Annotated in this window: 226 protein-coding genes, 14 tRNA genes, 1 rRNA gene, 1 other RNA gene and 2 pseudogenes (2 of these 244 cut by a window edge); 149 read left to right on the top strand and 95 right to left on the bottom strand. The window is 26.9% G+C overall.

Translation table 11 applies throughout. The features are described 5' to 3' along the window. Positions 1-3,043 carry the 3' portion of a preprotein translocase subunit SecA gene (secA, locus tag MADAR_RS02725; protein ID WP_014158994.1) on the top strand. Its footprint begins 245 nt before the window's first position, so the window shows 3,043 of its 3,288 coding nt (coding positions 246-3,288); the start codon falls outside the window, past its left edge; its stop codon occupies positions 3,041-3,043. 169 nt (positions 3,044-3,212) lie between these two features. Continuing rightward, positions 3,213-3,662 (top strand): vancomycin high temperature exclusion protein, encoded by a 450-nt coding sequence (locus MADAR_RS02720; protein WP_014158993.1) that lies wholly within the window; start codon positions 3,213-3,215, stop codon positions 3,660-3,662. On the opposite strand, the gene menD is transcribed toward MADAR_RS02720, so the two are convergent. From menD to prfB, 6 genes are all read right to left on the bottom strand, one after another. After that, positions 3,651-5,333 carry a 2-succinyl-5-enolpyruvyl-6-hydroxy-3-cyclohexene-1-carboxylic-acid synthase gene (gene menD / locus MADAR_RS02715; protein WP_041178050.1) on the bottom strand — a complete coding sequence of 561 codons (1,683 nt, stop codon included), beginning with the start codon at positions 5,331-5,333 and terminating at the stop codon, positions 3,651-3,653. The two genes, MADAR_RS02720 and menD, sit on opposite strands and share 12 nt — an antisense overlap. Before the next feature lie 13 nt (positions 5,334-5,346). Next, positions 5,347-6,081 carry a 3-oxoacyl-[acyl-carrier-protein] reductase gene (fabG, locus tag MADAR_RS02710; RefSeq protein WP_014158991.1) on the bottom strand — a complete coding sequence of 245 codons (735 nt, stop codon included), beginning with the start codon at positions 6,079-6,081 and terminating at the stop codon, positions 5,347-5,349. After that, positions 6,078-6,779 (bottom strand): (d)CMP kinase, encoded by a 702-nt coding sequence (cmk, locus tag MADAR_RS02705; RefSeq protein WP_014158990.1) that lies wholly within the window; start codon positions 6,777-6,779, stop codon positions 6,078-6,080. Before cmk ends, fabG begins: the two co-directional genes overlap by 4 nt. 3 nt (positions 6,780-6,782) lie before the next feature. Continuing rightward, complete coding sequence (gene speB, locus MADAR_RS02700; protein ID WP_014158989.1) at positions 6,783-7,634, bottom strand: agmatinase; 852 nt, start codon at positions 7,632-7,634, stop codon at positions 6,783-6,785. Positions 7,635-7,648: 14 nt separating this feature from the next. Continuing rightward, positions 7,649-9,040 carry a decarboxylase gene (locus MADAR_RS02695; RefSeq protein WP_041178049.1) on the bottom strand — a complete coding sequence of 464 codons (1,392 nt, stop codon included), beginning with the start codon at positions 9,038-9,040 and terminating at the stop codon, positions 7,649-7,651. 86 nt (positions 9,041-9,126) lie between these two features. Next, entirely contained in the window at positions 9,127-10,212 is a 1,086-nt protein-coding gene (prfB, locus tag MADAR_RS02690) for a peptide chain release factor 2 (protein WP_049779099.1), read from the bottom strand. 139 nt (positions 10,213-10,351) lie between these two features. Here prfB and clpB point away from each other — a divergent pair, with 139 nt between their 5' ends. Beyond that, positions 10,352-12,946, top strand: a complete 2,595-nt coding sequence (clpB, locus tag MADAR_RS02685; RefSeq protein WP_014158986.1) for an ATP-dependent chaperone ClpB — start codon at positions 10,352-10,354, stop codon at positions 12,944-12,946. Between the two features lie 24 nt (positions 12,947-12,970). Here clpB and tyrS read toward each other — a convergent pair whose 3' ends face one another. After that, a complete protein-coding gene (gene tyrS / locus MADAR_RS02680; protein ID WP_014158985.1) occupies positions 12,971-14,266 on the bottom strand; it encodes a tyrosine--tRNA ligase in 1,296 nt (431 codons plus the stop codon). 52 nt (positions 14,267-14,318) lie between these two features. Here tyrS and MADAR_RS03085 point away from each other — a divergent pair, with 52 nt between their 5' ends. Next, the gene (locus tag MADAR_RS03085; RefSeq protein WP_041178006.1) at positions 14,319-14,657 is read left to right on the top strand and encodes a hypothetical protein; all 339 of its coding nucleotides are present in this window, start codon (positions 14,319-14,321) and stop codon (positions 14,655-14,657) included. A gap of 13 nt (positions 14,658-14,670) precedes the next feature. On the opposite strand, the gene MADAR_RS02670 is transcribed toward MADAR_RS03085, so the two are convergent. Both MADAR_RS02670 and MADAR_RS02665 read right to left on the bottom strand, forming a co-directional pair. Then, entirely contained in the window at positions 14,671-17,385 is a 2,715-nt protein-coding gene (locus MADAR_RS02670; RefSeq protein ID WP_014158984.1) for a PD-(D/E)XK nuclease family protein, read from the bottom strand. Further along, positions 17,382-18,338 carry a bifunctional riboflavin kinase/FAD synthetase gene (locus MADAR_RS02665; RefSeq protein ID WP_014158983.1) on the bottom strand — a complete coding sequence of 319 codons (957 nt, stop codon included), beginning with the start codon at positions 18,336-18,338 and terminating at the stop codon, positions 17,382-17,384. Before MADAR_RS02665 ends, MADAR_RS02670 begins: the two co-directional genes overlap by 4 nt. A 90-nt stretch (positions 18,339-18,428) precedes the next feature. Between MADAR_RS02665 and atpD the strand changes: the two genes are divergently transcribed. Together atpD and MADAR_RS02655 are read left to right on the top strand one after the other, a co-directional pair. Further along, positions 18,429-19,940, top strand: coding sequence for a F0F1 ATP synthase subunit beta (atpD, locus tag MADAR_RS02660; RefSeq protein WP_014158982.1), 1,512 nt, complete (start codon positions 18,429-18,431; stop codon positions 19,938-19,940). A gap of 15 nt (positions 19,941-19,955) precedes the next feature. Further along, positions 19,956-20,189, top strand: a complete 234-nt coding sequence (locus MADAR_RS02655) for a F0F1 ATP synthase subunit epsilon (RefSeq protein ID WP_014158981.1) — start codon at positions 19,956-19,958, stop codon at positions 20,187-20,189. Here MADAR_RS02655 and pdxA read toward each other — a convergent pair. Then, positions 20,184-21,227: a 4-hydroxythreonine-4-phosphate dehydrogenase PdxA gene (pdxA, locus tag MADAR_RS02650; protein ID WP_014158980.1), complete on the bottom strand. Its 1,044-nt coding sequence runs from the start codon at positions 21,225-21,227 to the stop codon at positions 20,184-20,186. The genes MADAR_RS02655 and pdxA overlap by 6 nt on opposite strands. Before the next feature lie 30 nt (positions 21,228-21,257). Here pdxA and MADAR_RS02645 point away from each other — a divergent pair, with 30 nt between their 5' ends. After that, a complete protein-coding gene (locus MADAR_RS02645) occupies positions 21,258-21,851 on the top strand; it encodes a riboflavin synthase (RefSeq protein ID WP_014158979.1) in 594 nt (197 codons plus the stop codon). A 6-nt stretch (positions 21,852-21,857) separates the two neighbouring features. On the opposite strand, the gene pckA is transcribed toward MADAR_RS02645, so the two are convergent. Then, complete coding sequence (gene pckA, locus MADAR_RS02640) at positions 21,858-23,432, bottom strand: phosphoenolpyruvate carboxykinase (ATP) (protein ID WP_014158978.1); 1,575 nt, start codon at positions 23,430-23,432, stop codon at positions 21,858-21,860. A gap of 89 nt (positions 23,433-23,521) precedes the next feature. Between pckA and MADAR_RS02635 the strand changes: the two genes are divergently transcribed. Genes MADAR_RS02635 through yihA form a run of 5 tightly spaced genes read left to right on the top strand, consistent with a single transcriptional unit; the run spans position 23,522 to position 27,153 of the window. Continuing rightward, positions 23,522-23,776 (top strand): acyl carrier protein, encoded by a 255-nt coding sequence (locus MADAR_RS02635; RefSeq protein ID WP_014158977.1) that lies wholly within the window; start codon positions 23,522-23,524, stop codon positions 23,774-23,776. A 16-nt stretch (positions 23,777-23,792) separates the two neighbouring features. Then, complete coding sequence (fabF, locus tag MADAR_RS02630) at positions 23,793-25,052, top strand: beta-ketoacyl-ACP synthase II (RefSeq protein WP_014158976.1); 1,260 nt, start codon at positions 23,793-23,795, stop codon at positions 25,050-25,052. Then, entirely contained in the window at positions 25,042-25,803 is a 762-nt protein-coding gene (locus MADAR_RS02625) for a ribonuclease III family protein (RefSeq protein WP_014158975.1), read from the top strand. Before fabF ends, MADAR_RS02625 begins: the two co-directional genes overlap by 11 nt. Continuing rightward, positions 25,800-26,564, top strand: a complete 765-nt coding sequence (locus MADAR_RS02620) for an alpha/beta fold hydrolase (protein WP_014158974.1) — start codon at positions 25,800-25,802, stop codon at positions 26,562-26,564. Before MADAR_RS02625 ends, MADAR_RS02620 begins: the two co-directional genes overlap by 4 nt. Next, positions 26,539-27,153, top strand: a complete 615-nt coding sequence (gene yihA / locus MADAR_RS02615; protein ID WP_014158973.1) for a ribosome biogenesis GTP-binding protein YihA/YsxC — start codon at positions 26,539-26,541, stop codon at positions 27,151-27,153. The genes MADAR_RS02620 and yihA overlap by 26 nt, the downstream gene beginning before the upstream one ends. Here yihA and aroQ read toward each other — a convergent pair. From aroQ to MADAR_RS02600, 3 genes and pseudogenes are all read right to left on the bottom strand, one after another. Beyond that, positions 27,120-27,554, bottom strand: a complete 435-nt coding sequence (gene aroQ, locus MADAR_RS02610; protein WP_014158972.1) for a type II 3-dehydroquinate dehydratase — start codon at positions 27,552-27,554, stop codon at positions 27,120-27,122. The two genes, yihA and aroQ, sit on opposite strands and share 34 nt — an antisense overlap. Further along, positions 27,523-28,257 carry a pseudouridine synthase gene (locus MADAR_RS02605; protein ID WP_014158971.1) on the bottom strand — a complete coding sequence of 245 codons (735 nt, stop codon included), beginning with the start codon at positions 28,255-28,257 and terminating at the stop codon, positions 27,523-27,525. Before MADAR_RS02605 ends, aroQ begins: the two co-directional genes overlap by 32 nt. Positions 28,258-28,268: 11 nt before the next feature. Next, positions 28,269-29,191, bottom strand: a pseudogene (locus MADAR_RS02600) (mevalonate kinase). A gap of 106 nt (positions 29,192-29,297) precedes the next feature. On the opposite strand from MADAR_RS02600, the gene MADAR_RS02595 reads away from it, so the two are divergent. Genes MADAR_RS02595 through MADAR_RS02580 form a run of 4 tightly spaced genes read left to right on the top strand, consistent with a single transcriptional unit; the run spans position 29,298 to position 33,864 of the window. After that, positions 29,298-30,182 carry an NAD kinase gene (locus MADAR_RS02595; RefSeq protein ID WP_014158970.1) on the top strand — a complete coding sequence of 295 codons (885 nt, stop codon included), beginning with the start codon at positions 29,298-29,300 and terminating at the stop codon, positions 30,180-30,182. A 51-nt stretch (positions 30,183-30,233) separates the two neighbouring features. Beyond that, positions 30,234-30,956 (top strand): isoprenyl transferase, encoded by a 723-nt coding sequence (locus tag MADAR_RS02590; RefSeq protein WP_014158969.1) that lies wholly within the window; start codon positions 30,234-30,236, stop codon positions 30,954-30,956. Further along, a complete protein-coding gene (locus MADAR_RS02585) occupies positions 30,940-33,315 on the top strand; it encodes an outer membrane protein assembly factor (protein WP_014158968.1) in 2,376 nt (791 codons plus the stop codon). The genes MADAR_RS02590 and MADAR_RS02585 overlap by 17 nt, the downstream gene beginning before the upstream one ends. A gap of 36 nt (positions 33,316-33,351) precedes the next feature. Beyond that, the gene (locus tag MADAR_RS02580; protein ID WP_014158967.1) at positions 33,352-33,864 is read left to right on the top strand and encodes an OmpH family outer membrane protein; all 513 of its coding nucleotides are present in this window, start codon (positions 33,352-33,354) and stop codon (positions 33,862-33,864) included. A gap of 3 nt (positions 33,865-33,867) precedes the next feature. On the opposite strand, the gene MADAR_RS02575 is transcribed toward MADAR_RS02580, so the two are convergent. Then, positions 33,868-33,940 (bottom strand) — tRNA-Phe (locus MADAR_RS02575). A gap of 69 nt (positions 33,941-34,009) precedes the next feature. Here MADAR_RS02575 and MADAR_RS02570 point away from each other — a divergent pair. From MADAR_RS02570 to MADAR_RS02560, 3 genes are read left to right on the top strand one after another with little or no spacing between them, the layout of a single operon-like run. Further along, positions 34,010-34,495, top strand: coding sequence for a hypothetical protein (locus tag MADAR_RS02570; protein ID WP_014158966.1), 486 nt, complete (start codon positions 34,010-34,012; stop codon positions 34,493-34,495). Between the two features lie 10 nt (positions 34,496-34,505). Then, a complete protein-coding gene (locus tag MADAR_RS02565; protein WP_014158965.1) occupies positions 34,506-35,771 on the top strand; it encodes a hemolysin family protein in 1,266 nt (421 codons plus the stop codon). Further along, complete coding sequence (locus MADAR_RS02560) at positions 35,772-37,898, top strand: SurA N-terminal domain-containing protein (protein ID WP_014158964.1); 2,127 nt, start codon at positions 35,772-35,774, stop codon at positions 37,896-37,898. Here the strand turns inward: MADAR_RS02560 and MADAR_RS02555 are convergent. The 3 genes from MADAR_RS02555 to MADAR_RS03075 form a co-directional block, all read right to left on the bottom strand. Beyond that, positions 37,895-38,140 carry a twin-arginine translocase TatA/TatE family subunit gene (locus tag MADAR_RS02555; protein ID WP_041178005.1) on the bottom strand — a complete coding sequence of 82 codons (246 nt, stop codon included), beginning with the start codon at positions 38,138-38,140 and terminating at the stop codon, positions 37,895-37,897. The two genes, MADAR_RS02560 and MADAR_RS02555, sit on opposite strands and share 4 nt — an antisense overlap. After that, positions 38,137-38,832 carry a protein translocase subunit SecF gene (gene secF, locus MADAR_RS03080; protein WP_238523433.1) on the bottom strand — a complete coding sequence of 232 codons (696 nt, stop codon included), beginning with the start codon at positions 38,830-38,832 and terminating at the stop codon, positions 38,137-38,139. The genes MADAR_RS02555 and secF overlap by 4 nt, the downstream gene beginning before the upstream one ends. Positions 38,833-38,965: 133 nt before the next feature. Continuing rightward, positions 38,966-39,409, bottom strand: a complete 444-nt coding sequence (locus tag MADAR_RS03075) for a hypothetical protein (protein ID WP_041178003.1) — start codon at positions 39,407-39,409, stop codon at positions 38,966-38,968. Between the two features lie 218 nt (positions 39,410-39,627). Between MADAR_RS03075 and MADAR_RS02540 the strand changes: the two genes are divergently transcribed. Next, complete coding sequence (locus MADAR_RS02540; RefSeq protein ID WP_014158962.1) at positions 39,628-41,469, top strand: ABC transporter ATP-binding protein; 1,842 nt, start codon at positions 39,628-39,630, stop codon at positions 41,467-41,469. Positions 41,470-41,475: 6 nt separating this feature from the next. Continuing rightward, the gene (locus MADAR_RS02535) at positions 41,476-42,192 is read left to right on the top strand and encodes a DUF475 domain-containing protein (RefSeq protein ID WP_014158961.1); all 717 of its coding nucleotides are present in this window, start codon (positions 41,476-41,478) and stop codon (positions 42,190-42,192) included. On the opposite strand, the gene MADAR_RS02530 is transcribed toward MADAR_RS02535, so the two are convergent. Genes MADAR_RS02530 through folP form a run of 5 tightly spaced genes read right to left on the bottom strand, consistent with a single transcriptional unit; the run spans position 42,184 to position 47,355 of the window. Then, on the bottom strand, positions 42,184-43,311 hold the full coding sequence (locus MADAR_RS02530; RefSeq protein WP_014158960.1) for a dihydrolipoamide acetyltransferase family protein: 1,128 nt from the start codon (positions 43,309-43,311) through the stop codon (positions 42,184-42,186). The genes MADAR_RS02535 and MADAR_RS02530 overlap by 9 nt on opposite strands. A gap of 45 nt (positions 43,312-43,356) precedes the next feature. After that, the gene (gene pdhA, locus MADAR_RS02525) at positions 43,357-44,361 is read right to left on the bottom strand and encodes a pyruvate dehydrogenase (acetyl-transferring) E1 component subunit alpha (protein WP_014158959.1); all 1,005 of its coding nucleotides are present in this window, start codon (positions 44,359-44,361) and stop codon (positions 43,357-43,359) included. Positions 44,362-44,414: 53 nt separating this feature from the next. Then, positions 44,415-45,713 carry a UDP-N-acetylmuramoyl-tripeptide--D-alanyl-D-alanine ligase gene (gene murF, locus MADAR_RS02520; protein ID WP_014158958.1) on the bottom strand — a complete coding sequence of 433 codons (1,299 nt, stop codon included), beginning with the start codon at positions 45,711-45,713 and terminating at the stop codon, positions 44,415-44,417. A gap of 11 nt (positions 45,714-45,724) precedes the next feature. Further along, entirely contained in the window at positions 45,725-46,498 is a 774-nt protein-coding gene (locus tag MADAR_RS02515) for a diadenylate cyclase (protein ID WP_193345628.1), read from the bottom strand. Positions 46,499-46,524: 26 nt separating this feature from the next. Then, entirely contained in the window at positions 46,525-47,355 is an 831-nt protein-coding gene (folP, locus tag MADAR_RS02510; RefSeq protein WP_014158956.1) for a dihydropteroate synthase, read from the bottom strand. 41 nt (positions 47,356-47,396) lie between these two features. Between folP and MADAR_RS02505 the strand changes: the two genes are divergently transcribed. The 3 genes from MADAR_RS02505 (at position 47,397) to MADAR_RS02495 (ending at position 48,753) form a co-directional block, all read left to right on the top strand. Next, positions 47,397-47,882, top strand: coding sequence for a DUF1599 domain-containing protein (locus MADAR_RS02505; RefSeq protein WP_014158955.1), 486 nt, complete (start codon positions 47,397-47,399; stop codon positions 47,880-47,882). Positions 47,883-47,916: 34 nt separating this feature from the next. After that, positions 47,917-48,669: a triose-phosphate isomerase gene (gene tpiA, locus MADAR_RS02500; protein ID WP_014158954.1), complete on the top strand. Its 753-nt coding sequence runs from the start codon at positions 47,917-47,919 to the stop codon at positions 48,667-48,669. Positions 48,670-48,679: 10 nt separating this feature from the next. Beyond that, positions 48,680-48,753, top strand: a tRNA-Arg gene (locus MADAR_RS02495). A gap of 7 nt (positions 48,754-48,760) precedes the next feature. Here the strand turns inward: MADAR_RS02495 and MADAR_RS02490 are convergent. The 6 genes from MADAR_RS02490 to MADAR_RS03095 are packed head-to-tail and all read right to left on the bottom strand — an operon-like array spanning position 48,761 to position 54,358. Continuing rightward, complete coding sequence (locus MADAR_RS02490) at positions 48,761-49,624, bottom strand: RNA polymerase sigma factor RpoD/SigA (protein WP_014158953.1); 864 nt, start codon at positions 49,622-49,624, stop codon at positions 48,761-48,763. 12 nt (positions 49,625-49,636) lie between these two features. Further along, positions 49,637-51,781 carry a polyribonucleotide nucleotidyltransferase gene (locus MADAR_RS02485; protein ID WP_014158952.1) on the bottom strand — a complete coding sequence of 715 codons (2,145 nt, stop codon included), beginning with the start codon at positions 51,779-51,781 and terminating at the stop codon, positions 49,637-49,639. A 48-nt stretch (positions 51,782-51,829) separates the two neighbouring features. Then, complete coding sequence (rpsO, locus tag MADAR_RS02480; protein WP_014158951.1) at positions 51,830-52,099, bottom strand: 30S ribosomal protein S15; 270 nt, start codon at positions 52,097-52,099, stop codon at positions 51,830-51,832. A gap of 8 nt (positions 52,100-52,107) precedes the next feature. After that, positions 52,108-53,613, bottom strand: coding sequence for a GH3 auxin-responsive promoter family protein (locus MADAR_RS02475; RefSeq protein WP_014158950.1), 1,506 nt, complete (start codon positions 53,611-53,613; stop codon positions 52,108-52,110). A 14-nt stretch (positions 53,614-53,627) separates the two neighbouring features. Then, positions 53,628-54,182: a ubiquinone/menaquinone biosynthesis methyltransferase gene (locus MADAR_RS02470; RefSeq protein ID WP_255321546.1), complete on the bottom strand. Its 555-nt coding sequence runs from the start codon at positions 54,180-54,182 to the stop codon at positions 53,628-53,630. A gap of 2 nt (positions 54,183-54,184) precedes the next feature. Next, positions 54,185-54,358 carry a class I SAM-dependent methyltransferase gene (locus MADAR_RS03095; RefSeq protein ID WP_255321545.1) on the bottom strand — a complete coding sequence of 58 codons (174 nt, stop codon included), beginning with the start codon at positions 54,356-54,358 and terminating at the stop codon, positions 54,185-54,187. Between the two features lie 64 nt (positions 54,359-54,422). Here MADAR_RS03095 and MADAR_RS02465 point away from each other — a divergent pair, with 64 nt between their 5' ends. From MADAR_RS02465 to MADAR_RS02440, 6 genes are all read left to right on the top strand, one after another. Next, on the top strand, positions 54,423-55,532 hold the full coding sequence (locus MADAR_RS02465; RefSeq protein ID WP_014158949.1) for a 3-oxoacyl-ACP synthase III family protein: 1,110 nt from the start codon (positions 54,423-54,425) through the stop codon (positions 55,530-55,532). Further along, positions 55,525-55,782 carry a type B 50S ribosomal protein L31 gene (locus MADAR_RS02460; protein WP_014158948.1) on the top strand — a complete coding sequence of 86 codons (258 nt, stop codon included), beginning with the start codon at positions 55,525-55,527 and terminating at the stop codon, positions 55,780-55,782. The genes MADAR_RS02465 and MADAR_RS02460 overlap by 8 nt, the downstream gene beginning before the upstream one ends. A gap of 18 nt (positions 55,783-55,800) precedes the next feature. Further along, positions 55,801-57,000 (top strand): putative sugar nucleotidyl transferase, encoded by a 1,200-nt coding sequence (locus MADAR_RS02455; protein WP_014158947.1) that lies wholly within the window; start codon positions 55,801-55,803, stop codon positions 56,998-57,000. A 71-nt stretch (positions 57,001-57,071) separates the two neighbouring features. Then, entirely contained in the window at positions 57,072-59,366 is a 2,295-nt protein-coding gene (metE, locus tag MADAR_RS02450) for a 5-methyltetrahydropteroyltriglutamate--homocysteine S-methyltransferase (RefSeq protein WP_014158946.1), read from the top strand. Positions 59,367-59,406: 40 nt separating this feature from the next. Beyond that, positions 59,407-59,853: a SufE family protein gene (locus MADAR_RS02445; RefSeq protein ID WP_041178002.1), complete on the top strand. Its 447-nt coding sequence runs from the start codon at positions 59,407-59,409 to the stop codon at positions 59,851-59,853. A 14-nt stretch (positions 59,854-59,867) separates the two neighbouring features. After that, on the top strand, positions 59,868-61,235 hold the full coding sequence (locus MADAR_RS02440; protein ID WP_014158944.1) for an aldehyde dehydrogenase family protein: 1,368 nt from the start codon (positions 59,868-59,870) through the stop codon (positions 61,233-61,235). Here MADAR_RS02440 and rpoN read toward each other — a convergent pair. The 6 genes from rpoN to leuS all read right to left on the bottom strand — a co-directional run bounded on the left by rpoN (position 61,230) and on the right by leuS (position 69,791). Continuing rightward, positions 61,230-62,720 carry an RNA polymerase factor sigma-54 gene (rpoN, locus tag MADAR_RS02435; protein ID WP_014158943.1) on the bottom strand — a complete coding sequence of 497 codons (1,491 nt, stop codon included), beginning with the start codon at positions 62,718-62,720 and terminating at the stop codon, positions 61,230-61,232. The genes MADAR_RS02440 and rpoN overlap by 6 nt on opposite strands. A gap of 3 nt (positions 62,721-62,723) precedes the next feature. After that, positions 62,724-64,154, bottom strand: coding sequence for an asparagine--tRNA ligase (gene asnS / locus MADAR_RS02430; protein WP_014158942.1), 1,431 nt, complete (start codon positions 64,152-64,154; stop codon positions 62,724-62,726). A gap of 18 nt (positions 64,155-64,172) precedes the next feature. After that, complete coding sequence (gene frr / locus MADAR_RS02425; RefSeq protein WP_014158941.1) at positions 64,173-64,721, bottom strand: ribosome recycling factor; 549 nt, start codon at positions 64,719-64,721, stop codon at positions 64,173-64,175. Between the two features lie 7 nt (positions 64,722-64,728). Then, complete coding sequence (pyrH, locus tag MADAR_RS02420; protein WP_014158940.1) at positions 64,729-65,442, bottom strand: UMP kinase; 714 nt, start codon at positions 65,440-65,442, stop codon at positions 64,729-64,731. A gap of 25 nt (positions 65,443-65,467) precedes the next feature. Beyond that, complete coding sequence (locus tag MADAR_RS02415; protein ID WP_014158939.1) at positions 65,468-66,895, bottom strand: Glu/Leu/Phe/Val dehydrogenase; 1,428 nt, start codon at positions 66,893-66,895, stop codon at positions 65,468-65,470. 61 nt (positions 66,896-66,956) lie between these two features. Next, positions 66,957-69,791: a leucine--tRNA ligase gene (leuS, locus tag MADAR_RS02410; RefSeq protein ID WP_014158938.1), complete on the bottom strand. Its 2,835-nt coding sequence runs from the start codon at positions 69,789-69,791 to the stop codon at positions 66,957-66,959. 98 nt (positions 69,792-69,889) lie between these two features. Between leuS and mgtE the strand changes: the two genes are divergently transcribed. Next, positions 69,890-71,251, top strand: a complete 1,362-nt coding sequence (gene mgtE, locus MADAR_RS02405) for a magnesium transporter (protein ID WP_014158937.1) — start codon at positions 69,890-69,892, stop codon at positions 71,249-71,251. Here the strand turns inward: mgtE and MADAR_RS02400 are convergent. Together MADAR_RS02400 and MADAR_RS02395 are read right to left on the bottom strand one after the other, a co-directional pair. After that, the gene (locus MADAR_RS02400; protein WP_014158936.1) at positions 71,243-72,250 is read right to left on the bottom strand and encodes an RluA family pseudouridine synthase; all 1,008 of its coding nucleotides are present in this window, start codon (positions 72,248-72,250) and stop codon (positions 71,243-71,245) included. The genes mgtE and MADAR_RS02400 overlap by 9 nt on opposite strands. A 4-nt stretch (positions 72,251-72,254) precedes the next feature. Then, the gene (locus MADAR_RS02395) at positions 72,255-73,142 is read right to left on the bottom strand and encodes a PASTA domain-containing protein (RefSeq protein ID WP_049779098.1); all 888 of its coding nucleotides are present in this window, start codon (positions 73,140-73,142) and stop codon (positions 72,255-72,257) included. Between the two features lie 29 nt (positions 73,143-73,171). On the opposite strand from MADAR_RS02395, the gene MADAR_RS02390 reads away from it, so the two are divergent. After that, positions 73,172-74,161 carry a D-alanine--D-alanine ligase gene (locus MADAR_RS02390; protein WP_014158934.1) on the top strand — a complete coding sequence of 330 codons (990 nt, stop codon included), beginning with the start codon at positions 73,172-73,174 and terminating at the stop codon, positions 74,159-74,161. 122 nt (positions 74,162-74,283) lie between these two features. Here MADAR_RS02390 and feoB read toward each other — a convergent pair whose 3' ends face one another. Next, positions 74,284-76,347 (bottom strand): ferrous iron transport protein B, encoded by a 2,064-nt coding sequence (gene feoB / locus MADAR_RS02385; RefSeq protein ID WP_014158933.1) that lies wholly within the window; start codon positions 76,345-76,347, stop codon positions 74,284-74,286. Positions 76,348-76,360: 13 nt separating this feature from the next. Next, positions 76,361-76,588 (bottom strand): FeoA family protein, encoded by a 228-nt coding sequence (locus MADAR_RS02380; RefSeq protein WP_014158932.1) that lies wholly within the window; start codon positions 76,586-76,588, stop codon positions 76,361-76,363. Between the two features lie 105 nt (positions 76,589-76,693). Here MADAR_RS02380 and rseP point away from each other — a divergent pair, with 105 nt between their 5' ends. Next, on the top strand, positions 76,694-78,028 hold the full coding sequence (gene rseP / locus MADAR_RS02375) for an RIP metalloprotease RseP (RefSeq protein ID WP_014158931.1): 1,335 nt from the start codon (positions 76,694-76,696) through the stop codon (positions 78,026-78,028). Positions 78,029-78,035: 7 nt separating this feature from the next. On the opposite strand, the gene MADAR_RS02370 is transcribed toward rseP, so the two are convergent. Genes MADAR_RS02370 through MADAR_RS02365 form a run of 3 tightly spaced genes read right to left on the bottom strand, consistent with a single transcriptional unit; the run spans position 78,036 to position 79,401 of the window. After that, positions 78,036-78,410: a 5-formyltetrahydrofolate cyclo-ligase gene (locus tag MADAR_RS02370; RefSeq protein ID WP_238523393.1), complete on the bottom strand. Its 375-nt coding sequence runs from the start codon at positions 78,408-78,410 to the stop codon at positions 78,036-78,038. Next, positions 78,383-78,598, bottom strand: coding sequence for a hypothetical protein (locus tag MADAR_RS03065; protein ID WP_238523391.1), 216 nt, complete (start codon positions 78,596-78,598; stop codon positions 78,383-78,385). The genes MADAR_RS02370 and MADAR_RS03065 overlap by 28 nt, the downstream gene beginning before the upstream one ends. Beyond that, positions 78,595-79,401: an alpha/beta fold hydrolase gene (locus tag MADAR_RS02365; RefSeq protein WP_014158930.1), complete on the bottom strand. Its 807-nt coding sequence runs from the start codon at positions 79,399-79,401 to the stop codon at positions 78,595-78,597. The genes MADAR_RS03065 and MADAR_RS02365 overlap by 4 nt, the downstream gene beginning before the upstream one ends. Positions 79,402-79,473: 72 nt before the next feature. On the opposite strand from MADAR_RS02365, the gene MADAR_RS02360 reads away from it, so the two are divergent. Next, positions 79,474-80,238, top strand: a complete 765-nt coding sequence (locus MADAR_RS02360; protein WP_014158929.1) for a type III pantothenate kinase — start codon at positions 79,474-79,476, stop codon at positions 80,236-80,238. 4 nt (positions 80,239-80,242) lie between these two features. Here MADAR_RS02360 and MADAR_RS02355 read toward each other — a convergent pair whose 3' ends face one another. Continuing rightward, positions 80,243-80,650 (bottom strand): HIT family protein, encoded by a 408-nt coding sequence (locus MADAR_RS02355; RefSeq protein ID WP_014158928.1) that lies wholly within the window; start codon positions 80,648-80,650, stop codon positions 80,243-80,245. Then, the gene (gene greA, locus MADAR_RS02350) at positions 80,643-81,125 is read right to left on the bottom strand and encodes a transcription elongation factor GreA (protein ID WP_014158927.1); all 483 of its coding nucleotides are present in this window, start codon (positions 81,123-81,125) and stop codon (positions 80,643-80,645) included. Before greA ends, MADAR_RS02355 begins: the two co-directional genes overlap by 8 nt. Before the next feature lie 80 nt (positions 81,126-81,205). Between greA and MADAR_RS02345 the strand changes: the two genes are divergently transcribed. Then, positions 81,206-81,670, top strand: a complete 465-nt coding sequence (locus tag MADAR_RS02345) for a thermonuclease family protein (protein ID WP_014158926.1) — start codon at positions 81,206-81,208, stop codon at positions 81,668-81,670. On the opposite strand, the gene murA is transcribed toward MADAR_RS02345, so the two are convergent. Genes murA through recG form a run of 5 tightly spaced genes read right to left on the bottom strand, consistent with a single transcriptional unit; the run spans position 81,656 to position 88,798 of the window. Next, a complete protein-coding gene (murA, locus tag MADAR_RS02340) occupies positions 81,656-82,960 on the bottom strand; it encodes a UDP-N-acetylglucosamine 1-carboxyvinyltransferase (protein ID WP_014158925.1) in 1,305 nt (434 codons plus the stop codon). The genes MADAR_RS02345 and murA overlap by 15 nt on opposite strands. A 6-nt stretch (positions 82,961-82,966) precedes the next feature. Beyond that, the gene (locus tag MADAR_RS02335; RefSeq protein WP_014158924.1) at positions 82,967-83,524 is read right to left on the bottom strand and encodes a DUF4290 domain-containing protein; all 558 of its coding nucleotides are present in this window, start codon (positions 83,522-83,524) and stop codon (positions 82,967-82,969) included. Beyond that, positions 83,514-84,551, bottom strand: a complete 1,038-nt coding sequence (locus MADAR_RS02330; RefSeq protein ID WP_014158923.1) for a cation diffusion facilitator family transporter — start codon at positions 84,549-84,551, stop codon at positions 83,514-83,516. The genes MADAR_RS02335 and MADAR_RS02330 overlap by 11 nt, the downstream gene beginning before the upstream one ends. A gap of 27 nt (positions 84,552-84,578) precedes the next feature. After that, positions 84,579-86,711, bottom strand: coding sequence for an ATP-dependent helicase (locus tag MADAR_RS02325; RefSeq protein ID WP_014158922.1), 2,133 nt, complete (start codon positions 86,709-86,711; stop codon positions 84,579-84,581). 14 nt (positions 86,712-86,725) lie between these two features. Next, positions 86,726-88,798, bottom strand: a complete 2,073-nt coding sequence (gene recG, locus MADAR_RS02320) for an ATP-dependent DNA helicase RecG (RefSeq protein WP_014158921.1) — start codon at positions 88,796-88,798, stop codon at positions 86,726-86,728. Between the two features lie 67 nt (positions 88,799-88,865). Here recG and MADAR_RS02315 point away from each other — a divergent pair. The 4 genes and pseudogenes from MADAR_RS02315 (at position 88,866) to ribD (ending at position 90,975) form a co-directional block, all read left to right on the top strand. After that, positions 88,866-88,940 (top strand) — tRNA-Val (locus tag MADAR_RS02315). A 16-nt stretch (positions 88,941-88,956) separates the two neighbouring features. Next, the gene (gene rpsU, locus MADAR_RS02310; RefSeq protein WP_014158920.1) at positions 88,957-89,154 is read left to right on the top strand and encodes a 30S ribosomal protein S21; all 198 of its coding nucleotides are present in this window, start codon (positions 88,957-88,959) and stop codon (positions 89,152-89,154) included. 12 nt (positions 89,155-89,166) lie between these two features. Then, positions 89,167-89,925: a shikimate dehydrogenase gene (locus MADAR_RS02305; RefSeq protein WP_014158919.1), complete on the top strand. Its 759-nt coding sequence runs from the start codon at positions 89,167-89,169 to the stop codon at positions 89,923-89,925. Between the two features lie 19 nt (positions 89,926-89,944). After that, positions 89,945-90,975: pseudogene (gene ribD, locus MADAR_RS02300) on the top strand (bifunctional diaminohydroxyphosphoribosylaminopyrimidine deaminase/5-amino-6-(5-phosphoribosylamino)uracil reductase RibD). Here ribD and MADAR_RS02295 read toward each other — a convergent pair. Further along, positions 90,972-92,027 carry an acyl-CoA reductase gene (locus MADAR_RS02295; protein WP_014158918.1) on the bottom strand — a complete coding sequence of 352 codons (1,056 nt, stop codon included), beginning with the start codon at positions 92,025-92,027 and terminating at the stop codon, positions 90,972-90,974. The pseudogene ribD and the gene MADAR_RS02295 overlap by 4 nt on opposite strands. Before the next feature lie 32 nt (positions 92,028-92,059). On the opposite strand from MADAR_RS02295, the gene MADAR_RS02290 reads away from it, so the two are divergent. Then, entirely contained in the window at positions 92,060-92,401 is a 342-nt protein-coding gene (locus MADAR_RS02290) for a 4Fe-4S binding protein (RefSeq protein ID WP_014158917.1), read from the top strand. A 14-nt stretch (positions 92,402-92,415) separates the two neighbouring features. Next, positions 92,416-93,441 carry a fatty acid desaturase gene (locus MADAR_RS02285; RefSeq protein ID WP_014158916.1) on the top strand — a complete coding sequence of 342 codons (1,026 nt, stop codon included), beginning with the start codon at positions 92,416-92,418 and terminating at the stop codon, positions 93,439-93,441. Between the two features lie 251 nt (positions 93,442-93,692). On the opposite strand, the gene lpdA (MADAR_RS02280) is transcribed toward MADAR_RS02285, so the two are convergent. Genes lpdA (MADAR_RS02280) through rny form a run of 3 tightly spaced genes read right to left on the bottom strand, consistent with a single transcriptional unit; the run spans position 93,693 to position 97,700 of the window. Beyond that, positions 93,693-95,117, bottom strand: a complete 1,425-nt coding sequence (lpdA, locus tag MADAR_RS02280; protein ID WP_014158915.1) for a dihydrolipoyl dehydrogenase — start codon at positions 95,115-95,117, stop codon at positions 93,693-93,695. A gap of 32 nt (positions 95,118-95,149) precedes the next feature. Then, entirely contained in the window at positions 95,150-96,115 is a 966-nt protein-coding gene (locus tag MADAR_RS02275; RefSeq protein WP_014158914.1) for a deoxyhypusine synthase family protein, read from the bottom strand. A gap of 13 nt (positions 96,116-96,128) precedes the next feature. Beyond that, complete coding sequence (rny, locus tag MADAR_RS02270; RefSeq protein WP_014158913.1) at positions 96,129-97,700, bottom strand: ribonuclease Y; 1,572 nt, start codon at positions 97,698-97,700, stop codon at positions 96,129-96,131. A gap of 127 nt (positions 97,701-97,827) precedes the next feature. Between rny and MADAR_RS02265 the strand changes: the two genes are divergently transcribed. The 8 genes from MADAR_RS02265 (at position 97,828) to rplS (ending at position 106,870) form a co-directional block, all read left to right on the top strand. Next, the gene (locus MADAR_RS02265) at positions 97,828-98,985 is read left to right on the top strand and encodes a cysteine desulfurase family protein (RefSeq protein WP_014158912.1); all 1,158 of its coding nucleotides are present in this window, start codon (positions 97,828-97,830) and stop codon (positions 98,983-98,985) included. Between the two features lie 86 nt (positions 98,986-99,071). Continuing rightward, a complete protein-coding gene (locus tag MADAR_RS02260) occupies positions 99,072-99,671 on the top strand; it encodes a succinate dehydrogenase cytochrome b subunit (RefSeq protein ID WP_014158911.1) in 600 nt (199 codons plus the stop codon). After that, the gene (locus MADAR_RS02255; protein ID WP_238523380.1) at positions 99,658-101,703 is read left to right on the top strand and encodes a fumarate reductase/succinate dehydrogenase flavoprotein subunit; all 2,046 of its coding nucleotides are present in this window, start codon (positions 99,658-99,660) and stop codon (positions 101,701-101,703) included. Before MADAR_RS02260 ends, MADAR_RS02255 begins: the two co-directional genes overlap by 14 nt. 16 nt (positions 101,704-101,719) lie before the next feature. Continuing rightward, positions 101,720-102,472 carry a succinate dehydrogenase/fumarate reductase iron-sulfur subunit gene (locus MADAR_RS02250; RefSeq protein WP_014158909.1) on the top strand — a complete coding sequence of 251 codons (753 nt, stop codon included), beginning with the start codon at positions 101,720-101,722 and terminating at the stop codon, positions 102,470-102,472. 18 nt (positions 102,473-102,490) lie between these two features. After that, positions 102,491-103,447, top strand: coding sequence for an acetyl-CoA carboxylase carboxyltransferase subunit alpha (locus MADAR_RS02245; protein ID WP_014158908.1), 957 nt, complete (start codon positions 102,491-102,493; stop codon positions 103,445-103,447). 51 nt (positions 103,448-103,498) lie between these two features. Further along, positions 103,499-105,022 (top strand): replicative DNA helicase, encoded by a 1,524-nt coding sequence (gene dnaB / locus MADAR_RS02240; protein WP_014158907.1) that lies wholly within the window; start codon positions 103,499-103,501, stop codon positions 105,020-105,022. A 107-nt stretch (positions 105,023-105,129) separates the two neighbouring features. Then, on the top strand, positions 105,130-106,524 hold the full coding sequence (glmM, locus tag MADAR_RS02235; protein WP_014158906.1) for a phosphoglucosamine mutase: 1,395 nt from the start codon (positions 105,130-105,132) through the stop codon (positions 106,522-106,524). Between the two features lies 1 nt (position 106,525). Beyond that, positions 106,526-106,870 (top strand): 50S ribosomal protein L19, encoded by a 345-nt coding sequence (gene rplS / locus MADAR_RS02230; RefSeq protein ID WP_014158905.1) that lies wholly within the window; start codon positions 106,526-106,528, stop codon positions 106,868-106,870. A 47-nt stretch (positions 106,871-106,917) separates the two neighbouring features. On the opposite strand, the gene MADAR_RS03045 is transcribed toward rplS, so the two are convergent. Continuing rightward, a complete protein-coding gene (locus MADAR_RS03045) occupies positions 106,918-107,181 on the bottom strand; it encodes a hypothetical protein (protein ID WP_014158904.1) in 264 nt (87 codons plus the stop codon). Between the two features lie 202 nt (positions 107,182-107,383). Here MADAR_RS03045 and guaB point away from each other — a divergent pair, with 202 nt between their 5' ends. Further along, positions 107,384-108,850 carry an IMP dehydrogenase gene (guaB, locus tag MADAR_RS02220; protein ID WP_014158903.1) on the top strand — a complete coding sequence of 489 codons (1,467 nt, stop codon included), beginning with the start codon at positions 107,384-107,386 and terminating at the stop codon, positions 108,848-108,850. A gap of 4 nt (positions 108,851-108,854) precedes the next feature. Here guaB and MADAR_RS02215 read toward each other — a convergent pair. From MADAR_RS02215 to mutS, 3 genes are all read right to left on the bottom strand, one after another. Next, positions 108,855-108,941: transfer RNA gene (locus MADAR_RS02215), tRNA-Leu, on the bottom strand. A gap of 9 nt (positions 108,942-108,950) precedes the next feature. After that, positions 108,951-109,023, bottom strand: a tRNA-Gly gene (locus MADAR_RS02210). A gap of 12 nt (positions 109,024-109,035) precedes the next feature. Further along, positions 109,036-111,588: a DNA mismatch repair protein MutS gene (gene mutS / locus MADAR_RS02205; RefSeq protein ID WP_014158902.1), complete on the bottom strand. Its 2,553-nt coding sequence runs from the start codon at positions 111,586-111,588 to the stop codon at positions 109,036-109,038. 94 nt (positions 111,589-111,682) lie between these two features. Here mutS and ileS point away from each other — a divergent pair, with 94 nt between their 5' ends. The 16 genes from ileS to rpoC all read left to right on the top strand — a co-directional run bounded on the left by ileS (position 111,683) and on the right by rpoC (position 128,521). Then, positions 111,683-115,123, top strand: a complete 3,441-nt coding sequence (ileS, locus tag MADAR_RS02200; protein WP_014158901.1) for an isoleucine--tRNA ligase — start codon at positions 111,683-111,685, stop codon at positions 115,121-115,123. Positions 115,124-115,193: 70 nt separating this feature from the next. Further along, positions 115,194-115,823 carry a lipoprotein signal peptidase gene (locus tag MADAR_RS02195; RefSeq protein ID WP_041178001.1) on the top strand — a complete coding sequence of 210 codons (630 nt, stop codon included), beginning with the start codon at positions 115,194-115,196 and terminating at the stop codon, positions 115,821-115,823. Positions 115,824-115,917: 94 nt separating this feature from the next. Next, positions 115,918-115,991, top strand: a tRNA-Thr gene (locus MADAR_RS02190). Between the two features lie 12 nt (positions 115,992-116,003). Further along, positions 116,004-116,087: transfer RNA gene (locus MADAR_RS02185), tRNA-Tyr, on the top strand. Between the two features lie 9 nt (positions 116,088-116,096). Further along, a tRNA-Gly gene (locus MADAR_RS02180) sits at positions 116,097-116,173 on the top strand. A gap of 6 nt (positions 116,174-116,179) precedes the next feature. After that, a tRNA-Thr gene (locus MADAR_RS02175) sits at positions 116,180-116,251 on the top strand. Between the two features lie 24 nt (positions 116,252-116,275). Then, positions 116,276-117,466 carry an elongation factor Tu gene (tuf, locus tag MADAR_RS02170; RefSeq protein WP_014158899.1) on the top strand — a complete coding sequence of 397 codons (1,191 nt, stop codon included), beginning with the start codon at positions 116,276-116,278 and terminating at the stop codon, positions 117,464-117,466. 11 nt (positions 117,467-117,477) lie between these two features. Continuing rightward, positions 117,478-117,550: transfer RNA gene (locus MADAR_RS02165), tRNA-Trp, on the top strand. A 10-nt stretch (positions 117,551-117,560) separates the two neighbouring features. Then, entirely contained in the window at positions 117,561-117,746 is a 186-nt protein-coding gene (gene secE / locus MADAR_RS02160; RefSeq protein WP_014158898.1) for a preprotein translocase subunit SecE, read from the top strand. A gap of 10 nt (positions 117,747-117,756) precedes the next feature. Further along, positions 117,757-118,314, top strand: coding sequence for a transcription termination/antitermination protein NusG (gene nusG / locus MADAR_RS02155; protein WP_014158897.1), 558 nt, complete (start codon positions 117,757-117,759; stop codon positions 118,312-118,314). Further along, positions 118,314-118,745, top strand: a complete 432-nt coding sequence (gene rplK / locus MADAR_RS02150) for a 50S ribosomal protein L11 (protein WP_014158896.1) — start codon at positions 118,314-118,316, stop codon at positions 118,743-118,745. The genes nusG and rplK overlap by 1 nt, the downstream gene beginning before the upstream one ends. 8 nt (positions 118,746-118,753) lie before the next feature. Next, the gene (gene rplA, locus MADAR_RS02145; protein WP_014158895.1) at positions 118,754-119,467 is read left to right on the top strand and encodes a 50S ribosomal protein L1; all 714 of its coding nucleotides are present in this window, start codon (positions 118,754-118,756) and stop codon (positions 119,465-119,467) included. Beyond that, entirely contained in the window at positions 119,464-120,012 is a 549-nt protein-coding gene (rplJ, locus tag MADAR_RS02140) for a 50S ribosomal protein L10 (RefSeq protein ID WP_014158894.1), read from the top strand. Before rplA ends, rplJ begins: the two co-directional genes overlap by 4 nt. A 1-nt stretch (position 120,013) precedes the next feature. Next, entirely contained in the window at positions 120,014-120,394 is a 381-nt protein-coding gene (gene rplL / locus MADAR_RS02135; protein WP_014158893.1) for a 50S ribosomal protein L7/L12, read from the top strand. Between the two features lie 53 nt (positions 120,395-120,447). Further along, positions 120,448-124,260: a DNA-directed RNA polymerase subunit beta gene (gene rpoB / locus MADAR_RS02130; protein ID WP_041178000.1), complete on the top strand. Its 3,813-nt coding sequence runs from the start codon at positions 120,448-120,450 to the stop codon at positions 124,258-124,260. Between the two features lie 22 nt (positions 124,261-124,282). Continuing rightward, the gene (gene rpoC, locus MADAR_RS02125) at positions 124,283-128,521 is read left to right on the top strand and encodes a DNA-directed RNA polymerase subunit beta' (protein WP_014158891.1); all 4,239 of its coding nucleotides are present in this window, start codon (positions 124,283-124,285) and stop codon (positions 128,519-128,521) included. On the opposite strand, the gene glnS is transcribed toward rpoC, so the two are convergent. Continuing rightward, positions 128,507-130,162, bottom strand: coding sequence for a glutamine--tRNA ligase (gene glnS / locus MADAR_RS02120; RefSeq protein WP_049779092.1), 1,656 nt, complete (start codon positions 130,160-130,162; stop codon positions 128,507-128,509). The genes rpoC and glnS overlap by 15 nt on opposite strands. 105 nt (positions 130,163-130,267) lie before the next feature. Between glnS and MADAR_RS03015 the strand changes: the two genes are divergently transcribed. Both MADAR_RS03015 and MADAR_RS02115 read left to right on the top strand, forming a co-directional pair. After that, positions 130,268-131,542, top strand: a complete 1,275-nt coding sequence (locus MADAR_RS03015; RefSeq protein WP_014158889.1) for a folylpolyglutamate synthase/dihydrofolate synthase family protein — start codon at positions 130,268-130,270, stop codon at positions 131,540-131,542. Then, a tRNA-Val gene (locus MADAR_RS02115) sits at positions 131,533-131,608 on the top strand. The genes MADAR_RS03015 and MADAR_RS02115 overlap by 10 nt, the downstream gene beginning before the upstream one ends. Here MADAR_RS02115 and miaA read toward each other — a convergent pair. From miaA to MADAR_RS02085, 7 genes are all read right to left on the bottom strand, one after another. Then, positions 131,568-132,476 (bottom strand): tRNA (adenosine(37)-N6)-dimethylallyltransferase MiaA, encoded by a 909-nt coding sequence (miaA, locus tag MADAR_RS03010; protein ID WP_238523431.1) that lies wholly within the window; start codon positions 132,474-132,476, stop codon positions 131,568-131,570. The genes MADAR_RS02115 and miaA overlap by 41 nt on opposite strands. Positions 132,477-132,493: 17 nt before the next feature. Further along, on the bottom strand, positions 132,494-133,582 hold the full coding sequence (gene aroC / locus MADAR_RS02110) for a chorismate synthase (protein WP_014158887.1): 1,089 nt from the start codon (positions 133,580-133,582) through the stop codon (positions 132,494-132,496). 6 nt (positions 133,583-133,588) lie between these two features. After that, positions 133,589-135,247, bottom strand: coding sequence for a DEAD/DEAH box helicase (locus MADAR_RS02105; RefSeq protein WP_014158886.1), 1,659 nt, complete (start codon positions 135,245-135,247; stop codon positions 133,589-133,591). A gap of 52 nt (positions 135,248-135,299) precedes the next feature. After that, positions 135,300-136,571: an MATE family efflux transporter gene (locus MADAR_RS02100; protein WP_049779097.1), complete on the bottom strand. Its 1,272-nt coding sequence runs from the start codon at positions 136,569-136,571 to the stop codon at positions 135,300-135,302. A gap of 118 nt (positions 136,572-136,689) precedes the next feature. Beyond that, positions 136,690-137,808 (bottom strand): glycine cleavage system aminomethyltransferase GcvT, encoded by a 1,119-nt coding sequence (gcvT, locus tag MADAR_RS02095; protein WP_014158884.1) that lies wholly within the window; start codon positions 137,806-137,808, stop codon positions 136,690-136,692. Continuing rightward, positions 137,798-138,208, bottom strand: coding sequence for a 6-carboxytetrahydropterin synthase (locus MADAR_RS02090; protein WP_014158883.1), 411 nt, complete (start codon positions 138,206-138,208; stop codon positions 137,798-137,800). Before MADAR_RS02090 ends, gcvT begins: the two co-directional genes overlap by 11 nt. A gap of 6 nt (positions 138,209-138,214) precedes the next feature. Beyond that, a complete protein-coding gene (locus MADAR_RS02085) occupies positions 138,215-138,754 on the bottom strand; it encodes an isopentenyl-diphosphate delta-isomerase (RefSeq protein ID WP_014158882.1) in 540 nt (179 codons plus the stop codon). A 131-nt stretch (positions 138,755-138,885) separates the two neighbouring features. Between MADAR_RS02085 and MADAR_RS02080 the strand changes: the two genes are divergently transcribed. Continuing rightward, positions 138,886-139,314: a PaaI family thioesterase gene (locus MADAR_RS02080; protein ID WP_014158881.1), complete on the top strand. Its 429-nt coding sequence runs from the start codon at positions 138,886-138,888 to the stop codon at positions 139,312-139,314. 1 nt (position 139,315) lies between these two features. After that, entirely contained in the window at positions 139,316-140,392 is a 1,077-nt protein-coding gene (locus MADAR_RS02075) for a chorismate-binding protein (RefSeq protein ID WP_014158880.1), read from the top strand. On the opposite strand, the gene MADAR_RS02070 is transcribed toward MADAR_RS02075, so the two are convergent. Continuing rightward, a complete protein-coding gene (locus MADAR_RS02070) occupies positions 140,374-141,675 on the bottom strand; it encodes an NAD(P)/FAD-dependent oxidoreductase (RefSeq protein ID WP_014158879.1) in 1,302 nt (433 codons plus the stop codon). The two genes, MADAR_RS02075 and MADAR_RS02070, sit on opposite strands and share 19 nt — an antisense overlap. 67 nt (positions 141,676-141,742) lie before the next feature. Here MADAR_RS02070 and MADAR_RS02065 point away from each other — a divergent pair, with 67 nt between their 5' ends. Beyond that, positions 141,743-142,432: a zinc metallopeptidase gene (locus MADAR_RS02065; RefSeq protein ID WP_014158878.1), complete on the top strand. Its 690-nt coding sequence runs from the start codon at positions 141,743-141,745 to the stop codon at positions 142,430-142,432. Here the strand turns inward: MADAR_RS02065 and MADAR_RS03005 are convergent. The 4 genes from MADAR_RS03005 to nusB are packed head-to-tail and all read right to left on the bottom strand — an operon-like array spanning position 142,387 to position 144,416. Next, a complete protein-coding gene (locus tag MADAR_RS03005) occupies positions 142,387-142,530 on the bottom strand; it encodes a 30S ribosomal protein THX (protein WP_014158877.1) in 144 nt (47 codons plus the stop codon). The two genes, MADAR_RS02065 and MADAR_RS03005, sit on opposite strands and share 46 nt — an antisense overlap. Next, positions 142,514-143,116: a dephospho-CoA kinase gene (coaE, locus tag MADAR_RS02060; protein WP_014158876.1), complete on the bottom strand. Its 603-nt coding sequence runs from the start codon at positions 143,114-143,116 to the stop codon at positions 142,514-142,516. The genes MADAR_RS03005 and coaE overlap by 17 nt, the downstream gene beginning before the upstream one ends. Next, a complete protein-coding gene (gene yajC, locus MADAR_RS02055; RefSeq protein ID WP_014158875.1) occupies positions 143,113-143,445 on the bottom strand; it encodes a preprotein translocase subunit YajC in 333 nt (110 codons plus the stop codon). Before yajC ends, coaE begins: the two co-directional genes overlap by 4 nt. Positions 143,446-143,492: 47 nt before the next feature. Continuing rightward, complete coding sequence (nusB, locus tag MADAR_RS02050) at positions 143,493-144,416, bottom strand: transcription antitermination factor NusB (RefSeq protein WP_014158874.1); 924 nt, start codon at positions 144,414-144,416, stop codon at positions 143,493-143,495. Between the two features lie 80 nt (positions 144,417-144,496). Here nusB and MADAR_RS02045 point away from each other — a divergent pair, with 80 nt between their 5' ends. The 3 genes from MADAR_RS02045 (at position 144,497) to MADAR_RS02035 (ending at position 147,250) form a co-directional block, all read left to right on the top strand. Further along, a complete protein-coding gene (locus MADAR_RS02045) occupies positions 144,497-146,218 on the top strand; it encodes an ABC transporter ATP-binding protein (protein WP_014158873.1) in 1,722 nt (573 codons plus the stop codon). A gap of 91 nt (positions 146,219-146,309) precedes the next feature. Then, on the top strand, positions 146,310-146,693 hold the full coding sequence (locus MADAR_RS02040) for a DUF3276 family protein (RefSeq protein ID WP_014158872.1): 384 nt from the start codon (positions 146,310-146,312) through the stop codon (positions 146,691-146,693). Between the two features lie 53 nt (positions 146,694-146,746). Then, positions 146,747-147,250, top strand: a complete 504-nt coding sequence (locus MADAR_RS02035) for an HAD family hydrolase (protein WP_041177997.1) — start codon at positions 146,747-146,749, stop codon at positions 147,248-147,250. Positions 147,251-147,310: 60 nt separating this feature from the next. Here the strand turns inward: MADAR_RS02035 and groL are convergent, their stop codons facing one another. The 6 genes from groL to pncB form a co-directional block, all read right to left on the bottom strand. Beyond that, positions 147,311-148,951, bottom strand: a complete 1,641-nt coding sequence (gene groL / locus MADAR_RS02030; protein WP_014158870.1) for a chaperonin GroEL — start codon at positions 148,949-148,951, stop codon at positions 147,311-147,313. Between the two features lie 39 nt (positions 148,952-148,990). Then, on the bottom strand, positions 148,991-149,269 hold the full coding sequence (gene groES, locus MADAR_RS02025) for a co-chaperone GroES (RefSeq protein WP_014158869.1): 279 nt from the start codon (positions 149,267-149,269) through the stop codon (positions 148,991-148,993). 114 nt (positions 149,270-149,383) lie between these two features. Then, positions 149,384-149,623: a preprotein translocase subunit SecG gene (gene secG, locus MADAR_RS02020; RefSeq protein WP_014158868.1), complete on the bottom strand. Its 240-nt coding sequence runs from the start codon at positions 149,621-149,623 to the stop codon at positions 149,384-149,386. Positions 149,624-149,638: 15 nt separating this feature from the next. Then, on the bottom strand, positions 149,639-150,922 hold the full coding sequence (locus MADAR_RS02015) for a sigma-54-dependent Fis family transcriptional regulator (protein ID WP_014158867.1): 1,284 nt from the start codon (positions 150,920-150,922) through the stop codon (positions 149,639-149,641). Positions 150,923-150,931: 9 nt separating this feature from the next. Then, on the bottom strand, positions 150,932-152,290 hold the full coding sequence (gene miaB, locus MADAR_RS02010; RefSeq protein WP_014158866.1) for a tRNA (N6-isopentenyl adenosine(37)-C2)-methylthiotransferase MiaB: 1,359 nt from the start codon (positions 152,288-152,290) through the stop codon (positions 150,932-150,934). Positions 152,291-152,354: 64 nt separating this feature from the next. Beyond that, entirely contained in the window at positions 152,355-153,530 is a 1,176-nt protein-coding gene (pncB, locus tag MADAR_RS02005; RefSeq protein ID WP_041177996.1) for a nicotinate phosphoribosyltransferase, read from the bottom strand. Between the two features lie 169 nt (positions 153,531-153,699). Between pncB and MADAR_RS02000 the strand changes: the two genes are divergently transcribed. From MADAR_RS02000 to MADAR_RS01980, 5 genes are read left to right on the top strand one after another with little or no spacing between them, the layout of a single operon-like run. Then, positions 153,700-153,969 carry an RNA-binding protein gene (locus tag MADAR_RS02000; protein WP_014158864.1) on the top strand — a complete coding sequence of 90 codons (270 nt, stop codon included), beginning with the start codon at positions 153,700-153,702 and terminating at the stop codon, positions 153,967-153,969. Positions 153,970-154,016: 47 nt separating this feature from the next. Next, the gene (gene dapA / locus MADAR_RS01995; protein ID WP_014158863.1) at positions 154,017-154,904 is read left to right on the top strand and encodes a 4-hydroxy-tetrahydrodipicolinate synthase; all 888 of its coding nucleotides are present in this window, start codon (positions 154,017-154,019) and stop codon (positions 154,902-154,904) included. An 8-nt stretch (positions 154,905-154,912) separates the two neighbouring features. After that, complete coding sequence (locus MADAR_RS01990) at positions 154,913-155,425, top strand: ferritin (RefSeq protein WP_014158862.1); 513 nt, start codon at positions 154,913-154,915, stop codon at positions 155,423-155,425. Continuing rightward, on the top strand, positions 155,422-156,051 hold the full coding sequence (locus MADAR_RS01985; RefSeq protein WP_014158861.1) for an outer membrane protein assembly factor BamD: 630 nt from the start codon (positions 155,422-155,424) through the stop codon (positions 156,049-156,051). Before MADAR_RS01990 ends, MADAR_RS01985 begins: the two co-directional genes overlap by 4 nt. After that, positions 156,048-156,359, top strand: coding sequence for a hypothetical protein (locus MADAR_RS01980; protein ID WP_014158860.1), 312 nt, complete (start codon positions 156,048-156,050; stop codon positions 156,357-156,359). The genes MADAR_RS01985 and MADAR_RS01980 overlap by 4 nt, the downstream gene beginning before the upstream one ends. On the opposite strand, the gene fsa is transcribed toward MADAR_RS01980, so the two are convergent. After that, positions 156,346-157,011: a fructose-6-phosphate aldolase gene (fsa, locus tag MADAR_RS01975; RefSeq protein WP_014158859.1), complete on the bottom strand. Its 666-nt coding sequence runs from the start codon at positions 157,009-157,011 to the stop codon at positions 156,346-156,348. The two genes, MADAR_RS01980 and fsa, sit on opposite strands and share 14 nt — an antisense overlap. Before the next feature lie 79 nt (positions 157,012-157,090). Here fsa and lpdA (MADAR_RS01970) point away from each other — a divergent pair, with 79 nt between their 5' ends. Genes lpdA (MADAR_RS01970) through obgE form a run of 3 tightly spaced genes read left to right on the top strand, consistent with a single transcriptional unit; the run spans position 157,091 to position 160,109 of the window. Further along, positions 157,091-158,479, top strand: a complete 1,389-nt coding sequence (gene lpdA / locus MADAR_RS01970; RefSeq protein WP_041178041.1) for a dihydrolipoyl dehydrogenase — start codon at positions 157,091-157,093, stop codon at positions 158,477-158,479. Between the two features lie 56 nt (positions 158,480-158,535). After that, positions 158,536-159,111, top strand: coding sequence for a nucleoside monophosphate kinase (locus MADAR_RS01965; RefSeq protein ID WP_041177995.1), 576 nt, complete (start codon positions 158,536-158,538; stop codon positions 159,109-159,111). A gap of 14 nt (positions 159,112-159,125) precedes the next feature. Continuing rightward, positions 159,126-160,109 carry a GTPase ObgE gene (obgE, locus tag MADAR_RS01960; RefSeq protein WP_014158856.1) on the top strand — a complete coding sequence of 328 codons (984 nt, stop codon included), beginning with the start codon at positions 159,126-159,128 and terminating at the stop codon, positions 160,107-160,109. A gap of 9 nt (positions 160,110-160,118) precedes the next feature. Here the strand turns inward: obgE and ffs are convergent. Beyond that, positions 160,119-160,218: signal recognition particle sRNA small type (gene ffs, locus MADAR_RS03000), an RNA gene on the bottom strand. A 101-nt stretch (positions 160,219-160,319) separates the two neighbouring features. Here ffs and MADAR_RS01955 point away from each other — a divergent pair. Both MADAR_RS01955 and MADAR_RS01950 read left to right on the top strand, forming a co-directional pair. After that, positions 160,320-161,957, top strand: a complete 1,638-nt coding sequence (locus tag MADAR_RS01955; protein WP_014158855.1) for a CTP synthase — start codon at positions 160,320-160,322, stop codon at positions 161,955-161,957. After that, positions 161,954-163,720 carry a YidC/Oxa1 family insertase periplasmic-domain containing protein gene (locus tag MADAR_RS01950; RefSeq protein ID WP_014158854.1) on the top strand — a complete coding sequence of 589 codons (1,767 nt, stop codon included), beginning with the start codon at positions 161,954-161,956 and terminating at the stop codon, positions 163,718-163,720. The genes MADAR_RS01955 and MADAR_RS01950 overlap by 4 nt, the downstream gene beginning before the upstream one ends. Here the strand turns inward: MADAR_RS01950 and MADAR_RS01945 are convergent. Further along, the gene (locus tag MADAR_RS01945; protein WP_041177994.1) at positions 163,717-164,466 is read right to left on the bottom strand and encodes a biotin--[acetyl-CoA-carboxylase] ligase; all 750 of its coding nucleotides are present in this window, start codon (positions 164,464-164,466) and stop codon (positions 163,717-163,719) included. The genes MADAR_RS01950 and MADAR_RS01945 overlap by 4 nt on opposite strands. Before the next feature lie 279 nt (positions 164,467-164,745). On the opposite strand from MADAR_RS01945, the gene ftsH reads away from it, so the two are divergent. From ftsH to MADAR_RS01930, 3 genes are read left to right on the top strand one after another with little or no spacing between them, the layout of a single operon-like run. Then, positions 164,746-166,704, top strand: coding sequence for an ATP-dependent zinc metalloprotease FtsH (gene ftsH / locus MADAR_RS01940; protein WP_014158852.1), 1,959 nt, complete (start codon positions 164,746-164,748; stop codon positions 166,702-166,704). 9 nt (positions 166,705-166,713) lie between these two features. Next, positions 166,714-167,520 carry a phosphatidate cytidylyltransferase gene (locus MADAR_RS01935; protein WP_014158851.1) on the top strand — a complete coding sequence of 269 codons (807 nt, stop codon included), beginning with the start codon at positions 166,714-166,716 and terminating at the stop codon, positions 167,518-167,520. Next, positions 167,520-168,170, top strand: a complete 651-nt coding sequence (locus MADAR_RS01930; RefSeq protein ID WP_041178040.1) for a phosphatidylserine decarboxylase family protein — start codon at positions 167,520-167,522, stop codon at positions 168,168-168,170. The genes MADAR_RS01935 and MADAR_RS01930 overlap by 1 nt, the downstream gene beginning before the upstream one ends. A 19-nt stretch (positions 168,171-168,189) precedes the next feature. On the opposite strand, the gene dnaK is transcribed toward MADAR_RS01930, so the two are convergent. Continuing rightward, a complete protein-coding gene (gene dnaK, locus MADAR_RS01925) occupies positions 168,190-170,085 on the bottom strand; it encodes a molecular chaperone DnaK (protein ID WP_041177993.1) in 1,896 nt (631 codons plus the stop codon). 164 nt (positions 170,086-170,249) lie between these two features. On the opposite strand from dnaK, the gene rplM reads away from it, so the two are divergent. The 39 genes from rplM to MADAR_RS01730 are packed head-to-tail and all read left to right on the top strand — an operon-like array spanning position 170,250 to position 193,952. Beyond that, positions 170,250-170,684, top strand: a complete 435-nt coding sequence (rplM, locus tag MADAR_RS01920) for a 50S ribosomal protein L13 (protein WP_014158848.1) — start codon at positions 170,250-170,252, stop codon at positions 170,682-170,684. Positions 170,685-170,689: 5 nt separating this feature from the next. Next, complete coding sequence (rpsI, locus tag MADAR_RS01915) at positions 170,690-171,064, top strand: 30S ribosomal protein S9 (RefSeq protein ID WP_014158847.1); 375 nt, start codon at positions 170,690-170,692, stop codon at positions 171,062-171,064. Positions 171,065-171,068: 4 nt separating this feature from the next. Continuing rightward, positions 171,069-171,767: a 30S ribosomal protein S2 gene (rpsB, locus tag MADAR_RS01910; protein WP_014158846.1), complete on the top strand. Its 699-nt coding sequence runs from the start codon at positions 171,069-171,071 to the stop codon at positions 171,765-171,767. Further along, entirely contained in the window at positions 171,764-172,573 is an 810-nt protein-coding gene (tsf, locus tag MADAR_RS01905; RefSeq protein ID WP_014158845.1) for a translation elongation factor Ts, read from the top strand. Before rpsB ends, tsf begins: the two co-directional genes overlap by 4 nt. Before the next feature lie 4 nt (positions 172,574-172,577). Next, positions 172,578-174,149: a 2,3-bisphosphoglycerate-independent phosphoglycerate mutase gene (gene gpmI, locus MADAR_RS01900; RefSeq protein ID WP_014158844.1), complete on the top strand. Its 1,572-nt coding sequence runs from the start codon at positions 172,578-172,580 to the stop codon at positions 174,147-174,149. Continuing rightward, positions 174,142-174,963 carry a type I methionyl aminopeptidase gene (gene map, locus MADAR_RS01895; protein WP_014158843.1) on the top strand — a complete coding sequence of 274 codons (822 nt, stop codon included), beginning with the start codon at positions 174,142-174,144 and terminating at the stop codon, positions 174,961-174,963. Before gpmI ends, map begins: the two co-directional genes overlap by 8 nt. A gap of 50 nt (positions 174,964-175,013) precedes the next feature. Then, complete coding sequence (rpsL, locus tag MADAR_RS01890) at positions 175,014-175,418, top strand: 30S ribosomal protein S12 (RefSeq protein ID WP_014158842.1); 405 nt, start codon at positions 175,014-175,016, stop codon at positions 175,416-175,418. Then, entirely contained in the window at positions 175,415-175,891 is a 477-nt protein-coding gene (gene rpsG / locus MADAR_RS01885) for a 30S ribosomal protein S7 (RefSeq protein WP_014158841.1), read from the top strand. The genes rpsL and rpsG overlap by 4 nt, the downstream gene beginning before the upstream one ends. Before the next feature lie 10 nt (positions 175,892-175,901). Further along, entirely contained in the window at positions 175,902-178,025 is a 2,124-nt protein-coding gene (gene fusA, locus MADAR_RS01880) for an elongation factor G (RefSeq protein ID WP_014158840.1), read from the top strand. Positions 178,026-178,029: 4 nt separating this feature from the next. Beyond that, positions 178,030-178,335, top strand: a complete 306-nt coding sequence (gene rpsJ, locus MADAR_RS01875) for a 30S ribosomal protein S10 (RefSeq protein WP_014158839.1) — start codon at positions 178,030-178,032, stop codon at positions 178,333-178,335. A gap of 9 nt (positions 178,336-178,344) precedes the next feature. Continuing rightward, positions 178,345-178,980: a 50S ribosomal protein L3 gene (rplC, locus tag MADAR_RS01870; protein WP_014158838.1), complete on the top strand. Its 636-nt coding sequence runs from the start codon at positions 178,345-178,347 to the stop codon at positions 178,978-178,980. After that, entirely contained in the window at positions 178,971-179,600 is a 630-nt protein-coding gene (rplD, locus tag MADAR_RS01865) for a 50S ribosomal protein L4 (RefSeq protein WP_014158837.1), read from the top strand. Before rplC ends, rplD begins: the two co-directional genes overlap by 10 nt. Positions 179,601-179,612: 12 nt before the next feature. Next, on the top strand, positions 179,613-179,894 hold the full coding sequence (rplW, locus tag MADAR_RS01860) for a 50S ribosomal protein L23 (protein ID WP_014158836.1): 282 nt from the start codon (positions 179,613-179,615) through the stop codon (positions 179,892-179,894). 7 nt (positions 179,895-179,901) lie between these two features. After that, on the top strand, positions 179,902-180,726 hold the full coding sequence (gene rplB / locus MADAR_RS01855) for a 50S ribosomal protein L2 (RefSeq protein ID WP_014158835.1): 825 nt from the start codon (positions 179,902-179,904) through the stop codon (positions 180,724-180,726). A 12-nt stretch (positions 180,727-180,738) separates the two neighbouring features. Continuing rightward, positions 180,739-181,023, top strand: a complete 285-nt coding sequence (gene rpsS, locus MADAR_RS01850; protein WP_014158834.1) for a 30S ribosomal protein S19 — start codon at positions 180,739-180,741, stop codon at positions 181,021-181,023. A 4-nt stretch (positions 181,024-181,027) separates the two neighbouring features. After that, positions 181,028-181,402: a 50S ribosomal protein L22 gene (locus MADAR_RS01845; protein ID WP_014158833.1), complete on the top strand. Its 375-nt coding sequence runs from the start codon at positions 181,028-181,030 to the stop codon at positions 181,400-181,402. A gap of 13 nt (positions 181,403-181,415) precedes the next feature. Then, positions 181,416-182,120, top strand: a complete 705-nt coding sequence (rpsC, locus tag MADAR_RS01840) for a 30S ribosomal protein S3 (protein WP_014158832.1) — start codon at positions 181,416-181,418, stop codon at positions 182,118-182,120. A 5-nt stretch (positions 182,121-182,125) separates the two neighbouring features. After that, on the top strand, positions 182,126-182,527 hold the full coding sequence (gene rplP / locus MADAR_RS01835; RefSeq protein ID WP_014158831.1) for a 50S ribosomal protein L16: 402 nt from the start codon (positions 182,126-182,128) through the stop codon (positions 182,525-182,527). A 7-nt stretch (positions 182,528-182,534) separates the two neighbouring features. After that, a complete protein-coding gene (gene rpmC / locus MADAR_RS01830) occupies positions 182,535-182,732 on the top strand; it encodes a 50S ribosomal protein L29 (protein ID WP_014158830.1) in 198 nt (65 codons plus the stop codon). Continuing rightward, a complete protein-coding gene (rpsQ, locus tag MADAR_RS01825; protein WP_014158829.1) occupies positions 182,729-183,019 on the top strand; it encodes a 30S ribosomal protein S17 in 291 nt (96 codons plus the stop codon). The genes rpmC and rpsQ overlap by 4 nt, the downstream gene beginning before the upstream one ends. A 5-nt stretch (positions 183,020-183,024) precedes the next feature. Continuing rightward, positions 183,025-183,396, top strand: a complete 372-nt coding sequence (gene rplN, locus MADAR_RS01820; protein WP_014158828.1) for a 50S ribosomal protein L14 — start codon at positions 183,025-183,027, stop codon at positions 183,394-183,396. A 12-nt stretch (positions 183,397-183,408) separates the two neighbouring features. Continuing rightward, positions 183,409-183,642, top strand: a complete 234-nt coding sequence (gene rplX, locus MADAR_RS01815; RefSeq protein ID WP_014158827.1) for a 50S ribosomal protein L24 — start codon at positions 183,409-183,411, stop codon at positions 183,640-183,642. Then, on the top strand, positions 183,623-184,177 hold the full coding sequence (gene rplE / locus MADAR_RS01810) for a 50S ribosomal protein L5 (protein WP_014158826.1): 555 nt from the start codon (positions 183,623-183,625) through the stop codon (positions 184,175-184,177). The genes rplX and rplE overlap by 20 nt, the downstream gene beginning before the upstream one ends. Continuing rightward, the gene (gene rpsN, locus MADAR_RS01805) at positions 184,178-184,447 is read left to right on the top strand and encodes a 30S ribosomal protein S14 (RefSeq protein ID WP_014158825.1); all 270 of its coding nucleotides are present in this window, start codon (positions 184,178-184,180) and stop codon (positions 184,445-184,447) included. Between the two features lie 14 nt (positions 184,448-184,461). Beyond that, positions 184,462-184,845, top strand: a complete 384-nt coding sequence (gene rpsH, locus MADAR_RS01800) for a 30S ribosomal protein S8 (protein WP_014158824.1) — start codon at positions 184,462-184,464, stop codon at positions 184,843-184,845. A gap of 5 nt (positions 184,846-184,850) precedes the next feature. Continuing rightward, positions 184,851-185,399: a 50S ribosomal protein L6 gene (rplF, locus tag MADAR_RS01795; RefSeq protein ID WP_014158823.1), complete on the top strand. Its 549-nt coding sequence runs from the start codon at positions 184,851-184,853 to the stop codon at positions 185,397-185,399. A gap of 15 nt (positions 185,400-185,414) precedes the next feature. Then, positions 185,415-185,741 carry a 50S ribosomal protein L18 gene (gene rplR / locus MADAR_RS03030; RefSeq protein WP_014158822.1) on the top strand — a complete coding sequence of 109 codons (327 nt, stop codon included), beginning with the start codon at positions 185,415-185,417 and terminating at the stop codon, positions 185,739-185,741. A 12-nt stretch (positions 185,742-185,753) separates the two neighbouring features. After that, the gene (gene rpsE / locus MADAR_RS03025; protein WP_014158821.1) at positions 185,754-186,233 is read left to right on the top strand and encodes a 30S ribosomal protein S5; all 480 of its coding nucleotides are present in this window, start codon (positions 185,754-185,756) and stop codon (positions 186,231-186,233) included. 14 nt (positions 186,234-186,247) lie between these two features. Further along, the gene (gene rplO, locus MADAR_RS01780; protein ID WP_014158820.1) at positions 186,248-186,712 is read left to right on the top strand and encodes a 50S ribosomal protein L15; all 465 of its coding nucleotides are present in this window, start codon (positions 186,248-186,250) and stop codon (positions 186,710-186,712) included. Further along, entirely contained in the window at positions 186,705-188,108 is a 1,404-nt protein-coding gene (gene secY / locus MADAR_RS01775; RefSeq protein WP_014158819.1) for a preprotein translocase subunit SecY, read from the top strand. The genes rplO and secY overlap by 8 nt, the downstream gene beginning before the upstream one ends. A 38-nt stretch (positions 188,109-188,146) precedes the next feature. Further along, a complete protein-coding gene (infA, locus tag MADAR_RS01770) occupies positions 188,147-188,362 on the top strand; it encodes a translation initiation factor IF-1 (RefSeq protein ID WP_014158818.1) in 216 nt (71 codons plus the stop codon). 1 nt (position 188,363) lies between these two features. After that, entirely contained in the window at positions 188,364-188,480 is a 117-nt protein-coding gene (rpmJ, locus tag MADAR_RS01765) for a 50S ribosomal protein L36 (RefSeq protein WP_014158817.1), read from the top strand. Between the two features lie 22 nt (positions 188,481-188,502). Beyond that, the gene (gene rpsM / locus MADAR_RS01760) at positions 188,503-188,883 is read left to right on the top strand and encodes a 30S ribosomal protein S13 (protein ID WP_014158816.1); all 381 of its coding nucleotides are present in this window, start codon (positions 188,503-188,505) and stop codon (positions 188,881-188,883) included. A gap of 1 nt (position 188,884) precedes the next feature. Beyond that, positions 188,885-189,268, top strand: a complete 384-nt coding sequence (gene rpsK, locus MADAR_RS01755) for a 30S ribosomal protein S11 (protein ID WP_014158815.1) — start codon at positions 188,885-188,887, stop codon at positions 189,266-189,268. Between the two features lie 18 nt (positions 189,269-189,286). Then, positions 189,287-189,892, top strand: a complete 606-nt coding sequence (gene rpsD / locus MADAR_RS01750; RefSeq protein WP_014158814.1) for a 30S ribosomal protein S4 — start codon at positions 189,287-189,289, stop codon at positions 189,890-189,892. A gap of 9 nt (positions 189,893-189,901) precedes the next feature. Then, the gene (locus MADAR_RS01745) at positions 189,902-190,891 is read left to right on the top strand and encodes a DNA-directed RNA polymerase subunit alpha (RefSeq protein ID WP_014158813.1); all 990 of its coding nucleotides are present in this window, start codon (positions 189,902-189,904) and stop codon (positions 190,889-190,891) included. Positions 190,892-190,907: 16 nt separating this feature from the next. Further along, entirely contained in the window at positions 190,908-191,330 is a 423-nt protein-coding gene (rplQ, locus tag MADAR_RS01740) for a 50S ribosomal protein L17 (RefSeq protein ID WP_014158812.1), read from the top strand. Then, entirely contained in the window at positions 191,330-192,616 is a 1,287-nt protein-coding gene (eno, locus tag MADAR_RS01735) for a phosphopyruvate hydratase (RefSeq protein ID WP_014158811.1), read from the top strand. Before rplQ ends, eno begins: the two co-directional genes overlap by 1 nt. Before the next feature lie 58 nt (positions 192,617-192,674). Continuing rightward, entirely contained in the window at positions 192,675-193,952 is a 1,278-nt protein-coding gene (locus tag MADAR_RS01730) for an SLC13 family permease (protein WP_014158810.1), read from the top strand. On the opposite strand, the gene MADAR_RS01725 is transcribed toward MADAR_RS01730, so the two are convergent. Further along, positions 193,926-194,309: a hypothetical protein gene (locus MADAR_RS01725; RefSeq protein ID WP_238523379.1), complete on the bottom strand. Its 384-nt coding sequence runs from the start codon at positions 194,307-194,309 to the stop codon at positions 193,926-193,928. The two genes, MADAR_RS01730 and MADAR_RS01725, sit on opposite strands and share 27 nt — an antisense overlap. Before the next feature lie 98 nt (positions 194,310-194,407). On the opposite strand from MADAR_RS01725, the gene menB reads away from it, so the two are divergent. From menB to MADAR_RS01700, 5 genes are read left to right on the top strand one after another with little or no spacing between them, the layout of a single operon-like run. Continuing rightward, positions 194,408-195,232 carry a 1,4-dihydroxy-2-naphthoyl-CoA synthase gene (gene menB / locus MADAR_RS01720; protein WP_014158808.1) on the top strand — a complete coding sequence of 275 codons (825 nt, stop codon included), beginning with the start codon at positions 194,408-194,410 and terminating at the stop codon, positions 195,230-195,232. After that, positions 195,229-196,137 carry a 1,4-dihydroxy-2-naphthoate octaprenyltransferase gene (menA, locus tag MADAR_RS01715; protein ID WP_014158807.1) on the top strand — a complete coding sequence of 303 codons (909 nt, stop codon included), beginning with the start codon at positions 195,229-195,231 and terminating at the stop codon, positions 196,135-196,137. Before menB ends, menA begins: the two co-directional genes overlap by 4 nt. Before the next feature lie 2 nt (positions 196,138-196,139). Then, on the top strand, positions 196,140-196,880 hold the full coding sequence (locus MADAR_RS01710) for a metal-dependent hydrolase (RefSeq protein ID WP_014158806.1): 741 nt from the start codon (positions 196,140-196,142) through the stop codon (positions 196,878-196,880). Further along, a complete protein-coding gene (locus tag MADAR_RS01705) occupies positions 196,849-197,919 on the top strand; it encodes an enolase C-terminal domain-like protein (RefSeq protein ID WP_014158805.1) in 1,071 nt (356 codons plus the stop codon). The genes MADAR_RS01710 and MADAR_RS01705 overlap by 32 nt, the downstream gene beginning before the upstream one ends. Continuing rightward, positions 197,874-199,019, top strand: coding sequence for an AMP-binding protein (locus tag MADAR_RS01700; RefSeq protein ID WP_238523377.1), 1,146 nt, complete (start codon positions 197,874-197,876; stop codon positions 199,017-199,019). The genes MADAR_RS01705 and MADAR_RS01700 overlap by 46 nt, the downstream gene beginning before the upstream one ends. Here the strand turns inward: MADAR_RS01700 and MADAR_RS01695 are convergent. After that, the gene (locus MADAR_RS01695; RefSeq protein ID WP_014158803.1) at positions 198,975-200,234 is read right to left on the bottom strand and encodes an NADP-dependent isocitrate dehydrogenase; all 1,260 of its coding nucleotides are present in this window, start codon (positions 200,232-200,234) and stop codon (positions 198,975-198,977) included. The two genes, MADAR_RS01700 and MADAR_RS01695, sit on opposite strands and share 45 nt — an antisense overlap. A gap of 149 nt (positions 200,235-200,383) precedes the next feature. Here MADAR_RS01695 and MADAR_RS01690 point away from each other — a divergent pair, with 149 nt between their 5' ends. Genes MADAR_RS01690 through MADAR_RS03060 form a run of 9 tightly spaced genes read left to right on the top strand, consistent with a single transcriptional unit; the run spans position 200,384 to position 210,807 of the window. Further along, positions 200,384-201,121: a phosphoadenylyl-sulfate reductase gene (locus MADAR_RS01690; protein ID WP_014158802.1), complete on the top strand. Its 738-nt coding sequence runs from the start codon at positions 200,384-200,386 to the stop codon at positions 201,119-201,121. 37 nt (positions 201,122-201,158) lie between these two features. Beyond that, on the top strand, positions 201,159-202,067 hold the full coding sequence (gene cysD / locus MADAR_RS01685) for a sulfate adenylyltransferase subunit CysD (RefSeq protein ID WP_014158801.1): 909 nt from the start codon (positions 201,159-201,161) through the stop codon (positions 202,065-202,067). Between the two features lie 14 nt (positions 202,068-202,081). After that, a complete protein-coding gene (locus tag MADAR_RS01680) occupies positions 202,082-203,338 on the top strand; it encodes a sulfate adenylyltransferase subunit 1 (protein WP_014158800.1) in 1,257 nt (418 codons plus the stop codon). Positions 203,339-203,356: 18 nt separating this feature from the next. Beyond that, positions 203,357-204,190 carry a serine O-acetyltransferase gene (locus tag MADAR_RS01675; protein WP_014158799.1) on the top strand — a complete coding sequence of 278 codons (834 nt, stop codon included), beginning with the start codon at positions 203,357-203,359 and terminating at the stop codon, positions 204,188-204,190. Positions 204,191-204,198: 8 nt separating this feature from the next. Next, complete coding sequence (gene cysK / locus MADAR_RS01670) at positions 204,199-205,119, top strand: cysteine synthase A (protein ID WP_014158798.1); 921 nt, start codon at positions 204,199-204,201, stop codon at positions 205,117-205,119. 14 nt (positions 205,120-205,133) lie between these two features. Continuing rightward, positions 205,134-205,952, top strand: a complete 819-nt coding sequence (gene cobA, locus MADAR_RS01665; protein ID WP_014158797.1) for a uroporphyrinogen-III C-methyltransferase — start codon at positions 205,134-205,136, stop codon at positions 205,950-205,952. Between the two features lie 19 nt (positions 205,953-205,971). Beyond that, positions 205,972-207,639, top strand: coding sequence for a sulfite reductase flavoprotein subunit alpha (locus MADAR_RS01660; protein WP_014158796.1), 1,668 nt, complete (start codon positions 205,972-205,974; stop codon positions 207,637-207,639). A gap of 30 nt (positions 207,640-207,669) precedes the next feature. Continuing rightward, positions 207,670-209,346 (top strand): NADPH-dependent assimilatory sulfite reductase hemoprotein subunit, encoded by a 1,677-nt coding sequence (locus tag MADAR_RS01655; RefSeq protein ID WP_014158795.1) that lies wholly within the window; start codon positions 207,670-207,672, stop codon positions 209,344-209,346. Positions 209,347-209,355: 9 nt separating this feature from the next. After that, positions 209,356-210,807 (top strand): TSUP family transporter, encoded by a 1,452-nt coding sequence (locus MADAR_RS03060; protein WP_014158794.1) that lies wholly within the window; start codon positions 209,356-209,358, stop codon positions 210,805-210,807. An 11-nt stretch (positions 210,808-210,818) separates the two neighbouring features. Here the strand turns inward: MADAR_RS03060 and MADAR_RS01645 are convergent, their stop codons facing one another. From MADAR_RS01645 to MADAR_RS01635, 3 genes are read right to left on the bottom strand one after another with little or no spacing between them, the layout of a single operon-like run. Continuing rightward, positions 210,819-211,766, bottom strand: coding sequence for a 2-hydroxyacid dehydrogenase (locus tag MADAR_RS01645; RefSeq protein WP_014158793.1), 948 nt, complete (start codon positions 211,764-211,766; stop codon positions 210,819-210,821). Positions 211,767-211,774: 8 nt separating this feature from the next. Then, a complete protein-coding gene (locus tag MADAR_RS01640; RefSeq protein WP_014158792.1) occupies positions 211,775-214,048 on the bottom strand; it encodes a transglycosylase domain-containing protein in 2,274 nt (757 codons plus the stop codon). Between the two features lie 37 nt (positions 214,049-214,085). After that, positions 214,086-215,138, bottom strand: coding sequence for a regulatory iron-sulfur-containing complex subunit RicT (locus tag MADAR_RS01635; RefSeq protein ID WP_014158791.1), 1,053 nt, complete (start codon positions 215,136-215,138; stop codon positions 214,086-214,088). Positions 215,139-215,225: 87 nt separating this feature from the next. On the opposite strand from MADAR_RS01635, the gene coaD reads away from it, so the two are divergent. Further along, positions 215,226-215,690: a pantetheine-phosphate adenylyltransferase gene (coaD, locus tag MADAR_RS01630; protein WP_014158790.1), complete on the top strand. Its 465-nt coding sequence runs from the start codon at positions 215,226-215,228 to the stop codon at positions 215,688-215,690. A gap of 15 nt (positions 215,691-215,705) precedes the next feature. Here coaD and rnr read toward each other — a convergent pair whose 3' ends face one another. After that, on the bottom strand, positions 215,706-217,646 hold the full coding sequence (rnr, locus tag MADAR_RS01625) for a ribonuclease R (protein WP_014158789.1): 1,941 nt from the start codon (positions 217,644-217,646) through the stop codon (positions 215,706-215,708). Between the two features lie 158 nt (positions 217,647-217,804). Here rnr and MADAR_RS01620 point away from each other — a divergent pair, with 158 nt between their 5' ends. Then, complete coding sequence (locus MADAR_RS01620; protein ID WP_014158788.1) at positions 217,805-218,623, top strand: glycogen/starch synthase; 819 nt, start codon at positions 217,805-217,807, stop codon at positions 218,621-218,623. Positions 218,624-218,640: 17 nt separating this feature from the next. Continuing rightward, on the top strand, positions 218,641-220,488 hold the full coding sequence (gene glmS, locus MADAR_RS01615) for a glutamine--fructose-6-phosphate transaminase (isomerizing) (RefSeq protein ID WP_014158787.1): 1,848 nt from the start codon (positions 218,641-218,643) through the stop codon (positions 220,486-220,488). A 6-nt stretch (positions 220,489-220,494) separates the two neighbouring features. On the opposite strand, the gene MADAR_RS01610 is transcribed toward glmS, so the two are convergent. The 4 genes from MADAR_RS01610 to pgk all read right to left on the bottom strand — a co-directional run bounded on the left by MADAR_RS01610 (position 220,495) and on the right by pgk (position 222,806). Beyond that, positions 220,495-220,565, bottom strand: a tRNA-Cys gene (locus MADAR_RS01610). Further along, complete coding sequence (gene folB / locus MADAR_RS01605; RefSeq protein ID WP_014158786.1) at positions 220,566-220,913, bottom strand: dihydroneopterin aldolase; 348 nt, start codon at positions 220,911-220,913, stop codon at positions 220,566-220,568. Positions 220,914-220,915: 2 nt separating this feature from the next. Then, positions 220,916-221,539 (bottom strand): superoxide dismutase, encoded by a 624-nt coding sequence (locus MADAR_RS01600; protein ID WP_014158785.1) that lies wholly within the window; start codon positions 221,537-221,539, stop codon positions 220,916-220,918. Between the two features lie 58 nt (positions 221,540-221,597). Beyond that, complete coding sequence (pgk, locus tag MADAR_RS01595; protein ID WP_041178037.1) at positions 221,598-222,806, bottom strand: phosphoglycerate kinase; 1,209 nt, start codon at positions 222,804-222,806, stop codon at positions 221,598-221,600. Positions 222,807-222,891: 85 nt separating this feature from the next. Here pgk and MADAR_RS01590 point away from each other — a divergent pair, with 85 nt between their 5' ends. The 3 genes from MADAR_RS01590 (at position 222,892) to MADAR_RS01580 (ending at position 223,486) form a co-directional block, all read left to right on the top strand. Then, positions 222,892-223,326 (top strand): RpiB/LacA/LacB family sugar-phosphate isomerase, encoded by a 435-nt coding sequence (locus MADAR_RS01590; RefSeq protein WP_014158783.1) that lies wholly within the window; start codon positions 222,892-222,894, stop codon positions 223,324-223,326. A 4-nt stretch (positions 223,327-223,330) separates the two neighbouring features. Further along, positions 223,331-223,404 (top strand) — tRNA-Asn (locus MADAR_RS01585). Between the two features lie 8 nt (positions 223,405-223,412). Next, positions 223,413-223,486, top strand: a tRNA-Pro gene (locus MADAR_RS01580). Here the strand turns inward: MADAR_RS01580 and gmk are convergent. Then, a complete protein-coding gene (gene gmk / locus MADAR_RS02950) occupies positions 223,478-224,044 on the bottom strand; it encodes a guanylate kinase (RefSeq protein WP_049779095.1) in 567 nt (188 codons plus the stop codon). The two genes, MADAR_RS01580 and gmk, sit on opposite strands and share 9 nt — an antisense overlap. A 60-nt stretch (positions 224,045-224,104) precedes the next feature. On the opposite strand from gmk, the gene MADAR_RS01570 reads away from it, so the two are divergent. Further along, positions 224,105-225,100, top strand: a complete 996-nt coding sequence (locus MADAR_RS01570; RefSeq protein ID WP_014158781.1) for an aspartate-semialdehyde dehydrogenase — start codon at positions 224,105-224,107, stop codon at positions 225,098-225,100. 4 nt (positions 225,101-225,104) lie between these two features. Here MADAR_RS01570 and rsmI read toward each other — a convergent pair whose 3' ends face one another. Next, a complete protein-coding gene (rsmI, locus tag MADAR_RS01565; protein WP_014158780.1) occupies positions 225,105-225,779 on the bottom strand; it encodes a 16S rRNA (cytidine(1402)-2'-O)-methyltransferase in 675 nt (224 codons plus the stop codon). Positions 225,780-225,860: 81 nt separating this feature from the next. Between rsmI and MADAR_RS01560 the strand changes: the two genes are divergently transcribed. Beyond that, positions 225,861-226,283 carry a hypothetical protein gene (locus tag MADAR_RS01560; RefSeq protein WP_014158779.1) on the top strand — a complete coding sequence of 141 codons (423 nt, stop codon included), beginning with the start codon at positions 225,861-225,863 and terminating at the stop codon, positions 226,281-226,283. On the opposite strand, the gene topA is transcribed toward MADAR_RS01560, so the two are convergent. Genes topA through queA form a run of 3 tightly spaced genes read right to left on the bottom strand, consistent with a single transcriptional unit; the run spans position 226,284 to position 230,420 of the window. Next, complete coding sequence (gene topA, locus MADAR_RS01555) at positions 226,284-228,377, bottom strand: type I DNA topoisomerase (RefSeq protein ID WP_014158778.1); 2,094 nt, start codon at positions 228,375-228,377, stop codon at positions 226,284-226,286. Next, the gene (locus MADAR_RS01550) at positions 228,377-229,357 is read right to left on the bottom strand and encodes a polyprenyl synthetase family protein (RefSeq protein ID WP_014158777.1); all 981 of its coding nucleotides are present in this window, start codon (positions 229,355-229,357) and stop codon (positions 228,377-228,379) included. The genes topA and MADAR_RS01550 overlap by 1 nt, the downstream gene beginning before the upstream one ends. 19 nt (positions 229,358-229,376) lie before the next feature. Then, positions 229,377-230,420 (bottom strand): tRNA preQ1(34) S-adenosylmethionine ribosyltransferase-isomerase QueA, encoded by a 1,044-nt coding sequence (gene queA, locus MADAR_RS01545; RefSeq protein WP_014158776.1) that lies wholly within the window; start codon positions 230,418-230,420, stop codon positions 229,377-229,379. A gap of 201 nt (positions 230,421-230,621) precedes the next feature. Here queA and MADAR_RS01540 point away from each other — a divergent pair. Then, positions 230,622-230,686 (top strand): 16S ribosomal RNA (locus MADAR_RS01540) (it continues 1,470 nt past the right edge of the window).

The raw sequence follows: 230,686 nt of genomic DNA, 5'->3' as shown, positions 1-230,686 counted from the left end.
TACCTTGGAAAAGGTCCATTTAAATAGAGAAAAAAACCAACAAGAATGTTATAATACAGAACAAAAAGTTTTGGTCAGTCTTTTATCTAAAGCTTTTGCTGTGGTCAAAGAAACAGCTAAACGTTTTAAAGAAAAAAAACGAATTATAGTAAAATCTACTCCTCTCGATGAAGAATTTTCCAAAACAAAACCTTACGTTCACTTGCAAAAAGATAAGGCTATTTGGAAAAACGAATGGGAGTTTTATGGGAAATCTATAATATGGGATATGGTTCATTATGATGTTCAATTGATGGGAGGAATAGTACTCCATCAAGGAAAAATAGCTGAAATGGCTACTGGGGAAGGAAAAACTTTTGTAGCTACTCTATCCGCTTATTTAAATGCTCTTTCTGGAAGAGGAGTTCATATTGTTACCGTAAATAATTATTTGTCTAAAAGAGATACAAATTGGATGGCTCCTTTAATGGAATTTCATGGATTAAGAGTGGATTGTATTGATAATTATCCATCTTCTAATATTTCTATGCGTAAGAAAGCTTATCAAGCAGATATCACTTATGGAACGAATAACGAATTTTGTTTTGATTACTTACGTGATAATATGGTATGTTCTAAAGAAGAATTGGTTCAAAGAGAGTTGAATTATGCTATTATAGATGAAATAGATTCCGTTTTAATAGATGAAGCACGAACTCCTTTAGTTATTTCAGGCCCAGTAGTACATTCTCATAATGAGAATATAGAAGAATTTAAATTATTGAAAGATAAAATAGAAGATATTGTCAATAGGCAAAATATAGAAGTAAAAAAATTTTTTTATGAATCAAGAAATTTAATTAAGTATGGAGAAAAAAAATTAGGTGGGTTTAAACTTTTTCAAGCATATAGAGGGTTACCAAAGAAAAAATTCTTAATTAAATTTTTAAGTGAGGATAAAATACGTTTTCTTTTACAAAAGGTGGAAAGTTATTATTTACAGGATAATGGAAGAGAGATGTATAAAGTGGATAAAGATCTTTATTTTGTTATTGATGAGAAAAATAATACTGTAGAATTAACGGATAAAGGAATTGAATTTTTATCCAAAAATGTAAAAGATATAGGTTTTTTTGTATTGCCTGATATAAATGTAGAAATTACAGAATTAGAAAAAAAGAATTTTCCTAAAGAAAAAGAAATCAAAGAAAAAGAAAAAATATTACAAAACTTTTCGGTAAAATCAAAACGTATACATACTGTAAACCAGTTACTTAAAGCTTATACTTTATTTGAAAGAGATGTAGATTATGTGGTGTTAGGAGGAAAAGTGAAAATAGTGGATGAACAAACTGGTCGTATTATGGAAGGAAGACGTTATTCAGATGGTCTTCATCAAGCTATTGAAGCAAAAGAGAATGTAAAAATAGAATCTTCCAGTCAAACTTTAGCTACTATTACTTTGCAAAATTATTTTAGAATGTATAAGAAAATATCTGGAATGACAGGGACAGCTGAAACAGAATCCGGAGAATTTTGGCATATTTACAAATTGGATGTTGTAGTCATTCCTACACATAAAATTATGATAAGGAAAGATTTACAAGACCTTGTTTTTAAAACAAAACGTGAAAAATATAATGCTATTATAGAAACAATCATTCATTTATCCAAATATGAAAAACGTCCTGTTCTTGTTGGAACAACCTCTGTTGAGGTTTCTGAATTTCTTAGTAGAGCTTTAAAATTTAGAAAAATAGAACACAATGTTTTAAATGCAAAATTACATGATAAAGAAGCTGAAATTATAGCAAAAGCAGGACTTCCTGGATCTGTAACTATAGCAACAAATATGGCAGGTAGAGGAACGGATATCAAACTATCCAAAGAAGTAGTTAAATATGGAGGACTTGCAGTTTTAGGAACTGAGAGACACGATTCTAGAAGGGTAGACAATCAGTTAAGAGGACGTTCTGGACGTCAAGGAGATCCAGGTAGTTCTCAATTTTATGTATCCCTAGAAGATAATTTAATTCGTTTATTTATAGATTCAGAACGATTGTCTAAATTAATGGATCGTTTTGGACATAAAGAAGGAGATATTATCCAACATCCTTTGTTAACGAGATCTATAGAAAGAGCACAAAAGAAAATAGAAAATAATAATTTTAGCATTCGAAAACGTTTGCTAGATTATGACGATGTTATTAATAAACAACGAGAATTTATTTATAAAAGACGTAAAAATGCTTTATGTGGAGAGGATTTGAATTTAGATATTTCTAATATGGTGTATGTTTTATTGGATATCATGATATTTTTTAATAAATCTTTTAATGATTTTAAGAATTTGGAATACGAATTTTTTAAAATTTTTGGGATTAAAATTCCCCTTTCAGAAAGGGATTTTTTTTCATATAAAGAACGAAATTGTATTAATTTTCTTCATGATCTAATTATAAATTGTTATAGGAAAAAAAAAGAAAAAATAGTTCATCAAGATCTTTTTCCTATTCTATCCAATAATGTAAAAAATAAAATGGATTATTATACAATTCAGGTTGTATTCACAAATGGCATTATTAATATTGTTTCTACATCAAATTTAAAAGAATTTTATCATAGTCGTGGGGAATCTTTGTTATCTATGTTTGAAAAAAAAACTATATTGTGTTTTCTGGATGAAAAGTGGAAAGAGCATTTGCGTGAAATGGATAATTTACGATATTCTGTACAAAATGCTGTTTTTGAACAAAAAGATCCTCTTATAGTTTACAAACAGAATGCTTTCAATTTGTTTCAAGAAAGAGTTTATGAAATTAATAGAAAAATTCTTTCTTTTTTGTTTCAGTCTACTATAATGAAGAACGATATCGTATGTCTTCCAAATAATAATAGAATAATAGATTCCTTTTTTAAAGAAAAAAATGGAAAAAAATTAAGAAGAAACAATAGAATTAATATCCGCCATTTAGTTACAGGAGAAACAAAGAATATAAAATTCAAGAAAGTATATTTTTTTTTGGAAAAGGGAGAATGGATTATAGAAGATGATTGTTTTTAGAAAAATAAGATTGTGTTAATTAGAAATAAGACGTATATTTTTTATCATAATTTTATTCATAGTTATTGGTTATTTTGGGATTAGTTTATGGTCTATAAGAAAGAACTATGATAATATTGATGAAATTCCATATAATACATTTGGAGTAGTTCTAGGTACTTCTAAATATTTGCATGGAGGAGGATTAAATGCCTATTTTAAATATAGGATGGATGCCGCTTATTTTTTATTTCGTCATAAAAAAATTCGTTATATCATAGTCAGTGGAGATAATAGAGATAAAAATTATAACGAACCAAAAATGATGAAGAAAGAATTAATAAGAAAAGGGATTCCGAATTATTTTATATACAAGGATATTTCTGGAATTAGTACTATTCATTCTGTTATAAGAGTTTATAAAATATTTAATCAAAGAAAATTTACCATCATTTCCCAAAAATTTCATAATGAGAGAGCTATATTTATTGGAAATTGTTTGGGATTAGATGTCATAGGTTTTAACGCAAAAAACCTTACTTTTGATTTCAAAATGCAGATTAGAGAATTTTTTGCTAGAATTAAAGCTATAGTGGAGATATTTTTCTCTTTTTTGAGAGAAATAAAATCAAGAGGATAGATATTTCTTTAATACTTCTGCATTAGAAGAGTTTTTAGTATTGATTTCCAAAAGACAAGGAAGATCTGATGGATTCCAAAATCCATGTAAACTATTTATCAAGGATAGTTTATCCGATACCACTTCATATTTCCAATTATGCATTTCACAAATTTTTTTTGCAGTAAAAAAATGTTTGGTTTCAAAAAAATTGAAAATTTTTTCAGGAATTTTTCCTTCTGAAATAAATCTAAAAATATTCCCTCCTCCATTATTGATAAGTATAATCCGAAAATTTTTTGGTATATAATTATTCCATAAAGCATTGCTATCGTAAAAAAAACTTATATCTCCAACAATTAATGTCACCATTTTTTTGCTGTGAATAGCATAACCTATAGCAGTAGAAACACAACCATCTATTCCTGAAGTTCCTCTATTACAATAAGATTTAATAAAATTTTTTTTTTTATTATCAAAAAGTTGATAATACCGTATTATAGTACTGTTTCCTAATTGTAAAACAGAATCATTAGGAATGGATTTGAATATAAGAAATAGAACTTTAAGATCTGAAAAACTTTTTTCTTTTCTTAAAAAGAAATTATTTTTTTTTCTTCTTACTTTTCTAAATTCTTCCCATTTATATCTATAATTGGATGATTGTAGTAAATTGTTTTCATATACTATTTTGAAAAAGAGTTCTGGTTGTATAGGCCAATAAGTGGTTAATTTGTAATAAGTATCTGGATAATTTATTAGTTTTTCTCCTATATGCCAATGGTACATTGGAGGATATTTTCGTAAATAAAATTTTATTTTTTTGGATATAATGTTTCCCCCAACGGTTAATAGGAGATTGGGTTTCAAATTTAACCATTCTTTATCTCTCATACTAAAAAGTAGTTGATCTATACATGAAAAAAATAATTTTCCATATACATGAGATGTAGTTTCTGTGAAAATAACTATAGAAGGATCTATGCTTAATTTTTTCAAAATTTTTTCAAAATTTTTTTCTGGATTGTATAAACCTAGTAAAATCATTTTTTTTTTGGATTTTCTCCATATATATTTTTCCTTTTTATAATACTTTTTTTTTTCAATATAATTTTTTACAGGTATAACATTTATAATTTTAGGTTTTACTTGTAAGCAAGTGGTGGTTCCATAAAGAGGTTCTGAAAAAGGAATATTAATATGTATAGGTTTTTTTTTTATAATACATCTATTAATAGATTCATTAATCAATCTATCGTTATACCACAAGCCTAACTTAGATTCATTTTCGGTTAATTGTATAGAGGATATTACATGGTTGTTAAAAATATGTTCTTGATGAATGGATTGTCCTTCAAGAATATCTATAACTTTCTTAGGACGATCTGCCGTAATAAAAATAAGTGGTATATTTTGATAAAATGATTCTATTACTGCAGGGTAATAGTTCACTACAGAAGATCCAGAAGTACAACTAAGAACTACAGGGTTATTTATATTTTGCGCTATTCCTAAAGCGAAAAAACCAGCACAACGTTCGTCTACAATGCTATAAGTTTTGAAAGATGGATGCTGTGTAAAGTGAATGATTATTGGTGCGTTTCTAGAACCTGGAGATATTATTATATGAAAAATGGATTTTGCTATCAATATCTCTCCTAAGCTTTGCACAATCTTTTTATCTGAATACAACATTATTTACGAATTAAATCATTCCACCATTAACATTGAATACAGATCCAGTAATATAATTGGACAAATCAGAAGCCAAAAATAGACTACAGTTAGCTACATCTTGAGGATGTCCTGCTCTTCTTAATGGAATTTTTTTAATCCATTCTTCTTTTATTTTAAATTGAAAATGAGAATTCATTTGAGTAGAAATATAGCCAGGAGCTATAACATTACAACGAATATTTTTTTTTCCTAATTCTTTAGCTATTGATTTAGTAAAACCGATAATTCCTGCTTTAGATGCTGCATAATTGGATTGTCCAATATTTCCTGTTATCCCTACAACAGAACTCATATTAATAATGCTGCCATTTTTTTGTTTAATCATAGGAAATATTACATATTTTGTTAAATTAAAAACCGAATAAATATTAGTTCGAATAACCTCATCCCAATCTTTTTCCGACATTTTCAATAAAAAATTATCTCTTATTATTCCTGCATTGTTTACCAATATATCTATACGACCAAATTTATCTGTAATTTTTTTAACAAAAATTTTTGAAGAGTCTAAATTTTTGAGATCAATTTCGTAATAACTAACAGAATTTTTCAATTCGTAGGATAATTTTATTGCATTATTTTTTGATGAAAAAAATGTAAAAATAACATACGCTCCATGTTGGACAAATGTTCTCACAATATATTTTCCAATGTCTCCTGAACCGCCTGTAACTATTGCTATTTTTCCATTTAAAAGTTTCATTTTTTTTTTTTTTTATAAATACTTTCTATTAATTGAATAACTAGGTTTAATTGCTTTTCTAAACTAAGAAATGTGTTATCTATTTCTATAGAATCTATAGATTTTTTAAGTGGAGAGATTTTACGATTGATATCCATCATATCTCTATAGAATAGATTTTTTCTGATTTCTTCATAGGTTACTTTGTTCCCTTTTTTTTTAAGATCTTTATATCTTCTATAGGCACGAACTTCTATGGATCCTTTCAGAAAAATTTTCAATTCTGATTGAGGAAAAATCATATATCCTATATCTCTACCATCCATGACAATTCCTTTTTGTTTTCCAAAATTTTTTTGTATAATTGTTAATCTATCTCTAATTTCTGGTATCTTTGCTATTAGACCAACTTTTTCGGTTACTTCCATAGAGCGTATTTCAGATTGAATATTTTCTTTATTTAAAAGGATTTCTGTTCTATTCAATCTTTTATTCCATTGAAATTGAAAATGGATATTATTCAAAAAAGGAATAAAATTTTTTATATTCCATAAATCGCTATTGAAAATTTTTTTTCTAATAGCTAATAAAGCTATGCTTCTATACATAGATCCTGAATCTATATGTATGTATTTCAATTTTTTAGAAATTTCTTGAGCCAAAGAACTTTTTCCAGAAGCGGAATATCCATCTATGGATATAATTATTTTTTGATTCATTATTTAGTAGTATTTATATGATAATAATTTATAGTAAAGTTTAACGGATAAAAAATCTGTGGAGTAATCTTTTTTATTTGGTAAAAGTTCAACAATATCAAATCCTATAATTTTTTTATTTTCGAAAACCATTCGAAAAAATTTTAATATTTCGTACCAAAAAAAACCTCCTGGTTCTGGAGTTCCTGTAGAAGGAGCTATACTTGGATCAAATACATCTATATCTATACTTATAAATACATTTTGTGATAATCTTTGAATAGCTTCCTTCATCCATGAATCATTTTGATAGATTTTATGAAAATAAAAAATATTTTCATTTTGAATATACTTTTTTTCTAGTACATCCATACTACGAATTCCTATCTGTATCAGTGGATATTTTTTTGAGGCTTCAAACATAGAACAAGCATGATTGTAAGGATTTCCATTGTATTTAGGACGTAAATCTGTATGTGCATCCATGTGAAGGATGCTCATATCTGTATATTTTTCTCCAAATGCTCGAATACTTCCTATGGATATAGAATGTTCTCCTCCTATGAGAGTTACAAATTTTTCTTTTAAAAGATACTTCTTGGTAGTGTGATATACTTTTTCTATCATTTTATTAGACGATAATGAAGTATTTCCAATAGGAGCAGCAAGAAAAATTCCTTTTTTGTATACTTCTGAATCTGTTTCTATATCATACAATTCCATATGTTCCGATGCAGATAAAAAAGCTTCAGGTCCTCTATTAGATCCTTTTTTCCATGTTTCAGTAGAATCATACGGAACTGGTATTAGTACTATTTGTGATTTTTCAAGAGTAGCATATTTTTTAGGAATACCAGCAAAAGTTTTTTTTTTCATAAAAAAAATATTTTTTAATAACCTAATATTTTTAATATTTCTTTAGGACTTTGAGAGTATCGAAAAATTCTATACACTAAGTTTTTTTTTTCATCATGATTGATCAAAATATGAATTGGTTGTGGAATTAAACAGTGATGGACTCCTCCGTATCCACTTATTGTATCTTGATAGGCTCCAGTATTAAAGAATCCAATGTAAAGTGGGATTTTTTCACGGAAGCAAGGAAGATATATAGCATTCATATGTTGTTCTGAATTATAATAATCATCACTATCACATGTTAGGCCCCCTAAAAATACTCTTTCATAAGAATCATCCCAACGATTTATAGCCATCATGATAAATCTACGACTGATAGCCCAAGTATCGGGAAGAGTAGTCATAAAGGAACTATCTATCATGTTCCATTTTTCTCTATCATTTTGTTTCTTTTGACTAAGTATTTTATAGATAATTCCTCCACTTTCTCCTACTGTATAAGCTCCAAATTCTGTATATATATGGGGCTCTGAAACATTTTCTTCTTGACAAAATTTTTTGATTCGATAGACAATTTCATTGGTCATGTATTCATAATCATATTTAAAGGACATCGATGTTTTGATAGGAAAACCTCCTCCTATATTTAATATATCTAATTCAGGAGCTATTTTTTTTAATCTAGCATAAATATGTAAACATTTAAAAAGTTCATTCCAATAATAAGCAGTGTCTTTGATTCCAGTATTGATAAAGAAGTGTAACATTTTTAGTTCTACTTTTGGATTGTTTTTTATTTGGTTCAAGTAAAAAACAAGGATATCTTTATATCCTATTCCTAGTCGAGAGGTATAAAATTCAAATTTTGGTTCTTCTTCAGAAGCTATTCGTATGCCTAATTTAAATGGATAATGAATAAAAAAACTCAATTTTTCTAATTCATCGGAATTATCTAATATAGGAATAGTATTGCAAAATCCATTATTAATTAATTCCGATATATTTTCTATATAATTATGAGTTTTGAATCCGTTACAAATAACTTCAATATTTTTGCTGGTTTTTCCTTTTTGATAAAGATTTTTAATAATTTCTATATCATAAGCATATGAAGTTTCAATACTAATATTATTTTTTAATACTTCCTCCAATACAAAAGAAAAATGAGAACTTTTTGTACAATAGCAATAAGTATACTTGTTATTGTATCGATTGGAATCGATTGCTTTTTTAAACCATTTTCTAGCTTTTTTTATGTTTTGAGAAATTTTTGGTAAATAAGTAAATTTTAAAGGAGTCCCATATCTTTGAATAAGATCCATCAATGGAATTCCATGAAATTCTAAAAAATTATTTTTAATGGTAAACTCCTCTGTAGGAAAATCAAAGGTTTGATCTATAAGATCAGAATATCGAATTTTCATTGAATGAATAGGAAAATCAAAGATTGGATCTAATTGAGTGAAACTAATAATCAAATAGGAATTAATTTTGAAATAGAATAAAAATTCTATTTTTTTTTATACATTAGGAATTTTTTCAAAAAAATATCTATTTCTCCATTCATGACCGAGTTAATATTTGTAGTTTCATAACCTGTTCGCAAATCCTTTACCAATTTGTAAGGATGCATAATATAATTTCGTATTTGAGATCCCCATTCTATTTTTTTTTTTTCAGATTCTATTTTGTTTTTTCTTTCATTTCTTTTTTTTAATTCTATCTCAAATAATCTGGATTTCAAAAGTTGTAAAGCTTTTTGTCTGTTTTGTATTTGTGAACGAGATTCTGTATTCTCAATAACGATACCCGTTGGGATATGACGTAGTCGTACTCCAGTTTCTACTTTATTTACATTTTGTCCTCCTGCTCCAGAAGAACGAAAAGTTTCCCAATGAATATCGGATGATTTTACCTCAACTTCTACCTTTTTATCTACTAAAGGATACACATAAACAGAAGAAAAAGATGTATGACGTTTTGAATTATTGTCAAATGGAGATATCCGTATTAATCTATGTACTCCATTTTCTCCTTTTAGATATCCAAAAGCATATATTCCGTTAAATTCTAGAGTAACGGTTTTTATTCCTGTAATATCTCCATGGATGAGATGGATATTTTTAACCGAATATTTTTTTTTTTCTGCCCACATTGTATACATTCTCATTAACATAGAAGTCCAATCACAACTTTCCGTACCTCCTGCTCCAGAAGAAATTTGCAATATAGCATTATAATAGTCTTCGTTGTCTTGAAAAAGATTTTTTAATTCTATATCGTCTAATAATTTTTTAGTTTTAATAAATTGAATTTTAAGTTCTTTTTCTAGATTTTCTTCTTTAGAAAGAGAAAAGATAATTTCTAATTCTTCTAGAGAATTTTTTAATTCAAAAAAATTTTGCATACACGTTTTCATAGAATTAAAACGTTTGATGAAATTTTTTGATTCCTTTTTAGAGTTTTTCCAAAAATTAGGATTTGAGATCTTCTTTTGTTCGTTATCAATAAAATCTTTTATTTTTTCAATGTTCAGTAGATCATAAATTCTATTAATTTTTTTAGAAATGGATTGTATTTCTTCTTTGTTTATTATTGTCATGATACGAAAATAATAAATATTTTCATAAAAAAAACGAAGTAAAATTTTTGATGAAAAGAACTTAATGATCAATTATAAAATCATTCCATATCTTAGCGTTTTTCCATTAATTATTGTTTAAAAAAAATATAATATGAACTTGAATAAATTTACTCTAAAATCTCAAGAGGTGATCCAAGAGGCACAACGTATTGCTTTAATGAATAATCAACCATCTATTGAAAATTCGCATATTTTGAAGGCTTTATTAAAAATAGAGGAAAACCTTATTCCTTATTTTTTCAAAAAATTGAATATAAATCGTGAAGTAATAATGATAGAATTGGATAAGATTATATCTTCTTATCCTAGAGTAGTGAGTCAACCTATTACTCAACATTTTAGTAATCATTCTACAAGAATGTTTAATGCAGCAGAAAATTATGCATATTTTTTGAAAGATGAATTTATTTCTATCGAACATATTTTCTATGCTATTTTTATGAATTCGGACGAAACATCTAAACTTTTAAAAAATCAAGGATTTAACGAAAATAAAATACGAAAATTGATTGAAAATGTCAGAAAAAAAAGTGGGAATGTAGTCTCTCAAACAGCAGAAAGTACTTATAATTCTCTAGAAAAATATGCAAAAAATCTTAATGAATGGGCTAATAAAGGAAAATTAGATCCTGTTATTGGACGTGATGAGGAAATACGTAGAGTTTTACAAATATTATCTAGAAGAACAAAAAATAATCCTATTCTAATTGGAGAGCCAGGGGTTGGAAAAACAGCAATAGCTGAAGGTTTAGCACATAGAATTATTAATGGAGATATTCCAGATAATTTAAAGAATAAACAAGTTTTTTCTTTAGATATGGCTTCTCTTATTGCAGGAGCTAAATACAAAGGAGAATTTGAAGAACGTTTAAAATCCGTTGTTAAAGAAGTGACTTCCTCAGATGGAGAGATTATTTTATTTATTGATGAAATCCATACACTTGTCAGTGCAGGAGGTGGAGAAGGATCGATGGATGCTGCAAATATTTTAAAACCGGCTCTAGCAAGAGGAGAACTTCGTGCTATAGGAGCCACTACTTTGAACGAATATCAAAAATACTTTAGGATAGATAAAGCCTTAGAAAGAAGATTTCAACAGGTATATGTTGATGAACCATCTGTGACAGATGCTATTTCTATATTGCGTGGAATTAAAGAAAAATATGAAAGTCATCACAAAGTAAGAATTAAAGATGAGTCTATTATTGCTGCCGTAGAATTATCTCAACGTTATATCAACGAACGTTTTTTACCAGATAAAGCTATTGACCTTATTGATGAATCGGCTTCAAAATTAAGAATGGAAATAAACTCTAAACCAGAAGAATTAGATGTTTTACATAGGAAAATTATGCAAATGGAAATACAAATAGAAGCCATTAAAAGAGAAAATGATGAAAAACAATTAGTTTCCTTAAAAAAAGAATTGTCTAAATTGAATGAAGAAAGAATGCAATTACAAGCTCAATGGCAAAGTGAAAAAGATTTGGTTGAAGGAATACAAAAATCTAAGGATAAAATAGAAAATTTTAGATTTGAAGCTGAACAAGCGGAAAGATCAGGAGATTATGGGAAAGTAGCTGAGTTGAGATATGGAAAAATAAAAGAAGAAGAAAATAAGGTAAAATCATTTGAAATAGAATTAAAAAAAAAGGAATGTAAAGGAAAAAAAATGATTCAGGAAGAAGTCTCCAAAGAAGATATAGCTCAGGTTGTTTCTAAGTGGACTGGAATTCCGATTACTAAAATGTTGCAAAGCGAAAAAGAAAAATTATTGTGTTTGGAAAAAGAATTGCACAGAAGGGTAATAGGTCAAAATGAGGCTATACAATCTATTTCCGATGCTATACGACGTTCCAGAGCAGGACTTCAAGATGAAAAAAAACCTATAGGATCTTTTCTTTTTATGGGCAGTACAGGTATAGGAAAAACAGAACTTGCTAAAACGTTAGCAGAATATCTTTTTGACAATGAAAATAATATGGTCCGTATAGATATGAGTGAATATCAAGAACGTCATTCTGTAAGTAGACTTATTGGAGCTCCTCCTGGATATATAGGATATGATGAAAGTGGACAATTAACAGAATCTATACGTCGTAGACCTTATTCGGTTATTTTATTAGATGAAATAGAAAAAGCACATTCTGATATATTTAATATATTGTTACAGGTTTTAGATGATGGAAGGTTGACAGATAATAAAGGTCGTACAGTAAATTTTAAAAACACCATTATCATCATGACCTCTAATGTAGGTGCGGATATTATTCAAGATCAATTAACCAATGGAATGGAAAAAACAAAAAATGCTTTAATAGATTTGTTAAAGAATATAGTTAGACCAGAATTCATTAATCGTATTGATGAAATTATTCTATTCAAACCTCTTACCAGGAAAGAGATTAGAGATATTGTAAAATTGCAAATGAAAAAATTGGAAAAATTGTTATGGAATAAAAATATTTGTATGGAAGCTACTAATGAAGCGATAGATTATTTATCTGAAAAAGGTTTTGACCCTCATTTTGGTGCTAGACCATTAAAAAGAGTGATTCAACATGATATTCTAAATAATCTTTCTAAAGAAATTCTTAAAGGAAGAATCCACGATCGTCATAAGATTTTAGTAGATTTTTTTAAAGAAAAAGGTATTGTTTTCAGACAATCAGAACCAGCACAATAATTACACAAAAAAGACCTCTTTTTTTCAGGAATGAATATGTTTTTTTTCGTTGGATTCAATTTTTATCATAAAAAAATTTTTTTTTCCAAATTGTAGTAAAATATATTTTTTTCCTATTATATTTTCTTTTTTGAGCAATATATTTTCTTTAATAAGTTTTTTATTGATAAAGATGGAATTAAAATTTAAAGCTCGTTTAGCTTCACTTTTAGAATTGAAAAAACTACTTTTTTTTAACAAATCTAATAAAAGAATTCCTTTTTCAAATTCTTGATGAGATAAAATCATATGTGGGAGATTCTCATATATAGAAATAAAAATTTTTTCATCTAAAGATAATAAGTATGTATATTCTTTTTCAAATAAAATATTTGAAATTTTCACAATTTTTTCATAGGATTCTTTTCCATGTACCCATTGAGTTATTTCAGAAGCTACTTTTTTTTGCAAAAATCTTTTTTCAGGATTCTTTCTATGTTTTGAAATTAATGTATCAATTTTTTCTTTCGGTAAGAAAGTATAAATTCTGATAAATTTTTCAATCTCCATATCCGAAATATTCATCAAGAATTGATAAAATTTATATGGAGAAGTTTTATTATGGTCTAACCATATATTTTCCCCTTCTTCACTTTTTCCAAATTTTATTCCATTATTTCTTGTTACTAAAGGAAAGGTGATTCCATATGCTTTTTTTCCTGTTATTTTTCTAATAAGTTCTATTCCAGTGGTTATATTACCCCATTGATCGGATCCTCCTATTTGTAGGAGACAATTTTTTTCTTTATTTAAATAAAGAAAATCATATCCTTGGATAAGGGAATAAGTAAATTCAGTAAAAGAAATTCCGTTATTTTTAATACGTTTTTTAACAGAATCTTTAGTTATCATATAACTTACAGTCAAGTGTTTTCCTATATCACGTAGAAAATCCAAAATATAAATATTTTTCATCCAATTAAAATTGTCTAAAAATTCTACTTCTTCTGAATGAAAATGTAACAACTTACAAAGTTGTTTTTTTATAGATTCTATATTTTTGTATAAAGTTTCTTTACTAAAAAAAGATCTTCTATCATATTTATACGATGGATCTCCTATAAGACCAGTGGCTCCTCCAATCAATATCAAGGATTTATGCCCCATTTTTTGAAAATGAATTAATACAATAATGGAAAGCAAGCTTCCTAAGTGTAAGGAATCAGAAGTAGGATCGAATCCAATATATAGAGTAGTACATTTTTTTAATTGTTTTTCTACACCAGGAACTTTATTTTGGATCAACCCTCTCCAAGAGAGTTCATCAATAATGTTTTTCATGAAATTATAGTAACATTATTTTATAGATTTTTTTAGACACATTTATTTAAAAATGATAAAAAAAATTATAGGATATAATTTTTCAACTTTTTTTTTTGGAACTATTCATATTATAGTTTGTAATTTTTTTTTTGATGAAAAAAATTTTCTTTTATTATATATTCTTTTATTGCCTGTTAATAGTCTTTTTTTCTTTCTTTGTTTGTGGTCAACTATAAATAAAAAACCATATTTTATTGTATGGATTGTTATTTTACAGTTATTTTATAATGTGAATCTATTTATTTATTTTGTTATTAATATCAACATATTGAATTCGTTTAGAACAATCATTAATTTTTTTTTATCGTATTTTATGATTCTTTTTTTCAAAACCATATGGATTCTATAAATAGAATTCAGCATCAAACATACCTATTTATTTTTTCTTGAATTGGTATTTTTGGATCCAATATTTCAGAAATTCTTTTAATTAAATGTGGTAGAAAAATTTTTACATAACTTTCATAGGTGATATTATTTTTTTTTTGATGAAAAAAATTTATGGGAATTGTTAAGATTGAATCTTTTTTATGTTTTTCTGGTGAAACAAGAGAAATTATTGTAGATTTTTTTTTGTATCCAGATTTAAACCATAATAAATACATATAAATAAGTAATTGCATTGTATTTCCGTGATTAGGATCTTGGAATATATTTTCAATTTTATCCAAAGAAATATGTATTTTTTGTTTTTGGGATATTCCTATTTTGTAATCAATAATACGTGTCATCCCATTATATTCGTCTATACGATCTATAATTCCGTATAAATTTACTTGATGAAATCCTATATCTAATCTTGTAGATGCATGAATTTCTATTTCTTTTAGAAAAATTTTATGTCCTTGATGAACCAATTTTTCCTCCCAATTAATAAAATTTTGTATATAATTTTTTATTATAGAATATAGAAAAATATTTTTTCCCTCCAAAAAAGAACTTTTTATAGTTTTTGATAAAATATTTTTTGTAATATATTCATAATTATTTTTCATTTTATTTATCCAATCTAAAGTAATAAAATTTCCTTTAATGGGATGATATAAAACTTCTAATATTTTGTGTATGATTTTTCCTGTTTCTTGTTTGATGGATTTTTTTTCTATATTTTTCAATCCGAGTACTTTTTTGTAATAAAAAGAAAGAGGATTATAATTATACAAAAGTATGGAAGAAGGAGATAAACCCTGATCGGCTATTTCATACAAACGTCGAATCATTGATTTCGTTTTTTTTATCACAAAAGGGTTTTTTTTTGACGAATTTAAAAGATTAAATGTAAAATTATTTTTTTTTTCCATGGAAAAATTTGAATTCATTTCTATTTGATGAATAAAACGACTCTTTTCTCCAGAATTAAGTTCGTCCGGTTTATTTTTGTAGATTAAATAAGTATTTTTTGAATTATTCAAAATTTTTATAAAATAATGACAATAAATCTCTTCATTTTCCTGAAAAATGGAAAAATTTAGTTTATTACGAATATCCAAAGGAATAAAAGTATTATATATTTTTTTATCTGGTGGAATAAAACCTTCGTTGACAGAAGTCATAATCGTATTTTCAAAATTTTCAAAATACGAATCCATAAATACTCTTATATGTAAACCTTTTGTATCTTTACATATATAGGATATTTTCTCTGTCTTTATAAATTGTTGATAAATGTTAAATATATCTTTAATTCCAAAAAAGTAAGTTTCTGTTTTTCTAACTAATATTTTCAGTTTTTGCATATAGACTTCTAATTTGGAAAGGAATTTTAATTCGAATAAATGTTTTGGTGCATTTTTACACAACAAAATTTTAAATTCTGTAATAAAACTCATAAGACCAATAATGCATTTTTTTGTATCATAAGTTGGTATCTGAAAAATTATATTTAGTTTATTGTTTATATTTTTGAATAGATATTTATTCATTATAGATTCAGAAACAAAATTTGAATGATATTTGTTGAATTCATCTAAAAATGATAAATTTTTTTTGATAAAAAATTTTTGGATATATCCATCGTATAAGACTCTTAGTATATCTTTTCCATAAAAATTTTTCATTTTTTCCTTTTTTAACAATAATTGAAAAATTGAATGAAATGTATGATGAATAGGAAGTGTTTTTAATGGAAAATCTGTGAATATAGATATAGGAATTCCTAATATATTTTTTATAGAATATAACAAAGGAATGGTTAAATATTTGTCTCCTAAAATTAAAACAATTTGATTGGGTTTTTTTCCATTCTGGATCAATTGATGAACTAATTTTTCTACTATTTTGACTTGTTCTACTTCTTTAGAAACTCTGATAATTTTTATTTTATTAGGATTGATATTGTTTATTGAAGTTTTTTTTTTGATGCACAAATCAGAAATTTTTTTTATTAGCATATTTTTTTCTTCCAAATTCAAATTGTATATGGATCCTTTATCTAATTGAATAATTTTTTTTATGAATATTTTCTCACATTTGTTTAATAGATGAAATCTGGAAAAAAATAAAATTATTCGTGTATCTAAGTTATTGGATAAAAAATTTTTTAAACGATGAATAGCTATTCTGAAAATCATTCCATTATAACCAATCCCTTTTTTTAAAAGAATATCTTGAAGAATTTTATAGGATTTATAAATTTCATTCCAAAATAGATTATTTTTTCCTACTAAGTTTTTTTCTATATTATTAGGATTCCATTTTTTAATTTTTTCTGTAGAAATGATATAAGTAAAAAAGTACTCAATATTTATTAAGTTAAAATCCAAATCCTGAAAATCATTTAAAATATCAGGAGCCCATTTCAAAAAATCATTAAAACTTCTGGATAAATAACTATTTCTTTTTTTTAATATATAAAAGAAATAAAATAGAATATAAGATTTATGAAAGGAAGATAATCCGGATATTTTTTCTAATAGTTTTTCCATTGTATAAATTTCTGTGAAAATCCCATATTTTTGGTATTTTTCTTTAAAATATTCTATAAGAGAATCGTTAAATGAAACCAATAATAATTTTTTTTCTATATATTTTTTTTGTTTCAATAAATGTTGAATGATTCTGTCTATTTTTTTTATCACAATAAATAATTTGATTCGAAAGATTTTTTTTTAAAAATATTTTTTATTTTTATTTGATCTCGTTGAATTTGTTCTTTTAAATCATGAAGTGTATTAAATTCCTTTTCTTCGCGAATTATTTGAACTATTATAACCTTAATTTTTTTCCCATAAATGTTTTGATAAAAATCAAAAAAATGTACTTCAATTTTTATTTTTTGATTTTTTTTATCAATAGTAGGACGTACTCCTATATTCATCATTCCTTTATAAATATGATTTGAATAATGAATTTTTACAGCATAAACTCCTTTTTTTGGAATTAATTTATTTTTATTTATTTGAATATTGGCCGTTGGAAAATCTAATATTTTTCCTATTCCTGTTCCTCTTACTACGTATCCAGATAATGTATAGCAATAACCTAAAGCTTTATTAGCCCATTCTATATTTCCTTTTAGAAGAGATTTTCGTATATTGGTAGAACTAACGATTTTATTTTCTAATATACAGGGGTTGACTTTATATAGTTCAAAACCATATAATTTAGAAAATTCTCTGATTTGATGAAATGTTCCATCTCTATTTTTTCCTAAATGAGAATCGTATCCTGTTATGATTTTCTTGATTTTTATTTTGGAAAACAAAATTTTTTGAAAAAAATCTTTTGTACTTAATTTTGAAAAATTTATGGTAAAGGGATGAATGATCAAGTTTTCGATTCCTGTTTTTTTGATATGATAAATTCTTTCAGAAAGAGTATTTAAATAAAAAAATTTTTTTTCTGGATTCAAAACTTTTTTTGGATGCGGATTAAAAGTTAGTAGGACCGAACAATATTTTATTACTCTTGCTCTAAGGACTAAATTTTGAATTACTTTTTTATGTCCTATGTGAACTCCATCAAAAAAACCGAGTGTAAATACACACGGTAAAAAGGAAGAAAATTCATCAATGAATGAATAAATTTTCAAAATTTTTTATCTTAAAATTTATATTTACAAATATATATGATTCACATATACTACCCGTATATTGTATAGTATCTTTTTAAAAAAAAATGTATGGATAAAAAGAAATTAAAAGGAAAAATAATTAAAATTATAGGACCAGTGGTTGACGTTTCATTCAAGAATGGATCTATTCTTCCTAATATTAACGATGCATTAGAAGTAGAATTATCTAAAAATAATAAAAATAAAATAGTATTAGAAGTTCAGCAACATATTGGAGAAAATAAAGTTCGTTGTATTGCTATGGAGGTTACAGATGGATTGCGAAGAGGTCAAAAAGTAGAAATGACAGGAGGTCCAATCAGTGTCCCTATAGGAGATTCTATTAATGGTAGGATATTCAATGTTTTAGGTACTCCTATTGATGGATTAGAACCTTTAGACAGGTATAATCATAATAAACCAATTCATAATTATTCTCCAGAATTTAAAGAATTGTCTACGGATACAGAGATATTATATACGGGAATTAAAGTTATTGATCTTATAGAACCCTATCCAAAAGGAGGTAAAATTGGATTATTTGGAGGTGCTGGAGTAGGAAAAACTGTGTTAATCCAAGAGTTGATCAATAATGTAGCAAAAAAACATGGAGGGTTTTCGGTATTTTCTGGAGTAGGAGAACGTACCAGAGAAGGTAATGATTTATTACGAGAAATGTTAGAATCCGGAATTATCAAGTATGGAGATTCATTTATGGATTCTATGAAAAAAGGATATTGGGATTTATCTAAGGTGGACAAAGAAGCCTTAAAAGAATCTAAGGCTGTGTTTGTTTTTGGACAGATGAATGAATCTCCTGGAGCAAGAGCTAGAGTGGCTCTAACTGGATTGACATTAGCCGAATATTACAGAGATCAATCCTTTGGAGAAAAAAAAGGAAAAGATGTTTTATTTTTTATAGATAACATATTTAGATTTATTCAAGCTGGATCAGAAGTTTCTACTTTATTAGGAAGAATTCCTTCTTCTGTTGGATATCAACCTACTTTATCATCTGAGATGGGGGAACTTCAAGAAAGAATTACATCGACAAAAAAAGGTTCTATTACTTCTGTTCAAGCTGTTTATGTACCAGCAGATGATTTAACGGATCCTGCTCCTTCTATTACGTTTTCTCATTTAGATGCAACTACAGTTCTTTCAAGAAAGATTGCTTCTTTAGGTATCTATCCATCCATAGATCCATTAGATTCTACTTCACGAATTTTATCTCCAGATATAATAGACAAAGATCACTATCATTGTGCACAACGTGTTAAAGAAATTTTACAGAAATATAATTCTTTACAAGATATTATTGCTATTCTTGGAATAGAGGAACTTAGTGAAGAAGATAAATTAATAGTTTATCGTGCTAGACGTGTTCAACGTTTTTTATCTCAACCCTTTCATGTAGCCAAGCAATTTACAGGGATAAAAGGAGAATTTGTAAAAATTGAGGATACAATTAAAGGATTTAACATGATTATGGATGGAGAATTAGATGATTTTCCGGAACCAGCTTTTAATTTGAAAGGGACTATTGAACAGGTGATCCAAACTGGAAAAAAAATGCAATGAAAAAAATATTTTAACGTGCAGATAACAATTATTGATTTTGAAAAAATCTTGTATCAGGATGAAAAAGTCAACTCTATTACAGTTCCTGGATTAGATGGTTATTTTCAAATATTAGAAAATCATGCTCCACTTATCTCTGTATTGGGATATGGATTAATAAAAATAAGTCACCATAATAAAGATTTTAAAATGAAAATAAATGGAGGTTTTTTACAAGTAAAAAAAAATGTAATTGTTGTTATTTTATAGAGATTTATATTTTGAAGAAACAATTTTCATGTATTCTTTTCTATTGTTGAATATTTTTATAGCACTAAAAATAGCTTCTTCAAAAGATTTTTCATTAGCTTTTCCTTTTTTTGCAATATCATACGCTACTCCATGATCTGGAGAAGTACGTATATGAGAAAGACCAGCTGTAAAATTTACTCCTTCATTAAAGGTTAATATTTTAAAAGGAATTAATCCTTGATCATGGTACATGGCTAAAACTGCATCAAAATTTCGATAGTTATGATTCCCAAAAAATCCATCTGGAGAATAAGGACCGAAAACTAATAATCCTTTTTTTTGAAATAAACTATCAATAGCTGGTTTAATTTGAGTTTTTTCTTCTTCTCCTAATAATCCATTTTCTCCAGAGTGAGGATTGCATCCTAAAACCGCAATTTTAGGTTTTTCTATAGAAAAATCCACTATTAAAGATTGATGTAAAATTTTTATGGATTTTATAATTTTTTTTATAGTTATTTCAGAACTAACATTTTTTAATGATAAATGATTAGTCACTAAAGCTATTTTTAAGGTATCATGAATCATTAACATTAAGGATTCTCCTTCTAAAAGGGTTTGTAAATATTCTGTATGACCTAAAAAATGGAATCCTTTAAAATTCATCCATTTTTTGTTGACAGGAGCTGTAACAAGAACATCTATTTTTCCTTCTTTTAAAGCTTTTACTGCTTTTTTTAAAGATAAAATAGGATATTTTCCTGATTCAGGATTTATTTTTATTGAGTCAAATCTAATATCCTCTTTCCAAATATTTAAAACATTGATTTTATAATCAACAACTTCTTTTAAATTTTTTATTTCTCGTATATTATTTAACTCAATATTCAGAATTTTTTCATAATAAGAACATAATTTTGTAGATCCAAATAATATTGGGGTAAAGAAATCCAAAAGTTTCTTTTTACGACATACTTTTAAAAAGATTTCTATTCCTATTCCATTTATATCTCCTGTGGAAATTCCTACTCTTATTTTTTTTTTTCTATAATTCATTTATGTTTTAATTTAAAAAAAATTATGAATATGTTTAATGGGATTATAGAATGTACTACCCAAGTACAACAATTAAATCGTAAAAAAAATAATCTATATATTACTTTTAAAAATCCATTTTTTGATCAGATTAAAATTAATCAAAGTATTTCTCATAATGGAATATGTTTAACTCTCATAGAGGTTAACAAAAAAAATTATTCAGTAATGGCTTCGGAAGAAACTTTACGTTGCACCAATTTATATTTTTTAAAAATAAAAGATGAAGTTAATTTGGAACGTGGAATGAAACTTCATGAAAGGGTGAATGGACATTTAGTGCAAGGACATGTAGATACAATAGCTAAAATTGTTGAAATAAATAAAAAAAATGGAAGTTGGTTATTCTCTTTTAAATCCAAAAAAAAATTGGATTCTTTTGTAGTAGAAAAAGGATCTATTGCTGTAAATGGAATTAGTCTTACAATAAAAAAATGCACTAATTACATATTTAGTGTATCTGTTATTCCTTATACCTATGAAAAAACAAATTTTCGTTTCATGAAAGTAGGTAATTTTGTTAATGTGGAATACGATATTTTGGGAAAATATATTAGGAAATTTCTTTTCTTGAAAATGAAATAAAAATTATTATCCTATTTTAGGTTCTCCAGATAATATTTCTTTGTTGGTATATTTCCTGTATAAATCAAAATGTTTCATGAATTTTTTTACAAGTTTTTCTAATTGATCCTGATACATTTTTTTATTTTTCCATGTATTTTTTGGATTTAAAATATCTGAATATATTCCTGGACAATATTTTGGAATATAAAAATTGAAAACTGGATATCTTTCATAATCAACCCTAGATAGACTCCCATTCAAAACACATTGGACAATTTTTCGTGTATCTCTTAATTTAATACGAGAACCAGAGGTATCTCCACTGGAAATAATTCCTGTATTTACCATCCATACATTTATTTTTGGATTATCTAATTTTTTTATTAGCATTTTTGTGTATTGTATAGGATTTAATGGCATGAATGGAGCTCCAAAACAGGAAGAAAAAGTAGCTTGTGGTTTTATTATGTTCAATTCTGTTCCAGCCACTTTAGAAGTATATCCCAATAAGAAATAATAAGCAGATTGTGCTTTATTTAGTTTTGCTATAGGGGGTAATACACCGAAAGCATCATAGGTTAGAAAGAAAATATTTCTAATATTAGAGGATAGTAATTTTTTTTCAATATTATTTATGAAATATATAGGATAACTTATTCTAATATTTTGTGTAATAGAATCATTGAAAAAATCCACTTCTTTGGTCCCTTTTTTAAAAAGAACATTTTCTAACATGGCTCCTTTTCTGATAGATTGATAAATCATAGGTTCTTTTTCTTTAGAAATTCCAAGTATTTTGGCATAACAACCTCCTTCAAAATTGAAAATAATATTATCCGAAGTCCATCCATGTTCATCGTCTCCTATTAATTTCCTGTTGGTATCATTGGAAATAGTTGTTTTTCCTGTTCCAGACAATCCAAAAAAAAGAGCTGTATCTTTTTGTATTTTTCCAATATTAGCAGAGCAATGCATAGGTAGTACTTTTTTATTAGGGAGTATAAAATTTAGTACAGAAAAAATTGATTTTTTTATTTCTCCTGTATATCCTGATCCTCCAATTAATACAATTTTTTTGTAGAAATTTAATATAGAGAAATTTTTACTACGTGTTCCATCTGTTATTGGGTTTGCTTGAAATCCAGGGGTACATAACAACAACCAATCTGGTAATATTTGTCCTTTTTTGGGAACTCTAAAAAAAAGATTGTGGACAAATAAATCCGACCATGGATATTCACTAATAGAACGAACATTCAGTTGATAACGCTTATCGGAACATAAAAAACAATCTCGTATGTATAATTTTTTTCCAGATAGGTATCTGACTATTTTATTATATAACTGATTGAATTTTTCAGGGTCAAAAGATCGATTGAATTTATCATTCCACCATACTTTTTTTTCGGTAATGCTATCCTTTACTATAAATCTATCTGCGGGAGAACGTCCAGTGAATAAACCAGTGTAGATAGCCAAAACTCCTGATTCAGTTTCTATACCCATTTTGTTTCGTAAAATTATATTTTGCAATTCATCAGGGGATAATTGCCAATTATTTGAAGAATTCAATATTCCATAATTTTCTAGAGAACTCATGCCATAGTATCATTAAAGTATCATTGATACAAATTTATATATAAAAGTTTACTAATTTTGTATTAGATTAGAATAAAAATTATGATCCTATGTCTGATATTGCATCAAGAGTGAAGTCTCTTATAGTAGAAAAATTGAGTGTAGAAGAAAGGGATGTTATCCTTAATGCTAGCTTTACTAATGATTTAGGGGCTGATTCTTTAGATATTGTAGAACTTATTATGGAATTTGAAAAAGAATTTAACATTAATATTTCTGATGAAAAGGCAGAAAAAATAACTACTGTAGGAGAAGCTATACAGGCGATAGAAGATCTCTTGAATGAAAAGAAAAATAATAATTAGTATTTATTAGTATCTTATGAAAAAATTAAAGAGAGTAGTAGTTACTGGTATTGGTTCTATTACTCCGATAGGAAATAATGTTGAAGAATATTGGATATCCCTGATTAGTGGAAAAAGTGGTTCTGCTCCCATTACTTATTTTAATACCGAAAAATATAAAACTAAATTTGCTTGCGAATTAAAAAATTATGATCCCAGTCTTTTTTTTAGTAAAAAAGAACAACGTAAATTGGATCCGTGTGCACAATATGGAATTTTAGCTTCTTCAGAAGCGGTTGAAAATAGTAAGATCGATTTTTACAAAGAAAAAAGGGAACGTGTGGGTGTTATTTGGTCGTCTGGAATTGGAGGTCTTTTAAACTTAGAAGAATCTATTTCGGATTATGTTGATGGAGGAAGATATCCTAGATTTAGTCCTTTTTTTATTCCTAAAATGCTCATAGATATTACTGCTGGTTTTATTTCGATGAATTATGGACTTTATGGGCCTAATTATGCTACTGTATCCTCTTGTGCTTCATCTTCTAATGCAATTGTTGATGCTTATCATTTAATATGTTTAGGGAAAGCAGATATTATGGTAACAGGAGGTTCTGAAGCTGCTATTACACAAAGTGGAGTAGGAGGTTTTAATGCTTTACATGCTTTATCCACTAGAAATGAAGATTACAAAACAGCTTCACGTCCTTTTGATAAGGATAGAGATGGCTTTGTTTTGGGAGAAGGAGCTGGGTGTCTAATACTTGAAGAATACAATCATGCTCAAAAAAGAGGTGCTAATATCTATGCGGAAATAGGAGGAGTAGGTATGTCTGGAGATGCTTATCATATAACGGCTCCTCATCCGGAAGGGAGGGGAGTAATTATAGCTATGAGATCAGCTGTAGAAGATGCTGAAATTGAATATAGTAAAGTAGATCATATTAATGCTCATGGAACTTCCACAATTTTGGGAGATCTTGCAGAGGTGAGAGCTATTCAAACGGTATTTAAAAAAAATGTATACAATATTGATATAAATTCTACTAAGTCTATGACAGGTCATTTACTAGGTGCAGCAGGAGCTATAGAAGCCATTGCTACTATACTTCCTTTAAGTAAAAAGATTATACCTCCAACTATTAATTTATTTCAAGTAGACGAAAGAATAGATCCAAAAATTAGTTTTACTCCAAACAAAGCTATAAAAAGAGAAGTCAAAATTAGTATATGCAACACTTTTGGTTTTGGAGGACATAACGTTTGTATTTTATTTAAGCAAATAGATGTTATCTGATGATTTTTTTTTTCAAAACGATGAAGATTCTCTTTTCTTTAAAAAATTAAAGAATGTACTGGGTTTTTGTCCAAAGAATATAAAATTTTTCAAGGAAGTATTCGTTTATAGTTTTTCAACAGAAAAAAGGAATTTGAATAAGAATTATTATGTTAATTTTCAAAGATTAGAATTTTTAGGAGATGCTGTATTGAATTCCATTATTTCACATTTTTTGTATGAACGGCTTCCTAAAAAAAAAGAAGGAGAGTTAACTCAAGTACGATCTAAAATCGTATGCAGAAAAAATTTAAATGATATATCTAAAAAACTTTTTATAACCGAAATATTTTTTTTGAATAAGCCCCTTGTATCCGATAATATATTGGGAAATGTCCTTGAAGCTTTAATAGGTTTTATTTATTTAGAAATAGGATATCAAGAATGTAAAAATTTTGTGTATAAAAAAATATTACATCATCATGTAAATATTACGAGATTGCAAAAGGAAATTTTTAGCTACAAAGTATGGATTATAGAATGGTCTCAAAAAAATAAATTTATTATAAATTTTAATACTTTTAGAGAAAAAAAAGAAATTAAAATTGAAGAAGAATATCCACATGTAATCACTTATCTTTCTGAGGTTAGTATCTCTGAATGTGGAATAAAAACAGAAGGAAGAGGTCCTTCAAAAAAAAAATCGGAAGAATTTGCAGCAAAACAAGCTTATTTCCTTATTCAAAAACAATGTAAAAAATATTTCACATGATATCTTACATAAAAAAGGGAGTAGGACATCCATTAATATTGCTTCATGGGTTAATGGGGGGATTAAGCAATTTTGATGCACTTTTAGATTTCTTTCCAAAAAAAGGATACAAGGTTATTATTCCTTCACTTCCACTTTATAATATGCCTTTATTTCTTACAAATATTTATAATATATCTAAATATATTATTCAATTTTTAATAGAAATAGAGATTGAAAAAGCTACATTGATAGGAAATTCTCTAGGAGGACATATAGCCTTAATCATAGCAAAAGAAAGAATAGATTTAGTACATTCTGTTGTACTTACAGGAAGTTCTGGTTTATTCGAAAAATCTTTTGGAGAAGCATTTCCTAAAAGAGAAAATTATGAATATATTCGAAAAAAATCGCAAGAAGTTTTTTATGATCCTAGAATTGCTACTAAAGAATTGATCGATGAAGTATTTCATATTGTGAATGATAAAAAAAAAGGAATTAAAACTTTATACATTGCAAAAAGTGCAATGAAATATAATATGTCTAAGGATTTATCTCTTATTCAACAACCTATTTGTTTAATTTGGGGAAAGCAAGATCATGTTACTCCTCCAGAAGTAGCAGAGGAGTTTCATAGATTATTGCCCTGTTCAGAATTATATTGGATAGATAAATGCGGACATGTTCCTATGATGGAACATCCAAAAAAATTTATAAAAATATTAGAAAAATGGTTATCCAAATTTGATTTTGATCATGAAAATTTTTTCTGTAAAATTTAAAGGAAGTTTTGTTAAATTACATCAATTTTTTTTTCATAATCTTCCTGAATATGCTTTTTCTGGACGTTCTAATGTAGGAAAATCCAGTTTGATTAATTTTATTGCAAATTGTAAAAAAATAGCTAAAGTTTCCTCTCATCCAGGAAGTACGAAATTGATCAATTTTTTTCTGATAAATCATGAATGGTATTTAACAGATTTGCCTGGATATGGATACTCTAAGAGGAAAAAAAAAGAAAAGAGAAAATTAATTCTAGATTACGTTTCTTATAGAAAAAATTTAATTCTTTTGTTTCTATTGATGGATTGCAGAACTGTCTTACAGAAAATAGATCTAGACTTCATAAAAAAGTTAAACAATTTAAAAATTCGTTTTTGTATTGTTTTTACAAAAACGGATAAACTAAGTTCCAGAATTTTGGATAAAAAGATAGATCTTTGTAAGGAAGAAATTGAAAAAACTTCTTTCTCGATGCCTAAGTATTTCAAAGTATCCGTAAAGAAAGGATATGGAAGAAAAGAAATAATTCAACATATTCAAAATTTTAATAAATCTTACAAGGAAAAACTTATTATTCCTAATTCATAGGATTTTAATCCGAAACCAAAAATAGTTCCTTTACAAACAGAAGATAGAAACGATTTTTTTCTAAAGGATTCTCTTGAATGAATATTAGAAATATGAACTTCTATGACTGGAGAAGAAATAGATTTAATAGCATCAGCTATTCCTAAAGAAGTATGAGTATATGCTCCTGCATTGAGAACAATTCCATCTGATTGAAATCCAATATTATGTAGTATATCTATAATTTTTCCTTCATGATTGCTTTGAAAATAAGTAATTTCCATGTTGGAAAAAATTTTTTTTCTTTTTAGTTTATTTAAATAATCTATAAAATTTATAGTTCCGTATAATTCTGGTTCTCTTTTTCCTAAAAGATTCAAGTTAGGACCATTAATAATGCTTATTTTTTTTTGTAGTATCATCTACTTCTTTTTTATTTAAAAAACACCAGTTACCTCTATTAAGATTTTTTTTATTAAATCCTCCAAAATTAATTCTATCTATTTGTATTACTTCATAATTTAGTTTTTTAAAAATTCGTTTAATTACTCTATTCCATCCTATATGCAATCCAATTTTTACTTTATTTTTTTTTTTGTATATAAAATCAACTTTTACCCTTCCTTCATGGAGGAATATTTTTCCTTTTTTTATTTTATGTATGTCGTTATCGTGAATATTCTTATTTAATACAACATGATATACTTTTTTTATATTATATTTCGGATGAGTCAATTTTTCTGTAATAGATCCATCATTTGTAAGAAGTAAAACTCCTGTAGTTGAACGATCTAATCTTCCAACGGGATAGATTCTATAATCAGAAAAATTTGGGATTAAATTCATTACTGTTTTTCTATTAAAAGGATCATGTGTAGAAGTAATAAAACCTTTAGGTTTATTAAGTAGTATATATATTTTCTTTTTATTCTTAATTCTATTTCCATTAATAGTTATAACATCATTCATGTGAATGATGGTTCCCAATTTTGATATGGATTTTCCATTAACTTCTATGATTCCTGATTGAATCAATTTATCAGCCTCTCTTCTAGAGGATATTCCAGAATTGGATAAATAATGATTCAATCGTATAAAATCGTTTTTTTTTATTGTTGGATTCATAAAACTATGCTTTAAAAACGAAAAATTACTTTTTTTGTATAGTCCTTTAATTTTTCTCTAGAGATTTTGTAATCTGGAGTAAAACATAAAATATAGCCACCTCCTCCAGAACCACACAATTTTAGATAATGAATATTGGTAATAAGTCCTTCTTCCCATATTTGACAAAATTTTTTTGGAATTATAGTATTAAAATGATGAAAAACCCAGGTGGAAAGTAATTTTACATTTTTTAGCATTATTTTAAAATCTCCTTTCAAGAAAAATTCAATACATTTCTCATTGTATTTCATAAATTCTTCTTTTAATATTTTTTTAAATTTATCGTTTTTTAATTTTTCTAAGAAAAAACTCATCATAGATGAGGTTTTTCTAGAGCAACCAGAATCTAGTAAAAAAATAGCTCCTTTCCCTTTAAATTCCTTTTTTTTTGGTATATTTATAGTAGAGATATTGCTTTCTGATCGAATAAGTAAAGGTTTGTTGAAGTAGGAAACTAAAGGATCTATTCCAGAACTTTTTCCATGAAAGAAAGATTCCATTTGACTAAATATTTCCTTTAGAATTCTTATATTTTTAAAACATTTTTTTAATTTTTTTTTAGCGTATTTATCATAAATAGCGGTAACTAAGGCTCCAGAACTTCCTATTCCATATCCTTTAGGAATATTGGATTGAAAATAAATACCTTTTTGCAGATCATCGTTTAATCTTTCGAGATCAAATTTTGCTAATTTTTTTTTTCTAACAAAAATTGAAAATATTTTTTTAATTCAAAATTGGAATATATGGATTCTTTATTGGAAGATAATACAGAAATAAATTTTAAAGTTCCTTGATAAAAATCATAAGGAATGGAAAGTCCACTAGAATTTTCTAAGATGCAGTATTCTCCAAATAATAAAATTTTAGAAGGATATATATGTTTTTTCATCTTTTATTAAATTGTTTCTTATCACCTTAATTTGCTAAAATAATTATTTTTTTTCTTTATTAACAGATTAATTTTGTAGATTTTATAGTTAATAAAAATATTTATAATGAAAGTAGCCCTATATGGACAAAAATTTGGAAGAAAAAATATCCCATACCTGAATCAGTTCATTGGCTATGTATCTAATCATTCAATAGAAATTTATATAGAAAAATCATTTTTTCATGTATTATCTTCTTTTGAAGAATTTAAGAATCTTAATTTTCCTGTTTTTTCTCATTATAAAGAATTAACCAAAGATTTTAGTTTAATGTTTACTTTTGGAGGGGATGGAACGATATTATCTGCCATAACTTTTGTTAGGGATACTGGAATTCCTATTGTAGGAGTAAATACTGGAAATTTAGGATTTTTAGCAACTTTTAATAAGGATGTTTTTATTAAAAAAATAGATCAAATTTTTAATCGTAAATTTCATTTAATGCCTAGAAGTTTGTTATGTTTGGAAACCTCTATTATGGATCATGATCCGTTTTTTAATTTTGCATTAAATGAAATTGTTATTATTCGTAAGGAAACTGTTTCTATGATTATTATAGATGCCTATATAGATAATCAATTTTTAACTTCTTATTGGGCTGATGGATTGATAATCTCTACTCCCACAGGTTCTACTGGATATTCCTTAAGTTGTGGAGGGCCGATTATTACTCCTGAAAACAAAAATTTTGTTCTTACACCTATATCTCCTCATAATTTGTTTTCTCGTCCATTGATTATTTCGGATCATCAAAAAATTCATTTAAAAATACATAGTCGTGTGAAATATTATTCTTTATCTATGGATACTAGACTTACTTCCTTGAAAAAAGAAAATGAGTTATACATTAAGAAAGCTCCTTTTTATATATATCTCATACAAGAAGAAAAACATACTTATTACAAAACTTTACGGGAAAAATTATTGTGGGGAATGGACCAAAGAAATTAATGCCATCCATTATTCTATTCTTTATTTTTTATATATTTGTGTTTTCTTAAGATGAAAAATAAAATAGATTTAAATAACATTCCTAATCATGTTGGAATTATTATGGATGGGAATGGTCGTTGGGCTGAACAAAGAGGAAAATTAAGAACATTTGGACATGAAAATTCCATACAGTCTGTGAAAGATTCCATTGTTGGATGTAAAGAATTGGGTATTCCTTATATGACTCTGTATGTATTTTCTTCAGAAAATTGGAATCGTCCAAAGAAGGAAATAGATAGTTTGATGCGTTTGTTGCATAATAATTTGAAAGATTCTTTAGAAGAAATTCATAACAAAAATGTAAAAATTATTGCTATAGGAGAAATAGAAAAATTTCCTGTGGTTATACAAAAAAGATTATTTCTATTCATAAAAAAAACTGAAAATAATACATCCATGACGTTAGTATTAGCTTTAAGTTATGGATCTAGAGAAGAAATTATAAGGGCGACCAAAATTATAGCTAAGAAAGTTTATATGGGAAATATAACTTTAGAAGATATAAATTTTTCTTTTTTTCAAAATCATTTATATACAAAAAAAATACCAGATGTAGATCTTATTATTAGGACTAGTGGAGAACAGAGAATTAGCAATTTTTTGCTTTGGCAATCTGCTTATGCAGAATTATATTTTACAAATGTTTTGTGGCCAGATTTTCGTAAGAAAGATTTTTTTGAAGCCATAATAAATTATCAAAAAAGAAGACGTCGTTTTGGAAAGGTTATATAAATCAAAAAATTTATTTTTATTTTCGTTTTTTATTCTATTACAGATATTATCTGCTCAAACAGAAAAATTTAAAGATCCTACTAAGGAAACTTCAACCTTTATTGTAAGAAATATTTTGATTACTGGGAAAACGAAACATGATCCTCATTTTATTTCAAATTTATCTCATATTTTTTCTGGAGATACTAGTATTAAGATAGATCAAGCTATTAAAAGATTATGGAATAGCCATTTTTTTGGAAATATATCGGTCTATAAAAAAAAGACATCTTATGAAAATGAAATGGATCTTATTTTTGATTTGGAGGATTTAAGAGATGTTGATAAAATAAAAGGAATTGAAAAAGTTTCACCTTCAATAGAGAAAATAAAATCAGAAGATAAAATTTCTGAAAATAATGAAATTTTAATAGAAAATAAGTGGAAATCACTTAACGAAAATAAAAATAGTAAGGGAAAAAGAATTGAAATAATATTATTTGAGGGAAATAAAATTATTCCAACAAAAATATTACTTGGTTTTCTAACCAAAGATAAATTTTGGTTTACAAAAAATATATTTGATTCAAATCTCAAAGAGAATTTGAGAAATATTCGATATAAATATCAATCAATGGGTTTTAGAGATGTACAAGTATTTTTAGATTCCGTATGGAAGAAAAACTCTGGAAATTATGGAATAAAAATTAAGGTTATTGAAGGGAAACGATATTATTTGGGAAATATTGATTTTATAGGAAATACTTTATATGAAACGGATTTTTTAAGAAAAAAATTTTTTTATAAGACAGGAGATATTTATGATAAAGTTGGTATTGATAAAAATATTTCAAATCCAGAATATGGTATGATTTCATATTATCTAAATTCAGGATATTTATTTTCGAAAATAATTCCCATAGAGAAAAGGATAGAGGATAATAAAATTCATCTAGAAATAAGAATTGAAGAAAATAAACCAGTGTATATTAATAAAGTGAATATATCAGGAAATACGATAACTAAAGATCATGTAATTAGACGTGAATTATATACTTTCCCGGGTAATATTTTTTCTCCTAGAGAAATAAAATATAGTCTATTACGTTTGGAAAATTTAGATTTATTTAATAAAGTATTTCCTAAATTCATACCCAATAAAGAAAATAATACAGTAGATATAGAATGGCGTGTAATTGAAAAAAATTATAATCAAATTCAATTGAATGGTGGATACGGAAAGGGTAATTTTGTTGGTAATTTAAGATTAAATTTTTTAAATTTTTCCATTAATAATTTGTTTAATTTTAAATCATGGAGGCCTTTACCTCAAGGAGATGGACAAAAACTTTTATTATATAGTCAATTGAGCCAGGATGATACAAAATCTTATGGGGGTTCTTTTACGGAACCTTGGCTGGAAATAATAAGTCCAACATCATTAACTTTAAATTTTAATTATTCAAAAGATAGAATACAAGAATCTGAAGATATTTTTTTATTACCGAAAATTTCATTTACTGAAACAGCAATTCATGAAGAATTTTTGGAAAAAAAAAATTATTCTTTGATTTTTAAAAAGTTTTTAACTTTTCGGTTCCCCTATTCTACCAAAGTAGAATTTTCCATTAATTATGATAAATTTCTTTATAATAGATATTTATTTTCATATTTGGATCGTAAATTTAGATATAATAACATGAACTATTTAATCTCTTTGCAAAGAGATACAAGTTCTCCTGATTTTATTTTTCCTTTTAAAGGATCGGAAATACAAGTTATTAGCAGATTTAATTTTCCTTATTCTATTATAAGGAGAAATAATGAAGAATTTAAATTGAATTGGATGAATTTTTTAAAACTTAAAATGAAAGCCTTTTGGTATAAAAAGATTATGGATAAAATGGTAATTAAAAGTGGTGGAGAGTTTGGTTTATTGGTAAAATGCGACGAATCAAAAGTATTGTTTCCATTCCATAAATTTTATATAGGAGGAGAGTCCAATCATTTAAGTAAAAATTTAAATGTAGATATGATTCCATTAAGAGGATATTCTTTTCATAGAAATCATCCAGAATCTATTAGTCCAATGGATGGAGGAATTATTTATAATAAATCTATTTTCGAAATTCGTTATTTGATTAAGGAGTTTTCTAATCTATCTAAATTTTGGACCAATTTATTTGTAGAAGGAGGAAATATTAGTGATTCTTATAAAGTATTTAATCCGTTTAAGATGAAGAAATCTTTTGGATTAGGGTTCCGTATTTTTTGGTCTCCAATAGGTTTTTTTGGATTAGATATAAGTAATCCTATAGATAGGAAAAATTTTTCGGTCCAATCAGGATGGAAAACCAATTTTATTATAGGAAAAGAATAATATAAAATATAATTTAAATAAATACAATACAAAAAAATGAAAATAAATACGATTGTTTATTGTTTATTGTTTTTCTTATTATTTGGAATAGGAATATCTTTATATTCTGAAGAATGTGATAAAAAAGAATGTAATATAGTTTGTCTTAATAGTTCAATTCTTTTGGAGAATATGCCTGAATTTTCTATAGCTCAAAAAGAATTAGAAAGATTAAGTAAAAATCATGAGAATATATTGGAACAATTAATAAAGGAATTTCATAAAAAAGCGGAAAAATTCCAAAAAAATAAGAATCCAATTCTTAAAAAAGAATTAGACGTATTAAAATATAAAGCTGATGCTTATCAAAAAACAGCTACAGATGATTTAGTTAAAAAGAAAAATAAATTGTTTAATCCTATATATAAAAAAATAGAAAAAGCTATTAATAAAGTAATGGATAAGAATAAAACAATTGTAAGAGTTGACGATTGTAGTCCTGGAAAAGGAATTTTAGTCAATAAAGGAATGGATATTACGGAAGAAGTAAAAAAAGAATTAGGTATTTGATTGTGGTATCTCCCGGAATCGAACCGGGGACACAAGGATTTTCAGTCCTTTGCTCTACCTACTGAGCTAAGATACCTACCAGAGAACAAAAATACAATAAATAATAAGTAAAAAACTAAAAAGTTTTAAAATTATATTTTTTTTATTGTCTTTTTTTCTTTCTTGTACAAAGGAAGAAGTTTCCATTAAACATAAGAAAGAAACTCCTAGGATAGTCTTTCTTCGTACAAGTATTTTATATAAAGAAGATGGGTTTTTTCGATTATTTATTTATTCTCCAATTATAGAAGAATATTCAATTTATACTTTTTTTCCAAATGGATTACAATTATTTCTTTATGAAAAAAAAGATCCCAGTAAGTATACTTATCTCAGTGCAAATTGGGTTAAGTCAACTAAAAAAGTATTTTATCATATTAAAGGAAATATTATTATTATGAATCCTAATGGAGATTTTTTAAAAACTGAGGAAATATTCTGGAATATAGAACGTAAAAAAATATTTAATAATAAATGCACAACTATATATTTTTCTAACGGTACAATATTGAAAGCTATAAATGGATTGGAAGCTACTGATGACTTAAAAGAAATTAGACTAAAAAATATTAGTGGATTTCTTTCTATATAAAAGAAGTTTTATGGTTTTTCATATTAGTATGGTTTTTTTTACTATACTTGTATCTGCTTTTTTTTCTGGAATGGAAATGGCTTTAGTTTCTTCCAGTTTATTTAAAATAGAATTATTAGAAAAAGATTCTTTTCGTTATAAATTGCTTTATAAAAGCCTCAATAAACCAAAAAAATTCATAACTACAATGGTGATTGGAAATACCATATCCTTGGTAGTGTATGGAGTTTATATGGAAAAATTGTTTTTTTATTTTTTTACGAAATGGTTTTTAATTTATGATAATTATTTTTGTATTTTTCTTTTAGAAACGATAGTTTCCGCTACTATTATTCTTATTATTGGAGAATTTATTCCTAAAATGATATTTAGCGCATATTCTAATGAATTATTAAGTTTTTTTATTGTTCCTATATATATATTATATAAAATTTTTTCACCTATTACAAATTTCATTATTTGTATATCCAATATTTTTTTAAATTTTTTTGGAGAAAAAGAAGATGATCAAACAAAAATTTTTGATAAAGAAGATTTAATTTATTTCTTATCAGAGAATATAGAAAATAATATTCAGGGAATAGTGGAATCTGAAGTAGAAATATTTCATAAAGCTTTAAAATTTTATGAAAGGAAAGCAAGAGAATGTATGGTTCCTAGAAAAGAAATTATTTCTTCTAATATAGAAACTTCTTCTATTGATAAAATTCGTCATAAACTTACGGAAAAAGGAATCTCAAAAATTGTAATTTATAGAAATAATATAGATAATATTATAGGATATATTCACTATTTAGAAATATTAAAAAAAAAACCAAAAAATCTGGAATCTATAATTAGACCTGTGGAATTAGTTCATGTAACGACTCCAATACGAGAGATAATGGATCTTCTTATTAAGAAAAAAAAAAGTATATCCATAGTATTGGATGAATATGGTGGAACGGCAGGAATGATAACTATAGAGGATATTTTAGAAGAATTTCTTGGAGATATAAAAGATGAACATGATGAAATTAAATTCATTGAAAATAAATTTAATGATAATGAGTTTTTATTTTCTGCTCGTTTAGAGATTGATTTTATTAATGGAAAATACAAATTAGGTCTCCCTAAATCTGAAGAATACGAAACTTTAGGAGGAATGATTGTTTTTCATACAGGATACATTCCTAAAAAAGGAGAAAAAATAATTATTAGCGATTCTTTGTCCATAGAAATAAAAAAGGTCTCTAAAAATAAAATAGAGGAAGTTTTCCTAAAAAAAAGACTATAGATGAGTTTGTTAGAAAAAATTAGAAGAAATACATGGTTTTTATTCCTATTTATAGGAATTGTTTTTATATCTTTTGTATTGGATCCTAATATTTTATTTAAATTTTTTACAAGAAATACCAATATAATTGGAAAATTAAATGGAGAAAATATTCTTATAAAAGAATATGAAGATTGTTTTCAATTTTTAAAAAAATTTCGTCAAGAGGATCCATATTATTATTTAAAAAATGAAGCTTGGAGATTATTGATTCATGAAAGAATTTTAAATCAACAAGCTATAAAATTAGGAATACAAACAACCAAACAAGATTTTTGGAATGCTGTATCCAAACAATCTATATATAGTTATATCCCTTTTTTTCAGGATAAAAATGGAATTTTTGATATAAGAAAATTTAAATTATACCTAAATAATTTGGAAAATTCATCAAATAGAGACAATTATAAAATTGAAGAAGAAAAGAGAATTTGGGATTATGAAAGAAATAATATTCCAAAAAGAATCCTCGCAAAAAAATATGTAGAGATGTTGATGTATGGATTAAATACTTCTTTAATAGAAGCAGAATTAAATTATAAGGACAAAAATTTCTTTTCTATTGTAGATTATGTTTTTATTCCTTATTCAGAAATAGAACATAAATATAATACAATAAAAAATTATGAAATTAAAAATTACATAAAACAACATAAGTTCCTTTATAAAAAAGAAAATTTAAGAAGTCTTAGTTTTGTGATTTTTCCATCAGAACCATCTTTAGAAGATGAAAAAAATATGAAAAATAAAATGGAAAAATTATTTTATAAATTGAAATATACCAATCAAAATGCTAATTTTGTTTCAAATCAATCTGAACAACCTTTTGATTCCAACTTTTATCTAAAAAAAAATCTCCCTCCCATATTGAAAAATTTTGTTGTCCAAAATGATAAGATTGGAAGTATGTTTGGTCCTATAAAAAGAGGAAGTATTTATGTTCTAGCAAAAATAATTGGGAAAAAAATGATATCGGATTCTGTTTTATCAAGTCATATATTAATTTCTCATGAAGAAGCTATACGTTCTTCTAATAAAAGAACTAAAAAAGAAGCTGAAAAAATAGCTAAGAATATATACAATTTGGTTAAAAAAAATCCTAAAAAATTTGATTTTTTAGTAAAGGAAAAATCAGATGATGTAATTAATGCTAAAAAAAATAAAGGAAGTTTAGGATGGTTGAAATATGACGGACAAAATGTTAATGTTTTTGGAAAATTTAATATTTTTAATTCCGAGAATAAAAAAGGAATGATTGGATTTTCTAAAACAGAATTTGGTTATCATATTATAAGGATAGATGATAAAAGTATTCCTAAACCTGCTTATCAATTTGCTGTTGTTATAAAAACGATTATTCCATCTAAAAAAACGAAAGATATTCTTTATAAAAATGTAAATAAATTTTTTATAGAAAATAAAAATTCTAGTTTAAATACATTGATTAATAATGCAAGAAAAAAAAGATATGAAACTATATATTTTAAAAATGTTAGATATAATCAATGGGAAATTGATGGTTTAAATACAGAAATAGATAAAAAAATTATTGATTGGTCTTTTGAAAATAATAGAAAAGAAGGAGATACAAAAATAATGAAGACTTCAAATAAAGATTATATTCTTGTCTATCTTTCAAAGATTAGAAAAAAAGGATTTCCTGTTGAAGAAATCAAAAATAATTTGATTTCTTTCATTAGGAGAAAAAAGATAGAAAATTTCTTCTATAATTTCTATAATATGGAAAAAAAGAAAAATTTAGAATATATAGCATTTTATTTTTACAAAAAAATCAAAAAATATTACAAAATAAATTTTTATGATTCTATAATCAATAATTTTAAAGAACCTAAAGTTGTTGGTTTTGCTTCTTCTTTAAAATTGTATGAAACATCTAAACCTATATTAGGTGAAAATGGAATATTCTTTATAAAACCATTAAAACATAGTTATACTTCTAATAATCCTTCTTATTTTTCTTATGAAATAGAAATTTTAAATGCTTCTTTGAGAAAAAAAATTTTAGAAATCTTGGAAAAAGTATTAATGGATAAATCCAAGATAGAAGATTATAGAAAAAATTTTTAATTACGTTTGACAGAAGAATGTATCTTTGATTTTTTTTTTTCGTTATTAGATGTTGGTTCTTTTTCAGAAAGAATATTTTTCATTATTTCATTCTTAATTTTATTTTTAGCATTTTTCAAATATCTTATACCATTTCCCATTCCACGAGCTATATCCGGTATCTTTTTTGGACCAAATACAATTATAGCCATAAAAATAATAAAAAAACTTTCTTCAATACTAATAAATAAAAAATTCATTATTTTTTCTTTGTTTTTTTAGATAAATCATATACTATAGATGAAGCAACAAATATGGAAGAATAAGTCCCAATACTTATTCCAAGTAATAAAGCCAACATAAAACTACGAATAGTATTTCCTCCAAATAAAAAAATAATTCCTATAACAAATAAAGTAATGAATGAAGTATTCATAGTTCTTGTTAAAGAATGATTAATTCCATTGTTTATAATTTTTCTAAAATCCATCAAAGAAGAAATATTTGAAATTTTTCTAATTTTATCATAAATAACTACTGTATCATTAATTGAATAACCTATGATAGTCAACAAAGCGGCTAGAAAAGACTGATCTACTTCTAAAATTGGATTCCAATTATGAAAAATGGAAAATACTCCAAGTACAAGAATGATATCATGTAGCAAAGCCATCACAGCTCCTAAACCAAACTGCCATTTTTTAAATTTTATAAAAATATATAAAAATATTCCTAATAAAGATATAAATATTGAAATAAAAGCATTTTTAGTCATATTTTTAGCTATAATAGGACCTACTTTTTCGTAAGATATAATCCCTAAAGAATTTTCTTTTCCTTTAAAATCATTAAAATTTATATTTTTAAAATAAGGTTTCAATGATAAAAACATCTTTTTGTAAATTTCTTGATCCACTTGATTATTGTCATCCCATATCTTGTATTTAGTTACTATTTTTAATTGATTCTCATTTCCAAATGTTTTTACTTCTGGAAATGAAGAAGAATAATTTTTATAATAAATTTCATTTATTTTTTCAAAATAGGGAAGTATTTCTTGTAAATTCCATACTTCAAAAAAGTTTAATTCAGCCTTTTTTTGTAAAATATTTTTGTATATCTTTTGTTCCAGATAATTCTATTAGAATTCGATTGAAATTATGAATTCTTTGTATGTTAGGTGTACTCAATCCAAATTTATCTATTCTATACTTCAGAATATTACAAGTATTATAAATCGATGATTCCATTTTTATTCTAATAATTTTTTCCATTTCTTCATCTGAATTATTCACATTATTCAGTTTCTTTATGTCTTGATTTTTTTGGATAAAAAAATCATAAAGAGAAAAATGTATCCTAGATTTTTTTTTTTCTTTATAAAAAAAATGGAGAAAGGAAGAAAAATAATCTGTATTAGTATTTTTTTCTTTTTTTGCATCTGCTTTTTCTAATAATTTTAAAAAAATTGTATTTTTATAATTATCAGAAAATTTTTTTAATAGACTTTTTTCAGATACTTCTACAATCATACTTATTCCTCCTTTTAAATCTAAACCTAGATTTAGGGTTTTATTTATAAAAGTATAAAAGAATTAATAATATAATAGAAACAAATAGATGTAAGAATAATAACTGTAAAAATTGTAAATAAATTTCTTATACCCTTCCCTTCATGGCAAAAATATAAAAATTAGAGTATAATAAAATTTTCTAATTATCTTTGTTTTTAGTGGACTAAGAAAATTAAATGAATGCACTTGAAAAAATTTTATCTTATTCAAAACCTTATAAATATTACTACATTCTAAATATATCGTGTAACTTTTTACATTCTTTATTTTCTGTCATATCTATAATATCTATTTCTCCTCTATTGAGTTTTTTATTGGAAATATCTGAGGAAAAACAAGAAAATAAAACAACATTTTTTAATTTATTGGATGGATCATTTAATTTTATTCAAAGATATTTTCATTATTATATAGAGATTTTATCAGATAAGTATGGCAAAATAAATACACTTGGAATTTTATGTATATTCATTATTTTTCTTTTTCTAATTCGAAATGTTTTTAGGTATTTAGCAGAATATTTTATGATAGGTATAAGAACTTCTATCATACGAAATATTCGAAATGATTTTCATAGAAAAATATTGTCTTTTCCAATAATTTTTTTTTACGATAAAAAAAATGGAGACTTAATGTCCAGATTGTCTAACGATGTAAATGAAATAGAAATTTCTATTGTAAATTCTCTAGCCAATATGATTAGTTCTCCCATTATGGTTTTTTTTCATTTACTTACTTTATCTTTTATGAGTTATCAGTTGACTTTATTTGCTTTTATTCTTTTACCATTAATGGGAACATTGATTTCTATCATAGGAAATAGTTTGAAAAAAGATGCAAGAGGGGCTCAAAATCAATTAGGTAAATTATTTTCTGTCATAGAAGAGACCTTGAATTCTACAAAAATTATAAATATATTCAATGCGGAGAATAAGATGCAAAAACGTTTTGAAAAAGTATCTGAATGTCAAAAAAGACTTTCTGCACGTGTGAATCGTAAAAAAGAATTAGCTTCTCCAATTAGTGAGTTCTTAGGCTCTATCACTATGATATTAATTATTTGGTATGGAGGAAAACTTTTTCTAGAAAAAAAAGGAATGGATCCTGAAATACTTTTTTCTTTTGTAGGATTATTTTTTCAAATCATTAATCCAGCAAAAAATTTAGTGAATTCTATATCCAATATTCAGAAAGGAAAAGCTTCTGCAGAACGTGTTGTAGAAATATTAAATACTCAATGTTCCTCCAATAACAAAAAAACAGGATATAAATCTATTTTTCATTTTAAAAATGAAATTTTATTTCGTAATGTATCCTTGAAGTACAATCAATTAGTATTGATTCAGAATTTAAATTTTTCCTTAAAAAAAGGAAAAACTATAGCTTTAGTAGGTAGATCCGGAAGTGGTAAATCTACTATTGCTAATTTACTTGCTAATTTTTATGAGGCTACCTCTGGAGAAATAACCATTGATGGAATCAACATTAAGTATTTAAAAACTAAAGATTATAGAAGGTTACTAGGGATTGTAACGCAAGAACCAGTCCTTTTTAATGATTCAGTTATCAATAATATTACCTTAGGATTAGAAGGAAAGATTTCTATGAATTCTGTAATACAAGCAGCTAAAATAGCAAATGCTCATTGTTTCATTCAAAAACTTCCAAAAGGATATGATACTATTATTGGATACAATGGGAATAAATTATCCATGGGACAAAAACAAAGAATTAGTATAGCTAGAATTGTATTAAAAAATCCTCCAATTATGATCTTAGATGAGGCCACTTCTTCTTTAGACACGGAATCAGAAATAATGGTTCAAAAAGCTTTAAATAAGATGATGAAAAATAGAACTTCATTAGTCATAGCTCATAGATTATCCTCTACTATTATACAAAATGCAGATCATATTATTGTATTGGAAAAAGGAAAAATAATAGAACAAGGAAAACACAATGTTTTAATTTCAAAACAAGGAATATACAGTAATTTACTATCCATGCAAAGTTTTTAAAAAATAATGAAGGAATTTATTTTTAATTCTATTACAGATCTTATAAAAAAACCTTTAGTCTCTATTTCTATTCTAGGAAATCTATTTTTAATAGAAAGCATATTATCCATAGATAATGCGGTTATGATAGCATCTATGGTTATGGGACTAAAAAAAAAAGATAGAAAAAGAGCTTTAAAATATGGAATTTTTGGAGCTTATTTTTTGAGAGTAACTGTACTAATATTTTCCTCTATACTAATTAAAGTCTGGTGGTTAAAAACATTAGGAGGTTTATATTTAATTCTTATTGGATTAAATCATTTTTTTTCAAAGAATAAATATGAAAATAAATTCAAAAAAAAGATAACACTTCAAGATTCTTTTTGGAGAGTACTTATCTCTATAGGAATAATGGATTTAGCTTTTTCTATTGATAATATATTTTCGGCTGTTTCCTTATCGGAAAATTTTCTATTAATTTTATTAGGCGTTTTTATAGGTATTTTAACTATGAGATTTACTTCTCAAGGATTAGTAAAAATAATGGAAATTTATCCCTTTATGAAGGATTCTGCATTTTCTGTTGTAATCCTACTTGGAATAAAACTTATATCGTCTATTTTTTTTGAATTCGAAAAAGAATATTCTTCGTTGGAAAGTATCTTTTCATTTATAGCTATGGCTTTATTTTTTTTTCCAATTTTTATTTTATGGATTAAAAATAAAAAAAAATCAAACTAATATTCCCATTGGGTCTTCTAACATATTTTTCAAAAATTGAAGAAAATTACTTCCTGTAGATCCATCTATAATTCTATGATCACAGGATAATGTCAATTTCATAACATGTCCTATTTCAATCTTTGAATCTTTAACCACTGGTTTTTCCATAATAGTTCCTATAGATAGAATAGAAGAATTAGGAAGATTAATAATAGAGGTAAAGAATTCTATTCCATACATTCCTAAATTGGAAACTGTAAACGTGCTATTTTCCATTTCTTCTGGTTTTATTTTCCTTAACCTTGAACGTAATGATTTATCTTTTATTTCTTGAGATATTTGTAATAATGATTTTTGATCGGTATTTTTAATCACCGGAACAATTAGCCCTTCTTTTATAGCTACTGCTACTCCAACATTAATATTGGAATGATATATTATTTCTTTTTCTTTCCACGATGTATTCACATTAGGATGTTTTCTTAGAGATTTAGCTACAGCTTTAACAAGGAGGTCATTAAAAGATATTTTTTCTTCTGTAGGAAGTTTATCGTTTAAGTTTTTCCTTAAATGAATCATTTTTTCTGTATTTACTTCTATGAAAAGATAATAGTGTGGAGCTGTAAATTTGGAATGTGTTAAATTTTCTGCTATTTTTTTTCTGATAGAAGAAAGTATAATTATTTGATCATTATTTTCTGATGTTTTTTCAATATCTCTTTTAATAATACGACTGTTATCTCCACTTCCCTTAATCTTATCAGTAGACATTCCTATTTCTTTTGCCATTTTTTTTGCTAAAGGGGAGATAAAAACTCTATTTTCTTTTTTTTCAAGAACAATTTTTTCTTCTTTTTTTAATGAAAAACTTTTTTTTATGAGGGAACTTATATCCTCCCCTTCTTCACCAAGAATGGCTAATATTTCATTAACACGTGTTTTTTCTCCTTCTTTAACCCCAATAAAAAGTAAAACGCCACTTACATCTATTTCAAAATCTTGAATAGCTTTATCCGTTTCAATTTCTGCTAAAATATCTCCTTCGGAAACTTTATCTCCTATTTTTTTATTCCATTTTATTACAGTTCCCTCTTCCATAGTGTCGCTCAATTTTGGCATGTATATTATTTCTGCCATTGTTTTAATGTTTTTATTTTCACAATAATAATATATATAAAAAAATTAGGAAGATTTAAATTCATCTAAAAAAGGATAATTATTTTCATGATAAACAATATTATACATTTGTTTCAAAGAAGGAAACTCTGATTTTTCCGCAAATTCGACACAGGATTCTACTTCTTTTTTTATTTCATTTTCAATAAAATTTAACCTTTCTATTGTTGCCCATTTATTTTGTATAATAATATTTTTTAACCTTAAAATGGGGTCTTTTTTTTTATATGAAATAATTTCCTCTTTACTTCTATATAATTCAGAATCCGCTATGGAATGACCTCTATATCTGTAAGTTTTAACATCTAAGAAAGTAGATCCATTTCCACTCCTAGCCCTTTCAATAGCAGTATAAGCAGTTTTAGCTATTTTCTCAGGATCCATTCCATCTACAGGATAAGAAGGCATTCCATAGGAATGTCCAATTTTATAAATTTCTTCTACATTAGTACTTCTTTTTACAGATGTTCCCATAGCATATTGGTTATTTTCGCAAATGAAAACAACTGGTAACTTCCATAACATAGCCATATTAAAAGTTTCGTGTAATGATCCTTGTCTCACAGCTCCATCTCCCATAAGTGTTAGTGTTACTGCTTTTCTATTGAAATATTTATCGGCAAAAGCAATACCAGCACCTAATGGAATTTGTCCTCCTACAATTCCATGTCCTCCATAAAAACGATGTTTTTTGCTGAAAATATGCATAGAACCCCCCATTCCATGAGAAGTTCCTGTTTTTTTTCCTAGAAGTTCTGCCATAACTATTTTTGGATCCACTCCCATAGAAATAGGTAATATATGACATCTATAAGCCGTAATAATTTTATCTTTGGATAAATCCATTGCATGAGTTAATCCAGCAGGTAGTGCTTCTTGTCCATTATATAAGTGCAAAAACCCTCTAATTTTTTGTTTTAAATATAGGGAACGGCATTTATCCTCAAATTTTCTCCAGAAATACATATCTTGAAACCACTTGAGGTAGGTTTTTGTGGTAATTTTTTTCATAAAAAAATTTCACAAATTCTCTTCCTTACAAATTTAATCTTTAAGATATAAATCTACAAAAAAGGAATCAGACTCTCTAAGGCATTTTTTCTAGAACCTTTGATGAGTATATAATCTGTTTGAAAAGATTTATTATTGATCCATTGAATGAATCTATTTTTATTAAAAAATTTTACAATTTTATCGGAAGTTTTGATATTAGTATTGAAAAATATTTCTCCAATAAGAAATATTTTATTGATATTACTTTTATCTAAAAATAAAATAATTTCTTTATGTTCATTTTTAGAAAATACTCCTAATTCTAACATATCTCCCAATATAGCTATTTTATTCCCTTGAAGTTTATTGTTAAAAAAAGTAAGAGATTCTCTCATACTACTAGGATTAGCATTATAGCAGTCCATAATTATTTTTATATGATTTTTTTCTAATATTTGAGAACGATGATTTTTAGGTATAAATTCTTCTACAGCTTTTTTTATCTTTATTAAAGGGACTTTAAAATATTTTCCAATAGTTATGGAGGAAGCAATATTGTATAAGTTATAAGTTCCCACTAATGGGGATACTATTTTCATATCATTCATACATAAAATAGATTCTAAATAAGTTTTCTTCCATAAATATTTAATTCTTACATCTGAATTCTCTTTTTCCGAAAAAATATATCTGTTTATTCCTATACTATTAATCAACTGTATAGGATCATCTCCATTAACAAAAACTTTTTTTTTGTTTTTTCTTAAAAAATCATATAATTCCAATTTTCCACGAATGACTCCTTTCATATTTTTAAATCCTTCTAAATGAGATTTTCCAAAATTAGTGATGTATCCATAATCAGGATTAATTATGGAACACATATTGTCCACCTCATTCTCATGACTAGCCCCAATTTCTATAACTGATATTTGTGTATTTTTAGACATAGATAATATGGTTAATGGAATTCCGATATGATTGTTCAAATTATTTTTAGTAGAATGGACAATTTCATATTTCTTAGAAAGAATAGCTGTTGTTAATTCTTTGGTAGTAGTTTTTCCATTACTTCCTGTAATAGCAATAATAGGAATATTTTTTAATTTAATTCTATGGTATAGAGCTAATTTTTGTAAAATAGATAAGGAATCTTTTACAAAAAGAATTTTTTTATGAGTAAAAGAATATTTTCTATTATCTACTATGGACATTATTGCTCCATTGGATATAGCTTCATGAGCAAATTGATTTCCATCAAAATTTTTTCCTCTTATGGAAAAAAAAATAGATCCATTTTTTACTTTTTTACTATTTATTTCAATCCCGGAAGAAATGGTATATAAATCATATAAATTCTGTATAGTCATCCATAGAATCATTAAACAAGAAGATCTTTTTCAAGTTTCATTCTCAAATTGTTAATGTTGGTAATCACTGTTCTTTTTTGATCCTTAATATAAGATATATAACCAGTTTCTTCAGAAATAACGAGACATATTGCATCTGTTTTTTCGGATAATCCAATAGCAGCTCTATGACGAAGACCTAAACGAGATGGAATTTCCTTGTTATAAGATACGGGAAGAATGGCCCTTGTTCTTACTATTTTATTTCCGATAATAACTACAGCTCCATCATGTAATGGACTATTTTTGTAAAAAATACTTTCTAAAATGGGCCTATTCACTTTAGCATCCATTTTATCTCCATTTTGGATAAACTCTTTGATATCTTGATGTAATTGAATAACAATTAAAACTCCAGTTTTATCTCCTGATAGAATAGCACAGGAATTTACAATACTATCTACAGTTTTTGTTGCTATAGAAAATTCAGAAGATTTTCCAAACTTTCCAAAAATAGAAAAAATAAATTTTCTAAAAAAAATTCTGCTCCCAACTATGAGAAGAAATTTTCTAATTTCTGGTTGAAATACGATAATTAAAGCCAAAAAACCTCCTTGAAAAAAAACACTGATAACTATACTAAGGAGTTTCATTTCATATGATTCTACTATTTTCCAAAAAACAAAAGTGGCAATAATACCGTAAAAAATATTTAAAGCAGGAGTTTTATAAACGAGTCTATAGACCTGAAATAAAATAATGGATACTAGGAAAAAATCTAAAATATCGATGAAATAAATTTTCAAAAAAAATGGCAATGATGAAATAAAATTTATAAAATTTTTCTATAATATTGGATAAGTCTCACACATTCTACGGCTTCTTTTACATCATGTACACGTAATAATTTTATTCCATTTAAAAGAGCTAAAGTATGAATGATAGAAGTAGCATTTAACGATTCTTTAGCCGAAATATTAAGTAAATTTTGAATCATAGATTTTCTAGAAATCCCTACTAAAATTAGATGATCCTCAAATCCTAGCAAAGATAAATGTTTCAATAATTGGAAATTTTGTTGGATTGTTTTTCCAAAACCAAATCCAGGATCTAAAATAATATCGTTAATTCCATATTTTTTTAATAAGAAAATTTTCTTAGAAAAAAAATGATTTATTTCTATAATTGTATTATTATAATAAGGGTTTTTTTGCATATTTTCAGGGGTCCCTTTCATATGATTTAATATATATGGAATCTTAAGTTTTGCCAATAAAGAAAACATTTTTTTGTCTAGCATACCTCCAGATATATCATTGATCATTAATGCTCCTTCTTCTACGGCTATTCTTGCTACTTCACTGCGAAAAGTATCTATGGATATTTTTGCATTTGGAAATGTTTTCATTATAGACCGAATAGGTTGTGTAACACGTTTTATTTCTTCTTCTTCCGTTGGTTGTTTCGATCCAGGACGAGTAGAACAACCTCCAACATCTATAAAATCAGAACCTTCCTTTAATAAATTTTCCACATGTTTTAGTACATTCAATTCATCATTAAATTTTCCTCTATCATAAAAAGAATCCGGAGTTAAATTAACTATTCCCATAATTTTTGGGTCCTTAAAATATAATAAAGAACCTGCACAATTAATTGTCATTAAAGAACTATTTTTAATTCATGTTTATAAAATTAAAGTATATGAATCATATTTCAATTGATTTTATCATAAAGAGATGTAAAAAAATATTTGAAGAAAAATTAAAAGATTATGATTTTTCGTGGAGAGTAGTAAAAATATGTTCTATGATAGATCAAATTTTTATTAAAGTATTTCGTATACACAATATTCAAAAAAGAGGAAGTCAAAAAGTGGAAGAAGAAAAGATTATAGATACATATATGGATGTGATAAATTATATCGTAATTACATTGATCAAATTAAATATAAATAATGAAGAAAATATTTCTCATCCTAAGGTCATAAATCTTTATAATCAACAATTTAATAAAATTAATAGTAATAAAAAAATAGTAAAAAGAGAAAAACTTACAATAAATAAAATTTTAGAGTATATTTTATATTTGAAACAAAAAAAAGAAGAAATTAGTTTGGAACAATTTCTTTTAAAACTGTTAAATATGACTTTAATTTTACTAAAGGACGATATGGAAAGAAATAAATGAAATTTTTTTTATATTACAATAAATTTTCCTTACAATGAGAAAAAAAGTTGTAATTGCCAATTGGAAAATGAATCAGGATTTCTATGAAACTACTTCTTTTCTTAGAAACTTATTAAAAATTATTTTTGAAATCAATCACAAAAAAGAAATAATTATTGCACCATCTTTTCCTTTTTTACATATTTCAAATCAAATTTTACAGGGGAGTACTTTAAGTATTGCTGCACAAAATATCCATCAAATGGAAAATGGATCCTATACAGGAGAAGTATCTGCTTCTATGTTAAAATCTATAGGAGTTCAAAAAGTAATATTAGGACATAGCGAACGTAGGAAACATTTTTCAGAAACAAATGATATTTTAATTAAAAAAATTAAAACTGCATTAAAATATAAATTTATTATTATTTTTTGTGTTGGAGAAACAGAAGTTGAAAGAAGAAAAAAAGAACATTTTTTGTCCGTAAAGTATCAATTGGAAGAAACTATTTTTCATTTTTCTTTAGAAAATATAAGTTCTTTCATTATAGCATATGAACCAATATGGGCTATTGGAACAGGAAAAACAGCTACACCTGAAGTAGTTCAGGTTATGCATCAATATATTCGTTCTTTGTTTATGGATAAATATGGAAAAAATATTTCCAGAAAGATATCTATTTTGTATGGAGGAAGCATCAATGATCTTAATGCTAAGTCTCTTTTTTATCAGAAAGATATAGATGGAGGTCTTGTTGGAAATTCTTCACTAAATATAGAAAAATTTATGAGAATTATTCAATCTTAATGTTTTTTTAGGCCTCGTAGCTTAATTGGATAGAGCATCTGACTACGGATCAGAAGGTTATGGGTTCGAATCCCTTCGAGGTCTTCTGTTTTTATCCTAAATAAGGTTTAAGTATTTTACTTCTAGAAGAATGTTTCAATCGTTTTAAGGCTATGCTTTCGATTTGTCTTACTCGTTCTCTTGTTAAATCGCAAGATTGTCCTACTTCTTCCAAGGTCATTGGTGGTGACCCATTTAATCCAAAATGTAAAATAATAACACGACGTTCTCTTTCACTCAAAGTTCCCAAAATTCTTTTGATATCTTTACGAAGAGATTCCTTTTCTAAGTGTTCATCTGGACGAGGAGATTCTTCAGATCTTACTAAATCGTAGAGATTAGAATCCTCTCCTTCTATTAAAGGAGCATCCATAGAAACATGTTTTCCTGAATTCTTTATAGACTCCTCCACGTCTTTTTCATTCATATCTAAATGTTCTGCTATTTCTCTTGAAGAAGGAGTTCTTTGAAGTTCTTGTTCTAATTGGGCAAGAGTTTTAAGTATTTTGTTCAATAAAGCCAATTTATTTGTAGGCTGACGAATAGAACGAGATTGTTCTGCTATAGCCTGCAAAATAGCTTGTCGGATCCACCATACCACATAAGAAATACATTTAAAACCTCTTGTTTCATCGAAACGAAGTATTCCTTTTATCAAACCTAGATTTCCTTCATTGATTAAATCACATAAACTCAATCCTTGATTTTGATATTGTTTGGCAACAGAAACAACAAAACGTAAATTAGCATTAACAAGTTTATCTACAGCCGTATTATCTCCTTCTCTTGCTTTTCTAGCATATTCTACTTCTTCTTCTGGAGTTAATAATGGAATTTTACCTATTTCATGAAGATATTTGTCCAAAGACTCAGATTCACGATTTGTAACTTGTTTGGTTATTTTAAGTTGTCTCATGTTTGTTTTATTTTATTTATTGATCATTTTTTTTTTAGGACGAGGTAAAAGTACTTTTCTAGAAAGTTTCATTTTTTTATTTCTATCATCTATTCCCATAAATTTTACATCAATGATATCTCCAATATGGAATTCCTCTTCTATATTGTTTAATCTTTTCCATCCTATTTCAGAAATATGCAACAAACCTTCCACTCCTTTAGATATTTCAACAAAAGCACCAAAATCTTTTATAGATTTAACTTTAGCTTTATAAACTTTTCCAAGTTCAGGGACAAAAGTTATTTCTTTAATTCTATTAATTGCCTCATCCATTTTTTTATAATCCTTTCCTATAATTTCAATATAACCCATATTCCCTTTTTCCTCAATTAGTATACTTGTTTTGGTACAAGATTGTATTTCTTGAATGACTTTTCCTCCAGGACCAATGACAGAACCTATAAAATTTTTTGGAATATTCAAAGTGTATATTTTAGGAGCATTAGGTTTCAATTTTTTTCTATATATAGGCAGAGTTTCTAGCATTTTTTTTAAAATAAACATACGACCTTCTAAAGCTTGCATTAAAATTTTCTTGAAAAGATCATAGGAAAATTCTCGTATTGTTTTAACGTCCATTTGACAAGCTGTAATTCCATATTTCGTCCCTGTTATTTTAAAATCAAGTTCTCCAAAACTATCTTCACATCCCATAATATCAGAAAGAATAACTGTTTTTTTTTTATTGATGAATAACCCCATAGAAATACCGGAAACAGGTTTTTCAAGAGCAATTCCTGCATCCATTAATGCTAAACTTGCTGCACAAACTGTAGCCATAGAAGAAGAACCATTAGATTCTAGAATATCCGAAACTACACGAATTGTATATGGAGTCTCAGGAATAACATTTTTTAATGCACGTTGTGCTAAATTTCCATGACCTATTTCTCGTCGAGATACTCCTCTAATTGGACGTATTTCTCCTGTTGAAAAAGGAGGAAAATTATAATGTAGATAAAATTTTTCTTGGTTTTCCATTATAACATTGTCTATTCTATTAGCATCCAAAGATGATCCTAAGGTCACTGTAGTTAACGATTGAGTTTCTCCTCTAGAGAATAAAGCAGAACCATGAACTCCAGGAAGATAATCCACTATACTATATATGGTACGTATTTGTTTATTATTTCTTCCATCCAGTCTAATTCCTTCTTCTAAAATCATATGTCTTGTTATTTTTTTTTTTATTTCTTCATAACATTGATTTATAAGAATTTCATTCTTTTCTCTTTCCTCTATGGATAATTTTTGTTTAAAATTATTTAATATTGTATTTTCCTGAATGGATCTAGTGGTTTTGTCCAAAAAATTTTTATAGACTTTATAAGTCTTTTCATAAGAAAAAGAGAAAAGTTTTTTTTTCATATTCTCTTGTTCCAAAGAAGAATCGGCTATTATATTGTTATTTTCAAAAAAAGACAATCGATTTGGAAGTTTCTTTACCAATTGTATTTGTGCTTTTATTTGAGGTTTTATAGCTTTATGAGCTATGGCAATAGCATTAATAAACTCACTTTCTGTGATTTCTTTCATTTCTCCTTCTATCATAAGAATAGAATTTATAGAAGCTCCTACTATTAAATCTATATCCGATTGTTCCAATTGATCTAAACTGGGATTTATGATGAATCTTCCATTTACCCGTACAATACGGATTTCTGATATTGGTCCATTAAATGGAATTCCCGCTACAGATAAAGCTGTAGAGGCAGCCAAACCAGCTAATCCATCTGGTAAAACTGTTTGATCATAAGATAAAAGGGAAATCATGATTTGTATTTCTTTTCGAAAATATTCTGAAAAAGTAGGTCTTAAAACACGATCCACTAATCTCATTGTCAAAATTTCTTCATCAGAAGGTCTTCCTTCTCTTTTTATGAATCCTCCAGGTATTTTACCTCCAGCGGAATATTTTTCTCTATAATCTACTGTTAATGGTAAAAAGTTAATTCCACTCTTTATTTCTTTGGATACTACTACAGTAGCTAATAATGTTGTATTTTCTACACGTACTATAGCAGATCCATCTGCTTGTTTAGCTAATTGTCCTGTTTCTATAACAATAGTACGTCCATCTTCTAAAGATATAATTTCCTTTACTGTATCTGACATATTAGTTGTATTTTTTTTATTGGAAAAGAAATTATTTATGTGATAGATTTATTTTCTTAACCCTAGCATTTTTATAAACTTTTTATAACTGTTTGTATCTTTTTTTTCTATATATTTAAGAAGTTTTTTTCTCTTTTCCACCAATTTTACCAGTGATCTTTCTGTATTAAAATCTTTTCTATTATTTTTTAGATGTTGGCTTAAATGATTTATTCTATAGGTAAATAAAGCTATTTGAGATTTTGAAGATCCTGTATCCAAAATGGAGCCACCATACGTTTGGAATATTTCTTTTTTTTTTTCTGCAGTCAAATACATAATATTATTTATTTTATTTTAAGCAAAGAATCTATATATTTTCTATCATTGGATAAACGAGGAACTTTATTTTGACCTCCTAATTTTCTATGCATTTTTAACCAATCGTAAAACAAATCCTTTCTGGCTACATGGATTACAGGAGGACGTAAAACTATATTTTTATATCGTTTTATTTCATAATCCGAATTCAAAGATTTTAATTCATTATCTAAAGTATCCCGAAAATGAGATAAATTTTTTGGATTTTTTTTAAATTCTATAATCCACTCATGAGCTCCAGAATTTTTTTTTTTTATGTAGATAGGTCCTGCCGTATATTCACGAATGATAGAATTTGTTTTCATACAAGTTCTGTTCAAAGCTATTTCTGCATTTTCCATGATTAATTCTTCTCCAAAAGAATTGATATAATGATTTGTTCTTCCGGAAATAGATATTCTATATGGAGATAAGCTGGTAAATCTAATAGTGTCTCCAACTATGTATCTCCATAATCCAGCATTTGTAGAAACGACTAAAGCATAGTTTTTATTTAATTCTACCTCTTCAATAGGAATAACTTTTTTATATGAATTATGGAATAATTCCATAGGAATAAATTCGTAAAAAATTCCATGATCCAATAACAGTAAAAGATCTTCAACATTTCTTTGATCTTGCACTGCAAAAAATCCTTCGGAAGCACTGTAGACATTATAATAATTTATATGTTGATTGAATAATTCATTATATTGTTTGATATAAGGTTTAAAGCTTACTCCTCCATGAAATATAACTTCTAAATTAGGCCATATTTCGTTGATTTTTCTTTTATGAAACTCGCTCAATAATCGATTTAAAAATATTAAAAGCCAAGAACATACTCCTAATAGAATACGAACATCTTTGTGTCCGGTTTCTTTAACGATAGTTTCTAATTTTTTCTCCCATTCACTCATTAAAGCTATTTTTTTTCTAGGAATACTAATATATTCTGCCCAAAACGGAAGATTTTTTATTAAAATGGAAGATAAATCTCCATAAAAAGTGTTATAATTCCTGCATAACTTGTGACTTCCTCCTAAACGGAGAGCTTTTCCAAAAAATATTTTTGTTTTTGGATGATTATGAATATATATAGATAGCATATCTTTTCCTGCTTTATAATGACAATCATGCATGGAAAATAAGGTTACAGGAATATATTTACTTCTTGTATTCGTAGTTCCAGAGGATTTAGCAAACCATTTTACTTTTCCAGGCCATAAAACATTCTTTTCTCCTCTACGAATTCTTCCAATGAGAGGTTTTAAATCCATATAATTACATATAGGAATTCTTTCAGAAAATTGCTTATATTTTTTTATGTCTTTAAATCCATACTTTTTTCCAAATTCTGTATCTCTTGCATAAACAATCATTTTATGTATTAGTTGATGTTGTATGTCTATTGGATTTTGTATGATGTATTCTATTTTTTTTATTCTTTTTTTTATAAAAAAAGAGGTTAAATATCCAGACAAATACTTCATGGAAATGAAAAATTTTAATCAAATTCATTTTTTTTTGATAAATAAATAGAAACAATTCCAAATGTTAATGTTTTGGTATAAATAGTTTTAAATTTATGATGTCTTAAAATTCTTTTCATTTTATTTCCACAATAGGAATAAGATTGAATGGATTCCTGTAAATATTTATAGGCAAAACGGTTTCTAGATAAAAAACTTCCTATTTGAGCCATAAAACGATAGTATAAATCAATAATTTTTTTTATATAAGTATTCGAAGGTTTAGAAAATTCTAAAATTTCTAAAATTCCTAAAGGTTTAAGAATTCTATATATTTCCTTAAGAGAGAGATGAAAATATTGAAAATTCCTTATTCCAAAGGCAATAGTTACTACATCAAAAGTATCCTTATTGAAAGGAATATTTTGTGAATATCCTTGAATAAATTTTACTCTTTTTTCTAAAAGATTATTCTTTATTTTATTTCTGGCTATTGTTAGCATTTTTTCAGAAGGATCTAAACCAATAACATTGGTATCATGAAATTTTTTAGCTATCAATAAAGCTAGATCTCCAGTTCCAGTAGCCAAATCTAATATTTTTTGATTTTTTTTTTACCAATATTGGTTAATAAATCTATCACTTTTCTTCTCCATAAAATATCTATTCCGAAAGACAAAACATGATTAATAAAATCATAATTGTAAGAAATATTATCAAACATTTTTATTAATTTTTCTTCTGATAAAATAGGATATTTGTTCATAATATTATTTTATCATAATTTACTTAAGAAAAACGATTCTTTCAAAGAATTTTATTTAAAAAAAATGATTCGATCCATCATTACAGGTACTGGACACTATTTGCCAAAAAATATAATAAAGAGTAATCATTTTTTAAAATACGTATTTTACGATCAAAAAGGATTGAAAATTGAAAAATCTAATGAAGAAATAATCAATAAGTTTCAAAAAATTACAGAAATAGAAGAAAGAAGATATATTAATAATTCCTTATTAAATTCTGATATAGCTACTATTGCCGCAAAAAGAGCTTTGAATAACTCTAAAATTTATAAAGAAGAAATAGATTATATTATTTCTGCCCACAATTATGGAGATATTAATCCTATTTCTTTTCAATCGGATTTAATGCCTTCTATAGCTGCTAGAGTGAAAAATAAACTTGAAATAAAAAATAAGAAATGTCGTCCATATGATATGATATTTGGGTGTACAGGATGGATAGAAGGGATGATATTGGCTGATCAGCTTCTGCAAGCTAAATATGCAAAAAATATTTTGATCACTAGTTCTGAAACTTTATCCAAAGCTATAGATCCGCATGATAGAAATTCCATGATCTTTTCAGATGGAGCAGGTGCTGCTGTTTTATCTTCTATTGAAATAGAAGAAGAAAATCTCGGAATCATTTATTACGATACTCAGTGTAACAACAATGAAGAACTTCATTATCTAAATAATGGACCATCTTTGAATCCTAGTTATAAAAAATCTCTAGTCAATATTAGAATGAATGGAAGACGTATTTATGAATATGCATTAACAGAAGTTCCAATCATGTTAAAAAGAATATTGGATCATGCAAATTTACATCTGAAAGACATTAAAAAAATTCTTATTCATCAAGCTAATGCAAAAATGGATTATGCTATTTTAAAAAGATTATTGAAATTGTATAATTATAATAATGCAAAAACTAAGGATTTTTGTAAAAAATTAATGCCAATGACCATTCAAAAATATGGAAATTCTTCCGTAGCAACTGTTCCAACTTTGTTGGATTTGATTCTACAAAAAAGGATGCTTCCTCATGAAATTCATCCTGGAGATACTATATTAATGGCTTCATTAGGAGCAGGAATGAATATTAATGGAATGATTTATCGGTTTCCAAAAAAAAAACATTATGAATAAAAAAATACATCCAAAAAATTATAGATCTGTGGTTTTTAAAGATATAAATAACGAAAATATATTTATATGCAGATCGACCGTAAAGACAAAAGAATCTATAAAAATAAATGGATTGGTTTATCCATTGTATAAAATGGAAATTTCCAGTTTTTCTCATCCATTTTTTACTGGAGAAAAAAGATTCTCAGGGAAAACGGGACCAGCAGAAAAGTTTAATAAAAAATACGAAAAATATAAAAAAAATTTATAGAATAGAAATTACTTATTTATGGATTATTTCATATTGTATGATGGAAGTATAGAATGGAAAAATTTGCTGCCTCTTACATTTACTAGACCTATATCAGAAATTCGTTTAGGGATTTTCACAATAAGAGAAAGATGGGAAAGATATATTGGAGGAAAAGCTTTTGTTATAACGAAACCATATCTTTCAAAAAAATATTCTTTTGTAATGGGCAAGAAAGGAATATACAAAAATGTATTAATAATCAATTCTTCATTTCTTCCAAATGAAGAATTGATTCAAATAATTTTTGAATTAAGAGAAAATGAGGCGGTTTTTTTTAAAGAAAAAATTGTAGCTGTACGAAAGTCTCATTTTTCTTTTGAAAATCCTTTTTCATTACAAGCATTAAATGGTTATAAAAAAAAATGCTACATCAACCAGGTAGTTGACATTCAAAAACCATGGGATATTTTTATGAACAATGAAATTGTATTAGAAAAAGATTTTTTGTTTTTAACAAAAGGAAAAAATTCTTTTTCTTTATTTGGAAATAATCACATTATCTCTAAAGAAAAAATCTTTTTAGAAGAAGATATGACAACAGAAAATATTGTATTAAACGCTAAATTTGGTCCTATATACCTTGGAAAAGGAGTTCAAATTATGGAAGGATCTATGATTAGAGGACCAGCCGCTATTTGTAAAAAATCGATTTTAAATATGGGAACTAAAATATATGGAGGAACGACCATTGGTCCTTTTTGTAAAATAGGTGGGGAAATAAAAAATTCTGTAATTTTTTCTTATTCTAATAAAGCTCATGATGGTTTTTTGGGAAATACAATTTTGGGAGAATGGTGTAATTTAGGAGCTGGAACTAATATTTCCAATTTAAGAAATGACTATTCTAAAGTTACAGTTTGGAATTACGAAAAAAAAAGTTTTTGTCCTATTGATGTTCAATTTTTTGGAATGATAATGGGAGATTATTCCAAATCTTCAATTAATACTCAATTTAATACAGCTACGATAGTAGGTGTTAATGCAAGTATTTTTGGTTATGGTTTTCCACCTAGATATATTCCTTCTTTTTCCTTAGGAGGAATACAAGAGAGGAAAATCATTTCTTTTAAAAAAGTATGTGAAACTGCTGATATAATGATGAAGAGAAGAGATGTTACTTTTTCTCTATTGGATAAAGAAATTTTAAAATATTTATATCATTCGATGGATGAATGATCCAACTTTTTATTTTTTTTTGTTCATTTGGTCTGTGATAGTTTTTGAATTGAAATAAAAATAATTGGTTTATGTTGAAACATAATTTAGGTTATCCTCGTATAGGAATACAAAGAGAATTAAAAAAAGCTTGTGAAGCTTATTGGTACAATAAAATAGATTCAAATAAGTTATTTGAAATTGGAAAAAAAATACGAAAAGAAAATTGGAAAATACAAGAAAAATCAGGTTTAGATTTGATTCCGTGTAATGATTTTAGTTTTTATGATCATGTTTTAGATATGTCTTTATTATTGGGATGCATTCCGGATCCTTATTTGTCAATTCCTATCATTAATGAAAAAATTGATCTTTATTTTTCTATGGCTAGAGGATTTCAAAAAAATGGATGGGATGTAAAGGCTATGGAAATGACTAAATGGTTTAATACTAATTATCATTATATAGTTCCGGAATTTCACAAAAATCAAAAATTTCATATTTTTTCCAATAAAATATTTGATGAATTTGAAGAAATAAAAAAAGAGATTAAATCTATTCCAAAACCTGTTTTGATAGGTCCTATTACCTATCTTTTTTTGGGAAAAGAAAAAGAAAATTCATTTCATAGAATGGATTTGATTGAAAATCTTATTCCTGTTTATATACAAATAATTAAAAAATTAAAGAATCAAGGATCTACTTGGATTCAAATAGATGAACCTATTTTAGTTTTAGATTTGTCTCAAAAAGAAATAGAGGCTTTTCAATACGCTTATCAGGAAATATCTAAACTTTGTTCTGAAGTAAATATATTGCTCACCTCTTATTTTGATGGAATTTTAGAAAATATTTCTCTTATTAAGGATATTTCTATACAAGCTTTACATATTGATGTAATAGAAGATCCAGGACAATTAGAATTTATTCTAGATTTTTTGATGGAAAAAAAAATGATTTTATCTTTAGGATTGATAAATGGAAGAAATATATGGAAAAATAATTATGTTCATTCCATTAAAAAAATCGAAAGATCCATAGAATTATTGGGAGATAAAAGAGTAATGATCGCTCCTAATTCTTCTCTTTTACATATTCCTATAGATATAGAATACGAATATTCCATTCCTAATGATATCAAAGAAATAATTTGTTTTGCTAAACAAAAGATTTATGAATTAAGTGATTTAGAAAATATTCTAAAAGGAAATAAGGATATTTTATTAAAAAATTTTGATTTATTAGAAAAGGCTAAGACTTCTTCCTTTATTCATGATACCAAGATCAAAGAAAGAGTGAGAAAAATAAAAGAAAATGATATAAAAAGAAAAAGTTCCTTTAAAATTCGTCAGAAAAAACAGCATGAAAAATTTAATTTTCCTTTTTTTCCTACCACTACTATTGGTTCATTTCCTCAAACTAAAGAAATTCGTATTTTAAGGAGTAAATTACGAAAAAAAGAATTAAGTAAAAAAGAATATGAAAATAAAATTCAAGAGTTGATTGTAGAGGTTATTCGAAAACAAGAAGAAATCAATTTAGATGTTTTAGTCCATGGAGAATTTGAGAGAAACGATATGGTTGAATTTTTTTCAGAAAAATTGAAGGGATTTATTTCTACTGACAATGGATGGGTTCAGAGTTATGGAAGTCGTTGTGTAAAACCTCCTGTTATTTATGGAGATGTAGGTAGAATTGGTGAAATGACTGTGGATTGGATTTGTTTTGCTCAGTCTAAAACCAAGAAGTTAATGAAAGGAATGTTAACCGGTCCTGTAACTATTTTACAGTGGTCTTTTGTTAGAGATGATCAACCCATTTCTACTACGGCTTATCAGATTGCTTTGGCTATTAGGGATGAGGTAAAATCCTTAGAAGATTCTGGAATTAGAATTATTCAAATTGATGAACCTGCTCTTAGAGAAGGATTACCTTTGAAGAAAAAGGATTGGACGTCTTATTTTAATTGGTCTATTAAAGCATTTCGTATTGCTTCAAGTGGAGTAAAAGATGAAACACAAATTCATACACATATGTGTTATAGTGAATTCAACGATATATTGAAACCTATATCGGATCTAGATGCAGATGTTATTACTATAGAAACATCTCGTTCTAAGATGGAGTTATTAAAGGGTTTTTCAGAATTTTCTTATCCTAATGAAATTGGACCAGGAGTATACGATATTCACTCTCCAAGAATTCCTACTGTAGAAGAAATATTAGATTTAATTAAAAAGGCTTCCAATAAAATACCAATCAGAAATATTTGGATTAATCCAGATTGTGGATTAAAAACTAGAAAATGGAATGAAGTTATAAAATCCCTTAAAAATATGACGGAAGCTGCAAAAATTGCTAGAAAAAAAATGGATCAATTAATATGAAAAAATATTAAGGATCTTATATTTGCGTAAAATATTTGCAATGACGTTACAAAATAAAGAAGAAATAATAAAAAAAGAATTTTTTTTTCTCAAAAATTGGGAAGAAAAATATGAATATCTTATAGATTTAGGAAAAGAGTTACCAAAAAAATCCGATAATTTTAGATCCGAAGATAAATTAATTTATGGATGTCAATCTAAAGTTTGGTTAGAAGCTAAATTAAAGGGTAGTCGTGTTTTTTTTGATGCAGATAGTGATGCTTTGTTACCTAGAGGGATCGCTGCTATTATGATTCGTGTGTATTCAGGACATTTCCCTTTTGAAATTATTTCATCTAGGGCTAATTTTATTTATGAAATAGGATTTCAAACATTTTTATCCCCAATTCGAGCTAATGGTATTCTTTTGTTGTTAAAAAAAATTAAGTTTTATGCAATAGCTTTTAATGAAAAAATTTCTGTTAGATTGAGTGGTAAAATTCAATAAAATTTTTAAAAATTATGAAGTTCCAAACTATTAATCCCGTAGATAATAGTATAATAAATACTTATTCCTTTCTAAAAGAAAAAGAAATTAAGGATAAGCTTATTATAGCTCATAAAGCTTATGAAGAATGGAAAGGATCTTCTTTTTATTCTAGGGTAAAAAGTATAACGAGATTATCTTATCGTATGCAAGAAGGACTAGATATATTATCGTATTCCATTACCCAAGAAATGGGAAAACCTATAACTCAATCACGTGAAGAAATAAATAAAAGTATTAATTTGTGCAAATATTATTCTTCTTTGGAAGAATCTATCTTTTTTAAAAACATATCTACTGAATATGAAAAATCTTATATTATATTTGAGCCTATAGGGGCTATATTAGGAATTATGCCTTGGAACTATCCTATTTGGCAAACTATCAGATGTACCATTCCTAATATTTTATTAGGAAATGTAATGATTCTTAAACCAGCTATTAATACTGCAGGGTGTTCTATTCTTTTAGAAAAGATATTCGTTGAATCTGGGTTTCCAAAAGGTGTTTTTCAAGTTTTTTTAGTAGAAAACCATCAAATAGAATCTTTAATAGCCCATTCTATCATACAAGGAGTTGCTTTTACAGGAAGCCATTTAACAGGAAGTCATATAGGATATTTATCCGGAAAGTATATTAAAAAGTCTATTTTAGAATTAGGAGGAAATGATGCATTTGTAGTCATGAAAGATGTCAATAATATTCAAGAATCGGCGAAATTTGCTACAAAATCTAGATTAAACAATACAGGACAGTCCTGTATTTCTGCTAAACGTTTTATTGTAGATAATTCTATTGTAGATGATTTTATAGATCTGGTTATTCAAGAAATGAAAAAATATCATAGAGGAGATCTATATGAAAAATATACTAAAATAGGTTATATTTCTCGTATTGATTTATCTGAAAAATTACATCAACAATATAAGAAAGTTATTTCGAATGGAGGAACAGTATGCTTAGAATCTACAAGAGATGGTAACTTTTTTTCTCCATCTTTGTTGAAGATAAAGATGGAAAATTATTCTAATAATAAAGAGGAAATATTTGGTCCAATTGGATTGGTTTATTCTTTTTCTAAAGAAGAAGAAATTCCTTTTATTGTTAATTATACGTGTTATGGATTAGGAGCTTCTATTTGGACTAAAGATTTAAAAAAAGCGGAAGTATTATCCAAAAAAATAAATACTGGTATGGTTTTTATCAATGAAATTGTGAAATCAGATCCTCGTTTTCCTTTTGGAGGAGTGAAAAAATCTGGATATGGAAGAGAACTTTCTGTTTTATCCATAAAAGAATTCTCTAATTGGAAAACTATTATTATAAAAAAAAGGAAATTATAAAATTTTTCGCATTCTGGATACTGGTATTTTCATTTGATTTCTATATTTAGCTACAGTACGTCTTGCTACTATATAACCTTTTTTTTTGAGAATTATAGATAACTTTTCGTCAGTCAGAGGTTTTCTTTTATTTTCTTTATAAATGGATTCTCCCAATAATTTTTTTATCTCAATGGAGGAGATCTCCTTCCCTTCTTCATTTATCATTTTTTCAGAAAAAAAACTCTTGATTAAGAAGGTTCCGTATGGAGTATTGACATATTTGCTATTAGCAACGCGAGAAACAGTAGAGATTCCTACTCCAATTTTTTGGGATATATTTTTTAATATCATAGGTTTAATCTTGTATGGATCCCCTGTGAAAAAATATTCTTTTTGATAATCCATAATAGCATTCATGGTTAACATTAGTGTATTTTGACGTTTTTTAATAGCATCTACAAACCATTTTGCAGAATCTATTTTTTTTTTTATAAAAACAATAGTGTTTTCATCATTTTTTTTCATATTTCGTTCTTTAGAGTACTGATAATAAGATTTTAACATATCTATATATAAAGAGGATACTTTTAATTCTGGAGTATTTCTATGATTTAGAGATAATTCTAATTTTCCATCTAAAATACAAATAGTAAAATCTGGAATAATATGATCTAAATTTCTATGATTGCCAGAATATATTTTTCCTGGTTTTGGATTTAATTTTTCAATTTTAAAAATTACTTTCCGTAAAAGATCTCTTGTTATTCCTAATTTATTTTTCAATTTTTGAAAATGTCTTTTTGTAAAAGATTCAAAATTATTTTGTATAATATCTTTAGCAAGATTAACCTCTATGGACTGTTTCTTATTTTCTAATTGAAGAAGAAGACATTCTTGTAAGTCTCTAGCTCCTATTCCTATAGGATCTAGTTTCTGTATATAATTTAAAAGTAATTTTTCTACTTTTTTTACAGTAACAGATATTCCAAGTTTAAAAAATATATCATCTACTATAGCAGATATTTTTCTTCTTATATATCCATTTTCATCTATGCTTCCTATTATAAAATCAGCAATCAATAAGTCTTCCTTACTTAGGAAACGAAAAGTATGTAACTGACTTTTTAAATATTCTTGAAAAGAAATAACAGAAACTATGGGCATATATTTTTCTTCACTGAAATTTTGATTGTGTTTATTATTTTTGAAATCTAAAATTTCATCATCACTTAAGTATTCATCAATATTATTTATTGTTTCTCCATCTTTATTATTATCCATGTTGTTATTGGATGGATTTGAATCTTCTAGAAAATTCAAATTTTCTTCTGATATTTCTGAATCACTCCCATCTTCTTCCATTTCAAGAGCTGGATTTTCTTCCAATTCTTGTTTCACTCTTTGTTCAAAATCTAAAGTAGATAATTGAACCAATTTCATTAACTTAATTTGTTGTGGAGAAAGTTTTTGTTGTCTTTTTTGTAATAATTTTTGTTTTAACATGTTTTAAAATTCTGCATGATTGGGTATCCTTGGAAAAGGAATAATATCACGAATATTTTTCATTCCTGTAATAAATTGAACTAGACGATCGAATCCTAAACCAAATCCACTATGAGGAACAGAACCAAAACGACGTGTATCTAAATACCACCAAAGTTTATTATACTCTATATTTTTTTCTTCTATACGTTTCAATAAAAGATCATAACGTTCTTCTCTTTGAGATCCTCCAATGATCTCTCCTATTTCTGGAAATAAAATATCCATAGCTCTAACCGTTTTTTCATCATTATTTATACGCATATAAAAAGCTTTAATACAAGCCGGATAATCAAAAACAATTACAGGAGTCTTAAAATATTCCACTAAGTATTGTTCATGTTCCGATTGCAAATCCATACCCCAAATAACTGGATAAATAAATTTTCCTTTTTTGTTCTCTTTTTCAAGAATCCTTACAGCTTCAGTATAACTGATTCTTTGAAAGGGAATTTCTATTAAAAGTTCCAATTTTTCTAAAATGGATCCCTTTTTTTCTTTCTCTTGATTCCATTTTGTTATATTATCCTTTAAAAAGGAAAGATCTTCCATACAATTTTTAACAATATATCGTATGATAAATTTTAAAAAATCTTCTGCTAAATTCATGTTTTCTTCTAAATGATAAAAAGCCATTTCTGGTTCTATCATCCAAAATTCGGATAAATGTCGTGATGTATTGGAATTCTCTGCACGAAAAACAGGTCCAAAAGTATACACTTTCCCTAAAGATAAAGAGGCCATTTCTGCTTCTAACTGTCCAGATACGCTAAGATATGTTTTACTTTTAAAAAAATCTTTTTTATATATATTTTCTTCTTTTATACATGGAATATTTTTTAAATCCATAGTTGTTACCTGAAACATTTTTCCAGATCCCTCTCCTTCAGAATTTAAAGTGGTAATAATTGGTGTATGAATATAAAAAAATCCATTCTCATGAAAATATTTATGGATACAAAAAGCTATATGATGACGTATACGCATAATACTGCTAAAAATATTTGTACGAAAACGTAAATGAGCTTGTTTACGAAGTAGTTCTAAACTATGTTTTTTCGGTTGTAGAATAGATTTTTGAAAAATTTCTGATTTTACTTCTCCATATATACTTATATCTAAAGATGAAAGTTCTATAGATTGTTTTTTCCCTATACTTTTTGTTACGATCCCTGTAACTTTAATAGAAGTTCCGATGGTTATTTTTTTTATAAAATTTTTATCTAAGTTTTTTTTAGATAAAATAATTTGAATATNTTTAATTGTAGATCCATCATTTAATAATATAAAAATAGAATGACGAAAAGAACGGACCCAGCCTTCAACTACAACTTTTTTATTTAAAAAAAAAATTCCTCCATCCAATAATTCTTTAATAGAATATTTTATGATCATGGAAAAAATATATTTTTTTTATAATATTTCTTTTTTTTTGGAAATGAAACAATCCTCAATTTTTTGAATATATTCACTTGTTATTTTTTGTATATGAGTTTCTCCGTATTTAGACAAATCTTCGGAAAAATTTAATTTTTTTATGGTTTGATTATTTTTTTTTCGTATTGTTCTCACGAATATCTTTGCCTGTTCTGTTTTTTTTTTAATTTTTTTCATCAAATTTTTTCTCCCTTCTTCTGTCACAATGGGAAGATGAATGTGAATATATTCTCCTTTATTAGTGGGCATAAAACCTAAATTTGCATCGATAATAGCTTTATCTATAGAGGATGTAAGGGAACGATCCCAAGGTTGAATACTTATATTCATATGGTCTAAAATAGTTATATTGGATACTTCTATCAAAGGTAAAAAAGTTCCATAACACTTTATTTTTATTTTTTCCAAAAATGGAATAACGGATTTACTTCCTAAACGAACACGATGAATTTCTTCTTGTAGTTTTTTTAAAATTTTTTCCATTTCTTTTTTACAAGAAGAATAAATTTTATTTAATTCATCCATAATTTTTTTATTTTTTTTTAGTAGTAACCAAGGTCCCTATGTCTTCTCCGGAAATTGCTTTTTTAAAATTTCCTCTTCTGTTGATATCAAAAATGATAATAGGTAAATTATTTTCATTTCCTAAAATAAATGCTGTTTGATCCATTACTTTTATTTCCATTTTATAGGCCATATCAAAGGATATTCTTTTTATTTTTTTTGCATATTTATCTTTTTCCGGATCCTTAGTATAGATTCCATCTACTCGAGTTCCTTTTAATAGAACATCGGCTTTTATTTCTATAGCACGCAATACAGCTGCTGTATCCGTAGTGAAATAAGGATTGCCCAATCCTGCTACAAATATAACTACTCTTCCTTTTTCCAAATGATGAATGGCTTTATCTTTAACAAAAGGTTCTGCTATTTGGTCCATTCTAATAGCTGTTTGTATAGAAGCACATACACCCACGTTTTCTAAATAAGATTGTAAGGCTATACCGTTGATAACAGTAGCTAACATTCCCATATAATCTCCTCCTATACGATCTATCGTATTATTATTAGAAAAACCTCTAAAGATATTTCCTCCTCCAATAACTATAGCAACTTGTGCCCCCATATCTACTACATTTTTAACTTCTTCAGCATATTGTTGAAGACGAGTAGAATGAAGTCCAAATTCGTTATTTCCCATAAGAGATTCTCCGCTTAATTTCAATAATGATCTTTTGTACTTCATGGAAAAGATATTTTTTATTTTAAGATTATGGAAAAATTCCTAATTTTTCATAAGAATCTATTATTTTTTTTATAGCAAGAACAAATGCAGCCGTACGCATATTTTCTATTCCTGAGGATTTCTTTATATCACGAATTTTATGAAATCCACTAATCATTGTATCTTCCAACCCACTACGTACTAAATCTATTTCTCTTGGACCTCTCAAAATCATTTTTTTTTCTTCCGTTAGAATTTTTTTTCTGCAAATAGTTTCAATAACTTGTAAAAGTTCTGAATTTACATTTTCACTAAAACGTTTCTCCATACGTCCATAACGAACATGACTTAAGTTTTTTAACCATTCAAAGTAAGAGACTGTTACTCCTCCAGCATTTAAATAAATATCTGGTACCACAATTACTCCCATTTTACCTAATATTTCATCTGCATCAGGAGTTACTGGTCCATTAGCTGCTTCCCCAATAATTTTAGCCTTAATACGATTAGCATTATTTTTATGTATTACATTTTCTAATGCAGAAGGGATTAAAATATCACATTCCAATTCTAAAGCTTTTTCTGTATTTTCAATATTTTTTGAACCTGGAAAATTTAATATGGATCCAGTATTTTTTAAATGTAGAATCACATTAGAGACATTCAATCCCTTTTTATTGTAAATGGCTCCTTCTCTTTCTGCTAAAGCGACAATAATAGCACCTGCTTCATGAAAAAAAGTAGCGGCATGATACCCTACATTTCCTAAACCTTGTATTATAACTTTCTTTCCATCCAATCCAACATCAAGACCTAAAGATAACATGTCTTCTTTTATTCTACATAATTCTCTAATTCCATAAAAGACTCCTAATCCTGTTGCTTCCTTCCTCCCTCTTACTCCTCCTTGAGAAAGAGGTTTTCCTGTAACACAAGCTAGAGCATCGACTTCTCCTGGAATAAGAGATAAAAATGTATCGAAAATCCAACTCATTTCTCTTTCTCCACTTCCATAATCAGGAGCTGGAACGTCAATTCCTGGACCTATAAAATTTTTTTTAATTAATTCAGAAGTATAACGACGTGTTATTTTTTCTATATTTTCTACAGAAATAGTTTGTGGATCTATTTTAATTCCACCCTTAGCTCCACCAAAAGGAACATCCACTATAGCACATTTGTAGGTCATAAGAGCTGCTAAAGTCATTACTTCATCCTGGTTGACTTTTAAACTGTATCTTATTCCTCCTTTGCAGGGAAGTTTGTGATGAGAATGTTGGACTCTATAAGCTTCAATAACTTTTATTTTTTTTCCTATTTTTACAGGAAAGTGCATACGATATACAGCATTACAAGATTTAATTTGTTCCAATAGTCCTTTTTCAATAGGAGGAATAAATCGTGTAGCTTTATCGAAATTTTTTTCTATACAACTAAAAAACGTATCAGCTTTACTTTTGTTTTTTTTTGACATAAAAAATTTTTTACAATGTGCTGTATTCTTGAATGCTATATTAAATATAATACAAAATTATTTAAGTAATTAAAATATTTATTATTTTATTTTTAATAATGATTACTCGTTGTAATACTTTGTTTTTTAAAACAAATTTAGTTTTAGGATGATTTAAAATTTTATATTTTATTTTTTCTATTGTTAGACTTGAATCAAATATTTCCTTAAATTTTAATTTTCCATTAAACATAATCGGATAGGTTATTTTTTTTTCAACAAGATATTTTGGATCGAAAATAGGAATAGATGAAAATAAAATTGATTTTTTACTTCCTAGTTTTCTCCAAATTTCCTCAGCTATATGAGGAGAAAATGGAGCCATTAATTTCACTAAAGGTTCCAATATCTTTCTTTTATTACATTCTAAATTGGTTAATTTATTGACGATTATCATTAAATAACTAATAGATGTATTAAAAGAAAAAGATTCTATTTTTTCTTGTAATTTTTTAATTGTGGAATGCAATATTTTTAATTCTTGAAATGTTGGATCTAAATTACTTACTTGAAATATTCCATTCTTATTGTGGAATAAACGCCAAAATTTATTAACGAAATTTTTGATTCCATTAATTTTTTGATCATCCCAAGGTTTTGATTGTGTAATTGGACCCAAAAACATTTCATAAATCCGAAATATATCAGATCCATATCTGTCATAAATATGATCTGGATTGATAACATTGTATTTAGATTTGGACATTTTTTCTAATTTTCTTTTGCAAAAAAAAATTTCTTTTTCCGAAATAAATTTGTAATTATAAAATTCAGGTCTCCATTGTTTAAATTTTTTTATATTTAATTCGTTATTCTGATTTATTAGAGAAATATCTACGTATATTTCTTGTAATGGGAAACCATACTTTTTCCTCAATCCATAAGAAATAAATGTATTTTTTCCAATAATTTTTAATATAATGGCAGAATGACTGAGAATCATTCCTTGATTTAATATTTTATTAAAAGGTTCTTCTGTTCTTATCCATCCTCTGTCTTTCAGAAATTTGTGCCAAAACCTAGCATAAATTAAGTGTCCTGTAGAATGTTCAGAGCCTCCAATATATAAATCTATATTTTTCCAATAATTTTCTTTTTTATGATCTAAAAAAAAATTGTTATTGTGAACATCCATATAACGAAGGAAATACCAACTGGATCCTGCCCAACATGGCATTGTATTAGTTTCTATAGGAAATACATATTTGTTATCGATAAGAGTATTTGAAACTATTTTCATATTTTTCTCATCCCAAGCCCAATTTTTCACTCTCATTAATGGAGATTTTCCATTTTTTGGGTGATAATTCTCTATTTTTGGCAAAATAAGAGGAAGTTTTTCAATGGGAATGGTTTTGGGTATTTTTCCTTTAAAATAAATTGGAATGGGTTCCCCCCAATATCTTTGTCTAGAAAAAACAGCGTCCCGTAATCTATAACTATTTTTTTTTACACCGATATTTTTTTTTTCCAAAATTTTAATTATTTTTTCTCTCGCCTCTTTGGCTTTCAAGCCATTTAAAAAATCAGAATTAATGCATATTCCATTTTCTCCTTCATAAGGTTCATTTTTTTTATTAGGATCAGTATTATTTTCTGGAATAAAAACTGGTAAAATTTCTAAACCAAAATATTCTGCAAATTTTTGACTACATTTTTCATGACTAGGTATGCCTATTGTAGATTTTGTTTGAGTATCTACAGAGAAATAATTACTAACATAAATAGGGATTTTTTTTCTTTTGATGAATGGATGTAGAACATAGTTTCCTGTAAAAAAACCTGAAATACTTTTTCTTTTTTCCAATTGTTTTTCTATAGAATTTATTTCTCTTTTGTATGCAATAAGCTTTTTTTTATTGGATGAAATAGTGATTTCTTCTACCAATGGATGATCTGTAGATAGAACGATAAAGGTCATTCCAAATATAATTTCTGGACGATGAATGAAAAATTCTATTTTTTCTACATTAGAAAAAAGAAGTTTTAAGAAAATGGAAACTACTTTCTTTTTTCCTATCCAATTGTATTGCAATTTTTTAAGAGATTTGGAACAATCAATAAATTCTAACCCTTTTAAAAGCCTTTCTGCATAAGCAGTGATTCTTATATGCCATTGAAGCATTTTTCTTTTATAAATGGAATATCCACCTCTTTGACTTTTCCCATTTTTTATTTCGTCGTTAGCTAAAACTGTACCTAATTCAGGGCACCAATTCACTGTATTTTTACATAAAAAAGCTAAACGGTAATCTAGAAGAATAGTTTCTTTTTTTAAAGAACTGAATTCTTTCCATTCTTTTGAATCAAATTTATAGTTAAAGGAATTACTAGCATTTACCGATAAATTTCCGTTTTTTTTAAACTCATCAATTAAAAGTTCTATAGGTTGAGCTTTATCACTATTTTTATCATACCAAGAATTAAAAATTTGAATAAACATCCATTGAGTCCAACGATAATAATCAGGATTACTGGTACATAATTGACGCTTCCAATCAAAGGAAAGTCCTATTTTATTTAATTGTTTTTGGTATCTTTGTATATTTTTTCGAGTAGTTTCGTAAGGATGCTGTCCAGTTTGAATAGCATATTGTTCTGCAGGAAGTCCAAAGGAATCAAAACCTATCGGATTTAGGACATTATATCCTTTCGCACGTTTATATCTTGCATAAACATCAGAAGCTATATATCCTAAGCAATGTCCTATATGTAGACCTGTACCAGAAGGATAAGGAAACATATTCAATATATAATATTTTTTTGTATAAAAATCGTTTTCTTTTGTATGAAAAATCTCGTTTTTTTTCCAATATATTTGCCAACGTTTTTCTATTTTTCGAAAATTATATTCCATGTTACTTTTATTTTTTTAAAGATGCTTTTAATTTTATTTTATAATGATGGAAATTTCATAAGAGGATAATGAAAAAAAATTTCTAAAAAAGAAAATAAATGTTTAATTCCGATAAAGATTGTTTAAAAAATAATTTTAACGAAAAGTTTTTAAATAATCAAACCATTAGTTATTTAGTGAAAATAATTCAAGATAATCCGGATAATGTTGTAAAAATATTTATTTCATTAAAAATCAATAAAGCAACTTCCGTTTTTAAATTTTTAGACTTTCCTATAAAAAAAAAAATTATAGAAGGAATTTCCTCTTTTAAAATAATGGAATTGATGAATCAACTATCTGTGGACGATCGTGTGTCTTTTCTAGAAAATATTCCAAAAAATTCTTTAAAAGATTTAATTAAATATTTAAAACCGGAAGAAAAACGTAGAACCCTAGTTGCTTTAGGATATCCAGAAAACAGTGTAGGACGTCTTATGATTCCATATTATCTTGCTGTACGAGATACATGGAGTGTACAAGAAGTATTAGACTATATACGAAAAGAAGGGAAGAATAGTGATGCAATAGAAATAATCTATATAGTAAATCAAAAAGGAAAATTGGTTGACGATATAAAAATACGAGAATTTTTATTAGTAGATACAGATACTAAAGTAGCTGAATTGATGGATGGACAATATACCGCAGCTTTAAGTGTTACCGATACAGAAGAAGAAGCCAATAAAATATTTTCTTCTATGAATAATAGAGTTTCACTTCCAGTAATAGATGATCAGAAAATTTTGCTTGGAATAGTCACCATAGATGATATATTATGGGTTTTAAATGAAAATTATAGAACAAATATTCAAAAATTGGGAGGAATGGAAGCTTTAAATCAATCTTATCTGAATGTTCCTTTATTTAAATTAATTAAGAAAAGGGCTGGATGGTTAATCTTGTTATTTATAGGAGAAATGTTCACTACAACTGTAATGCAATACTTCTCCAGTGTTATAGAAAAAGCTGTTGTTTTGGCTTTATTCATTCCATTAGTGGTTTCTAGTGGTGGAAATAGTGGCTCTCAAGCGGCAAGTTTAATTATTCAAGCAATGGCTTTGGGAGAAGTGAAAATGAAAGATTGGTGGATGGTGATGCGAAGAGAAATAATATGTGGGGGACTATTAGGGAGTATTTTAGGGTTAACCGGTTTTATCCGTATTTTTACATGGCATAAAATAAATTTTTTTAATTATGGACCTCATTTTTTATTGGTTGGATTAACAGTTTTTTTTTCTTTGATTGGAGTGGTACTGTGGGGAACGTTTAGCGGATCTATGTTGCCTTTTCTAATAAAAAAATTTAAGGGAGATCCAGCTGCTTCTTCTGCTCCTTTTGTTGCTACATTAGTCGATGTCATTGGTTTAATTATATATTTTTCTATGTCTTGTATTCTTCTTCGTGGGACGTTAATATAAGAATTTTTCTCTACATTCTTGTATTAACTTTTTCCAATCTTTAGGAATTGGACAGGTAAAATGACATTTCCTATTACTTGGATGGATAAAGGAAATAGAAATAGCATGTAATGCTTGTTGTTTTAATATATTTAAGCATTTTTTTAAAATTTCAATATGTTTTCTTGAAATATTTTTTTTCATAATTATTTTATTTCCACCATAAGTAAAATCATTAAATAATGGATGTCCTAAATATTTGAAATGAGCTCTTATTTGATGTTTTTTACCTGTTTCCAAATTACAGGAAACATACGTTAGATATTTAAATCTTTCCAAAACTTTGTAATGAGTAATAGAATATTTTCCTCTATCAAAATCTTTTTTTAAAACAGTCATTCTTTTTCTATTTTTAGGGTCTCTTCCTATAAAGCCAGTTATAGTTCCTTTTTCTTTCTGCAAATTTCCCCATACCAAAGCTATGTATTTTCTTTTAATGGTTTTAGAAATAAATTGTTGAAATAGACATTTTTGTGCCTGTTCATTCTTAGCTAAAACAAGTAAACCTGAAGTATCTTTATCTATTCGGTGAACCAAACCTAATCTATATAATTCCTTATTATTTTTTAAATGGTATTTTACTCCATGAATTAAGGTTCCTTTTTCGTTCCCAAAACCAGGATGTACTACCATTCCTGCAGGTTTGTTGATTACTAGAATATCTTCATCTTCATGAATAATATTCAGAGGAATTCTTTCTGCAATAATATTTCTATATTCTGAATCTACAACAACAATTGGAGTAGAATAAGAATAGATCTCTGCTTCTATGAAATCAAAAGGTTTTATTTTGTAATTCTTTTTTTTTATAATACGTTGATTCACCAATATTTTTCCTGAATAAACTGCCTTTTGAATTTTATTTCTACTAACATTTTGAATGTATTGTCTCAAAAATTTATCAATTCGAATAGATTTTTGATGTTTTTCTGCAGAAAAACTAAATTTTTTTAGAGACATTTATTCAATTCAATGTTTGATTTTTTTTTGTATGGGTGTCATCATTCTTTTCATTATTTTTATTATTATTTTCGTTGATATCATTTGATTCGTCATATGGTTTTATTGAAGAATTCTCCAAGAATTCTTCTTTTGTTTGATTATTATTGTTGTAAGTGAGCCAAAGATAAATAGGTTTATTTTTATTATGTATTTTCCCAGGATAAGGTTCCTGACGATAGACTATGGCTTCCTTATTCTTCATAGAAGAATGATCATAATAAAAATTAATTATTTTAAATAATTTTTCTTTTAAAGTAGAAGTTGCAGAAATCAAAGACTTTCCAATAACATTTGGAACCATAAAATTATTTTTTTCATATCCTTTTCCAATTATTAAAGTAATTCTATCTTTATGTGGCAAAATAGATCCAGATGGTATTGATTTTCCTTTATAAAAAACTTTTAGTACCATATTTTTTGCAACATCATTTACATATTTTATTTCTTTCACTAGAAGATGATTTGCATGAATCAATTTAATTGCTATACGTTTATCTTTATTTATTATATTGGGTAGAACTACTTCTAAATTTTTAGAATTAGCCTGTATGTATATATGTCTTCCTCTTTTAACATGATCTCCTGCTTCTGGAAAAAAGGAAAGCACTTGGGAAGGTTTAAAAGACGGATCATAACGAGATGTATCTACATCATATTTTAATCCTAATTTTTTTAAAATGGATATGGATTGGTTTAAAGTTAAGTAACGAAGATTAGGTACTACCACATAGGATCCATGTTTGGTATAAGTATCGGCCCATTTTAATGCAAAATGAGTAATTTTATATAAAATGAAAACAGCCATCAATAAATTGAAGAGGAAAATCAAACAATATTTTGAATATTTCATATGAATAAATATAAAATAAATCAAGAATAATGAAAAAAATTGCCATTGTTATGGGTGGTTATACCGAAGAATCTGTTATTTCACTAAAAAGCGGAAAAGTTGTTTACGAAAATCTAAATAGAAAAGAATTTTTACCTTATAAAATCTATATATACAGAGATCAATGGATTTTAAAGGATGAAAAAAATCATGAATATCCTATTAATAAACATGATTTTACCGTTTGTCTCAAACAGGATCAAATTTTAAAATTTGATTGTGTATTTAATGTTATTCATGGGACTCCAGGAGAAGATGGAATATTACAATCTTATTTTCATTTATTGAAAATCCCTTATACGGGATGTAACTTTCATCAATCCAATATAACTTTTAACAAAAAATATTGTTTAACTTTCTTGAAAGAATTTGGAATAGATACAGCTGTTTCCTTTTTCTTAAATAAGAATCAACCTTTTTGCGAAAAAAATATTATAAAAAAAGTAGGACTCCCCTGTTTTGTAAAACCTAATAGAGCAGGATCTAGTTTAGGTATATCCAAAGTGTATAAAAAAGAGGATCTATTACCTTCTATAGAAAAAGCTTTTAAAGAAGATCACGAAATTATTATTGAATCTTTTCTAAAAGGAATTGAAGTTTCCGTAGGAGTTATTTCATTCAATCATCAAATTAAAGTTTTACCAATTACAGAAATAATCAGTAGAAATGATTTTTTCGATTTTGAATCGAAATATGGTGGAGGATCTCAAGAAATTACACCTGCTAGATTATTACCAAATATTGAAAGGAAGATTCAAAAATTGGCAAAAAAAGTATGCAATATTTTAAATTTATCAGGAATATCTAGATCGGAATATATCCTTGTAAAGGATACCCCTTTTTTTTTAGAAATAAATACTATACCTGGACTTTCGGAAGAAAGTATTTTTCCCAAACAATTAAATATTGCCGGAATATCTTTATCCGATTTATTCAAACAATCTATCGATTATTCTATTGAGTGTTCAAAAAAATTATAATTTACAATTGCATTTTTTTTTGCAAAAGTTCTTTTTGTTTGAAAAAAAATTACACAAATTTTTGAATAAATAAATTATGGAATACGAGAATAATAAACCAATAATAACATATTGCCACATTTTCATTTTAAAATTTTATAAATAAGAAAAGAAAAAAGATAAGCTAATGTTGTCATAAAAAAAAATTGCATGATGGGCCACTTCCAAGATTTAGTCTCTTTTCTTACTATGGATAAGGTACTTATGCATTGTATAGAGAAAGCATAGAAAAATAATAAAGAAAATCCTGTAGCCAGATTATAAACCGGTTTTCCTGTTTCAGGAAATGTTTCTTTTTTCATTTTTTCTTCTAAGAGTAAATTTCCTTTTTCCATACTATTTTCTATACTATATATAGATGTCATAGTGCTAACAAATACTTCTCTTGCTACAAGCGAAGAGAATAATCCAATTCCTATTTTCCAATCATATCCTAATGGTTTAAGAAAGGGTTCCATTTTTTTTCCTATTAAACCTAAATAAGAATTAGGAAGTGTTTGTCTTTGGATCCTTTCTTCAATAAAAGTATAATTTTGATTCGATAATTTTTTTGAAGGGCCAAAGGATCCTAAACTCCAAATTAATACATTAACCAATAAAATCATTTTTCCTGCATTCAAAATAAAAGATTTGATATTCATCCAAAGAGTAATTAATATATTTATGAATATAGGACATTTATAAGTAGGCATTTCCATAATAAGATGACTTTTATAATCTTTTTTCAAAAACTGATGAAGTATCCTAGATATGCTTAAAGCAGAAAAAAAACTTAAAAAATACATAGCCATGAGTACTACTCCTCTTAATTGAATAAAATACCATTTTTGATTTGGAATGACTAAAGAAATAATTAAAGTATAAACAGGCAATCTAGCTGAACATATCATAAAAGGGGTAACTAAAATAGTGATTAAACGATCTCTAGGATTTTCAATATTTCTAGCAGACATTATTGCTGGAATGGAACAAGCTATACTAGATATAAGAGGTACTACACTTTTTCCATTTAATCCAAAAGGTCGCATCATTCTATCCATTAGAAAAATGACCCTAGTTATATAACCACTTTCTTCCATAAGAAGAATAAAAAATAATAAAATAAAAATTTGTGGAATAAAAGTAATAATGGTACTAATTCCGGGTATAATTCCTTGTAAAAAAAAATTATTTAAAGGACCTGGATAAATATTTTTCAGCTTTTTTTGAAGAATATAAAAAAAAAATTCTATAAATTTTTTAGGAATTTCTGACCAAAAAAAAACACTTTGAAATATGATGAATAATAAAAAAAAGAAAATAAAATATCCCCATAAAGGATGTAACAATAAAGCATTATCTATTTTTTTGGAAAAATTTAAATAGTTTTTTTCTTTTTCAGAAAGAAATTCAGAAACAGTTTTGGATAAAATGTTACTTATTTCTTGATATCTATCCAATGTTTCCTTAATTTGCAATCTTTTAGAAATAATATTGTGTTTTTTTTTTATTTCATTTAAAATTTTTTCTTCATTATTATTAGCTAAATAGTACCAAGCTCTATAGGTATTTACTTGATAAAAAGTTTTTACATCTTGAATAGCAATGGGATAATACGATTCTGGATTAAAAAAAAAAGATATTCTCTTTGTTTTATCATTCATGTTTTTTATTTTATTTTTAACCTTTTCTATTCCTATTCCTTTTCTCGCATCAATTGATACAATTTCTGTTATAAGAAATTCTTTCAGTTTTTCTATATCAATGACAATTCCCTTTTTTTTTGCTTCATCAATCATATTTAGAACAAACAAGACAGAAAAACCTAAATCTTGTATTTGTCTTAATAAAAGAATACTTTTTTTTATATTGGAGGAATCCGCTACAACAATAATTTTATCTGGATAATCCACATTTTCTGTATCAGTCAGTAAGAATTTACTCACTATTTCTTCATCTTTAGAGGATGGGTATATACTATAAGTTCCAGGAAGATCTACTATTTGATAATAGGTACGATCATAATAAAAATACCCTATTTTTTTATCAACTGTTACGCCCAAATAATTTCCTATTTTTTGGTTAAGTCCAGTCAATTTGTTGAATAAAGAAGTTTTTCCAACATTTGGATTTCCAATTATAGCCAATTTTACTATTTTTTTTTGCATTAGATAGATTCTACTATAAGAATATTTTTTCTATAAGAATATTTTCTGCCTCTTTTCTACGTAATGCTAAACAAGATTGATCATAGCCAATACAAAGTGGATCATAAAAAATGGAAACGAAAAGTATTTCAAATTTAACACCAGGTAAAATACCTAATTCTAATAATTTTATAGGGAAATCTTCATTTTTATATCCTTTAATGATTCCCTTTTCTCCTTTTTTAAGATTAGATAGTTTCAAATTTATGTTTTTTTTTAAAATATGAAATAACTTTTTATCTATAGAAAAAAAACGAAATAAAAATAAAGGTTGTAAATTTATCTACCAAAAAATATGTTATAACTTATGACGTCTATTTTTGTTAGATCCATACAGTTACTTTTCAGTGTTTCCATATTGATTATTATTCATGAATTAGGACATTTTTTATTGGCAAAAGTATTTAAAGTACATGTAGAAAGATTTTTTTTGTTTTTTGATCCATGGTTTTCTCTTTTCCAAAAAAAAATAGGAAATACTATTTATGGAATAGGTTGGATTCCTTTAGGAGGATATATAAAAATATCCGGAATGATGGAAGAAGAAGATAAAATAAATTCTTCAGAAAGACATCCAAAAAATTGGGAATTTCGTTCAAAATCTTCAATAAAACGATTGTTGATTGTATCAGGGGGAATTATTTCCAATGTATTATTATCTATTCTTATTTTTTCTTTTTTGATACTTAAATATGGAGAAACTAACCTACCTACAAAAAATGTTAGATATGGAATTGAAGTTGATTCAATGGGAAAAAAGATTGGTTTAGAAAATGGAGACAAAATTCTATTTGTAAATAATAAATATGTTCCATATTTTAATGATATACCAAAAGCCATCATTTTAGGAAAATCCATTACTATAGATAGAATGGGAAAAATTATTCATTTATCGTTGAGTGATGATAAAAAAAGATATCTTTTTGATAGAAGAGAATTCAGTTTTTTTATTAAACCCCGTGTTCCACCTATTATAAATTATGTAGTTAAAAATTCAGTAGCATATCAATATGGACTAAGAAACAATGATGAAATTTTATCTATAAATTCGGAATTCATTTTATTTTCCGATCAATTAAAAGATAGTTTATCTAAATACAAGAACCAAAATATATTTATTTCTATCAATAGAAAAGGACAATTAATTCAAAAAAAAGTTGTTTTGGATAAAACAGGAGTATTAGGTATTTATTTAAAGGATTTTATGGATATGGATAAAATATTTTTATTCGAAAGGAAAAATTATTCAATCATGGAAAGTTTTCCTTACGGAGTGAAAAGAACTTTTGAAGTTCTAAAAAATCAAATAGATTTTTTGAAAAATGTTTTTCATATAGAAACTAAGGCTTATAAACAGATAGGGAGTTTTTTTTCTATGGCTAAAGAATTTCCTAACCAATGGAATTGGAATATATTTTGGACATTAACAGCTACTTTATCCATTTGGTTGGCATTTTTGAATCTATTTCCTATTCCATCCTTAGATGGAGGTTACATTTTGTTTATTATGATAGAAATGATGACTAAAAAAAAGATTAACGAAAGTATTCTTGAACGTTGTACAATCATTGGATTTTTAATTATAAGTTTTATTATGATTATGGTCCTTATATGGGATATCTTTAAAGTATTTTTTTATTAAATTTTAATTAAAAAAAAAACGTTTGATCGATAGTGATTCCTATATCAATGACAAGATCCTTTTTATGTATTGGTTGAATACAATTTATGGGTGGAAAAAAACTCAATCCTATTTTTAATACATTCTTTTTACATAATGGAATAAATCTATCATAAAAACCTTTTCCATAACCAATTCTATAACCTTTTAAATCGAACACTAATAATGGGATAAATAAAACTTCAATCAAAGAAGGATGGACAATATGTTTCTGTATTGGTTCCGAAATTCCATATTTGTTTATTTTTAATAATGTATTTTTGTCAAAATAACAATTATCTATGGATGAATTAGTAAAATTTGAATAAGGAATTGTTATATGCTTTTTTTTTTTATAAGACAATTGATAATTATAAACGTATTTATTTCATTATATTTCTGTATGGGTAAGAAAATATGATAATATTTTTTATCCCATATAGAAAGTTTTTTTGATTGAAAAAATATTTCATAACTTTTTTTCTTTACTTCCTCTTTAGAAAGAGAATTTCTGTATAGGAAATATTTTTTCCGTAATTCTTTTTTATTCATTTTATACATTTTTTAATTTTATCCTTCATAAAATTTTCTAATATTTTTCCTATTGTTTGAGGATCCTCTATCGGTCCCATATGACCTGTTTGTATTTCAATGGAATAACTATTGTATCCAAATTTTGCTTCTTCATGTATTCTTTTTTTAGGAAGAATTAAATCATATAAACCAATTACATATAATTTTGGAAATTTTGTTTGTTTTAATAAAAATCTTCTATCTTTACGAATAGACATTCCTCGTAAGAAAGAAATTACACTATGAATAGAAGTAGACAAAGCCATTTTTTTTATAAAATTAATTTCTTTTTGCAAAGAATCTAATTTTTTAGGATTGAATAATTTATTTATGCTAGAAGATACAAATAAAGAATAGTCATCTATTGCTAATTGAATAGACCGTATTCTATTATTCTTTTTTTCTTTTGTATCAGATTTTGCGGTAGAATGAAGCAAACATAAACCTAAAAATATTTCTGGATGTTTTTCTAAAAGAGCCATGGAAATATATCCACCCATAGAATGACCAATAAAAACCGCTTTATTGATATTTTCCTTTTCCAAAATTAATTTTACTATATCCGCCAATTCTTCCATAGAGAAAATCTTTTTTTCTTCATAAGAAGAACTTTTTCCATGACCAGGAAAATCAATTAAAATAACCTTATACTTTTCGTGAAAAGTATCACAAACATAATTCCAAATTTCTAAATTTTCCATAAATCCGTGCAAAAAAATAATGGATTGGCCTCTTCCTATTATTTCATAATAGATTTTTTTTTTATTATAATATATGAACATATTCTTTCTTATATTAAATGAACTAATATAGAATTATATTTTTTATCATTCAAAAATGAAGTTAATAATGCTATGCTGTTAACTATAAATATTGGAAATTCAAGTCTTCGTTTTGGACTATTTAATAATTATAATTTGAAATGCAATTGTTCATGGATTATTAACAGTCAACCTCATAGATCTTTAGATGAATATATTTGGTTATTTAGGAACATATATCAACAATATGGAATTTTATCCAAACTAATACGGAACATAGTGATTGGATCTGTAGTTCCTCCTCTTACTAACATTGTAGAACAATCTTTATATGAAATTCATAAAATAAAACCAATAATAGTAGATAGATATTCCGCTTCCCCAATCAAACATTATTCTCATCAATTAGGAACAGATTTATATGCTAATGCTATAGCTGCATATATGTTGTATAATAAAAAAACTACTTTAGTCGTAGACTTTGGAACTGCATTAAGTTTAACCTGCATAGATAAACATGGAAATCTTCAAGGAGTTATTATTGCTCCAGGAGTGAATAGTTCCTTATCCGCATTGATTGGAAACACAGCTCAACTTTCACAAATAGAATTAAAAAAACCTCCTAGTATATTAGGAAAGTACACTGAAAAATGTATCCAAAGTGGAATTATTTATGGATATTTAAGTATGGTAGAAGGTCTTATTAACCGTGTAAATAAAGAATTAAAAACAAATTGTTTGGTTATTGCTACTGGAGGACTTTCTCATGTATATACTCCTTTAACCAAAAAGATTCATTTAAAGGATAAGTTACATACAATCAAAGGTTTAAATATTTTGTTTCATTGGAATAAGTAGATCCTTATTTTAGGATGGATTTCTTTATTCTTTCTGATAAATTTTTGAAATATTTTACCGGAAAATTTATTCTTTTCTTAGAAAAATCTCCATCACTTTCTTGATCCATAGGAATTAAGTGAATGTGAACATGAGGAATTTCAAAACCCATAACAAATATTCCTACTCGATTACAAGGAATTATTTTTTCAATACCTATAGCTACTTTTCGAGTAAAAGACATGATGGAGAGAAATTCTCCTTCTGTAAGAGAAAATATTTTTTCTACATTCTTTTTTTTTGGGATAACTAAAGTATGGCCTATTTTTAGTGGATAAATATCTAAAAAAGCTAAATGTTCAGTATCTTCTGCTACTTTATAAGCGGTAACTTCGTTTTTGATTATTTTTGTAAATATATTATTGTTATTCACTGAATGCTATTTCTAAAATTTCGTAATCGAGAATCATTTGATTAGGAAGTTTAATATGAGCAATTTGTCCTACTTTTTTTCCAAGTAAACCTGTAGATATGGGAGTATTTATAGATATTTTTCCAGATTTTAAATCTGTTTCTCCTTCTGGAACTAAAGTATATATTTGTTCTCCTCCATAAGTTAAATTTTTAACTCTTACTGTGGATAGAATGGAGACTCTGGTTCTATTTATTTGTGATCCATCAATAATCCTCGCATTGGATAATTTTTTTTTTAATTTAGCTATATTCATTTCTAAGAATCCTTGTGCTTCCTTTATGGCATCATATTCTGCATTTTCTGAAATATCTCCTTTATCTCTTGCTTCTGCTATTTGCATTGATATTTTTGGACGTTCTATGTTTTCTAGTCTTTCTATTTCTTGTTGTAGTTTTTTTAGTCCTTCTTTAGTTATATATTCGAATTTATCCATATTTTTATATTTGTCCTTAATAAATTATGTAAAAAATTATTTGTTATCTAATTATTTTTTTAAATTTTGTAAAATATTTTATGGGTTTATTGGTCCATTTTTTTATTCTTTTGTCTATTATAATATCGCAAATTACAGGAAAAGTGATAAAAATTTATGATGGAGATACTTTTAAAATTAAAGGGAAAATGAAAGAATATAAAATAAGAATTTCGGATATAGATTGTCCAGAAAAAAATCAATCTTATGGGGTTATAGCAAAGAATTTTTTGAAGAAAAAAATTTTGAATAAAAAAGTATTAATTAAGAATGTAAAAAAAGACAAATACAATCGATTGGTAGGATTGGTAATTTATGACAACAATAAAGATTTGGGGAAAGAAATACTAGAATCCGGATTGGCTTGGGTTTGGAAATTTTCTAAAAATATTCAATATAAAAAAATTGAGGATATAGCGAAAAGAAATAAAATCGGACTATGGAAAAAAAAGAAACCTATTAATCCATATGATTGGAAAAAAATCAAAAAATTATTCTATTCGTAAAATATTCGCGCCTAAAATACGTAATCGTTGATCAATGTTTTCATATCCTCTATCTATTTGTTCTATATTTTTTATTATGCTAGTACCTTTAGCAGAAAGTGCGGCTATTAGAAGAGAAATTCCTGCTCGTATATCTGGAGAATTTAAGATAGATCCTCGCAAAGAAGATTGATGGTTTAATCCAATAACAGTTGCTCTATGAGGATCACATAATATTATTTGTGCTCCCATTTCGATCAGTTTATCTACAAAAAATAATCTACTTTCGAACATTTTCTGATGAATCAATACACTTCCTTTTGCTTGAGTGGCTACAACTGTTAAAATACTTAATAAATCTGGAGTTAAACCTGGCCATGGAGCATCAGATATTGTTAATATAGCATTATTTAATAATTTTTTTATTTTGTAATATTTTTGAGAAGGAATATAAATATCATCATTTTTTTTTTCTAATTTTATTCCCATTTTTTGAAATATATTTGGGATTATTCCTAGATTCTTCCAACTAACATTCCGAATTTTTATTTCTGAACTAGTAATAGCGGCTAAACCTATCCAACTTCCTATTTCTATCATATCAGGCAAAATAGAATGCCTGCATCCACCTAATTCTGTAACTCCGGTGATATTAATCAGATTAGAACCTATTCCTTTTATTTTTGCTCCCATTTTATTCAATAATCTACATAATTGTTGAATGTAAGGTTCACAAGCAGCGTTATAAATAGTGGTTTTTCCTTTAGCTAAGGTAGCGGCCATGATAATATTAGCCGTTCCCGTTATAGAAGATTCTTCTAAAAGAATAAATTTCCCCGTCAAATATTTGGAATGAATAAGAAAGTATTGACCTTCCTTATAATCTATATGACTTCCTAAAGATTCAAAACCTCTTAAATGAGCATCCAGACGTCTACGACCAATTCTATCTCCTCCAGGTATTGGCATGCAAACTTTTCCGAATCTAGCTAGCAAAGGGCCAGCTATCATGACAGATCCCCTAATAGATTTTCCATATTCACGAAATTTTTCCGTATTTAAATATTCAAGTTGAATGTCTTTTGCCTGAAAAGTATAATCTCCAATATTATTTTTCTTTACTATAACTCCTAAATTTTGAAGTATTTGCATTAAACACTTGACATCTCCTATTTCTGGAATATTTTTTATTCTTAATTTTTCTGAGGTCAACAACACAGCGCACAAAACTTGTAAAGCTTCATTTTTTGCCCCTTGCGGTTTTATTTCTCCTTTTAAAGGAGATCCTCCCACTATTTTAAAAGAAGCCATTATTTTTCATGTAATTTTTTTTGTAAACAATGTTCCCGAATTCTTCATTAAACATATTTTTCCTTTTGAAAGTTTCTTTAAATCTTGAAAGATGACATCATCTTCCACCATATTTTTATTCCACTTTAAATAGTTTTTCTTCATGGTATTTGCTATGGCATAGAATAATCCTTCTTTTTTTTTCCTATTTTTACAATGGATTGCTACATGTATCATGTTTCTTATAATTTTTCCATAATATCGAAAATTTGTTAAATATTTAGGGTATATTACTTTTTTATAATGGTCCATTTTTATTTTTTCTGGATTTGGTTTTGGAAAAGGAGTATCGATATCCAATTGATATTTGGACATAATAAATAATTGATGCCATAATTTATTATGCTGAAAATAAGGGATTTTTTTTTGATTAAATATAGAATACGTCATTAATTTAATAATACTCCATGCGCAACGATTACGTTTTTTTCTATTTTTTATTTTTATTGCATAATCGACCATTTTATGAATATTTCTCCCATATTTTGGGATAACTAATTTGAAACGATTAGTATTATATTCCATATTGATTTTTTTTTATAAAAATAAGATCTTTTCTTCTAGGATTTTTGTTGTAATAAGAAGTTTTATCTAATGTCCAAATAATCTTGTTTTGGAAAGAATTTTTTCTCATTTTACAGGAACTATTGAAACAGGAAGAACAATGATACTCTTTGCATGCATCCACGTGCACAGATAACTCTACTTTATTGCCAAATTGATCCTTGGTTAATTTTGTTAATTTACGTACTTCTTTATTGGCCTCTTTTACATTAAAAAACCATGGGACCGTTAAATGACAATCTACATGCAAAGCACTTCCATATTTAATAATTTTTAAACGATGAAGATCAATCCAATGAACATCTCTTCTTTCATTTATATAAAAAGATAATTTTTTTAAAAGTTTTTTGTCAGATTCATCCATAATGCCAGCTGTAGCATATCTTAATAATTTTAATCCAGTATATAATATTATGAAGGAAAAAATAAGAGAAATGATAGAATCTATCCATATGCATTTGGTAATATTTAATAATATTAATCCTCCTACTATTCCAAAAGTAGAATAGGTATCTATTTGAAGATGTTTTCCACTAGCTATTAACGTTAAAGCTCCATTTTTATTTCCTATTTTACAGGCAAATAATCCTAAACAATAATTAATAATAGCGGTGAAGAACATTAAAAACATACCATAATCCAATCTTAATAAAAAGACAGTATCCTGCTGTTTTACACGTATAAAAGTGGTTATAAGAATGAAAATTCCTACTAAAAAAATTAAAAAACCTTCTATAGCCGTTGATATAAATTCTATTTTTCCATGACCATATGGATGATTTTTGTCTTTAGGTAAAGAAGAGATATGAAGGCTATATAATCCAATAAATCCACTAATTATATTGGTTATGCTTTCCATAGCATCACTGAATATAGAAATTGAAGAAGTTATATACCAAGTAATTAACTTAATAAAAAATAAAATTACTGCTACAAAACAAATTAGTTTTTGTAGACTACAATTTATTTTTATATTCTTATCTTCCATAAATAAGAAAAATAGGTGGTAAAAGTTTTATGAATAAACAATAAGTTTAAGTTTAGCTAGTTTTAGTAAAATTTTTTTTACTCCTGATTGTTGAAATTTAATTATAGCTATTTCATTTTTTATATTTATAATGATGCCTATTCCAAAATGTTGGTGAAAAACTTTTACTCCTTTTTTTAATGTTGTTTCATGATGGTATGTTGTTGTATCCAACTTATTTTTTTTTTCCGATAAGTTGAAAACGAATTTTTCTATTTCAAGAAATTTTTTATTAAGTTCATGAATAAAACGACTAGGAATATTCATGATCCTTTTCCCCCATAAAAAACGATATTTTGTATAAGTTAATATAGCTTTTTTTTTAGCTCTTGTTAAAGCTACATAGAATAAACGACGTTCTTCTTCAAGTTTCAATTGGTTGTCTAAACTAGATCTTGAAGGAAATAAATTTTCTTCTAATCCTGTAATAAAAACAACTGTAAATTCCAATCCTTTGGATAAATGAATAGTCATTAACGAAACCTTATTTTCATCTTTTTCATCCTCATTTATTCCTTCTTTTAAAGAAAAATATTGTAAAAAACCAGATAAACTCATATCTCCATTTTCTTTTAATTTTTTTTGATTTTCAAGATAAAGAGATATATGATCTAATATAGATTGAAAATAATCATTATTATAATTTTTATCTTCTTCCAATAAGAAATTCACTATACATTTTGCTATTGTATATGTATTTTTTCTATTATTTAATTGAAAACGAAAATTTTCTATGGTGTAGATTAAATTTTCTAACTTTTCTTTTTTATTGATTAATTGGTGATATTTACTAATATTTTTTAATATATTGTATACGGTTTTCTTTGTTCTTTTAGAAAATTCCAATATTAATTTAACAGTTTTTTTATTTCCTATTTTTTTTTTTATTATTCGTAATAAAGATTCCTCATCATTTGGATTATTGACAATTCTAAAATAAGCTAGTAAATCTAAAGTTTCTTTTCTTTTATAAAAGGAGATAGATCCGTATATCTTATAGGGGATATTTTTTTCCTTCAGTGTATGTTCTAGTATATTGGATTGTGTATTGGTCCTATAAAGTATGGAAAAATCTCTGTTTTTAAATTTTTTTGTTCTTTTATGAAAAAGGATAGAATCAGCAATATATTGTGCTTCTTCTTTATCAGAATGGGCTTCATATATTTTTATTTTTTCTCCTTTTTCGTTATTAGTCCAAACATTTTTTAGGAGTTGATTTTTGTTAAAGGAAATAATTTTATTAGAAGCTTGTACTATGTAATTAGTAGATCGATAATTTTGTTCCAAACGAAAAATCTTCGCTTCTTTGTATTCTCTATGAAAATTTAAAATATTTGAAATGTTGGCGCCACGGAATGCATAGATACTTTGTGCATCATCGCCTACCACAAAAATATTTCTATGTTTGTAGGATAACTTATTAATGATAGAATTTTGAGAAGAATTAGTATCTTGATATTCATCGATTAATATATACTTAAATTTTTCTTGATATTTTTTTAGTACATTTGGAAAACGAAAAAATAAATAATTTGTGTGAATCAATATATCATCAAAATCTAATGCTTCTGATTTTGAACAACGTTTTCTATAAGATTCATAGATTTTTTTTATAACATCCAAATCCTTAAAATCCTTTTTTATTAAACCATCGAAATTGAATAAGTAGTTTTTATATTCAGATATTTTTTTTATAATTTTATTTGGACTAATAGAGGTTTTTAAATTTATATCTTCTAATATTTTTTTTATAACATTTTCTGAATCTCTTTGATCATAAATAGTATAATTGGATTTGTACCCTAACCAATGAGATTCTTTACGTAAAATTCCTGAAAATATGGAATGAAAAGTTCCCAATGAAATCGAATTTAAATCAGTATCATCCATCATCATATTTGAAATTCTTTTTCTCATTTCATTAGCCGCTTTATTAGTGAAAGTTAAAGCAAGGATATTGGATGGTTTTATTCCTATATTTTTGATCATGTGTGCAATACGATATGTAATTACACGTGTTTTTCCAGACCCTGCTCCAGCAATAACAAGTACGGGACCATCAATAGTTTCTATAATCTTACGTTGCAAGCTATTAATGGGAAACGATTCATTATCAACCATTTTTTTTAAATGAATTAATTACTTTTTTCCCATAAATATTTGTAATTATTATAAAAATTTTTTTTGATATATTTATGGGATAAGAAAAAATTTTTAGCAATTGGAATTACTTCTTTCATTAATCTATAGTCTTTAATGATATTGGCAATGCGTAAATAAGATTTTCCGCTTTGTTTTGTTCCTATTAAATCTCCGCTTCCACGTAATTGAAGATCTTTTTTAGCTATTTCTAATCCATCATTAGTTTGGCACATTACTTTTATTCTAAAACGACTTTCCATACTTATTTCATTATTAGTCATAAGAATACAATAACTTTGATGTGGTCCACGTCCTACCCTTCCTCTTAATTGATGTAATTGAGATAACCCAAAACAATCTGCATTTTCTATTAAAATAACTGAAGCATTAGGAACATCTACTCCCACTTCTATAACTGTGGTAGATACCATTATTTTAGTTTTTCCATGTAAAAATCGATCCATTTGAATGTTTTTTTCTTTGTATTTCATTTTTCCATGTAGAATTCCAATATCATCTTTAAAATTTTTGAATTTTTCTTTTATGATTTGATAACCCGTCATCAAATTTTGATATTCATTCTTTTTGCATTTGTCTATAGTAGGATAGATAATGTATATTTGTCTTCCTTTTATAATTTGATTATTTATAAGTTTAAAAACTTGAGATCTATTTCTATCCAAAAAATGGATAGTTTTAATAGGTTTCCTATCCATAGGCAGCTTTTTGATAATAGAAATATTTAAATTTCTAGAGATGGTCATTGATAAGGTTCTAGGAATAGGAGTAGCAGTCATTATTAATATATGAGGTTTTTTTTTATGGTTTTCCAAAATTATATCTCTTTGTTCTACGCCGAAACGTTGTTGTTCGTCAATTATGGCTAATCCAAGATTCTTAAATTGAACTGTTTTTTGAATTAAAGTATGTGTTCCTATAAGAATAAGAATTTTTCCTGTAAAAATATCATTGTATATACACTTTCGTATTTTAATAGAAGTCCCTCCCGTTAATAAAGCTATTCGGATTCCAATTCTAGAAAACATTTTCTGAATATAATAATAATGTTGGATAGCTAAAACTTCAGTAGGAACCATTAAACAAGATTGAAATCCATTATCCAAAGCAATAAGCATAGATAATACGGCTATTATAGTTTTTCCACATCCTACATCTCCTTGTAACAATCGGTTCATTTGAATAGGTTTTTTTAAATCATGACGTATTTCTTTAAGAACTTTTTTTTGTTCTTCTGTTAAAGGAAAGGGTAAAAAATATTTGTAAAATTTGTAAAAGTTTTTTCCTAATTTTGAAAAAGGATAACTGGATAAAGAAGATCTTGTATTCCCATCTTTTTTGTATAAAAAAGATAATTTAAAAAAAAACAATTCTTCAAATTTCAAACGATATTGTGCTTGAAATAGTTGATTGAAAGATTTTGGAAAATGAATTTGAATTAAGGCTTCTTTTCTTTTCATTAATCTTTGTTTCATAAGAACATCCTGTAAAAATATTTCTTCTATATTTTCTTCTTTTGATTCTTCTATTATATTTTTTAATAAATTCATTATAAAAGAATTGTTGATTCCTTTTTCTTTGAGTTTTTTCGATATAGGATATATAGGATGTATTATGGAAATATTTTTTTTTGATAATTTTTGAATATATGGATGAATAATTTGAATTTTTTGTTGAAAATATTTAATATTTCCACAAACTATTAGAGGGATATTTTTTTTGATACTTCTTTTAAAAAGATTGGTTTTTCTGAACCAGATTAATTCAATAAATCCTGTTTTATTTTCTAAATGTGCTATCAATATTTTTCTTTTCTTATAGTTAAATTCTTGAATTTTTGTAATTTTTCCTGATACTTGTATTTTTTTTTTGTAATTTTTTTTTTTAAATTTCGATACATTCTCTAATATAGGGATATGGGCATATTTCTTTGGATAGAAAAAAAGTAAATCTTGATATGTATGAATATTCAATTCTATGTTAAGTAAACGAGCTTTTTTTGAGCTTAATCCTTTTAAATGTTCTATAGGTTTTTCTATAATTGACATTTTTTTAGTTTGTTTTGAGGATGATTATCCATTTTATTGGATAAAAATAACTTAATTTTAAAAAAAAGGACATTTAGCTCAGTTGGTTTAGAGCGCTACTTTGACAGAGTAGAGGTCGTCGGTTCAAATCCGATAGTGTCCATTATGATTTTTTATTTATGGTATTAATTACAATAGTAAGAGAAGGAGAATCTATTGATAAAGCCTTGAAAAAATGTAAAAAAAAGTTTGATAAAACTCGTATTTTGAAGGAATTCAGAGAAAAACAACAATATATAAAACCTTCTGAGGGAAGAAGGAATGAGATTTTAAAAGCTATATATAGAGAACGTATGAGATTAAAAAAAGAGGAATAGATGAACTGAACTATGAAGAAAAATAGTAAGAAAAATCATATTTTTGGATTGATTGGAAAAGAAATTGGTTATTCTTTTTCAAAGAACTATTTTATGGATAAATTCAAAAGAGAATCTATTACTCAAGTTTCTTATGAAATATTTGATATTCAGAAAATAGAAGATGTATTATGGGTTTTTAAAAATCCTTATTTAAAAGGATGCAATATTACTATTCCATATAAAAAAAGTATTATTTATTTTCTTACTGAATTAACTCCAGAAGCAAAATCTATTGGATCCGTAAATGTTGTAAAAATTAATGAGGATGGACATCGTATTGGTTACAATACAGATATTATAGGTTTTGAATTATCTTTTAAAAAGGATATAAATAAGTTACCTAAAAATCCAAAAGCATTGATTTTTGGGACTGGTGGAGTATCCATGTCTGTTTCTTTTATTCTAAATAAGTTAGGAATATACTATAAAAATGTCTCTAGAAGAAAGAATAAGGATTTTTTGGGATATGAAGAAATTGACAGAGATTTATTAGAAGAATATAAAATTCTTATTAATTGTACTCCTGTAGGTACTTATCCAAGAATAAACTTAAGTATTCCTTTGCCCTATCAATATCTTTCTTCTAATCATTATCTTTATGATTTGGTTTATAATCCATCTAAAACTTTATTTTTAAAAAAAGGAGAAGAAAGAGGGGCAATGATTAGAAATGGATTAGAAATGTTCCGAATTCAAGCAGAAGAATCTTGGAAAATATGGAATTATTAGGTTTTATTTTTATTGAGGAATGAAATATAAAGAAATTTTTATGTATAGAGCTATTCAATTGGCTAAAAATGGATTAGGGTTTACTTCCCCTAATCCTATGGTAGGATGTGTCATAGAAAGGAATGGTTTTATTCTTTCAGAAGGATGGCACCATAAAGCAGGAAATTCTCATGCTGAAGAGAAGGCTATAAATATGGTCAAAGATTGGTCCTTGTTGGTGGATTCTACACTTTATGTTACATTAGAACCATGTGTTCATTTTGGAAAAACACCACCTTGTGTTGATTTAATTATTAAAAATCATATTCCTAGAGTTGTAATAGGGGTACAGGATCCTTGTGATAAAGTTAAAGGATTAGGAATTAATAAGTTAATAAAACATGGAGTAGAAGTAATAGAAAATGTTTTAAAAGATGAATGTCGGATTTTAAACAAACGTTTTTTCACTTTTTATGAAAAAAAAAGGCCTTATGTTATATTAAAATGGGCACAAAGTAATGACGGATTTATGGATTTTACAAAAAAAAAAAAAAATTATGGATTAGTGGAGTTTATGCTAGACAATTGAGTCATAAATGGAGATCAGAAGAAGATAGCATTTTGGTTGGAAGAAAGACTGTTTTAAATGATAATCCGAAATTAGATGTTAGAGAATGGTTTGGAAATAATCCTGTTAGGATTATTCTTGATAGAAATTTAAGTATATCCGATTCTTATTTTGTTTTGGATGGAACAAAAAAAACAATTGTTTTTACCGAAAAAAAAAAAGAAAATAAAAGAAACACGGAATTTGTTAGAATATCTTTTGATAACAGGGTAGTAAAAAATATATTGAATTATTTATTTCAAAAAAAAATACTATCTTTAATTGTAGAGGGAGGAAAAAAGACATTAGAAAGTTTTATAAAAGAAAAAGTTTGGGATGAATCCAGAATTTTTATCTGTAATGTTCTTTTAAAAAATGGATTACAAGCGCCTGTAATAAGTGGAAAAATTTTAAAAAAAATGTATATAGAGAAGGATCAATTGGTTATTAAAATTCCATTTTAATTCATAATAAATTTGATTGTGTCGATATTATTGGGATAATCACTTAATTGAGGTTTTTGGGTTTTTCCGAAATCGACTTCATTTTGAAAAACGTTTTTTGAAACAATACATTGTAAATGTTCCTTATTTTTTTGAATATAAATTTTTAAATCGTTTAAATCTTTATAAAACTCGTAGTAAACTACAGAAATTGGACTATGATATTTTTTATTTTCTATGAAAATAATTAAATCGTTTTTTTTCATAGATATTATTCTATTCATAGTATAAATAGAAAGATAGTAATTGTAATTATCTATATACTTCTTATTTTTCATTATATACAAATAATATTTTAATAGATGGTAATCTAAAATTTTATGCAGGCTATAATTATCAGGGATAAATATTTTTCCAACATTTCTACATCCTCTTCCGGAATAAGTTAATATATCTTTATTTAAAGAAATTAAATCTTCTTTACTTTCATTTCCCTGTAGGATGGCTATGGATGTTCGTCTTTTCCGAATAAGAATAGGATATTTTCTAAAATAATATTCGAAATAACGAGCTGTATTATTACTTCCACTTGCTATAACACAATTATATTCTTCTTTAAAAAAATTATTAGTAAATTTTATTTTATTCTTTAAAGAAGGATCTATATAAGTAATAATATTGCATAAAAATGGAAGTAATAAATTGTCTTCTTTAGACAATTTTATTAAAATACGATTTCCTGATAAAAGAACACATAAAAAATCATGAAATCCAGCTATTGGTATATTTCCTGGCATAATAACTAAAACTGTTTTTATTGACTTATTTTTAATAAAAGGATATTTATTCATCCAAGATTCTATCTTTCCTATTTCAAGAACATTTCCCCATTGTTCAATGGTTATTAATAAATCTTCTATCCTAAACCAACTATTTATAGTTGGAATTTTACGAACAAGATCTTGAAAAGGATAAAAAAATTTTTTAAAATGACTTGAAATATATTTTTCATGTACATAAAATTTCTTAAATTCTCGAAGGAAACAACCTAGTTTATCAAAAATTTGAATCATAAGAATATTATTTTCAATTAAATTTAATTTAAATGTCCATAAAAATTACAGAAGAATGTATTAATTGTGGAGCTTGTGAATCTGAATGTCCTAATCATGCGATTTACGAAGGAGGTAAAAAATGGAGAATGTCAGATGGAACATCTTTAAAAAAGAAAAAGTCAGAAAAGATAGATTTTACTATCCCTCAAAATCCGAAAAAAAAGGATATTTATTTTATAGTATCGGAAAAATGTACAGAATGTGTAGGTTTTTATGAGGAGCCTCAATGTGTAATAATTTGTCCAGTAAGTTGTTGTGTATTGGATGAAAAATCTTTAGAATCTAAAGAGGATCTTCTTAAAAAGAAAAATTTTTTGCATGATTCTTTTTAGATAAAAACTTATATATGAATACTCAATATTTAGAAATAAAGAGAGCTTTTAAGGATTGGAAGAAAATTGTAAAACCTTATTATCCAAATAATGGCAAAGCTTTTACTCATATTATCAACACTTTTATTCCTTTTATTGTTATTTGGGTAATAATGGAATATTATATTTTTAACTACTCAAAATATCTGACATTTTTATTTTCTATATTAAATTCATTTTTTTTAATAAGAATATTTATTATTCAGCATGATTGTGGACATCAGTCTTTTACTTCTTCAAGAAGGATCAATAATGTAATAGGTTTTATTTGCAGTCTTTTAACCTTGATTCCATTTAAATATTGGGCTAAATCACACAATTATCATCATGCACATAATTCTCAATTGGATTTCAGAGATATAGGAGATATAACGATTCTTACAGTTCGAGAATATCATGAATTAAGTTTTTGGAAAAAAATAAAGTATAGAATGTATCGTTCATTTTTTGTTATGTTTTTTTTGGGTCCTATTTATTATATTTTTATACATAGTAGATTGCCATTGATTCATATAAAAGGTTGGGAAAGAGTAAAAATAGATCTTTGGATAAGTAATTTTTGTATTTTATTTTTTTATGTATTTATAGGATATTTCATAGGTTTTTTTAAATTATTATTTATACAATTGCCAATTTCTGTTTGCTTTTCTATTGTAGCTATATGGATTTTTTATGTTCAACATCAACATAATCCTAATTATAAAGAATGGAAAAAAAATTGGAGTTATTGTGTAGCAGCAATAAAAGGAAGTTCTTTTTACAAACTACCAAAAATAATTCATTGGTTTACAGGAAATATAGGATATCATCATATTCATCATTTATCACCAAGGATTCCATTTTATTATTTACCAGATTGTCATAGTAAGAATCCTATTTTTGATAAATATGTAACAAAAATGAATTTTTCAGGAAGTTTTAAATGTGCTAGATACAAACTTTGGGATGAAAAAAACAAGAAAATGATAAGTTTTAAATCTTATGAAAAAAGTAGAATATGATTGGAAACATTTTCTAAAGAAAGAAAGGGATAAACCTTAAGATTATTAAAATGGAATATAAGAATTATATTTGTTTTCCAGATAAAAAAAATATTCTTTTCTCATTCTTGTTCTTTTCAAGAGGTTAAAGTAGTTCTATCATTCATTCTTCTAATAAAATTAAAGACTTCCCATCCATCTCCTATTTCTGCAAGTCTTGGCTTTTTTGGATCAAAACATTTCTTGAAAATAAATCAATTTCTGCAAGGGGATTACATATGTATTGATTTATTTTCAAAACTCAATAATGCTGCTTCTTTGATAGATTCACTAAAAGTAGGATGTGGATGACAAATTCTATAAATATCTTCTGAAGAAGAACGGAATTCCATGGCTACAGTTGCTTCCATAATCATATCAGTGGCATGTTCTCCTATCATATGAACTCCTAGTATTTCATCCGTTTTTTTATGGGATATTATTTTTACAAAACCTGATTTACAGTCACTTGCATGTGATATTCCCAATATTTTCATTGGAAAAAAACCTATATTGTATTCTATTCCTTCTTTCTTTATTTCCTTTTCGGTTTTTCCAACACTAGATACTTCAGGATAAGTATAGATAACGGATGGTACTAAATCATAATTTATTTTGTTTGGTTTTTGTCCAGCAATATGTTCTGCTGCATACAAACCTTCTTCTTCTGCTTTATGCGCTAACATTTTTCCTCCTATTACATCTCCTATAGCATAGATATTATTGACAGAACTTTGTAAGAGATCATTAACTAATATGAATCCTTTTTTGTTTTTTTTGATTCCTATATTTTCTAATCCAAGATTCTTTGTATAAGGAGTTCTTCCTACTGATAGAAGACAATAATCCCCTATATATTTCATATTCTTTCCATTATTTTTATTTTTAACGTAAACTGATACTTCTTTAGTCTTTTCTAAGATTTCTATGTTATTTATTGATAAGGAATTCTCTATTTGAATAGAAGATTCTTCCAATATTTTTTTAATTTCTTGACTTAAGGAATGATCCATATTGGGGATGATTCTATCCATAGTTTCAATAATGGTAACACTGCTTCCTAATCGATGATAAATAGAACCCAATTCTAATCCAATAAATCCTCCTCCAATTACTATTAATTTTTTTGGTATTTCATTTAGAAAAAGAGCTTCTGTAGAAGAAATAATTCTCTTTTGGATATCGAAATTTAAAAATGGAAGACATGAAGGTTTTGATCCTGTGGCTATTATACAATATTTAAATTGTATTTTTTGTATTTCTTTTAAATATTTTTTATCAAAAATAGATAAACTATGATTGGTTTTAAATGAGGCAATTCCTTGATATAAATCAATTTTATTTTTTTTCATTAAATATTTAACTCCTTCATTCGTTTTCTTTACAATCCCGTTTTTTCTTTCTATCATTTTTCTGAAATCTAAGGATAATTTTTCGTAAAAAATACCATGTGAATAGTGTTTTTTTTTCGCAAAAAGAAAATATTTGGAAGAATATAAAAGAGATTTAGAAGGAATGCAACCTACATTTAAACATGTTCCACCTAATTCTTGGTATTTTTCTATAATAGCTGTACGAAGACCAAGTTGACTAGCACGGATAGCTGAAACATAACCTCCTGGACCAGAACCTATTACAACAAGATCGTAATTATTCATTATGAAAATTTTTTGATTATATTATAATAAAGTTACATATTTAACACATATGCAAAAATTAATGGAGCAACAATGGTTGCGTCTGATTCTATGATAAATTTAGGAGTTTCTTTATCTAATTTTCCCCAAGTTATTTTCTCATTAGGAATAGCACCTGAGTACGATCCATAACTAGTGGTTGAATCAGAAATTTGGCAAAAATAGGCCCAAAAAGGTATATCTTTCGCTCCTATATCTTGTGATAACATAGGAACAACACAAATAGGAAAGTCTCCAGATATTCCTCCTCCTATTTGGAAAAAACCTATTTTGTTTTTGATAGATTCTTTTTGGTACCATTCTGCTAAATAAATCATATATTCAATTCCATTTTTTACGATAAATGGAGAGAATAATTTTTTCATACAATACGAAGAAAAAATATTTCCTATTGTGCTGTCTTCCCAACCTGGAATTACTATAGGTATATTTTTTTTTGCTGCAGCCAATACCCAGCTGTCTTTTGAATTAATATTGTAATAAGGTTCTAAAATATTGTCCAATAATAATTGATAAATATACTCATGGGGGAAATAACGTTTTTCTTTTTCTTGAGCTCTTTTCCATATATTGAAAATATATTTTTGTAATTGTTTAAAAGCTTGTTCTTCTGGAATACAAGTATCCGTAACACGGTTAAATCCTTTTTTGAAAAAATATTTTTCCTCATCAGGAGTTAAATATCTATAATCAGGAATTTTTTTATAATGTTTATGAGCGATTAAATTCATTATATCTTCTTCTAAATTAGCCCCAGTACAAGATATAATATGAACTTTATCTTTTCGTATCATTTCTGCTAATATTTTTCCTAGCTCTGCCGTACTCATAGCTCCTGCTAATGTGATCATCATTTTTCCATTATCTTTAATATGATATTTATAGGCTTTAGCTGCTTCTGATAAAGATAAAGCATTAAAATGAAGGTAATATTTTTCAATAAAGGAAGTGATTTTCATAATTATTATTATTTTATCTTGCTATTTGTACAGCTCTTGTTTCTCTAATAACTGTTACTTTTATTTGACCAGGATAAGTCATTTCATTCTTTATTTTCTCTGTTATATCACAAGATAATTGAAAAGCTTTTTTGTCATCTATTTTTTCGCTTTCTACTATTACACGTAGTTCTCTCCCTGCTTGTATAGCAAAAGCTTTATTAACTCCATCAAAACTGAAAGCTATATCTTCCAGATTTTTTAATCTTTTTGAGTAAGATTCGAAAGAATTTCTTCTTACTCCAGGACGTGCTCCGCTAATAGAGTCTGATACTTGGACAATAGGAGATAAGAAAGCTTTCATCTCTATTTCATCATGGTGAGATCCTATAGCATTACAAACTTCTATGTTTTCTCCATACTTTTCTGCCCATTGCATTCCTAAAATAGCATGAGGAAGTTCTGATTCTTTTTCAGGAACTTTTCCAATATCATGTAATAAACCTGCACGTTTTGCCAATTTAGCATTCAACCCTAATTCTGACGCCAATATACCTGCTAGATGAGCCACTTCTCTAGAATGCTGCAAAAGATTTTGTCCATAAGAAGAACGATATTTCATTCTTCCTATCATTGTAATTAATTCTGGATGAATTCCATGAATTCCTAAATCGATTATATTTTTTTTTCCTATTTCTACTATTTCTTCTTCCATTTGTTTTTCTGTCTTTGCCACAATTTCTTCGATTCTTGCTGGATGAATACGACCATCTATTACCAATTTGTGAAGTGCTAGTCTTGCTATCTCTCTTCTTATAGGATTGAAACAGGATAAAAGAATAGCTTCTGGAGTATCATCCACAATGATCTCTACACCTGTTGCTTTTTCCAAAGCTCTTATGTTTCTTCCTTCTCGTCCAATAATTCGTCCTTTCACATCATCTGATTCTATATTAAAAACAGATACAGAGTTTTCAACTGCTTGTTCTGTCCCTATTCTTTGTATAGCTTGAATTACAATTTTTCTAGCTTCTATTTTTGCAGTTAATTGTGATTCTTCTATAATATTTTGTATGTAGGATTGTGCTTTTACTTTTGCTTCTTCTTTAAGTATTTCAATTAATTCTTTTTTAGCCTCTTCAGAAGAATAATTGGATATTTTTTCAAGTAATTCTACTTGTTTTATATGCATATTTTTAAATTCTTCTTGTTTTTTTTGAATATTTTTCAATTTTTTTTCAAAATCGTGTATTTGTGTTTCTAAACGGTTATTTCTTTTAAAATAAATTTCTATTTCTTTTGAAAGAATGTTTTTTTTTTCTTTTGTTTGATTTTCTATATCAATTATTTTTTTTTCTCTAAGGTGAACATTTTTTTCATGTTTATACTTAAGTTCTATAAATTTTTCTTTTGCTTGAAGTATTTTTTTTCTTTTTATAGAGTCTCCTTCTTTTTCTGCATTTTTTATAATTTTTTTTGCTTTAATATTGGCTTTTTCTAATAATTGAATATATTTTTTCAATATGGTTTTTTTTCCAAAAAAATAACATGTGATAATTCCAATCATGAACCCCATTAGGATCGAAAATCCAACATTTATTTTCATAATATTTACTCAATTTAAATAAAAATAAAATAGGCATTTTAATAACATTTTTAAAAAAACAAAAACTAACAAATAAGATTATTGATGTTTCTATTGTTGATTCTTATTATTTTTGTAGATTGATAATATGAAACGAGCATACTTAGATAATGCGGCTACAACCCCTGTAAGAAGTGAAGTTATAAAAGTAATGGGGAACACATTAAGATATTCATTTGGAAATCCTTCTTCTACACAACATAGTTATGGAAGGGAAGCTCGTTCTATAATAGAAGAATCTAGAATTCGTATAGCAAAGAATATAAAAGCGTATCCATCTGAAATTATTTTCACTTCTTGTGGAACAGAGGCTAATAATATAATTTTGAGATCGGCTGTCATAGATTTAAAGGTCCAATGTATTTTAACCTCTCCCTTAGAACATTATTCTGTATTACAAACAGTATCGGATCTATCCTATAGATATAAAGTTTTGGTAGAATTTATCAAAATCGAAGACAAAGGAATCATAGACTTGAATCATCTGGAAATGGTATTAAAAAAAAATTTTACTAAAAGAAGAATTCTTGTAAGTTTAATGTATGCCAACAATGAGATTGGAAATTTATTAGAAATAGATAAAGTTGGAATTCTTTGTAAGAAATACAATACTTATTTCCATTCAGATACAATTCAAATTATTGGAAATTACCCCATAAACATGAAAAAATCTCCTTTGGATTTTGCTACTGCTAGTGCACACAAATTTTATGGACCAAAAGGAATAGGTTTTGTATTTATTAGAGAAAAGTTTGTCAAAAAAATCAAACCATTAATCACAGGAGGAAATCAAGAATATGGAATTCGTTCAGGAACAGAAAATGTTTATGGGATTGTTGGTTTATCGAAAGCTTTACATTTGGCATGTTGTAATTTAACCAATCATATGGAAAAAATTTTAAATTTAAAATTGTATTGTATTTCTGAATTGAAAAAAACAATTCCAAATATAGTCTTTAATGGATTATCAGATACTCCTGATAAGAGTGTTCCTACTATATTGAATATTTTTTATCCAAAAAAAGATCATTTATTATATTTTCATTTAGATTTAATGGGAGTATCTATTTCTAATGGAAGTTCTTGTAATTCAATAGGGTTTAAAAATATATCCCATGTTATTAAATCTATAGACAATAAAAACTTGTTGAAAGATATGACACCTATAAGGATATCTTTTGGGTTTTTCAATAATAAAAAAGATGTTGATTTATTGATTAAAGCCTTCAATAAGATAAAAAATTGATAAAAAAAAAATATCTTTACACAAATTATCATTATTCAGTGAACCAGTGTAATTTTATTCGATCTTCTATAGGTAAAAAAGTAGTGATGGCCACTACTGGAATTTTTCTTATGTCTTTTCTTTTGATTCATTTAAGTGTAAATCTTTTTCTTTTTTACGGAGAAGAAGCTTTTAATAATGCTGTTTTTTTTATGAGAAGAAATATTCTTGTACGAATATTAGAATATGTTCTTGCATTCGGTTTCATTGTTCATATCTTTTTTGGAATAAGATTACACCTGAAAAATAATAAATCAAAAGGAAAAATAGATTATTCCGTAAAACAACCTGTTACAACATTTAGTAGTCGGACAATGATTTATACAGGATTTCTAATCTTATGTTTTTTAATTTTGCATTTAATGAATTTCATGATTCCTATGAAATATAATGATAATATCAATTCAGATTATATATTGGTTATTTCCTTGTTTAAAAATCCCGTATATACATTTTTCTATGTCTTTTCATTTTTAGTTCTGGGATTTCATTTAAATCATGGATTTCAATCTTCATTCCAATCATTGGGTTTGTCTAACAAAAAAAAATTATTTTGGATCCAGAAGTTAGGTTTTTTTTATTTTTGGTTTGTTTGTTCCGGTTTTTCTATTATCGCTATTTGGTTTTTTTTCAATGGAAATAAATAAGATGAAAGAATCTTTGAAACTAAATTCAAAAATACCGATTGGTTCATTAGATCATAAATGGGGCAATCACAAATATACTTTAAAATTAGTTTCTCCTAATAATAGATCTAATATGGAGATTATTGTTGTTGGAACAGGTCTTTCTGGTGGATCTGCTTCTGCTACTTTAGCTGAATTAGGATATAAAGTCAAAGTTTTTTGTTATCAAGATTCTCCAAGAAGAGCACACTCTGTAGCTGCTCAAGGTGGTATTAACGCTGCTAAAAATTATAAGGGGGATAATGATTCTGTACATCAACTTTTTTCTGATACCATTAAAGGAGGAGATTATAGATCACGTGAAGCTAATGTTTATCGTTTGTCAGAGATATCTTCTAATATCATTGATCAATGTGTAGCTCAAGGGGTTCCGTTTGCAAGAGATTATGCTGGTTATCTTGAAAATAGATCTTTTGGTGGAACAAAAGTATCTAGAACTTTTTATGCTAAAGGACAAACAGGACAACAGCTATTACTAGCTTGTTATTCAGCCATGTCTAGACAAATAGGGAAAGGACGAATCAAAATGTATAATCGCCATGAAATGATGGATTTAGTAGTAATAGATGGTGTAGCTAGAGGAATTATTGCTAGAAATTTAATATCTGGAGCAATTGAACGTCATGCAGCTCATGCTGTTGTAATTGCGTCAGGAGGTTATGGCAATGTATTTTTTTTATCTACTAATGCAATGGGGTCTAATGTTAGTGCTATATGGAAAGTTCATAAGAAAGGTGGATTTTTTGCGAATCCTTGTTATACACAAATACATCCTACTTGTATTCCTTCACATGGAAATCATCAATCTAAATTGACCTTGATGTCCGAATCATTGAGAAATGATGGACGTATATGGGTACCTAAAAGAGTAGAAGATTCTATTGCTATAAGAAATGGAAAAAAAGATCCTGAAAAACTTGGAGAAGAGGAAAGAGACTATTATCTAGAAAGACGTTATCCCTCCTTTGGAAATCTTGTTCCAAGAGATGTAGCATCTCGTGCAGCAAAGGAACGTTGTGATAAGGGTTTTGGAATAGAAAATAATGAAAATAAAGAAGGGGTTTTTTTGGATTTTTCTTCTTCTATAGAACGATATGGGATAGAAAAGGCCAATGAGCTTGGAATAAAAAAACCTAATTCTATAAAAATTAGAAAATTTGGAGAAGAAGTCTTAGAATCTAAATATGGAAATCTATTTCATATGTATGAAAAAATTACCGATAAAAATCCTTATAAAACTCCCATGAAAATTTATCCTTCTATTCATTATACAATGGGAGGATTATGGGTGGATTATAATTTAATGTCTTCAATTCCAGGATGTTATATTATAGGAGAAGCTAATTTTTCTGATCATGGAGCTAATCGTCTTGGAGCATCTGCTTTAATGCAAGGTTTAGCTGATGGTTATTTTATTTTGCCTTATACTATAGCCGATTATTTATCCATGTATATACGTGAAAAAAAAGATATATCTACAAAACATGTAGAATTTGACCAATCAGAAAAAAAGGTTAAAGATAGAATTTTACAATTACTTTCCAATAATGGAGATTTATCTGTGGATTTTTTTCACAGAAGACTTGGAAAAATAATGTGGAAATATGTTGGAATGACTAGAAATGAGAGAGGTCTATATAAATCCATCAAAAAAATACAAGAACTTCGTGATGAATTTTGGGAAAATATTTTTGTTCCTGGAAGTATTGAAGATGGATTTAATTTAGAACTAGAAAAAGCTGGACGTTTAGCCGATTTTTTGGAATTGGGAGAATTAATAGCTATGGATGCTCTAAACAGAAAAGAGTCTTGTGGTAGTCATTTTAGGGAAGAATATCAAACGAAGGAAGGAGAAGCTCTTCGTGATGATATTCATTATAAACATGTTTCCGTATGGGAATATCAAGAGGATAAATCAATTTCAGAAGAAATTATGCATAAAGAAAACTTAACTTTTAGTTTTTCAAAATTGCAATTACGTTCTTATAAATAAAAAAAATTTTCATTTTATGAAAAGGAACCTCAATTTTATATTAAAAATATGGAGACAAAAGAATAATCAAGAAAAAGGGAAATTTGAAACTTATAAAATTTATGATATATCACCTGATTGTTCCTTTCTAGAAATGTTAGATATTTTAAATCATCAAATTTTATGTAAAAAGGGAATTCCTATATCATTTGATCATGATTGTCGTGAAGGAATTTGTGGGATGTGTTCTTTATATATAAATGGGAGAGCTCATGGACCTGAAAATTTAATTACAACTTGTCAGTTACATATGCGTCATTTTCACGATGGAGAAACTATATATATTGAACCTTGGAGAGCAAAGGCTTTTCCTATTATTAAGGACCTTGTTGTAGATAGATCTTCTTTTGACAGAATTATTATATCAGGTGGATTTATTTCTGTAAACACATTTGGAAAAACAGTAGATGGAAACATGATTCCTATTTCAAAAGAAGAGGTGGATAAAGCTTTTGATGCCGCAACTTGTATTGGTTGTGGAGCGTGCGTTGCAGCATGCAAAAATAGATCAGCCATGTTATTTGTTGCCTCAAAAGTTTCACAATTTGCTTTATTGCCTCAAGGAAAAATAGAAAAAAAAAAACGAGTATTAAATATGGTGAAAAAAATGGATGAAGAAGGTTTTGGAAATTGCACCAACACTAAGGCTTGTGAAATTGATTGTCCAAAAGGTATTTCCACGGAATATATTTCTTTTATGAATAAGGAATATATTCAATCCTTTATTTAATTTTCACTTTACTTTTTTATGGAATATTTAGATTTCGAAAAACCTATACAAGAAATACAGGATCAATATATTAATTGTATTCTTATAGAAAGAAAAAGTGGTGTAGATATGAAAGAAGTTTGTAATCAGTTACAATCTAAATTAGAAAAAACTATCAAGGAACTGCATAGTCAATTAACTCCTTGGCAGAGAGTACAATTATCTAGACATCCGAATAGGCCTTACGCATTAGATTACATATTGTCTATTACAAATAAAGAATCTTTTATTGAATTACATGGAGATCGTAATGTTGGAGATGATAAAGCTATGATAGGAGGTTTTGGGAAGATAGAGGATATAACTTTTATGTTCATAGGAACTCAAAAAGGAAAAAATACTAAGGAAAGACAATACAGAAGGTTTGGAATGCCTAATCCAGAAGGATATAGAAAAGCTTTACGTCTTATGAAATTAGCAGAAAAATTTAGTAAACCTATTGTTAGCTTTATAGATACACCAGGAGCATTTCCTGGAATAGAAGCAGAAAAAAGAGGTCAAGGAGAAGCTATAGGAAGAAATATTTATGAAATGATGTGTTTAAAAGTTCCTATTATTGTTTTAATTATAGGAGAAGGTGCTAGTGGAGGTGCTTTGGGTATTGGAATAGGAGATAAAGTTTCTATGATGGAAAATTCTTGGTATTCCGTAATTTCTCCTGAAAGTTGTTCTACAATACTTTGGGGAAATTGGAAAGAAAAAGAAAAATCAGCAGATTCCTTGAAATTAACAGCAGAAGATATGTACAAACTGAATCTTATAGATGATGTTATTAAAGAACCTTTAGGAGGTGCACATTTTTGTCCAGAAAAAGCTTATGAAATTGTTAAAAAAAAAATAATAAAATATTATAAAGAATTATCGTTAATCGATATAGAAGAACTTATTAGAGCGAGGAAAAATAAGTATATTGCTATAGGTTGTTTTAATGATTAGAAAGCTTTTTGTTTATCGTCTTTTTCTTCATTTTCAAATAAAAATTCCATCATGAAAAAAATGAATAATATAACCGAAAAAGACAGAAATTTTCGTTATGATTTCATTAAAAATGGAAAAATTCCTCCTCAAGCTTTGGATTTAGAGGAGGCTATAATAGGTTCTATGATGATTGATAAAAAAGGGTTAGATGAGATTATCGATATACTTTTCCCTGAAGTTTTTTACAAGATAGAACATCAGGAAATATTTCGTTCCATTCAAAAGTTATACCATAATTCTAAACCAGTAGATCTTTATACCGTATCCAATCAGCTTCGAAAAGATGAAAAGCTTGAGTTTATTGGAAGTGAGTTGTATCTTATAGAATTAACACAAAAAGTTATTTCTTCTGCACATATAGAGTATCATAGTCGTATTGTACAACAAAAATTTCTTTTAAGAAGATTGATTAGCATTTCTTCGGAGATCATAGAAAATTGTTATGATGAAAGTACGGATGTTTTTGAACTTCTAGACAAAGCGGAATCGAAACTATTTGAAATTAATCAAAAGTATTTAAAAGAAAAAAAATATGAAACCACTCAATCTCTCATAATGAAAGCTATTGATAGGATAAAAAAAGTAGAAAGCAATAAAGAAGGATGGAGTGGAATTTATTCTGGTTTTTATAAAATGGATAAAATTACTTACGGATGGCAAAATTCCGATTTAATTATACTTGCTTCTAGACCTGGAATGGGAAAAACAACTTTTATGTTATCTATGGTTAGAAATATTGTTATAGAACAAAAAATTCCTGTTGTTATTTTTTCATTAGAAATGTCTTCCATTCAATTAATCACGAGATTAATTGCATCAGAAACTGGTATTTCTTCAGAAAAACTTAAAAAAGCTAGCCTTTCTAATTTAGATTGGAAACGTATTTTTCATAAAACCAAAAAGTTAAAAGAAGCACCTCTTTTTATAGATGATACTCCCGCTTTATCCATATTTAGTTTACGGGCAAAATGTCGTCGTTTAATATCCAAACATGGAATCAAACTGGTGTTAATAGATTATATGCAATTAATGGGAATTAGTGATTCTGGTTATAATAATAAATCAAGAAATAGAGAACAAGAAATATCCATAATTTCTCGTAGTTTAAAATCTATAGCTAAAGAATTGGATATTCCTATAATTGCTTTATCACAATTATCTAGAGCTGTAGAAACAAGAGGTGGAAGTAGGAGACCCTTGTTATCTGATTTACGTGAATCAGGAGCTATTGAACAAGATGCCGATATTGTTTTGTTTATTTATAGACCTGAATATTATGGATTCCATACTTGGGATACTGAGGAAAAAGATTCTTGTATTGGTCAAGCGGAAATAATTATTGCTAAACATAGAAACGGAGGATTGGGAAAGGTTCGTCTAAGATTTATAAGTGATCAGGTTAAATTTATGGATTTTGAAGAAAAGAAAATATCATCTTCTGGATGGGAAGAAGATTACAAAAAAAACATTCTTGATCAAGAAAGTTTTTTCATTGAAACTATTGATGAGGATAACGATTATTTATCAGAATGAATAATTCTTTTGTATCAAATGTATCAAAAAAAAAGTTTCTATCTTTTAGGCTATAGAATTTGAGTAAAAATTTTGTATTTTTGTAATAATAAAAATCCAATTAATTTTTGACACTTGTAAAATCTTCATCTGGAATAAGAGGAACATTGGGAGGAAAAGTAGGGAAAGGTTTTTCTCCTATAGAAATTATAAAATTTTCTTCAGGATATGTTTCCTGGATGAAAAAAAAATATAAAAATAAAAACAGGTATCTGGTCATATTGGGGAGGGATGGTCGTACAACTTCTTCTATGTTTCAACAGTTTTTGGTTATTACTTTTCAAAGTCTTGGAATCGATGTTATTGATATTGGTTTATCGACTACTCCTACTGTTGGAATAGCCGTAATGAATGAAAAAGCGGATGGTGGAGTTATGTTAACTGCAAGTCATAATCCAAAAAATTGGAATGGATTGAAGATGTTTAATTCTAAAGGAGAATTTTTATCGGAAAAAGATATAGAAAAATTATCCTATATTGTAGAAAAAGAATATTTTAATTTTGCCTCTTTGGATCAATTAGGTTCTCATTTCTATAGAAAAAATTATATTCATCAACATATAGAAACCATTCTTTCTTTACCATTGGTAGATGAAAAAATAATCCAGAAATATAAATTTAAAATAGTAGTAGATGGAATTAATTCTACAGGAGGAATAGCCGTTCCAATACTTTTAGAAGAATATTTTGGAGCTAAAGTAGTAAAAATGTATTGTGACCCTCATGGAGATTTCATTCATAATCCTGAACCTATTGAAAAAAATTTAAGAGAAATTTGTAAAAAGGTTTCAGAAGTTGGAGCAGATTTAGGAATTGCTGTAGATCCTGATGTGGATAGAGTTGTTTTTATTTGTGAGAATGGAGATTTTTTTGGAGAAGAATATACTTTAGTATCTGTTGCTGATTATATATTGAAAGAAAAATTAGGATCTATTGTTACTACCTTATCTTCTTCTCAGGCTTTAAAAGATTTATCTATAAATAAAGGAGTTCCTTATTATGCGACTTCTGTAGGAGAAGTTCATGTTGTTAAGAAAATGAAAGAGGTTAAGGCAGTTATTGGTGGGGAAGGAAATGGAGGTATCATTTATCCAGATTTACGTTATGGAAGAGATGCCTTAGTGGGAATAGCTTTATTTTTAACTTATATCTCCAAACTTTCTAAAATATCGTTAACCGAATTAAAAAAAAGATATTCCAATTATTTTATGTCGAAAAAAAAAATTCGATTATCTTCCAATAAAAAAATTGGAAAAATATTAGAAAGAATAAAAAGGAAATATAAAGGAAAAAAAATGAATTTAAAAGATGGGATTAAGATATATTTTCTGAATAATGAATGGATTCACATAAGAAAATCTAATACTGAAAATATAGTTCGAATACATATAGAAAGTTCTTTAAGAGAAAGAGTCAATTTTTTGGAAAAAGAAATTTTATATGAAATAAAAAATTCGTTTTAATATGTCGAATAATTTTGTAGAATATATAGAGAGGAAATGGATTAAAAAAAATCATTTTCCTTTATTTAATTCTGGAGATACCATAACTGTATTTTTTGAAGTCAAAGAAGGAGAAAAAATAAGAATTCAATCTTTTAAAGGATTGGTTATCAAGAAAAAAGGAAAAGGGTTGACAAAAACTTTTACGGTACGTAAAATGAGTGGAAATATCGGAATTGAACGTATATTCATTTTGAATCAACCCAGTATACAAAAAATAGAAGTGAATAAAAGGGGAAAGGTTCGTAGATCTAAAATCTATTATTTAAGGTTTCTGAAGGGAAAAAAGGCTAGAGTAAAAAGTTAATCAAAAGGCAAGGGAGAGATTTTTTTTCTCTTCCTTGCTTTTTTTTTCTATTTATTATTTTTCTCGTTCTCCTCTGTATTTACCTTATCTTTGTTGTTGGATGAAGATTCCTCATTTTTTGATGATTCCTCATCACTAGGTGTAGTAGGAGGAGTTGTATTTGTTGGATTTTCATTGTTAGTATTGGATGTTTTTTCCTCTTCGGTTGTTGGAGAGGGATTCTCGTTTTTAGACTTGTTATTACAACTACTTGTAAATAAAAATATTGCTAAAAAAATAGTTGCAATGATAATTCTTAATTTTTTCATCATAATCAATAGTATTTCAGTTATAACATATTATGGACAAATTTATATAAAAATTTGACATGAAAAAATATGTATTTATTCCATAATAAATAAACAGAATGAATGATGGAATGTTACACATAGGTTTGGACTTTTATTTTTTCCTTGAAAATAAGGATATTATATATTTTTTTAATAAAAATTATAGAAAAAAAATTTAAATATTATGAATAAAAAGATTTTAAAAGAAGCCTTAACTTTTGATGATGTATTACTAGTTCCATCTTATTCTTCAATTCTTCCATCAGAAGTATCTCTTAAGACTTCTTTAACGTTTGATATTACACTAAATATTCCTATATTAAGTTCTGCTATGGATACAGTGACGGAATCTTCTTTAGCTATATCCATAGCTAGAGAAGGAGGTATAGGAATTATTCATAAGAATATGAATATCAAAAATCAATCAGAGGAAGTTTATAAGGTAAAAAGAAGTGAAAGTGGAATGATAGATGATCCAATAACCCTTTCTAGAAATTCTACACTTCGAGAAGCACGATTCCTTATGAATACCTATCATATTTCTGGACTTCCTGTTGTTGAAAAAGATCATACTTTAGTTGGAATTATAACCAATAGAGATATCAAGTATCGTATGGATTTAGATTCCTTGGTAGAAGATGTGATGACAAAAGAAAATTTGATCACTTCTACCAAAAAAAATATAACTCTAGAAAAAGCAAAAAATATTCTTTTGAAAGAAAGAATAGAAAAATTACCTATTGTAGATGATTTTCAAAAATTAGTAGGTTTAATTACAATTAGAGATATAGATAATTTAATAGAATATCCCAATGCCTGTAAAGATTCCAAAGGTCGTTTACGTGTAGGAGCAGCTGTAGGAACGGATAAAAATACTTTAGATAGAGTAGAAGCCCTAATGAAATTTGGTGTAGATCTGATCGTTATAGATTCGGCTCATGGTCATTCTATTGGGGTGTTGAAAACAATAAAATCTATTCGAAATAATTTTCCAAAATTAACCTTAGTAGCTGGTAATGTTGTAACTAGGAAAGCTGCAAAAGATTTGATAGATGCGGGATCTACTATTTTAAAAGTAGGAATAGGATCCGGTTCTATTTGTACAACAAGAGTTATAGCTGGTGTTGGAATGCCTCAAATTACTGCCATCAATGATGTTTATGAATATGCAAAAACAAGAAATGTTAATGTTATTTCTGATGGTGGAATAAGATATTCAGGAGATATAGTAAAAGCTATTGCTGCTGGAGCAAGTTCTGTGATGATTGGTAGTTTATTTGCAGGAACAGATGAAGCCCCGGGAGAAGAAATTATTTTTCAAGGAAGAAAGTTTAAAACATATGTAGGTATGGGGTCTTTAGTGTCTATGAAAAAAGGAAGTGGAGATCGTTATTTTCATTTTAACGAAAAGTATGTTCCAGAAGGAATAGAAGCAAGAGTTCCTTATAGAGGGGCAATGAAAGATGTTATTTATCAGATATGTGGAGGATTACGTTCTGGAATGGGTTATTGTGGAGTATCAACCATTAAAGAATTGATGATAATGGGAAAATTTGTAAGGATCACAAATTCTGGATTAAAAGAGAATCATCCACATAGTGTGAGTATAACGAAAGAATCTCCCAATTATTTCAATTATTGTATAAAATAAAAAATACCTGGGACGGGATTTGAACCCGTACGATCGTATAATGATCACAGGATTTTAAGTCCTGTGTGTCTACCAATTCCACCACCCAGGCTAATATGGAAGCGAGAAACGGGATTCGAACCCGCGACTTCGACCTTGGCAAGGTCGTGCTCTACCAACTGAGCTATTCTCGCGAATAAAAACCTTTATTTTTTATTTTCATCATCTATGGAATTAAGAGAATCAATATCCATTTCATTCAAAACGTTTGTTATCTCTCTCAATAAAAAATAGGCTTTTTTTTTGGATAAAAAAGATTTTTTATAATTTTTTTCATTCAATTTTTTTAATATTTCTTTTGCTCTATGAATAACTGCTATAGGCATTCCTGAAATTTTAGCAACGTGAATTCCATAACTATGTTCGCTTCCTCCCTCAATCATTTTGCGCATAAAAATAATATTTTCATCAATTTCTTTTACATAAACATGATAATTTTTAATTCTTTTAAAAGAAAAACTCATTTTATTTAATTCATGATAATGAGTAGCAAATAAAGTAAGGGGTTGAAAATGACTTTTGTGTAAAAATTCCACAATAGACCAAGCAATTGAAATTCCATCATAAGTGCTGGTTCCTCTTCCTATTTCGTCTAAGATAAGAAAACTTCTTTTAGAAAGATTATTTAATATATTTGCGGTTTCATTCATTTCTACCATAAAAGTAGATTCTCCTAAAGAAATATTATCGGATGCTCCTACCCTGCTAAATATTTTATCTATTAAACCTATTTCTGCATATTGAGCTGGGACAAAACTTCCTATGTGAGCCATTAATATAATAAGAGCCGTTTGACGAAGAATGGCTGATTTTCCGGACATATTAGGCCCCGTTATTATCAATATTTGTTGATTCAGCTTATTTAAAATTATATCATTAGGAATATATGATGTGGTTGATAGAAATTGTCTTTCAATAACAGGATGTCTTCCTTTTTTTATACATAAACCAAACGAATGATTGACCTTTGGTTTTACATAATTATTTTCTAATGCAGAAATAGAAAATGAATATAATACATCCAATTCTGCAATTATTTTTGCATTTTCTTGTAGGGGTTTTATATATTTTAACAATTGATTGATTAAATTATGAAAAATTTCTTTTTCAATAGAAAGTATTTTTTGTTCTGCATTTAAAATTTGCGCCTCATAATTCTTTAATTTTTCGGTAGTATATCGTTCAGAATTAGTTAATGTTTGTTTTCGTATCCAATGAGATGGAACTTTATCTTTTTTTGAAGTTCTTACTTCAAAAAAATATCCAAAAATATTGTTATAACCAATTTTCAAATTATGAATACCTGTATTGAATTGTTCGATGGAACATAGTTGTTCTAAATATTCTTTTTTGGAAAAATATAAATGACGAATTTCATCCAATTCTTTAGAAAACCCTTTTACTATTACATTTCCTTTTTCAATATGATGTGGAGGATCTTGATGTATTGTATTTACAATTTTTTTAGATATTATGTTACAATCTTGGAATGAATTTCCAATTTCTAAAAAAATTTTAGATTTTTGATTGGATAAGAATTTTTTTTGTATTCTTACAATGGACATTAAAGATTTATATAATGTAATTACTTCACGTGGTGAAATTTTTTCAATAGACATTTTAGAAATGATTCGTTCTATATCATAGATTTCCTTAAGTTCTTTTTGGAGAAAAGTACGAATAGAAACATTAGAAAAAAGTTCTTCTACTATTCTATGACGTTTTTCTATATGAATAATGTCTATTAGAGGAAAATGAATCCAATGTTTTAATAATCTTCCTCCCATAGGAGTGTTTGTTTTATCGATGATATCAATTAGGGAGACTCCTTGTTTGTTAAAACAACGGAATACTTCTAAATTTCGAAAGGTAAAATCATCGATCCATAAATGATCCTCTTTTTTTATTTTTTTTATATTGTAAATATGTTTTATTTTATAGTGTTGAGTTTCATATAAATAGTTTAATATAACGCCAGACGCAGTAATTCCTAATTTTAAATCATCTATTCCAAATCCTTTTAAAGAATTTGTTTGAAAATGAGAAATTAATTTTTCATAAGAAAATGAATAATTGAATATCCAATCTTCTATTAAAAAAGTATAATATTTGTCTTTTAAAAACTCTTCAAAAAACTTTTTTTCTTTTTTCTGGAAAAGAATTTCACTTGGATTAAAATGTTTTAAATATTGCAGGATATTTTCTTTTTTATCTTCTGTTACAAAAAATTCTCCTGTAGAAATATCTAAAAAACTTAATCCTAATTTTTTTTTCCCCACATGAATGGAAGCTAAAAAATTATTTGATTTAGTTTGTAAAATATTTTCATCTATAGCCGTTCCTGGAGTCACTAATTCTATTACTCCTCTTTTTACTATATTATTTTTTCCTTTTTTTGCTTCCTCTAGTTGATCACAAATAGCTACACGATGTCCTGATCGTATTAATTTTGGTAAATAAGTATTTAAAGAATGATAAGGAAATCCTGCTAAATGAATAATGGTATTTTTATTATTGGATCGTTTAGTCAAAACTATATCCAATATTTTAGAACATTTTATAGCATCATCTCCAAAAATTTCATAAAAATCTCCTACTTGAAATAACAGTATAGTATTTGGATATTTAGATTTTATATCATTATATTGCTTGATCAAAGGAGTATCTTCTTTTTTTAAAGAATTTTTGTTTTTGTTCATACCTAGTGTAAAATTTTTAAAATAAGGGATTCTTTTGATGAAGTTGGATTGAGTAAATCAATAAAAAAACCTTGTTTTTGAATTATAATTCATTATGTCAAAAAGGTTTAAAGAATACAAAAAATTGGATCTCAAAGAGATTTATAGAGAAATAGATAAATTTTGGAAAAAAAACAAAATATTTCAAAAAAGTTTTCAATCTAGAAATATTTTTAGTAAAAATAAAAAATATAGTTGTTATGTTTTGTATGAAGGGCCTCCTTCTTTAAATGGTCAACCTGGAATACATCATACAGTATCCAGAACGATAAAAGATATATTTTGTAGATATCATACTCTTAAAGGAAAAAAAGTTATTAGAAAATCTGGATGGGATACTCATGGATTACCTATTGAATTAAATGTAGAAAAAAAAATAGGAATTACTAAAAACGATATAGGAAAAAGTATTAGCATAGAAAAGTATAATAGAATTTGTAAATGTTTTGTTAATGATTCTATGAAAAAATGGATGGAATTTACGGAAAAAATGGGGTATTGGCTGGATTTAGAAAAACCATTCATTACATACAATACAAAATATATAGAGAGTGTATGGTGGTTGATAAAAAAACTATATCATAAAAAAATTCTTTATCCCGATTATACCATTCAACCCTATTCCCCTTCCGCAGGAACAGGATTAAGTTATCATGAATTGAATATGCCAGGTACCTATAAGAAGGTAAAACAAATAGCTCCTATTTTAAAATTTAAAACTAAAAAAAAAACTTTACCAAAAGAGATTCAAGAATTTTCAGGGAATACATATTTAATTGTTTGGACTACAACTCCTTGGACTATTCCATCCAATACAGCATTAGCTATTGGATCTAACATAGATTATGTTTTAGTTAGAACTTATTGTTCCTATTCTTTTTCAAAGGAAAATATTATTTTTGCTGAAAAATTGATTCATAAAATATTATTGCCAAATAAATTTTATCCCGTATCTAATAATTATGAATTGGATCAATTAAATATTGAAAAGAAAGATAATAAAATCCCTTATTTTATTGCATATAAATTTAAAGGAAATAAACTCATTAAAAGCCGATACGAACAATTATTGCCTTGGTTTAAACCTTATAAAAAAGAAGAAAACGCTTTTCAAGTTGTAGAAGGTCATTTTGTAAATGAAATGGAAGGAACTGGAATTGTTCATATAGCTCCTACATTTGGTATCGATGATTCAACGGTAGCTAGAAGAAATAAAATCCCATCTATGTTGGTATTAAACAAAGAAAATATTCCTGTTCCTCTAGTGGATATGCAAGGGAGATTTTTGGATAGTTATCCTCATGGATTTGGGGGAAAATACGTAAAAAATGATTTCGATCCAAAAAGAAATACAAAATCCGTTTCAGTCGATCAAGAGATTGTTTCTTTTCTTGAAAAAGAAAAAAAAGTTTTCCAAGTAGAAATGTATACACATTTTTATCCACACTGTTGGAGGACTGAGAAACCAATTATTTATTATCCTTTAGAATCATGGTTCATCCAAACAACAAAATCAAAAGAAAAATTAATTTTTTTGAATAAAGAAATCAATTGGTATCCTAAATTTATAGGAAAAAAACGTTTTTATTCCTGGTTAAAAAATATAAAAGATTGGAATTTATCACGTACTAGATATTGGGGGACTCCTTTACCAATTTGGAGAACAAAAGATGGAAAAGAAGAATTAGTTATAGGATCAATTAAAGAATTGATTCTAGAAATTAAAAAGTCTATTGAATATGGATTTATGTCTCATAATATTTTGGAAAATTTTATTCCTGATGATATGAAAGATGAAAATTATGAAAAAATCGATTTACATCGACCTTTTATAGACCAAATTGTATTGGTTTCTAGTAGAGGAATTCCAATGAAAAGAGAGCCTTATTTAATAGATGTATGGTTTGATTCTGGAGCTATGCCATATGCTCAATTTCATTATCCATTTGAGAATAAGGAATATATTGATCAATGTCTATTTTTTCCTTCAGATTTTATTGCAGAAGGAATAGATCAAACAAGAGGGTGGTTTTTTACCTTGCATACTATCAGTTCTTTATTGTTTAATTCTGTAGCATATAAAAATGTTGTATCTACCGGTTTGGTTTTGGATAAAAAAGGACATAAAATGTCTAAAAGTAAAGGAAATACTATAAACCCTTTTGATTTAATAGAGCATTATGGACCTGATGCAATACGTTGGTATATTGTATTTAATTCTGAACCTTGGGAAAATTTAAAATTCGACATCAAAGGAATTCATATAGGAATCAATAAATTTTTTGGGACACTTTATAATGTTTATTCTTTTTTTGTTTTGTATGCTAATATAGATGGTTTTTCTTATCAAGAAGAGGATTGTTCTTTAGAAAATTATACAGAATTAGATCTTTGGATCCTTTCTGAATTAAATACGATGATTAAAATAGTGGATGAATCCTATTCAGATTACAATCCCACCAAAGCTGCTCGTACTATTTTATTTTTTGTATTAGAAAAGTTAAGTAATTGGTACGTAAGGTTATGTCGTAGAAGATTTTGGAAAGAAGAATATACAAAAAATAAAATTTCGGCATATCAAATACTTTATAAATGTTTGATTACTATTTCCAAATTATTATCTCCTATTGCTCCATTTTTTTCTGAAAAATTGTATATAGATCTCAATTCTATTACAAGAAAAGAGAACTTTGAAAGCATTCATTTGACTAGTTTTCCAGATTTTAATTCTAGTTTGGTCAATGAAGATTTAGAAAAACGTATGCTTTTAGTTCAAAAGATTACTACTATGGTTTTCTCTATAAGAAAAAAAAATGGGATAAAGATTCGTCAACCTCTGCAAAGATTGCTCATTTTGATTCATGATGAAAAAATACGTTTGGGATTACAACAAAAAACATATGATATTCTTAAACAAGAAATCAATGTAAAAAACATTGAATTTACGGATCCTCACAAATATTTAAAATTAGTAAAACATATTCAACCAAATTATAGATCTTTGGGTCCTAGATTTGGAAATAAAACCAAGGAAATATCTGAAATAATAAAAAAATTTTCTCAGGAGAATATTCAAGAAATAGAACTAAAAAAAAAATATATTTTTTCTTTTCAAGGAGAAAAAATCGCACTTTTTTTAAAAGATGTTAAAATTACTACTGAATTCATTGGGAATTGGTCTATCCTATTCGATAATGAATTGACTATAGCTTTAGATTTGGAAATTACGAGTTTTCTTTGGGAAGAAGGTTTGATAAGAGAAATAATTAGACATATACAAAAATTGAGAAAAAAGTGTAAATACAAGGTGATTGATAAAATATTCTTATATATAAACGCTATTCAAAAAATACAATCTATCATCCATAAGAACAAAGAGTTTATTTGTCAAGAAACTCTTTCTGTAGATCTTGTATTGGAAGAAAATATAAAAAGAAAAGGAATTAAGGTAGATTTTGAAAAAGATTCAATATACATATTGATTAGAAGAGAATAAAAAGGGTGTATTTTAAAGAACGTTTTATTGCGTTTTTAAAACAATAAATTTTGAATAAAATTTTTTTTTTATCATTCTATTTATAGATCAGATCTTAAAAATTTATATAAAAACTCATTTTGAACTTGGAAGTGGCTTTTCCATATTTCCCTTTTTTTGGATTTTATTTATAGAAAATCCTGGAATGGCTTATGGAATTCATCTTGCTCCTGGATATTTTGGAAAAATTTTATTAAGTGTTTTTCGTTTTATTTTTGTTTTATTTTTATTTTTTTTTATTTATAAAAATGTAAAAAATAAATCTTCGAATTATTTGATGGTTCCTGTTGTTTTTATCCTCTCAGGAGCTATAGGCAATCTTTTGGATAGTATTTTTTATGGTTTATTATTTGATACAGGAACCGTTTATAATAGAGAAGATCATAAATGGATCGCCTATTCAGGAATTTCTAAGATACGTTCTTGGAAAAGTTTTGTTAGTGGAGTTGGTGGATATGCTTCCTTTATGGAAGGATGCGTAGTAGATATGTTTTATTTTCCTATAATTGATTTTTATATTCCCTATTGTATTCCACTTTTTGGGGGTTATAATTTTAAATTCTTTAGACCTGTTTTTAATTTATCCGATTTTGTAATATTTATTGGTTTTATTTTATTGTTAATTTTTAAAAAAAAGATTAAACATGTAAAGATTTTATAATTCTCATTATTTTTTTGAGAATTATAAAAATCTCTATAGATTTGTATCCACCTGATTTCCATTGTTAGTGAACAATTGTGTTGATCATGAAATAGCCGGTGTAGCTCAGATGGTCAGAGCACGTGATTTGTAATCTCGGTGTCGTGGGTTCGAATCCCTCCTCCGGCTTATTTTTTTTTTGGGGAGATACTCAAGTATGGTTAACGAGGACAGACTGTAAATCTGTTGGCTTTGCCTTCGCAGGTTCAAATCCTGCTCTCCCCATTTTTAATTGCGGAAGTAGCTCAGTTGGTTAGAGCATCAGCCTTCCAAGTTGAATGTCGCGGGTTCGAATCCCGTCTTCCGCTCCATTTATGGCCAATGTAGCTCAGTGGGAGAGCACTTTCTTGGTAAGAAAGAGGTCACGGGTTCAATTCCCGCCATTGGCTTTCTATTAAAAATTTAAGAAAATCATGGCAAAAGAAAAATTTAAACGTGACAAACCACATTTGAATATAGGGACCACAGGTCATGTGGATCATGGAAAAACGACTTTAACAGCAGCTATTACAAAAGTATTATCAGAAATGGGATTGGCAGAGGAAAAAAGTTTTGATGCAATTGATAATGCTCCAGAAGAGAAGGCTAGAGGAATTACCATAAATACTTCTCATGTAGAGTATGAAACGAATAAACGACATTATGCCCATGTCGATTGTCCAGGACATGCCGATTATATTAAAAATATGATTACTGGAGCAGCTCAAATGGATGGAACTATTTTGGTAGTGGCTGCTACAGATGGTCCTATGCCTCAAACCAGGGAGCACATTTTATTGGCACGTCAAGTAGGAGTTCCTAAAATAGTTGTTTTTATGAATAAAGTAGATCAAGTAGATGATCCAGAATTATTAGAATTGGTGGAAATGGAAATACGAGAATTGCTTTCTAAATATGAATATGAAGGGGATAAGATTCCTATTGTACAAGGATCCGCTTTAGGAGCTTTGAATGGAGATAAAAAATGGGTTAAAAAAATTCAGGAACTTATGAATATTTTAGATGAATATATTCCAGAACCAGTTCGTGAAATGGATAAACCATTTTTAATGCCTATAGAAGATGTATTTACCATAACTGGTAGGGGAACTGTAGCTACAGGACGTATTGAAAGTGGAATTATAAATACAGGAGATTTGGTAGATATTGTAGGTCTTGCAGAAATCAAACTATCATCCACAGTCACGGGAGTGGAAATGTTTCGTAAAATTTTGGATAAAGGTCAAGCAGGTGATAATGTAGGATTGCTATTACGTGGAATAGATAAAAAAGATATCAGACGTGGAATGGTCATAGGAAAACCAGGATCTATAACCCCTCACAAAAAATTTAGAGCTGAGGTGTATATACTTACAAAAGAGGAAGGAGGTAGGCATACTCCTTTTCATGATAAATATCGTCCTCAATTTTATTTGAGAACTACAGATGTTACTGGGGTGATTCATTTATTAGGAGGAGTAGAGATGGTTATGCCGGGGGATAATATTTCTATGGAAGTAGATTTACATCAGCCAGTTGCTTTGAATGAAAACTTACGTTTTGCTATTCGTGAAGGAGGAAAAACGGTTGGAGCAGGACAAGTTATTAAAATTATGGATGGATGATATTTCATCAAACGGATGTAGCTTAGTTGGTAGAGCATCGGTCTCCAAAACCGAAGGTCGTAAGTTCGATTCTTACCATCCGTGCAAATAAAATATGAAAAAAAATAATTTTTTTTTTGAGATTTATGATGAATTTTTTTATTGCATTACATGGCCTAAGTGGGTAGATTTGCAAATTACTACACTAATAGTGTCGTTTTTTTCTATATTTCTATCTATGTTTTTATATGGTGTAGATGGTTTGTTTATTTTTTTTATTAAAAAATTGTTTTCCTTATAAAAAAAAATTGATGAGTGATTTAGAAAGTTTAGAAAGAAAATGGTATGTTCTAAAAACCATTAGTGGTCAAGAAAATAAGATAAAATCATATATTGAGAATGAAATTAGAAATAATGGATTTCAAGAACATATAGGAAAGGTTTTGGTTCCCATTGAAAAAGTTATACAAATGAGAAAGGGAAAAAAAATTCATAGGGAAAAAGTTTATTATCCTGGATATGTGATGATAGAAGCTAATCTGGAAGGAGAAGCTGTACACGCCATTAAAAATGTTCCCGGTGTTATTAATTTTTTAAGTGAAGGAAAAGGTGGTTCCGCTATTCCAATGAGAAAAGAAGAAGTGAATAAGATGTTGGGGAAAATAGATCAATTATCAGAAAGCTATGAAAATATAAGTATTCCTTTTGTAATTGGGGAAACGATCAAGGTTATAGATGGTCCTTTTAATGGATTCAATGGAACTATAGAGAAAATTAATGAAGAAAAAAGAAAACTAGAATTATCAGTTTTAATTTTTGGGAGGAGGACTCCATTAGAATTGAATTTTACACAAATAGAAAAGATTTAATGGATAAAAAAGTAGTAAAAAGAATAAAAATCCAAAATATAATTGGAGGAAAAGCAAATCCTTCTCCTCCTATTGGTCCTATTTTAGGAAGTTCTGGAGTGAATATAATGGAATTCTGTAAACAGTACAATTTACGAACTAAAGAAGAATGGAATGGAAAAATATGTCCAGTGATCCTTACTATATATGAAGATAAATCTTTTGATTTTGTAATTAAGAAACCTCCAGTATCTATTCAGTTACTTAATGCAATACAATTAGAGAAAGGATCTAAGGAACCAAATCGTTCTAAAATTGGAAAAATAAGTTTGAATAAAATCAAAATAATTGCGGAAAATAAAATGGAAGATTTGAATTGTTTCTCAATTGAAGCTGCTATATCCATGGTATCTGGAACAGCACGTTCTATGGGGATAGAAATTTATAAATAATAATTTCATTGTCAATAAGATTAACTAAAAATAGAAAAATAATTCTAGCAAAAATAGATAATAAGAGAAAATATTCTTTAGAAGAAGCTTCTTCTCTTGTTAAAGAAATATCTTTTGTTAAATTTGATGCATCTGTGGATGTTTCTGTTCGTTTAAGAATAGATCCACATATTTCCTCCTCATCAAATCAAATGGGACGAGAAACTGTTCGATTACCACATGGAACAGGAAAAAATATTCGTATTTTAGCTTTAGTTACTAAAGATAAAGAATTAGAATCTAAAGAAGCTGGGGCAAATTATGTAGGATTAGATGATTACATAGAAAAGATTAAATCTGGATGGATGGAAATAGATGTTATAATTACTATGCCATTAATTATGAATAAATTGGTATCCATAGGAAAGATATTAGGACCAAAAGGATTAATGCCGAATCCTAGATTGGACACAGTATCTACTAATCCAGGAAAATCCATTAAAGAAATTAAATCTGGTAAAATATCGTTTAAGGTAGATCGTTTTGGAATTATTCATACTTCTATTGGAAGGGTTTCTTTTTCTCCAAAATGTTTATCGGATAATTTAACGACTTTGATGAAAAAAATTATTCGTGTTATCCGTAGTAAATCCTATTATTATAAAGGAATAAAAAGTATTTATCTATCTACTACCATGAGTAATAGTATATCTTTGGATGTTAAAAGTTTTGTAAAAGAATGAAGAAAGAAAAAAAAAGAAAAGAACTATTAGAATTAATTTCTTTATTATCGGATAATAATAATGCTACTATATATTTAATTGATATATCTGATTTAAATTCTAATCAAGTTTCTATTCTTAGAAAAAATTTTCATGAATATAATGTTAAAATGAAAGTAGTAAAAAATACTTTACTGAGAAAAGCTTTAGGAAAAATTTGCAATAAAAAATTCAATACTTTTTTTCCTATATTAAATGGGAATACCTCTATTTTATTTTCTACTTTAGGAAGTACTCCATCAAGAGTTATAAAAGATTTTCATTATAAAGAGAAAATAGAAAAACCTTATTTGAAAGGAGCATATGTGGAAGACTGTTTTTATTTTGGAAATAAAGATTTGGATCTATTGCTTAATATTAAGTCTAAAAAAGATCTTATAATTGATATTTTGAATATCCTTCGAAATCCAATTGAAAATATCCTTTTTTATTTAAAATTAGGAGAACATAAAATACATAATATTCTAGGAATATTGTCTTTAGGTAAAAATAAAAAAAAGAAATAAAATGATAGAAAAGTTAGCAGAACAATTGGTTAATCTTACTATTAAACAAGTTAATGAATTAGCTTCTTTTTTAAAAAAAGAGTATGGGATTGAACCTACTAATCCTCTTTTAGTTTCATCAGTAGCATCTTCTGATAAAGAAAAATATTCCGAAAAAAAAGAAGAAGAAAAGAATATTTTTGATTTAATTTTAAAATCATCAGGGAATTCTAAATTAGCTGTTGTAAAATTAGTTAAAGAAATTACTGGAAAAGGACTTAAAGAGTCCAAAGAATTGGTGGATAATATTCCAAATGTGCTCAAAGAATCTGTTGGAAAAAAAGAAGCAGAAGACTTAAAAAGGAGACTTGAGGAAATAGGAGCTGAAGTGGAATTGAAATAAAAAATATAATTTTTGGTTTTTTTTTATAAAAGTTTAAAATACTGTAAGATTTGGTGAATACAGAAAAAGAATCAGAAAGAATTACTTTTGCATCAGTGAAAGAAAAAGTAGAGTATCCTGATTTTTTGGATATTCAAATAAAATCTTTTAAAGAGTTTTTTCAAATTGATACAAAACCGGAAGAAAGAAAAAACGAAGGATTATTTAAAGCTTTTACAGAAAATTTTCCAATTTCTGATGCAAGGAATTCCTTTGTTTTAGAATTTAAAGGATATTCTATAGATTATCCTAGATATTCTATAGAAGAATGTATTGAAAGGGGGTTGACTTATAGTGTTCCTTTAAAGGCAAAATTGAAACTGTATTGTACGGATCCAGAACATGAGGATTTTGAAACTGTATATCAAGATGTTTATTTAGGAAATTATCCCTATATGACTCCTTCTGGATCTTTTATTTTTAATGGATCGGAACGTGTAATTGTTTCTCAATTACATCGTTCTCCTGGTGTCTTTTTTGGACAATCTCATCATGCAAATGGAACAAAATTATATTCTGCAAGAGTTATTCCTTTTAAAGGTTCTTGGATTGAATTTGCTACAGACATTAACAATGTTATGTATGCGTATATTGATAGAAAGAAAAAATTACCAATGACAACTTTATTGCGTGCTATTGGATATGAAAGAGACAAAAATATATTAGAAATATTTGATTTAGCAGAAGAATTTGAAGTTAATGAAGAAAATAAAAAGAATATTTTGAACAGAATTTTAGCTGCTAGAATATTGAATATTTGGCATGAAGATTCTGTGGATGAAGAAACAGGAGAAGTTATATCCATAGAAAAAAATGAAATTCTAATAGATAGAGATGTTATTCTAAAAAAAGAGCATATTGATCTAATTATTCAACATAAGATCAAAATAATTTGGTTGCATAAAGAAAGTGGAAAGAAGAAAGACTATTCTATTATTTATAATACCTTGCAAAAAGATCCTACAAATTCGGAAAAGGAAGCGGTAGAATATATATATAGACAACTTAGGAATACAGATCCACCAGATGAAGAAACAGCTAGAGGAATTATCGATAAGCTATTTTTTTCCGATTCTAGATATAGTTTAGGACCTGTAGGGAGATATCGATTAAATAAACGTCTTGGTTTAAATATTGATCCAAATCACTTAGTGTTGACTAAAGAGGATATTATTGCTATAGTTGAACATTTGAATGCTTTGTTTAATTCTAAAAGAGAGGTAGATGATATAGATCATTTGTCCAATAGACGTGTTAGAACTGTAGGAGAACAACTTTATACTCAATTTAGTATTGGTTTATCCAGGATGTCTAGAACTATTAGAGAACGTATGAATGTTCGAGATAATGAGGTTTTTATGCCAATAGATTTGATTAATTCTAAAACGTTATCTTCCGTTATAAATACTTTTTTTGGAACCAATCAATTATCTCAATTTATGGATCAGACTAATCCATTGTCTGAAATAACACACAAAAGAAGATTATCGGCTTTAGGTCCTGGAGGATTATCTAGGGAAAGAGCGGGGTTTGAAGTAAGAGATGTGAATTATTCTCATTATGGAAGGTTATGCCCTATTGAAACTCCAGAAGGGCCAAATATTGGATTAATTTCTTCTCTTTCTGTTTTTGCAAAGGTAAATAAAATGGGTTTTGTAGAAACTCCTTATAGGTCAACAAAAAATGGAAAAGTAGATTTTAAATCTAAGGTAAAATATTTAAGTGCAGAAGAGGAAGAAGGAAAAATTATCGCACAAGCCAATGCTGTAGATAGATATGGTAATTTTATTTCTGATAGAATTATAGCTCGTGAAGATGGAGATTTTCCAATAGTAAAACCGGAACAAGTAGATTATGTAGATGTTTATCCCAATCAAATAGCCTCCATATCTGCTTCTTTAATTCCTTTTTTGGAACATGATGATGCGAATAGAGCACTTATGGGATCCAATATGATGCGTCAAGCCGTTCCACTATTGAAACCTGAACAACCTATTGTAGGAACAGGATTAGAAAAAGTAGTAGCAAGGGATTCTCGTATTTTAATTAATGCAAGAAGTAATGGAATAGTAGAATACATTGATGCAAGAAAAATAATTATTCGTTATGATCAAACGGAAAAAGAATCTATGGTGAGTTTTGATTCTGAAATTCTGGTTTATGATTTGATCAAATTTAGAAAAACCAATCAAAATACATGTATCAATTTAAAACCTATTGTTAAAAAAGGAATGAGAATAGTAAAAGGACAAATATTGTGTGAAGGATATGCTACTGAAAATGGAGAATTGGCTTTAGGAAGGAATTTAAGAGCTGCTTTTATTCCTTGTAATGGATACAATTTTGAAGATGCAGTACTTATTTCAGAAAAGGTAGTGAGTGAAGATTGGTTTACGTCTATTCATATAGAGGAGTATTCTTTAGATGTCCGTGATACAAAATTAGGAATGGAAGAATTAACCAATGACATTCCCAATGTTAGTGAAGAAGCTACTAAAAATTTGGATGAAAATGGGATTATTCGTGTTGGAGCCGAAGTGAAACCTGGTGATATACTTATTGGAAAAATAACTCCAAAAGGAGAATCTGATCCTACTCCAGAAGAAAAATTATTAAGAGCTATTTTTGGAGATAAAGCAGGAAATGTAAAAGATGCTTCTTTAAGAGCAGAACCTTCCTTATTTGGAGTTGTAATTGATACAAAACTATTTACTAGAAGCATAAAAGATAAAAAATCTAGAGCTAAGGATAGAATGCAGATAGAACGTCTAGAAAAAGAACACAATAAAAAATTTTCGGATTTAAGAAATAAGTTATTACAAAAATTGTGTACTATTTTGCATGGAAAGATTTCTAAAAAAATATTTTGGAATAATGAAAGAAAAATAATAGAGAAAGGAACTAAATTTACCTTAAAATTACTTAATAGAATATCGGATTATTCAGTAATAGATCCATACAATTGGACTGATGATGTAGAAACCAATAATCTTGTATCGGAAGTATTACACAATTATGAGATTTCGGTTAATGATTTAAATAGTGTTTTGAAACATAAAAAAATTTCTATTACGGTTGGAGATGAATTACCTTCCGGTATTGTAAAAATGGCTAAAGTTTATATTGCAAAAAAAAGAAAGTTAAAAGTAGGAGATAAAATGGCTGGTAGGCATGGAAATAAAGGAGTAGTAGCGCGTATCCTTCGTGAAGAAGATATGCCATTTTTAGAAGATGGAAGTCCCGTAGATATTGTTTTAAATCCATTAGGAGTTCCGTCTAGGATGAATATTGGACAGATATATGAAACAGTATTAGGTTGGGCGGGATATAAGTTAAATACTAAATTTGCTACACCTATATTTGATGGAGCTAGCATAGAAAAAATATCGGAATATACGGATAAAGCTGAAATTCCTCGTTTTGGAACAACCTATTTGTTTGATGGAGGAACTGGAGAGAGATTTGATCAACCTGCAACAGTAGGAGTCATATATATGTTAAAGCTTGGTCATATGGTAGATGATAAAATGCATGCTCGTTCTATAGGTCCTTATTCTCTTATTACTCAACAACCTTTAGGAGGGAAATCTCAATTCGGAGGTCAACGTTTTGGAGAAATGGAAGTTTGGGCTTTAGAAGCTTTTGGAGCTTCCAATATATTACGTGAAATATTAACGGTGAAATCAGATGATGTTATAGGAAGGGCTAAAACTTATGAAGCAATAGTTAAAGGAGATCCTATGCCAGAACCAAATAATCCAGAATCTTTTAATGTTTTATGTTATGAATTGAAAGGATTAGGTTTGGATATTAATTTAGAAGAGTAAAAATTATTATCCGTTATAAAAAATGAATAGAAAAAAAAATAATAGATTTAAAAAAATTACAATTCGGTTGGCATCTCCAGAATCTATATTAAAAGAATCTCATGGAGAAGTTTTAAAACCAGAAACAATCAATTACAGAACTCATAAACCTGAGAGAGATGGTCTTTTTTGTGAACGTATTTTTGGTCCAGTCAAAGATTATGAATGTGCTTGTGGAAAATATAAAAGAATTCGTTACAAAGGAATTGTTTGTGATAGATGTGGAGTTGAAGTTACTGAGAAAAAAGTGAGGAGGGAACGTATGGGACATATTAGTCTTGTTGTTCCTGTAGTTCATATTTGGTGTTTTCGTTCTTCCCCTAACAAAATAGGCTATTTATTAGGTTACCCATCTAAAAAGCTGGATATGATCATTTATTATGAACGGTATGTGGTAATACAAGGTGGGATAGCATCTCGTAAAGATGGAACTAGTTTACAAAAAGGAGATTTTCTTACAGAAGAAGAATATTTATCTGTTTTACAAAAACTTCCAAAAGAAAATCAGTTTTTAGAGGATGCAGATCCAAATAAATTTATAGCTAAAATGGGAGCAGATTGTATAGAGGATCTTTTAAATCGTCTAGATTTAGATGTTTTATCTTTTGAATTAAGAAATCAAGCTAAAAATGAAACGTCAAAACAAAGAAAAACTGAAGCATTAAAACGCTTACAAATAGTAGAATCATTTAGAGAAGGTAAAAAAAATGGAGGAAATGTTTCTTGGATGATTATTCATGTTTTATCTGTTATTCCTCCTGAATTACGTCCTTTGGTCCCTTTGGATGGAGGTCGTTATGCAGCTTCTGATATGACAGATTTGTATCGTCGTGTTCTTATAAGGAATAATCGTTTGAAACGACTTATAGAGATTAAAGCTCCTGAAGTGATTCTTAGAAATGAAAAGAGAATGCTTCAAGAAGCTGTAGATTCTCTTTTTGATAATTCAAGAAAAGTTTCTGCAGTAAAGTCTGAAGCTAATCGTCCTTTAAAATCTTTATCGGATTCTTTAAAAGGAAAACAAGGTCGTTTTAGACAGAATCTTCTTGGAAAAAGAGTAGATTATTCTGCTCGTTCAGTTATTGTAGTAGGGCCTCATTTAAAATTGCATGAATGTGGACTTCCTAAAGATATGGCTGCAGAGCTTTATAAACCTTTTGTTATAAGAAAATTGATTGAAAGAGGAATAGTAAAAACTGTAAAATCTTCTAAAAAAATTATTGATAAAAGAGATCCCATGATATGGGATATTTTGGAAAATGTATTGAAAGGTCATCCTGTATTGTTGAATAGAGCTCCTACCTTACATAGATTGGGTATTCAAGCTTTTCAACCTAAATTAATAGAAGGAAAAGCTATTCAATTACATCCTTTAGTTTGTGCAGCTTTTAATGCAGATTTTGATGGAGATCAAATGGCCGTACATTTGCCTTTGTCTCCTGGAGCTATTTTAGAAGCTCAAATCCTGATGTTGGCTTCTCAAAATATATTGAATCCTGCTAATGGATCCCCTATAACTGTTCCATCTCAAGATATGGTGTTGGGATTGTATTACATGACTAAACCATTATATTCCTCAAATAATAGAAAAGTAAAAGGAGAAAATCTTACTTTTTATTCTTCAGAGGAGGTAGAAATAGCTTACAATCAAAATATAGTAGAATTGCATGCCGTAATTAGAGTAAAAGTATCTGTTCGAAAAGATAATAATTCATTATCTAATCAATTGATAGAAACTACTGTAGGGAGAGTGTTATTTAATAAAGTTGTTCCTAAAAAAGTAGGATATATTAACGAATCTCTTACGAAAAAATCTTTAAGAGAGATTATAGGAAAAATTTTACATTTTACAGATGTTCCTACTACTGCAAAATTTTTAGATGATATTAAAGAATTAGGATTCTATAATGCATTTAAAGGAGGTCTTTCTTTTGGATTAGGGGATATTATTATACCGGATGATAAAAAGGATATGGTTGATCATGCTATCAAGCAAGTTGATAATGTAAAAATGAATTATAATATGGGTTTAATAACCAATAATGAACGTTACAATCAAGTTATTGATGTATGGACCAACACAAATTCTATGCTCACAGAAAAAGTAATGAAACATATGCGTGAGGATAAACAGGGTTTTAATCCTGTGTACATGATGTTGGATTCAGGAGCTAGAGGATCTAAGGAACAAATTCGTCAACTTTCTGGAATGCGGGGTTTGATGGCTAAACCTCAAAAAGCAGGATCTTCTAGTGGAGAGATTATAGAAAATCCGATTTTATCAAACTTTAGAGAAGGACTTTCTATTTTAGAATATTTTATATCTACTCATGGAGCTCGCAAAGGATTAGCAGATACAGCTCTAAAAACTGCAGATGCAGGATATCTTACACGACGTTTAGTCGATGCAGCACAGGATGTGATTATCAAAATGGAGGATTGTAAAACTTTGCGTGGTTTAAAAATTTATTCCTTAAAAAAAAATGAAGAAATAGTTGAGACGTTATTCGATAGAATTTTAGGACGTATATCTTTAAACGATGTTTGTCATCCTGAAAATAATCAAGTAATAGTTTCTTCTGGAGAAATAATTGACGAAAAAATTGCGTATACAATTGAGAAGTCTGGGATAGAATTTGTGGAGGTTCGTTCTCCTCTCACTTGTGAATCTAAAATGGGTATTTGTTCTAAATGTTATGGAAGAAATCTATCTACAGGAAAAATAGTTCAAAAAGGAGAAGCTGTAGGAGTTATTGCTGCTCAGTCTATTGGAGAACCTGGAACTCAATTAACTCTTAGAACTTTTCATGTTGGGGGAACAGCTGGAAATATTACAGAATCTTCACAAATACAAGCAAAATATGATGGAATTATAGAGTTTGAAGACTTGAAAGTTGTACAAATAAAAAATGATTATGGAAAAAAAGTAGATGTTGTAGTCTCTCGTTCTGCAGAAATGAAACTTTTTAATCAAAATAAATCATCTATTTTAATGGTTCATAATATTCCTTATGGATCTACTTTATATGTTAAATCTGGTGATAAATTAAAAGAAGGAGATAAGATATGTAAATGGGATTTGTATAATGCTGTTATTGTAGCAGAATATAGTGGAAGAATATCTTATCAACATTTAGAACAAGGAATTACCTATCAAGTAGAAATAGATGAACAAACTGGATTTAAAGAAAAAGTTATTACAGAAGTAAGGAATAAGAATTTGATACCAACATTAAAAATCATTGATGATAATGATGAAGAACTGAAAGTCTATAATTTACCGGTAGGTGCTCATTTAATGGTAGAGGATAAAGAAGAAATAGAAGTAGGAAAAATTTTGGTGAAAGTTCCTAGGAAATCTGCTAAATCTGGAGATATTACAGGTGGATTGCCTCGTTTGTCTGAATTATTCGAAGCTCGTAATCCTTCTAATCCAGCTGTAGTATCAGAAATGGATGGAATAGTAAGTCATGGAAAAATAAAAAGAGGGAATAGAGAAATTATTGTTGAGTCTAAAACAGGAGAAATTAGAAAATATCTCGTTAAACTTTCTAATCAGATTCTTGTTCAAGAGAATGATTATGTAAAGGCAGGAATGCCTTTATCAGATGGGGCTGTTACTCCAAATGATATTTTAAATATCCAAGGAGCTAGAGCAGTTCAAGAATATTTAGTTAAAGAAATACAAGAAGTATATCGTTTGCAGGGAGTAAAAATCAATGATAAACATTTTGAGGTAATTGTTTTACAAATGATGCGAAAGGTAGAAGTTCTAGAAGTCGGAGATACCAGATTTTTAGAAGGAAATATTGAATATAAAGATGATTTTATAGAAGAAAATGATAGAATATCTAGAATGAAAGTGGTTGAAGATCCTGGAGATTCTGAAATATTTCAATTTGGAGATCTGATTAGTTGTAGAGATTTTAGAAATGAAAATGCAGTTTTAAAATATAAAAAGAAGAAACTGATAAAAACTAGAAATGCGATTCCAGCAACGGCAAGACCTATATTACAGGGAATTACAAGAGCAGCTTTACAAACTAAATCTTTTATATCTGCAGCTTCTTTTCAAGAAACTACAAAAGTTTTAAGTGAAGCAGCTATTAGTAGTAAAACCGATAATTTATATGGATTAAAAGAAAATGTTATTGTAGGTCATAAAATTCCTGCAGGAACTGGTTTAATAGAATATGAAAATACTATATCAGAAATTTTCTGATTTAGATTTATTGTTGATTTTGTTCCATTTATCCTTAATAGAAACTGTCTTATGAAAAACTAGTTGATCATTGTAATTATCTGCATAAAAATATCCAATTCTTTGGAACTGGAAATGATCTCCTTTTTTTGCATTCCGAATGGATGGTTCTGCATAAGCCATTATTTTTTCTATTGATTTTGGATTAATATATTTTTTAAAATTTTTATTTGTATCTCTTTTTAAGAAAAGAGGAGAATATAGATGTATTTGTATAGGAATGGAATGTTTGATAGAAACCCAGTGTAAAGTGCTTTTTATTCTTCCTTTTTTTTCCGTTTTTACTTTTTTACCAGATTTGCTTGTAGGATCATAGGAACAATGTATTTCTATAATTTTTTCATTAGAATCTTTTACTATAGAATTGGCTTTAATAATGTAAGCATTTTTAAGTCTTACTTCTTGTCCAATTGAAAGTCTAAAAAATTTTTTTCTTTTTTTTTCTAAAAAATCATTTTTTTCAATATATAAAAATTTAGAAAAAGGGATTTTTCTACATCCAAATTTTGGATTTTCTGGATTATTTTCTGCATTAACCCATTCAGTATAATTGGAAGAATAATTATCAATGATAAGTTTTATAGGATCTAATACAACCATTACTCTAGGCGATATTTTATTCAAATGTTCTCTAATTCTAAATTCTAAAAGAGATGTGTCAATAATATTATTTCTTTTTGTGATTCCTATTTCTTGAATGAAATTTTTTATAGCTATAGCAGTGTAACCTCTACAACGCAATCCAGCTATGGTAAAAAGACGTGGATCTTCCCAGGATTGTATTATTTTTTTTTCTATTAAGTATTGTATTTTTCTTTTACTAGTTATAGAATGACTCAAGTTTAATCTTGAAAATTCTATTTGTTTAGGTCTTATTTTATTTTTTTCACAAATTTGATCTAGATACCAATTGTATAAAGGACGTCTATTTTCAAATTCTAAGGAACATAATGAATGAGATATTTGTTCAATATAATCACATAGACCATGAGTCCAATCATAAGTTGGATAAATACACCATTGGTTTTTTGTACGATGATGTTTTTTTTTTAATATTCTATACATTATTGGATCTCTCATATTCATGTTGGAAGAATTCATGTTTATTTTTGCTCTTAATACACATGATTTTTCTTCAAAGAAACCGTTTTTCATTTTTTCAAATAAATCTAAATTTTTTTGGATGGATCTATTTCTATAATCACTATGAATTCCATATTCAAAAGGATTTTTTCTTTGTAATTGTATTATATTTTTAGGTTGATCATCCACATAAGCTTTATTTATTTTAATAAGTTTTATAGCCCATTCATAAAGTTTTTGAAAATAATCCGAAGCATAACCTTCTTGACTCCATTCAAAGCCAAAAAATCGTATATCTTTTTTTATAGATTCTATAAATTTATTTTCTTCTCCAATAGGATTGGTATCGTCAAATCTTAAAATTACTGGAGCTTTATACTTTTTTCCCAATTCAAAATTTAGATACATGGCCTTAACATGTCCAATATGAAGATAACCATTTGGTTCTGGTGGGAATCTAAATCTAATTTTTTCAATTGGAAACCCATTTTTTATATCTTCTTCTATAATTTTTTCAATAAAGTGTAAATGTGATTTTATTATCGTAAATAATTAAATTGTAAAAAATCGACAAATTTAATGATTTTTTTATAAAAAATCTATTTTTGTTATAAATATATACTGATGAATTATTTTGAAACTGTTCAATGGATTTTTAATCGTTTACCAATTTATCAAAATATTGGATTAAAATCATATAAACCAGGTTTAAAAAGAATACAAACTTTTTGTTCTTATTTAGGAAATCCTCAAAATTGTTTTAAAAGTATTCATGTAGGGGGAACAAATGGAAAAGGATCTACAGTTCATATGTTATCTTCCATTTTACAAGAAGAAAAGTATAATGTTGGTTGGTTGACTTCTCCTCATCTAGTGGATTTTAGAGAAAGAATTAGCTGTAATGGATTGTTAATAGAAAAAGATTTTATCATAGATTTTATCAAGGATAATAAAAAAATTATAGAGAAAGAACAAATTTCTTTTTTTGAAATGAATACTGCTTTAGCTTTTCAATATTTTAAAGAAAAAAAAATTTATATAGCAGTAATTGAGGTAGGAATGGGAGGTCTTTTAGATTCTACTAATATTATATGTCCTGAAATATCCGTAATTACTAATATTAGTGAAGATCATACGGAAATTCTTGGAAAAGATCTATTGGAAATAGCTTTAGCAAAAGCAGGAATTATAAAAAAAAATATATCGGTTCTAATTGGAAATAGAATATCAAATAATATAAAATTACTTTTTTTGAAAGAAGCTTTAAAAAAAAATTCTCCTATATATTTTTCAAAATATATAAAAGATTATTCTAAATATCAAATTCCTTTGGAAGCCAACTATCAAAATTTCAATAAAATAATTGTGTTAAATACTATAGATATTTTACAGAAAAAAAAAAATGTTTTTGTTTCGAATAAATCTATAAGAAATGGATTGAAAAATGTTATTAAAAATACCAATTTAAAAGGACGTTGGCATATATTACGGAATAATCCAAAAATTATTTGTGATATTGCTCATAATGAAGATGGGTTTTTTATGGTGAGTAACCAATTAAAAAAAGAATCGTATCAAAACTTACATTTAGTATTAGGTTTTGTAAAAGAAAAAAAAGTAGAAAAGTTATTAAAATATTTTCCTACTGAAGCTTTTTATTATTTTTGTCAACCAAATATAGAAAGGAAATTTCCTATTCATGATTTAAAAATATTGGTAAAGAGAATTTTTAATAAAAACAAAAAAGTAAATTTTTTTACTTCTGTAAAAAAAGCTTTTTTATACGCTCAATACAAATCTAAAAAAAGGGATTTGATTTTGATAAGTGGAAGTACTTTTGTTGTATCTGAAGTTTTAATTTTAAATTTTTCCTTACATTTGGAAAACAAGGGCAATTAGCTCAGTTTGGTTTAGAGCATCTGTTTTACAAGCAGGAGGTCACTGGTTCAAATCCAGTATTGCCCACTTTCTTTAAAATAAAAGAAAATATTTCTTCTTTTTCTTTTGGATGAAACCATGTTATCGAAGGATCTTTTCTGTACCATGTTAATTGTCTTTTTGCATATTTTCTAGTGTTTTTTTTTATTTTTTCTATAACTTCTTGAATAGAAGTTTTTTTTTTATAAAAAAAATCAAATAATTCTTTGTATCCTATGGTTTTTAAACTATTTAAATGTCTATAAGAGTAATATTTTCTTGCTTCGTTCAATAGTCCATTTTGAATCATTTTTTCTACTCTGTTACTTATTCGGAAATAAATTTCATTTATTGGTAGAATTAATCCTATTTTTATAACAGTAAAATTCTTTTTTGATTTTCTTTTGAAGAAAAAAGAAGGAAGAGAACCAGTAGATTTAACTATTTCTAAAAATCTAATTAAACGTATTGGGTTGTTAAAATCTAAATGAATTGGAAATCCTTCATATTTTTTTACTTCCTTCTGTAAAAAAGAAATTCCTTTTTTTTTGAAATTATAAATTAAATTCTTTCTAATATTTGAATCGATATAAGGAATATCCGATAATCCATCTGTAACTGCTTTTTCATACAACCCCGATCCTCCTACCATAATTAAAATAGAGTATTTGTGAAATAATTCATTCATTTTATTACAAGAATCTCTTTCAAAATACTTTGCATTATAAATTTGATGAATGGTTAAATGTCCTATAAAATGATGAGGAATAGAGCTAAGTTCTTCCAAAGTAGGCATGGAAGTACCTATTTTTAGTTCCTTATAGAATTGTCTGGAATCACAAGATAGAATTTCTGTTTTCAATTTTTTTGCTAAAAAAAGTGAAATAGATGTTTTTCCAACACTTGTTGGTCCCAAAATAGAAATGAGAAATTTCAATCTTGATGAATTTGAGAATATTTAGATAACTTTTTAAACATCCAATAATCTGCTAAAACCAAAGCAGTCATAGATTCTACAATGGGAATAGCACGAGGAAGTACACAAGGATCATGTCTTCCTTTTCCTTCTATAAAAACGAAATTTCCATATTTATCTATTGTTTTTTGTTTTTTCATGATTGTAGCAACGGGTTTAAAGGCTATTCTAAAATAAATATCCATTCCGTTTGATATACCACCTTGTATTCCCCCAGATAAATTAGTTTTAGTACTTTGATCCGTATTGAATAAATCATTATGTTGAGAACCTGTTAATTTAGATCCAGAAAAACCACTACCATATTCAAATCCTTTAACTGCATTAATTGAAAGCATTGCTTTTGCTAATTCAGCATGTAATTTTTCAAAAACAGGTTCTCCCATTCCTGATGGAACATTTTTTATTACACAAGTAATTGTACCTCCCACAGTATCTCCTTCTTTCTTCATTTTATGAATTAAAGACATCATTTTTTTTTCAGTATGTGGATCTGGACATCTTATAGGTGATTTTTCTATATTTTTTTTCGATAGATCAAGATCTTGATAAGATTTATTTATTGAGATGTTTCCTACGGAAGAAACATAGGACAGTATATGAATGTTTTTTATTACTTGTTTAGCAATAGATCCAGCTACTACTCTGCATATTGTTTCACGAGCAGAAGAACGACCTCCTCCCCTATAATCCCTTATTCCATATTTTTTTTCATATGTAAAATCTGAATGAGAAGGACGATATACATTTCGTAGATGATTATAATCTTCAGATTTATAATCTTTATTGTAGATTAAAAATCCAATAGGAGTTCCTGTAGTTTTTTTATCTACAATTCCAGAAAGAAAATTTACTTTATCTGGTTCATTTCTTTGAGTAACAATAGATGATTGTCCCGGTCTTCTACGATTTAATTCATTTTGAATTTCTTCAAAATCTAATTCTATACCTGCTGGACATCCATCGATAACACCGCCTAAAGCATTTCCATGACTTTCTCCAAAAGTAGTAACCCTAAACAAATGTCCAAAAATATTACCAGCCATAATTTATTAATTTTTTATCTTTATAAAAATAGGTTTTCCAAAATGATTTATTTTACTTATCCCCATTAATATTTTTTTTTGATAACATTTTTTTACTTCAAATAAGGAAAAATTTGATAAAATTTCTATATTTCCAATATCAATACGTGATTTTTTAGTACTAACTGCTTCATTGATTAAATTTATCAATCTTAATTTTGTTAAATGGTCTTTATATCCTATATTTAAGAAAAGTTTGGAAAAAGATTCTTTTTTAAGTTTTTTTGATTTTACAAAATATTTTTTCTTTTTTACATGAATCATTGAAGAATCAATTTTTGATGAATAAATTTCATTATTAATATCATCTTCATAGTTGTTATAATAAGAAATAAAACGATTAAACTCTATCCAAGAGAAACGTTTGATTAATTCTTCTCTATCAAATGATTCTAATTTTTTTTGTATGTCCGGGAAAAATTTGGTTATTGATGGTTCATCAACAACAACATTTTTTACTTTTTCTATAAAGTGTAGAAGTTGTTTTTGACATATTTCTTTCCCAGAAGGGATCATAATTTTTTCGAATTTTTTTCCAATTTTTTTTTCAAATTCTCGTAAAATTCTAATTTCTCTATAATGAATAATAGAAACAGAAATTCCTGTATTTCCAGCTCTACCCGTACGACCACTTCTGTGCACATAAATTTCACTTTCATCTGGAAGATTATAGTTTATAACATGAGTAATATCATTTATATCTATTCCACGAGCAGCAATATCTGTGGCTACAAGAAATTGTAATTTTTTTTTTCTAAATCTATTCATCACAAACTCACGTTGTGCTTGTGAGAGATCTCCATAAAGAGCATCTGCATTATATCCATCTTGAATTAATGATTCCGCTATTTCTTTAGTTCCTTTTCTGGTTCGGCAAAATATAATTCCATAAATATCTGGATTTATGTCCACAATACGTTTTAAAGCTAAATATTTTTTATTAGGATTACTTATGTAATAAATATGTTTCACATCATCGGATCCAATATTTTTTTTCCCTGTAATAATTTCTATAGGATCCATTAAATAAGAATGTGCTATAACATTCATATATTTAGACATTGTGGCTGAAAATAACAAATTTTGTCTTCTTTTCGGTAATTTTATCATTATAGAATCTAATTCTTCTTTAAATCCCATGTTAAGCATTTCATCTGCTTCATCAATTACTAAATATTTTATATTGGATAAATGCAATTCATTTCTTCTTATTAAATCAAGAATTCTTCCTGGTGTACCAACAATAATGTGAGTTTTTTTATTATGTAAAGATTTTATTTGATTATCTATTTTTACTCCTCCATATAATGGAATAATTTTCATCAATGAAATATATTTTGAATAACAACAAAGATCACGTGTTATTTGTATGCATAGTTCTCTTGTTGGACATAATATTAATGCTTGAGGATAATCCAATTCTAAATTTATCTTTTGGATTATTGGCAATCCAAAAGAAGCAGTTTTTCCAGTTCCTGTTTGAGCTAAAGCTATTATATCTTTTTCTGATTTCAACAAGAATGGAATTACTTTCTTTTGTATAGTAGTTGGAGATAGAAATCCTATATCTTCTAAAGCTTGAATAATTTTAGGGCTTAAAAAGTTATATTCTTTAAATGTTTCCATCAAAAGACATTTATTTTTTATTTGTTACGAAACAAATATAGATATTTAATCGTTAATGATTATCGATCAATTTTTTTTGATATTTTCTTATAAGTTTTTTGGTAACAGTTTCATATCTTACAATAAGAAGCAAAGCTGATATTGTTATTCCTAAACACAATCCTATCCAAACTCCATTTACTCCCATTTTTAAATATATAGAAAGTATCCATTCTATAGGTAATGCTATTATCCAGTAAGAAAAAAAACTGATCCACATAGGAACATTTACATCTTGTATTCCTCTTAACGCACCAATGATTATTCCTTGAATTACATCGGATAATTGAAAGATACTAGCAGTTACGATCATTTTTTCTGTTAGATGAATTACTTCATGGTCGTTATTTTTTATATAGAAATAAGGAATACGATTTCTAAACAATAAAAATATAGAACTACATATTAACATAAAAATTATTCCCATAAATATAACAGACCATCCTATTCTTCTTAATTCAGAATAATTTTTTAATGATAATTGATGTCCTATTCTAATAGTTGCAGCTACAGAAAATCCTGTACTAAGAAGAAAGGTAGAGGATACAAGACTAATAACTATTTGATGTGCGGCTAATTCTTTTACTCCACATTTTCCAGATATAAAAGAAGAGATAGAAAAAGCGCTCATCTCAAATAACATATGTAGTCCAGAAGGAATTCCTATTTTAAGGATTTTTTTTAAATATTTTTTTTTCAATAAGAAATATTTAAAGTGATTGTAGTAATCACGAACTTTTTTGTAGTTATATAATAAAAAATTTATTCCTATCAACATGGTTATACGAGAGATTAAAGTTGCATAGGCTATTCCTGAAATTCCTAATTTAGGAATTCCATAGTAACCATTAATGAATGAATAATTAAGCACAATATTAATGAAAGCCGAAATCCAAGTAATAATTAAACTAGGGAAAACTATAGATAATCCTTCTGAAAATTTCCTAAAGACTTCGAATATCATCCATGGAATAAAAGAAAAAGCCATAATCCTTAAAAAGGATATTGCTTCATTTAAAATTTCTTTAGGTTGTCCTAAATATGGGAATATATAAAAAAAAATATGTATAAAAATATACATGAGGATTGATAATCCTAAATTGATTATCAATCCATTATAAAAAATAATTGCTCCTTTTTTATATTCATGTTTTGCATCTACAGATGCTATTAAAGAAGAAATGGATGTAGATATTCCAAATCCAAAAACGACAATTATAAAAAATACGGCATTGGATATTGAAACTGCAGCTAAGGCTTCCTTCCCTAAAAAAAAACCAATCATTATATTATCAGATAAACCAACGATTATAACACCTAGTTGAGTAAAAAAGACAGGAATGGACAATAGAAGATTTTTTTTTATATCTTGTGAATATGTAGTATATATTTTTTTTATTCGATCAATAAGAAATAAATTTTTTAATGAAGGGTAATTTTACAATTTTGATAGGAATATTTTTGTTTCTTATTGAAATAAAAAGATTATTTTTATCCATTATATTTTCTGTAAAAAAACCTAATCCTATTCCTTTTTTTAATAGAGGAGAAAATACACCAGAAGTTACCGTTCCTACAGTATAATTTTTTTTATCTTTTAATAAATATCCTTTTCTGGGGATTTTTCCTTTCTTTTCTATGACGAAAGATATAAATTTTTTATATATTCCGTCTCTTTTTTGTTTTTGCAATATGTTTCTTGCAATAAATTGTTTGTTAAATTTTATGATCCAATGTAATCCAGCTTCTATAGGTGTAACATTCTCTGAAATGTCTTGACCATATAAACGGTATCCCATTTCTATTCTTAATGAATCTCTACTTGCTATTCCACAAGGTTTTATATTCAAGGACTGTCCTTTTTTTAGGATTTCATTCCATATAGATTCTACATATTTATTATGTATATAGACTTCCATTCCTTCGGATCCAGTATATCCTGTACGAGATATTAATACTCCATCTATTCCTAAAAATTTTCCTATTTCAAAATGATAAAAAGGGATATTGGATAATGAAATATTGGTAAATGGTTGAAGAACATCTAAAGATAGTGGTCCTTGTACGGATAAAATAGAATATTTTAAAGATAAATCTTGAAATTTCAAATCCACATTGTTATTAATAATATGATGATTGATCCATTTTTTGTTTTTATCAATATTGACTGCATTAACTATAAGTAAAAATTCTATTTCTGAAATTTTATAAATGACTAAATCATCTATAATCCCTCCAAAATTATTAATGAAACAAGTATATTGTGCTTGTCCAGATTTTATATTAGATAGATTATTGGTAGTTAAATATTGGAGAAAATTATTGGAAGTTTTTCCTTTTAAAATAAATTTTCCCATATGACTAACATCAAATATTCCAACGTTTTTTCTTACAGTCATATGCTCTACTAATGAAGAGATATATTGAAGAGGCATGGAAAAACCGGAATAAGAAATCATTTTAGCTCCTAATTGTATGTGATTATCGTATAAAGTAGTTTTTTTCAAAATATTATGATCCATTATATTCTGCAAAATTTTTAGTAGTTTCGTACAAGGTAATCTTTAAATCTAAATGAGGATTTATTTTTTGATTTATTCTATTCCAAATAAAAATGACAATATTTTCTGTTGTTGGATTAATTACAGAAAACTCCTTTATATCTAAATTAATATTTTTATGGTCAAAAATTACTTCTATTTCTTCACGGAGAAGATTTTTTAATTTTTGGATACTGAAAACAAATCCAGTTTCTGGATCTACTTCTCCTGTAATACTAACAATATATTCATAATTATGTCCATGATAATTTAAATAAGCGCACTTTCCAAAAGTTTCAATATTTTTATGACGATTCCAATGATTATTGTAAAGTTTATGTGCCGCACTAAAATATCCTTTTCTACTTATAGTTGCTTTCATTATTTATTAATTAAAATCTAATTGTTTTAAATACTTTTTGATAATAATTTTAAACCATATGGTGTAAGATTCTGGAGATATATGGATATCTTCAATTAATTTGTTTAAAGTTATCCATTTCCAATTATCTACTTCTTTATAATTGATGATTGGAGAATATGAATAATATCCTACAAAAACATGATCTAATTCATTTTCTATCAATCCATTATTTAACAATTCACGGTAAGTGAAACAAAATTTTTTCTCTAAAAAACAATCAAAGCCCATTTCTTCTATTAAACAACGATGTGCTGCTGTTAAAATAGATTCGTTTTTTCTAGGATGGCTACAACATGTATTAGTCCAAAGTAGTGAAGAATGATATTTTTGTGAGGATCTTTTTTGTAACATTAACATTTTTTGATTTTTTTTTTTACTATTAAATACAAATACAGAAACTGCACTGTGTAATAATCCTATTGTATGAATTTTTTCTTTTTTTTCGAAACCAATAATTTTATTTTTTTTTCCAATTAAAGGAATAAAAAACTCTTTTTTTCTCATTGATGGTTTATTTTTTTAAAGTTAGAATGTACAAAATATTTAATAACGTAAATTTAATATTATTCATTTTATTATAGAGTTATTTAATGAAGGTCCATAGATTAAATTTTATGGAATTTTTTTTATGATATATGAAAAAAATCAATGAAAAACTATTAAAAGAATTGAATAGTTTAAGAAAAAATACTTTGATGCAAACTCTGAAAATAAAATACATTGGTATAGGGATAAATATAAATACTTTAATAGCGAAAATGTCAATAAATAAAAATGTACTTCAGCCAATGGGTTTTCTTCATGGAGGAGCTACAATAGCTTTGGCAGAAAGTGTTGGAAGTTCATTATCTATTATAAATGTCAATCAAAAAATTTTTAACGTTTTCAATGTGGAAATTTCCGCCAATCACATACGAAATATTAGAAAAGGAACACTATTTGCAAAGGCAAAGCTAATTCATAAAGGAAGAACCATTCATTTTATAAAAATGAATATTTCTAATGAAAATAAAGATGTTATTAGTTTTTGTAAAATGACCAATATAATAATCCCAAAAAAATAGTATGGTTTTTATACGAGTAAGCATTACCAGTTTATACAAGAAAATAATAAAAAAATATTGGAAGAATGAAAGTTTTGTTGTATTTAAAAAACCTTGTGAAAATAGAATATATTTTTATTCAAAAAAAAATGAAACTAGTAAAATAAAAGAAAATTTTTTTTTAATTGGAAGTTTTAACCATGATACTATCATAAGAATATATACGGATAAAATATATTTTGTAGATATAGAAAATATATTTTCTATCAAAACATTGATAAATCATAATGATTTTTTTTCGTATCAAGAAATTTCTTCTTTTTTAATTTATTCTCATACATACAAGAATATGATTAAAAAAGCTATTGAATTTATTAAAAATAAATATTTTAAAAAAGTAGTTTTATCTAGATTGATGAAGATTTCATTCCATAATTTTTATTTAAAAGAAACTTTTCAAAGACTAATTTTGTCTTATCCTAAAGCTTTTGTTACTCTTTGGTATGATTTTGATCATGGTTTATGGTTAGGAGCTTCTCCAGAATTATTAATGAAATCTCATGGAAAAAAATTAAAAACTGTAGCACTAGCTGGTACTATTCCTATTGGAAATAATAATTGGACAAAAAAAGAAATAGAAGAACATGAAATTGTAGTAAGATATATTGTTAATTTTTTAAAAAAACATTATTCAGGGATTCTTTCTATACAAAAAACTAGGATTATGGATTTAGGAACTATACATCATTTAGAAACTCCTATTAATTTTTATTTTTTTAAAAATCCAGATTATTATGATATATTATATCATATGTATCCAACTCCTTCTATATGTGGTTTTCCTATAAGAAGTTCGTTAGATTTTATTCAAAAAAATGAAGAATGCAATAGAAATTTTTATACAGGATACTTTGGTCCTGTAAATGGAATGAATATGGAATTGTATCTCAACCTAAGATGTGCAAGGATAAGAATGGATAAAAAAGAAATAACCCTATATGCAGGAAGTGGAATTACTAGATCTAGTAATGTAGATAAAGAATATTTAGAAACAGAAAATAAAATAAAAAATATTCTTTCTCAATTTTTTTTTAATTGATTGTTTTTTCTATTAAAAGGTCTTATAATTAATCTAACGCTTTTGTTATAGTGAAAATATTGAATAATCCAATTGGTTAAAGCTATTGCTCTATTTCTAAAACCTATTAAACCTACTAAATGAACGAACATCCAAATAAACCATGCTAAAAAACCTTTCAATCTAAAGTAAGGAAAATCACATACTGCTTTATTTCTTCCTATAGTAGCCATAGTTCCTAGATTTTTATATCTAAAAGGTTTTATTGGTTTTTTATCCAGTAAATAGTGGTTAAAATTATTAGCAATAAAATTTCCTTGCTGGATAGCAGGTTGAGCAGTCATAGGATGACCGTTTGGATAAGATTTATTTGTAATCATACAAGCTATGTCTCCGATAGCAAAAATATTATTATATCTTAAAGTTTTAAGAGAGTTATCCACTAAAATTCTTTGACTGTTCAACATGTCCTCATTTAGAAAACCTTTGATCATAGCTCCTTTAACACCTGCAGCCCATATAACATTATAAGATTCTATTTTTTTATTTTTATCTATAAAAACTATTTGTCCATCGTAATCTTTAACCAAACAATCCAACCAGACATTTACACCTAATTCTTCTAAATTTTTGAATGCTTGTTGAGCAGACTTTTCAGACATTCCATCCAATAATCTTGTAGATGCCTGTAATAAATGAATATTCATCTGTTTGATATCTAAATCTGGATAATCATGTGGTAAAACATATTTTTTCATTTCAGCTAAAGCTCCAGCCAATTCTACTCCAGTTGGTCCTCCTCCTACAATAACAAAAGTCATAAGTTTTTCCCTTATCTTCGAATCTTTGGTAAGTAAAGCAGATTCAAAATCTTGTAAGATATGACTTCTTAAATTCAAAGCTTCCGGAATAGATTTCATGGGAAGGGAAAAATGTTCTATATTTCTATTTCCAAAATAATTAGTTACAGAACCTGTTGCAAGAATTAAATAATCATAAAAAAGTTCTCCTACGTTTGTATATACTTTCTGTTTTTTTGTGTTGATATAATGGACATAAGCTAGTCTAAAAAAGAAGTTTTTTTTTTTCTTGATAATTTTTCTGATAGAATTTGCAATAGAATCCGGTTCTAATCCTGCTGTAGCTACTTGATACAATAAAGGTTGAAAAGTATGATAATTATTTTTATCAATAAGGACTACTTGAAATTTATCTCTTTTTAATTTTTTTGCTACTTGCAAACCTGCAAATCCAGCACCAATTATAACAACTCTTTTTAGATTATTTACTGTTGGAATATTCATGGTCAATGATTTTAATTTTCATTTTAATTAATAAATTAATAATTTTGTTGATTATACAGATTTTATTATGAATTATTATTTAATTGTAGGGATTATATTTTTTGTAAGTATTATTGTAAGTCAAATATTAAAAAATAAATTTAGTAACTATTCTCAATTTGGTTTACACAGCAATATGAGTGGAAAAGAAGTAGCGGAAAAAATGTTGAAGGATAATGGAATTTATGATGTTACTGTTGTATCAGTGGAAGGAGAATTAACAGATCATTATAACCCTTTAAATAGGACAGTTAATTTAAGTGAAAAAGTATACTATGAAAATTCTACTGTTTCTGCGGCAATTGCAGCTCATGAATGTGGTCATGTTTTGCAACATAAATTGGGTTATAGTATGTTAAAATTTCGTAATCGATTGATTCCTATTTTAAATTTTAGTTCTAAATTTACAAATTTTGCTATTATGTCTGGTCTCACAATATTTTATAGTTCAGGAGGAAAAAATGATTTTTTTCTTAAAATAGGCATAAGTTTATTTTCTTTAGTTGTTCTTTTTTCTTTAATTACTCTTCCAATAGAATTTGATGCTAGTAGAAGAGCTATGATTTGGTTGAAGAATAAAAATATAGTGGATTATCAGGAATATAATCAAGCAAAAGATTCTTTAAGATGGGCGGCTATGACATATGTAGTTTCAGCATTAGGAAGCTTAGCTCAATTAATGTATTTTATTTCTTTTTTTGGTAAAAGAGATGAATAATTTTTTTTTTTTTTATAATTTCTTGGATTTGGACGGAGGTTTCCATATGTTTTATTAATTATTTTTCCTCTTCTAGTTTTTTTATCTCCTTTTCCCATTTATAATAATTTTATGATGAATTTCTTTTGCTTTTTCTTTCAAAAAAGAAATATCTTGAATATTTTCTACAATTATATTGGAGTATTTGATTCTTTCTTTATTGGATATTTGGATCTTTAAACGATTCATAATTTGTTCTTCACTTAATTTATCCCTCTTTATTATTCGTTCAATCATTTTTGTTGTAGGAGAAGTAATGGTAATGATATAATCACAATCTTTATAAGTTCCACTTTCAAATAGAAGTGCTGATTCTTTTATTAAATATAATGTTTTTTGAGAAGACCTCCATTTTTTAAAATCTAATAATACCCATGGATGAACAATGGAACATAATAATTTTAAATAAAGAGGATCTGTAAATACTTTTTTAGACAAAAATTTTGTATTAATGGTTTTATTTTCATAAGATTTTTTTCCAAAGAATTTTATAATATTTTTTTTTAATATTTTCGTTTGATTCATTATAATTTTTCCTCTTTGATCTGAATAATAAACAGGAATTCCATTTTTTTGGAAAAAAGATGTAAACAAACTTTTTCCAGAACCCATTTTACCGGTTAATCCGATTAATAATGATTTCATTCTTTTTTAGGTATTGTTTCTATTTCTTTTTTCTTATTACTTCCATAACGTAATTGAGTCAATTCTTTGGATATGGTATTCTTCTCAAGTTTTATTTTTCCTACAATAGTTTCTAATATGCAAAAATAATCTGTTATTTCTATTATTTTTCCATGAATTCCAGAATTTGTTACTATGTGATTTCCTTTTTTTATGTTTTCTTGAAATTTCTTCTCGATTTTTTGTTTTCGTATTTGAGGACGTATCATAAAAAAGTAAAAGACAATAAATATTAATGCAAACATCCAAATAGTACTCATTATAGTATTTTGTTGTAATATTGGAATCATAAAGTTTTTTAATATTTTCATGAATATAATAAATACCGACAAAAAAATCATATTAATCCTTTTCCAATTTTAAATATTTTATTTTTTCGGTTTAATAATTTGAACACTTTATCTAAAATACCATTAATAAACATTTTACTTTTTTCCATGCAAAAAATCTTTGCAATTTCTATATATTCATTCATGGTAGCTCTAGGAGGTATATTTGGAAAATATAAGAATTCACAAATTGCCATTTGCAATATAATTAAATCTATGGTAGCTATTCTTTTTATATCCCAGTTTTTTGATGTATCATTAATTAATTCATTGAACTCTTCTTGATGAGAAATTGTATTTCTATATAAATCAATAAGAAATTTTTTATTCTCATCGTTTTGGTAAACATTATTGTATAACTTAAAGTTTTTTGATAATTTTATAGATTTTAAGGTTTGACATACCATTCTATGTGATAGGTACAAATTTTCTGATCCACTTATTGGATATTTATCCTCAATGTATTCCATTAATTTTTTATTGGAAATAAAAAAATTTTTGTAGTATTTTATGATAAAATTTTTGTCTTCTTCAAAAGAAGAATTAAATTTTTGAATAAATATTTCATAATATTTTGATTTTTTGATTTCTTTTATAAGTTGGAAAAGAATATATTCATCTTGTTTTTTCCAAAGTATTTTTTCATAATTTTCCTGAAGTAAATAATTGGATAATATTTTCACTACAGAATTATATGCAATTTTTTGTAATGTATCTATTTTATTTTCATAAATATTGGAAATTTTTGGTTTTTTATTTATTACTTCTTCTCTAATTTTTAATATTAAATAAAGAAGAAAAATATATAAATCGTAAGATTCTTCTATGCTTTTCAGCATGTATTTTTCTACTTTTTCATAATTCATTTTAGATAAATAGTGAGCATATAAAAATTGCAAACTTCTTATTCTGAAGTATCGTCGGATTGACATGCTTATGTTTTCATTAATTGTAGTATACAATTATAAAAATAAAAGGCTAAACTTAAAAAGTTTGTATTTTTGTGTTTGGTATGTGGAGTTTATTTGCTTTTAGCAAAAAATATTTTCGTAAATACAAATTACGTCTGTGCATAGGTTTTTTATTGATTTTAGTATCAAATATTTTAACAATACTGCCTATTCCTTATATAGGAAAATCTATTAATACCATAAAATATATTTTTACGAACTTTTCGAAAAAAAATACTTATCAATCAGAGATTGTAATTTCCACGTGTATTATTTTAATAATACCAATTATAGGTGGATTTGTTAAATACCATATGAGAAGATGTATTATCACTACGTCAAGAATGATTGAATTTGATATAAGAAATGAGATTTTTCTTCATTATCAAAAATTAAGTTTATCCTTTTATAAGAAAAATTCAACAGGAGATTTAATGCATCGTCTTACAGAAGATGTGTCTTTAATACGACAGTATATAGGACCGGGAATTATGTATTTCGTTAATTTTTTAGTTTTATTTTTTATGGTATTCATACAAATGTTTCGTTTAAACAAAACATTAACTTTTTATGTGGTTTTTCCTATTCCAATTCTTTTTATTTTCATTTATTATATAAGTTTTTATATTACCAAAAAAAGTGAAGAAATACAAAATTCTCAATCTCTTATTTGTTCTTTTATGCAAGAAACATTTTCTGGAATAAATATTATTAAATCTTTTGTTTCTGAAGTTTTTTTTCAAGAAAAACATAAGAAAATTATATTAAAATATCAAAAAAAAAATATAGAATTAGCAAAATTTGATACTATTTTATCTACTATTATTATTTTTTTTATTGGATCCAGTCATCTATCCATTCTTTTTTTTGGAAGTAAGAAGTATTTTGAAGGAGAAATAAAAGAAATAGGAATTCTTGCAGAATTTTTTACGTATATCAACGTGTTAATTTTTCCTTTTATTATTTTAGGATGGGTAGTTTCTATTATAGAAAAAGCTAAAGTCTCGCAAGTTCGTATAAGAAAATTTTTAACAGAAATTCCTGAAATTTTTAATAAAAATTTGATAAAAACAAAAATTTTTGGAAAAGTTCAATTCATAAATGTAAGTTTTATTTATAATAAAATAGATAATGTATCTAATACTATAAGTAAAGTATCTTTTACAATCCAAAATGGAGGAACCTTAATTTTAACTGGAGAAACAGGATCTGGAAAAACAACTATTGGAAGATTAATATCTCGTTTGTATGATCCTGATCAAGGAGAAATACTGATTGATAATCTTTCTTTGAAAAATCATAATCTTTATAATTTTAGAAGTAACATAGGGTATGTCCCCCAAGATTCTTTTCTTTTTTCAGATTCCATTTACAATAATATAGCTTTAGGAAGTCTTAAAAAAGTTTCTCCATGCAGAGTCTATGAAGCAGCTAGAAAAGCAATGATAGAAGAAGAAATTCTTAATTTTAAAGATGGATATGAAACGATTATAGGAGAAAGAGGGATAACATTGTCGGGAGGTCAAAAACAAAGAATCTGTATAGCAAGAGCTATCATCAGAAATCCAAAAATTCTTATATTGGATGATAGTTTTTCTGCTATAGATCAAAAGACTAGAAAATTAATAATTCGTTGTATAAAAGAAAATCTAAAAAGTAGTACTATTATTATTATTACTCACGACATATCTTATATATCTGATTTTGATTGTATTATTTTTTTAAAAAATGGAAGAATATTTAAAATAGGAAATAAAAATTCCTTGTCTTTAGGTTGTCTTTAGGAAAAAAATTTTGAATAATACTTGGAAAAGTAGGATGGACCATTTTTTTTATTTAGATTTGCTTAATTTATGATTTATAATATTGTTTGAAATGGAAGAAAAAGAACATAAAAGAAATGAAATTTGTTCACGTACCCTAAAAACTGGAAGTCGTACGTATTTTTTTGATGCAAGAGAAACAAGGGCTGGTGATTATTATTTAACCATTACTGAAAGCAAAAAAAATTTTTCTGAAACTGGAGAAATTACTTATAAAAAACATAAAATATATTTATATAAGGAAGATTTTTCTAAATTTCAGAATATACTTGATGATATGATTCGATTTATTATAAATGAAAAAGGAAGAGAAGTTATTTCAGAACGTCATCAAAGAGATTTTAAGAATAATACATTTAATCAAGAAATTAAGGATAATAATAAAAAAACTTCAGAAACGAAAGATTATACAAATATTAATTTTGAAGATATATAAAAAAGTTATGTTGTCTCTTTCAATTCCATTCATGATACGATAATACTTTTATTATGGAAGAGAACTATAAAAATATAATGAATGATATTAATACTTTTGTATTCGATGTTGATGGAGTATTAACTAATTGCACTTTAAATTTATTTCCTGATGGAAATATGGTTCGTCAAATGTTTGTTAAAGATGGATTTGCAATACAATTAGCAAAAAAAAAAGGATATAATTTGTGTATAATTACAAAAGGGTGCGATTTAATGGTTTTCAGACGTTTAAGAGGTCTAAATATTCGTCATATCTATCAAGGGGTGGATAATAAAAAGAAATATTTGGATGAATATTGTCATATTTTGAATATAACCAAAAAACGGATATTGTATATGGGAGATGATATTCCTGATATTGAAATCATGAAAACTGTAGCATTGCCTTGTTCTCCGATAGATGCTGTTCAAGAAGTAAAGAAAATATCCAAATATATTTCTCCAAAAAAAGGTGGAAAAGGATGTGTTAGAGACGTAATAGAAAAAACTTTAAAAGTTCAAAAAAATTGGTTTTGAAAATCAAATAAAAAAAAATAGTGTCCTATATAAAGACACTATTTTTTTTTTATCTTAATCTTACATCATACCTCCCATTCCTCCACCTCCAGCTCCAGGCATTGGAGGAGTACTAGGTTCTTCTTTTTTTATTTCCGTAACAACACATTCAGTAGTTAATAACATTCCAGATACAGATGCTGCGTTTTCCAATGCTACTCGAGCAACTTTAGTAGGATCTATGATGCCTTCTCCTATCATATTTTTATATTCTCCCAGTTTGGCATCATAACCAAAATCTCCTTTTCCTTCAGCTACTTTAGCTACAACTACAGATCCTTCCCCTCCGGCATTAGCTACTATTTGACGTAAAGGTTCTTCTAATGAACGTCTTACTATTTGTATTCCAGTATCTTGATCCGAATTGTCTCCTATTACATTATCCAATGATTTTATAGCACGAACTAATGCTACTCCACCACCCGCAACTATTCCTTCTTCAACAGCAGCACGAGTAGCGTTCAAAGCATCATCTACACGATCTTTTTTTTCCTTCATTTCAACTTCTGATGCTGCACCTACATAAAGCACTGCTACTCCTCCAGCTAACTTAGCTAGACGTTCTTGTAATTTTTCTTTATCATAATCGGATGTAGTAGTTTCTATTTGTGCTTTTATTTGATCTACACGTGCTCTTATATCTTTTTTATTTCCTCCTCCATTAACAATGGTGGTATTATCTTTATCAATAATAACTCTTTCTGCTTTTCCTAGCATATTTAATTTTACATCTTCTAATTTACTACCTGTTTCTTCTGAAATCACAGTTCCTCCCGTAAGAATAGCTATATCTTCTAACATAGCCTTTCTTCTATCCCCAAATCCAGGAGCTTTTATAGCAGCTACTTTCAATGTTCCTCGTATTTTATTGACTACTAATGTAGCTAAAGCTTCACCCTCTACTTCTTCAGAGATAATTAGCAAAGGTTTTCCAGATTGAGCTACAGGTTCCAATATAGGAAGCAAATCTTTCATGGCTGCAATTTTCTTATCAGATAAAAGAATTTGTGGCTGATCAAATTCTGTTATCATTTTTTCTGTATTGGTTACGAAATAAGGAGACTGATAGCCTCTATCAAATTGCATTCCTTCAACCACATCAACTGATGTATCTGTCCCTTTAGCTTCTTCCACGGTAATAACACCTTCTTTTCCAACTTTTTCGAAAGCATCGGCTATTAATGCTCCAGTTTTTTCATCATTATTAGCGGAGATAGAAGCTACTTGTTTTATTTTTTCTGTGTTTCCCCCTACTTCTCTAGATTGTTTTCTTAAATCTAGAATAACAACTTCTAAAGCTTTGTCTATTCCTCTTTTTAAATCCATAGGATTTGCTCCAGCTGCTACATTTTTTAATCCTTCTCTAACTATAGCTTGTGCTAATACAGTTGCTGTAGTAGTTCCATCTCCCGCTACATCATTAGTTTTAGAAGCTACTTCCTTAACCATTTGTGCGCCTAAATTTTCTATGGAATCTTCTAACTCTATTTCTTTAGCTACAGTAACTCCATCTTTAGTTACCTGAGGACCTCCAAAAGATTTTTGTAATACAACGTTTCTCCCCTTTGGTCCTAAAGTTACTTTAACTGCATTTGCCAATGCATCTACTCCTTTTTTCAATTTATCTCTTGCTTCAATATCGAATTTAATGTCTTTTGCCATAATTTTTTGTGTTTTTTTTTAATTACAAGTTATGGATTATTATATGATTGCTATTACATCAGACTCTCGCATAATAAGATATTCCTCTCCTTCCCATTTTAGTTCCGTTCCAGAATATTTTCCATATAAAACTCTATCTCCTTTTTTTAGAATCATAGGATCATCCTTTTTTCCATTTCCAACAGCAATAACAGTTCCCTTTTGTGGTTTTTCCTTTGCCGTATCAGGAATAATGATTCCTGAAGAGGTTTTTGTTTCAGCAGGATCAGGCTGAACTAGAACTCGATCTGCTAAAGGTTTAATCTTTACTTCCATCATATTAAAAATAATTTTTAAAGTTAACGATACTAATCATTCATAGCCAAAAACATGCCAAATAAAGAATTGGGTAATTTTTTACATTTGTTTAATATTAAATGCCATAATGACATATTATAGATTTGATTTCAACAATAAATTGAAAAGTAAAGTCAAAAAAAATATTAAAATAGATAAAATCCAAGTAATTTTTTCTAAAAGTGTATTGGTTCGTTTAATTCCAAATAACTTAAAATTTTTTTCCATAAAAGACTGATGAAAAATCCCTTTTTTAGGATTTTGTATTAAAATAATTATAATAAGCAATAAACATGTTAAAAAAATGAAGAAACCAAGAAATATAGTTGAATACATGACATATTTTTTTTATTATAGACCATATTGTTTGATCTTTCTGTATAATGTTCTTTCTGAAATTCCTAATTCTTTTGCCGCTTTTCTTCTCTTCCCATTGTTTTTTTTTAGAGCTTTCTGAATAAATTCTATTTCCTTTTTTTGCAAGGAAAAGGATTCCAATTCCTTTTCATTTTTGGATGAATATTCTTCTATTTCTTCATAATCAAAATTTTCATCAGAAGAAAATTTTGAAGCATCTTCTAATTGAAAAATTCCATCTTTCATTATGGACTGAATGGAGTTATTATTGATCATATTTCCAAATACTTTTTTCATAAGTTGTTGGTTTTCTTCTATGAATTTATTGTTATTCTTGTTTTTTATCAATTGTAATGTTAAATGCTTTAAATCATTTAAATTCTTTTTCATATCGAATAATACTTTATAGAGAAAATCTCTTTCATTGGAAAAATCTTGAAAAAAGCGTTCATTATTTGAATGAGGATTAGAATAAGAAAAAGATAACGAAGGAATATTATCCGGAATATACTCTTTTAATTTATCTATGGAAATTAGACGTTTTTTTTCCACTACAGATATTTGTTCTGTAAGGTTTTTTAATTGTCTTATATTTCCTGGCCATGGATAATCTTCTAAATATTTTAATGCTTCTTCTGTAAGTTTTACTGGAGGCATATGATATTTATCCGCAAAATCATTAGAAAATTTCCTAAACAATAATCCAATATCATTCTTACGAAAACGTAAAGGAGGTACATTAATTTGAATTGTATTAAGACGATAATATAAATCTTCTCTGAATTTTCCTTTTTGAATAGATTCCAACATATTTAAATTTGTAGCAGCAACAACACGTATATTTGTTTTTTGTATTTGAGAAGATCCAACTTTAATAAATTCACCTGATTCCAAAATTCTAAGAAGACGAACTTGTGTAGTTAAAGGGAGTTCTCCTACTTCATCCAAAAATATAGTTCCTTTATTTGCTCCTTCAAAATATCCTTTTCTCATACTTGTAGCACCTGTAAAAGAGCCTTTTTCATGTCCAAATAATTCACTATCAATTGTTCCTTCTGGAATAGCGCCACAATTTACCGCAATATAAGAATGATGTTTTCTATAGGAAAATTGGTGAATTATTTTTGGAATAAATTCTTTCCCTACTCCACTTTCTCCAAGAACTAATACAGAAATATCTGTTGGTGCTACTTGAATGGCTTTTTCCAATGCCCTATGCAAAGCATAGTCGTTTCCAATAATACTAAATTTTCGTTTTATATTGTGGATGGATTCCATGTATGGATTTTACTTATTTTCTTCCTTTCCTATTAGTGTAGCCGATGTACAATCAATTATTTTTACAAAAACAGTTTCGCCTATTTTTGAATATTTTTTTGGAAACTTTGGAAAAACTACAACTGTATTTTGTGTAGTTTTGCCATACCAATCCTGATCATTTTTCTTTGATTCTCCTTCTATTAGAACTTCTTGTATTTTTCCTATATTTTTTTTCATATGAACAAAAGAATGATTTCTTTGTAAATCAATAATTTCTCTTAATCTTCTTTTTTTTATATATTCAGGAACGTTATCTTTTAATTTTCTATAAGCATAAGTTCCAGGTCTAGGAGAATAAGAGAACATATAACCATAATTGTATTTCACCTCGTTCATCAAACTAATGGTTTGTTGATGATCTTTTTCTTCTTCATCGCAAAAACCAGTTATAATATCATGTGAAATGGAACACTCAGGAATTTTCGATCTAATTTTTTTTATTAAAGAAAGATATTTCTCGCGAGTGTATTTTCTATTCATTAGTTTTAATATTTTATTGCTACCGGATTGTACCGGTAAATGAATATGTTTGCAAATATTTGAATATTTTGAAATTATTTCTATAACCTTATCGGACATATCATGAGGATTGGAAGTAGAAAAACGAATTCGCATAAATGGAATTTCTGTAGCTAATAAATCTAAAAGATTTGAAAAATCTATTTTATCATTATTTATTTTTATTGTCTTCTGATCATTAATCCATAAATAAGAATCAACATTTTGACCCAAAAGAGTCACTTCCTTAAATCCATTTTTGTATAAATTTTTGCATTCTTCAATTATGGAGTATGGATTACGACTCCTTTCTCTTCCTCTTGTAAAAGGAACAATACAAAAAGAACACATATTGTTACATCCTCTTGTTATACTTAGAAAGGTTGTTATTTTATTTTTTTTTCTAAATGGATTTACATCGGAATAAGTTTCTTTTTGATTTTTTAAAAAAATCTTGGGGTTTTTTTTTCCTTTCATTAAGGAACTAATTATGTTTGGGATGCTTTTATAGGAATCTGGACCTACTGAAAAATCTATTATGTTTGAAAAATGGTCTCTCATAGAGACAGATATTTTGGATAAACATCCAAGAATTCCCAATAATGTAGATTTTTTTTTATTTTTTATTAATTGTTGTAATCTATTTTTTATGGTTAATTCAGCTTTTTCTCTTATAGCACAAGTATTCAACAATATTATATTTGCTTTTTTTAAATTTTCAGTGAAAAGAAATCCATTTTTCAATAAAATAGAAATTATTATTTCAGTATCAGAAACATTCATTTGACAACCATAACTTTCTATATAAAAAAAATTTTTTTCATTCATGATTGATAAAGGTAAAAAAATAAAATGTCATTCTGTCATAAAAAAGAACAACGTTCATAAAAATTCATGAAATATGAAGAATTTTTTTAGCTAAAAAAATCGTATTTTTTTTTCCTGTAGATTTTTCCTTTACATTAGAAAGTTTAACAACAGAAGTCCATTTTTTTTTTGGAAAAGCCTTTACCATTTTAATAACTATATTCATTGATGGTAGTCCTACATCATTGGTAAAATTAGTACCTATCCCAAAAAATGGATTGATTTTATTTTTACAAAAAGAGGAAATACGAGCGACTTTACATGGATTAAGATTATCAGAAAATATGATTTTTTTTTGTAAAGGATTTATTTTCAATTTTTGATAATGATTTATTGTTTCTTTAACAAATAAAAGAGGATCTCCACTATCATGTCTGATCCCTTCAAAAAGGTTAGCTAGTTTTTTATCAAAGTTTTTAAAAAATATGGGAGAAGTATATGTATCCGATAAAGCTATTCCTAAATTTTTTCCATATATATTCAACCAATTTTTCATTGCAATCTTATCTGCTATATTAAATCCATATTTAGCTGCATGAAACATGATCCACTCGTGTCCATGAGTCCCAATAGGTTTTATAGAAAATATATGGGATAGATGAACATTACTGCTCCCCATAAAAAAAGTTTTTCCTTCTCTTATTAAAACTTCTAATACTAATTTATGTATTTGATAAGAAAATCTTCTTCTAGTTCCATATTCTCCAAATTTTACGTTTAATCTTTTATATTTTTCTAGTTTTTTTCTTGTGAGATGAATAATTTTTTTGTCTGAAAAACGTTTTGCTCCTGTTAATTGATAATATAATTCAGATATTATAGCCATTAGAGGAACTTCCCATAAAATAGTACGACTCCATAAACCTTCTATATACATTTGTATATTTTTTCCTTTTTGAAAAACATTAACCTCTTTGGGATTGTATTGATATTGATCTAAGAAATCTAGATACTTAGAATCTAAGTAAGGGCAATTTTTTTCTAAAAAGATTCTTTCTTCATTTGAAAGTTTCAAATTAGCCATCTTATCGAGATTTTTTTTTAATAAATCAACAAAATTTCCTGGAAAAAAATGTTTTCCACGATTGATAAATTCATATCTAGCTTTTGCTAAAGGAAATAATTTTATAACGGCATTTTGCATAGTAAATTTATAAAAGTCATTATCCAATAGAGACGAAATAATAGCAAGCTCATTCATTAGAAATATTTTTTTTGATGTAAAATATTGGAATAATTGAAAATAAAAAATCATTACTTATAAAATTAATTATTCAATTAAAAAACTTGTTGAAGTGGAATATTTTTCTATTTTGGAGAAAATATTGCTCTAAATTCTCTAAATTTGCTTTTAAATAAAACAATTTTATATGGACAATACGAAATTATACGTTGGAAATTTATCTTATGAGATGACAGAACAGGAATTAAAAGAACATTTTGAATCTATAGGGGAGGTAACTCACGCAAAAATTATTTTTGACGAATCTACTTCGAATAAGAGAAGTAAGGGTTTTGGATTTATAGAAATGTCTAATGAAGAAAATGCAAAAAAAGCTATAGAGAAGCTAAATGGAACAGAATTTATGGGAAGAAATATTATTGTTTCTGTGGCAAGACCGAGAGCAAAAAGAGATTAATTTTTATTTATCTACATCTGTTTCTTATAATAAAAAAAAAGAATCCTATGAAAAAGTTATATGGAACAGGTGTAGCTTTGGTTACTCCTTTTAAAAAAAATGGAAATATAGATTTTAATGGACTTGAAAAACTCGTTAAATATGTTGGAAATAAAGTAGAATATTTGGTAATATTAGGAACTACCGCTGAAACTTCTACTTTAAAAGAAGAAGAAAAAAGAGATATTATTGAATGTATTAAAAGTTTTAACTATAAAAAAAGACCATTAGTATTAGGAATAGGAGGAAATAATACAGAGGATATTATAGCCAAGATAAAAAGTATCGATTTATCAGATTTTTTAGCTATTTTAACTGTTACTCCCTATTACAATAATCCTTCTCAAGAAGGGATTTACCAACATTTTAAATCTATTGTTAGACAAACAAATGTTAATATTATTGTTTATAATGTACCTAAAAGAACCGGATCTAATGTTTTACCAGAAACAGTTATTCGATTAGCTAAGAATTTTCAAAATATTGTAGGAATAAAAGAAGCTTCTGGTAACATTTTACAATCCTATAAGATTATAGAAAAAAGACCAAATAATTTTAGTGTTATATCAGGGGATGATTTTATTTCTCTGCCTATAATTTTAGGAGGAGGAGAAGGTGTAATTTCCGTAATAGCTCAAGGAATACCTGATAGTATTTCTAGAATGATATCCTTAGCAAGGAAAAAAAAATCAGAAGAGGCTTTTGCTATTTTTTATGAAATATTTAGTATGATTGATCTTCTTTATCGAGAAGGAAATCCTACAGGAATTAAAACATTTTTAAATCTTATAGGAATATGTAATTCGTATGTAAGATTACCATTATTGAGTGGATCTTCCTCTTTAAGAAATAAAATTCGATATTTGCTAAGAACAAATAGGATAACAAAATTTTAATTTTTTTTATGTTTATTAGTAATAAAATCCAAAAAGGATTAAAAAATCAATTGAATAGAGAATTGGAATCTTCTCAATTATATTTATCTATGGCTTCTTGGGTGGAACATGAATATGGAGGATTTGAAGGAATCTGTAATTTTCTGTATGATCATTCAGATGAAGAAAGAAGACACATGTTGAAATTAATAAGGTATATTAATAAAAGAGGTGGATATGCCGATATTTTTTTTGATAATAATCATATTAATAATAAAACTACATATGGTTCTTTGAAAGAATTATTTCAAAAGTTATTTGAACATGAAAAGAAAATTTCTTCAGAGATTAATCTTTTAGTAGAATTGTCTTTGAAAGAAAAAGATTATTTTACCTATAATTTTTTACAATGGTTTGTTGAAGAACAAATAGAAGAAGAAACATTAAGTAAAACGATATTGGATAAAATTCAATTGATTGGAGAAAATAAAGGATGTTTATATTTATTGGATCGTGATATAAAAAATTTTCAAAAAAAATGAAAATGGGATGTAAATTATACAAAATTTTCTTTTTATCATTGTTCATAATGATGGGATGTTATGTGAAATGTTATGGAGAAAAGGAGAATTTTTGTAAAAACAAAATTTCAAGTTTATTACGGAAACTTAATTTTTATTCAAAAAAAAATCTTTTAGAAAAAGATTCAGAGGAAAATGTATTGTTTCAACGTAGTTTTAATAATTACCTTAGTTCATTAAGTTTTGATTTAGATCCAACAAAAACTAAAAAAGCAATTGAAGAATTGAATCAATTTATTAAAAAGTATCCAAATAGTTACAAAATAAGTGAAGCTCATAAGCTCCTATCAGAATTAGAAAATAGACTTGAAAAAAAAGATTTTTATATAGCCCATACATATTTTTTAATGAAGAAATATAATGCAGCTTTAATTTATTTTCAAAATTTTTTGATGGATTTTCCAAAAAGTAATTTTAAAGAGAAAGTTTTATACCAAATATGTATCATTAAATATAAACTGGCTAATAATAAAGAAAAAGTTCTTAATTTTTTTGAAGAGTATAATAAATATATTAAATCGTATCCAAATTCACCTAATATAAAAACATTAAAAATATTTTATAAAAAATTATTAAATCAATTATGAATCTTAAAGAAGTTAAGGCTCCAGTAACTACAATTACTGTAGATCGTATCGAATTGGAAAATAAATCAGGAAAAAATATTTATGAAACTATTGTCATTTTAGAAAAAATTAGTCAAAAAATTAATTCTGAAATAAAAGAGGATTTGGATAAAAAATTAGAAGAATTTAATCTTATTAACAAAAATAATTTAGAAGAAGTTTTTGAAAACAAAGAACAAATAGATTTATCCAAATTTTATGAAAGATTACCAAAGGCAACATCCATTTCTATTCAATATTTATTAGATGGAAAAATTAAGATTCATTAATATTATCGTAATCCTTTAAGAATTTTTTCAATCCTATTTTTGTTAATGGATGATAGAAAAGGGTATCTATAACTTTGAATGGAGTAGTTACAGCATGTATTCCTATTTTAGCACATTCCAAAATGTGAAAAGGATTTCGTATTGAAGCTGCTAAAATTTTAGTATTAAAATGGTAATATTCATAAATGGTTTTTATTTCTTTTACTAAACTCAATCCATTATATGATATATCGTCCAATCTCCCTATAAATGGAGATACATAATTAGATCCTACTTTTGCTGCTAAAAGAGCCTGTCCTAATGAAAAAACTAAGGTACAATTAGTTTTAATATTTTTATTAGATAAATATTTAATTGCTTTAATTCCGTCTTTACTTATCGGTATTTTTACCACTATTTTTGGATGTAAAAGTGAAAGTTTTTCTCCTTCTTGGATCATATCCGTATAATTTGTACTTATTACTTCTATGCTAACATTTCCTTCTTCTCTTTTTAAAAGATTGCAAATGGAGGTATAATGATTATAAATATCACTTTTATCAATAATTTCTTTTGAAATTAAAGAGGGGTTAGTTGTTATTCCATCCAATAAACCTAATAATTGAGCTTTTCTTATTTCTTCTAGGTTAGCTGTATCTATAAAAAATTTCATACGTTGAATAATATAAAAAAATAAATTTATGAAAAATTTGAGAATAAAAATCTGTAAATTTATAAAAAATCATATTGTTATGTATTTTGATGTTATTGTTTTAGGTAGTGGACCTGGTGGTTATGTTGCTTCTATACGATCGGCACAGCTTGGAATGAAAACAGCTATAGTAGAAAAAGAATGTTTGGGAGGAGTTGGTTTAAATTGGGGATATATACCAACAAAAACTCTATTAAATAGCGCAAAAACCTTGCAAATAATAAAAAAAAATGAAAATTTATTCGGAATACATAATCAAATAAAGATTGATTTTGGGAAAATTATTTCCAATAGTAGAAATGTAGTGAATAAGATGAGAGAGAGAATAACATTCTTAATGAAAAAGAATGGAATCCATGTTATTCATGGAAAGGCAAAATTAAAAAATGGAAAAAAAATTGAAATACTTAAAAATCAAAAAAAAATTGAAGAATGTTATGCTTCTCATATCATCATAGCTACAGGATCAAGATCTAAAATAGAAGAAAAATTTCAAAAAGATAAAATTATAGGATATAAGGAAGCTATATCTCTTTCTCTATTACCAAAAAAAATGATTGTCATGGGTTCAGATTCCATTGGATTGGAATTTTCTTATTTTTATCATTCTATGGGGACTGAAGTAACTATTATAGAATTATTTCCCAAACTTCTTCCAAATGGAGATGAAGATATCTCCGACCAATTAAAAATTTATTTTGATCAAATAGGAATAAAAAATTACACTTCATCTTTTATAAAGGAAATAAATTCTTCTAAAAAAGGTATTTTAGCTGAAATTCAGACTCCTATAAAAAACATTACTTTAGAAGCGGATATAGCATTATCTACTATTGGGACTCCTATTCCAAATGTTTGGGATATAGGATTGGAAGAAATTGGTATTCATACCAACAAAAAAGGATTCATAATTGTAGATGATAAGTATAGAACCAATATAGATGGATATTATGCTATTGGAGATGTTATAGAAGGACCATCTTTTGCTCATGTAGCTTCAAATGAAGCTATTTCATGTGTAGAAAATATTAAAGGGATGAATCCTCAAAAAATAGATTATAATAATATTCCAAAATGTATTTATTGTTATCCAGAAATTTCCTCTGTGGGCTATACTGAAAAACAAGCGAAAGAAAAAGGATATAAAATTAAAGTAGGAAAATTTTCTTTTAGAAATCTTGGAAAATCTATTTGTGATAACAATACAGAAGGATTTGTTAAGGTTATTTTTGACGATAAATATGATGAATGGTTAGGTTGTCATATGATTGGGAACAATGTGTCGGAAATCATTTCTGAAGTTGTAGTTGCCAGAAAATTAGAAGCTAATAATTATGAAATCATGGGATGTATTCATCCCCATCCTTCATTGAGTGAATCTATTTTAGAATCGATTTTTCATGCCTATGAAAAATCGATTCATCTATAGTAGAAAAGTTCAGTTTTTTCTTATTTATTTCTTTTCTTCCATATGATCATATGAATATGATACACATTATATTATTTGGACCACCAGGATGTGGAAAAGGAACTCAAGCAAAAATATTAGAAAATAAATTTGGGTTTATCCATTTATCTCCTGGAAGAATATTTAGACATCACATAAAAAATAAAACAAGTTTAGGTCAATTTGCTAGTTATTATATCAATAAAGGAATATTAGTTCCCGATAAGATCACTACAAATATGTTGAATCTTGAAATGAAAAAGTATATTCAATCCAAAGGAATTATTTATGATGGTTATCCAAGAACAAAAAATCAAGTTTTTTCTTTAGAAAAAATATTACAAGAATTTTCTTTAGGAGAAATCAACATAATTTTTTCTTTTTGTATACAAAAAGACTTATTAATAAATAGACTTCTGAAAAGAGGAAGGATTAGTCATCGTAATGATGATACGAATATTATTACGGTTAAAAGAAGAATAGAAGAATACAATAAGGAAACTGCTTTTATTTGGAAGGAAAAAAAATGGAAAAATAATATCATTACACTTAATGCTTCTTATTCTGTAAAAAATATTTCCCTTCTTATAGAGAAAAGTATTATGAAACTTTGAAAAAGTATTTCCTTATGAAAGATAACTTTATAGATTTTATCAAAATCTATTGTAAAAGTGGAAATGGAGGAATGGGATGTATTCATTTCCATAGAGATAAAAAAAAAAGGGGGCCTGATGGAGGATCAGGTGGAAAAGGAGGAGATATTATTCTACGAGGGAATTCTAATCTTCATACATATATTCATTTAAGATATAAAAAACGTTGGATAGCAAAATCTGGATCTCCAGGAAAAGGAAATAATATAACAGGATCAAATGGAAAAAATTTATTTATAGAAGTTCCTGTAGGAACTATAGTTAGAGATATTAATAAAACTATTATAGTAGAAATTACTAAAGATAATCAAGAAGAGGTTTTATTCAAAGGAGGAAAAGGGGGAAAAGGGAATGTTTTTTTTAAAAGTTCTAAATCACAATCTCCTTATTATGCCCAACCTGGTATAAAAACTACAGGAAATTGGATCTTTTTAGAATTAAAAATTTTGGCCGATGTTGGTTTAATTGGATTTCCAAATTCAGGAAAATCAACTTTACTTTCTAAAATGACAAAAGCGAGACCAAAAATAGGAAATTTTTCTTTTACTACTAAAAGACCAAATTTAGGAATTGTTTCAATGAATTATAAATCTTTTTTAATGGCTGATTTACCTGGAATTATAGAAAATGCTTCAAAAGGAAAAGGGTTAGGACATTATTTCCTAAGACATATAGAACGTAATTCCGTTCTATTATTTTTAATTTCTTCAAAAACAAGAAATAAGAAAAAAGAATATTTCATTTTATTGAATGAATTGAAAAAATTTAATAAAAAATTATTAAATAAAAAACGTTTATTGGTTATTTCTAAATCAGATTTAATTGATGATAGAATTAAAATAAAAATCAAAAATATTTTTCTAAAATTAGAAATAGACATTATTTTTATATCTTCTTTTACAAAGGAAGGTCTTTCCTTATTAAAGAATAAATTGTTGAATTTTATTCAATCGATTTAAATGCGATAATGGAGCAAGCGGAACTACATCACATCGCTACAACCTAATTACCTTTGCTGTGTTCCCACCCTGGAGGAGTTATAGGGAGCTGATTGTGTAGGACTTGCTCCTAGTTTGTCAAATATAAAAAAAAATTATAAATTTTGTTTTTTTTCAAAAAAAAGTTTCTCATTTTTTGAAAATTATTTTTCAATATTTTTTTATAAAAATATGAAGAAAAAATATGTTTTTGTTACAGGAGGGGTTACTTCCTCATTGGGTAAAGGAATTATTTCTGCTTCATTAGGAATGTTATTAAAGAGTAGAGGTTATAAAATTACAATCCAAAAATTGGATCCTTATTTTAATATCGATCCAGGAACTTTAAATCCTTATGAACACGGAGAATGTTTTGTAACAAATGATGGAGCTGAAACAGATTTAGATTTAGGGCACTATGAACGTTTTTTGGATCAAACTACTACCAAAGATAATAATATTACTTCTGGTCTTATATATAAAACAGTTATTGATAATGAACGGAAAGGATATTATTTGGGAAAAACGGTTCAAGTGATTCCTCATATTACCAATGAGATAAAAAAACGAATATTAGGAAAATCCAATCCATATGATATAGTTATTACTGAAATAGGAGGAACTGTTGGAGATATAGAGATTCTTCCTTATATTGAATCTGTACGTCAATTGAAATGGGAATTAGGAGAAAATAATGGATTGGTTATTCATTTAACCTTGTTACCCTATATATCAGTTACTGGAGAAATAAAAACTAAACCTACCCAACATTCTGTTCGTAATTTAATGGAAAATGGAATACAAGCAGATATTCTAGTTTGTAGAACAGAAAAACATATATCCAAAAATATTCGAAATAAGTTAGCTTTGTTTTGCAATGTAAAACCAGAGCATGTCATTGAATCTATTGATACAAGAATTATATACGATATCCCATGTTTATTGCATAGACAAAACTTTGATAAAGTAGTTTTAAATCATTTTAATTTATCCACTATTGTTTCTCCAAATTTGAAAAAATGGAAAAATTTTATAAGGAAATATAAAAATCCTAAATATGAAATCAAGATAGCATTGGTTGGAAAATATGTTTCTTTACATGATTCTTACAAATCCATTATTGAAGCATTAATTCATGCAGGAACAAAAAATGAGATTCATGTTCGTATAAAGTGGATTCATTCTGGGGCGATCAATGATAAAAATATGGAAGAATATTTTAATGATATTTCTGGAATTTTGATTGCTCCTGGATTTGGAAATAGAGGGATAGAAGGAAAAATACTTTCAGCAAAATATGCGAGAGAAAAAAATATTCCTTTTTTAGGGATATGTTTAGGAATGCAAATAGCAGTAATAGAATTTGCTAAAAATGTATTAAAGATTCAAGAAGCGGAAAGTAATGAAACTAATCCATATGCTTCTTATCCAGTTATTAGTCTAATGAAAGAGCAAAAAAATATTATTCAAAAAGGTGGGACTATGCGTTTAGGAAATTGTAAATGTTCTTTAATGGAAGGATCTAAAATTTTTTCTATTTACGGAGAAAAAAAGGAAATATTTGAAAGGCATCGTCATAGATATGAATTTAACAATATTTATTTAGAAGATTTTTCTAATGCTGGAATGAAACCTGTAGGAATAAATCCTGAGACGGGTTTAGTAGAAGCTATGGAGTTAGATAATCACGTTTTTTTCTTAGGGGTTCAATTTCATCCTGAATATAAGAGTACAGTTATTACTCCTCATCCATTATTTACTTATTTTGTACAAATTTCTAAAAATTACAAATCATTTGATTATCAAAAACAGAATACTCCTTATGTATGAAGGATAAAAATTTGGATTATCAATCCACTATTGGTTTATTTCTTATATTGGTTATACTAACAATTTTTACATATTTCAATGTATCTAGAAAAAAATTTTCATCAGAAAAATTTCTTGAAAAAAGAATTTTCATGGGAAAAAAATTTTCTTTTCCAAAAAAGAAAATAAATGATTATTTATTAGAAAATAAAGTTTTAAAACTTAAAATTTCTAATTTAGGAGGAATTATTGATGAAGTACTTTTAAAAAAGTATAAGGCTTATAATCCAGTTCATTCTTTACATAGTCAAAATCTTTATTTAATAAAAGATTCTAGTTTTTCATATAAAATGATTTTTTATAAAAACAATAAGAAAATCATCGATACAAGCCTTTTATATTTTTCTCCTTTTTTCTTTAAAAAAAAAGGAGGAAATATAATTCTTATAATGAGAGCAAAAAATCCTTACGGAAAAGGTTTTATAGAATATATATATACTATAGGGGAAAAAAATCAGTATGATATTGTATTTTTTGTACGAACAATAGATTTTCTCCCTCACACAATTGATCCAATAGTTTCAATTAATTTGGAACAAAAAATTTTTTCTTTAGAAAAGGATAAAAATTGGGAAAATTCTTACACTAAGGTATATTATTCCTATAAGAAAAATAAGGATTCAAAGATTAAATGTTTATCCGAAAAATATTCAGAAGAAAGGAATATATCCGATTTAAATTGGATAGCTCACAAACAACAATTTTTTGCCTCTGTTTTTATGGTAGAAAAATCATTGAAAAATGTTTTTATTCGTTCTGAAAATTTTTATTCAGAAAATTTTTTAAAAAAAATTAAATCTAAATTTTTTTTAAGAAAAAGAAAAAAAGAAAATTTCAATATTTTTTTTAGATTTTATTTTGGCCCATTGGATTTTTATTCATTAAAAAAATATGAAAAAAAGATTGAAAATATTATTCCATTTGGTTGGGGTTTTTTAAAATGGATTAACAAATATTTTTTTTTAATCATTTTTCAATTTTTGGAAAAAACAAATTTGAATTATGGAATTATTATTATTTTAATGACTATTGTTGTCAAATTAATACTATCTCCAATTACTTATAGACAATACAAGTTAAGTGCTATGATGAAGTTAATTCGTCCAGAAATTGATGAGTTAAATAAAAGATTTATAAATTCAGATCCATTAAAAAAACAAAAAGCTATGATGGAATTATATCGTAAAGTAGGAATTAATCCAATGTCTGGATGTCTGACTAGCCTATTTCAAATACCTATTTTTTATTCATTATTTAAATTTTTTCCTACTCTAATCAATCTTAGAGGAAAATCTTTTTTGTGGGTGAAAGATTTAACTTCATATGATTCTATTTTTGAATTACCATTTACTATTCCATTTTATGGAAATCATATAAGTTTACTTACTTTATTGTACTCATCAGCTCTTTTAATTTATACAAAATTAAGTAATGAAAGAGATTATTCCAATCAAAATGGAGGAATAGATATGCATTTTCTCTTATATTTGATGCCTCTAATAATGTTATTTTTCATAAATAGTTATGCTTCTGGACTTTCTCTTTATTATTTCACATCTAATATTATTAATATAGGTTTGATTTTCTTTATAAAAAAATTTATGTTGGACGAACATAAAATTCATCAAAAAATTCAGGATAATAGAAATAAAAGTAAAAAAAAAACACGTAATTACTGGAATTGTAGAATTCAAGAAATAATAAAAAAAACTAGAAAAAACTAATAAATAAGTTTTATTTCTTTTGTAGAGAAACAATATAATTTTTTATTATGGTTCTCTTCAATAACCAAATATCCTTCTTTCGTTATATTTCGGATAGTTCCTTGTATATATTTATTGATTTTATTATTATAGAAATAAGATATTTGGTTTTTTCTATAAAGATGATTCATATAATAATTTCTTACAAAAACTTCTCCATAGCTCGTAAAGAATAAATATTCTTTTTGTATTGAAAGAATTAATTTGTAAAAAAGTTTTTCTAGTTTAAAATTTTTGTTAAAAATTATTTTCATAGAGGTTGCTTGAAAATTTTCATCAAATTTCATTTGATTAACATTTAATCCAATTCCAATTATAGTTCTATGTATTTTTCTATGATAAATACTATTTTCAGTCAAAATTCCTCCTATCTTTTTATTCATAAAAATAATGTCATTAGGCCACTTAATCCAAAAGTTTTTGTTATAAAAAAATAAGGTTTTATGAATAGCATTGCTTATAAGTAAATTTATAATGTATCCCTTATCAAGGGCTAAATTGATTGATTTTAAAAAAACGCTGAAAGTCAAATTTTTTCCTTTTTCTACATTCCAATAATTTTTTTCTAAACCTTTTCCTTTAGTTTGATTCATAGACCAAACTATAGTCCAATTTCTCATATATCTATTTCTTCTTTTTACATATTGATTAGTAGAATCTACTGTATGCAGATAAATTAAATATATTGGCCAAATGAATTTTATCAAGATATTATTTTAAATTGTAAAATTTAATTTCAAGTGAAAACCTTATTTTTGTTTTTCTTAAATTAAATAATATTTATAAGTAAAAATTCCGTCTTGTAATAAAAGAAAAGGAATTAAAATGAGAGAAATACATTTCTATTTTTTTGTGATTATTTTGTTATTTATAAATAATATAAAAAAACTAATGCTATTCTAAGAAAAAAAATTATTCTTTATAGAAAATAACCTTGATCAGTAAAAATAGGATGCTGATTGGATTTAAATAAATGAAGAAAACTTATGATAGATAAAAAAGTGAAAAAAAAAAATAACTTTTTTTGGATTTATGCAGTTATACTAGCTATACTTTTGATAATATTTTTCTTTAAATCTTCTTTTTCTAATCCTAGAAAAATAGATCAAGATACTTTTTTTGAAATCCTTATGAAGGGAGAGGTGCAAAAAATAATAGTAAAGCACAGAGAAATTGTACATGTTTATTTAAAAAAAGAATTTTTTTCCAATCATGAAAATCCAAATTCTATCAATCCACATGATATTATAAAAAATGAAAATCATAATAGATTTATAACTTTTCCTTTACAATATGAATTTGAAATAGGAGATTTGCAATTCTTTCAAAGAAAATTTGAAGAATACAAAAAAAAATATAATCTAGACACAATTATTGATTTTAAAAATCAACAAGAGTATACTATTACGAAATTTTTTTTTGATTATGGAGTATTTTTGATATTACTGATCATTTTTTGGATTTTTGTATTCCGTAGGATTGGATCTACTGGAGGAGGACCTGGTGGTCAAATATTTAATATTGGAAAATCTAGAGCTAAATTATTTGATGAAAATGATAATGTTAAAATAACATTTAAAGACGTTGCAGGTTTGGAAGGAGCAAAAGAGGAAGTTCAAGAAATTGTAGAATTTTTAAAAAGTCCTCAAAAATATACTAAACTTGGAGGAAAAATACCAAAAGGAGCTCTTTTAATAGGACCACCTGGAACTGGGAAAACTTTATTGGCTAAAGCTGTAGCTGGTGAAGCACAAGTCCCTTTCTTTTCTTTATCCGGTTCTGATTTTGTAGAAATGTTTGTAGGTGTGGGAGCTTCTAGAGTAAGAGATTTGTTTGAAAAAGCAAAAGAAAAATCTCCCTGTATCATATTTATTGATGAAATTGATGCTATAGGAAGAGCTAGAGGAAAAAGTAGCATAGCAGGATCCAATGATGAAAGAGAAAATACTTTAAATCAATTACTTACTGAAATGGATGGATTTGGAACTCATACTAATGTAATTGTTTTGTCTGCTACCAATAGATCCGATATTTTAGATAAAGCATTACTCCGTCCTGGTCGTTTTGATAGAACTATATTGGTGGATCCACCTGAATTAAATGAAAGAAAAGAAATATTCCGTGTTCATCTTCAAAAACTTGTTCTATCCAAAAAAGTAGATATTGATTTTTTGGCTAGACAGACTCCAGGTTTCAGTGGAGCTGATATAGCTAATATTTGTAATGAATCTGCTCTTATTGCTGCAAGAAGAAATAGATCAAAAATAGAAAATAAAGATTTTTTAGATGCAATCGATCGTATTATAGGAGGTTTAGAAAAGAAAAACAAAATAATAAAACCAAATGAAAAAAAAAGAATAGCTTATCATGAAGCTGGACATGCTACAATAAGTTGGCTATTAGAACATGCTGCTCCATTAGTTAAAGTTACTATAGTTCCAAGAGGAAAATCTTTAGGATCTGCATGGTATCTTCCAGAAGAGAGACAACTGACCACTCCAGAACAAATGAAGGATGAAATGTGCGCTTTATTAGCGGGTAGATCTGCAGAAGAAATAATTTTTAGCAGTATCTCAACAGGAGCTTTAAATGATTTGGAAAGAGTAACTAAACAAGCGCAATCTATGGTGGCTATTTTTGGATTGAATGATAGAATTGGAAATATTTCTTATTACGACTCTACAGGACAAAATGAATTTTCTTTTTCTAAACCTTATAGTGAAAAAACCGCGCAAATTATAGATGAAGAAATATCAAAAATTATTACGGAACAGTATCAAAGGGCAAAAAAAATATTAAAAGATAATGAAAAAAAATTATCTATACTGGCTAACGAACTTTTAGAAAAAGAAGTTATTTTTAGAGAAGATTTGAAAAAAATATTTGGAGATAGGCCTTTTTCTGATGATATTGGAGATATGTTGACTTCAGTAAGTCATCCTTAAATTAAAACAATGAAAAAAAAAAAATTGGATTTTTTTATAAGATTGTTTACTGGTTTTATTTATATTCTTCTAATTGTTCTTTCGATTGAAAAAGGAGAAAAGATTTTTAGAATTGTAATGATGATATTATCTTTTTTTTGTTTATTCGAATTTTTAGTTATATCAAAAACAAAAACTTTTTTAATTAAAATAGTTTCTTCTTTTTTTTTATTTTCTATATTTATAGATTTTTTTATGGAAAAAGGATTAATTTTATACATTGTATGTTTTATCCCTTATTCTATAACATTTTTTACCATTCAATTGTTTTCTAGAAAATACTCTCATAAAGAGAAAATAGCACAAGTAAGTCATTTGATTTTTGGATTAATTTATATCATCATGCCTTTCTATTTAGCTTCTTATATATATACTATACATGGTGGAAAAAAGTTAATTTTAGGTACATTTATTCTTATATGGACAAATGATACTTTATCCTATTTAATAGGGAAGAAATGGGGAAAAAGAAAAATTGCTATATCCATATCTCCTAAGAAATCTGTAGAAGGATTTCTTGGAGGTTTATTTTTTTGTTTGATATTAGGAATATATTTATCCAAAATATGGGAAAAATACTGGGTAATTCTTTCTTTTACTGTTCCTATTTTTGCTACTATTGGAGATCTTGTAGAATCTACTATTAAAAGATCTTATAGTGTTAAAAATTCAGGGATATGGTTTCCTGGACATGGAGGATTTTTGGATCGATTAGATAGTTTTATATTTGTAATCCCCATTATAGCTACAGTTAGTGTATTTTTTTTAAATAAATGATAATACATAAAGAAGGTTTTTCGTTTTTGATATGTTCATTAATTTTTGTATTAATAAGTTTTTTTATTTCCATTTTTTTATTCTCTATACTTATCAATTTATTTATATCTTTTTTTTTAATTACGTTATATAGTTTTTTTCTTTTCTTTTTTAGAAATCCAAAAAGAAATTTTTCTTATAATGAGAATGAAGTTATTTCTCCTGCAGATGGAAAAATATTGGAAATAAAAAGTGTTTTTGAAAACGAATATTTAAAAAAAGATTGTATATGTATATCCATATTTATGTCTCCTTTTAATGTACATGTGAATAGATTTCCAGTATCTGGAATAATTACTTATGTTAGATATCATCCAGGAAAATACTGGTTTGCTTGGAATAAAAAAGCCTCGTTTCAAAATGAGCGAACAACTACAGTAGTGGAAACCAAAGAGAAACAAAAAATATTATTTCGACAAATAGCAGGATTCTTGGCTCGTCGCATTATTATTTATGCTAAAAAAAATTTTTTAGCTAAAAAAGGAGAAGAATTTGGATTTATTAAATTTGGTTCCCGAGTAGATATCTATTTACCGTTAAAATCTATTATAATTATAAAGAAGGGAGAAAAAGTTATTGGTGGAAAAACTATAATTTCCATTATACAATAACAAAAACTCCCTTACTTTTTTATTTTACTTCTTCATAATCTACGTCTTGAACATTTTCATTTCCTTTCCCATTTTTATTTTTTCCAGTATCATTATTTGATTTATCGTTTTTTTTAGTAGAAGAATAAAGTTCTTGTGAAGCGTTAGCCCAAGCTTCACTTAATTTTTTTATGCAAAGATCAATAGAGGATAGATCCTTTTTATTGTGGGCTTTTTTTAATTCTTCCAAGGATTTTTCTATATTTTTTTTATTATTTTCAGATAATTTACTTCCATAATCCTTTAACTGTTTTTCTGTTTGAAAAATTTGATTATCTGCAGCATTTAATTTTTCTATTTCCTCTTTAATTTTTTTGTCTTTTTGGGCATTTTCTTCTGCTTCTCTTTTCATTTTATCAATTTCTTCTTGGTTCAAACCTGAAGAAGTTTCAATTCGTATGGATTGTTCTTTTCCTGTTCCTTTATCTTTTGCGGATACATGAAGTATTCCATTAGCATCAATATCAAAACTAACTTCTATTTGAGGAGTTCCTCTAGGAGCAGGAGGTATGTCTACTAAGTCAAATCTACCTATTTCTTTATTATCGTTAAACATAGGTCTTTCTCCTTGTCCTACTCTTATAGTTACTGCAGATTGATTATCAGCTGCTGTAGAAAAAATTTCTGATTTTTTAGTAGGGATTGTAGTATTGGATTCTATAAGTTTTGTAAAAACACCTCCTAAAGTTTCTATTCCTAAAGATAAAGGAGTTACATCCAATAATAAAACATTTTGGACATCTCCTGTTAATACTCCTCCTTGTATAGCTGCTCCTATAGCTACTACTTCATCTGGATTAACTCCTTTAGATGGTTTTTTTTTAAAAAAATCTTCAACTTTTTCTTGGACTTTTGGAATCCGTGTAGATCCTCCAACTAAAATTATTTCATCAATATCTTTAGTTGTTAATCCAGCATCTTCTAAAGCTTTGGAACAAGGAGAGATAGATCGACGTATTAAACTTTCAGATAATTGTTCAAATTTAGCTCTAGTTAATGTGATAACTAAATGTTTTGGACCGGATTCTGTTGCCGTAATATATGGTAAATTAATCTCCGTTTGAGTAGAAGAAGATAATTCTATTTTAGCCTTTTCGGAAGCTTCTTTTAAACGTTGTAAAGCCATAGGATCATTTCTAAGATCTATTCCTTCTTTAGATTTAAATTCATCGGAAAAATAATCGATGATTACTTGATCAAAATTATCTCCCCCCAAATGGGTATCTCCATTTGTAGAAAGTACTTCAAAAACTCCATCTCCTAATTCTAAAATAGAAACATCAAAAGTTCCCCCTCCTAAATCATAAACTACTATTTTTTTGTTTTGATTACTTTTATCTAATCCATAAGCCAATGCTGCGGCTGTTGGTTCATTAATTATTCTTTCTACTTTTAATCCTGCTATTTCTCCTGCTTCTTTAGTAGCTTGTCTTTGCGCATCATTAAAATAGGCGGGGACAGTAATAACGGCTTGATTTACTTCTTTTCCCAAATAATCTTCCGCTGTTTTTTTCATTTTTTGAAGAATCATCGCCGATATTTCTTGAGGAGCATATAGTCTATTTTCTATATTAACACGAGGAGTATTATTTCCTCCTTTTACAATTTTGTAAGGAATGTGTTTTAATTCTTCTGTTACCTCAGAAAACATTCTACCCATAAAACGTTTAATGGAAAAAATGGTTTTTTGTGGATTGGTTACTGCTTGTCTTTTTGCAGGATCTCCTATCTTTCTTTCTCCTCCTTCTACAAAAGCAACTATAGATGGAGTAGTTCTTTTTCCTTCTGAATTAGGAATAACAACAGGATCGTTTATCTCCATTACTGCTACACAGGAATTTGTTGTTCCCAGGTCTATACCTATAATTTTACTCATTTTTATTACTTTTTTTCTTAATAAATCAAGATATCCAATCATTATGCCATAATTAAGAGGTATGACAATAATATGCTTTCAATCAAAAAAAAAATTTGTTTTTTTATGACAAAAAGTCATTAAATATTAATTTTTTTCTGAAAATATCTTATATTTGATCCTACATGGATTCTTTAAGTTTTAAGACTATTAATAAAATTTGTCCAAAGAAATGGATTTTAATGGACGCAAGCAACCAATGTCTTGGAAGATTTTCTACTAAGGTTGCTTTAAGAATAAGAGGCAAACACAAATCTAACTTTTCTCCACATATAGATTGTGGTGATCATGTTGTAGTGATTCATTCTGAAAAAATAAAATTAACTGGTAAAAAATGGATTTCTAAGAAATATGTCCGTTATACTGGTTTTCCAGGTGGTAAAAAAATAACCTCTGTTAGAGCTCTTTTTCATAAAAATCCAAAACAGTTAATATATAAAGCAGTTAAAGGTATGCTTCCTAAAAATCGTTTAAGATATAAGATCATAAAGAATCTTCATATTTATACAGGGAAGGAACACAAGCATAAGGCACAAAAACCAATATTGTTAAATTATTGAAAGAGATGATCCATACTATAGGAAGAAGAAAAAGATCCCTTGCTCGTATATACCTAAGGCAAGGAGAGGGATCCATTATGATTAACACTCAAAAATACGAACAATATTTTCCAAAAAATGTTCATGTAAAAGTTTTATATCCTCTTAAATTAATAGATAATTATAAGTTTGATATAACGATTCAAGTTAATGGAGGAGGGTTTAATGGACAAGCGGAAGCGATTTGTCTTGCTATATCTAGAGCACTTTGTCAACTTGATTTCAATAATAGAAATATATTAAAAAAGAAAGGATTATTAACCCGTGATTCTAGAGAAGTGGAAAGGAAAAAATTTGGTCAAAAAAAAGCAAGAAAAAGATTTCAGTTTTCGAAACGTTAAAAAAATGGAAATTAATACCAATGATTTATTGAAAGCAGGAGTTCATTTTGGACATATTTCTCGGAAATGGAATCCAAAAATGCGTCCTTTTATTTTCATGAAAAAAGGTGGATTTCATATTATAGATTTATCCAAAACAATTCTTAAACTAGAAGAAGCCTGTAAAGAATTAAAAAAAATTGTGACTATGGGTAAAAAAATTTTATTAGTGGGAACAAAAGCGCAGGCTAGAGAAAAAGTTTGTCATTATGCAAAAAGTGTAAGTATGCCTTTTGTTACGGAAAGATGGTTAGGGGGTTTATTGACCAATTTTGCTACAATTAGAAAGTCTGTAAAAAGAATGAATAATATAGAAAGAATGAAAAAGAATGGGACTTTTGATACTTTATCTAAAAAAGAACGGTTATTGATCAATAGATTATATGTCAAGTTGTATAAAAATCTAGGAAGTATTTCCTCTATGACACATCTACCAGGAGGAGTTTTTTTGATAGATCCATACAAAGAAAAAATAGCATTATCAGAAGCTATAAGATTAGATATTCCTGTTTTTGCTATGGTAGATACTAATACAGATCCAAATGGAATTAATTATCCTATTCCATCCAATGATGATTCTTCAAAATCCATCGATATGATTTTGCAGTTCATAACAAAAGCAATCCAACAAGGTATTCATTCAAATAAAAATGAAAACTTATGAAAATTTCACTTATTAAGAGATTAAGGGAAACTACCGGGGTTGGAATTATGGATTGTAAAAAAGCTTTAATAAGAACAAATGGAAATTTTGAAATGGCTATTGATTTATTAAGAAAAAAAGGAAAGAAAATAGCTATACGTCGTTCTTATATAGAGGGGAAAGAAGGAGCTGTTACCTCTTCAATAAATCTTGATAGTACTTGTGGAACCATTATAGGTTTAAGTTGTGAAACGGATTTTCTTTCTAGAAGTTCTATTTTTTTGGACTTTCTTTTTGAATTATCCAGAAAATCATTTTTATACGATAAAAAAAGAGAATTTTTATTTAGTTTTCATCATGGAGTAAGTATTCAAGAAATGATTTTTGAAAAAATGAGTGTTGTAGGTGAAAAACTTGAATTAAAAATATTTGAGAAAATTAATTCCCCTTTTGTAACCAATTACACTCATAATAATCAAATAGCAACTTTGGTTGGATTTAATTCTGTAATTGATAAATCTGTAGCGAAAGATATAGCTATGCATATTACAGCTATGGATCCTATAGCTTTAAATGAACAAGAAATTCCAGAATATTTAATGAAAAAGGAATTGGAAATTATTCAACATCAAGTAAAAATTGTAAAAAAACCAGAAGAAATGAAGAAAAAAATTATTTCAGGAAAAATTAAGAAATTTGTATTAGAGAATACTCTTTTAAATCAAAAATTTATAAAAGATCAAAGAATAACTGTTCAAGAATACATAAAAAAATTTACAAAAGGAGAAATAAAAATAAATTCTTATAAAAGAATATGTCTTTTATAAAAAAATGAAAAAATTGGTATTGATAATATTGGATGGATGGGGTTTATCTTGTGAAAAATTTTCTGTTTATTCTTCTGCTATTGAAATTGCTAAAACTCCGTTTATGGATTATTGCTATAAATTTTTTCCTTATAGTAAACTTCGTGCGTCTGGAACATATGTAGGTTTACCAGAAAAACAAATGGGAAATTCGGAAGTTGGTCATATTAATTTAGGATCTGGACGAAAAGTAATTCAAAGTTTGGAAAAAATAAATGAATCTATTAATAGAAAACTTTTTCAGGAAAAAATAAAACCTGTTTTTGATTATGTTGTTGATTCTGGAAAAAGGATTCATTTTATTGGATTATTATCGGATGGAGGAGTTCATTCCCATATGAATCATCTTTTGTATTTACTTAGAATAGCTCATGAAAAAAACATAAAGAAAGTTTTTGTACATGTATTTACTGATGGACGAGATACTTCTCCAAAAAAAGGAGTTTATTATTTAAAAAATCTTTTGGATATGATGAAAAAATATGTGGGAGAATTATCAACGATTGTTGGAAGATATTATTCTATGGATAGAGATCAACGATGGGATAGGATTAGAATTGCGTATGATGCTATGGTTCATTCAAAAGGTTTTTATTGTAAGACTAGTGATGTAATAAAACATATAGAAAAATCTTATAATAAAGGAATTACTGATGAATTTTTGTTGCCTATAATAGTGGTTGATAATTTTGGCCATCCTATTTCTAGAATAGAAAAAGAAGATGTAGTTTTTTGTTTTAATTTTCGTTCAGATCGATCAAGACAAATAACAGAAATTTTAACTAATAATATAAAAGAAAAAAATACTCCTTTTTCAGGAATACGAAAATTGGATTTGTATTATATAACTATGACTTGTTATAATCCCATATATAAAAATATTGATGTTCTTTTTGAAAAAGAAAATTTATCCAATACATTGGGAGAAATTTTAGAGAAAGAAGGAAAAAAACAAATTCGCATAGCAGAAACAGAAAAGTATCCACATGTTACTTTTTTCTTTTCAGGAGGACGTGAGTCTAATTTTAATGGAGAAACTAGAATTCTATGTGAATCTCCTAAGGTATCTACTTATGATTTACAACCTGAAATGAGTGCAAGAAAGATTGTGAATAAAATTGTTCCTGAATTAAGAAGAAAAGAAGTGGATTTTGTTTGTTTAAATTTCGCTAATCCAGATATGGTTGGTCATACTGGGAAAATGAAAGAAACTATAAAAGCCTGTGAATTTGTTGATCATTGCACCAATATTTGTGTTATAGAAGCTATGAAAAATTTGTATACAGTTGTTATAGTTGGGGATCATGGAAATGCGGATTGTATGATTAATACAGATGGAACTCCAAATACTTCTCATTCCAATTCTTTAGTTCCTTTTATTCTTTTGAGTCCAAGATTTAAAAATAGGAGAAATATTTTTTTAAGAAAAGAAGCAACTCTATCGGATGTAGCTCCTACAATTCTTCAATTGATGAAGTTACCTAAACCTAATGAAATGAGTGGTTTTTCTATAATAAAAAAAATAAAAAATGGTTAAAACGATTGAGGAAATAATTCTTATAAAGAAAAGTGCTTGTTTAGCATCAAGAACATTAGGAATGTTAGCTGGAGAAGTAAAACCTGGAATAAATACTCTTTATTTAGATCATCTTGCTGAGAATTTCATTCGGGATCATGGTGGTGTTCCTGCTTTTTTAGGTTTGTATGATTTTCCAAATACTCTATGTGTTTCTCCAAATTATCAAGTGGTACATGGAATCCCTAATCAAAATCCTTTGTGTGAAGGAGATATTTTGTCTATAGATTGTGGGGTTTATATGAATGGATTTTATGGAGAACATGCTTATACTTTCGAAGTAGGGATAGTTTCGAATACTGTTAAAAGATTTCTTAATTGTTCAAAGAAATCTCTTTATGCAGGTTTATCCAAATGTAAAAAGGGAAATTTTATTGGGGATATAGGTTACTCTATTCAATCCTGTATTGAAAATTATGGATATAGTGTGGTAAAAGATCTTGTTGGTCATGGATTGGGAAAAAAAATGCATGAAGATCCTCAAATTCCTAATTTTGGAGAGAAAGGAAAAGGAATAAAATTAGAAGAAGGTTTTGTTCTTTCTATAGAACCTATGGTAAATAAAGGAAAATCTGAGGTAGATTTTCACAAAGATGGTTGGACTATTACAACTTCAGATAGAGATCTTTCCGCTCATTTTGAGCACAATGTAGCTATTGTGAATGGATTTCCTTGTTTACTTTCCACTTTCCGTTATATTTACGATAAACTTAATATTCATTCTTTGGAAGAAAAACCTTTTCAAAATGAAAAAATTAATATTGATTTTTTTTAATCTTATTTTAGTTGTAATTTGTTGTGAAAAATTTTCGTTAAAAATGAAATATGCCTACTATACAACAACTAATTAGAAAGGGGAGGAGCTCTGTTTCTAAAAAAAGAAAGTCTATTGCATTAGGATTTTGTCCACAACGAAGAGGAGTTTGTACGAGAGTATATACTACTACTCCGAAGAAACCAAATTCTGCTATGCGAAAAGTAGCCCGTGTACGTTTCACTAATGGAAAAGAAGTAATCAGTTATATAACTGGAGAAGGGCATAATCTTCAAGAACATTCTATTGTATTAGTAAAAGGAGGAAGAGTGAAGGATTTACCAGGTGTAAAATATAAGATAGTACGTGGAGCTCGTGATACGGCTGGAGTAAATGGAAGAAAAAAGAGTAGAAGTAAATATGGATCTAAGATTTCTAAGAATTCTCAAACAAAACAAACAAAAAAAGAGTTATGAGAAAAAAAAGGAAGAAAAAAAAGATATATTTTCCTGATCCAAAATTTAATGATTCTTTAGTTACTCGTTTTGTCAATCATTTAATGAAAAATGGAAAAAAAAATTTAGCATATAAAATATTTTATGATGCTATGAAAAAAATAGAACAGATCAAGGAAAAAGAGGAAAAATCCGCATTAGAAATATGGAAAGTAGGATTAAAAAATGTAATGCCTCATGTAGAAGTGATAAGTCGTCGTATGGGAGGTTCTAATATTCAAGTTCCTATTATTATTTCTCCCGATAGTAAAATAACAAAAGGAATGAAATTACTGATATCTTGTGCGGCTATTAGAAATGAGAAGAGTATGTCGAATAAATTAGCTTTTGAAATATTTGATGCTTTTAAAGAACAAGGAGAAGCAGTTAAAAGAAAAGAAAATATTCATAAAATGGCTGAAGCGAATAAAGCATTTTCCCATTTTAGATTTTAGAAAAAAAAATATGGAAAGAGATTTAAGGTTTATGAGAAACATAGGGATAGCAGCACATATTGATGCAGGGAAAACTACAACTACAGAAAGAATTTTATTTTATACAGGAATTAATCATAAAATGGGAGAGGTACATGATGGAGCAGCTACAATGGACTGGATGTTGCAAGAACAAGAACGTGGAATAACTATAACTTCTGCAGCTACATGTTGTGAATGGAATTATAACAATATAAAATATCAAATAAATATTATAGATACTCCTGGTCATGTGGATTTTACTGTAGAAGTAGAACGATCGTTAAGAGTATTAGATGGGATGGTAGTTTTATTTAGTGCTGTAGATGGAGTAGAGCCTCAATCAGAAACAGTATGGAGACAAGCAGATAAATATAATGTACCTAGAATAGCTTTTGTCAATAAAATGGATCGTCAAGGAGCTGACTTTTTTGATGTTTGTTTGCAAATGAAAAAAATGTTAGGAGCTAATTCTATTCCATTACAAATTCCTATAGGAAATGGAGATAATTTTATAGGAGTTGTGGATTTAATATCCAATAAAGCTATTGTGTGGGATGATAGGAATTATGGAGTGACTTATCAGGAAATTCCTATTCCATATGAAATGAAAAAGATAGTGAAAGAATATCAGGAAAAGATTATAGAATCTTTATCGGAATATGATGACAAGATTATGGAAAAATTTTTGTATGATAATTCTTCTATTTCTGAAGAAGAAATTATAAATTCTTTGCATAGGAATACGATAGAAATGAAATTGATTCCTGTATTATGTGGTTCTTCTTTTAAAAATAAAGGAGTTCAAGCTATGTTAGATGCAGTATGTCGTTATTTACCATCTCCTCTTGAGGTTAAAGATATTGTAGGGATTAATCCTATTAATCAAAAAATAGAAAGAAGAAAGCCTAGTGAAAAGGAACCATTTTCTGCATTAGCATTTAAAATAGCTAGTGATCCTTTTGTAGGACGTTTAGCTTTTTTTAGAGTATATTCTGGAAAAATTGATTCAGGATCATATAGTTTAAATACTAGATCTGGAAATAAGGAACGTATTTCTAGAATATATCAAATGCATGCTAATAAACAGAATCCTATTTGTAGAATAGGGGCTGGAGATATTGCAGCAGTAGTAGGGTTTAAGGATATTAAAACAGGAGACACTTTGTGTGATGAAAAATTTCCTATTCTTTTAGAAAATATATCTTTTCCTGATCCGGTAATTGGTCTAGCTATTGAGCCTAAGTTGAAATCAGATATAGATAAAATGAGTTTAGCTTTATCTAAATTAATGGAGGAAGATCCTACTTTTCAAGTTCGTACGGATAATTATACCGGACAGACTATTATTTCCGGAATGGGGGAATTGCATTTAGAAATTATTTTAGATAGAATGAAAAGGGAATTTCAAGTAGAAGTTAATCAAGGAAAACCTCAAGTGGAATACAAAGAAGCTTTAACAAATTTAGTGGAACATAGGGAAATTTATAAGAAACAAACAGGAGGTAGAGGTAAATATGCTGATGTATTATTTAGATTAGAACCAGGAAATATCGGAAAACCAGGTTTAGAATTTATCAATAAAATAAGAGGTGGAAATGTTCCTAAAGAATATATTCCATCCATAGAGAAAGGATGTAAAGACATGATGAAAAACGGACCTCTATCTGGATATGAAATAGATAGTGCAAAAATTACGATATTGGATGGATCTTATCATCCTGTTGATTCTGATCAACTATCTTTTGAAATAGCGGGAAAACTTGGTTTTAAAGAAGCGGCAAAGAAGGCTAATCCTATTTTATTAGAACCAATTATGAAATTAGAGGTAATGATCCCAGAAGAAAATATGGGAGATGTGATAGGAGATTTAAATCGTAGAAGAGGAATTATTCAAAATATGAAAAATCGGAATACTATAAAAGTAATTCAAGCTTTAGTTCCTTTATCTGAAATGTTTGGATATGTAACAATATTGCGTACACTTTCTTCTGGAAGAGGAACTTCTATTATGGAGTTTTCTCATTATGATGCAGTTCCAAAAAATATAATGGATAATATAATTGGAGTAAATTCTTCTAATAAAATTGATAATAAAAAAGTGAAAAAACAATAATACTATGGGTCATGATATAAAAATAAAATTGAAGTCTTATGACTATAATTTATTGGATAAATCTGCTGAGAAAATTGTAAAATCTGTTTTACCAACAGGAGTGGTGTTGAATGGACCAGTTCCATTACCTACTGAAAAGAAGATATTCACAGTTTTACGTTCTCCTCATGTGAATAAGAAGTCAAGAGAACAATTTTTACTTCCTACTCATAAAAGACTTTTGCAAATCCATAATGCCTCATCTAAAACAGTAGATGCTCTAATGAAATTAGAATTGCCAAGTGGAGTTGAAGCGGAAATTAAAGTCTAAAGAAAAAAGATGGGAGGATTAATAGGAATAAATTTTGGAATGACAAGTTTTTTTTCTAAGGATGGAAAGAATATTCCATGTTCTATTATAAGAATAGAACCGTGTTATGTTGTGCAGATAAAAACAGTAAAAAAGGACGGTTATTATTCTATTCAACTGGGAATGGATGAAAAAAAGAAAAAACATACTACGAAATCCTTACAAGGTCATTTTAACAAGGCAGGAATTTCTCCAAAGAAAAAATTATTAGAATTTAAAGGTTTATTTGGAAAAGATTCTATTCAATTGGGAGATAAAATAAATGTAAATTTTTTTATGGAAGGAGAATTAGTAGACGTAAAAGGTATTTCTAAGGGAAAAGGTTTTCAAGGTGTAGTAAAAAGACATGGATTTTCAGGAGTAGGAGAAACTAGTCATGGTCAACACAATCGTTTGAGAGCACCTGGATCCATTGGGGCAGGATCTGATCCTTCACGTATTTTTAAGGGAAAAAAGATGGCTGGAAGGATGGGAGGAAAAAATATTACTATTCAAAATTTAGAAATATTAAAAATAGATGAATATAAAAATATTTTGGTATTGAAAGGATCAGTTCCAGGAAATAAGAATTCATATTTAATGATTAAGAAAAAAAGATGGAAATAAAAATTTTAGATATAAAAGGTAATTGGACCAATCGAAAAGTTGAGTTCAATGATGCTTTTTTTTCTAAAAAATCTTATGATCATTCTATTTATTTAGAAATAAAGAGATATTTATCCGCACAACGTCAAGGAACACATAAGTCTAAGGAAAGAGGAGAGGTATCTGGGAGTACTAGGAAAATACACAAGCAAAAGGGAACTGGGGAATCTAGAAAAGGAAATATTAAAAATCCTATATTTAAAGGAGGAGGGAGAGTTTTCGGACCACGTCCTAGACGTTATTTTGAAAAGATAAATAAATCTACAAGAAATTTGGTTAGGAAAACTATTATAGAATATAAATTAAAAACAAATAAAGTCAGAGTGATAGAAGATATTCAATTGGAAAAGCCGAATACAAAATTTATTTTTAATCTTCTTAGAATTTTACATTTAAAAGATGAAAAATCATTGATGATAGTTGGAATAAAAAATAAAAATTTATATTTATCATCTAGGAATTTAAAAAAATTTAAGTTGTTGAATGTTGAAGAATTAGATTGTTACTCTTTGTTGAATTTTTTATATATTATTTTTTCTGAAAGTTCAGTGAATAGAATTCGTGAACTTTTCATGAATTAATTTAGATTATATATGATTTTAATTAAACCTTTTATTACAGAAAAATATTCTATAAAAGAAAAGGATTCTTATTATGTTTTTTCTGTATGTATCAACAGTAATAAACAACAGATAAAAAAAGAAATAAGTGATATATTTGGGGTTTCAGTAAAGAGTATTCGAACAATGATTTCTTGTAGGAAAGATAAATCTAAATATACAAAGAAGGGCTTTTTATATGGAAAAACCAATAGATTGAAGAAAGCAATTGTTCAATTGAAAGATAATCAAAAAATTGATTATTTTAAAAGATAATGTCTATATGTCTATAAAAAAATTAAAACCAATAACATCTAGTCAACGTTTTAGAATTGTCAATAATTATGATCAAATTACAAATAATTATCCGGAAAAATCTTTGACAAAGGGATTATGTAAATCTGGAGGGAGAAATAATTATGGGAGAATGACTATGCGTTATTTTGGAGGTGGTCATAAGAGGAAATATAGAATAATTGATTTTAAAAGAAGGAAATTTGGAATTCCTGCAATTATAAAATCTATAGAGTATGATCCTAACCGATCTTCTTTCATAGCTCTTTTACATTATAAGGATGGAGAAAAACGATATATCATAGCTATGAATGGATTTAAAATAGGACAAGAAATTATTTCTGGAAAAAAAATTTCTTTTAATATAGGAGATTCTACTTTTTTGAGTGAAATTCCATTAGGAACGAATATTTCTTGTATAGAGTTGATCCCTGGACAAGGAGCTAAAATAGCAAGAAGTGCAGGAGCTTATGCTCAATTATTTGCAAAAAATGGAAAATATGCCACTTTAAAATTTCCTTCTGGAGAAATGAGAATGGTAATGATTAATTGTATGGCTACCATAGGAATAGTTTCCAATCCAGATCATCAGTCAGAAACATATGGAAAAGCTGGAAAAAATCGTCATTTTGGAAGAAGACCTAGAACTAGAGGGGTAGCTATGAATCCTGTAGATCATCCAATGGGAGGAGGAGAAGGAAAAGCTTCTGGTGGAATTCCTAGAAGTAGAAAAGGTTTCCCTTCTAAAGGATTTAGAACACGTTCTAGAAAAAAATATTCAGATAGATATATTTTGCAACGAAGGAAAAAATAAAATTTTTAATTTATGGCAAGATCTTTAAAGAAAGGTCCATTTGTTTCTCATAAGTTATATAATAAGGTTTTAAATAATATAAAATTGGAAAAAAAGTCTATCATTAAGACCTGGTCAAGGCCTTCCACTATTTTACCAGATTTTGTAGGACAAACTTTTGCAGTTCATAATGGAAGAAAATTTATTAATGTTTATATCACAGAAAATATGATTGGACATAAATTAGGAGAATTTGCGCCTACTCGTACTTTTAGAGGACATGCTGGATCAAAAAATAAATTAAAAACAAAGAATTAAAATTATGATAAAAAAAGATGCTGTTAAAGATACTATTGTTTCAGCTTCTTTAAATGGAATACGTAGTTCTCCCAGAAAAATGAGATTAGTCGTTAATATTATTCGAAATAAAAGTATTCTAAAATCATTGGATATATTGAAGTACAGTAGTAAGCATAAAATTACTATTCATTTAAGAAAATTACTTCTTTCTTTGTTGTCTAATTACAGACAAAAATATATGGAAGATTCTAAAAAATACTTATACATAAAGGAGATTATGGTTAATCAAGGAAAAACTTTAAAAAGATTACGTCCTGTTCCTCAAGGTAGAGGACATAGGATTAGAAAGAGGTCAAGTAATGTTCTAGTTGTTTTAGGAATAAGGAATGGAAATTAATTAAATTATATGTATGGGGCAAAAAACCAATCCAATCATTAATCGTCTTGGAATCATTATTGGATGGCAATCAAGTTGGTGTAATAATTATAAAGACAGAATACAGGAAGATTCTAAAGTTAGAAAATATATAGAAGCACGTTTTCCTAAGGGAATAATATCTCGTGTTATTATAGAAAGAACTTTAAAGTTTATAACTATAACTATTAGAACTTCACGTCCAGCTCTTGTTATAGGAAAGGGAGGAGATGAAGTGGATACAGTTAGAAAAGAATTAAAAAGACTCACTAAAAAAGAAGTTCAAATTAATATATCGGAAGTAAAACGTCCTGAATTAGATGCTCCTTTGGTAGCTAAAGGTTTGGTTAGACAATTGGAAAATAGAATTTCTTATAAAAAAGCAATAAGATTAGCTATACTATCAGCTATTAGAATGAATGCTAAGGGAATAAAAATACAAATTTCTGGACGTTTGAATGGAGCTGAAATGGCCAGAAGGGAATCTTATAAAGAAGGACGTATTTCTCTCGGTACTTTTCGTGCAGATGTTGATTATTATATGGATGTAGCTCATACTGTATATGGGAGTATAGGAATTAAAGTTTGGATCATGAAAGGAGAAATATATGGAAAGAGAGAATTATATCCATTGTTTAGCATCCAACAAAGAAAATTACGTTTTAAAAAATATTCTTCTTTTAGAAAAAAGAAATCTTGAATTGTATGTTACAACCAAAAAAAACAAAATATAAAAAAAAACAAAAAGGACGAATACGTGGGAATTCTGCAAAAGGAACTTTTCTTTCAAGAGGTTTATATGGGATAAAAGCGTTGGAAGCTTCTTGGATTTCATCCAAACAATTAGAAGCAGCTCGTATTGCTGCGACTAGATATATGAAAAGGGAGGGAAAATTGTGGATAAATATTTTTCCGGATAAACCAGCAACAAAAAAACCACAGGAAGTTCGTATGGGAAAAGGAAAGGGGCCTGTAGAATTTTGGGTATCCGTAGTGAAACCTGGAAGAATATTATTTGAAATAGATGGAGTGGATATGAAAGTAGCAAAAGAAGCGTTAAGATTAGCTTCTCAAAAACTTCCCATAAAAATAAAATTTATTTTTTAAAAAAATTATGAAAAAATATTCAAAAATAAAGATATTTTCTGTAGAGGATATTGAACCACATATAAATATACAAAAAGAAAATTATCGAAGAATGAAATTCGATCATGCTTTTGGTTTAAAAAAAAATCCTGTAGAGATCAGATTTTTAAGAAAATATATTGCTAAATTGAAAACTGAATTAAATAAATTAAAAAGTAATAAATGATAAAAGAAGAGAAAAAAAAGGACTTTGGTAGTAGTAGTGTAAGAGCTCCTAGAAGAAAAGAAAGAGTAGGAATAGTAACCAGTGATAAAATGAATAAAACAATTATTGTTTCTGAAATAAAAAAAATGAAACATAAATATTATGGAAAAAGTATATTGAAAAAAAAGAAATATATGGTTCATGATGAAAGAAATACATCTAAAAATGGTGATATAGTTAGTATTATGGAGACTCGTCCTATTAGCAAAAATAAATGTTGGAGATTGGTGTCGATTATAAAAAAATAGTAAATATGTTACAACAAGAATCCAGGTGTAAAGTTTCAGATAATACTGGAGCGAAAGAAGCTTTAATTATTCGTGTTTTAGGTGGTTCTGGAAAAAAATATGCTGTATTAGGAGATACTATAGTTGTTACAATAAAAACGGCTATTTCTGGTGGAAGTATGATTAAAAAGGGTCAGATTACCAAGGCTATAGTAATAAGAACAAAGAAAAAAACAAGGAGAAAAGATGGTTCATATATAAGTTTTGATGATAATGCTTGTGTTCTTATTAATCCATCTGGAGAAATGATAGGGACTAGAGTTTTTGGTCCAGTAGCAAGAGAATTAAGGGATAAAGAATATATGAAAATTATTTCTTTAGCTCAAGAAGTTTTATAAAAAACTTTTTTTATGATAAAGAAAGGGGATGTAGTTTCTATTTTATCAGGAAATTATAAAGGAAATAAAGGAATTGTTATCAAAGTTTTTCCTAAAAAGGAGAAGGCTATTGTACGTGGAATAAATATGGTTAAAAAACATGTTAAACCTAATACAAATAGATCTAAAGGAGATATTCTGGAAAAAGAAGCTCCTATACATATATCTAATTTAAAAAAAGAAAATAATGAGATCCAGATTAAGTAGATTGTATGAAGAGAAAATTGTTCCGAGTTTAATGAAAAAATTTAAATATACTTCTGTTATGGAAGTTCCAAGACTTAAAAAAATAGTAGTTCATCAAGGAGTTGGTTCTTCCGTTTTGGATGATAAAAAAATTATAGATTATTCTATGAATGAAATCACTTCTATTGCAGGACAAAAAGCCATTTTTTGTTATTCCAAACATGATGTATCTGGATTTAAATTAAGAAAAGGGATGCCTATAGGAGTAAAAGTAACTTTACGAAGAACAAGAATGTATGAATTTCTGGAAAGACTTATTACTATTGCATTACCTAGAGTAAGAGATTTTAATGGAGTAAAAAGAACTAATTTTGATGGATGGGGAAATTACAATATGGGTATTTCTGAACAAGTTATTTATCCAGAAATTGATATCGATCAAATAAAAAAAAATATGGGAATGAATATTACATTTGTGACTTCTACAAAAAAAAATATAGAAGCTCTATTTCTTTTATCTTATTTTGGATTACCTTTTGAAAAAAATGATAAATAAATGGCTAAAGAATCTGTAAAGGCAAGACAAAAAAAAAGAGAAAAAATTGTATTGAAATATGCAAGAAAAAGAAAAATTTTGAAAGAATCTAAAAATTATAAATTGTTGCAAAAATTACCTAGAGATGCTTCTCCAGTTCGTTTACGAAATAGATGTTCCATTACTGGAAGATGTAGAGGATACATGCGTTTATTTGGTATATCTAGAATAGTTTTTAGAAATATGGTTGCTCAAGGACTTATCCCTGGAGTAAAAAAAGCTAGTTGGTAAAAAGTAAAACTATTATGAATACTGATCCTATTGCTGATTTTTTAACTAGAATAAGAAATGCATGTTACGTCAAACATAAACTTTTAGAAGTTCCATTTTCTAAGATAAAAAAAGAAATTTCTAAAGTTTTATTAGAAAATGGTTATATTTTGGATTATAAATTAGAAAACAAAAAAAAAATTAAAATTGCTTTAAAATATTGTAAAAATATATCTGTAATTAAACAAATAATCAGAATAAGTAAGCCAGGATTAAGAAAATACTCTAAATATAAAAATCTTCCTCGTGTATTGAATGGATTGGGAATTGCTATTATTTCTACTTCTTATGGTGTTATAACGGATAAACAAGCAAGAAAGAAAAAATTAGGAGGTGAAATATTGTGTTATGTTTATTAAATATTATGTCTAGAATTGGAAAAAATCCTATATTTATTCCTGAAGGGGTTAAAGTAAACCTTATTGACAATAAGGTTATTATAAAGGGAAGATTGGGAATTTTAAGTCAGGATATTTCTGATGAAATAAAAGTAATTATCCAAGATAGTAAACTTTATTTAAGAAAAGTTAGAGAAGATAAAAGAACTAAATCTTTGCATGGGTTGTATCGTGTTTTAATTGATAACATGGTTAAAGGAGTTTCAAAGGGATTTCAAAAAGAATTGGAATTGGTAGGTATTGGATATAGAGTTTCTCATTATAAAGAAGATATATTGGAGTTTAATTTAGGTTTTTCTCATAAAATTATGATGGAAATTCCTAAAGAGATTTGTATAGAAACAAAAGTGGAAAAAGGAAAAAATCCTATTCTTATTTTAAGATCTTATGATAAACAACTTTTAGGTATGATAGCAGCAAAAATTCGTTCGTTTAGGAAACCAGAACCTTATAAAGGAAAAGGAATAAGATATGTAAAAGAAAAAGTGCGTAGAAAAGAAGGTAAATCGGCCTAAAAACTATAGGGGAAAATGGAAAAAAGAAGAATATTAAAAAAAATATTTGGGACACCGAAAAGACCAAGGATCTCTGTTTTTAGGAGTAATAAAGCTATTTATGTACAAATAATTGACGATTTATCTGGTAGAACTTTAGTTTCTTCTTCTTCAAGAGAGAAAATATTTAAGAATTGTACAAAAACAAAAAAAGAATTATCCAATGAAGTAGGAAAATTATTAGGTCAAAGAGCAAAGACGTTGAACATACAAAAAGTAGTTTTTGATAAGGGGAGATATTTGTATCATGGTAGAGTGAAGTCCTTAGTAGAGGGAATAAGAGAAATGGGTTTGGATTTTTAAAAATATTCAGGATTGGAATTAAAAGAGAAATTAGTAGGAGTAACCAGAGTATGCAAAGTAACTAAAGGAAGAAGATATTTTAGTTTTAGTGCTATTGTTATTAGAGGAAATGAGAAAGGAATGGTAGGATATGGATTTGGAAAATCTAAAGAGGCTTCTGATGCTATTCATAAAGCTGGAGAACAGGCAAAGAAAAACTTATGTAAGGTATGCATATATAGAGGGACTATTCCTCACGAACAAGAAGCTAAGTATGGAGGGGCTCGTGTACTTATTAAACCTGCTTCTGAAGGGACTGGAATTATTGCTGGAGGGGCTTTAAGGGCTGTTTTAGAAGCTGTTGGATTGAAAAATGTATTATCAAAATCCAAGGGATCATCAAATCCCCATAATGTGATTAAAGCGACGATTAAAGCACTTAGAGATATGAGGGATGTACGAATGATTTCTAGACTAAGAGGAATTTCTATTGAAAAAGTATATAATGGATAAAATATAACTTTTTTATGAAGTTAAATTTTTTGAAACCAAAGAAAGGATCTAAAAAGAAAAAATTAAGATTGGGTAGAGGACAAGGTTCTGGAAAAGGGGGTACTTGTGGGAGAGGACATAAAGGAGCTAAATCTCGTTCTGGATATTCTAAAAAATTCGGATTTGAAGGGGGTCAAATGCCTATACAAAGGAGGATTCCTAAATTTGGATTTAAAAATAGTCATAGAAAGAAATATTCTGTTATGAATTTGGATACTTTACAAAAATTAGTAGATAAGGAGAAGATATCGAATATTATTAACAAAAAAACATTTTTGGACAATCATTTAGTAAAAAAATATGATTCGATCAAGATTTTAGCTGGTAAAGAAATATTACGACATTCTTTGATAATTACTGCATCTAAATTTAGTAAAAAAGCAATGAATTGTATAAAACAAGCAGGAGGGAAAGCTTTATTCATAAAAGAAAATGAATAATTTTTTAATGACGTTTCATAATATTTGGAATGCCAAAGAATTGAGGAAAAAAATAATAATAACTTTAAATTTTTTATTGATTTATCGTTTTGGAGCATATATTCCTCTTCCAGGGATTAATCCTTTGGGTATTCTAGATTTTATGGAAAATATAAATTCAGGTTCTAGAGGTTTAATGCAAATTCTTTCTTCTTTTACTGGGGGAGCTTTTAATCGTGCATCTATTTTAGCTTTGGGTATTATGCCTTATATATCCGCTTCTATTATCATTCAATTAATGTGCATCATTATTCCTTATTTACAAAGATTACAAAGGGATGGAGAAAATGGAAAAAGGCAAATTAATTTCATTACAAGATGGCTAACTCTTGGAATATGTTTGATACAAGCTCCTTTATACCTCATTTCTTTAACTCAACAATTTATTCCTTTTTCCTATTCTTCATCCAATACCTATCTTCTAGATATCAATACTTTTTATGGAAGAACTTTATTTTGGATAATAGGAATAGTTATATTAACCTCTGGAACTTTATTTACTATTTGGTTAGGTGATAAGATTACAGATGAAGGAATAGGAAATGGAATTTCTTTAATTATCATGTCTGGTATTATAGCTCGTTTCCCAGATGCTGTATTCAAGGAAATTTTTAATAAATTGAAAATTGGAAATGGAGGTTTAATTTTTTTATTACTTGAATTTTTTTTATGGTTATTGGTTATACTTTTTTCTATTGTAATTATCCAAGCCATTAGAAAAATTCCTGTGCAATATGTTTCCCATTATAAATCTTTGGGATATAGTTCTGAATTTATTCAGAATAAAAAGCATCAATATATTCCATTAAAAATGACTGCAGCAGGGGTAATGCCTATTATTTTTTCTCAAGCAATTATGCTTTTTCCATTAACTTTTTCTGATTATGTTCATAATGAAAAAGTAAAAAATTTTTTTCATCTTTTTCAAGATGTTTATGGTTTATGGTATAATTTAACTTTCTCTATATTAGTGATAATCTTTACTTTTTTTTATACTGCTATTACCATACCAGTAAATCAGATAGCAGATGATTTAAAAAGAAATGGAGGACATATACCAAGAATAAGACCAGGAAAAGAAACTGCAGAATATATAGACTCTATTCTGTCCAAAATAACACTTCCTGGTTCTATATTATTAGCCATAATTGCTATACTTCCATCTATAGTTTTTCGTCTTGGTATTACTCAAAATTTTTCCTTATTTTATGGAGGAACTTCATTATTAATTATAGTTGGAGTTATTTTAGATATCATACAACAAGTAGATATATATTTATTAAATTATTATTACGACGATTTGATGATGATGAAGACTCATAGTAGTGGAAGATACACGTTTAGTAGGAAGAAATAAATTTGTATATTGTTTGTCTTAAAATAATTTATTATATTATGGCTAAACAAAAGCATATAGAAGTAGATGGAACAATTTTAGAATCCGCACCGAATGCTATATTCCGTGTGGAATTGGAGAATGGATGTATTGTTAAAGCTCATATTTCAGGTAAAATGAGAATGCATTACATAAAAATATTACCTGGAGATAAAGTTAGATTAGAAATGTCTTCCTATGATTTAAAAAGAGGAAGAATCACCTATAGATATTAATATGAAAGTAAGGACTTCTTTAAAAAAGAGAACTAGTGATTGTAAAATAATTAGAAGAAAAGGACGTTTACGCATTATCAATAAAAAAAATCCTAGATTCAAACAAAAACAAGGTTGAAGAATAATAAAGATTATATTGAATGTCAGCTAGAATCTCGGGTGTAGATATTCCCAAATCAAAGAGAGGAGTTATTGGACTTACGTATTTGTATGGAATTAGTAAAAGTCTTTCAAGAAAGATTTTATCTTGTGTAGGGATTGATGAGAATATAAAAGTTGAGGATTGGTCGGATGAAGATATTAGTAAAATAAGGAAGTACATATCTGATAATATAAAAATTGAAGGAGAATTAAGGTCAGAAATACAATTAAGCATTAAACGATTAATGGATATCGGATGTTATAGGGGGACTAGGCATAGGAGAGGTTTGCCTTTAAGAGGACAAAAAACTAAAAATAATTGTAGAACTAGAAAAGGTAGAAAAAAAACTGTAGCCAATAAGAAAAAAACAATCAAGTAATATGGGAAAGTCTGATAATAAAAAAAAATCAGTAATAGTAGATTCGTTAGGAGAGGCTCATATTCAATCTACATTTAATAATATTATTATTACATTGACGAATAAGAAAGGAGAAGTAGTAGCATGGTCATCTGCTGGAAAAATGAATTTTAAGGGATCTAAAAAAAATACTCCTTATGCGGCTCAAATGGCTGCAGAAGATGTTGCAAAAAAAGGATTGAATGCAGGAATAAAAAAGGTTGAAGTAAAGGTGAAGGGACCTGGAGCAGGGAGAGATGCTGCAATACGAGCTTTAAGTAATTCTGGAATTGTGGTAACTTTAATAAAAGATATCACTCCTTTACCTCATAATGGTTGTCGTCCTCCTAAAAGAAGGAGGGTTTAAAGGTTTAAAATATTAATTATGGCTAAATATATAGGACCAAAAACAAAAATTTCCCGTAAATTTGGAGAATGTGTATACGGAGAAGATAAATATTTTGAAAGGAGAAAATATCCATCTGGACAACATGGAAATAATCGTCGTAGGGGAAAACGTTCTGAATATTTTGTTCAATTATCGGAAAAGCAAAGGGCTAAATATACTTATGGAATATTAGAACGTCAGTTTAAAAGATTGTTCACTGAATCTTCAAGAAAAAAGGGAATTACTGGAGAATTAATATTGCAAGCATGTGAATCCCGTCTTGATAATATTGTTTTCCGATTAAAATTTGCTCCATCTAGATCTTCTGCTCGTCAAATTGTTTCTCATAGACATGTTGTTGTGAATGATCATATTGTTAACATTCCTTCTTTTAGATTGAAACCTGGAGATAAAATTGGAATAAGAGAAAAATCTAAAAATCATCCAGTGATATTAGAATCTATAAAAAAAATAAGTTCATTAGTAGAATGGTTGATTTTAGATGAGAAGAAGATGGTTGGAATATTTAGAATGATGCCAAAAAGAACACAAATACCCGAAAATATTAAAGAACAGTTAATTGTGGAATTTTATTCAAAATAGATAAAGAATATGGCTATTCTAGATTTTGTTAAACCTGATAAAATTACGGTTTCTGAATTTTCAGAAAATAAAGGTCTTTTCCATTTAAAACCGTTAGAACCCGGTTATGGTCTTACATTAGGAAATGCTTTGAGAAGAGTACTTTTGGGTTCGTTGAGAGGATTTGCTATTACTTCTATTAGAATTAAAGGAGTTCAATATGAATTTTCTACTATAGAAGGTGTAGTAGAAGATGTTACTGAAATCATTTTAAATTTAAAAAAAATTCGTTTAAAACGAAAAATACCTGGAATAACTAAAGAAATAGTTAATGTTTGCATTAAAGAGGAAGAGCAAGTTACTGGAAAGATTTTCAATAAATTTATTTCTAGTTTTAAAATTTTGAATACGGATTTGGTTATTTGCAATAAGGAAAAATCTATTCCATTGGAAATGAGTTTCACTATAGAAGAAGGAAGAGGTTATGTTCCTGCAGAAGAAAATAAAAAGAATAATGAAGATTTAATTGGAAATATTCCAATAGATTCTATTTATACTCCTATTAAAAATGTTAAATACACGATAGAGAATTGTCGTGTTGGTCAACAGACTGATTTTGAAAATCTTTCATTGGAAATAAAAACAGATGGATCTATTTGTCCAAAAAAGGCTTTAATGGAAGCTTCTAAAATTTTGATTCAATATTTTTCTATTTTTTCTTATGGGAAGATTGGAAAAAAAGAATCCGAGAAAATTAGTACAGAAAAAAAATATGATGAAGATTTCTTGCGTATGCGTACATTATTAAAATCTAAATTAAACGATATGGATTTATCTGTACGTACAAAAAATTGTTTAACATCTGCATCTATACGAACTATAGAAGATTTGGTAAGGTCTAATAGATCCAATATTTTAAAAATGAGGAATTTTGGAAAAAAATCATTGGAAGAATTGGAGAGTAGAATGAAAGAAAAAGGATTATATTTTGGAATGGATATTTCAGAATACAATAAATAGATTTTATTAATAGAGTATGAATCATAGAAAAAAAAATAATCATTTAGGAAGAAAGTTTGGACATAGGAGGGCTATATTATCTAATTTATCTTCTTCTTTGATTAAAAAGAAAAAAATTTTTACTACTCTCGCAAAATCAAAAGCTTTAAGAAAATATATTGAACCTATTATAAGAAAATCAAAAATAGACACAATTCATTCAAAAAGAAATATATTTTCTTTATTGAGAGACAAAGCCGCGGTATCAGAACTTTTTGAAGATTCTTTCAAAAAAGTGCGTGAACGTCCTGGTGGATATACAAGAATTATAAAGATAGGATTTCGTTTTGGAGATAGGGCAAAATGGTCTCTTATTGAATTAGTAGATTTTAATAATATTTATAATAAGAAAAAGATGGTAAGACGTGGAAAAAAAAAGGGGATCAAACAGATAGATTAATGAGTAAGATTAAAAATATTCAGGCTAGACAAATATTGGATTCTAGAGGGAATCCTACTGTAGAAGTAGATGTCATCACAGAAAATAATATATTAGGACGTTTTTCTGTTCCATCGGGAGCTTCAAAAGGGAAAAATGAAGCAATTGAATTACGAGATGGAGGAAAAGAATTTTTAGGAAATGGAGTTTTAAAAGCTGTTCAAAATGTAAATAATATTATTGCTCCTGAATTGATTGGAAAATCGGTAATGGATCAATTACTTATTGATCAATTAATATTAGATTTAGACGGAACAAAAAATAAAAGAAGATTAGGATCTAATGCTACCTTAGGGATTTCTTTGGCTACAACAAAAGCTGCGGCAAAAGAATTAAATATTCCTCTTTATAAATATATAGGAGGAATATATGCTCATTGGCTTCCAGTTCCTTTAATAAATATTGTCAATGGAGGAAGACATTCGGATACTTCTATAGCATTTCAAGAATTTATGATAGTCCCCATTACGGCAAATACTTTTTTTGAATCTATTCAAATGGGTTATAAAGTTTTTTATCAACTAAAAAAGATTTTATCCGAAAAAGGTTTATCTACTAACGTAGGTGATGAAGGAGGTTTTTCTTCTAACTTTAAGAATATTGAAGTAGTTTTAGATAATATTTTGGAAGCTATACATATAGCCAATTATGAACCTTATGATGAAATAGGAATTGCTTTAGATTGTGCGGCTTCTGAATTTTATCAAAATGATAAGTATAATTATTCTTTTTTTGAAAAAAAAAGTAAACAAGAAAATATAAAATCTAAAGAAGAACATGTGAATTACTTGTCTTATTTAACCAAACGTTATCCAATTGTATCCATAGAAGATGGAATGGATCAAAATGATTGGGAAGGATGGAAATTGTTGACTAACGAATTAGGAAAAGAAGTCCAATTAGTAGGAGATGATCTTTTTGTTACACAGGTGAATAGGTTAAATAAAGGGATAAAAGAAGGGATAGCTAATTCTATACTTATAAAACTTAATCAAGTAGGGACACTGACAGAAACCATAGAAACCATCTATTTAGCAAAAAAAAATGGTTATAATAATATCATTTCTCATCGTTCTGGAGATACAGAAGATTCTTTCATAGCCGATTTTTCTGTAGCCTTCAATATAGAACAAATTAAAACAGGTTCTCTATGTCGTTCTGAACGAACTTCAAAATACAATCAATTATTACGTATTGAAGATATTCTTGGAAATAATTCTTATTATCCAGGATGGGTTATAAAATAAAAGAGAAAGAGGTTGATATGGTTACATAAATTTTTTATTCTATGAAACTATGGAATCAATGATAATTTTAGTTTTTATCATTGGGTATTTATTTATTACCATTGAAGATTTTGTATCCATAAATAAGGTAATTCCATCTATTCTTATGGCTACTATTTGTTGGTCCTTGATTATGTTTTGGAATATACCTGTTTTTGAATTATCTAATAGATATTTAATTAAATGTAAAGATCCTTATCATTTATTATTGATTCATTTAGGAAAAGCTTCTGAAATTGTTTTTTTTCTTGTTGGGGCTATGTCTATGATTTCTATTATGGACATGTATTATGGATTTGAAGCTCTAAGAGTTTTATTTTATTCCAATACGAATACGAAACGTAAGTTCTTATGGATAATAAGTTTATTATCCTTTTTATTATCTGCTATTATAGATAATCTTACAGCTACTATAATTATAATTACTATTTTAAAAAAAATTATAGTTGATTATAAAGAACGTTGGTATTATTTAGGATTGATTATTATATCTGCTAATGCAGGAGGAGTTTGGTCTCCTATAGGAGATATAACTACTACAATGTTATGGATTACGAATAAAGTAACTACTATTAATCTTGTTAAAAAAATATTCATTCCATCTGTTTTATGTATGTGTATTTCCACTTTTATAGGTTCATTAATACCGATTTTTGATGGATATATTACAATGAAAAAAATTGAATTATCTAAAAAAGATTTTAAAAAAGGTTTATGGATGTTAAAGATTGGTTTATTCCTTATGTTATTGGTTCCTCTTTTTAAGACCATAACTGGTATACCTCCATATATGGGAATGATGTTTTCTTTTGGAATTCTTTGTCTGATAACTAATATTTATTATAAGAATCATTTTTCTATGAATAAGGTATTTAAAAAACTAGATTTTTCTAGTATTTTATTTTTTTTAGGAATACTACTCTCTATTTCTTCTTTAGAATCTTTAGGTATATTATACAATTTATCTTATTGGATTAATCATACAGTTACTTCATGGAAAATAACAACATTTATATTTGGATTAATATCTTCTGTTATAGATAATGTTCCTTTAGTTGCAGCTGTTATAGCTATGTTTTCTTATCCTATAGATCATGAATTTTGGCATTTTATAACTTATATATCTGGAACGGGAGGGAGTATTTTTCTTATAGGATCATCCTCTGGTATAACAGCAATGGGAATGGAAAAAATAGATTTTTTTTGGTATTTAAAAAAAATTAGTTGGTTGGCTTTAATAGGATATTTAACTGGTTTTATCTATTTATTATTAATCGATCCATTTTTTTCTCTGTAATAATTCTATGAATTCTCCTCCTAAATATGAAAAAGGGAAGAAAATAGGAAGAATCATTATTTCAAACCATAATGGAAATGTGTAGAAAAATATGTGAATAAAAGCAAGGAAAAAAAGAATGGTACCAGTTAATACTGCATAAGCTTTTTTAGCGTTTTGTACGAAAAAAGCAGTTGTAAATCCTCCCGATAAAGCACTAAAAACATAGAAAAAAAATAAGGTTATAAAAAATTCAGAAGGTGCATGAACGAATACATACTGTAAATTTTTCAATGGAACAAATTGTATACTTTTAAACCACTTTTTTATCCATTGAATAGAATAAAGTATTTCAGTTATACTAACTAATATTCCCATAAATACTGCAAAAAAATTACGATACATATAACATACTTAAGAAAAGTATTTTTTTTGTTATTTTGTAAAAATAAACATCAATTTGAATTTATTTTATCATGAACTCTACAATAGATTGGATTTCTATTAAAAAATATGAGGATATTTTATTTTATTTTTGGAAAGGAATATCTAAAATAGTAATAAATAGACCTGAATGTTTCAATGCTTTTCGCGTAGAAACTGTGAAAGAAATGATTGATGCTATAGATATATGTCGTGAAAGAAGAGATATAGATGTATTGATTATAACCGGATCCGGGAAAAAATCTTTTTGTTCTGGAGGAGATCAAAAAACACGAGGACTTGGTGGATACTTAGGAAAAGATGGTCTTCCTAGATTAAATATTTTGGATTTTTATAAAAAAATCAGAGAGATACCTAAACCAGTTATTGCAATGGTTAATGGATTTTCTGTAGGTGGAGGACATGTTTTACATGTAGTTTGTGATTTAACTATTGCATCTGATAATGCTATTTTTAGTCAAGTAGGACCAAAAGTAGGATCTTTTGATGGAGGTTTTGGAGCTTCTTATTTAGCACGTCATATTGGTCAAAAAAAAACAAGAGAAATGTGGTTTTTGTGTAAAGAATACTCTGCATATGAAGCCTTACAAATGGGGTTAATCAATAAAATAGTACCTCTAAAAGAATTAGAAAAAACTACTATAGAATGGTGTAAAATCATACAAAAAAGAAGTCCTATGTCTTTAAGAATGATTAAACGTTGTTTAAATGCAGAATTAGATGGACAACATGGATTAATGCAATTAGCAGGAGATGCTACTTTAATGTTTTATTTGATGGAAGAATCTCAAGAAGGAAAGAAAGCTTTTTTAGAAAAAAGAAATCCAAATTTTAGGAAATTTACCAAATTTTTATGAGATTAAAATATTGGTTTTGTGCCGTACGTTCTCAAACTTTGCTTTTATCTTTTTCTGGAATAACTTTAAGTTATTTAATTTCTATATCCAAAGGATATGGAGATTTTTATACTTATTTATTATGTATTATAACTTCTATATTCTTACAAGTATTGGCCAATTTTTCTAATGATTATGGAGATAGTATAAAAGGAGTAGATAATTATCAACGTATTGGACCAAAAAGAACTATTCAAAGCGGTTTAATTTCTATATTTGCAATGAAGAAAGCAATAAATATATTATCTATTTTATCTTTTTGTTCTGGTCTTTTATTAATTTATAGATCAATTGAATTGAATAATTTTTTTTTTTTTTTTTTTTATTTCATAGGAATTTTTGTTTGTATATATAGTTCTATTAAATATAGTGTAGGTCCCTATCCTTATGGATATCTAGGAATGGGAGATCTTTCTGTTTTTATATTTTTTGGTTTAGTTTCTGTAGGAGGGAGCTATTTTTTATATACTAAAGTTTTTTCTTTGGATATATTTCTTTTATCTTTATCAATAGGATTGTTGAGTCTTTCTGTTTTGAATATTAATAACATGAGAGATATAAAGAACGATTATAAAAATGGGAAATATACTGTTGCAGGTATATTGGGCATCAAATATGCAAAATTATATCATATTTTTTCTATTATAATATCTATAGTATTAGGCATATTTTTTAATATATTAAATGATTATAAGAACATTTATAAATGGTTATTCTTTATATTGAATATTCCTTTTTTTATACGGCATTTAAAAAGAATTATTTCTATAGAGAATCCAGAATGTTTTAATTCAGAGTTGAAAAGATTAATACACTTAACTTTTTTATACTCTATGAGCATAGGAATTGGAGCACAAATAAAATAAAAATGAAAATTACTTTTCTTACTCACAGTACTTGTATGTTAGAAATACATGGATTTTTTCTATTGATTGATCCATTCTTTTCTGAAAATCCCATCATAAAAAATAATCCATTATTGTGGAATAAATATATCCGAAATTTTGGTAATTTTGAAAGGATAGATTACATTTTATTAACCCATGCACATTATGATCATGTATGTGATGTTGAATTTTTCGCAAAAAAATTTGATTCTTTAATCATATCGAATTATGAAATATCTAATTATTTTGATCAAAAAAAGAGATTGAAAACCTATGGAATGAATTATGGATCTTTCATTTCTTTTCCTTTTGGAAAATTGAAATACATTTGGGCCGCTCATTCTAGCGTTTTTAACGATGGATCTTATGGAGGAAATCCTGGAGGTTTTCTTTTCCATACAGATGAAGGAAATATTTATTTATCAGGGGATACTTCCTTAACATATGAAATGAGTCTTATTCCTAAATTTGGAAAGTTAAAAATGGCTGTATTACCCATAGGAGGAGTTTATACTATGGATGTTGAAGAAGCTATTTTAGCTTCTAATTTTTTAGGATGTGATAAAATATTAGGAGTCCATTATAATACTTTTGATTCAATTCAAATTGATCAAAAAAAGGCGGAGAAAAAATTTTTAGAAAATGAAAAAGAACTTTTTTTATTAAAAATTGGAGAAGTTATATCTATTTATGACGATAAAATCGACCTTAAGACAACATAAGTTTTTTTTTAAACAAGAAGTAAAGAATTCTAAAAGAATATTCCGTTATAGTATAGTTTGGTTTTTTATTTTAAAAAAAGAAGATAAAATAGGAATTGGAGAATGTAATCCTTTATTGGATGTGGATGTTTCCCGAAATTTAGAGGAATACGAAAGAGAACTTCGTATACTTTCTAAAAAAATCAATACCATGAAGAAAACAGAATTTTCTTATTATCATCCATATATTTCTTATTCATCCATTTTATTTGGATTGGAACAGGCATTCTTGGGGTTAAAAAATAATTTTCCTATATTGTATAATTCTGAGTTTATCGAAGGAAAATTGGGTATTCCTATCAATAGTATAATATGGTTACACTCTTTTAAAAAGACAGAAATTGGAATAAAGAAAATAGAAAAAGAAATTTCTAAAGGTTTTTCATTCATTAAAATGAAAATAAGCCAAAAATTTTTTTCTTATCAATATTTAGTTTTGAAAGAAATAAAAAAAAAACATCCACATATAAAAATACGTGTTGATGCTAATGGAACTTTCAAAAAAAAAGAAGAAGCTTTATTTTGTATCAATAAACTTTACGATATAAATATTGTTCATTCTATAGAACAACCTATAAAAAACGGAAATTGGAAAGATATATCTAAACTATGTAAAGAATCAAAATTACCAATAGCATTGGATGAAGAATTAATAGGAATTCGAGAATTAAAATTAAAAAAAAGTTTATTGGATTTTATTATTCCCAAGTACATAGTATTAAAGCCTAGTGTATGTGGAGGTTTTTTAGGATCTAAAGAATGGATAATGGAAGCTAATAAAAGAAAAATAGGATGGTGGATTAGTTCTTCATTAGAGAGCAAAATAGGAATCAATGCTATATCACAATGGATTTTTAAGATGGGGAAAAAAAAAGATCAAGGAATTCATGGATTAAATACAGGATATTTTTATAACGATTTTTTTTCTCCTTTACACATAAAAAAAGGTCATATTTGGTACGATCCTTTAAGGATATGGGATTTAAAGAAGATTATTTAGGAATACGTATTGATTTTCAATCAAAAAGAATATCTGATCATTTAGTTGTTAAAGGTCATCCTTTATATCAATGGCAAGAAACCATTCTTTCGTTTTTAAATGATTGGAAAAATGAGAGTAAATCTATATTGAAAGTTTCTACTTCTGGAACAACAGGAATTCCTAAAAGAATTTTTTTTAAAAAAGAATATATGTATGAATGTGCGAAAAGAACAGCATATTTATTAAATATAACAAGCAGTGGAATTAAAGGTCTTTTATGTTTGCATCCGGAATCTATAGCATCCAAAATGTTTTTAATTCGTGCTATTATATTTCGATGGAATATTTATTGTATTCCTCCATCATCTAATCCTTTAAGGAATATAAAAGGTTATTTTGATATTGTATCCATGGTCCCTATACAAGTTTATTATAGTTTAAAAAATTTGGAAAGAATAAGAATTCTTTTGATAGGAGGAGCGCCTATTTCTAAATATTTAGAAAAAAAATTGCAAAATATTTCAACTATTTGTTATTCTACTTATGGAATGACAGAAACACTAGGCCATATAGCTTTAAAAAAAATTAACGGATTAGACAAGACTGATTATTATGAATCGTTAAAAGATGTTTCTATCGGTATAGATAATAGAAATTGTTTAAGGATATTTTATCCATATTGTATGGATACTCTTATTCAAACTAATGATATTGTTCATCTTATTTCTGAAAATAGATTTAATTGGATAGGAAGATTTGATCATGTTATTAATAGTGGAGGAATTAAAATAATTCCTGAATTAGTGGAAAAAGAAATTTTTCCATTTATTCCTCATCGTCGAAGATTTTTTGTTTCTTCCATTCCAGATACAATATTAGGAGAAAGAATAATATTAATTATTGAAGGACCTACTTTTACTGTTAGGATTCCTAAATCAATTTTTATTGAAAAAAAAAGGTTTTATAAACCAAAAAATGTTTTTTTTGTAGAACATTTTATAGAAAATTATTTGGGAAAATTGAAAATAAAAGAAATAATAAATCGAATAATAGTAAATAATATCAAAAAATATTCAATTATCTATTTCTCTATTTTTGGTTTTTTTTTCAAAATTTAATTTTAATTCATGAAAAAAAGATTCCGTATCTAAGTATTTATTTTTACTGTTTTTAATGTCATTGGATCCATAAATCAGCTTGAATAAATCTTTAGTCATTTTTCCTGATTCTATAACTTCTAGACAACTTTTTTCCAATTTTTCTGAGAAATTTTTTAGTGGATAATTTTTGTCTAAAAAAGCTCTATGTTTAAGGCCACGAGTCCAAGCAAAAATAGAAGCAATAGGATTGGTGGATGTTATTTTTCCTTTTTGATGCAATCTATAATGTTTAGTAATTGTTCCATGCGCGGCTTCAGATTCTAAAGTTTTTCCATCTGGAGTAATCAATATAGAAGTCATCATTCCTATAGATCCAAATCCTTGAGCTATAGCATCCGATTGTACATCTCCATCATAATTTTTACAAGCCCAGACAAATCCTCCATTAGATTTTATAGCATATGCCACCATATCATCAATCAAACGATGTTCATAAGTAATTTTAAGTTTTTCAAATATTGGGAGAAATTCTTTTTGGTATAAATCATGAAAAATATCTTTGTATCTCCCATCGTATGTTTTTAGAATAGTATTCTTTGTAGAAAGAAAAAGAGGCCATTTTTTGTAAATAGAATAATTGAAACAAGAACGTGCAAATCTGTATATAGATTCATCTGTATTGTACATTCCAATAGCTATACCTGGTTCCGTAAAGTGATGTATTTCATATTTTTGAAAATCTTTTTTTTCATTATTATCTGGAATAAAATAAAGATATAATCTTCCTTTTTTTTTAATAATAAAATCTATTGCGTTGTATTGATCTGCGTTTGCATGACGGGCTATACATATAGGATTTTTCCAATTTTTAATTGGGATAGGGATATTTTTAACTAAGATAGGTTCTCTAAAAATTGTACCATCAATAATATTTCGTATTGTTCCATTTGGAGATTTCCACATTTTTTTTAAATGAAATTCTTTCATTCTTTCTTGATCGGGTGTAATTGTTGCGCATTTAATTCCAACATTGTATTTTTTTATTGCTTTAGCTGCCTCTATAGTAATTTTATCTTCTGTAAAATCTCTGTTTTTTAAACAAAGATCAAAATAAATAATTTTCATGTCTAAATAAGGAAATATTAAATATTTTTTAATAAGATTCCATATGATTCTAGCCATTTCATCTCCATCCATTTCTACTATAGGATTGGTTACTTTTATTTTCTTCATATTAATTGTTTTATATCGTTGTTAATTTGTTAATTAATAATATTACATGTTTCTAATAAAAAAATATTCATTTTGTAATGAAATTTTAATAAAAGAAATTCTTATATTTGTCGTTTTGATCTACGTTAAGGGTTTTCTACCATAATGGAATGGGAATGAATAAAAATGAAAAATGCATAAATATATCTGATCTTTCGAGAAGAATAGAATCCTCTTCCATAGAAGAAAAATTAAGAAATCTTTCAGAAATATTTCCGGGAGAAATAGTTTTTTCTACAAGTTTTAATATTGAAGATCAATTAATTTCTCATTTTATTCTACATGAAAATATTCCTATAAAAATATTTACTTTGGATACAGGAAGAATTTTTGAAGAAACTTATAAAGTTTGGTCAGATACAAATAAGTTTTATAATTATTCCATTACTGCTTATTATCCAGATACGAATAAATTGGAAAAATTTTTATCAAAAAAAGGGCCTAATTCATTTTATGCGAGTGTTCAGGATAGAATGAAATGCTGTTTTTTACGAAAAGTGGAACCCTTAAGAAGGGCTTTAAAAGGAAATTCCGTTTGGATAACTGGACTACGTTCAGAACATTCTATGGAAAGAAAAAATTTAAATCATTTAGAATGGGATGATAGCAATCAATTGATTAAGTTCCATCCACTTCTTGATTGGAAATTAGAAAAAATAGAAAAAATTATTAAAAAATATAATATTCCTTATAATCATTTATATAATAAGGGATATTTCAGTATAGGATGTGCTCCATGTACTCGTTCGGTTAAGCATGGGGAGAATTATCGTAGTGGTCGTTGGTATTGGGAGAACGATTCGGTAAAAAAAGAATGTGGATTACATTTAAAAAAAAATAAAAAATGATATAGGATATCAAATGGATACATATGTATAATGAATTATGAAAAATTATCGTTTAAATTATTTGGAACAATTAGAATCAGAAACCATCCATATTTATAGAGAGACAGCAGGGCAATTTGATAGACCTGCTTTATTATTTTCTGGAGGAAAAGATTCTGTTTTATTAGTTCATTTAGCTTTAAAGGCATTTAAACCAGGAGAATTTCCTTTTACTTTGGTACATATAGATACTGGATATAATTTTCCTGAAACATTGGAATTTAGAGATTTTTTTGTAAAAAAAATAAGAGAAAAAATTATTATACGCAAAGTAGAGGATACTATTTTACGTAGAAATTTATCTGAACCTAAAGGAAGATTTCCTAATAGAAATATTTTACAATCATATACTCTTATAGATACAATTGAAGAATTTCAATTCGATGCTTGTATTGGTGGAGGTCGTAGAGATGAAGAAAAAGCAAGATCTAAAGAAAGAATATTTTCTATTAGAAATGAATTTGGAAGTTGGGAACCAAGATTACAAAGACCTGAATTATGGAATATTTATAATGGAAAAATACATAAAGGAGAAAATATGCGAGTTTTTCCTATTAGTAATTGGACAGAATTAGATGTTTGGAATTATATTCAAAAAGAAAAAATATTATTACCTTCTATCTATTTTTCACACAAAAGAAAAGTTATTAATTTCCAAGGGAAGTGGATTGCTTTATCTAAATTAATTAAGGCTAATCCAAATGAGCTAGTTCATATAAAAAATTTACGTTATCGTACTATAGGAGATATGACTTGTACAGCTGCTATAGAATCAAATGCTAAAAATGTAGAAGAAATCATTCAGGAACTTTTGGATACAAAAATAAGTGAGAGAGGTCAAACAAGAATTGATGATACATTATCTGAAACATCTATGGAAGACCGAAAAAAACAAGGATACTTTTAAATTCAATTCATATCATGGATACTTTGAGATTTATTACATCCGGAAGTGTAGATAATGGAAAAAGTACTCTAATAGGACGTTTGTTATATGATAGTGATTCTATACTTATGGATGAATTATCTACAATAACGGAAAAGAGTAGTATAAGAAGATATGGAGGAAATAAAATAGATTTTTCGTTATTAACGGATGGATTACGAGCTGAAAGAGAACAAGGAATAACTATTGATGTAGCTTATAAATATTTTTCTACATCTAAAAGGAAATTTATTATAGCCGATACTCCTGGTCATTTTCAATATACTAGAAATATGTTAACAGGAGCGTCTCATGCCGATTTAGCAATTGTGTTGATTGATGCACGTTATGGTGTAGTAGAACAAATACAAAGACATTCTCTAATTCTTGGATTACTTAATTTTCAAAAAATTATTTTAGCCATTAATAAAATGGATTTGATTAATTATGATTTTAGAATATATAAAGCTATTATTAGTCAATATAAAGTTACAGCTTGTAGAGTAGGATTAAAGAATATAGATACAATACCAATAAGTGCAAAAAATGGAGATAATGTAGTGGATCAATCTTCTAATATGAAATGGTATACTGGTCCTAGTCTTCTTTCTTTATTGGAAAATATTGTTATTCATAAAGAACCTTATTTGGAACCATCTAGATTTCCAGTCCAATATATCATTCGTTCCAAATGTAGTAGTCTTCATAAAGTGGATCGTGGATATGCTGGAAAAATTATTAGTGGAATTTATAGGGAAGGAGATGATATAATTGTTTATCCTCATAAATTTTATACAAAAATTAGATGTATAAAAATGAATGGAAAAAAAATTAAAGAGGGATTTGCACCTCAGAACATTATTATATATTTAGAGGATGAAATGGATATTTCTCGTGGAGATTTATTTGTAAAAAAAAATAGTGATGATTTACCTATAGTTTCTAAAGAATTTGATGCTATTCTTTGTTGGATGGAAAACAGTTTATTGAAACGAGGAAATAAATATTTATTTCAAATTCATAGTCTTCAAGTTCCAATTTTGATTAAAGATATCATTTATCGTATAGATGTGAATACTTTGAAAAGGGAAAAGTATCCTAAAAATGCAGGATTAAATGATTTAGTGAAAGTTAGGATTCATACATCCAAACCTATTCCACATGACCCTTATAGAAAAATAAAAGAAAACGGAGCTTCTATTTTAATAGATGAAATAAGCTATTCTACAGTAGCTGCTTGTATGATTCAATGAATAAAAAAAACTTGTAAAATGTCTAATAAGGATTTTTTGAAGAGATTATTTGAAGATAATAAAAGAAAATGGAAAAATCCATTTCCTAACAAAAATACATCCGAAAAATTTGTAGAGGAATTATTTCATCTTCTTTTTACACCTGATCAAGGTCTTTTAGAAAAGATTGATTCATTAAAAGTAAATTATAAAAAATTACAACAAAAATTGTATTGTATTCTTCTTGATTTTAATCTTGAAAAAAGGGAGTCAAAAAAATTTGTAGAAAATTTTTTTGATAAAATTCCCAATATTTATCAAACATTAATTATGGATGCTAATGCTATATTAGATTTTGATCCTGCTGCAACAGTAATAGAGGAAATTTTTTTATCCTATCCTGGTTTTTTTGCTACTGCATTATACCGAATAGCTCATCAATTATGGGTACTAAAGATTCCAATTCTTCCAAGATTGATTACAGAATATGCTCATAGTAAAACAGGAGTCGACATTCATGCTTCTGCAGAAATAGGAAAATATTTTGCTATTGATCATGGAACAGGAATAGTGATTGGTTCTAGTACAAAAATAGGAAATAGGGTAAAAATATATCAAGGAGTTACTTTAGGAGCTATTTATGTAGATAAAAAGTTGAGGGATCAAAAACGTCATCCTACTATAGAGGATCAAGTAACTATTTATGCTGGTGCAACAATTTTGGGAGGAGATACAGTAGTTGGTCATGATAGTATACTTGGAGGGAACGTATGGATAACTCATAGTATTCCTCCTTTTTCAATAGTTTCTCAAACTAGTGAGATTAAAATTCGTAATAACAGTTCTTCTCAGAAAAAAAAAATAACTATATAAAAAAAAAGATGAAAGTAGAGAGTATATTGCAAACTATTGGAAATACACCCCATGTACTTCTTCGTCGTTTATATCCATTTCATAAAGTTTGGATGAAATTAGAAAGGAATAATCCTGGAGGGAGTATTAAAGATAGAATTGCGTTATCAATGATAGAAGATGCAGAAAAAAAAGGAATTCTTAAAAAAAAAGGAGAGGTAATCATTGAGCCTACTTCTGGAAATACTGGAGTTGGATTAGCTATGGTTTCCACTGTAAAAGGATATAGCCTTATTTTAGTAATGCCGGAATCTATGAGTATAGAAAGAAGAAAAATTTTTTCTATTTTTGGAGCAAAATTAGTACTTACTCCTAGAGAAAAAGGAATGAAAGGAGCCATTAAAAAAGCAGAAGAATTGGTACATGAAATTCCTAATTCTTGGATGCCAAAACAATTTGAAAATTTATCGAATACAAATATCCATAAGAGTATTACATCAAAGGAAATTATAGATTCTTTTCCTGATGGAATAGATTATTTTGTTACTGGGGTTGGAACAGGAGGACATATTACTGGAATAGGAGAAGTATTAAAGAAAAAATTTCCAGATATAAAAATATTTTCCGTAGAACCTGTTGAATCTCCAGTTATATTTGGAGGAGAAAGAGAAGCTAAACCTCATGCATTACAAGGTTTGGGGGCCGGTTTTATTCCTCCTATTTTAAATGTAAATCTATTGGATGGGACTTTTTTAGTTTCTAAAGAAGAAGCATTTTATTTTGTTCGTAAAACCGCAATCAAAGAAGGGATTTTAGTGGGAATTTCTACAGGTGCCGTTTTATCGTCTATTGAAAAACACTTATCTTATTTTTCTAAAGATTCTAGGATACTTACGTTTAATTATGATTCTGGAGAAAGATATCTTTCAGTAGAAGATCTTTTTTTATAACTTAAAGAGAAGAGATGAAAAAAGTAATTTTTATTTCAGCAGGACCTGGGGATCCTGATTTAATTACTGTTAAAGCTATCAATCATTTGAAAAAATCTGAGATAGTATTGGTAGATCGTCTTGTAAGTCCTGAAATAGTAAATGAATATTTACATCCAAAAAGAAAGATTTTATATGTAGGGAAAAATAATGATTCCATAATGCATAAAGAAAAATACTTTTTTAAAAATAATCAAAAGAGTATTAATCATCTAATGGTTTATCATGCTTTAAAAGGAAAATATGTAGTTCGATTAAAAGGAGGAGATGTTTCTATTTTCTCTAATATAATGGATGAATTAATAGAACTAAACAAATATCATATTCCTTATGAGATTATTCCAGGAGTTACTGCAGCTTTAGGCGCAGCTGCTTATACTGGAATTCCTCTTACAGCAAGAGGATATGCTTCTTCAGTTCGTTTCGTAACATTACATAATCCAAATTCTATCGATTCTAATCAGTGGGAGGAATTCTTAACAACTAAGGATACTTTGGTTTTTTATATGTGTATTAAAAAATTATATTATATTATTGACAAATTTATGATACTTATTAAGAAAAAGGAATCTTGTTATTCGAATAAATTGATCGCCATAATAGAACAAGCTACTACTCCTATGCAAAAAGTGTATACAACTACTCTTTATAATTGTAAAAAATATTTGATAGAAAGAAATTTTTTATCTCCTTCTTTGGTTATTATTGGAAAAATAGTAAATCTTTATAAGTGTTTTAAATGGAATTCTTCTAGTTCTTCTATTTTTTGTAAAAGAAATTATTTTATGTATTAGAATATAAAATTTTAATGAGATGTTATCTGAATCAAAGAATAAAATATTTATAGAATTGATAAAAAATATTTCTAGAGAAGAGCTTATTTGGATATATGGATATATATCTGGAATCTTATCGTCTTTTCATGAAGAAGAAAAAACGAAAGTATTGAGGAAAGAAGTAGAAAGAATAACACTTGTTTATGGAACAGAAACAGGAAATGCTAAAAATCTATCTTTTTCCATTGTTGAGAAAATGAAAAAAGAAAATTTTAAAATTAATCTGATAAGTTTGGATCAATATCGTTTTTTAGATTTAAAAAGAGAGAATTATTTTTTTGTAATTATTAGTACGCATGGAGAAGGAGAACCTCCTTCATCCGCTAAATCTTTTTTCAATTTTATTCATAAGAATCTAAATTTTCGTTTAGAAAATATGAAGTATGGGGTATTAGCATTAGGAGATCGTTCTTATCCTTTTTTTTGTAAAGCGGGAGAAGATTTAGATAAACGTTTGTATGAAATGGGGGCATGCAGAGTTATTCCATTGTATAAATGTGATATTGATTTTGAATTTAAAGCAAAAGATTGGTTATCAGAAGTTTTAAATATTTTAAAAAAAAAAAAAGTAGATAGAAAAAAAAAAATTCATGGAAAGATTTTGACTAATATCCTTTTAAATGATCAAGAAAGAGGTTCTAATAAAGAAATTCATCATATTGAAATTTTAATGGAGAATGGAATGGAAAAATTCGATTATCTTCCAGGAGATTCTATAGCTGTTATAGCTAAAAATCCTGTAGATGAAGTACAGAATATTATAGATTTTTTTAAAAAAAAAGATCTCTTTGAAAATTCAAAGGAGAGGAAAAAAGTTAGGCTTTTATTAGAAGAGGAATGGAATATCTTTCGTTTGTCCATTAATATGTTAAGAAAGTATTCTTTATTGGTAGGGAAAAAAATACCTAATGATAGAATGTGGAATTTTTTTGATCTATTAAATAAATTTCCTATAAAAAAGAAAAAATTTTTAAAAAATTTAATTGAAATTATGGATCCTATAAGACCTAGATTTTATTCTATTTCTTCTTCCCCTAAAGTTCATTATCCTGAAATTCATATTACAGTGTCACGTCATAGATTTAAAGTTAACGGAGAAAATAGATATGGTTATTGTTCGAATTATCTTTCTAAATTAAAAGAAGGCGATAGTTTGTCTTTTTATATACATAAAAATTATTTATTTAAGTTACCAAAAAACAATAAAGATATCATTCTTATAGGACCTGGAACAGGGATAGCTCCTTTTCGTTCTTTTTTATATGAAAGAGAATTTGTAGGAGCAACGGGAAGAAATTGGCTTTTCTTTGGAGATCAACATTTTTCCACTGATTTTTTATATCAGACAGAAATACAAAATTGGAAAAAAAATGGGGTCTTATATCGTGTAAGTCTTGCTTTTTCTAGAGATCAAGAAAAGAAAATATATATACAAGATAAAATATGGGAAAATCGTGAAGAATTTTTTACATGGATAGGAAAAAAAGGAGCTTATATCTACATTTGTGGAAATAAAAAGCCTATGAGTATAGATGTAGAAAAAACCATATTTCGTATAATAGAACAAGTTGGTGGATATAATTTTCCAGAATTTTTTATAAAAAAAATGAAAGAGGAGGGACGTTATTTAAAGGATGTCTACTAATTTTTTTTTGAAATTAAATTGATTGAAAATATGAAAATAGATAGTTTTTCAAATAAAATAACAATGGAGGAGAAAATTAAAGAAGAAAGCAGAGGTCTTCGAGGATCTATTATTGAAAGTGTGAAGGATGAATTGTCTGGTGGTATTTCTGATAAGGATCAGATTATAATTAAATTTCATGGATTGTATCAACAAGACGATAGGGATATAAGAGAATATAGGGCAAAAAAAAAATTGGATCGTTTATTTTCTTTTATGATTCGTTTGAGAATTCCAGGTGGTTTTATTAAATCTAAACAATGGTTGTCTATTCATCAAATTTCAGAAATAAATTCAACTGGAGTTATAAAAGTAACTAGTAGACAAACTATTCAATTACATGGATTGATAAAATCTAATATTAAACCGACTATTCAGTTTTTTAATATTTCTAAATTGGATTCTATTGCTACTTGTGGAGATATTAATAGAAACGTTATATGTAGTACATATTCTAGAACTCATTATAAAAAAATATTGACTTATGCTTCTAAAATTAGTAAAATGTTTCTTCCAAAAACAAGAGCCTATTATGAAATATGGTTGGACGAAAAGAAAATTCTTGAAAAAGAAAATAAAGAACCTATTTATAAAAAAAGTTACTTACCTAGAAAATTTAAAATAGCTATAGCAATTCCTCCAAATAACGATGTTGATGTATTTGCAAATGATATAGGATTAATAGCTATCATAGATTCTGATAAAAAAAAATTGAAAGGATTTAATATATCCGTTGGAGGGGGTTTGTCTACCACACATGGGAATTCAAAAACTTATTCTAGATTAGGAACAATAATTGGTTTTTATGATTCTGAAGAAAAAATATTAAGAATAGTATACGAAATTCTAACAATTCAACGCGATTATGGCAATAGAAGTGATCGTAAATTTGCTCGTCTAAAGTATACCATAGATAATTATGGGATAGAATGGTTTAAAAAAGAATTGGAAAATAGAATTGGATTTTCTTTAAAAAAAGAGAGACCATTCTTTTTTACAGAAAGATGTGATTATTTTGGTTGGATACAAGATGATATGAAATTATGGAATTACACTATTTTTATAGAAAATGGTTTAGTTTTTGATAGAGTCAATTTAAAATTGAAATCGGCATTGTTAAAGATAGCAGAGTATGAAATATGTAATTTTTTATTCACCTGTAATCAAAATATTACGTTAACTGATATTCATGCGAAAAATAAAAAAACAATACAGTCTATTCTTGATGAATATGGTATTGTTAATTATATGAATCATGTTTCCTCTATTAGAAAAAATTCTATGGCTTGTGTGGCTCTTAACACATGTCCTTTAGCTTTAGCTGAAGGACAACGTTATTTTCCACATTTGATATCTAAAATAGAATTTATTTTAAATAAATATAAATTAGGAAAAGAAGAGATTATTATTCGTATGACAGGATGTCCTAATGGGTGTTCTCGTCCTTATTTAGCAGAAATAGGTTTTGTAGGAGTTTCTTATGGACGATACAATCTTTATTTGGGAGGAGATCCTGAGGGAACACGTTTGAACAAATTGTACAAGAAAAATATGGATGAATCTTCTATTTTAAAGGAACTTGATCAATTTTTTAATTGTTTTCAAAAAGAAAAATTGGATGGAGAAAAATTTGGTAATTTTTCTATTAGAAAACAATGGGTAATATAATGATGAATAATGATAAAGATAAATAAAGAAAATAATAAACTTTTTCCTATTTTTTTACAGTTAGAAAAAATTTCTCTTTTAATTATTGGTGGTGGAAAAACTGCTTTAAAAAAATTGAATGCAGTATTACAAAATAATCCTGATACAAGGATAAATCTTATAGCATCTCGTATTGATCAGAAAGTTTATGAATTAGCTAAACTATTTATTTCTATAAAATTAATTAAAAAAGTATATGGAACTTCCGATTTAAGAAATATGGATGTTATCATTGTCGCTGTGAATGATTTAATGTTAAGTGAAAAAATTAAAAGAGATGCAAAAAGAATGCATAAATTGGTGAACGTTTCTGATGTCCCTGAACTTTGTGATTTTTATCTTGGATCCATTGTACAAAAAGGAAATCTAAAAATAGCCATTTCTACCAATGGGAAATCTCCTACTATAGCCAAACGTTTGAAAGAAATTTTTTATGAAGTTTTACCTCATGAATTAAATGAAGCATTGATAAATATGTATGAAATAAGGAAAAAATTGCAAGGTAATTTTGATTTTAAAGTAAAAAAGCTGAATGAATTAACAAATAAATGGTTGTTAGAAACCTCATTTGAGGAAAAAAGAAAAAAAAAATTCAAAAAAATATTTTTAGTTCTTCCATTATTAATGGTAGGATATTTATTCTTAACAGTTTTTTTTAAAAAATATTTAGATAAAAATTTTTTATACTTATTTTTTACTGGATTTTTTGCTCAGATTGTGGATGGAGCTATAGGGGTTGGATATGGACTTACTTGTACAACAATATTGCTTACCTTAGGGATTCCTATTTCATCTATTAGTGCTAGTATTCATACTGCAGAAATATTTTCTAGCGGGATATCTGGATTAAGTCATTATAGAATGGGAAACGTTAATAAAAAATTATTGAAAATATTATTAATTCCAGGAGTTATAGGTTCTATTATTGGTTCTTTTTTTCTTTCTAAATTTGGAGAAAGTTATATTTCTTATATAAAACCTATGTTAGGGTTTTATACTTTTTGTTTAGGTACAAAAATATTGCTAACTTCTGTATTATGGAAAAAAAATAAAATAGATATAAAAATAAAAAAAATAGGATGGATTGCTGGAATTGGAGGTTTTTTAGATTCTTTTGTAGGTGGAGGATGGGGTCCTTTTGTGACAAGTACTTTAATATCAAAAGGAAGAAAACCAAAATATGTAATAGGTTCTGTCAGTTTATCTGAATTTTTTGTGACTATTTCTAGTGCGATTACCTTTTTTTATTTATTAGGAATACATTATTGGAAAATAGTTCTTGGATTGGTTTTTGGGAGTTTATTTTCTGCTCCTTTAGCAGCGAAAATATCTGGGAAAATACCTATGAGAATAATGTGTTTTTTCATAGGGACTTTGGTTATTATTTGGAGTGTTAGGATTTTGTATAATTGTTTTTTTTAAAAATTTGATGTTCAAGTTTTATTGAATTTAAATGAAATAATTTTTTTAACGATTTTCTTGGCCATTTTATATTTTGATTCCTTAGTATATCCTGCAATATGTGGTGTTAAGAGTATTTTATTGGAATGAATAAGATCAAAAAAATTTTTTGAAATTTTTTTTTTATGAAAAAAATGTTCAAAAGAAAGGGTTTCATATTCCAATACATCTAAACAAGCTCCATATATTTTTCCATCTTTTAATGCCTTTATTAAATGATTGGTAAGTACACATTCTCCACGAGAAGTATTAATAAAATAAAAGGGTTTATGAAATTTTTTTATAAATTTTTCATTAACCATTCCTTTAGTTTTTTTTGTATAAGGAACATGTAAACTAATTATATCAGATCTCATAAAAATTGTTTTTATATCTACTTGTTTGGCATAAATATCTCCTATATTAGGTAAAATATCGTAACACAATATTGTAGATTCAAATCCTGAAAGTTTTTTAGCGAGAGCTTTTCCTGTATTTCCATATCCAATAATCCCCACAGTTTTTCCCATTATTTCTATTCCCCTATTGGATTCCCTATTCCATTTTCCTTTTCTAATTTCTTGGTCAGAACGGATAATATGATTCATCATAGATAAAAGCATGGCTATAGTATGCTCTGCTACTGAATCTTTATTTTCTTCTGGAGTAGAAATCAATGTTATTCTTCTTTTTAAAGCATAATCTTTATCTATATTTTCTATTCCGGATCCTACACGAGCTATAAATTTTAAATTTTCCGCTTTTTCAATAAATTCTTTATCTATTTTGAATCTATTTCTTAAAATGATACCATCATATAGGGATATTATTTTTATAATGTATTCTATAGAATCATGGTAATTTTCATCACAAATGAAACCTTCTTTTCTTAATTTATATATTATAAAAGGGTGATTTTTATCTAAGATTAATATTTTCATGATTAGTCCTATTTTTTATTTACATTTTCAGTATTGAAATTTCCATCAAAATCAATAATATCTTTGAAAAAGAAATTTTGTTTTTCTTCCTCATTATTATTTTCTTCACAACGATCCCAATGATATTGGTAATTTTCTGGTTTATGAAAAATAAGTTTTTCATGATAAATAAGATTTGGATCCTTATATAAGCTTTTCATATAATATGCCCATATTGGCAATGCCATGTTTGCTCCTTGTCCAAATTGAATATTTTCAAAATGAGAAAATCGATCTTCCCAACCCACCCAAACTCCAGTAGTTAAATTAGGGATCATTCCTATAAACCACCCATCTGAATTTTCATTGGTTGTTCCTGTTTTTCCTGCGATATTTTCTACAAAAAAATTATACTTATGTAATCTTTTAGCGGTTCCATATTGCACTACTCCTTGCATTAATTTTAACATGATATACGCTACTTCTTCATTAAAGACTTTTCTTTTAAAATCCATTTTTTCTTTAATTAATTTTCCATATTCATCCTCTATTTTTACTAAAATTCTCGGTTTGACATAGATTCCATAATTAGTAAATGTATTAAAAGCTCCCGTCATTTCGTATAATGTTAAATCAGCAGCTCCAAGAGCTATAGATGGATGTTCAGGGATCGTAGATTCTATTCCCATTTTTTTTGCTAAATCTATTACTGGAGCTGGTTTTATTTTCTCTATGAGACGAGCAGAAATGGTATTAACAGATAGAGCTAATCCATCTTTTAAAGTCAGTACTCCACCATACTTTCCATTTGAATTTCTAGGACTCCATTTTCCTAAATGGAATTTTTCATTGGAAATTTTTGTGCAAGGGTTATAATGTAATTCTTTAATGGCTGTAGCATATAAAATAGGTTTGAAAATAGAACCTACTTGACGTTTCGTCTTAGCTACATGATCATATTGGAAATAATTAAAATCTATTCCTCCTACCCACGATTTTACATATCCTGTATAGGGTTCTATAGATATCATTCCAGCTTGGATAATACTTTTTTGATAACGTATAAAATCCCATGGAGACATCAATACTTTTTTTGATCCATTCCAGGTAAATAATTTTGTAGGTCTTGGTTTTTTAAATTCTTTTACAATATCTTCTTCTGTCATTCCTTTTTGTTTCATGGATTGATAGAGTTTTGTTCTATGCATAGCCGATATAAGAATTCTATTTATTTTTTCTGGAGGAATATTTAAAAATGGAGCATTTTTATTTTTTCTTTGAGTATTGTTAAATGCAATTTGTAATTGACGAAGATGTTTTTTTACTGCTCTTTCTGCATAATTTTGCATTTTTGAATCAATAGATGTATATATTTTCAATCCACTAGAATAAAGATTAAGTTTTTTTCCAGTTTCTTTTTCATGATCATCTAATACTTCCTGAATTTCCTTTTTCAAAAATTCACCATAATAAGTTAATAATTCAAAGTCCTTTCTTTGTATTTGAAAATTTATTTTTACGGGTTTTTCTAATTCTTTTTTATATCTATGGGAATTCAATAAATCATATTTTTTCATTTTATATAAAACCAAATTTCTTTGTTTTTTTGCTCTATTAGGGTACATTTTTGGATTATATAAAGAAGGATTTTCCAACATACCAACCAACATAGCACATTCTCCTAAATTAAGTTTAGAAGCTGTCTTATTAAAATAAGTACGAGCTGCTGTTTCAATTCCTTTTGCATTGTATAGAAAATCAAATTTATTATAATACATTGTGATAATTTCTTCTTTTGTATAACGTTTTTCCAATTCTACAGCCATTACCCATTCTAGAAGTTTTTGATGCATTCTTTGTAACTTGTTTTTCGCCGATTTACCTGTAAAAAGAAGTTTAGCAAGTTGTTGAGAAATAGTACTTCCTCCTCCTCTTTTCCCTAAAGAAAGAATAGCTCTAAGAAGAGATTTTACATCAATTCCAGAATGATATCTAAATCGAATATCTTCCTTTGCTATGAGAGCATTAATAAGATCTTTTGGAAGTTTGTTATAAGTAATTAGTATTCTATTTTCTGAAAAAAATTTTCCCAGTAAAATTCCATTGGAATCATAGACTTCCGATCCTACTTCCATTGTAGGATTTTCTATATCCTTAGTGCTAGGCAAGGTCCCTAAATAACCTTTAGATGCTGCATAAAAGATAAAAAATACAGAGCATATTCCTATAAAAAAGAAGAACCAAAAGTAGAAGAGAAGTAGACGGAAATAAAATCCATTTTTTTTTCTTTCTTTGTTATGCAAAACTTAAAAGGATTCTTTTTTGTCTCATAATCATTATTTATAAATCTTTAAATGTTAATTCTGTTTTTGGAATAACATTCATTGTTGATAATTTTTCCAAAGGAGGAGCTATTTTATTTTTATTTTCTAAAATTTCTTTAATTTTTTTTATTTCTATTCTGAACCAAGTGTTTGAATTTTTAACATAAGAAAACCACATTTTTTTCTTGAATACATCGATTTTCATACATTTTGCAACTCCTTTTTCTGTATAGATTTTTTTATTAATGTCTGGAAAATCTTTTATGGCTGATAAATAAGCATCTAACTCATAATTTAAACAACATTTCAATTTACTGCATTGTCCAGTTAATTTTTCTGCATTTATAGATAGTTGTTGATATCTAGCAGAATTAGTTGTAACACTTTTAAAATTTTTTAACCAAGTAGAACAACATAGTTCACGACCACAAGATCCTATTCCTCCGATTTTTGCGGATTCCTGTCGATATCCAATTTGTCGCATTTCTATACGTATATGAAATGAAGCAGCCAATTCTTTAATCAATTTTCTAAAATCAATTCTATTTTCCGATGTATAATAAAAAGTAGCTTTTTTTCCATCTCCTTGATATTCTACATCACAAATTTTCATGGATAGATTTAAACTTTTTGCAATTTTTTTAGATTTTGAAAGAATATTTTTTTCTTTTTTTTTTAAAAAATTCCATAGACTTAATTCTTTATTTGTAGATTTTCTGTATATCCTTTTTTTTATATTTTTTATAGAATAAATGTTTTTATTTCTGATTTGCAATTTTACTAATTCTCCAGTTATAGTGATCATTCCTATATCATATCCTATAGATGTAGATTCTACAGTGACAAAATCTCCTTTACGAAGAGGTATTTTTTTCTCGTTATGAAAAAATTCTTTTCTATCATTTTTAAATTGAACTTCTACAATATCAAACTCGTATTCAAAAGGAGATTGTATATGGGATAACCAATCTACTACATTCAGTTTCAAACATTTATTATAGAAAAAATTTTTTTCCTTTTTAAGAAAACATTTATTATTGGTTAAACAACCGGAACATAATTTTTCCATTATTTTAATAAGTTTAAAAACTTAAAGAAACAAAAATAAAAATTTTATTCTGCTTATTACTTTTTTGATATAAATTTATATTTCTATATGAATCATAGAAGAATAGCAGTATTTCCTGGAACTTTTGATCCAATAACTTTAGGACATTATGATGTAATCATTAAGTCTTTAAACTTATTTGATAAAATTGTTATAGCTATTGGAAATAACTCTGAAAAAAATAATATGTTCTCTGTTAAAAAGAGAAAAGAATGGATACAAAAAACTTTTTTAGATTTTTCTGGAATAGAGATAGACCTTTTTAAAGGTTTAACTATTTCTTTTTGTAAAAGAAAAAAGGCTAAATTCTTATTAAGAGGAATTCGAAATCAATTAGATTTCGAATTTGAAAAAAATTTATATTATGCCAATAAAAAATTGTATGATTGTATTGAAACCGTATTTATTCTTTCTTCTTATGAAAGATCGTATATCAGTTCTTGTTTGGTTAGAGAAATTATAAAAAATGGAGGAAATTACACAATATTTGTTCCTAATTCTGTAAGAATTTAATAATGTGATAGAATTTTAATTTCCGAGCCATTCAAGAATAATTTGTTTCTTTTCTATATTAGCGTCTATAAGTTTTACTTTTATTTTGTCTCCAAGATGATATATTTTTCTTTTTTTCCTACCAATTATACTGTAATTGCTTGAATTTATAGTATATATATCCTCTTTAATATCACGTATGCGTATCATTCCTTCTGTTTGAAAGAACAATAAATCAATAAAAATACTCCAATCTGTAAATCCTGTAATGATTCCGTCAAGTTTTTTTCCTAATAGGAATTTTTTTATATATTTAACTTGTATAAATTTTGAAAAGTTTCTTTCGATATCTATCGATAAACGTTCTCTAACGCTGCAATGTTGGGATTGTTTTTCATAAAATTCTATGGATTTTAATTTTGATTGATCCTTGGTTAAATAATAATTTAATAAACGGTGTGCTATAATATCTGAGTATCTTCTTATAGGAGAAGTAAAATGAGTATAATAGATAAAGGATAATCCATAGTGTCCTATATTTATAGTGGAATATTTAGCTTTGCTCATAGAACGAAGAATCAAATTTTCGATCATATTTTTTTCTGGTTTTCCTTGAATTTTCCTCAATAAGCAATTAATGGATTTTTTTATATTCTTTAAATCTAAAAAATAGCCTAAAGGTTCTATTATTTTTTTAAGGACGAAAATTTTATGAAAATCGGGTTCATCGTGTACTCTGTAAATATACGTTTTGTTAGGAATTTCTCCATTCGTATTTAAACTGACAAACTCTGATATTTTATTATTGGCCAATAACATAAATTCTTCTATCAAACGATGAGCATCCTTATTCCTTTCTAAGTATAATTTTGTTGGATTATTGTTTTTATCTAGACAAAATTTCATTTCAACTCTATCTAATAGAATAGATCCATTTTTTAATCTTTTTCTAGTTAATATTTTAGAAAAAAACAATAAGGTTAAAAGTTCTTCTCGAAAATCTCCCTTTTTTTTTTCTATAATATTTTGAACTTCTTCATACGTAAATCTTCTATTGGATCGTATAATTGTTTTTCCAAACCAACTTTTTAATATTTTTCCTTTATTATCTACATTAAAAACAGAAGAAAAACTTAGTTTATCTTTTTTTGGATGTAAAGAACAAAGATCGTTGGATAATATTTTTGGAAGCATAGGAATTGCTTCTCCTATAAGATAAATAGAATTTGCACGAATATAGGCTTCTTTATCTAAATTACTTCCTTCTTTAACATAATAAGAAACATCTGAAATATGAATTCCTATTTCCCAAGTATTAAAGCTTAACTTTCTAATAGAAATAGCATCATCAAAATCTTTAGCATCAAAAGGATCTATAGTAAAGGTATTTATATTTCTCATATCTCTTCTAAGATTGATGTCTAATTCTTTTTTCATAACAATATTTTTCGCTTCGTCTTCCACTTTTTTAGGAAATTCATAAGGGATTCTATATTCTTCTAATAAGGAAAAAAATTCTGTTTTATATTCTCCAGATAGTCCAAATACTTTAATTATTTCTCCTAAAGGATTTTTTAAATCTTTTGGCCATTCCACTATTTTAGCTAATACTTTTTCATTATTTTTATATCCTTTTAATTTATTTTTAGGAATGTATATATCGACATGAATATTTTTCTTATTATCAACTATTACTGATCCATATTTTGAATGATCTTTTATTTTTAATATTCCAATAAATTTATTCCTTTTTCTTTTGATTATTTTTATGACCTCTCCTTCCGTTTTTTTTCCTAATTTTTTATTTTCTTTAAATTTTATTTGAACTAAATCTCCTTCTATAGCTCTGTTAGTTTTTTTTTTGGGAATAAAAATTTCTTTCTCAAATTTTTCTACATTTACAAAAGCATATCCACGACTAGTAATATTGATAAAACCAGTAGCTAAAAGAAAATTTTTCTTATTATGAAAATGCATATCAATAAACTATTAAAAAGTTACAATCTACAAGAATTTACTGAAAATAAATTCTATCGTTTTTTAGATAGAACTTTGGATATTATATTATTTATTATCTTTGTAACGATCCGTTTTTTTACTATACATATATTTAAAAATAAAAAATTACTCTTAAGATGACAGGTAAACGTATATTGTATGTATCTTCAGATTTATTTCCTTTCTCTTCAGAGAATCCTATTTCTTTATCTGTTTTAAAAGCTACTAAGTTTATGCAATCAATAGGAAATGATATTCGCATATTTATGCCACGTTTTGGGGTAATAAATGAACGAAGACATCAATTGCATGAAGTTATTCGTTTATCAGGAATGAATTTAATCATTAATGAAATGGATCGACCTTTATTGATTAAGGTTGCATCTATTCCAGATGCTAGGTTGCAAGTTTATTTTATAGACAATGAAGAATATTTTAAAAGAAAAGCGATATATGAAGATAAAAATGGAAATTTTTTTTCCGATAATGATGAAAGAGCTTTATTTTTCACGAAAGGTGTTTTAGAATCCGTAAGAAAATTGAATTGGAGACCAGATATTATTCATATATATGGATGGATAACTACTTTTATTCCATTATATATAAAGGAATTTTATAAAAATGATCCTGTTTATCACAATACAAAAATTGTTACATCTATATATAACAAACCTTTTCAAGGGACTTTGAATAAGGATATTCTTCAAAAGATAAAATTAGATGGGATAAAGTCTATAAAATTAAAACTTTTGGAAAATCCTGATTATTTTAACTTAATAAAGTTCTGCATGTATTTTTCTGATGCAATAATAAAAGGAGATCTTTCTTTTCCTAAGGAAATAGAGGATTATATAGAAAAAAATAAATTGTTAGTATTGAAATATTATCCTGTAGATAAAATAGAAACCGTTTATCAACAATTTTATCAAGAAACTGTTTCCGAACAGATTAATTAAAAATTTTAAAGGTTAGAATGTGTGGAATAATTGGTTATTTAGGTTATAAAGATGCCTATCCCATTCTTATCAATGGATTAAAGAAATTGGAATACCGTGGTTATGATAGTTCTGGAATAGCTGTTTTTGATAATAATGGATATAAATTATATAAAACTAAGGGAAAGGTTTCTGAATTAGAAAAAAAAATCATTTCTGGAAGTATTATTCAAGGTACAACTGGTATAGGACATACGAGATGGGCTACTCATGGAATTCCAGATGATATCAATGCACATCCTCATGTTTCTAATTCTAAGGAATTAGTATTGATTCATAATGGAATTATAGAAAATTATCATTCTCTTAAAGTTATTTTGCTGAAGCATGGTTTTACTTTTAAAAGCCAAACAGATACAGAAGTTCTTGTAAATTTGATTGAATATATTCAAAAAAAAAATAAATTATCTTTAGAAGAGGCTGTACGAATTTCTTTGAATGAAATCATTGGAGCTTATTCTATAGCTATAGTAGAAAGATCTCATCCAGAAAGAATTGTTATCGCTAAATTAGGAAGTCCTCTTGCTTTGGGTATTAATGATAGAGAATTTTTTATAGCTTCTGATCCTATTCCTTTTATTGATTATACTAAAAACGCTCTTTATTTAAAGGATGGAGAAATGGCTATTCTTAGAAAGAATAAAGAATTAGATTTACGAAAAATCTTAAATAATCATAAAATTAGTCCAATAATTAAAGAACTTAAAATTAATATAAAAGAAATTGAAAAAGGAAAGTATAAATACTTTATGTTAAAAGAGATCAATGAACAGCCAAAAACAATTCTAGATACTTTACGTGGGAGATTATTGATTACTGATGGGTTGATATATATTGACAGTATTGAATCTAATAAGGATATTTTCCTTAAGGCAAAAGGAATTACCATTGTTGCATGTGGAACTTCATGGCATGCAAGTTTAATTGGAGAATATTTGTTAGAAGAACTTGCACGTGTTCCAGTAGAGGTAGAATATGCTTCAGAGTTCAGATATAGAAATCCAATTATAAAAAAAAAAGATATAGTTATTGTCATTTCTCAATCAGGAGAAACCGCAGATACTATAGCTGCCTTAGAACTAGCAAAAAAGAAAGGAGCTTTTGTTTTTGGTATTTGTAATGTTGTAGGATCTTCTATAGCACGAAATGTAGATGCAGGAATTTATACACATGCAGGTCCAGAAATTGGAGTAGCCTCTACAAAGTCTTTTACAGCACAGATAACAGTTTTAGTATTGTTAGCTTTGAAAATAGGGAAATACAGATCGACTATAACGGATAGTCGTTATAACTATTTATGTAAAGAACTTGGATCCATTCCAGATAAAGTAAATTCTACTTTAAAAATAGATGATACTATAAAAAGAATATCTAAAATATATCATGGAGTAAATAATTTTCTATATTTAGGTAGGGGGATAAATTTTCCAGTAGCTTTAGAAGGAGCTTTAAAATTAAAAGAAATTTCTTATATCCATGCGGAAGGTTATCCGGCAGCAGAAATGAAACATGGTCCTATCGCTTTAATTGATGAAAGTATGCCAGTAGTTATTATTGCTACGAAAAAAGGATGTTATGAAAAAATAATAGGAAATATTCAAGAAATTAAAGCAAGAAAGGGAAAAGTTATAGCCATAGTTAATGAAGGGGATTTTCAAGTTAGCATGTTGGCTGATCACGTAATAAAAATTCCAAACGTTTCTGAAGAACTTAGTCCATTATTAACGGTTATTCCTCTTCAAATTCTAGCTTATCAAATAGCTTTTATCCTCGGAGAGAATGTAGATCAACCAAGAAATCTTGCTAAGTCTGTAACAGTAGAATAAAATAAAAGGCACAGAGCGGAATCGAACCGCTATAAAAGGTTTTGCAGACCTCTGCCTTTCCAATCGGCCACAGTGCCTTATCCATTCAAAATAACACAGATTTTATCCACATTGTTTTTCAGTGGATGATTTTCTTTACAAATTTTTATTCTTGTAGATTGAACCAAATCTATCTTATTGATTCTTTGAATTATTCTATGAGCTAAATGTTCCAGTAATTTTGAATTAATAGCCATTTCTTCTTTTACAATACGATACAAATGTACATAATCAATGGTTTTGGATAAATCGTCGCTAATAGAAGCTTGATAGAAATCTAATTCTACTTCTATATTTACTCTGTAATAAGATCCTATAGAGGATTCTTCCGGTATACATCCATGGTAACCAAATAACTTTATATTTTCTAAAATAATTTTTCCCATGGTTATTCTATTCTGATTCTCATGGCTGATTTATAATTTTCTTCTACTTTTTTCCAATTAACAATTTTCCAAAAGGAAGAAATATAATCATTCCTTCGATTTTGATATTGAAGATAATAAGCGTGTTCCCAAACATCTAATCCTAATATAGGAATTCCTTCACAACCTATTCCTAACATTAGTGGATTATCCTGATTAGCTGTAGAACAAATAGTTAATTTTTTTCTATTTACACATAACCAAACCCATCCAGAACCAAAACGATTCATTGCTGCAGAGTGAAATTTTTCTTTAAAACAATCAAAGGTTTTAAAACTTTTTTGAAGTATTTCGTTCATATATTTGCTTGGAAGAGTGCTTTCCGAATGGGGAATCAATATTTTCCAAAAAAAATTATGATTATAAAAACCTCCACTATTGTTTCGTATTATAGATTTTTCAATATTAGCTCTCCTTAAGATTTCTTCTATAGATAAATTTAGCATGTCTGTTCCTTCAATAGCTTTGTTTAGGTTATTTGTATACCCTGCATGATGTTTCGTATAATGAATTTCCATAGTTTTTCGATCTATATAAGGTTCAAAATCCTTATAGGAATAAGATAATTTTGGAAGTTTAAAAGACATATTCATGATAATTTAAATGGTAATTAACAAATATAGTTAAAAAATTTTTGATAGTTTTTTATTCAATTATAGCTTTGATACCAGGAAGAATTGTTTGTTTTAAACATTCCAACATAGCTCCTCCTCCAGTAGATAAATAACTGATTTTATTTTCGTAATTTTCCATTCTTAATGCAGCAATAGAATCTCCACCTCCTACTAAAGAAAAAGCTCCTTTTTCAGTACTATTTACAATAGCTTTTGCTATAGATTTAGTCCCAAAAGAGAAATTGGAAAATTCAAATACACCTAGTGGACCATTCCAAAGAATCGTTTTAGATTTTCTTATGATATCGCAAAAATATTTTATAGATTGAGGCCCTATATCCAATCCTTTCCATCCATTTGGAATGGAATAAATGGGGACAATTTTAGTATTAGCTTTATTGTTGAAAGAATCAGCTATAACAACGTCTTTTGGAAAGTGTATATTGGTTTGGTTTTGTTTCTGATATAGATCAATAATATTTTTTAATATTTTTTCAATTTCATTGTATTTTTCCAAAATGGAATTTCCTATTTTTCCACCTTGTACCTTTATAAAAGGATAGGCCATTCCTCCTCCTATTAATATATTATCTATCAAATGAATAATATTTTTAATAATGGATATTTTAGAAGTTATTTTAGCTCCTCCTAATAAGATTGTAATAGGTTTTTTTCCTTTACCCAATATTTTCTGTAAGGATTGAATTTCTTTTTTCATAAGAAATCCAATACATTTTTTATTTTTAAAAAATTTTGGAATAATAGTAATAGAAGAATGAAATCGATGAGAAACTCCAAATGCATCATTTACATAAATATCTCCGAGTTTTGCTAATTGAAAAGCAAATTTTTCATTTCCTTCTTCCTCTTCTTTATGAAATCGAATGTTTTCCAACAGCAAAACTTCTCCATTTTTTAATTCATTTACATATTTTTCTACAGAACTTCCTATACAATATTCCGAAAATTTTATAGGAATTTTTAGTTGATGGGATAAATAAGAAATCATAAATCTTAAAGAATAAATTTTTGAAGGGATTCCTTTTGGTCTTCCAAAATGAGAAATCAATACTACTTTTCCATGATCATGAATTATCTTTCGAATAGTTGGAAGACTGTATTGAATACGTGTATCATCAATAATGAGATTATTATTGATAGGAACATTAAAGTCTACTCTAACTATAGCTGTTTTATTTTTGAAATTAAAATCATTTACAGTTTTTATATTCTCTATCATATTTGCAGAATTTAAATATTTTTTGTATGGAAAAAAAATTACAAATTTTTGATGTATTTTTATATGGTCTTTAGTCATAGAAAAGATGAAAGTAGCAATAGGATCGGATCATACAGGAATAGATTATAAGTATTTGATAATTAATTATTTAATTAAAAAAGGACATAGAATAAAAGATTTTGGATACTCTAATTATGGAGAAAAGGTGGATTATCCTGATTTTATTCATCCCACAGCAGAATCCGTGGAAAAAGGAGAAGCTGATTTTGGTATTATTATTTGTGGAAGTGGAAATGGAGCTGCTATGACAGCCAATAAATATCAAAAAATTCGTGCTGCTTTAGTATGGAAAAAAGAAATAGCTTTTTTAGCAAAAAGACATAATAATGCAAATATTCTTAGTTTACCTGCTCGTTTTGTAGATAAAAAAGAAGTTTTAGAAATAGTAGAAATGTTTATTCAAACGGATTTTGAAGGAGGGAGACATAAAATAAGAATAGAAAAAATTCCAATAAAATAAATAATCCTCAGTAGCTCAGTTGGTTAGAGCACCTGACTGTTAATCAGGGTGTCGCTGGTTCAAATCCAGCCTGAGGAGTTATTTATCGGGGTGTAGCTCAGTTGGTTAGAGTCCACGTCTGGGGGGCGTGTGGTCGCTGGTTCAAGTCCAGTCACCCCGATTTATTTATAAAATTAGAAACTAATTGAACGGCTTTTTTTTTTGTTTTCAACAAATCTACATTTAGCAAAATGACATCGAATAAATTTGCATATTTCCATTCTATTTTGGCTTTATTTAAACGTATATTCATATTATTGGAATTTCTTGTAAAAAGTCTTTCTTTTAAAATTTTCATGGATTTTACCATTACAAATATGGATAAAGAATTGTATGGATATTTTCTTTGTAAAGATAAGCCACCTTTTACATCTACATCAAATAAGATATGTTTGTTTTCGTTCCAAATTTTGGAAATTTCGTTTTTTAACGTTCCATAAAATAATTGAGGATAAACTTCTTCCCATTCTACAAATTGATATTTTTTTATCTTGGAAATAAATCTCTTTGTAGAAAGAAAATAATAATCTTTTCCATGTTTTTCATTATTTCTCATGGAACGTGTGGTACACGATACGGAAAATTTTAATTCTGGGATTTTTGAAAGTAAGTATTGTGAAATAGTTGTTTTTCCAGATCCTGAAGGACCTGATAGAATAATCATTTTTCCTTTTTTCATTTTTTTTACATGATTTTATTTTTTAATTTTTAGTTGGTTGGGAACAAATTAATAATATTTATGAAATTAGGAATAGTAGGAGCAACAGGAATGGTTGGACGTGTAATGATTGATGTATTGGAAAATAGAAAATTTCCAGTTAGTGAATTATATTTATCCACTTCTGAAAAATCGATAGGAAAAGAACTTATTTTCAGGAAAAAAGGATACCAAACTATTAGCATAAAAGAATTACTCTCAAAAAAACCGAATATTGTTTTATTTTCAGCTGGATCATATATATCTAAAAAATGGGCTCCTGAATTTGTAAAAATAGGGAGTACTGTAATAGATAATTCTTCTGCATGGAGAATGGATGATGAAAAGAAATTAATTATACCTGAAATCAATGCTTCTTGTTTATCTAAAAAAGATAAGATTATAGCAAATCCTAATTGTTCTACCATACAATTAGTTATGGTTTTGTATCCTTTACATTTAGAATATTGTGTAGATCGTGTTATTGTATCCACATATCAATCTGTTACTGGAACAGGAAGTAAAGCTTTAATTCAAATGAACAAAGAAAAAGAAGGAACTATTTCTTTTGAAGAAAAAATATATCCACATCCAATTTATCAAAATATATTACCGCATTGTGATGATTTTTTAGAAAATGGTTATACAATGGAAGAAATGAAATTGGTAGAGGAAACGAAAAAGATTATGAATAATCGAGATATATCCCTTACAGCTACAGCTGTTCGTGTCCCGGTTATAGGAGGACATTCAGAGAGTGTAAATATAACATTTAAGAAAGAACCTAATATTGATCATATTTACGATATTCTTTTAAAAAGTAAAGGAATTATTGTTCAAGATTCTCCGCAAGAGAATATTTATCCAATGCCATTTATGTCTCATGGAAAAGACGAAGTATTTGTTGGACGAATTCGTGAAGATTATTCTTGTTTGAATTCTTTAAATCTTTGGATTGTAGCAGATAATTTACGTAAAGGATCCGCAACAAATGCGGTACAAATTGCAGAATTCTTGATGAAGAAGAAATATGTTTAAATATTTATTCATTTTCATTTTTTTTGTCAAGAATGAGAATATATTCTCCAAATATTTTTTTAACGTTTTCATAATATAAAATCATATCTTTAATATTCCCCCTCAAAGTTTCTTGAAAAATTTTGGATATTTCTTTGCAAATAACAATTTTTCTTTTTAATCCAAAAAAATCTTTTAAATCGTTTAATGTTCGTAATAATCTATGAGGAGATTCGTAGAAAATAAAAGTTCTGTTTTCTTTTGATAATTTTTCGAGTTTCATTTTTCTTTTTTTTTTCGGTAAGAAACCAATAAATGTAAATTCATTAATAGGGAAACCAGAAATTACCAATGCTGGAATAATAGATGTTGGTCCTGGTAAACATTCTATTTCTATAGAATGTTTTATACAATTTTTAATAAGTAAAAATCCTGGATCGGATATACTTGGAGTTCCAGCGTTAGAAATCAATGCTAAATTCTTTCCATTTTTTATTTCTTTTAAAATAAAGGGAATCTTTTTACGTTCATTATAAATATGATAAGTTTTTGTAGAAGTTTTAACATTATAAAAATTCAACAATTTTTTTGAAATTTTATAATTCTCTGTTAGAATAAGATCTACCTCTTTTAATATTCGTAAACTTCTAAAAGTTATATCTTCTAAATTTCCTATAGGAGTAGGAACTATATATAGCATTTTTTGTTTAAGGATAACATATGAAGAATTTATTAATGCCTTTTTATAAATTAATTAATGCTGATGAAATAAAAAAAAGTAATGAAAGGTAAACAATATATATTCAGAAGTCATTTGGTATCTGGAGAGATCATATTTAAGTATGATTTTCATGGTTTTTTAAGAGAAGTCATATTTCCCGAGAGCCTTTCTTTATCACATTATATATGGATAGGAAAATATTTACCTTATAATGAATCCATTATAAATAGAATGAAAAATTCTAGGGCTGCATTTTCCATAGAAGAAATTCCTGCAGATTTATCTTTCAATCGTTTTTGGTCCGATTATAGATATAAAGTAGGTAAAAAAAAAATGGCAGAGAATATATGGAATAGAATGTCTTTATCTGACAGAGTGAAAGCTTTATCATATATTCCTAAATATTTAGATCATATTAGACGTACAGGACATGATCAAGCTTATCCCACTACATATTTAAATCAAAGATATTTTGATAGTTAGTTAATTATTTTTTTTTTTATTTTCTAGAATAATATCAATAGCTTTTTTTAAAGTTAATGAATCAAAAAAAATTTTTTCTTCAACTGGAATTATTTTGTTTTTATGTTGTATATAAATGTTGTATTTATTCATTTTTAAAAATATTTTTTGTTCTTCAAAGGTTCCTAAATATTTAGGTAACTCGATAATTTTTAAGGAATCCCTAAAGGTGATTGTATCAATTTTTTGATGAATTAATAAAGGATAAAATTTTGGTTTTTTTTTATCTTTGAATTCTCCTATTTGAATGATAGGACCAAAACGAGCTATTTTAGCAAATATTTTTCTATTAGATATAGGCTCAAAACCAAGAAAACGTTGTTTGTGAATCTTTTCTACATTTTTTTTTACTTTTTTTATTTTATTATAGAATTCCTCATAAAAAATTTTAATAACGTTATGCCAGGACTCTTTACCTTTAGCTATATTATCTAAATTTTTTTCTAAATTTGCTGTGAAATTGTAATCTACGATTTCTTGAAAATTCCTTTCCAAAAAATCAGTAGTTAGAATACCTATTTCTGTGGGTATAAATTTATTTTTTTCTATTTCGGTAATTTTATCTTTTTTTTCGATAATGACATTTTTTTTAAGAAAAAAACATTCACGTAGTTTTATTTTTTTGATGTATTTTTGTATATTCACATAATTCCTTTTTTTTATAGTGGAAATAATAGGAACATAAGTAGAAGGTCTTCCTATTCCTAGTTTTTCTAAATTATTAACTAAGGTGGCTTCATTATATCTAGGTAGATGTTGGGTAAAAATTTGTTTGGCTATAATTTCTTTTTCTTGTAAAGGAGTCCCCTTTTTAATTTGAGATAAATAAGTATTCTCGTTTCTAGCATTTTCTATTTTCATAAAACCATCAAATACAATAGTTTTATTTGTATAAATAAAAAAATTTTCAATATTTGAAGATTGAATATAAAAATATTTTGTTTCAATTTTTGCATCTGACATTTGTCCTATTACGGTTCTTTTCCATATAAGTTGATAAAGACGTTTTTGAGATAATTCTAAAGTCTCTAAAGTTTTTTTTGTTATGTCCGTTGGACGAATAGATTCGTGAGCTTCTTGAGAAAATTTATTATTGGATGAAAATTCTTTTTTAGATAAATATTGTTTGCCATATGAATAAAGAATATAATTTTTTATTTGAGACAGAATTTCTTTGGATAAACTTGTGCTATCCGTACGAATGTATGTAATAAAACCTTCTTCATATAGTTTCTGTGCTAGAAACATAGTTTTAGATATGGAGTAATTTAACTTTTTAGAAGCTTCTTGTTGTAAAGTAGATGTTGTAAATGGGGGAGGAGGTGTTTTATTTTCTTGTTTAGTAATAATTTTTTTTACAAAAAAATTAGTATTTATACATGATAAAAGAATTTTCTTCATTTTTTCTTTTCCTTCTATTTTATGTTCAAATTTAGCATGAAGAGTAATTTTTTTTTTGTGATTGAAAGTTCCGTATATTTGATATCCGGGAATAGGAGTAAAATTTTGAATTTTTTTTTCTCGTTCTACTATAAGTTTAACAGCTGCTGACTGAACTCTTCCTGCGGAAAGACCGTAATTTATTTTTTTCCATAAAATAGGAGATAGCTTGAATCCTACTAATCTATCTAAAATCCGTCTTGCTTGTTGAGCGTAAACGAGATTATAATTAATTAATCTTGGGTTTTCTATAGCATTAAGAATAGCTTTTTTTGTTATTTCGTGAAATACTATTCTTCGTAATTTTTCATTAGGAATGTTTAATGTTTTATAAATTTGGTAAGCAATGGCTTCACCTTCACGATCTTCATCAGAAGCTAACCATATTGTATTATAATTTTTAATTAATTTTTGAAGATTTTGAACGATTTTTATTTTTTTAGGTAATATTACATAATTTGGTCTAAAATTCTCTTTTATATCAATTCCTATTTCTTTTTCCGGAAGATCTATAAGATGTCCGTAACTTGATACTACATGAAAATTTTTTTCTAGAAACATCTGTATAGTATTAGCTTTAGTGGGAGATTCTACAATTACCAAGTTATTTTTCATTATATGTTTCTTTCTATAATAAAATTAACCATTGTTTTTAATGCTTCTTTTATTGTGCTTTCTGGGTAATGATCTAATATTTTTAATGCATCGTTACGAAATTTTATCATTTTTTGAGTAGCATATTCTATTCCTCCATATTTTTTAACGTAAGCAATAATCTTATGTCTTTTTTTTTCATTATAATTTTTTATAGAATTTAATATCCATTTTTGATCATTTTGAGAGGATTTTTGAATAGCATAAATAAGTGGAAGTGTTATTTTCTTTTCTTTTAAATCCATTCCTATAGGTTTTCCAATTGGGTTTTTATTGTGGGAATCTTCATAATCAAATAAATCATCTTTGATTTGAAAAGCAAAACCGGTTAATCCTCCAAATTTTTTCATATTCAATGCTGTTTTTTCATCTGCGTTTACTGAACGAGCTCCTCCTTCACAAGAGGCAGCAATTAAACTTGCCGTTTTATGATAGATGATTTGATTGTAAATTTTTTCATTAATATTCAATTTTTTTGATTTTTCTATTTGTAATAGTTCTCCTTCACTCATATCCTTAATAGTTTTACAAATTATTTTAAGGAGATCATGATAATTATTATTGGTAGCTAATAGAAGACTTTTGGAAATTAAATAATCTCCTATTAATACAGCTATTTTATTTTTCCATATAGCATTGATAGAAAAATAGCCACGACGAAGATTGCTGTTATCGATTACATCGTCGTGAACAAGAGTAGCTGTATGTATTAATTCTATTAAAGAGGCAGTATGATAGGTCTTTTTTCGTATAGGACCTAACATTTTAGCGATTAAGAAAACAAACATAGGACGAATTTGTTTTCCTTTTCTATGAATAATGTAATGTGAAACTTTATCTATAAGAGGAACTTTATTTTTTATGATATTGATGAATTGATTTTCGAAAATTTTCATTTCCTCTTTTATGGAATTTTTCACCTTTTCAAGGATTTTTTTCAAAATTTTTTTATTTATTAATTTATAAAATTAACATGGCATCTCCATAGGAATAAAATCTGTATTTTTTTTCTATAGCTATTTGATAAGCTTTCATGATTAAATCATATCCTGCAAAAGCTACAGTCATCATAAGTAGTGTTGATTTTGGCATATGAAAATTTGTTATCATAGAATTGGCTATGTTAAAATTATAAGGAGGAAATATAAATTTATTGGTCCATCCTGAAAAATGATTTAAATTTTTACTGGAAGATACCGAACTTTCAATAGCTCGCATAGATGAAGTACCTACAGCACATATACGTTTTTTTTGTTTAATAGTTTGATTAACAATATTACATACATCTTTTGTAATAAAACATTTTTCAGAATCCATTTTGTGTTTGGATATATCTTCTACTTCTACTGGTAAAAAACTTCCTAAACCAAGATGTAAGGTTATTTCTACTAAATTTATTCCTTTTATTTCCAATTTTTTTAATAAATGTTTAGAAAAATGTAATCCAGCTGTGGGTGCGGCAACAGAACCTTCTTTTTTTGCATAAATAGTTTGATAACGTTGTTCGTCACTTTTTTCTGGTGATCTCTGGATATATTTTGGTAAAGGAGTTTTTCCTAATTCTTTTATTTTTTTTATAAGTCCTTCATGTGATCCACAAAAGTGTAATTGCAAAATTCTTCCTCTGGAAGTGGTATTGTCTATCACTTCTCCTGTCAATCCATTTCCAAAATTTAGTTTGTTACCTACTCTTACTTTTCTTGCAGGATCTACTAAAACATCCCAAATTCTATCTATAGGATCTAATTCTCTTAATAAAAACACTTCTATTTTGGCTTCTGTCTTTTCTTTGTTTCCGAATAGTCTTGCTGGAAATACTTTTGTATTGTTGAGGATAATAGTATCTCCATTCTCAAAATATTCGTATAAATCCTTAAATAATCTATGTTCGATAGAATTTTTTTTTCTGTGAATAACCATTAATCTAGACTCGTCTCTTTCTTTTGTTGGATAGTAGGCTATAAAATCTGAAGGGAAAGAAAAGTTAAAATCTGAAGTTCTCATAATTAAATTAGAAACGAACAAATATAGTTATAAAGTTTGTTTTTGATAATTTTCAAAATTTGAAAAAAAAACTTTTTTTTTTCAAAAAAAGATGAAAAAAAAATGTATAATTGCATCTTTGAAATATCGTTCTTTCATTATAAATGAGTAGCTCTTAGCCTTAATTTAATAATAAGGTTATTGTGTATTTGATATTATTTTACAACGGAGAGTTTGATCCTGGCTCAGGATGAACGCTAGCGGCGGGCTTAACACATGCAAGTCGA

This window comes from Blattabacterium sp. (Mastotermes darwiniensis) str. MADAR (assembly GCF_000233435.1).
Lineage (GTDB): Bacteria > Bacteroidota > Bacteroidia > Flavobacteriales > Blattabacteriaceae > Blattabacterium.
Note: the sequence above shows the minus strand (reverse complement) of the source record. Positions and strands in the feature narration are given on the sequence as shown.

Bases quoted from the DNA above. Each gene is read 5' to 3' on its own strand.
- MADAR_RS02400 (WP_014158936.1), bottom strand. From the start codon at position 72,250: ATGTCTCTAAAAAAATTTAGTTTTTCTGCAGAAAAACATCAAAAATCT.
- fsa (WP_014158859.1), bottom strand. From the start codon at position 157,011: ATGAAATTTTTTATAGATACAGCTAACCTAGAAGAAATAAGAAAAGCT.
- MADAR_RS02285 (WP_014158916.1), top strand. From the start codon at position 92,416: ATGAATACTCAATATTTAGAAATAAAGAGAGCTTTTAAGGATTGGAAG.
- MADAR_RS02000 (WP_014158864.1), top strand. From the start codon at position 153,700: ATGGACAATACGAAATTATACGTTGGAAATTTATCTTATGAGATGACA.
- MADAR_RS01980 (WP_014158860.1), top strand. From the start codon at position 156,048: ATGAATCTTAAAGAAGTTAAGGCTCCAGTAACTACAATTACTGTAGAT.
- map (WP_014158843.1), top strand. From the start codon at position 174,142: ATGGTTAAAACGATTGAGGAAATAATTCTTATAAAGAAAAGTGCTTGT.
- MADAR_RS01845 (WP_014158833.1), top strand. From the start codon at position 181,028: ATGATAAAAAAAGATGCTGTTAAAGATACTATTGTTTCAGCTTCTTTA.
- MADAR_RS01955 (WP_014158855.1), top strand. From the start codon at position 160,320: ATGAAGAAAAAATATGTTTTTGTTACAGGAGGGGTTACTTCCTCATTG.
- secY (WP_014158819.1), top strand. From the start codon at position 186,705: ATGAATAATTTTTTAATGACGTTTCATAATATTTGGAATGCCAAAGAA.
- tyrS (WP_014158985.1), bottom strand. From the start codon at position 14,266: ATGAAAAACATTATTGATGAACTCTCTTGGAGAGGGTTGATCCAAAAT.
- MADAR_RS01635 (WP_014158791.1), bottom strand. From the start codon at position 215,138: ATGGAAAAATTATGTTCCGGTTGTTTAACCAATAATAAATGTTTTCTT.
- rpoC (WP_014158891.1), top strand. From the start codon at position 124,283: ATGAATAGAAAAAAAAATAATAGATTTAAAAAAATTACAATTCGGTTG.
- MADAR_RS03075 (WP_041178003.1), bottom strand. From the start codon at position 39,409: ATGATTGTAGAAGTATCTGAAAAAAGTCTATTAAAAAAATTTTCTGAT.
- MADAR_RS02290 (WP_014158917.1), top strand. From the start codon at position 92,060: ATGTCCATAAAAATTACAGAAGAATGTATTAATTGTGGAGCTTGTGAA.
- MADAR_RS02360 (WP_014158929.1), top strand. From the start codon at position 79,474: ATGCTGTTAACTATAAATATTGGAAATTCAAGTCTTCGTTTTGGACTA.
- coaE (WP_014158876.1), bottom strand. From the start codon at position 143,116: ATGAAATCATTATTAATCGGATTAACCGGTAAAATGGGTTCTGGAAAA.
- groL (WP_014158870.1), bottom strand. From the start codon at position 148,951: ATGGCAAAAGACATTAAATTCGATATTGAAGCAAGAGATAAATTGAAA.
- rpsN (WP_014158825.1), top strand. From the start codon at position 184,178: ATGGCTAAAGAATCTGTAAAGGCAAGACAAAAAAAAAGAGAAAAAATT.
- MADAR_RS02105 (WP_014158886.1), bottom strand. From the start codon at position 135,247: ATGGAAACATTTAAAGAATATAACTTTTTAAGCCCTAAAATTATTCAA.
- MADAR_RS03015 (WP_014158889.1), top strand. From the start codon at position 130,268: ATGAATTATTTTGAAACTGTTCAATGGATTTTTAATCGTTTACCAATT.
- fusA (WP_014158840.1), top strand. From the start codon at position 175,902: ATGGAAAGAGATTTAAGGTTTATGAGAAACATAGGGATAGCAGCACAT.
- MADAR_RS03060 (WP_014158794.1), top strand. From the start codon at position 209,356: ATGATAAAGATAAATAAAGAAAATAATAAACTTTTTCCTATTTTTTTA.
- ileS (WP_014158901.1), top strand. From the start codon at position 111,683: ATGTCAAAAAGGTTTAAAGAATACAAAAAATTGGATCTCAAAGAGATT.
- nusB (WP_014158874.1), bottom strand. From the start codon at position 144,416: ATGTCAATCCGACGATACTTCAGAATAAGAAGTTTGCAATTTTTATAT.
- MADAR_RS02260 (WP_014158911.1), top strand. From the start codon at position 99,072: ATGGCCACTACTGGAATTTTTCTTATGTCTTTTCTTTTGATTCATTTA.
- cmk (WP_014158990.1), bottom strand. From the start codon at position 6,779: ATGAATCAAAAAATAATTATATCCATAGATGGATATTCCGCTTCTGGA.
- MADAR_RS02245 (WP_014158908.1), top strand. From the start codon at position 102,491: ATGGAATATTTAGATTTCGAAAAACCTATACAAGAAATACAGGATCAA.
- groES (WP_014158869.1), bottom strand. From the start codon at position 149,269: ATGATGGAAGTAAAGATTAAACCTTTAGCAGATCGAGTTCTAGTTCAG.
- rpsJ (WP_014158839.1), top strand. From the start codon at position 178,030: ATGGGTCATGATATAAAAATAAAATTGAAGTCTTATGACTATAATTTA.
- dnaK (WP_041177993.1), bottom strand. From the start codon at position 170,085: ATGAGTAAAATTATAGGTATAGACCTGGGAACAACAAATTCCTGTGTA.
- MADAR_RS02070 (WP_014158879.1), bottom strand. From the start codon at position 141,675: ATGAATATTCCAACAGTAAATAATCTAAAAAGAGTTGTTATAATTGGT.
- rpsM (WP_014158816.1), top strand. From the start codon at position 188,503: ATGTCAGCTAGAATCTCGGGTGTAGATATTCCCAAATCAAAGAGAGGA.
- MADAR_RS01660 (WP_014158796.1), top strand. From the start codon at position 205,972: ATGTTATCTGAATCAAAGAATAAAATATTTATAGAATTGATAAAAAAT.
- coaD (WP_014158790.1), top strand. From the start codon at position 215,226: ATGAATCATAGAAGAATAGCAGTATTTCCTGGAACTTTTGATCCAATA.
- rplJ (WP_014158894.1), top strand. From the start codon at position 119,464: ATGAAGAAAGAAAAAAAAAGAAAAGAACTATTAGAATTAATTTCTTTA.
- MADAR_RS01985 (WP_014158861.1), top strand. From the start codon at position 155,422: ATGAAAATGGGATGTAAATTATACAAAATTTTCTTTTTATCATTGTTC.
- rplF (WP_014158823.1), top strand. From the start codon at position 184,851: ATGTCTAGAATTGGAAAAAATCCTATATTTATTCCTGAAGGGGTTAAA.
- MADAR_RS01725 (WP_238523379.1), bottom strand. From the start codon at position 194,309: ATGGGAATATTAGTTAGTATAACTGAAATACTTTATTCTATTCAATGG.
- MADAR_RS02265 (WP_014158912.1), top strand. From the start codon at position 97,828: ATGAAACGAGCATACTTAGATAATGCGGCTACAACCCCTGTAAGAAGT.
- aroC (WP_014158887.1), bottom strand. From the start codon at position 133,582: ATGGCTGGTAATATTTTTGGACATTTGTTTAGGGTTACTACTTTTGGA.
- guaB (WP_014158903.1), top strand. From the start codon at position 107,384: ATGAATAAAAAGATTTTAAAAGAAGCCTTAACTTTTGATGATGTATTA.
- MADAR_RS01560 (WP_014158779.1), top strand. From the start codon at position 225,861: ATGAAAGGTAAACAATATATATTCAGAAGTCATTTGGTATCTGGAGAG.
- folB (WP_014158786.1), bottom strand. From the start codon at position 220,913: ATGGGAAAAATTATTTTAGAAAATATAAAGTTATTTGGTTACCATGGA.
- MADAR_RS02645 (WP_014158979.1), top strand. From the start codon at position 21,258: ATGTTTAATGGGATTATAGAATGTACTACCCAAGTACAACAATTAAAT.
- rplC (WP_014158838.1), top strand. From the start codon at position 178,345: ATGGGAGGATTAATAGGAATAAATTTTGGAATGACAAGTTTTTTTTCT.
- cysK (WP_014158798.1), top strand. From the start codon at position 204,199: ATGAAAGTAGAGAGTATATTGCAAACTATTGGAAATACACCCCATGTA.
- MADAR_RS01675 (WP_014158799.1), top strand. From the start codon at position 203,357: ATGTCTAATAAGGATTTTTTGAAGAGATTATTTGAAGATAATAAAAGA.
- rpsQ (WP_014158829.1), top strand. From the start codon at position 182,729: ATGATAAAAGAAGAGAAAAAAAAGGACTTTGGTAGTAGTAGTGTAAGA.
- rplK (WP_014158896.1), top strand. From the start codon at position 118,314: ATGGATAAAAAAGTAGTAAAAAGAATAAAAATCCAAAATATAATTGGA.
- MADAR_RS01705 (WP_014158805.1), top strand. From the start codon at position 196,849: ATGACGATAAAATCGACCTTAAGACAACATAAGTTTTTTTTTAAACAA.
- menA (WP_014158807.1), top strand. From the start codon at position 195,229: ATGAGATTAAAATATTGGTTTTGTGCCGTACGTTCTCAAACTTTGCTT.
- rpmC (WP_014158830.1), top strand. From the start codon at position 182,535: ATGAAAAAATATTCAAAAATAAAGATATTTTCTGTAGAGGATATTGAA.
- rpsU (WP_014158920.1), top strand. From the start codon at position 88,957: ATGGTATTAATTACAATAGTAAGAGAAGGAGAATCTATTGATAAAGCC.
- ftsH (WP_014158852.1), top strand. From the start codon at position 164,746: ATGATAGATAAAAAAGTGAAAAAAAAAAATAACTTTTTTTGGATTTAT.
- dnaB (WP_014158907.1), top strand. From the start codon at position 103,499: ATGAAAAAAATGAATAATATAACCGAAAAAGACAGAAATTTTCGTTAT.
- pdxA (WP_014158980.1), bottom strand. From the start codon at position 21,227: ATGAATTATAGAAAAAAAAAAATAAGAGTAGGAATTTCCACAGGAGAT.
- MADAR_RS02090 (WP_014158883.1), bottom strand. From the start codon at position 138,208: ATGAAAGCAACTATAAGTAGAAAAGGATATTTTAGTGCGGCACATAAA.
- rpmJ (WP_014158817.1), top strand. From the start codon at position 188,364: ATGAAAGTAAGGACTTCTTTAAAAAAGAGAACTAGTGATTGTAAAATA.
- frr (WP_014158941.1), bottom strand. From the start codon at position 64,721: ATGGATGAATTAAATAAAATTTATTCTTCTTGTAAAAAAGAAATGGAA.
- rplP (WP_014158831.1), top strand. From the start codon at position 182,126: ATGTTACAACCAAAAAAAACAAAATATAAAAAAAAACAAAAAGGACGA.
- aroQ (WP_014158972.1), bottom strand. From the start codon at position 27,554: ATGATACTACAAAAAAAAATAAGCATTATTAATGGTCCTAACTTGAAT.
- MADAR_RS03065 (WP_238523391.1), bottom strand. From the start codon at position 78,598: ATGAATAAAAAAGAATTACGGAAAAAATATTTCCTATACAGAAATTCT.
- topA (WP_014158778.1), bottom strand. From the start codon at position 228,377: ATGAAAAATAACTTGGTAATTGTAGAATCTCCCACTAAAGCTAATACT.
- gcvT (WP_014158884.1), bottom strand. From the start codon at position 137,808: ATGGATCATAATATTTTGAAAAAAACTACTTTATACGATAATCACATA.
- gpmI (WP_014158844.1), top strand. From the start codon at position 172,578: ATGAAAAAATTGGTATTGATAATATTGGATGGATGGGGTTTATCTTGT.
- dapA (WP_014158863.1), top strand. From the start codon at position 154,017: ATGAAAAAGTTATATGGAACAGGTGTAGCTTTGGTTACTCCTTTTAAA.
- miaB (WP_014158866.1), bottom strand. From the start codon at position 152,290: ATGAATGAAAAAAATTTTTTTTATATAGAAAGTTATGGTTGTCAAATG.
- murA (WP_014158925.1), bottom strand. From the start codon at position 82,960: ATGGCTTCTTTTAAAATAGTGGGAGGATCTCCTTTAAAAGGAGAAATA.
- MADAR_RS01655 (WP_014158795.1), top strand. From the start codon at position 207,670: ATGAAAATAGATAGTTTTTCAAATAAAATAACAATGGAGGAGAAAATT.
- rplB (WP_014158835.1), top strand. From the start codon at position 179,902: ATGTCTATAAAAAAATTAAAACCAATAACATCTAGTCAACGTTTTAGA.
- rny (WP_014158913.1), bottom strand. From the start codon at position 97,700: ATGAAAATAAATGTTGGATTTTCGATCCTAATGGGGTTCATGATTGGA.
- rpsS (WP_014158834.1), top strand. From the start codon at position 180,739: ATGGCAAGATCTTTAAAGAAAGGTCCATTTGTTTCTCATAAGTTATAT.
- MADAR_RS02065 (WP_014158878.1), top strand. From the start codon at position 141,743: ATGAATTATTATTTAATTGTAGGGATTATATTTTTTGTAAGTATTATT.
- MADAR_RS02455 (WP_014158947.1), top strand. From the start codon at position 55,801: ATGGATTATTTCATATTGTATGATGGAAGTATAGAATGGAAAAATTTG.
- rpsK (WP_014158815.1), top strand. From the start codon at position 188,885: ATGGGAAAGTCTGATAATAAAAAAAAATCAGTAATAGTAGATTCGTTA.
- yajC (WP_014158875.1), bottom strand. From the start codon at position 143,445: ATGATTCCAATATTACAACAAAATACTATAATGAGTACTATTTGGATG.
- MADAR_RS02295 (WP_014158918.1), bottom strand. From the start codon at position 92,027: ATGATTCAAATTTTTGATAAACTAGGTTGTTTCCTTCGAGAATTTAAG.
- rpsI (WP_014158847.1), top strand. From the start codon at position 170,690: ATGATCCATACTATAGGAAGAAGAAAAAGATCCCTTGCTCGTATATAC.
- MADAR_RS01645 (WP_014158793.1), bottom strand. From the start codon at position 211,766: ATGAAAATATTAATCTTAGATAAAAATCACCCTTTTATAATATATAAA.
- rpsO (WP_014158951.1), bottom strand. From the start codon at position 52,099: ATGTATTTGACTGCAGAAAAAAAAAAAGAAATATTCCAAACGTATGGT.
- rseP (WP_014158931.1), top strand. From the start codon at position 76,694: ATGACGTCTATTTTTGTTAGATCCATACAGTTACTTTTCAGTGTTTCC.
- pdhA (WP_014158959.1), bottom strand. From the start codon at position 44,361: ATGAAAAAAATTACCACAAAAACCTACCTCAAGTGGTTTCAAGATATG.
- cobA (WP_014158797.1), top strand. From the start codon at position 205,134: ATGAAAAAAGTAATTTTTATTTCAGCAGGACCTGGGGATCCTGATTTA.
- secE (WP_014158898.1), top strand. From the start codon at position 117,561: ATGAAAAAAAATAATTTTTTTTTTGAGATTTATGATGAATTTTTTTAT.
- MADAR_RS02475 (WP_014158950.1), bottom strand. From the start codon at position 53,613: ATGAAGTATTTGTCTGGATATTTAACCTCTTTTTTTATAAAAAAAAGA.
- MADAR_RS02535 (WP_014158961.1), top strand. From the start codon at position 41,476: ATGAAGGAATTTATTTTTAATTCTATTACAGATCTTATAAAAAAACCT.
- MADAR_RS02275 (WP_014158914.1), bottom strand. From the start codon at position 96,115: ATGAAAATCACTTCCTTTATTGAAAAATATTACCTTCATTTTAATGCT.
- rpsD (WP_014158814.1), top strand. From the start codon at position 189,287: ATGGCTAAATATATAGGACCAAAAACAAAAATTTCCCGTAAATTTGGA.
- MADAR_RS02395 (WP_049779098.1), bottom strand. From the start codon at position 73,142: ATGAAATATTCAAAATATTGTTTGATTTTCCTCTTCAATTTATTGATG.
- MADAR_RS02325 (WP_014158922.1), bottom strand. From the start codon at position 86,711: ATGGTTGATAATGAATCGTTTCCCATTAATAGCTTGCAACGTAAGATT.
- MADAR_RS02365 (WP_014158930.1), bottom strand. From the start codon at position 79,401: ATGTTCATATATTATAATAAAAAAAAAATCTATTATGAAATAATAGGA.
- MADAR_RS02015 (WP_014158867.1), bottom strand. From the start codon at position 150,922: ATGGAATCCATCCACAATATAAAACGAAAATTTAGTATTATTGGAAAC.
- recG (WP_014158921.1), bottom strand. From the start codon at position 88,798: ATGTCAATTATAGAAAAACCTATAGAACATTTAAAAGGATTAAGCTCA.
- murF (WP_014158958.1), bottom strand. From the start codon at position 45,713: ATGACTATACAGAATTTATATGATTTATATACCATTTCTTCCGGGATT.
- MADAR_RS01745 (WP_014158813.1), top strand. From the start codon at position 189,902: ATGGCTATTCTAGATTTTGTTAAACCTGATAAAATTACGGTTTCTGAA.
- lpdA (WP_014158915.1), bottom strand. From the start codon at position 95,117: ATGAATAATTACGATCTTGTTGTAATAGGTTCTGGTCCAGGAGGTTAT.
- atpD (WP_014158982.1), top strand. From the start codon at position 18,429: ATGGATAAAAAGAAATTAAAAGGAAAAATAATTAAAATTATAGGACCA.
- MADAR_RS02075 (WP_014158880.1), top strand. From the start codon at position 139,316: ATGGTTTTTATACGAGTAAGCATTACCAGTTTATACAAGAAAATAATA.
- clpB (WP_014158986.1), top strand. From the start codon at position 10,352: ATGAACTTGAATAAATTTACTCTAAAATCTCAAGAGGTGATCCAAGAG.
- rplO (WP_014158820.1), top strand. From the start codon at position 186,248: ATGAAGTTAAATTTTTTGAAACCAAAGAAAGGATCTAAAAAGAAAAAA.
- MADAR_RS01695 (WP_014158803.1), bottom strand. From the start codon at position 200,234: ATGAAGAAAATAAAAGTAACCAATCCTATAGTAGAAATGGATGGAGAT.
- MADAR_RS02635 (WP_014158977.1), top strand. From the start codon at position 23,522: ATGTCTGATATTGCATCAAGAGTGAAGTCTCTTATAGTAGAAAAATTG.
- MADAR_RS01620 (WP_014158788.1), top strand. From the start codon at position 217,805: ATGACAGGTAAACGTATATTGTATGTATCTTCAGATTTATTTCCTTTC.
- rplE (WP_014158826.1), top strand. From the start codon at position 183,623: ATGAGATCCAGATTAAGTAGATTGTATGAAGAGAAAATTGTTCCGAGT.
- cysD (WP_014158801.1), top strand. From the start codon at position 201,159: ATGAAAAATTATCGTTTAAATTATTTGGAACAATTAGAATCAGAAACC.
- rplS (WP_014158905.1), top strand. From the start codon at position 106,526: ATGTCGAATAATTTTGTAGAATATATAGAGAGGAAATGGATTAAAAAA.
- MADAR_RS02330 (WP_014158923.1), bottom strand. From the start codon at position 84,551: ATGGAAGATAAGAATATAAAAATAAATTGTAGTCTACAAAAACTAATT.
- MADAR_RS02605 (WP_014158971.1), bottom strand. From the start codon at position 28,257: ATGAATCCAACAATAAAAAAAAACGATTTTATACGATTGAATCATTAT.
- rpsG (WP_014158841.1), top strand. From the start codon at position 175,415: ATGAGAAAAAAAAGGAAGAAAAAAAAGATATATTTTCCTGATCCAAAA.
- lpdA (WP_041178041.1), top strand. From the start codon at position 157,091: ATGTATTTTGATGTTATTGTTTTAGGTAGTGGACCTGGTGGTTATGTT.
- MADAR_RS02465 (WP_014158949.1), top strand. From the start codon at position 54,423: ATGATTCGATCCATCATTACAGGTACTGGACACTATTTGCCAAAAAAT.
- metE (WP_014158946.1), top strand. From the start codon at position 57,072: ATGTTGAAACATAATTTAGGTTATCCTCGTATAGGAATACAAAGAGAA.
- rplM (WP_014158848.1), top strand. From the start codon at position 170,250: ATGGATTCTTTAAGTTTTAAGACTATTAATAAAATTTGTCCAAAGAAA.
- MADAR_RS02595 (WP_014158970.1), top strand. From the start codon at position 29,298: ATGAAAGTAGCCCTATATGGACAAAAATTTGGAAGAAAAAATATCCCA.
- rpoN (WP_014158943.1), bottom strand. From the start codon at position 62,720: ATGTTAAAACAAAAATTATTACAAAAAAGACAACAAAAACTTTCTCCA.
- MADAR_RS03085 (WP_041178006.1), top strand. From the start codon at position 14,319: ATGATAAAAAAAATTATAGGATATAATTTTTCAACTTTTTTTTTTGGA.
- pgk (WP_041178037.1), bottom strand. From the start codon at position 222,806: ATGATAGAGAATATAAAAACTGTAAATGATTTTAATTTCAAAAATAAA.
- rplD (WP_014158837.1), top strand. From the start codon at position 178,971: ATGGAAATAAAAATTTTAGATATAAAAGGTAATTGGACCAATCGAAAA.
- MADAR_RS02040 (WP_014158872.1), top strand. From the start codon at position 146,310: ATGGAAGAAAAAGAACATAAAAGAAATGAAATTTGTTCACGTACCCTA.
- MADAR_RS02440 (WP_014158944.1), top strand. From the start codon at position 59,868: ATGAAGTTCCAAACTATTAATCCCGTAGATAATAGTATAATAAATACT.
- MADAR_RS02565 (WP_014158965.1), top strand. From the start codon at position 34,506: ATGGTTTTTCATATTAGTATGGTTTTTTTTACTATACTTGTATCTGCT.
- gmk (WP_049779095.1), bottom strand. From the start codon at position 224,044: ATGAAAAAAGGAAAAATGATTATTCTATCAGGTCCTTCAGGATCTGGA.
- MADAR_RS01590 (WP_014158783.1), top strand. From the start codon at position 222,892: ATGAAAGTAGCAATAGGATCGGATCATACAGGAATAGATTATAAGTAT.
- pyrH (WP_014158940.1), bottom strand. From the start codon at position 65,442: ATGAAGTACAAAAGATCATTATTGAAATTAAGCGGAGAATCTCTTATG.
- MADAR_RS02505 (WP_014158955.1), top strand. From the start codon at position 47,397: ATGAATCATATTTCAATTGATTTTATCATAAAGAGATGTAAAAAAATA.
- mgtE (WP_014158937.1), top strand. From the start codon at position 69,890: ATGTTTAATTCCGATAAAGATTGTTTAAAAAATAATTTTAACGAAAAG.
- tpiA (WP_014158954.1), top strand. From the start codon at position 47,917: ATGAGAAAAAAAGTTGTAATTGCCAATTGGAAAATGAATCAGGATTTC.
- rnr (WP_014158789.1), bottom strand. From the start codon at position 217,646: ATGCATTTTCATAATAAGAAAAATTTTCTTTTAGCTACTGGTTTTATC.
- rplQ (WP_014158812.1), top strand. From the start codon at position 190,908: ATGAATCATAGAAAAAAAAATAATCATTTAGGAAGAAAGTTTGGACAT.
- speB (WP_014158989.1), bottom strand. From the start codon at position 7,634: ATGAAAAAAAAAACTTTTGCTGGTATTCCTAAAAAATATGCTACTCTT.
- MADAR_RS02620 (WP_014158974.1), top strand. From the start codon at position 25,800: ATGATATCTTACATAAAAAAGGGAGTAGGACATCCATTAATATTGCTT.
- rplW (WP_014158836.1), top strand. From the start codon at position 179,613: ATGATTTTAATTAAACCTTTTATTACAGAAAAATATTCTATAAAAGAA.
- feoB (WP_014158933.1), bottom strand. From the start codon at position 76,347: ATGCAAAAAAAAATAGTAAAATTGGCTATAATTGGAAATCCAAATGTT.
- rplR (WP_014158822.1), top strand. From the start codon at position 185,415: ATGGAAAAAAGAAGAATATTAAAAAAAATATTTGGGACACCGAAAAGA.
- MADAR_RS01950 (WP_014158854.1), top strand. From the start codon at position 161,954: ATGAAGGATAAAAATTTGGATTATCAATCCACTATTGGTTTATTTCTT.
- MADAR_RS02390 (WP_014158934.1), top strand. From the start codon at position 73,172: ATGAAAAAAATTGCCATTGTTATGGGTGGTTATACCGAAGAATCTGTT.
- MADAR_RS02580 (WP_014158967.1), top strand. From the start codon at position 33,352: ATGAAAATAAATACGATTGTTTATTGTTTATTGTTTTTCTTATTATTT.
- MADAR_RS02250 (WP_014158909.1), top strand. From the start codon at position 101,720: ATGAAAAGGAACCTCAATTTTATATTAAAAATATGGAGACAAAAGAAT.
- MADAR_RS03045 (WP_014158904.1), bottom strand. From the start codon at position 107,181: ATGATGAAAAAATTAAGAATTATCATTGCAACTATTTTTTTAGCAATA.
- MADAR_RS01690 (WP_014158802.1), top strand. From the start codon at position 200,384: ATGGGAATGAATAAAAATGAAAAATGCATAAATATATCTGATCTTTCG.
- MADAR_RS01730 (WP_014158810.1), top strand. From the start codon at position 192,675: ATGATAATTTTAGTTTTTATCATTGGGTATTTATTTATTACCATTGAA.
- rplL (WP_014158893.1), top strand. From the start codon at position 120,014: ATGATAGAAAAGTTAGCAGAACAATTGGTTAATCTTACTATTAAACAA.
- rplN (WP_014158828.1), top strand. From the start codon at position 183,025: ATGTTACAACAAGAATCCAGGTGTAAAGTTTCAGATAATACTGGAGCG.
- rpsC (WP_014158832.1), top strand. From the start codon at position 181,416: ATGGGGCAAAAAACCAATCCAATCATTAATCGTCTTGGAATCATTATT.
- MADAR_RS02345 (WP_014158926.1), top strand. From the start codon at position 81,206: ATGGGTTTATTGGTCCATTTTTTTATTCTTTTGTCTATTATAATATCG.
- MADAR_RS02530 (WP_014158960.1), bottom strand. From the start codon at position 43,311: ATGGCAGAAATAATATACATGCCAAAATTGAGCGACACTATGGAAGAG.
- MADAR_RS03095 (WP_255321545.1), bottom strand. From the start codon at position 54,358: ATGAACAAATATCCTATTTTATCAGAAGAAAAATTAATAAAAATGTTT.
- MADAR_RS02080 (WP_014158881.1), top strand. From the start codon at position 138,886: ATGAAAAAAATCAATGAAAAACTATTAAAAGAATTGAATAGTTTAAGA.
- rplX (WP_014158827.1), top strand. From the start codon at position 183,409: ATGATAAAGAAAGGGGATGTAGTTTCTATTTTATCAGGAAATTATAAA.
- MADAR_RS02335 (WP_014158924.1), bottom strand. From the start codon at position 83,524: ATGGAATATAATACTAATCGTTTCAAATTAGTTATCCCAAAATATGGG.
- eno (WP_014158811.1), top strand. From the start codon at position 191,330: ATGAGTAAGATTAAAAATATTCAGGCTAGACAAATATTGGATTCTAGA.
- yihA (WP_014158973.1), top strand. From the start codon at position 26,539: ATGAAAATTTTTTCTGTAAAATTTAAAGGAAGTTTTGTTAAATTACAT.
- MADAR_RS02625 (WP_014158975.1), top strand. From the start codon at position 25,042: ATGTTATCTGATGATTTTTTTTTTCAAAACGATGAAGATTCTCTTTTC.
- MADAR_RS03005 (WP_014158877.1), bottom strand. From the start codon at position 142,530: ATGGGAAAAGGAGATAAAAAAACTAGAAGAGGAAAAATAATTAATAAA.
- MADAR_RS01570 (WP_014158781.1), top strand. From the start codon at position 224,105: ATGAAATTAGGAATAGTAGGAGCAACAGGAATGGTTGGACGTGTAATG.
- MADAR_RS02415 (WP_014158939.1), bottom strand. From the start codon at position 66,895: ATGTCAAAAAAAAACAAAAGTAAAGCTGATACGTTTTTTAGTTGTATA.
- MADAR_RS02485 (WP_014158952.1), bottom strand. From the start codon at position 51,781: ATGTCAGATACAGTAAAGGAAATTATATCTTTAGAAGATGGACGTACT.
- secG (WP_014158868.1), bottom strand. From the start codon at position 149,623: ATGTATTCAACTATATTTCTTGGTTTCTTCATTTTTTTAACATGTTTA.
- menB (WP_014158808.1), top strand. From the start codon at position 194,408: ATGAACTCTACAATAGATTGGATTTCTATTAAAAAATATGAGGATATT.
- MADAR_RS02100 (WP_049779097.1), bottom strand. From the start codon at position 136,571: ATGATTGGTTTTTTTTTAGGGAAGGAAGCCTTAGCTGCAGTTTCAATA.
- rpsB (WP_014158846.1), top strand. From the start codon at position 171,069: ATGGAAATTAATACCAATGATTTATTGAAAGCAGGAGTTCATTTTGGA.
- pncB (WP_041177996.1), bottom strand. From the start codon at position 153,530: ATGAATGAGCTTGCTATTATTTCGTCTCTATTGGATAATGACTTTTAT.
- rsmI (WP_014158780.1), bottom strand. From the start codon at position 225,779: ATGCTATATATAGTTCCTACTCCTATAGGAAATTTAGAAGATATAACT.
- MADAR_RS01710 (WP_014158806.1), top strand. From the start codon at position 196,140: ATGAAAATTACTTTTCTTACTCACAGTACTTGTATGTTAGAAATACAT.
- MADAR_RS02255 (WP_238523380.1), top strand. From the start codon at position 99,658: ATGGAAATAAATAAGATGAAAGAATCTTTGAAACTAAATTCAAAAATA.
- leuS (WP_014158938.1), bottom strand. From the start codon at position 69,791: ATGGAATATAATTTTCGAAAAATAGAAAAACGTTGGCAAATATATTGG.
- obgE (WP_014158856.1), top strand. From the start codon at position 159,126: ATGAAAGATAACTTTATAGATTTTATCAAAATCTATTGTAAAAGTGGA.
- greA (WP_014158927.1), bottom strand. From the start codon at position 81,125: ATGGATAAATTCGAATATATAACTAAAGAAGGACTAAAAAAACTACAA.
- MADAR_RS02305 (WP_014158919.1), top strand. From the start codon at position 89,167: ATGAAGAAAAATAGTAAGAAAAATCATATTTTTGGATTGATTGGAAAA.
- fabF (WP_014158976.1), top strand. From the start codon at position 23,793: ATGAAAAAATTAAAGAGAGTAGTAGTTACTGGTATTGGTTCTATTACT.
- fabG (WP_014158991.1), bottom strand. From the start codon at position 6,081: ATGAAACTTTTAAATGGAAAAATAGCAATAGTTACAGGCGGTTCAGGA.
- tuf (WP_014158899.1), top strand. From the start codon at position 116,276: ATGGCAAAAGAAAAATTTAAACGTGACAAACCACATTTGAATATAGGG.
- MADAR_RS02445 (WP_041178002.1), top strand. From the start codon at position 59,407: ATGACGTTACAAAATAAAGAAGAAATAATAAAAAAAGAATTTTTTTTT.
- MADAR_RS02035 (WP_041177997.1), top strand. From the start codon at position 146,747: ATGGAAGAGAACTATAAAAATATAATGAATGATATTAATACTTTTGTA.
- glmS (WP_014158787.1), top strand. From the start codon at position 218,641: ATGTGTGGAATAATTGGTTATTTAGGTTATAAAGATGCCTATCCCATT.
- MADAR_RS02695 (WP_041178049.1), bottom strand. From the start codon at position 9,040: ATGAAAATTCGATATTCTGATCTTATAGATCAAACCTTTGATTTTCCT.
- MADAR_RS02590 (WP_014158969.1), top strand. From the start codon at position 30,234: ATGAAAAATAAAATAGATTTAAATAACATTCCTAATCATGTTGGAATT.
- folP (WP_014158956.1), bottom strand. From the start codon at position 47,355: ATGACAATTAATTGTGCAGGTTCTTTATTATATTTTAAGGACCCAAAA.
- rpsH (WP_014158824.1), top strand. From the start codon at position 184,462: ATGAATACTGATCCTATTGCTGATTTTTTAACTAGAATAAGAAATGCA.
- pckA (WP_014158978.1), bottom strand. From the start codon at position 23,432: ATGAGTTCTCTAGAAAATTATGGAATATTGAATTCTTCAAATAATTGG.
- MADAR_RS01935 (WP_014158851.1), top strand. From the start codon at position 166,714: ATGAAAAAAAAAAAATTGGATTTTTTTATAAGATTGTTTACTGGTTTT.
- MADAR_RS01680 (WP_014158800.1), top strand. From the start codon at position 202,082: ATGGATACTTTGAGATTTATTACATCCGGAAGTGTAGATAATGGAAAA.
- MADAR_RS01965 (WP_041177995.1), top strand. From the start codon at position 158,536: ATGATACACATTATATTATTTGGACCACCAGGATGTGGAAAAGGAACT.
- MADAR_RS02490 (WP_014158953.1), bottom strand. From the start codon at position 49,624: ATGAGACAACTTAAAATAACCAAACAAGTTACAAATCGTGAATCTGAG.
- MADAR_RS01990 (WP_014158862.1), top strand. From the start codon at position 154,913: ATGTTTATTAGTAATAAAATCCAAAAAGGATTAAAAAATCAATTGAAT.
- mutS (WP_014158902.1), bottom strand. From the start codon at position 111,588: ATGAACAAAAACAAAAATTCTTTAAAAAAAGAAGATACTCCTTTGATC.
- rpsL (WP_014158842.1), top strand. From the start codon at position 175,014: ATGCCTACTATACAACAACTAATTAGAAAGGGGAGGAGCTCTGTTTCT.
- MADAR_RS01600 (WP_014158785.1), bottom strand. From the start codon at position 221,539: ATGTCTTTTAAACTTCCAAAATTATCTTATTCCTATAAGGATTTTGAA.
- tsf (WP_014158845.1), top strand. From the start codon at position 171,764: ATGAAAATTTCACTTATTAAGAGATTAAGGGAAACTACCGGGGTTGGA.
- infA (WP_014158818.1), top strand. From the start codon at position 188,147: ATGGCTAAACAAAAGCATATAGAAGTAGATGGAACAATTTTAGAATCC.
- MADAR_RS02045 (WP_014158873.1), top strand. From the start codon at position 144,497: ATGTGGAGTTTATTTGCTTTTAGCAAAAAATATTTTCGTAAATACAAA.
- MADAR_RS02560 (WP_014158964.1), top strand. From the start codon at position 35,772: ATGAGTTTGTTAGAAAAAATTAGAAGAAATACATGGTTTTTATTCCTA.
- queA (WP_014158776.1), bottom strand. From the start codon at position 230,420: ATGAGAACTTCAGATTTTAACTTTTCTTTCCCTTCAGATTTTATAGCC.
- MADAR_RS02460 (WP_014158948.1), top strand. From the start codon at position 55,525: ATGAATAAAAAAATACATCCAAAAAATTATAGATCTGTGGTTTTTAAA.
- MADAR_RS02085 (WP_014158882.1), bottom strand. From the start codon at position 138,754: ATGAGAAAAAAAGAGTTTTTTATTCCTTTAATTGGAAAAAAAAATAAA.
- nusG (WP_014158897.1), top strand. From the start codon at position 117,757: ATGAGTGATTTAGAAAGTTTAGAAAGAAAATGGTATGTTCTAAAAACC.
- MADAR_RS02540 (WP_014158962.1), top strand. From the start codon at position 39,628: ATGAATGCACTTGAAAAAATTTTATCTTATTCAAAACCTTATAAATAT.